General features: G+C 71.8%; 200 protein-coding genes and 6 tRNA genes (2 of these 206 only partly in view). 93 read left to right on the top strand and 113 right to left on the bottom strand.

The window, feature by feature from the left end; genetic code table 11:
- The 10 genes from AC3YO9_RS05520 to AC3YO9_RS05475 form a co-directional block, all read right to left on the bottom strand.
- Positions 1-654: the 5' portion of an ABC transporter permease gene (locus AC3YO9_RS05520; protein ID WP_489982400.1), read on the bottom strand. 501 nt of this gene lie to the left of the window's left edge; only the first 654 of its 1,155 coding nucleotides appear in the window; its start codon is at positions 652-654; its stop codon lies beyond the left edge, outside the window.
- Positions 651-2,288: an ABC transporter ATP-binding protein gene (locus AC3YO9_RS05515; protein WP_489982399.1), complete on the bottom strand. Its 1,638-nt coding sequence runs from the start codon at positions 2,286-2,288 to the stop codon at positions 651-653. The genes AC3YO9_RS05520 and AC3YO9_RS05515 overlap by 4 nt, the downstream gene beginning before the upstream one ends.
- Before the next feature lies 1 nt (position 2,289).
- Positions 2,290-3,363, bottom strand: coding sequence for a BMP family ABC transporter substrate-binding protein (locus AC3YO9_RS05510; protein WP_127781720.1), 1,074 nt, complete (start codon positions 3,361-3,363; stop codon positions 2,290-2,292).
- A gap of 54 nt (positions 3,364-3,417) precedes the next feature.
- Positions 3,418-4,140, bottom strand: coding sequence for a flavin reductase family protein (locus tag AC3YO9_RS05505; RefSeq protein WP_489982398.1), 723 nt, complete (start codon positions 4,138-4,140; stop codon positions 3,418-3,420).
- Between the two features lie 209 nt (positions 4,141-4,349).
- Positions 4,350-5,687 carry an NtaA/DmoA family FMN-dependent monooxygenase gene (locus tag AC3YO9_RS05500; RefSeq protein ID WP_127781718.1) on the bottom strand — a complete coding sequence of 446 codons (1,338 nt, stop codon included), beginning with the start codon at positions 5,685-5,687 and terminating at the stop codon, positions 4,350-4,352.
- Positions 5,687-6,328: a cysteine hydrolase family protein gene (locus tag AC3YO9_RS05495; protein ID WP_489982397.1), complete on the bottom strand. Its 642-nt coding sequence runs from the start codon at positions 6,326-6,328 to the stop codon at positions 5,687-5,689. Before AC3YO9_RS05495 ends, AC3YO9_RS05500 begins: the two co-directional genes overlap by 1 nt.
- Entirely contained in the window at positions 6,325-7,377 is a 1,053-nt protein-coding gene (locus tag AC3YO9_RS05490) for an LLM class flavin-dependent oxidoreductase (RefSeq protein WP_489982396.1), read from the bottom strand. The genes AC3YO9_RS05495 and AC3YO9_RS05490 overlap by 4 nt, the downstream gene beginning before the upstream one ends.
- A gap of 143 nt (positions 7,378-7,520) precedes the next feature.
- Positions 7,521-8,075 carry an aromatic-ring-hydroxylating dioxygenase subunit beta gene (locus AC3YO9_RS05485; RefSeq protein ID WP_489982395.1) on the bottom strand — a complete coding sequence of 185 codons (555 nt, stop codon included), beginning with the start codon at positions 8,073-8,075 and terminating at the stop codon, positions 7,521-7,523.
- The gene (locus AC3YO9_RS05480) at positions 8,072-9,454 is read right to left on the bottom strand and encodes an aromatic ring-hydroxylating oxygenase subunit alpha (protein WP_127781714.1); all 1,383 of its coding nucleotides are present in this window, start codon (positions 9,452-9,454) and stop codon (positions 8,072-8,074) included. Before AC3YO9_RS05480 ends, AC3YO9_RS05485 begins: the two co-directional genes overlap by 4 nt.
- A 168-nt stretch (positions 9,455-9,622) precedes the next feature.
- The gene (locus tag AC3YO9_RS05475) at positions 9,623-10,870 is read right to left on the bottom strand and encodes an MFS transporter (RefSeq protein ID WP_489982394.1); all 1,248 of its coding nucleotides are present in this window, start codon (positions 10,868-10,870) and stop codon (positions 9,623-9,625) included.
- Positions 10,871-11,297: 427 nt separating this feature from the next.
- Here AC3YO9_RS05475 and AC3YO9_RS05470 point away from each other — a divergent pair, with 427 nt between their 5' ends.
- The 4 genes from AC3YO9_RS05470 to AC3YO9_RS05455 all read left to right on the top strand — a co-directional run bounded on the left by AC3YO9_RS05470 (position 11,298) and on the right by AC3YO9_RS05455 (position 16,516).
- Positions 11,298-12,059 carry a hypothetical protein gene (locus tag AC3YO9_RS05470; RefSeq protein WP_489982393.1) on the top strand — a complete coding sequence of 254 codons (762 nt, stop codon included), beginning with the start codon at positions 11,298-11,300 and terminating at the stop codon, positions 12,057-12,059.
- 338 nt (positions 12,060-12,397) lie between these two features.
- Complete coding sequence (locus tag AC3YO9_RS05465; protein ID WP_489982392.1) at positions 12,398-13,744, top strand: nucleotide sugar dehydrogenase; 1,347 nt, start codon at positions 12,398-12,400, stop codon at positions 13,742-13,744.
- Positions 13,745-13,946: 202 nt separating this feature from the next.
- Positions 13,947-15,194, top strand: coding sequence for a glycosyltransferase family 2 protein (locus AC3YO9_RS05460; RefSeq protein ID WP_241249495.1), 1,248 nt, complete (start codon positions 13,947-13,949; stop codon positions 15,192-15,194).
- Positions 15,191-16,516: an LCP family protein gene (locus tag AC3YO9_RS05455; RefSeq protein ID WP_489982391.1), complete on the top strand. Its 1,326-nt coding sequence runs from the start codon at positions 15,191-15,193 to the stop codon at positions 16,514-16,516. The genes AC3YO9_RS05460 and AC3YO9_RS05455 overlap by 4 nt, the downstream gene beginning before the upstream one ends.
- A 69-nt stretch (positions 16,517-16,585) precedes the next feature.
- On the opposite strand, the gene AC3YO9_RS05450 is transcribed toward AC3YO9_RS05455, so the two are convergent.
- The 3 genes from AC3YO9_RS05450 to AC3YO9_RS05440 form a co-directional block, all read right to left on the bottom strand.
- Positions 16,586-16,658, bottom strand: a tRNA-Arg gene (locus tag AC3YO9_RS05450).
- A gap of 38 nt (positions 16,659-16,696) precedes the next feature.
- Positions 16,697-16,787 (bottom strand) — tRNA-Ser (locus tag AC3YO9_RS05445).
- Between the two features lie 137 nt (positions 16,788-16,924).
- Positions 16,925-17,620 carry a dienelactone hydrolase family protein gene (locus AC3YO9_RS05440; RefSeq protein WP_489982390.1) on the bottom strand — a complete coding sequence of 232 codons (696 nt, stop codon included), beginning with the start codon at positions 17,618-17,620 and terminating at the stop codon, positions 16,925-16,927.
- A 105-nt stretch (positions 17,621-17,725) separates the two neighbouring features.
- On the opposite strand from AC3YO9_RS05440, the gene hisC reads away from it, so the two are divergent.
- Positions 17,726-18,772, top strand: coding sequence for a histidinol-phosphate transaminase (hisC, locus tag AC3YO9_RS05435; RefSeq protein ID WP_127781709.1), 1,047 nt, complete (start codon positions 17,726-17,728; stop codon positions 18,770-18,772).
- A 39-nt stretch (positions 18,773-18,811) separates the two neighbouring features.
- Here the strand turns inward: hisC and AC3YO9_RS05430 are convergent, their stop codons facing one another.
- From AC3YO9_RS05430 to AC3YO9_RS05405, 6 genes are all read right to left on the bottom strand, one after another.
- The gene (locus tag AC3YO9_RS05430) at positions 18,812-21,136 is read right to left on the bottom strand and encodes an arylsulfotransferase family protein (RefSeq protein ID WP_489982389.1); all 2,325 of its coding nucleotides are present in this window, start codon (positions 21,134-21,136) and stop codon (positions 18,812-18,814) included.
- A 146-nt stretch (positions 21,137-21,282) separates the two neighbouring features.
- Positions 21,283-22,269: an inorganic phosphate transporter gene (locus tag AC3YO9_RS05425; protein ID WP_489982388.1), complete on the bottom strand. Its 987-nt coding sequence runs from the start codon at positions 22,267-22,269 to the stop codon at positions 21,283-21,285.
- A 9-nt stretch (positions 22,270-22,278) separates the two neighbouring features.
- The gene (locus AC3YO9_RS05420; RefSeq protein ID WP_489982387.1) at positions 22,279-22,896 is read right to left on the bottom strand and encodes a DUF47 domain-containing protein; all 618 of its coding nucleotides are present in this window, start codon (positions 22,894-22,896) and stop codon (positions 22,279-22,281) included.
- A 120-nt stretch (positions 22,897-23,016) separates the two neighbouring features.
- Positions 23,017-24,708: a CotH kinase family protein gene (locus AC3YO9_RS05415; protein WP_489982386.1), complete on the bottom strand. Its 1,692-nt coding sequence runs from the start codon at positions 24,706-24,708 to the stop codon at positions 23,017-23,019.
- Positions 24,708-25,385, bottom strand: a complete 678-nt coding sequence (locus tag AC3YO9_RS05410) for a DUF4956 domain-containing protein (RefSeq protein WP_127781704.1) — start codon at positions 25,383-25,385, stop codon at positions 24,708-24,710. The genes AC3YO9_RS05415 and AC3YO9_RS05410 overlap by 1 nt, the downstream gene beginning before the upstream one ends.
- Entirely contained in the window at positions 25,382-26,239 is an 858-nt protein-coding gene (locus tag AC3YO9_RS05405; RefSeq protein WP_489982385.1) for a polyphosphate polymerase domain-containing protein, read from the bottom strand. The genes AC3YO9_RS05410 and AC3YO9_RS05405 overlap by 4 nt, the downstream gene beginning before the upstream one ends.
- 205 nt (positions 26,240-26,444) lie before the next feature.
- Between AC3YO9_RS05405 and AC3YO9_RS05400 the strand changes: the two genes are divergently transcribed.
- Positions 26,445-27,134, top strand: a complete 690-nt coding sequence (locus AC3YO9_RS05400; RefSeq protein WP_489982384.1) for a YceI family protein — start codon at positions 26,445-26,447, stop codon at positions 27,132-27,134.
- A 9-nt stretch (positions 27,135-27,143) separates the two neighbouring features.
- Here the strand turns inward: AC3YO9_RS05400 and AC3YO9_RS05395 are convergent.
- From AC3YO9_RS05395 to AC3YO9_RS05380, 4 genes are all read right to left on the bottom strand, one after another.
- A tRNA-Ser gene (locus tag AC3YO9_RS05395) sits at positions 27,144-27,231 on the bottom strand.
- A 30-nt stretch (positions 27,232-27,261) separates the two neighbouring features.
- Complete coding sequence (locus AC3YO9_RS05390; RefSeq protein WP_489982582.1) at positions 27,262-27,702, bottom strand: MarR family winged helix-turn-helix transcriptional regulator; 441 nt, start codon at positions 27,700-27,702, stop codon at positions 27,262-27,264.
- 109 nt (positions 27,703-27,811) lie between these two features.
- Positions 27,812-28,639, bottom strand: coding sequence for a fructosamine kinase family protein (locus tag AC3YO9_RS05385; RefSeq protein WP_489982383.1), 828 nt, complete (start codon positions 28,637-28,639; stop codon positions 27,812-27,814).
- Positions 28,640-28,691: 52 nt separating this feature from the next.
- Entirely contained in the window at positions 28,692-29,186 is a 495-nt protein-coding gene (locus tag AC3YO9_RS05380; protein ID WP_489982382.1) for a low molecular weight protein-tyrosine-phosphatase, read from the bottom strand.
- A 74-nt stretch (positions 29,187-29,260) separates the two neighbouring features.
- Here AC3YO9_RS05380 and AC3YO9_RS05375 point away from each other — a divergent pair, with 74 nt between their 5' ends.
- A complete protein-coding gene (locus AC3YO9_RS05375; RefSeq protein WP_489982381.1) occupies positions 29,261-30,250 on the top strand; it encodes an NAD(P)H-quinone oxidoreductase in 990 nt (329 codons plus the stop codon).
- 133 nt (positions 30,251-30,383) lie between these two features.
- Positions 30,384-30,893 carry a bacterial proteasome activator family protein gene (locus AC3YO9_RS05370; protein WP_127781698.1) on the top strand — a complete coding sequence of 170 codons (510 nt, stop codon included), beginning with the start codon at positions 30,384-30,386 and terminating at the stop codon, positions 30,891-30,893.
- 9 nt (positions 30,894-30,902) lie between these two features.
- Here the strand turns inward: AC3YO9_RS05370 and AC3YO9_RS05365 are convergent, their stop codons facing one another.
- A complete protein-coding gene (locus AC3YO9_RS05365; RefSeq protein WP_127781697.1) occupies positions 30,903-31,505 on the bottom strand; it encodes a DUF732 domain-containing protein in 603 nt (200 codons plus the stop codon).
- Positions 31,506-31,602: 97 nt separating this feature from the next.
- On the opposite strand from AC3YO9_RS05365, the gene wzm reads away from it, so the two are divergent.
- From wzm to glfT1, 3 genes are read left to right on the top strand one after another with little or no spacing between them, the layout of a single operon-like run.
- Entirely contained in the window at positions 31,603-32,463 is an 861-nt protein-coding gene (gene wzm / locus AC3YO9_RS05360) for a galactan export ABC transporter permease subunit Wzm/RfbD (RefSeq protein WP_489982380.1), read from the top strand.
- Positions 32,464-32,469: 6 nt separating this feature from the next.
- Complete coding sequence (wzt, locus tag AC3YO9_RS05355; protein ID WP_127781695.1) at positions 32,470-33,312, top strand: galactan export ABC transporter ATP-binding subunit Wzt/RfbE; 843 nt, start codon at positions 32,470-32,472, stop codon at positions 33,310-33,312.
- A complete protein-coding gene (gene glfT1 / locus AC3YO9_RS05350; RefSeq protein WP_164860539.1) occupies positions 33,309-34,223 on the top strand; it encodes a galactofuranosyltransferase GlfT1 in 915 nt (304 codons plus the stop codon). The genes wzt and glfT1 overlap by 4 nt, the downstream gene beginning before the upstream one ends.
- Positions 34,224-34,226: 3 nt before the next feature.
- Here glfT1 and AC3YO9_RS05345 read toward each other — a convergent pair whose 3' ends face one another.
- Positions 34,227-36,074, bottom strand: coding sequence for a hypothetical protein (locus AC3YO9_RS05345; RefSeq protein WP_489982379.1), 1,848 nt, complete (start codon positions 36,072-36,074; stop codon positions 34,227-34,229).
- Positions 36,075-36,693: 619 nt separating this feature from the next.
- Between AC3YO9_RS05345 and AC3YO9_RS05340 the strand changes: the two genes are divergently transcribed.
- Both AC3YO9_RS05340 and AC3YO9_RS05335 read left to right on the top strand, forming a co-directional pair.
- Positions 36,694-37,413 carry a glycosyltransferase family 2 protein gene (locus tag AC3YO9_RS05340; protein ID WP_489982378.1) on the top strand — a complete coding sequence of 240 codons (720 nt, stop codon included), beginning with the start codon at positions 36,694-36,696 and terminating at the stop codon, positions 37,411-37,413.
- Positions 37,410-37,820, top strand: a complete 411-nt coding sequence (locus tag AC3YO9_RS05335) for a DUF2304 domain-containing protein (RefSeq protein ID WP_489982377.1) — start codon at positions 37,410-37,412, stop codon at positions 37,818-37,820. Before AC3YO9_RS05340 ends, AC3YO9_RS05335 begins: the two co-directional genes overlap by 4 nt.
- Here AC3YO9_RS05335 and AC3YO9_RS05330 read toward each other — a convergent pair.
- Complete coding sequence (locus AC3YO9_RS05330; protein WP_489982376.1) at positions 37,817-38,257, bottom strand: GtrA family protein; 441 nt, start codon at positions 38,255-38,257, stop codon at positions 37,817-37,819. The genes AC3YO9_RS05335 and AC3YO9_RS05330 overlap by 4 nt on opposite strands.
- A 145-nt stretch (positions 38,258-38,402) precedes the next feature.
- Between AC3YO9_RS05330 and AC3YO9_RS05325 the strand changes: the two genes are divergently transcribed.
- From AC3YO9_RS05325 to AC3YO9_RS05295, 7 genes are all read left to right on the top strand, one after another.
- Positions 38,403-41,042, top strand: coding sequence for an arabinosyltransferase domain-containing protein (locus tag AC3YO9_RS05325; RefSeq protein WP_489982375.1), 2,640 nt, complete (start codon positions 38,403-38,405; stop codon positions 41,040-41,042).
- Positions 41,043-41,098: 56 nt separating this feature from the next.
- Positions 41,099-42,487: a decaprenylphosphoryl-beta-D-ribose oxidase gene (dprE1, locus tag AC3YO9_RS05320; protein WP_489982374.1), complete on the top strand. Its 1,389-nt coding sequence runs from the start codon at positions 41,099-41,101 to the stop codon at positions 42,485-42,487.
- Positions 42,484-43,239: a decaprenylphospho-beta-D-erythro-pentofuranosid-2-ulose 2-reductase gene (dprE2, locus tag AC3YO9_RS05315; RefSeq protein WP_489982373.1), complete on the top strand. Its 756-nt coding sequence runs from the start codon at positions 42,484-42,486 to the stop codon at positions 43,237-43,239. Before dprE1 ends, dprE2 begins: the two co-directional genes overlap by 4 nt.
- Positions 43,158-46,190, top strand: a complete 3,033-nt coding sequence (locus tag AC3YO9_RS05310; RefSeq protein WP_489982372.1) for an arabinosyltransferase domain-containing protein — start codon at positions 43,158-43,160, stop codon at positions 46,188-46,190. The genes dprE2 and AC3YO9_RS05310 overlap by 82 nt, the downstream gene beginning before the upstream one ends.
- A 120-nt stretch (positions 46,191-46,310) precedes the next feature.
- A complete protein-coding gene (locus tag AC3YO9_RS05305) occupies positions 46,311-48,323 on the top strand; it encodes an arabinofuranosyltransferase (protein ID WP_489982371.1) in 2,013 nt (670 codons plus the stop codon).
- Between the two features lie 58 nt (positions 48,324-48,381).
- Complete coding sequence (locus tag AC3YO9_RS05300) at positions 48,382-51,525, top strand: arabinosyltransferase domain-containing protein (RefSeq protein WP_489982370.1); 3,144 nt, start codon at positions 48,382-48,384, stop codon at positions 51,523-51,525.
- A gap of 346 nt (positions 51,526-51,871) precedes the next feature.
- The gene (locus AC3YO9_RS05295; protein ID WP_489982369.1) at positions 51,872-52,162 is read left to right on the top strand and encodes a hypothetical protein; all 291 of its coding nucleotides are present in this window, start codon (positions 51,872-51,874) and stop codon (positions 52,160-52,162) included.
- A 174-nt stretch (positions 52,163-52,336) separates the two neighbouring features.
- Here the strand turns inward: AC3YO9_RS05295 and AC3YO9_RS05290 are convergent, their stop codons facing one another.
- From AC3YO9_RS05290 to glf, 10 genes are all read right to left on the bottom strand, one after another.
- Positions 52,337-53,875, bottom strand: coding sequence for an alpha/beta hydrolase-fold protein (locus AC3YO9_RS05290; protein ID WP_489982368.1), 1,539 nt, complete (start codon positions 53,873-53,875; stop codon positions 52,337-52,339).
- A 291-nt stretch (positions 53,876-54,166) separates the two neighbouring features.
- Entirely contained in the window at positions 54,167-55,705 is a 1,539-nt protein-coding gene (locus AC3YO9_RS05285) for an acyl-CoA carboxylase subunit beta (RefSeq protein WP_489982367.1), read from the bottom strand.
- A complete protein-coding gene (locus AC3YO9_RS05280) occupies positions 55,702-60,534 on the bottom strand; it encodes a beta-ketoacyl synthase N-terminal-like domain-containing protein (RefSeq protein ID WP_489982366.1) in 4,833 nt (1,610 codons plus the stop codon). Before AC3YO9_RS05280 ends, AC3YO9_RS05285 begins: the two co-directional genes overlap by 4 nt.
- Positions 60,531-62,291, bottom strand: coding sequence for an AMP-binding protein (locus AC3YO9_RS05275; RefSeq protein WP_489982581.1), 1,761 nt, complete (start codon positions 62,289-62,291; stop codon positions 60,531-60,533). The genes AC3YO9_RS05280 and AC3YO9_RS05275 overlap by 4 nt, the downstream gene beginning before the upstream one ends.
- Positions 62,292-62,678: 387 nt before the next feature.
- Positions 62,679-63,593 (bottom strand): cutinase family protein, encoded by a 915-nt coding sequence (locus AC3YO9_RS05270; protein WP_489982365.1) that lies wholly within the window; start codon positions 63,591-63,593, stop codon positions 62,679-62,681.
- A 107-nt stretch (positions 63,594-63,700) separates the two neighbouring features.
- Positions 63,701-64,612, bottom strand: a complete 912-nt coding sequence (locus AC3YO9_RS05265; RefSeq protein ID WP_127781684.1) for a decaprenyl-phosphate phosphoribosyltransferase — start codon at positions 64,610-64,612, stop codon at positions 63,701-63,703.
- Positions 64,609-65,133, bottom strand: coding sequence for a phosphatase PAP2 family protein (locus AC3YO9_RS05260; RefSeq protein WP_489982364.1), 525 nt, complete (start codon positions 65,131-65,133; stop codon positions 64,609-64,611). Before AC3YO9_RS05260 ends, AC3YO9_RS05265 begins: the two co-directional genes overlap by 4 nt.
- On the bottom strand, positions 65,130-66,473 hold the full coding sequence (locus AC3YO9_RS05255) for an acyltransferase family protein (protein WP_489982363.1): 1,344 nt from the start codon (positions 66,471-66,473) through the stop codon (positions 65,130-65,132). The genes AC3YO9_RS05260 and AC3YO9_RS05255 overlap by 4 nt, the downstream gene beginning before the upstream one ends.
- Positions 66,466-68,376: a glycosyltransferase gene (locus AC3YO9_RS05250; protein ID WP_489982362.1), complete on the bottom strand. Its 1,911-nt coding sequence runs from the start codon at positions 68,374-68,376 to the stop codon at positions 66,466-66,468. Before AC3YO9_RS05250 ends, AC3YO9_RS05255 begins: the two co-directional genes overlap by 8 nt.
- Before the next feature lie 7 nt (positions 68,377-68,383).
- On the bottom strand, positions 68,384-69,619 hold the full coding sequence (gene glf / locus AC3YO9_RS05245; protein WP_127781680.1) for a UDP-galactopyranose mutase: 1,236 nt from the start codon (positions 69,617-69,619) through the stop codon (positions 68,384-68,386).
- 137 nt (positions 69,620-69,756) lie between these two features.
- Here glf and AC3YO9_RS05240 point away from each other — a divergent pair, with 137 nt between their 5' ends.
- Positions 69,757-70,365, top strand: a complete 609-nt coding sequence (locus AC3YO9_RS05240) for a class I SAM-dependent methyltransferase (protein WP_489982361.1) — start codon at positions 69,757-69,759, stop codon at positions 70,363-70,365.
- A 10-nt stretch (positions 70,366-70,375) separates the two neighbouring features.
- On the opposite strand, the gene AC3YO9_RS05235 is transcribed toward AC3YO9_RS05240, so the two are convergent.
- Positions 70,376-71,392 carry a glycosyltransferase family 2 protein gene (locus AC3YO9_RS05235; RefSeq protein ID WP_489982360.1) on the bottom strand — a complete coding sequence of 339 codons (1,017 nt, stop codon included), beginning with the start codon at positions 71,390-71,392 and terminating at the stop codon, positions 70,376-70,378.
- Between the two features lie 642 nt (positions 71,393-72,034).
- Here AC3YO9_RS05235 and AC3YO9_RS05230 point away from each other — a divergent pair.
- Positions 72,035-74,020 (top strand): DUF6541 family protein, encoded by a 1,986-nt coding sequence (locus tag AC3YO9_RS05230; protein ID WP_489982359.1) that lies wholly within the window; start codon positions 72,035-72,037, stop codon positions 74,018-74,020.
- A gap of 97 nt (positions 74,021-74,117) precedes the next feature.
- On the opposite strand, the gene AC3YO9_RS05225 is transcribed toward AC3YO9_RS05230, so the two are convergent.
- Positions 74,118-74,936: an HAD family hydrolase gene (locus AC3YO9_RS05225; RefSeq protein WP_489982580.1), complete on the bottom strand. Its 819-nt coding sequence runs from the start codon at positions 74,934-74,936 to the stop codon at positions 74,118-74,120.
- A 36-nt stretch (positions 74,937-74,972) separates the two neighbouring features.
- Here AC3YO9_RS05225 and AC3YO9_RS05220 point away from each other — a divergent pair, with 36 nt between their 5' ends.
- Complete coding sequence (locus tag AC3YO9_RS05220) at positions 74,973-75,854, top strand: LLM class flavin-dependent oxidoreductase (RefSeq protein ID WP_489982358.1); 882 nt, start codon at positions 74,973-74,975, stop codon at positions 75,852-75,854.
- Here the strand turns inward: AC3YO9_RS05220 and AC3YO9_RS05215 are convergent.
- A complete protein-coding gene (locus AC3YO9_RS05215) occupies positions 75,785-76,738 on the bottom strand; it encodes a class I SAM-dependent methyltransferase (RefSeq protein ID WP_489982357.1) in 954 nt (317 codons plus the stop codon). The genes AC3YO9_RS05220 and AC3YO9_RS05215 overlap by 70 nt on opposite strands.
- Complete coding sequence (locus tag AC3YO9_RS05210) at positions 76,738-77,550, bottom strand: lysophospholipid acyltransferase family protein (protein WP_489982356.1); 813 nt, start codon at positions 77,548-77,550, stop codon at positions 76,738-76,740. The genes AC3YO9_RS05215 and AC3YO9_RS05210 overlap by 1 nt, the downstream gene beginning before the upstream one ends.
- Before the next feature lie 84 nt (positions 77,551-77,634).
- On the opposite strand from AC3YO9_RS05210, the gene AC3YO9_RS05205 reads away from it, so the two are divergent.
- Positions 77,635-79,170, top strand: a complete 1,536-nt coding sequence (locus tag AC3YO9_RS05205; protein WP_489982355.1) for a Rieske 2Fe-2S domain-containing protein — start codon at positions 77,635-77,637, stop codon at positions 79,168-79,170.
- Between the two features lie 45 nt (positions 79,171-79,215).
- On the opposite strand, the gene AC3YO9_RS05200 is transcribed toward AC3YO9_RS05205, so the two are convergent.
- From AC3YO9_RS05200 to AC3YO9_RS05185, 4 genes are all read right to left on the bottom strand, one after another.
- The gene (locus tag AC3YO9_RS05200; RefSeq protein WP_489982354.1) at positions 79,216-81,099 is read right to left on the bottom strand and encodes a glycosyltransferase; all 1,884 of its coding nucleotides are present in this window, start codon (positions 81,097-81,099) and stop codon (positions 79,216-79,218) included.
- A 96-nt stretch (positions 81,100-81,195) separates the two neighbouring features.
- Positions 81,196-82,452, bottom strand: a complete 1,257-nt coding sequence (serS, locus tag AC3YO9_RS05195; protein ID WP_489982353.1) for a serine--tRNA ligase — start codon at positions 82,450-82,452, stop codon at positions 81,196-81,198.
- A gap of 43 nt (positions 82,453-82,495) precedes the next feature.
- Positions 82,496-83,779, bottom strand: coding sequence for a hypothetical protein (locus tag AC3YO9_RS05190; protein WP_489982352.1), 1,284 nt, complete (start codon positions 83,777-83,779; stop codon positions 82,496-82,498).
- Between the two features lie 671 nt (positions 83,780-84,450).
- Positions 84,451-85,833 carry a class I adenylate-forming enzyme family protein gene (locus AC3YO9_RS05185; protein WP_489982351.1) on the bottom strand — a complete coding sequence of 461 codons (1,383 nt, stop codon included), beginning with the start codon at positions 85,831-85,833 and terminating at the stop codon, positions 84,451-84,453.
- A gap of 40 nt (positions 85,834-85,873) precedes the next feature.
- On the opposite strand from AC3YO9_RS05185, the gene AC3YO9_RS05180 reads away from it, so the two are divergent.
- From AC3YO9_RS05180 to AC3YO9_RS05160, 5 genes are all read left to right on the top strand, one after another.
- Positions 85,874-86,902, top strand: a complete 1,029-nt coding sequence (locus tag AC3YO9_RS05180) for a septum formation family protein (protein ID WP_489982350.1) — start codon at positions 85,874-85,876, stop codon at positions 86,900-86,902.
- Positions 86,903-86,905: 3 nt separating this feature from the next.
- Entirely contained in the window at positions 86,906-87,256 is a 351-nt protein-coding gene (locus AC3YO9_RS05175; protein WP_489982349.1) for a metallopeptidase family protein, read from the top strand.
- Between the two features lie 144 nt (positions 87,257-87,400).
- Positions 87,401-87,745 (top strand): PE family protein, encoded by a 345-nt coding sequence (locus tag AC3YO9_RS05170; RefSeq protein WP_489982348.1) that lies wholly within the window; start codon positions 87,401-87,403, stop codon positions 87,743-87,745.
- A 57-nt stretch (positions 87,746-87,802) separates the two neighbouring features.
- A complete protein-coding gene (locus tag AC3YO9_RS05165) occupies positions 87,803-89,248 on the top strand; it encodes a PPE domain-containing protein (protein ID WP_489982347.1) in 1,446 nt (481 codons plus the stop codon).
- Positions 89,249-89,262: 14 nt separating this feature from the next.
- Positions 89,263-90,078: an ESX secretion-associated protein EspG gene (locus AC3YO9_RS05160; RefSeq protein ID WP_489982346.1), complete on the top strand. Its 816-nt coding sequence runs from the start codon at positions 89,263-89,265 to the stop codon at positions 90,076-90,078.
- 102 nt (positions 90,079-90,180) lie between these two features.
- On the opposite strand, the gene AC3YO9_RS05155 is transcribed toward AC3YO9_RS05160, so the two are convergent.
- The 3 genes from AC3YO9_RS05155 to AC3YO9_RS05145 all read right to left on the bottom strand — a co-directional run bounded on the left by AC3YO9_RS05155 (position 90,181) and on the right by AC3YO9_RS05145 (position 92,535).
- Positions 90,181-90,873 carry a histidine phosphatase family protein gene (locus AC3YO9_RS05155; RefSeq protein WP_489982345.1) on the bottom strand — a complete coding sequence of 231 codons (693 nt, stop codon included), beginning with the start codon at positions 90,871-90,873 and terminating at the stop codon, positions 90,181-90,183.
- Positions 90,870-91,772, bottom strand: coding sequence for a prephenate dehydratase (gene pheA, locus AC3YO9_RS05150; RefSeq protein WP_489982344.1), 903 nt, complete (start codon positions 91,770-91,772; stop codon positions 90,870-90,872). The genes AC3YO9_RS05155 and pheA overlap by 4 nt, the downstream gene beginning before the upstream one ends.
- Positions 91,773-91,863: 91 nt before the next feature.
- Positions 91,864-92,535: a hypothetical protein gene (locus AC3YO9_RS05145; protein ID WP_489982343.1), complete on the bottom strand. Its 672-nt coding sequence runs from the start codon at positions 92,533-92,535 to the stop codon at positions 91,864-91,866.
- 55 nt (positions 92,536-92,590) lie between these two features.
- Between AC3YO9_RS05145 and AC3YO9_RS05140 the strand changes: the two genes are divergently transcribed.
- The 3 genes from AC3YO9_RS05140 (at position 92,591) to AC3YO9_RS05130 (ending at position 95,908) form a co-directional block, all read left to right on the top strand.
- On the top strand, positions 92,591-93,385 hold the full coding sequence (locus AC3YO9_RS05140) for a CPBP family intramembrane glutamic endopeptidase (protein ID WP_489982342.1): 795 nt from the start codon (positions 92,591-92,593) through the stop codon (positions 93,383-93,385).
- A complete protein-coding gene (locus AC3YO9_RS05135; RefSeq protein ID WP_127781655.1) occupies positions 93,382-94,617 on the top strand; it encodes an arginine deiminase in 1,236 nt (411 codons plus the stop codon). Before AC3YO9_RS05140 ends, AC3YO9_RS05135 begins: the two co-directional genes overlap by 4 nt.
- A 172-nt stretch (positions 94,618-94,789) precedes the next feature.
- Positions 94,790-95,908: an LCP family protein gene (locus tag AC3YO9_RS05130; RefSeq protein WP_489982341.1), complete on the top strand. Its 1,119-nt coding sequence runs from the start codon at positions 94,790-94,792 to the stop codon at positions 95,906-95,908.
- 35 nt (positions 95,909-95,943) lie between these two features.
- Here AC3YO9_RS05130 and AC3YO9_RS05125 read toward each other — a convergent pair whose 3' ends face one another.
- From AC3YO9_RS05125 to msrA, 9 genes are all read right to left on the bottom strand, one after another.
- Positions 95,944-96,849, bottom strand: a complete 906-nt coding sequence (locus AC3YO9_RS05125) for a DUF5926 family protein (protein ID WP_489982340.1) — start codon at positions 96,847-96,849, stop codon at positions 95,944-95,946.
- Positions 96,850-96,911: 62 nt separating this feature from the next.
- The gene (locus AC3YO9_RS05120) at positions 96,912-97,829 is read right to left on the bottom strand and encodes a glycerophosphodiester phosphodiesterase family protein (protein ID WP_127781652.1); all 918 of its coding nucleotides are present in this window, start codon (positions 97,827-97,829) and stop codon (positions 96,912-96,914) included.
- Positions 97,826-98,869: a DUF4328 domain-containing protein gene (locus AC3YO9_RS05115; RefSeq protein ID WP_489982339.1), complete on the bottom strand. Its 1,044-nt coding sequence runs from the start codon at positions 98,867-98,869 to the stop codon at positions 97,826-97,828. Before AC3YO9_RS05115 ends, AC3YO9_RS05120 begins: the two co-directional genes overlap by 4 nt.
- Positions 98,869-99,207, bottom strand: coding sequence for a rhodanese-like domain-containing protein (locus tag AC3YO9_RS05110; RefSeq protein ID WP_127781650.1), 339 nt, complete (start codon positions 99,205-99,207; stop codon positions 98,869-98,871). The genes AC3YO9_RS05115 and AC3YO9_RS05110 overlap by 1 nt, the downstream gene beginning before the upstream one ends.
- Positions 99,208-99,278: 71 nt before the next feature.
- Positions 99,279-100,190 (bottom strand): S49 family peptidase, encoded by a 912-nt coding sequence (locus AC3YO9_RS05105; RefSeq protein WP_489982338.1) that lies wholly within the window; start codon positions 100,188-100,190, stop codon positions 99,279-99,281.
- A 36-nt stretch (positions 100,191-100,226) separates the two neighbouring features.
- Positions 100,227-100,559 carry a hypothetical protein gene (locus AC3YO9_RS05100; RefSeq protein WP_127781648.1) on the bottom strand — a complete coding sequence of 111 codons (333 nt, stop codon included), beginning with the start codon at positions 100,557-100,559 and terminating at the stop codon, positions 100,227-100,229.
- Between the two features lie 50 nt (positions 100,560-100,609).
- Entirely contained in the window at positions 100,610-101,473 is an 864-nt protein-coding gene (locus tag AC3YO9_RS05095) for an Fpg/Nei family DNA glycosylase (RefSeq protein WP_489982337.1), read from the bottom strand.
- A 44-nt stretch (positions 101,474-101,517) separates the two neighbouring features.
- Entirely contained in the window at positions 101,518-103,314 is a 1,797-nt protein-coding gene (ctaD, locus tag AC3YO9_RS05090) for an aa3-type cytochrome oxidase subunit I (RefSeq protein WP_489982336.1), read from the bottom strand.
- A 154-nt stretch (positions 103,315-103,468) separates the two neighbouring features.
- The gene (gene msrA, locus AC3YO9_RS05085) at positions 103,469-104,146 is read right to left on the bottom strand and encodes a peptide-methionine (S)-S-oxide reductase MsrA (protein ID WP_127781645.1); all 678 of its coding nucleotides are present in this window, start codon (positions 104,144-104,146) and stop codon (positions 103,469-103,471) included.
- A 196-nt stretch (positions 104,147-104,342) separates the two neighbouring features.
- Between msrA and AC3YO9_RS05080 the strand changes: the two genes are divergently transcribed.
- The 3 genes from AC3YO9_RS05080 (at position 104,343) to AC3YO9_RS05070 (ending at position 107,023) form a co-directional block, all read left to right on the top strand.
- A complete protein-coding gene (locus AC3YO9_RS05080; protein ID WP_489982335.1) occupies positions 104,343-105,089 on the top strand; it encodes a hypothetical protein in 747 nt (248 codons plus the stop codon).
- Between the two features lie 50 nt (positions 105,090-105,139).
- Entirely contained in the window at positions 105,140-105,760 is a 621-nt protein-coding gene (locus AC3YO9_RS05075; RefSeq protein WP_489982334.1) for an alpha/beta hydrolase, read from the top strand.
- A gap of 135 nt (positions 105,761-105,895) precedes the next feature.
- Positions 105,896-107,023 (top strand): YncE family protein, encoded by a 1,128-nt coding sequence (locus AC3YO9_RS05070; RefSeq protein ID WP_489982333.1) that lies wholly within the window; start codon positions 105,896-105,898, stop codon positions 107,021-107,023.
- Between the two features lie 22 nt (positions 107,024-107,045).
- Here AC3YO9_RS05070 and AC3YO9_RS05065 read toward each other — a convergent pair whose 3' ends face one another.
- From AC3YO9_RS05065 to AC3YO9_RS05055, 3 genes are read right to left on the bottom strand one after another with little or no spacing between them, the layout of a single operon-like run.
- A complete protein-coding gene (locus AC3YO9_RS05065; protein WP_489982332.1) occupies positions 107,046-107,732 on the bottom strand; it encodes a hypothetical protein in 687 nt (228 codons plus the stop codon).
- A complete protein-coding gene (locus AC3YO9_RS05060; RefSeq protein ID WP_489982331.1) occupies positions 107,729-108,562 on the bottom strand; it encodes an MBL fold metallo-hydrolase in 834 nt (277 codons plus the stop codon). The genes AC3YO9_RS05065 and AC3YO9_RS05060 overlap by 4 nt, the downstream gene beginning before the upstream one ends.
- A 22-nt stretch (positions 108,563-108,584) precedes the next feature.
- Positions 108,585-109,532, bottom strand: coding sequence for a quinone oxidoreductase family protein (locus AC3YO9_RS05055; RefSeq protein ID WP_489982330.1), 948 nt, complete (start codon positions 109,530-109,532; stop codon positions 108,585-108,587).
- A 117-nt stretch (positions 109,533-109,649) separates the two neighbouring features.
- Between AC3YO9_RS05055 and AC3YO9_RS05050 the strand changes: the two genes are divergently transcribed.
- Complete coding sequence (locus AC3YO9_RS05050) at positions 109,650-110,183, top strand: peptidase (RefSeq protein WP_127781639.1); 534 nt, start codon at positions 109,650-109,652, stop codon at positions 110,181-110,183.
- 17 nt (positions 110,184-110,200) lie between these two features.
- Here the strand turns inward: AC3YO9_RS05050 and AC3YO9_RS05045 are convergent, their stop codons facing one another.
- Complete coding sequence (locus AC3YO9_RS05045) at positions 110,201-111,169, bottom strand: aldo/keto reductase (RefSeq protein WP_489982329.1); 969 nt, start codon at positions 111,167-111,169, stop codon at positions 110,201-110,203.
- Positions 111,170-111,246: 77 nt separating this feature from the next.
- On the opposite strand from AC3YO9_RS05045, the gene AC3YO9_RS05040 reads away from it, so the two are divergent.
- Positions 111,247-112,353, top strand: a complete 1,107-nt coding sequence (locus tag AC3YO9_RS05040) for an MBL fold metallo-hydrolase (protein WP_489982328.1) — start codon at positions 111,247-111,249, stop codon at positions 112,351-112,353.
- A gap of 131 nt (positions 112,354-112,484) precedes the next feature.
- Here the strand turns inward: AC3YO9_RS05040 and AC3YO9_RS05035 are convergent, their stop codons facing one another.
- From AC3YO9_RS05035 to AC3YO9_RS05020, 4 genes are all read right to left on the bottom strand, one after another.
- A complete protein-coding gene (locus AC3YO9_RS05035; RefSeq protein ID WP_489982327.1) occupies positions 112,485-113,633 on the bottom strand; it encodes a DUF475 domain-containing protein in 1,149 nt (382 codons plus the stop codon).
- A 73-nt stretch (positions 113,634-113,706) separates the two neighbouring features.
- Positions 113,707-114,507: an HAD family hydrolase gene (locus tag AC3YO9_RS05030; protein WP_489982326.1), complete on the bottom strand. Its 801-nt coding sequence runs from the start codon at positions 114,505-114,507 to the stop codon at positions 113,707-113,709.
- Positions 114,504-117,002, bottom strand: coding sequence for a phosphoribosyltransferase (locus AC3YO9_RS05025; protein WP_489982325.1), 2,499 nt, complete (start codon positions 117,000-117,002; stop codon positions 114,504-114,506). Before AC3YO9_RS05025 ends, AC3YO9_RS05030 begins: the two co-directional genes overlap by 4 nt.
- Positions 116,999-118,159 (bottom strand): HpcH/HpaI aldolase/citrate lyase family protein, encoded by a 1,161-nt coding sequence (locus AC3YO9_RS05020; RefSeq protein ID WP_127781633.1) that lies wholly within the window; start codon positions 118,157-118,159, stop codon positions 116,999-117,001. The genes AC3YO9_RS05025 and AC3YO9_RS05020 overlap by 4 nt, the downstream gene beginning before the upstream one ends.
- A 99-nt stretch (positions 118,160-118,258) precedes the next feature.
- On the opposite strand from AC3YO9_RS05020, the gene AC3YO9_RS05015 reads away from it, so the two are divergent.
- From AC3YO9_RS05015 to AC3YO9_RS04995, 5 genes are all read left to right on the top strand, one after another.
- Positions 118,259-119,671 carry a VWA domain-containing protein gene (locus tag AC3YO9_RS05015; protein ID WP_489982324.1) on the top strand — a complete coding sequence of 471 codons (1,413 nt, stop codon included), beginning with the start codon at positions 118,259-118,261 and terminating at the stop codon, positions 119,669-119,671.
- Positions 119,672-119,807: 136 nt separating this feature from the next.
- Positions 119,808-120,263 (top strand): TerB family tellurite resistance protein, encoded by a 456-nt coding sequence (locus AC3YO9_RS05010; protein ID WP_127781632.1) that lies wholly within the window; start codon positions 119,808-119,810, stop codon positions 120,261-120,263.
- 54 nt (positions 120,264-120,317) lie between these two features.
- Entirely contained in the window at positions 120,318-120,893 is a 576-nt protein-coding gene (locus AC3YO9_RS05005) for a TerD family protein (protein WP_127781631.1), read from the top strand.
- Positions 120,894-120,896: 3 nt separating this feature from the next.
- A complete protein-coding gene (locus AC3YO9_RS05000) occupies positions 120,897-121,577 on the top strand; it encodes a TerD family protein (RefSeq protein WP_127781630.1) in 681 nt (226 codons plus the stop codon).
- A 28-nt stretch (positions 121,578-121,605) separates the two neighbouring features.
- Positions 121,606-122,385 (top strand): enoyl-CoA hydratase/isomerase family protein, encoded by a 780-nt coding sequence (locus tag AC3YO9_RS04995; RefSeq protein WP_127781629.1) that lies wholly within the window; start codon positions 121,606-121,608, stop codon positions 122,383-122,385.
- A gap of 42 nt (positions 122,386-122,427) precedes the next feature.
- On the opposite strand, the gene AC3YO9_RS04990 is transcribed toward AC3YO9_RS04995, so the two are convergent.
- From AC3YO9_RS04990 to AC3YO9_RS04960, 7 genes are all read right to left on the bottom strand, one after another.
- Positions 122,428-123,174, bottom strand: coding sequence for an AIM24 family protein (locus AC3YO9_RS04990; protein WP_489982323.1), 747 nt, complete (start codon positions 123,172-123,174; stop codon positions 122,428-122,430).
- 10 nt (positions 123,175-123,184) lie between these two features.
- Positions 123,185-123,865, bottom strand: coding sequence for an AIM24 family protein (locus AC3YO9_RS04985; RefSeq protein WP_127781627.1), 681 nt, complete (start codon positions 123,863-123,865; stop codon positions 123,185-123,187).
- Positions 123,865-124,488 carry an AIM24 family protein gene (locus AC3YO9_RS04980; RefSeq protein WP_241249457.1) on the bottom strand — a complete coding sequence of 208 codons (624 nt, stop codon included), beginning with the start codon at positions 124,486-124,488 and terminating at the stop codon, positions 123,865-123,867. The genes AC3YO9_RS04985 and AC3YO9_RS04980 overlap by 1 nt, the downstream gene beginning before the upstream one ends.
- A gap of 87 nt (positions 124,489-124,575) precedes the next feature.
- Positions 124,576-125,157: a TerD family protein gene (locus AC3YO9_RS04975; RefSeq protein WP_127781626.1), complete on the bottom strand. Its 582-nt coding sequence runs from the start codon at positions 125,155-125,157 to the stop codon at positions 124,576-124,578.
- A gap of 71 nt (positions 125,158-125,228) precedes the next feature.
- Entirely contained in the window at positions 125,229-125,810 is a 582-nt protein-coding gene (locus AC3YO9_RS04970) for a TerD family protein (RefSeq protein WP_127781625.1), read from the bottom strand.
- Positions 125,811-125,859: 49 nt separating this feature from the next.
- Positions 125,860-126,438 carry a TerD family protein gene (locus tag AC3YO9_RS04965; protein ID WP_127781624.1) on the bottom strand — a complete coding sequence of 193 codons (579 nt, stop codon included), beginning with the start codon at positions 126,436-126,438 and terminating at the stop codon, positions 125,860-125,862.
- Entirely contained in the window at positions 126,435-128,039 is a 1,605-nt protein-coding gene (locus tag AC3YO9_RS04960) for a TM0106 family RecB-like putative nuclease (RefSeq protein ID WP_489982322.1), read from the bottom strand. The genes AC3YO9_RS04965 and AC3YO9_RS04960 overlap by 4 nt, the downstream gene beginning before the upstream one ends.
- Before the next feature lie 75 nt (positions 128,040-128,114).
- On the opposite strand from AC3YO9_RS04960, the gene AC3YO9_RS04955 reads away from it, so the two are divergent.
- A complete protein-coding gene (locus tag AC3YO9_RS04955; protein ID WP_489982321.1) occupies positions 128,115-128,855 on the top strand; it encodes a DUF6474 family protein in 741 nt (246 codons plus the stop codon).
- A gap of 149 nt (positions 128,856-129,004) precedes the next feature.
- Here AC3YO9_RS04955 and AC3YO9_RS04950 read toward each other — a convergent pair whose 3' ends face one another.
- Positions 129,005-129,643, bottom strand: coding sequence for a hypothetical protein (locus AC3YO9_RS04950; RefSeq protein ID WP_489982320.1), 639 nt, complete (start codon positions 129,641-129,643; stop codon positions 129,005-129,007).
- Between the two features lie 276 nt (positions 129,644-129,919).
- Here AC3YO9_RS04950 and AC3YO9_RS04945 point away from each other — a divergent pair, with 276 nt between their 5' ends.
- From AC3YO9_RS04945 to AC3YO9_RS04930, 4 genes are all read left to right on the top strand, one after another.
- Positions 129,920-130,201, top strand: a complete 282-nt coding sequence (locus AC3YO9_RS04945) for a metal-sensitive transcriptional regulator (protein ID WP_127781622.1) — start codon at positions 129,920-129,922, stop codon at positions 130,199-130,201.
- 27 nt (positions 130,202-130,228) lie between these two features.
- Positions 130,229-130,462, top strand: a complete 234-nt coding sequence (locus AC3YO9_RS04940; RefSeq protein WP_489982319.1) for a heavy-metal-associated domain-containing protein — start codon at positions 130,229-130,231, stop codon at positions 130,460-130,462.
- On the top strand, positions 130,459-132,702 hold the full coding sequence (locus AC3YO9_RS04935) for a heavy metal translocating P-type ATPase (RefSeq protein ID WP_489982318.1): 2,244 nt from the start codon (positions 130,459-130,461) through the stop codon (positions 132,700-132,702). Before AC3YO9_RS04940 ends, AC3YO9_RS04935 begins: the two co-directional genes overlap by 4 nt.
- Before the next feature lie 155 nt (positions 132,703-132,857).
- Complete coding sequence (locus AC3YO9_RS04930) at positions 132,858-133,163, top strand: ANTAR domain-containing protein (protein ID WP_127781620.1); 306 nt, start codon at positions 132,858-132,860, stop codon at positions 133,161-133,163.
- Here the strand turns inward: AC3YO9_RS04930 and AC3YO9_RS04925 are convergent.
- The 4 genes from AC3YO9_RS04925 to AC3YO9_RS04910 are packed head-to-tail and all read right to left on the bottom strand — an operon-like array spanning position 133,153 to position 136,924.
- Positions 133,153-134,136, bottom strand: a complete 984-nt coding sequence (locus tag AC3YO9_RS04925) for a glycine betaine ABC transporter substrate-binding protein (RefSeq protein ID WP_489982317.1) — start codon at positions 134,134-134,136, stop codon at positions 133,153-133,155. The two genes, AC3YO9_RS04930 and AC3YO9_RS04925, sit on opposite strands and share 11 nt — an antisense overlap.
- 22 nt (positions 134,137-134,158) lie before the next feature.
- Complete coding sequence (locus AC3YO9_RS04920) at positions 134,159-135,022, bottom strand: ABC transporter permease (RefSeq protein WP_127781619.1); 864 nt, start codon at positions 135,020-135,022, stop codon at positions 134,159-134,161.
- The gene (locus AC3YO9_RS04915) at positions 135,019-136,260 is read right to left on the bottom strand and encodes an ABC transporter ATP-binding protein (protein WP_127784550.1); all 1,242 of its coding nucleotides are present in this window, start codon (positions 136,258-136,260) and stop codon (positions 135,019-135,021) included. The genes AC3YO9_RS04920 and AC3YO9_RS04915 overlap by 4 nt, the downstream gene beginning before the upstream one ends.
- Position 136,261: 1 nt before the next feature.
- Positions 136,262-136,924: an ABC transporter permease gene (locus AC3YO9_RS04910; protein WP_127781618.1), complete on the bottom strand. Its 663-nt coding sequence runs from the start codon at positions 136,922-136,924 to the stop codon at positions 136,262-136,264.
- A 143-nt stretch (positions 136,925-137,067) separates the two neighbouring features.
- Here AC3YO9_RS04910 and AC3YO9_RS04905 point away from each other — a divergent pair, with 143 nt between their 5' ends.
- From AC3YO9_RS04905 to AC3YO9_RS04890, 4 genes are all read left to right on the top strand, one after another.
- On the top strand, positions 137,068-137,595 hold the full coding sequence (locus AC3YO9_RS04905; RefSeq protein WP_489982316.1) for a hypothetical protein: 528 nt from the start codon (positions 137,068-137,070) through the stop codon (positions 137,593-137,595).
- 63 nt (positions 137,596-137,658) lie between these two features.
- Entirely contained in the window at positions 137,659-138,351 is a 693-nt protein-coding gene (locus AC3YO9_RS04900) for a YcnI family copper-binding membrane protein (RefSeq protein WP_489982315.1), read from the top strand.
- Positions 138,348-138,911 carry a copper resistance CopC family protein gene (locus AC3YO9_RS04895; protein ID WP_489982314.1) on the top strand — a complete coding sequence of 188 codons (564 nt, stop codon included), beginning with the start codon at positions 138,348-138,350 and terminating at the stop codon, positions 138,909-138,911. The genes AC3YO9_RS04900 and AC3YO9_RS04895 overlap by 4 nt, the downstream gene beginning before the upstream one ends.
- Complete coding sequence (locus AC3YO9_RS04890; protein ID WP_489982313.1) at positions 138,908-139,867, top strand: CopD family protein; 960 nt, start codon at positions 138,908-138,910, stop codon at positions 139,865-139,867. Before AC3YO9_RS04895 ends, AC3YO9_RS04890 begins: the two co-directional genes overlap by 4 nt.
- Here AC3YO9_RS04890 and AC3YO9_RS04885 read toward each other — a convergent pair.
- From AC3YO9_RS04885 to AC3YO9_RS04875, 3 genes are all read right to left on the bottom strand, one after another.
- A complete protein-coding gene (locus tag AC3YO9_RS04885) occupies positions 139,864-140,535 on the bottom strand; it encodes an SDR family oxidoreductase (protein ID WP_489982312.1) in 672 nt (223 codons plus the stop codon). The genes AC3YO9_RS04890 and AC3YO9_RS04885 overlap by 4 nt on opposite strands.
- Before the next feature lie 45 nt (positions 140,536-140,580).
- Positions 140,581-142,134: a succinic semialdehyde dehydrogenase gene (locus AC3YO9_RS04880; protein ID WP_489982311.1), complete on the bottom strand. Its 1,554-nt coding sequence runs from the start codon at positions 142,132-142,134 to the stop codon at positions 140,581-140,583.
- Positions 142,135-142,228: 94 nt separating this feature from the next.
- A complete protein-coding gene (locus tag AC3YO9_RS04875; RefSeq protein WP_127781612.1) occupies positions 142,229-142,894 on the bottom strand; it encodes a TetR family transcriptional regulator in 666 nt (221 codons plus the stop codon).
- Between the two features lie 130 nt (positions 142,895-143,024).
- Between AC3YO9_RS04875 and AC3YO9_RS04870 the strand changes: the two genes are divergently transcribed.
- Positions 143,025-144,143, top strand: coding sequence for a ferredoxin reductase (locus AC3YO9_RS04870; protein ID WP_489982310.1), 1,119 nt, complete (start codon positions 143,025-143,027; stop codon positions 144,141-144,143).
- A gap of 180 nt (positions 144,144-144,323) precedes the next feature.
- Entirely contained in the window at positions 144,324-145,490 is a 1,167-nt protein-coding gene (locus AC3YO9_RS04865; protein WP_489982579.1) for a fatty acid desaturase family protein, read from the top strand.
- A gap of 99 nt (positions 145,491-145,589) precedes the next feature.
- Here the strand turns inward: AC3YO9_RS04865 and AC3YO9_RS04860 are convergent, their stop codons facing one another.
- From AC3YO9_RS04860 to AC3YO9_RS04850, 3 genes are all read right to left on the bottom strand, one after another.
- Positions 145,590-148,088, bottom strand: a complete 2,499-nt coding sequence (locus AC3YO9_RS04860) for an ABC transporter permease (protein ID WP_489982578.1) — start codon at positions 148,086-148,088, stop codon at positions 145,590-145,592.
- A gap of 21 nt (positions 148,089-148,109) precedes the next feature.
- Positions 148,110-148,877: an ABC transporter ATP-binding protein gene (locus tag AC3YO9_RS04855; RefSeq protein WP_127781610.1), complete on the bottom strand. Its 768-nt coding sequence runs from the start codon at positions 148,875-148,877 to the stop codon at positions 148,110-148,112.
- Positions 148,878-149,011: 134 nt separating this feature from the next.
- Complete coding sequence (locus tag AC3YO9_RS04850) at positions 149,012-149,236, bottom strand: RNA-binding S4 domain-containing protein (protein ID WP_489982309.1); 225 nt, start codon at positions 149,234-149,236, stop codon at positions 149,012-149,014.
- Positions 149,237-149,291: 55 nt separating this feature from the next.
- Between AC3YO9_RS04850 and AC3YO9_RS04845 the strand changes: the two genes are divergently transcribed.
- The 3 genes from AC3YO9_RS04845 to AC3YO9_RS04835 all read left to right on the top strand — a co-directional run bounded on the left by AC3YO9_RS04845 (position 149,292) and on the right by AC3YO9_RS04835 (position 152,453).
- On the top strand, positions 149,292-150,734 hold the full coding sequence (locus AC3YO9_RS04845; RefSeq protein ID WP_489982577.1) for a glucose-6-phosphate dehydrogenase: 1,443 nt from the start codon (positions 149,292-149,294) through the stop codon (positions 150,732-150,734).
- A 102-nt stretch (positions 150,735-150,836) separates the two neighbouring features.
- A complete protein-coding gene (locus tag AC3YO9_RS04840) occupies positions 150,837-151,661 on the top strand; it encodes a VOC family protein (RefSeq protein ID WP_489982308.1) in 825 nt (274 codons plus the stop codon).
- Positions 151,662-151,817: 156 nt separating this feature from the next.
- Positions 151,818-152,453: an acetate uptake transporter gene (locus AC3YO9_RS04835; protein WP_127781608.1), complete on the top strand. Its 636-nt coding sequence runs from the start codon at positions 151,818-151,820 to the stop codon at positions 152,451-152,453.
- 5 nt (positions 152,454-152,458) lie between these two features.
- Here AC3YO9_RS04835 and AC3YO9_RS04830 read toward each other — a convergent pair whose 3' ends face one another.
- The 6 genes from AC3YO9_RS04830 to AC3YO9_RS04805 form a co-directional block, all read right to left on the bottom strand.
- Entirely contained in the window at positions 152,459-153,463 is a 1,005-nt protein-coding gene (locus AC3YO9_RS04830; protein WP_489982307.1) for an NAD-dependent epimerase/dehydratase family protein, read from the bottom strand.
- Between the two features lie 239 nt (positions 153,464-153,702).
- Positions 153,703-155,028, bottom strand: a complete 1,326-nt coding sequence (locus AC3YO9_RS04825; protein ID WP_489982306.1) for an ABC transporter substrate-binding protein — start codon at positions 155,026-155,028, stop codon at positions 153,703-153,705.
- The gene (locus AC3YO9_RS04820; protein ID WP_489982305.1) at positions 155,025-156,137 is read right to left on the bottom strand and encodes a branched-chain amino acid ABC transporter permease; all 1,113 of its coding nucleotides are present in this window, start codon (positions 156,135-156,137) and stop codon (positions 155,025-155,027) included. Before AC3YO9_RS04820 ends, AC3YO9_RS04825 begins: the two co-directional genes overlap by 4 nt.
- Positions 156,138-156,149: 12 nt before the next feature.
- Complete coding sequence (locus tag AC3YO9_RS04815; protein ID WP_127781602.1) at positions 156,150-157,028, bottom strand: branched-chain amino acid ABC transporter permease; 879 nt, start codon at positions 157,026-157,028, stop codon at positions 156,150-156,152.
- A gap of 55 nt (positions 157,029-157,083) precedes the next feature.
- Complete coding sequence (locus AC3YO9_RS04810) at positions 157,084-157,830, bottom strand: ABC transporter ATP-binding protein (protein ID WP_127781600.1); 747 nt, start codon at positions 157,828-157,830, stop codon at positions 157,084-157,086.
- A gap of 1 nt (position 157,831) precedes the next feature.
- Positions 157,832-158,683 carry an ABC transporter ATP-binding protein gene (locus tag AC3YO9_RS04805; RefSeq protein ID WP_489982304.1) on the bottom strand — a complete coding sequence of 284 codons (852 nt, stop codon included), beginning with the start codon at positions 158,681-158,683 and terminating at the stop codon, positions 157,832-157,834.
- Between the two features lie 105 nt (positions 158,684-158,788).
- On the opposite strand from AC3YO9_RS04805, the gene AC3YO9_RS04800 reads away from it, so the two are divergent.
- Together AC3YO9_RS04800 and AC3YO9_RS04795 are read left to right on the top strand one after the other, a co-directional pair.
- Positions 158,789-159,388 carry a QsdR family transcriptional regulator gene (locus AC3YO9_RS04800; protein ID WP_489982303.1) on the top strand — a complete coding sequence of 200 codons (600 nt, stop codon included), beginning with the start codon at positions 158,789-158,791 and terminating at the stop codon, positions 159,386-159,388.
- A 91-nt stretch (positions 159,389-159,479) separates the two neighbouring features.
- Positions 159,480-159,932 carry a hypothetical protein gene (locus AC3YO9_RS04795; protein WP_489982302.1) on the top strand — a complete coding sequence of 151 codons (453 nt, stop codon included), beginning with the start codon at positions 159,480-159,482 and terminating at the stop codon, positions 159,930-159,932.
- Between the two features lie 72 nt (positions 159,933-160,004).
- Here the strand turns inward: AC3YO9_RS04795 and AC3YO9_RS04790 are convergent.
- Positions 160,005-160,087: transfer RNA gene (locus tag AC3YO9_RS04790), tRNA-Leu, on the bottom strand.
- Positions 160,088-160,205: 118 nt separating this feature from the next.
- On the opposite strand from AC3YO9_RS04790, the gene AC3YO9_RS04785 reads away from it, so the two are divergent.
- From AC3YO9_RS04785 to pknB, 7 genes are all read left to right on the top strand, one after another.
- Entirely contained in the window at positions 160,206-161,756 is a 1,551-nt protein-coding gene (locus AC3YO9_RS04785) for an FHA domain-containing protein (protein ID WP_489982301.1), read from the top strand.
- Between the two features lie 118 nt (positions 161,757-161,874).
- Entirely contained in the window at positions 161,875-162,339 is a 465-nt protein-coding gene (locus AC3YO9_RS04780; protein ID WP_127781592.1) for an FHA domain-containing protein FhaB/FipA, read from the top strand.
- Complete coding sequence (locus AC3YO9_RS04775; RefSeq protein ID WP_489982300.1) at positions 162,336-163,790, top strand: PP2C family protein-serine/threonine phosphatase; 1,455 nt, start codon at positions 162,336-162,338, stop codon at positions 163,788-163,790. Before AC3YO9_RS04780 ends, AC3YO9_RS04775 begins: the two co-directional genes overlap by 4 nt.
- Positions 163,790-165,235, top strand: coding sequence for an FtsW/RodA/SpoVE family cell cycle protein (locus AC3YO9_RS04770; protein WP_127781589.1), 1,446 nt, complete (start codon positions 163,790-163,792; stop codon positions 165,233-165,235). Before AC3YO9_RS04775 ends, AC3YO9_RS04770 begins: the two co-directional genes overlap by 1 nt.
- Entirely contained in the window at positions 165,232-166,713 is a 1,482-nt protein-coding gene (locus AC3YO9_RS04765) for a peptidoglycan D,D-transpeptidase FtsI family protein (protein WP_127781587.1), read from the top strand. Before AC3YO9_RS04770 ends, AC3YO9_RS04765 begins: the two co-directional genes overlap by 4 nt.
- Complete coding sequence (locus AC3YO9_RS04760) at positions 166,710-168,203, top strand: protein kinase domain-containing protein (protein WP_489982299.1); 1,494 nt, start codon at positions 166,710-166,712, stop codon at positions 168,201-168,203. The genes AC3YO9_RS04765 and AC3YO9_RS04760 overlap by 4 nt, the downstream gene beginning before the upstream one ends.
- A complete protein-coding gene (gene pknB / locus AC3YO9_RS04755; RefSeq protein ID WP_489982298.1) occupies positions 168,200-170,200 on the top strand; it encodes a Stk1 family PASTA domain-containing Ser/Thr kinase in 2,001 nt (666 codons plus the stop codon). Before AC3YO9_RS04760 ends, pknB begins: the two co-directional genes overlap by 4 nt.
- 15 nt (positions 170,201-170,215) lie before the next feature.
- Here the strand turns inward: pknB and AC3YO9_RS04750 are convergent, their stop codons facing one another.
- Positions 170,216-170,875, bottom strand: a complete 660-nt coding sequence (locus tag AC3YO9_RS04750; protein WP_489982297.1) for an aminodeoxychorismate/anthranilate synthase component II — start codon at positions 170,873-170,875, stop codon at positions 170,216-170,218.
- 36 nt (positions 170,876-170,911) lie between these two features.
- On the bottom strand, positions 170,912-171,661 hold the full coding sequence (locus tag AC3YO9_RS04745) for a DUF881 domain-containing protein (RefSeq protein WP_489982296.1): 750 nt from the start codon (positions 171,659-171,661) through the stop codon (positions 170,912-170,914).
- Between the two features lie 102 nt (positions 171,662-171,763).
- On the opposite strand from AC3YO9_RS04745, the gene crgA reads away from it, so the two are divergent.
- The gene (gene crgA / locus AC3YO9_RS04740) at positions 171,764-172,030 is read left to right on the top strand and encodes a cell division protein CrgA (RefSeq protein ID WP_127781579.1); all 267 of its coding nucleotides are present in this window, start codon (positions 171,764-171,766) and stop codon (positions 172,028-172,030) included.
- A 177-nt stretch (positions 172,031-172,207) separates the two neighbouring features.
- Here the strand turns inward: crgA and AC3YO9_RS04735 are convergent, their stop codons facing one another.
- On the bottom strand, positions 172,208-173,377 hold the full coding sequence (locus AC3YO9_RS04735; protein ID WP_127781577.1) for a thiolase family protein: 1,170 nt from the start codon (positions 173,375-173,377) through the stop codon (positions 172,208-172,210).
- 56 nt (positions 173,378-173,433) lie between these two features.
- On the opposite strand from AC3YO9_RS04735, the gene AC3YO9_RS04730 reads away from it, so the two are divergent.
- Positions 173,434-173,922 (top strand): PH domain-containing protein, encoded by a 489-nt coding sequence (locus AC3YO9_RS04730; RefSeq protein WP_489982295.1) that lies wholly within the window; start codon positions 173,434-173,436, stop codon positions 173,920-173,922.
- A 6-nt stretch (positions 173,923-173,928) separates the two neighbouring features.
- On the opposite strand, the gene AC3YO9_RS04725 is transcribed toward AC3YO9_RS04730, so the two are convergent.
- Together AC3YO9_RS04725 and AC3YO9_RS04720 are read right to left on the bottom strand one after the other, a co-directional pair.
- On the bottom strand, positions 173,929-174,840 hold the full coding sequence (locus AC3YO9_RS04725) for a rhomboid family intramembrane serine protease (RefSeq protein WP_489982294.1): 912 nt from the start codon (positions 174,838-174,840) through the stop codon (positions 173,929-173,931).
- A 31-nt stretch (positions 174,841-174,871) separates the two neighbouring features.
- Positions 174,872-175,423: a peptidylprolyl isomerase gene (locus AC3YO9_RS04720; RefSeq protein ID WP_489982293.1), complete on the bottom strand. Its 552-nt coding sequence runs from the start codon at positions 175,421-175,423 to the stop codon at positions 174,872-174,874.
- A 141-nt stretch (positions 175,424-175,564) separates the two neighbouring features.
- On the opposite strand from AC3YO9_RS04720, the gene AC3YO9_RS04715 reads away from it, so the two are divergent.
- On the top strand, positions 175,565-176,083 hold the full coding sequence (locus tag AC3YO9_RS04715) for a hypothetical protein (RefSeq protein ID WP_127781570.1): 519 nt from the start codon (positions 175,565-175,567) through the stop codon (positions 176,081-176,083).
- 71 nt (positions 176,084-176,154) lie between these two features.
- Here the strand turns inward: AC3YO9_RS04715 and AC3YO9_RS04710 are convergent.
- The 10 genes from AC3YO9_RS04710 to dnaA form a co-directional block, all read right to left on the bottom strand.
- Positions 176,155-176,230: transfer RNA gene (locus AC3YO9_RS04710), tRNA-Ala, on the bottom strand.
- A gap of 215 nt (positions 176,231-176,445) precedes the next feature.
- A tRNA-Ile gene (locus AC3YO9_RS04705) sits at positions 176,446-176,519 on the bottom strand.
- A gap of 86 nt (positions 176,520-176,605) precedes the next feature.
- Positions 176,606-177,421, bottom strand: a complete 816-nt coding sequence (locus AC3YO9_RS04700) for a DUF3566 domain-containing protein (RefSeq protein WP_489982292.1) — start codon at positions 177,419-177,421, stop codon at positions 176,606-176,608.
- Positions 177,418-179,955, bottom strand: coding sequence for a DNA gyrase subunit A (gyrA, locus tag AC3YO9_RS04695; RefSeq protein WP_127781568.1), 2,538 nt, complete (start codon positions 179,953-179,955; stop codon positions 177,418-177,420). The genes AC3YO9_RS04700 and gyrA overlap by 4 nt, the downstream gene beginning before the upstream one ends.
- Before the next feature lie 132 nt (positions 179,956-180,087).
- Positions 180,088-182,088 (bottom strand): DNA topoisomerase (ATP-hydrolyzing) subunit B, encoded by a 2,001-nt coding sequence (gyrB, locus tag AC3YO9_RS04690; protein WP_489982291.1) that lies wholly within the window; start codon positions 182,086-182,088, stop codon positions 180,088-180,090.
- 171 nt (positions 182,089-182,259) lie between these two features.
- Positions 182,260-182,898 carry a DciA family protein gene (locus AC3YO9_RS04685; protein WP_127781564.1) on the bottom strand — a complete coding sequence of 213 codons (639 nt, stop codon included), beginning with the start codon at positions 182,896-182,898 and terminating at the stop codon, positions 182,260-182,262.
- Positions 182,885-184,108 (bottom strand): DNA replication/repair protein RecF, encoded by a 1,224-nt coding sequence (gene recF / locus AC3YO9_RS04680; protein WP_127781562.1) that lies wholly within the window; start codon positions 184,106-184,108, stop codon positions 182,885-182,887. Before recF ends, AC3YO9_RS04685 begins: the two co-directional genes overlap by 14 nt.
- 1 nt (position 184,109) lies before the next feature.
- A complete protein-coding gene (gene gnd, locus AC3YO9_RS04675) occupies positions 184,110-185,093 on the bottom strand; it encodes a phosphogluconate dehydrogenase (NAD(+)-dependent, decarboxylating) (RefSeq protein ID WP_489982576.1) in 984 nt (327 codons plus the stop codon).
- Positions 185,090-186,280 (bottom strand): DNA polymerase III subunit beta, encoded by a 1,191-nt coding sequence (gene dnaN / locus AC3YO9_RS04670; RefSeq protein WP_127781558.1) that lies wholly within the window; start codon positions 186,278-186,280, stop codon positions 185,090-185,092. Before dnaN ends, gnd begins: the two co-directional genes overlap by 4 nt.
- A 625-nt stretch (positions 186,281-186,905) precedes the next feature.
- On the bottom strand, positions 186,906-188,432 hold the full coding sequence (dnaA, locus tag AC3YO9_RS04665; RefSeq protein ID WP_489982290.1) for a chromosomal replication initiator protein DnaA: 1,527 nt from the start codon (positions 188,430-188,432) through the stop codon (positions 186,906-186,908).
- Positions 188,433-189,103: 671 nt separating this feature from the next.
- On the opposite strand from dnaA, the gene rpmH reads away from it, so the two are divergent.
- The 9 genes from rpmH (at position 189,104) to AC3YO9_RS04620 (ending at position 198,817) form a co-directional block, all read left to right on the top strand.
- Positions 189,104-189,247, top strand: a complete 144-nt coding sequence (gene rpmH / locus AC3YO9_RS04660; protein WP_127784541.1) for a 50S ribosomal protein L34 — start codon at positions 189,104-189,106, stop codon at positions 189,245-189,247.
- A 14-nt stretch (positions 189,248-189,261) separates the two neighbouring features.
- Positions 189,262-189,627: a ribonuclease P protein component gene (gene rnpA / locus AC3YO9_RS04655; protein WP_127784540.1), complete on the top strand. Its 366-nt coding sequence runs from the start codon at positions 189,262-189,264 to the stop codon at positions 189,625-189,627.
- A gap of 41 nt (positions 189,628-189,668) precedes the next feature.
- Entirely contained in the window at positions 189,669-189,911 is a 243-nt protein-coding gene (gene yidD, locus AC3YO9_RS04650; protein ID WP_127785014.1) for a membrane protein insertion efficiency factor YidD, read from the top strand.
- Between the two features lie 4 nt (positions 189,912-189,915).
- The gene (gene yidC / locus AC3YO9_RS04645) at positions 189,916-191,109 is read left to right on the top strand and encodes a membrane protein insertase YidC (RefSeq protein WP_489982289.1); all 1,194 of its coding nucleotides are present in this window, start codon (positions 189,916-189,918) and stop codon (positions 191,107-191,109) included.
- A 33-nt stretch (positions 191,110-191,142) separates the two neighbouring features.
- Positions 191,143-191,733, top strand: a complete 591-nt coding sequence (locus tag AC3YO9_RS04640; RefSeq protein WP_489982575.1) for a Jag family protein — start codon at positions 191,143-191,145, stop codon at positions 191,731-191,733.
- 83 nt (positions 191,734-191,816) lie between these two features.
- Positions 191,817-192,494, top strand: coding sequence for a 16S rRNA (guanine(527)-N(7))-methyltransferase RsmG (rsmG, locus tag AC3YO9_RS04635; protein WP_489982288.1), 678 nt, complete (start codon positions 191,817-191,819; stop codon positions 192,492-192,494).
- Positions 192,495-192,709: 215 nt separating this feature from the next.
- A complete protein-coding gene (locus AC3YO9_RS04630; RefSeq protein ID WP_489982287.1) occupies positions 192,710-193,783 on the top strand; it encodes a ParA family protein in 1,074 nt (357 codons plus the stop codon).
- Positions 193,780-194,865 (top strand): ParB/RepB/Spo0J family partition protein, encoded by a 1,086-nt coding sequence (locus AC3YO9_RS04625; protein ID WP_489982286.1) that lies wholly within the window; start codon positions 193,780-193,782, stop codon positions 194,863-194,865. The genes AC3YO9_RS04630 and AC3YO9_RS04625 overlap by 4 nt, the downstream gene beginning before the upstream one ends.
- A 3,304-nt stretch (positions 194,866-198,169) precedes the next feature.
- Positions 198,170-198,817 carry a GNAT family N-acetyltransferase gene (locus tag AC3YO9_RS04620; RefSeq protein ID WP_127784535.1) on the top strand — a complete coding sequence of 216 codons (648 nt, stop codon included), beginning with the start codon at positions 198,170-198,172 and terminating at the stop codon, positions 198,815-198,817.
- 134 nt (positions 198,818-198,951) lie between these two features.
- Here AC3YO9_RS04620 and AC3YO9_RS04615 read toward each other — a convergent pair whose 3' ends face one another.
- From AC3YO9_RS04615 to AC3YO9_RS04580, 8 genes are all read right to left on the bottom strand, one after another.
- Positions 198,952-200,109, bottom strand: a complete 1,158-nt coding sequence (locus AC3YO9_RS04615) for an N-acetylmuramoyl-L-alanine amidase (protein WP_489982285.1) — start codon at positions 200,107-200,109, stop codon at positions 198,952-198,954.
- 152 nt (positions 200,110-200,261) lie between these two features.
- A complete protein-coding gene (trxA, locus tag AC3YO9_RS04610; RefSeq protein ID WP_127784533.1) occupies positions 200,262-200,585 on the bottom strand; it encodes a thioredoxin in 324 nt (107 codons plus the stop codon).
- Between the two features lie 48 nt (positions 200,586-200,633).
- Positions 200,634-201,623 carry a thioredoxin-disulfide reductase gene (trxB, locus tag AC3YO9_RS04605; RefSeq protein WP_489982574.1) on the bottom strand — a complete coding sequence of 330 codons (990 nt, stop codon included), beginning with the start codon at positions 201,621-201,623 and terminating at the stop codon, positions 200,634-200,636.
- A 135-nt stretch (positions 201,624-201,758) separates the two neighbouring features.
- The gene (locus tag AC3YO9_RS04600; RefSeq protein WP_489982284.1) at positions 201,759-202,514 is read right to left on the bottom strand and encodes a hypothetical protein; all 756 of its coding nucleotides are present in this window, start codon (positions 202,512-202,514) and stop codon (positions 201,759-201,761) included.
- Complete coding sequence (gene sigM / locus AC3YO9_RS04595; RefSeq protein WP_489982283.1) at positions 202,511-203,224, bottom strand: RNA polymerase sigma factor SigM; 714 nt, start codon at positions 203,222-203,224, stop codon at positions 202,511-202,513. Before sigM ends, AC3YO9_RS04600 begins: the two co-directional genes overlap by 4 nt.
- Before the next feature lie 10 nt (positions 203,225-203,234).
- Positions 203,235-206,798: a lipid II flippase MurJ gene (locus AC3YO9_RS04590; protein ID WP_489982282.1), complete on the bottom strand. Its 3,564-nt coding sequence runs from the start codon at positions 206,796-206,798 to the stop codon at positions 203,235-203,237.
- Complete coding sequence (locus tag AC3YO9_RS04585; RefSeq protein WP_489982281.1) at positions 206,795-209,065, bottom strand: DUF6049 family protein; 2,271 nt, start codon at positions 209,063-209,065, stop codon at positions 206,795-206,797. Before AC3YO9_RS04585 ends, AC3YO9_RS04590 begins: the two co-directional genes overlap by 4 nt.
- 23 nt (positions 209,066-209,088) lie before the next feature.
- On the bottom strand, positions 209,089-209,661 hold the full coding sequence (locus tag AC3YO9_RS04580) for an NUDIX hydrolase (RefSeq protein ID WP_127784528.1): 573 nt from the start codon (positions 209,659-209,661) through the stop codon (positions 209,089-209,091).
- A gap of 102 nt (positions 209,662-209,763) precedes the next feature.
- Between AC3YO9_RS04580 and AC3YO9_RS04575 the strand changes: the two genes are divergently transcribed.
- From AC3YO9_RS04575 to AC3YO9_RS04525, 11 genes are all read left to right on the top strand, one after another.
- Complete coding sequence (locus AC3YO9_RS04575) at positions 209,764-211,251, top strand: CCA tRNA nucleotidyltransferase (protein ID WP_241249442.1); 1,488 nt, start codon at positions 209,764-209,766, stop codon at positions 211,249-211,251.
- 106 nt (positions 211,252-211,357) lie between these two features.
- Entirely contained in the window at positions 211,358-212,383 is a 1,026-nt protein-coding gene (locus tag AC3YO9_RS04570; protein WP_489982280.1) for an LLM class flavin-dependent oxidoreductase, read from the top strand.
- 56 nt (positions 212,384-212,439) lie between these two features.
- Complete coding sequence (locus AC3YO9_RS04565) at positions 212,440-213,051, top strand: pullulanase (RefSeq protein WP_489982279.1); 612 nt, start codon at positions 212,440-212,442, stop codon at positions 213,049-213,051.
- 303 nt (positions 213,052-213,354) lie between these two features.
- On the top strand, positions 213,355-214,878 hold the full coding sequence (locus AC3YO9_RS04560; RefSeq protein ID WP_489982278.1) for a malate:quinone oxidoreductase: 1,524 nt from the start codon (positions 213,355-213,357) through the stop codon (positions 214,876-214,878).
- A gap of 39 nt (positions 214,879-214,917) precedes the next feature.
- The gene (locus AC3YO9_RS04555) at positions 214,918-215,301 is read left to right on the top strand and encodes a DUF5313 family protein (RefSeq protein ID WP_127784525.1); all 384 of its coding nucleotides are present in this window, start codon (positions 214,918-214,920) and stop codon (positions 215,299-215,301) included.
- 47 nt (positions 215,302-215,348) lie between these two features.
- Complete coding sequence (locus AC3YO9_RS04550; protein ID WP_127784524.1) at positions 215,349-215,669, top strand: putative quinol monooxygenase; 321 nt, start codon at positions 215,349-215,351, stop codon at positions 215,667-215,669.
- Positions 215,670-215,926: 257 nt separating this feature from the next.
- The gene (locus tag AC3YO9_RS04545) at positions 215,927-216,703 is read left to right on the top strand and encodes an SDR family NAD(P)-dependent oxidoreductase (protein WP_489982277.1); all 777 of its coding nucleotides are present in this window, start codon (positions 215,927-215,929) and stop codon (positions 216,701-216,703) included.
- 27 nt (positions 216,704-216,730) lie between these two features.
- Positions 216,731-217,930, top strand: a complete 1,200-nt coding sequence (locus AC3YO9_RS04540; RefSeq protein ID WP_489982276.1) for an isochorismate synthase — start codon at positions 216,731-216,733, stop codon at positions 217,928-217,930.
- A complete protein-coding gene (locus tag AC3YO9_RS04535) occupies positions 217,927-219,600 on the top strand; it encodes a (2,3-dihydroxybenzoyl)adenylate synthase (RefSeq protein WP_489982275.1) in 1,674 nt (557 codons plus the stop codon). The genes AC3YO9_RS04540 and AC3YO9_RS04535 overlap by 4 nt, the downstream gene beginning before the upstream one ends.
- A 113-nt stretch (positions 219,601-219,713) precedes the next feature.
- Positions 219,714-220,592, top strand: coding sequence for an isochorismatase family protein (locus tag AC3YO9_RS04530; RefSeq protein ID WP_489982573.1), 879 nt, complete (start codon positions 219,714-219,716; stop codon positions 220,590-220,592).
- Positions 220,593-220,610: 18 nt separating this feature from the next.
- Positions 220,611-224,657, top strand: a complete 4,047-nt coding sequence (locus AC3YO9_RS04525) for an amino acid adenylation domain-containing protein (RefSeq protein WP_489982274.1) — start codon at positions 220,611-220,613, stop codon at positions 224,655-224,657.
- Positions 224,658-224,678: 21 nt separating this feature from the next.
- Here the strand turns inward: AC3YO9_RS04525 and AC3YO9_RS04520 are convergent, their stop codons facing one another.
- Positions 224,679-225,011 (bottom strand): GNAT family N-acetyltransferase, encoded by a 333-nt coding sequence (locus tag AC3YO9_RS04520; protein WP_127784518.1) that lies wholly within the window; start codon positions 225,009-225,011, stop codon positions 224,679-224,681.
- Positions 225,012-225,191: 180 nt separating this feature from the next.
- Here AC3YO9_RS04520 and AC3YO9_RS04515 point away from each other — a divergent pair, with 180 nt between their 5' ends.
- The 5 genes from AC3YO9_RS04515 to AC3YO9_RS04495 all read left to right on the top strand — a co-directional run.
- On the top strand, positions 225,192-226,094 hold the full coding sequence (locus AC3YO9_RS04515; RefSeq protein ID WP_127784517.1) for an SDR family NAD(P)-dependent oxidoreductase: 903 nt from the start codon (positions 225,192-225,194) through the stop codon (positions 226,092-226,094).
- Positions 226,095-226,396: 302 nt separating this feature from the next.
- Positions 226,397-228,034, top strand: a complete 1,638-nt coding sequence (locus AC3YO9_RS04510) for an acyl-CoA dehydrogenase family protein (RefSeq protein WP_489982273.1) — start codon at positions 226,397-226,399, stop codon at positions 228,032-228,034.
- A gap of 95 nt (positions 228,035-228,129) precedes the next feature.
- Positions 228,130-229,452, top strand: a complete 1,323-nt coding sequence (locus AC3YO9_RS04505) for a cytochrome P450 (protein ID WP_127784515.1) — start codon at positions 228,130-228,132, stop codon at positions 229,450-229,452.
- Positions 229,449-230,261 (top strand): SDR family NAD(P)-dependent oxidoreductase, encoded by an 813-nt coding sequence (locus AC3YO9_RS04500; RefSeq protein WP_489982272.1) that lies wholly within the window; start codon positions 229,449-229,451, stop codon positions 230,259-230,261. Before AC3YO9_RS04505 ends, AC3YO9_RS04500 begins: the two co-directional genes overlap by 4 nt.
- 67 nt (positions 230,262-230,328) lie before the next feature.
- On the top strand, positions 230,329-230,686 hold the 5' portion of the coding sequence (locus AC3YO9_RS04495; protein WP_127784513.1) for a YqgE/AlgH family protein. It continues 212 nt past the right edge of the window; the window shows 358 of its 570 coding nt (coding positions 1-358); its start codon is at positions 230,329-230,331; the stop codon falls past the right edge of the window.

Here is a 230,686-nt window from a genome sequence, read left to right as displayed (position 1 = left end):
GCCGATGGTGGGCAGCCGGACGTCGGCCGGGATGAGCGCCGACTGCGAGGCCGCGGTGCCCGAGGCCGACTTGCGTGCCTCCTGCAGCAGCCAAGGGGTGCTCACCGCGTAGCTGACCACCTGGATGGCCACGAAGGACAGCAGCAGGGTGGAGACCACGATGTTCACCCGGCGGATGCGGAAGAGCAGCGAGCTGATGCCGGCCAGCACCCCGCCCAGCAGGGCTCCGGCAAGCAGGCTGACCACGATGACCGCCGTGGACGGGCCGGCCATCTTCAGCGCGATGAACGTGCCGCCCATCGCGCCGAGCAGGACCTGGCCCTCCTGGCCGATGTTGAACACCCCGGCGCGGCTGGCCACGCAGGCCCCGACGGCGACCAGCAGCAGCGGGGCCGCCACGGTGAGGGTCTGCGACCACGCGGCGGCGTCGCCCACCCCGCCCTGCACGATCGCGGTGGCCACCGCCCAGGGGGAGCCACCCGTGGCGGCCACCAGCAGGGTGGACAGCAGCAACGCGCCCGCCACCGCGAGCACGGTGATGCCCAGCTGGCCGACGGCCGAGCCGTCCACCCGCAGCCACCGCGGCGGGCCCCCGGGGGTGGGTGCGGGGGCGGGCGGCGCCGGGTCGGGCGTGATCGTGGCGACGGAGCTCATGCCGCCTCCTCCCCGCCCAGGAGCATGCCCAGGCGCTCGTTGGTGGCCTCGGACCGGGCGAGCACGCCCACGATGCGGCCGCCGGAGAGCACAGCCACCCGGTCGGACAGCGCCATCACCTCCTCCAGCTCGGTGCTGACCAGGAGCACCGCCACGCCGCTGTCGGCGGCCTCCCGCAGCCGCACGTACATGTCCTCGATGGCCCCCACGTCCAGGCCGTGGGTGGCCTGGGCGGCCACCAGCACCGCCGGCCGAGCGGAGAGCTCGCGGGCCAGCACCACCTTCTGCTGGTTGCCGCCGGAGAGGCTGCGGATGGGCGCGTCCACCGAGGGGGTGGCGATGTTGAACTGCGCCACCAGCTGCTCGGCGCGCTCGCGAATCGCCTTGCGGTTGAGCCAGCCCCGCCGGGACACCGCGGTGAGGTCCTTCATCACCAGGTTGTCGGCGATGCTCATGTCCAGCACCACGCCGCTGCGGTGGCGGTCCTCGGGGATCACCCCGATGCCGGCGGCAGCCACCGCCCCGGGCGCAGAGACGTCCACCGGTGTGCCGGCCACGCTCAGCGTTCCCGTGACCTCCGGCACCAGGCCGGAGACCACGTCGCCCAGCTCGGACTGGCCGTTGCCCTCCACCCCGTACAGCCCGACGATCTCCCCCGGCTGCACGGTGAGCGACAGCGAGTCCAGCAGCAGCCGGCCCTCGGCGTTGCGCAGCGTCAGCCCGTCCAGCGACAGCGCGGGCACCGTCCCCTCCGACGGCTCGGTCACCGACTTCCCCAGCTGTGCCGACGCTGCCGGCTCCACCAGCTCGATCTGGTCGAGCTCCACCCCGAGCGCCCCGCCGTGGTGCAGCGAGACCTCCCGGCCCACCATCTGCCGGGCCAGCTCGGCCGGGGAGGAGTCGGCGGTGAGCCCGCGGTGCACCACCCGACCCCGGCGCAGCACGGTCACCCGGTCGGTGGCCGCCGCGATCTCCGACAGCTTGTGGCTGATCAGGATCACCGAGCGCTTCTCGGCCACGACCGCGTTGCGCAGCACCGCGAACAGCTCCTGCGACTCCGCCGAGGTCAGGACCGAGGTGGGCTCGTCCAGGATGAGCACCTGCGGGTCCCGCCGCAGGCACTTGATCAGCTCCACCCGCTGGCGCTGTCCGGCGGAGAGCTCGGTGACCGTGGCCAGCGGGTCGATGGGCAGCCCGTAGCGGGCGCCCACCGCCTCCACGTCGGCGCAGGCGGCGGCACGGTCGACCTTGCCCCGCTCGCCCAGCACCACGTTCTCCCACACCGTGAGCGCCTCGATCAGGCTGAAGTGCTGGTGCACCATGCCGATGCCCAGGTTCAGCGCCGCGTAGGGGCTGTCGATGCGGACCCGCTTGCCCGACCGGTACACCGTTCCGTCGTCCGGGCTGACCAGGCCCAGCAGGATCTTCATCAGGGTCGACTTGCCGGCACCGTTCTCCCCGAGCAGGCCGTGGATCTCGGCCTCGCCCACCGTCATGTCGATCGCCTCGCACGCGGTGACGCGTCCGTAGTGCTTGGTGATGCCGCGCAGCACCAGCGGTGCGGGCGGTCCACCGATCTCAGGGGCCTCGGACAGCGGGACGGGCTGCTCCGGGGCGGTGCCGGCAGTGGTCATGTCATGCGCCGGCCTGGGCGATGACCTTGTCCGGCACGATCTCGCCGCTGCCGACCTTGGCGATGAAGGCGTTCAGCTCGGCCTTCTGCGCGTCGGTGCCCTTGCACAGCAGCACGGTGGGCACCGAGTCCTTGCCCAGGTGCCACTCACGCATCTTCCCCATCGCCAGCTTGCCGTCGGCAAACTCCTTCAGCGCAGCGGAGAAGTAGGCGCCCGGGTCGAAGACGACCGAGACGCTCCAGTTGATCGCGCTCTCCCCGCACCGGTCGGTGCCCGGGGTGGAGATGATGGCCCCCTTGCCGCTGCCGAGCTCGGCCACGGAGTCGGTGGCGCCGCCGAGGTAGGGGTACAGCGCCTGCACGCCCTGGCTCAGCTGGGCCTGGGCGGCCTCGCGAGCCTTGGCCGAGTCGTTGAAGTCACCGGTGTAGGTGGTGGCCAGGGTGGCGCTGGGCACCACCATCTTCAGGCCCACCTCGAAGGCCTTGGCGCCCATCACGGAGAAGTCCGCCTGCGGGCCGGTGATGTAGCCGGCCTTGGTCATGCCGGCGTCGCGCATCAGGATGCCGTTGGCGTAGCCGGCCGCCAGCATCGACTCGTTGACGAAGTCGCGGGACAGGGCGATGTAGGGCGTGACCTCCAGGTCGGTGCTGGACGGGGCGTACCAGGCCGTCTTGGCGCACTCCGGGTCGGCGGCCACCGGGATGGCGTCCTTGAGCTCGGCGGCGGCGAGCGCCACCAGGTCGACCTTCTGCCGGCAGAGGTTGCGGGCCTGCTCGGACGCGTTGGCCGGGTTCACCGAGCCGATCTTGATGACGCTCCAGCCCTTGCTGTCGGCGAACGTCTGGGCGCTGGAGACGAAGCTCTCGTAGTAGCCGTTGTCGTTGAGGTCGCCGGGGCTGATGACGCCGATGACGACCTTGCCGTCCCCGTTGACGTCGGGCTGGCTGGACGTCGCGGCGGCTGGTCCGGAGCCGGCGGCGTCGGGGGTGTCCGAGGCGCGGTCGGCACAACCGGTGAGCCCCAGGGCGAGGGCGCATACCCCCGCGAGAATCGGGGTGGCTCGAGCAGTTCTCACGTGTTCCTCCGGGGAAGTTGGCAGAGCGCGGGTGGCACTGGGGGCGGAGCAGAATCAGGCAGGCAGGTCAGCTGTGGTGGGCAGGTCTGCTGTGTCCGGCAGGTCTGCTGTGTCTGGCAGGTCTGCGTAGGCGATGCGCTCCTGGGCGAACAGGGCCTCGCCGGCCGCGGCGACGAAGTAGGGGAAGCCCATGCGGCCGATCGGCGTGACGCGCTCGGGGTCGATGCGTCCGGGGCCGGCCAGGATGGCCTCGTCCACGGTGATGCAGAGGACCTCGACCAGCACCAGGTGGAAGCCGGAGAACCGGGCGCCCATGTCGCCGCGGTCGATCACCTCGCGCACCCGGCACTCCAGGTGCGCCGGGCTCTGCGCCAACGACGGCGGCGACACCATCCGGGACGGAACCGTCTCCCAGCCGACCACGTCCGCCTCCGAGACGTCAGTGGGGTACTCCCGCGCCACGGTCTCGATGTAGGGGCCCAGGGCCGCGCCGGTCACGTTGATGACCAGCTCGCCGGTGCGCTCGATGTTGGTCCAGGTGTCCTTGGGGGCGTCGGTGGCCTCCCGCAGCCCACCGATGGTGAGGGCGATCGTCGGTGGCTCGCCGCACACCGGCATGTAGTAGCTGTACGGGGCGACGTTGAGCTGGCCGTCGGCGCCGACGGTGGTGATCATCGCGATGGGGCGCGGGACCACCAGGTGCGAGAGCAGGCCCTGCTTCTGGGCGGCGGTACGGCCCGTCATCTCCAGGGTCGTCCAGGTGGGGCTGGCACTCATGAGCGGCACTCACTCTCACTTGATGTGATACGGCATGTCGTTAAGCGAGATGGTTCGCGAACAAGCGGAACGGTGTCAACGGTTTCTTCGCGCCTGGTACGAACTAGAAACACACGCTCACATCAGGTAACCGCGACGAAACGAAGCTGAGCCATAGAGCACCTGTCTCGTAATGAAAGACGGCATCTTCACCTGTTCCCGTCCGCTGCTCAGCGCAGCGGACGGCCCAGGAGGGTGCCCGCGAGGGTGTCCTCGGTGTAGCCGTCCGGGCGCAGCCCGCGTCGCTGCAGCTCGGGCACCAGCAGCCCGGACACCTGGTCCAGCGCACCGGGCATGGACCCGGGGTTGGTCACCATGAACCCGCCGCGGGCGCCGGTGGCCTCGTGCTGCTCCTGCAGCTCGTCGGCCACCTGCTCGGCGGTCCCGGCGATGGTCTGGTCGTAGCCGGTGGCGTGGCGCCAGCCCTCGTCGAAGAACTCCGCACGGCTGATCCGCGCGTCGGCACCCATCCGGTCGACCAGCTGGCTGACGAACCCGGCCTGGCTGGCCTGCGCCGCCTCGATCTGCTCCTGCACCTCGCCCAGCACGAACGACTCGGGCAGCCGGGAGAAGTCGAACCCGCAGTTGTAGGACAGGTAGGTCCCGATGCCCTCCAGCGAGAGCTGGTCGAGCATCGCCGCCCGCTGCCGCTGCGCCTCCTCCGCGGTGGCGGCGACGATGAGCTGGACCGCCCAGAGGATGCCCACCTCCGCCGGGTCGCGCCCGGCCGCCACCAGCTCGTGGTCGAGGGCGGCGCGGTGGCGCAGCTGCCACTCCCGGTGCCCGCCCACGCCGAACACCACGTCGGCGAAGGCGGCCGAGGCCGCGATGCCCCGCGGCGACGACCCCGCCTGCACCAGCACCGGACGCCCCTGCGGGCTGGGCACGCTGGGCAGCGGCCCGCGCACGGCGAAGTGCTTGCCACGGTGGTGGATCGGGTGCACCTTGGCGGGGTCGCCGTACTGCCCGGTGGTCCGGTCGGCCACGATCACGTCCGGCTCCACCGACGCCCACAGCTGGCGGCAGACGTCGACGAACTCCTCCATCAGCTCGTAGCGCTCCCCGTGGGGCAGCAGCGCGTCGAAGCCGTAGTTGGCCGCGTCCGACAACCGGCCCGACGCCACCACGTTGAGCGCGATGCGCCCACCGGTGACGTGGTCCAGGGAGTTCATCAGCCGGGCCACGTAGAAGGGATGCAGGTAGGTGGAGGAGTAGGTGAGCCCAAAGCCGATGTGCGAGGTGTGCTGCGCCATGGCCGCGATCACCGGGCTCATGTCCTGGCGGGGCCACTGGATGCCCCAGCGCACCGCCGCGTCCAGCGAGCCCTTCCAGGTGTCCGGGATGCCCACCCCGTCGCCGAAGAACAGCATGTCCACGCCCGCGCGCTCGGCGCTGACGGCCAGCTCGGTGAACATCCGGTGGTCGGGATAGCTCGTGCCCACCCACGAGCCGGGGGCGGCCCAGCGGCCCTCGGTGTGGGTGAACGACAGGTCGTAGGCCAGCTTCATCAGGACGCCACCGCTCTCGTCAGGCCGTCGCCCAGGGCGTGGCGCAGCTCGGTGCTGCTCGTCAGCCGGGCAGCGTGCGCCGCCAGGATCCCCAGTGCCGCCCCGTGCTCGGCGGCGGTGTAGCTGGCCACCGCGTCGGCGGCCACCAGCACTCGGTAGCCCAGCTGCGCCGCGTCCAAGGTGCTGGCCAGCACGCAGCACTCGGTGGTCAGTCCGGCCGTGCACAGCCACTGCACCCCGGCGTCGCGCAGCACCTGGTCCAGCTCGGTGCCCAGGAAGGCGCTGTAGCCCCGCTTGCTCACCACCGTCTCCCCCGGCGCCGGGCTCAGCTCGAACCACTCGACCCCGGCGCTGCCCTGGACGCAGGGCTCCTCGGCCGGCCACGGGGTGTCAGCGGTCAGTCCGCGCAGCCAGCGCGAGGACTCCCACGGCTGGTCGGGGGTCTGCTCCAGGCGCACCCACACCACCGGGACGCCGGCGGAACGGAAGGCGTCCACCAGCTCACCGGTGCGCTGCACCGCCGTGGCCACCGCGGCCAGTCCGTCCTCGTCCACCCACCCCAGGTGGGCGGGGTCGGCGAAGTCGCGCTGCACGTCGATCACCAGCAGGGCCCCGTGGGCAGCGGGCCCGGGCAGGGTCACACCCGTGCCTGGTTCAGCTTGGGCAGCACCAGGGTGCCGAAGTGCTCCAGGTCCACCACGTAGTCCGGGAAGATGAGCATCAGCCCGTCCAGCTCGGCGTAGCTGACCAGCTCCTCGATCTTCTCCAGCACCGTCTCCGGCGACCCGGCGACCACCTCGGACTGGAAGCCGGCCTGCTCCTGGGCCTTGGCGCTGGGGGTGGCGTTCTTGTCGGTCTGCATGCCGTAGGCGATGGCCATGTTCTCCAGCGCCTCCCGGTCCACGCCTCGGGAGTACTCCCGGCAGCGTGCCTCGGCGGCGGCGTCGGTCTCGTCCATCACCACGGTGGTCATCGTGTAGGTCTTGATCGCCCGCCCCTGCTCGGCGGCCGCCTGCTTCACCTCCCGGCTGACCTGCTGCAGCCCGGACAGGTCGAAGGCGGAGAGGAACGACGCGTCGCAGTACTTGGCCTGGAAGTCGATGCCCGCCGGGGAGCGCCCGGCGCAGATCAGCGTGGGGGTCTTCTCCGGGTGCGGCCGCGAGGAGCAGTCCTCCAGGTTGAAGAACTCCCCGTGCGCGGTCACCGAGTCCTCGCTCCACAGCCGCAGCAGCAGCTGCACCCACTCCTCGGAGTACCGGTAGCGGTCAGCGTGGTCGAGGTGCTCCGGCCACAGGCCCATCTGGGCGAACTCCTGGGAGTAGGAGCCCACCACCACGTTCATGCCCACCCGGCCGTTGCTGATCTGGTCGAGGGTGGTGAACATCTTGGCCACGATCGCGGGGTTAAACAGGATGGTGTGCACGGTGGACCAGATCTTGACCCGCTCGGTGGCCTCGGCCAGCCCGGCCATCATGGTCATCGACTCCAGGGTGCGGCCCCAGTGGTCGGTGCGACCGCCGTAGCCGCGCCACTTGCCCTGCGACATCACGAAGTCGAAGCCGAGCCGGTCGGCGGCGACGGCGGCCTGCTTGTTGTAGTCGTAGGTGGCCTCGATCGGCGGCGTCGTGTCGGACACGATCCATCCGCCGTTGGAGATGGGCAGGAAAACTCCGTACTCGGTGGTGCTCACTGGTGGCCTCCGCCTGGGGTGGGTGGGGTTCACACGCCACGCCCGTCCGGGGTCTCGGTAGACGTGTCCGGGAGCGGGGCGGAAGCGTTCTCGTCGACGGCCCAATGGTGTGTGAGGTTCTCGGGTTCCTTCGTGGTCGCGGGTCAGAGGATGAAGCTCAAGCGGGCTCCCGGGTTCATCGACTCGTTGGTGAGGACCGAGCGCCGCAGCAGGAAGCGCAGCCCGTCCGGCTGCACCTGCAGCAGGTGGTCGTAGCGGCCGACGTAGGTGAACTCCCCGCCGTCGCGGAAGCGGTTGACGACGAAGTTCGCCGAGACCCGCAGCTGGTCGCCCGCCCGCTCGGTGAGGCGGACGTTGCTCACCAACCGGTTGGTCCGCGAGTGCGGGTTCTCTGCGTGCGCCTTGCGGCTCTTCAGCCGCTTCACCCTGGCGCGCACCAGGTCCCAGTCGTCGGCGACGAAGTAGCCGGCGTTCTCCGGGCCGAGCCCGGTGATGTCGGTGGTGGGCACCTGCATCGCCGCACCGGGTACGAAGAGCGTGAGCCAGTCGTCCAGGCGCCACTCGTCCAGCGCGGCCGCCTCGGCGAAGAGGAAGTCCTCCACCTCCGCACGGACGACCGCCCGGTCGCTGCCCTGCTCCTGCGGCGGGACGGTCCCGTTCGGCAGCACTTCGCTGGTGTGCACTGCACCGGTGCTCATGCCACGCCTCCCAGCCGGCTCGCGTCGGGGCCGATCCCGGGCAGCTCGCCGACGCGTCGGCTCCAGTGCCGCCAGAAGCTGCGCATCACGCCCTCGTCGATGGAGCGTCCGCGCGGTCCGGTTAGGTCGTCGGCCATGCCGCGGGACATGTCGCTCCAGTCCAGGTCGGTGTCGGCGAAGCCGCCGAAGGGGTCGAGGTCGGCGGTGGCGACCACCCCCCGCTGCACGGCCTCGTAGGCCTCGATGTCGTCGGGAGTCGCGAGGCCGCCGGGGCCGACGAAGCTGGCCATCGTCTTCAGCCGCAGGGCGCGGACGTCGTCGGGCTCGTCCCGCTCCACCAGCTGCCAGGCCCGCACGTCGGTCACCCCGGGCTCCACCGGCTCCAGCTGCCGGATGGTCAGTGCCTCCAGGTCGAACAGCAGCAGGTTGGGGAAGACGAACAGGATCTTGGAGGAGTCCGCCACGGCCGCGGCCCGCTCGGCGCCGAGCCGGGCGACCAGCTCCTTCCGCTTGGCCTCGGTGCGGATCTTCTCCCGCTCCCCGAAGCGGGGCTCCCAGATCATCCCGATGCGGCCGTTGTGCCCGGTGAGCACAGCCAGGCCGTGGCCGTCGCCGAGGTCGTGGGCGTACTGGGCGTCGTCGTTGACCGCGAAGCCGGTCTCCCGCAGGTACCCGACGAAGGTGTTGTGCGTGGGGGCGAAGTGGTATCCGTCCATGGCGTTCTCCACCGCCAGCTTCCAGTTGCCCTTGACGCTGTAGCGCTGCACGCCGGGCACGGTGGTCATGCCGCTGGGCCCGATCGAGGCGGTCATCGACATGACGTCGGCCGCCTTGCCCAGGTGCTCCAGCAGGTCGGGCACCTGCTCGTCGAAGGCGACGAAGACGAAGCCCTCGTGGATGCCCAGGCGCGGGACCGTGCGCAGCGACAGCGACTCGACGAACGCGCTGTCCTGCGGGTAGGCGTCGCTGTCCGGCAGGGCCGCCAGCTCGCCGGAGTTCTTGAACGTCCACGCGTGGTAGAAGCACTGGAAGTTCTTCGCCCGGCCCTCCGGCTCACGGCACAGGATGGTGCCGCGGTGCGGGCAGGCGTTGAGGTAGGCCTGCACGGTGCCGTGCCGGTCCCGCACGAAGATCAGCGGGCGCCCGCCCAGGGTGCGGGTCTTGAAGTCGCCGGCCTCGGGGATCTCGGTCTCGTGGCCGAGGTAGAGCCAGGTGTGACCCCAGATCTCGTTGCGCTCGCGGTTGAACACCGCGTTCTCCCGGTACGCCGAACGGTGCACCTTGAAGGTGAGGGCCTCCCAGTCCTGGGCGATCAGCGTGTTGCCGACCTCCAGGCGCTCGTCCACTGCCGTGGCCCCGGGCGAGTCGATCATGGTCATAAGGGGCGCTCCCACGAGTTGGTCAGTCAGCGCTGCCGTTGTGCACCAGCGCTGTCGGTTTGACTGAGATGCCGTCTCGAACTACGAGATATTCGACCAACCGCTCGTGGGGCCTGTCAACCGGTTGCGGCCCTGGGGCACAGGGTTTTACCGGGCCGTCTTCCAGAGTTAACGCACCGCCGAGACTCTGCTCAGCCGGGACAGCACCACGCTGGCCAGGGCCGCAGCAGCGGCCACCGCGGCAAAGGCCACCGCCCAGCTGGAGAGCTCCACCACGGTGCCCATCACTGGCGGCGTGAGCGCCATCCCGGCGGCCACCGCGGTGTTCTGGACGCCCAGCACGAACCCGATGCGCCGCGGGTCGGCCAGCTCGCCCACCGCGGTGAACGCCAGCCCGTTCCAGCTGATGGCCGCGAAGCCCGCCAGCACCAGCGCGGCCACCGCCACCACGCCGCCGACCAGCTCACCCGCCGCGGCCGCCAGCAGCAGGCCGGTGGTCACCAGTGCCACCGCGCGCAGCGGCCCCACCCGCGATCCCGTCCGGTCGCTCCACCAGCCCAGCCCGATGCGGGCAGCGCCGCCACCCAGCTGCACCACCGCCAGCAGCACCACGGCTGTGGCGGCGGAGATGCCGTGGCCGTCCACCAGGTAGATCACCAGGAAGCTGACGATGGTGAGCTGCGGGATCACCAGCAGGGCGGAGACACCGCACAGCAGCACCACGGCACGGCTGCTTCCCGCCGGCTGGGCCGGTTCACCTGCGGTTTCCTCGTCGCCGTCCGGCGGGCTGCGCGGGTCGGTGACGAACACGCAGACCACCACCGCCGCCACCACGAGCACCACGGCGGCGGAGAGGAAGGCCCCGGGCAGGCCCCAGGCGCGCGCGGCCACCGGCAGACCCAGCGCCGCCAGTGCGGCACCCAGCGGGATGGCGGTCTGCCTGGTGCCCATGGCGATTCCGCGCTGGCGACGCGGGAACCACATGATCACCGCACGGCCGCTGGCGGCGTTGACGCTGGCGCAGGCGGCGCCCGCCAGCAGCAGCGAGACCATCAGCACCGCCACGCTGCCCGCCCGGCTGGCCCCCACCAGGGCGGCGGCGGTGAGCAGCAGCCCCCACGTCATCACCCAGCGCTCGCCCACCCGGTCGGCCAGCCAGCCCCAGGGGACCAGCGCCAGCAGCAGACCCACGGTGCTGGCGGCGAGCACCAGCCCGAGGGCGGCCAGCGACAGGTCGTGCTCGGCGCGCAGCGTGGTCGCCAGGCTGGGCAGACCCTGCAGCACCGACGCGGCCGCGCCCTGGGCGAACACCCCCGCGGCGAGCACCACCCAGCGGTAGGCAGGCGCGGAGCGAGCCAGCCGGCGCTGCGGCAAGGTGCCGGCAGGGACCGCTTCGGACCGCTCCGCCTGCACCATCTCCTCATCTTGTAATGCATGACGACATCGTGTCAATCAATATCGAAGCCTCGCCCCCTAGCAACCCGCCCGCCCCGGGAGCGACACGGCAGGTGGCGCGTCGGCGCCACCCCTCGCGTTCGCTGGTTCCGCTCGACCCCCAGGCCGCGGACAGCTCTCCGCGCACTCGAGACAACTTGCCCAACCATTGTCACTGGTACCCACTAGAATGGCGCACACGCGATTGCCACAGCCATTCCTCGACGAGGGAGAAGGGCGCCACATGGCGTTTCTCGGAAAGCGTTCCCCGGGCCACCCAGCCCCATTCCTCCGGGGCGGCCTGGCGCCCAGGCGCGAGATGGTCAAGCGACTAAGACTGCGGACACCCGCCAACGGGTGGACAGTGAGCCGAGTGCGCATCCCTCGTCGACCCGTCCGTTACCTCGTCGTGGCGCTGGCAGTGCTGTTCGCCGCGGCACTAGTCCCGGTGTTCGTGCACGCGGAACGACAACCGCTGGACGGACCGTGGGAGCCGACGTTCGACATGGGCCGCTCGCTGGTCACCAACGAGGTCGCCTACCGGTCCCCGCGCCGGCCCGGGGCCGTGACCTCACCGGACTGGATTGTGACGAGCGGATCGCTGTTCGCCGACGGCGGGCGGGCATGGTCGGGCTACCCCGACGACGCCTCGCCCGACGTCAGCTCCAGCCGCGGAACCGGGTCCGCGGTGCTGCGAGCGGTGAGCAGGCCGGACCACTTCGCGGACGTACGGTTTCACCTGAGCCTGGAAGTGGCGGCGCCGACCACCTCAGCCCGCACGGGCATGCACAGCTGGGACGGCGTGCACCTGTTCGTGCGCTACACCTCACCAAGCCAGCTGTACGCGGTCACGGTGTGTCGTCGGGACGGGACGACAGCGATCAAGAAGAAGGCGCCGACCGCCGGCGCTCCCGCCTCGGGCCGCTACACCACCATGGCGTCGGGGTCGTTGCCGTGCACCGTCGAGCGGCCGGTGGACGTGGACGTGGACGTGCGCAACGCCGCCGACGGGGTCCACGTCGCCCTGCTGGTCAACGGAGCTCCAGTGCTCTCCGCCGTCGACAGCGGGCAGGACGGGACCCCTGCGCTGACCGGTCCTGGACGCGTGGGCGTGCGCGGGGACAACACCGAGCTCCGCTTCGGCAGTGTCACGGTGAGCAAGGCCAGCTAGCCCTTTCCGACACTGGTGTCAATTCTTTGTGGTCACCGTAAGTGCAATGGGACCACTTTAAGTGGCCAATTCTGACCATTACGCACAACTCTTTGTGACAGCAGTTCTACAGAGAGAGATTTTGCCGTTCTACCTCCGTTTTCGGTAGACCGTGGTAATAGTCACACTCGCCCTTCTTTCCGGTTGACAAGGGTCGCCCCGCACTGGGAATCTCTGCGCAAATACTTTGAGGTTTCTCGGGCGGAAATTGCTGCCAAGGTCGCCACCGACGACGCAACTGGCCACGCGGTCGCACGCACACGCTGTTTGACCAGCCGAACTGCCTACCAGGGGGGTAAGTGGTGAACGTTGACCTGTCCACCCCGACCGCAGTCACCACCGGCAGCCGCGTCGTCTCACCCGTGTCGCCGCCGGGGGGCGCGACCACCTTCACCTACGACGTGGCCGTGGTGGGTCTCGGCTACGTCGGCCTCCCCACGGCGCTGGCGTTCCACCACGCCGGCGACCGGGTGGTCGGGATCGACCTCGACCCACAGCGGCTGCACGCGATCGCCCGGGGCCAGGTGGACCTGCTCGGGGCCGACCAGGACCGGCTCGCCGTGGCTCTCGCCGACCCGGAGCTTCTGCTGACCGACCAGCCGTGGCGCCTGCGGGAGGCCGCCGCGGTCATCATCTGTGTGCCGACCCCGGTCGACGCGGCTCGCAACCCGGACCTGCGGGCGCTGCGCCGCGCGTGCGCCGCCCTGGTCCAGCTGGCCGTGCCCGGGCAGACCTTGGTCCTGACCTCGACCTCCTACGCCGGATGCACCCGCGACCTGCTCGTCGACCCGCTCCGCGTGCGCGGCCTGGTGGCGGGGCAGGACGTCTTCGTGGCGTTCAGCCCCGAGCGCATCGATCCCGGCAACGCCCGGTACCCGCAGGAACAGGTCACCCGGGTGGTCGGTGGAGCTAGCGCCGGCTGCACCGTGGCGGCCGCCGGGCTCGTCGCGCGGGCGGCCGGGTCGGTGCACGAGGTGGACTCGCTCGAGGTGGCAGAGATGGCCAAGCTCGTGGAGAACACCTTCCGGGCCGTGAACATCGCGCTCGCCAACGAGTTCGCCGACGTGTGCGCCACCGTGGGGGTGGACGTGAGCGACGTGATCGATGCCGCCGCGACCAAGCCCTACGGGTTCATGCCGTTCTACCCGGGGCCGGGGGTGGGAGGCGAGTGCATCCCGTGCGACCCGCACTACCTGCTCTGGCAGCTCCGCCGCCAGCAGGTGCACGCACCCCTGATCTCCGCCGCCATGACGGCGATCGCACGGCGGCCCAGCCAGGTCGTGGAACGGGTTGCGCAGACGCTGCGCGGGCTGGGCCACGCCGTGCGCGGTGCCCGCGTGCTCGTCGTCGGCGTCACCTACAAGCCCGACGTGGCCGACGTGCGGGAGTCCCCAGCGCTGGCCATCCTGGCCGAGCTGTCCGCGGCCGGCGCGGTGGTGAGCTTCTACGACCCGCTCATCACCAGCGTGGGCCTGGCCGACGGGTCCGTGCTCACCGGGGTCGCGGACCCCGCCGCTGTCACCGTCGACGTCGCCGTGCTGCACACCGCCCACAGCTCCCTCGACCTGGGCTGGCTCACCGCGGTCCCTGGCGTCGTGGACACCACCTACCGGCTCGACGGTGTTCCGCACCGCGACGTCCCGTGACGAGTCGTTGACTCTCCACGACGGGGTCCGCGGCAAGCACCGCCACGCCGGCCTGAGTCCCCCCCGCCGCCCGCGGTCGGCCGCCCGCCACCCTGACCCGAACCTCGTCGCCCCGGACGTGACGGCGGCGGTAGCGACGGCCCGGACGGGACAGGCGCTGACCACACGCGGCAGGGGCGCGCACCGTGCGCCGCGGAGCGTGGTGGCCGAGCGGCGCGCCCTCTACCTGGCGATCGCGGTGCTGGTGGCGATCGTGGTGGCCGTGAAGATCGTCTCCGTCGAGGTGCTGCGGGAGGAGCCCGTCCTGCTGGCCTACGGGCTGGTCACCTCCGGCTACATCCTTTCCAGGTACGCCCTCGCCTGGTGCTACGTGCCTCAGCCCCCCCAGCTCTCGCCCACCGGCCTGCCCTCGGTGGCGCTGATCGTGCCGGCCTACAACGAGCAGGACGAGATCGCGGCCACCGTGACCGCGTGCCTCGACGTCGACTACCCCGCCCACCTGCTGCGCGTGGTCGTGGTCGACGACTGCTCCACCGACGACACGCTGGCCCGCGTGCGCGAGCTGCAGCGCACCCGCGAGAGCCTGGTCGTCGTGCCGCAGCCGGAGAACCGCGGAAAGCGGCACGCCATGGCCACCGGGATCGACTTCGCCGGCGAGGCCGAGGTCTTGGTGTTCATCGACTCCGACTCCCGGCTCGAGCCCGAGTCGGTCGCCACGATGATGCGCTACTTCGCCGACGAGTCGGTCGGGGCGGTCACCGGTCACACCGACGTCCTCAACCGCAACACCAACGTGCTCACCCGCATGCAGGCGGTCCGCTACTTCGTGGCCTTCCGGGTGCACAAGTCTGCGGAGGCGCTGTTCGGCTCCGTCACCTGCTGCTCGGGGTGCTTCTCGGCCTACCGGCGCACCGCCGTCGACCCGGTGCTCGAGGAGTGGCGCAACCAGACGTTCCTCGGCGAGCCGGCCACGTTCGGGGACGACCGCAGCCTGACCAACCTGATGCTGCAGAAGTGGAAGGTGCTCTACGCGCCCGACGCCTACGCCCACACCAACGTGCCCGACGACATCAAGACGTTCCTGCGCCAGCAGCTGCGGTGGAAGAAGAGCTGGACGCGGGAGTCGCTGCGGGCGTGCCGGTTCATGTGGCGGAAGAACCCGATCATGTCGGTGTCGTTCCTCCTCGGCTTCGTGCTGCCGCTGCTGGGACCGCTGGTCGTGGCCCGCGTCGTGTGGCACCTGTTCGCCCTCGACCCGGTCGCCCCGGTGTGGTTCCTCGGTGGCGTGGTGGTGATGGCGCTGATGTACGGCCTCTACTTCCGCGTGCACCGCCCCGAGCGCATCTGGGCGTACAGCATCCTGTTCTCGCTGCTCTACGCCTCCGTCTTCGTCTGGCAGATGCCCTACGCGATCCTGACCATCCGCAACTCCAAGTGGGGCACGCGGTGACCGCTTCGGGCCGCTACCCGCTGCTGCGGCGCTTCCCCGGACCGCCCCGCCCGGTCGGCAGCCCCGTAGTCCACGGCGCTCCGCGGCCCCGGCGGAGGGGCTCGCCCTGGGCCACCGCGGGGCTGACGTTCACCCTGGTCGTGGCAGTGGTCGCCGGGGGTGGCGCGTTCCTCTACGACCGGCTGACCGACACCATCGCCCACTCCCCGCTCACCGACGGCCTGTCCGCCCAGCCCGACCACCCGGAGGACGCGCAGGGCCGGACCCCGCTGAACATCCTGGTCATCGGCTCGGACAGCCGGTCCACCGCCGACGACTGCGCGCTGGGCGGAAGCTGCGCGGCGGGGGGTGACCGGGGCGGCGCCAACGCCGACGTGCAGCTGCTCGTCCACGTGACCCCCGACCGCACGAGCGCGACCGTCACCAGCATCCCCCGGGACACCATCGTCGACGTGCCCCGCTGCAAGGACCGCTACGGACGGGTCCGGGATGCCCGCACCGGCCGCATCGGCAACACCCTGCAGGCCGCCCCCAGCTGCACCGTCGCCGCGGCCAGCCAGCTCACGGGCATGCGGATCGACCACTTCGTGCTCGTCGACTTCCGGGGGGTGGTGTCGCTGTCCAACGCCCTGGGCGGCGTCGACGTGTGTGTGGACGGCGACGTCTACGACCCGTACTCCGGGCTCAAGCTCGCCGCGGGCAGGCACTCGCTCGTCGGAGTGCCCGCGCTGCAGTTCCTGCGCACCCGCCACGGCTTCGGCAACGGCAGCGACCTCGGCCGCCAGCAGGCCCAGCAGGCGTTCCTCGCCTCGATGGTCACCAAGCTCACCAGCGCCGGCACCCTCGCCAACCCCGGGAAGGTGCTCTCCCTGGTCAACGCCGCCACCAAGGCCGTGACCGTCGACGACGACCTCGCCTCGGTCCCCGCCCTGCTGGACCTCGCCAACATCCTGCGCCAGGTGCCGCCAGCGCAGCTGACCTTCACCACCATGCCCACCGTGCCCAGCGCAGGCGGGGCGAACACGGTGGACCCGGCACCCGAGGCTGCGGCGTACTTCGACCGGCTTCGCAACGGCACCCCGCAACCGCTCACCCCGCCGCAGGCGACACCACCCGGGGTTCCCGCTCCTGCTGAGGTACCACCGGCCGCGCCGAGCCCGGCTCAGCCCGTGCTGCTCGCCCCCACCCCGAGGGCAGCGCCGGCACAACCCGCCGAGCCGGGTTGCATACCCGTCGCGCGGGGTCGCTCGACCCACCTCGGCACCCCTGCGCAGGCCTACGCCGCTAGTCCCGAGGTTCCCGACTCAGCGCCGCGGCGATGACCAGCACGCAGACGCAGAACGGGACCGCCACGTGCGTGACGGTCCCGTTCTGCGTTGTCTCAACCAACGTGCGCTCGAAGGGATTCGAACCCCTAACCTTCTGATCCGTAGTCAGATGCTCTATCCGTTGAGCTACGAGCGCGTGTTCATTCAGTTGTGCCGGTCTTGCGACCGACCCAGCGGAGGCTCCGGGATTCGAACCCGGGATGGGGTTGAAGCCCCAAACCGCATTAGCAGTGCGGCGCCATAGACCAGACTAGGCGAAGCCTCCCGAGGCGTAGAGCGAACCCTGCGGCCACCGGAAGAGAAGGTTACACAGGCGCATGGCCGCAGGGCAAAACGCCCCCCTGCTCCCCACCGGAAGCCCAGGTGAAGGGCTTGCCCGGGGCGGCAGCCGAGGCGCCTCGCTCAGCGCAGGTGGCTGTCGAACCAGTCGAACACCCGCTGCAGCGCCTCGGAGTCGGCGTCGGCAGAGTCGAACCGGTGGCCCGCCCCGTCGTAGGTGACCAGGTTGGTGGCCACCAGCGAGGTGGCGGCCGCGTCTCGCAGCGCCTCCACCTGCTCGACGGTGATGCCCTCGTCCTGGCCGTACAGGCCGAGCCACGGGCAGGCCAGCGACGGCGCGAGGTCCAGCAGCGTGGGCAGCCCGCGGGACAGTGGCTGGTCGATCCCAGCGCCGGCCACGGTCACCGCAGCACCGATCTGCCGGCTGGAGGCCACCATCAGCGCCACCGAGCCGCCGAGGTCGAAGCCCATCACCCCGGTCCGGTCAGCGTCGATGCCACGGGCGGCGAGCCAGGAGAAGGTGGCATCGCAGTCCTCCAGCACCATCTCCGCGTCCAGCTCGTCGGCACTGCCACCCCCACCCTGGTGGCGGTGGTACAGGTGTGGCGCGACCGCCACCCAGCCCTCCCCCGCCAGAGCCTCCTGCAGGTGCTGCACGGCCTCGGCGCCCTCGTGGGCGCCCTGCAGCACCACGATGCCGCCCCGCGCCACGGTGTCGGGCTCCTGGACGGTCAGCGGCACGCGCTGGCCGCCCGGGCCCCTGGCAAAGTCCGGCGTCGCCCCGTCCAGCGCGGCGACCTCTACGTGTGATCCCGACATGCGGCCAGTGTCCCACCGCACACACTCCACGGCCATAGCACGCGTGGCCTCGGCCTGGCCAGGGTCGCGGCCGGTGGAGTGCCCGCCGGGCCCTACCCTGGGTGGGTGCCTGCATCCCACGTCCGCACCGACCTCGACGCCGTGCCCGCCTACGTGCCGGGGCGGGCGGAGGCCGGGGCGATCAAGCTGTCCAGCAACGAAGTTCCGGGCGGCCCGCTGCCCAGCGTGCTGGCCGCGATCACCGACGCCGCCCAGCACGCCAACCGCTACCCGGACATGACCTCCCACGCGCTGGTGCAGGCACTGGCCGCCCACCTGGACGTGCCGGCAGAGCGCCTGGCGGTGGGCTGTGGCTCCTCGAGCCTGTTCACCCAGCTGGTGCAGGCCACCTGCCACGACGGCGACGAGGTGGTCTTCCCCTGGCGCTCCTTCGAGGCGTACCCGATCATCGTGCGGGTGGTGGGCGCGGCACCGGTTCCCGTACCGCTGACCGAGGACTTCCGCCACGACCTCGACGGCATGCTCGCCGCCATCACCGACCGGACGCGGCTGGTGTTCCTGTGCAGCCCGAACAACCCCACCGGCACGGTCATCCACACCGCGGAGCTGCACCGCTTCCTGGACGCGGTGCCGCCGCACGTGCTGGTGGTGCTGGACGAGGCCTACCTCGACTTCGTGCGGGACGCCGACGTCGCCGACGGCGTGCAGGTGGCCACCGACCGGCCCAACGTGGTGGTGATGCGCACCTTCTCCAAGGCCTTCGGCCTGGCCGGGCTGCGGGTGGGCTACTGCTACGCCTCCCCCGAGGTCGCCGCGGGCGTGCGCAAGGTGGCAGTGCCCTTCGCGGTCAGCGCGATCGCCCAGGTGGCCGCCATCGCCTCGCTGGAGGCTGCCGACGAGCTGGCGCAGCGCTGCGAGCAGGTGGCCACCGAGCGGGTGCGAGTGCGAGCGGCGCTGCTGGCGGCCGGGTACTCCGTGCCCCCCACCGAGGCGAACTTCGTGTGGCTGCCCCTGGGCGAGGACTCCACCGCCTTCGCGGAGAAGTGCGCGGCCGATGGCGTGCTGGTGCGGGCCTTCGCCGGTGAGGGCGTGCGGGTGAGCATCGGCACCCCGGCGGAGAACGACGCGTTCCTGACGATCGCGTGCCGCTGAGGGCAGTCCCTCAGCGGCACGCGAGCACCGCTGCCCGGCTCAGCTGAGGGTGAGCCGCAGCGTGTTGTCGGGCACCGAGATGGACGACACCAACCCGTCCGCCAGCCCGCAGCCCGCGAAGGAGGGGATGGCGTAGGAGCCGGTGAGCTCCGAACCCAGGCGGGCGTCACCGCTGGAGGTGAGCGTCACCGTGACCGGGGCCGTGGTCTCGCAGGTGCTGCCGATCAGCGGCTGCACGGAGTACCCGAAGAACGACAGGTCCTCCAGGTGCAGGCGGGCCTGGAAGCTCAGCGTGCTGCCGGTCTCGGAGTAGCTGGCCTGCACCGGGATCGCCGTGCCCTGGGCGTTGGTGGTGGGACGCAGCGACAGCGTGGTGCGGGCCGGAACCAGACCGAACAGCAGCGAGAAGTCCGCCGTCACCGGCGGCAGCTGCAGGCTGTCGCCGCTGGGGGAGGCGCTGAGCGTGCCCGCGCCCACCGGCGCCGTGGCCTGCAGCGCCGCCAGGGTGGTGCTGCCGGACACCGGGGTGCCACTGGTGCCCAGCACCGTGCCGCGCTCGTCCAGCGCCTGCACCCGCACCACCGGGCCTGCCGACGCAGGGAGGGTGAGCGCGGTCTCGAACCCGGTGCGCGGCTGGCGGGCGCCGATCGGCTCCAGGCTGGTGGCGTCGGCACCGGCGAGCACCTGGTAGGAGCGCACCTCGGTGGCGCCGTTCCAGCTGACGTGCACGGTGCTGCGGTCGCCGCTCACCACTGCGCTGGGTCCGCCGGTCGGCGCGCCCTTCCACGGGGCGCTGTAGGCGCGGTATCCGGCCTCGGTGAAGCCCATCTCCAGGGTCGGGGTGCCGTCAGCGTCGAGCAGGGTGGCCCGCGGGACGCCGCCCAGGCCCAGCAGCCGGCTGCCGTCGGGCAGGGTCTGCATGTTGGCGGCGAAGCCGGCGGCCGCTCCGGGCGAGGGCCGGTAGACGTCGGTGATCACCGACGTGCCCGGGGCACCGGCGACCGGGTCGGTGAGGGTGAACTGCAGGCCGCGCGTCTCCCCGTTGCCGCAGCGCTGCGGGATCCCGAGCGCGGAGGCGTTGTCCAGCACGGTGTAGGTGTTGGGGGCGACCTCCTGCACGTCGTGCTGCCAGCAGTACTCGTGCGCCTCGGACGCGGCCACACCCGGCCCGGCAGTCATTGGCCCGAAGCTGCTCCGCTTGCCACCGTGGGTCCAGATGAGGTCACCGGTGCTGCGGCTGATCTTGTAGGAGGCCCAGGTGTGCCGGGCGGAGACCAGGAGGTTGCCGTCGGCGGTCTGCTGCACGGAGTTGCCGTGGATGTAGTCCCAGGGCAGAAAGAGCGCGCGGGGGAAGTAGGAGTCGGCGATGTCGACGTGGTCCAGGGCGTGCCACTCGAAGAGCTTCTTGCCGGTGTCGACCTCCACCTCCTGCACCACGAAGTCGATGATGTCGCCCAGCGGCGTCCACACCGAGGCGTAGATGCCCACCAGCGCGGTGCCCTGCGGCGTGATCTCGACCTCGTGCAGGTCGGCCTGGTAGCCGTCCGCGGCGCGCACCGTGTGCACCCGCTGGTAGCTCTGGTCGACCAGCACGTACTCACCCTGGCCGCTGCCGGGCACCGCGGAGCTGTTTCCGCTGTAGTAGGCCAGCAGGTTCTCACCGCGGTAGGTGACCGGCTTGACGGTGCCGAAGATGTTGCCGCCGGCCTTGGCGTGCCAGACCAGCTCACCGGTGCGGTCGTAGATGCCCGGGCCCGGGGCCATCGAGGTGAAGATCTTGTCGCCACTGGCGTCGGCGTCCGGGCCGGAGGCGCACGCGCCGGGCACGACGCCCAGGTCGGGCTGGGTGACGTACTGGCGCGGCGCGGCTTGGCAGGGCGTGGGAGCTGCGGCGGCCGCTGCGACGTCGGTGCCGGCGACGAGGGCGGCGGGGTCGATGGCCGCGCCGGGACGAGCCACGGTGAAGGTGTACTCCGAGCTGCCGGTGTCGGCGAAGGAGATGCCCGCTGCGCGGATGCTCACCTGCTCCCCCGGCACGAAGTCCTCCGCCGGGTTGAAGGTCACGCCCTCGGCGGCGCTCAGCCGGGTGAGCACGCCGGGGTGCTCACCGCTGACCGAGCCGGTGACGGTGACGCTGGCGACCGCGGCGGGATCGACGCCCCGGACGGTGATGTCGGCGCCGGCAGCGGCGTGGGCGTCACCCGGCGCGGGAAACGCGGTGGCGGCCCGGGTCTCGCTGGGTGCGGCCGACGCCGCGGCCGGCACCAGGACGGGGAACAGGCTCGCCGCCAGCACCACCGCCGTCGTCGTCCCGACAGCCCGGCTGCGGGTGATCCCCGTGAGCTTGATCCTTCTGCGGCGCATACCTTTTCCCCCCAAGACCGTCCCCTGTGGATGTTCGTGTCATTGGAGGTCAAGGTAGACCAAAGTCAACGCAGTGCGCTGACGATCTGACCGAGTGTCACAAAACCTTTACTGAGGTGAATGAGCTCTCGAGACCACCGGCTCACTCAGAACGCCAAGGTGGCCACCCAGTAGCAGATCGCAGCCAGCAGCGCCGCTGCCGGGAAGGTGAGGATCCAGGCGGTGAGCATGTTGCCCGCCACGCCCCAGCGCACCGCGGAGAGCCGCTTGGTGGTGCCCACGCCCATGATCGCCGAGGACATCACGTGCGTCGTGGACACCGGCGCACCCATTCCCGCCGAGGCGACGTAGAGCACCGACGCCGCGGTCATCTCGGCCGCGAACCCGTGCGGCGGGTCGAGCTCGATCACCTTGCGGCCCAGGGTGCGCATGATCCGGGTGCCACCCACGGCGGTGCCGGCGGCGAGCACGGCGGCGGTGGCCAGGAAGCACCAGAGCGGGATGTCGTGACCCTCCTGGCGGCCGGAGACCACCAGCGCCAGCACCACGATGCCCATCGTCTTCGCCGCGTCCTGCATGCCGTGGCCGAACGCCATCGCAGCGGCCGAGCACGTCTGGGCGTGGCGAAACCCGCGGCTGGTCCGCGAGGGCGAGGAGCTTCGGAAGATCCACATGATCGCGATCATCACCGCGTAGCCGACGACGAAGCCCACCAGCGGGGAGATCACCATGGGCACCAACACCTTGGTGGTGACCCCGTGCCACAGCACCTCCATGCTGCCGGCCAGCGCCGCGCCCACCATGCCGCCGATCAGCGCGTGCGAGGACGACGACGGCAGGCCGAACCACCAGGTGGCCATGTTCCAGCCGATGGCACCCACCAGGGCGCACGCCACGATGACCAGGGCCCGGTCGCTGGCGTCGATGTTGATGATGCCGGCACCCACGGTGGAGGCCACCTTGGCGCCGAAGAACGAGCCGAGCAGGTTGCCGACCGCGGCCATGGCCAGCGCGGTGCGCATGGTCAGCGCCCGGGTAGACACCGAGGTGGCGATGGCGTTGGCGGAGTCGTGGAAGCCGTTGGTGAAGGTGAAGGCCATCGCGAGGGCGATGACCAGCAGCAGCATCAGCATGTGCGCCGGTCACGACTCCTTGAGGACGATCGACTCGACGATGTTGGCCACCGTCTCGAACGCGTCCGCGGCGTCCTCGAGCTCGTCCCCGACGTCCTTGAGCTTCATCACCGTCAGCGCGTCGTAGTCGCCGCCGAACAGGTCGGCGAGCAGGCTGCGGTAGGTGCTGTCCGCCCGGTTCTCCAGGTTGTTGATCTCGATCCAGAAGCCGTCCAGCCCGTCCAGCGAGCGCAGCCGGGGCAGCGCCTCGGCGGTGACCTGCCCGCACTTGTCCAGGATCTCCACCATCTGGCGCATGTGCGCGGTCAGCTCGGTGATGCCGTAGAGGGTCATCAGCTGGGTGGCCGCCTCCATGTGGTCCATCACGTCGTCCAGTGCCGAGCCGAGCGAGTAGATGTCGGAGCGGTCGAAGGGGGTGACGAAGCTGGAGTTCAGGGTGCGGAAGAGCTCGTGGGTGATGTCGTCGCAGGCGTGCTCGAGCTCGGCCATCTTCTCGGACACCGTCACGAAGTCCGGGCTGGGCTGCAGCAGCTCGCTGAGCGTCTTGCCGCCGGAGGCGAGGTTGTGCCCGCACGAGCTGAACAGGTCGTAGAACAGGTTGTTCTTGGGTTTGAACCGGGAGAACACGGTGACAGTCTCCAATAGCGGACTTGGGGAGATAAGCGGCCAAGGCACCCGCAAGGGTGCCGTACCGCCCTGCGTCGGTCGGCACCGGACACCCCTTTGTGGCGCCCGTCGCAGGGCCTCTCACTGCGGGCGCAGCGCGGCGAGCAAGGCGGTTCGTGCCTGGATCCAGGTTCGCATCGTCTCGACGCTCGCCTGCAGGGTCTCCCTGGTCAGCCCGCTGCTGGTGGGGACGCTGGCGGCGACCTGGTCGAGGGTCCGCAGCGCAGTCCCGTCCCCGTAGAACCGCTCGAACAACGTCCAGTACGCGGCCTGGTAGGTGCCCTGGAACGCCTCGGAGTCGAGATAGCGGGCCTTGAGGGTGTTGCCGCCGATGCTGCGGCCGGCCCCGGGCTGGTTCGCGGCGTCCGGTGGTGCTCCCGGCCGCCCGGCCACGCCGGGCTGCTCACCGAGACCGGGACGGGGCCGGTCCGCACCAGCTGGCTGCGGCGCACCGCCGCGCTGTGGTCCTCCCTGGGCCTCGCCCCCCATGCTGATCGTGTCGTTCGGCCCGGCGGTGGTGGCGCCGGTCATGGCGAGGTTGAGGTCCCAGGAGACGACCGAGAGCTTCTTGGTCGTCAGGTCGTACCAGAGGTAGTAGTTCTGCCCGGCGCCCGCCATGTCGTCGGCGTTGACCAGCAGGTTTTGGGTGGCGAGGTAGCGGGCGAGGGACTCCACGTCCACCCAGTCGGCGAGGTGCTGGTCGAGCTCGTCGTCGCTGGCGGAGTCCAGCCACTTCACAAAGCTGATGATCGGCTGGACGTCCCCGGTGCCCTCGGCGTTGACCAGGGTGAACTGACCGGTGTAGTCCGCCTGGTCGTCCCCGACGTAGGCGAGCCTCGACGAGGCGTCGGCCTTGTAGAGGTAGCCGTCTCCGTCGAGCAGCGAGCTGGCGTACTGCTCGTCCGGGTGTTCCAGCAGCAGCCGGGTGGTGGTGGCGCCATCGTTGATGGAGTAGACGGAGTACGCGTACCGCTGGGTGGGCTGGTCGGTGGCCGCGGTGAGGGACAGGGCCATCGCCTCGTTGAGGACGGGTGCGCCCGGGCGCACCGACAGCTCAGTCAGGCCCTGGTAGGCCCGACCCTCCACGTACTTGTCGAAGCTGATCAGCAGGGGCAGCGACGTCGGATCATCGCTGGAGATCGCGGACGCACCGGGCAGCCCCATGCCGCCACCAGGCTGCCCACCCCCCGGGCCCTGCGGCAGCTGCATGCCCGCCGGTGGCTGCATGCCCGCCGGTGGCTCCATGCCTTCAGGTGGCTGCATGCCTTCAGGTGGCTCCATGCCTTCAGGTGGCTGCATCCCTTCCGGTGGCTGCATGCCGGGAGGTCCTTGGCCATCCGCAGCAGCACCTGGACCGCGCCCGCCGAGACCCATCAGGGTGGAGTTCCCCTTCAGCCGCACGCCCACGTCGCTGACCAGGGTGCCGTCGATCGTGATGGCGGCCTTCGCCCAGTCCTTGTCCCCGTCCTTCTGGTAGGCCTCGATCATCTCTCGGTACTCGGTGTCGCTGATCTGCACGGCCACCTCGTGGCTGGCCGATGAGTCGAACAGGTCCACCGTCCCGGCGATGTTCTCGGTGATCGACGACGCGATCACCGAGGGATCGCCGGTGATGTACGGACGTACCCGGGCACCCCCGAAGACCGTGGTCATCACCACCACGAAGGCTACGAAGACGGCCAGGACCCTCCAGTGCCGGCGAAGCGGAGTGGGGAGCCGGTGACGCCACCGGGCCCTCGGTGGCGCCTCGTTCACCTCCGCACCCTCGACCATCAGATGTCCGTCTGGTCGTAGCCGGTCAGCACCGTGACGCGCTGCCCTGAGTTGACCTCGGTGAGCGCGGAGACCAGCTCACTGGGCTTGACTCCCTTCTTCAGCTGCGCCGTGAAGTACAGCTCGGTGAGCGCCCCCGACCGCACCGAGTCCGTGGAGACCAGCTCGTGCTCGGTGCAGTGCTCGATCAGGATGTCCTCGACGAGCGCGGCGTAGGCCCCCTCGGGCGGCACCTGCACCTTGACCACCTGGCGCTGCACGTCCAGCTTGAACCAGCTGAACTTGTTCATCAGCACCATCACCAGGCAGATCGCCACGGTCGCGCAGATGGCCAGCAGGTAGAACCGCGTGCCGGTCGTCATGCCGATGGCCATCACCAAGAAGATGAAGCCGACGTCCCTGGTCTCCTTCACCGCGTTGCGGAAGCGGACCACGGACAGCGCACCGACGAGGGCGAACGCCCTGGCGATGTTGGAACCGACCACCAGCATCACCAGCGAGACAACCATGCCGATCATGACCAGCGTCTGCACGTAGGACTGGCTGTAGGAGACGTTCTTGTGCGTGTAGCGGTAGACCCAGCCGATGATCGCCGAGAGCACGAACGACAGCGCCAACGACACGACGATGTCGAACGCCGTGAACGTGCCGCTGAGGTCCTGGATGTCGAAGTTCATGCCGTTCCTGTCGTTGCGGTGAGTGAGTGGGGGCCGAGGTTGACGGCGTCGGACGGGAGCACCAGCTCGGGGGCGCCCGCGAGGGAGCGCGGCGCCAAGGCGAACGCCTGCACGCTCTGGCAGTACTTGGAGACCCGGACCACGGACATGTCCAGCCGGGCGGTGAGGTCGGTCACCCAGTACGGGATGCGCTCGTTGGCCTTGATCTCCAGGATCGCCAGCTTTGGCGGGATGATGAACCGGTTCTCCGCCTCCGAGGCGAAGTGGAAGTCCCGGTCGCGGCCGTGCACCTTGTGGTCGAGCGTGACCCGCAGGCCCAGCTCGGCCCCGGTGCCCACGAACGCCTCGCGCAGGTAGCCGGTGGTGACCACCGGGCGCAGGTCCAGGTTGCCGACCAGCGTGGTGACCTCGTTGACGAACGGCTGCTCGCGGCGACCGCAGCTCAGCTCCTCGCGACCGTGCAGCCAGCGCTGCGCCGTGGCGTAGGGCACAGCCATGCGCCGCTTCTGGGTGACGCGGTTGACCCGCTGCTTGATCTCCACCTGCACGCTGGTGTCGTCCGTGCAGTCGGCCGGGTCGCCGTAGAGACGCAGCCGCAGCTTGCGGCGGAACTTCAGGCCCTCGATCTTCTCCCAGTAGAAGCGCAGGTCCGCGGTGTCGTAGTACAGCGAGGTGACGGGGTACCCGCCCACCGGGGAGTGCTGATCGCTGTCCATCCGCTGCGCCAGCTCGGCGCGCAGTCGCGGCACCGTGAGCTCGTCCACGAGGTACTTGATCTCGTAGCGGTTGAAGGCGTGCAGCCTGCTCGCCGTCGCCTGGTAGCCGCTGGCAGCAGCGCCAACATCGGCTGCCACCTGGTCGACCACCTCCGCCTGCTTGCGATATCGGCCGAGTAATCGCACTTGAGTCTCTCTTTCCGGTTCGCGTTGCGTCCGGACCAGTAGAGGGGGCGAGGCTGGGCACCAGGTGGGACCAACCTGGGGGCGGGCTGTGAACGCGCTGCACGCCGGCCCACGCCGGCTTAGGTCAGCCTCGCCTTGGCCGCTCTAGGGTGGGCGCATGCGCAGAGTCGGATGGTCAGTCGTTGCCGTGGTGGTGGTCGCGCTCGTCGGCTACTTCGTCGCGCCCTGGGTGTACGGCACCTTCATCGCCACCGACGACGCGCCGGCCGCCGCGGTCAGCGCCGAGGGCGCCCAGGCCGCCAGCACCGCCCTGGACGGCCAGTGGACCGTGGTGGCCGGGGACGAGCGCAACCGGACCGCGGCCGGCTACACCGTGCACGAGATCTTGCGCGGCGCCTCGGTCAACGTCGTGGGCACCACCACGTCGGTCACCGGCCAGGCGAGCATCACCGACGACACGCTGACCACCGCCCAGTTCACCATCCAGGTGGCCGACGTCAGCACCGACAGCGCGCAGCGGGACAGCCGCTTCACCGGCCGCGACATCATGGACGTGGCGAGCCACCCGACGGCGACGCTCACGGTGCGCGCGCCCGTCGCCCTCAGCGGCGTGCCCGCCGACGGGGCGGCCGCCACGGTGTCCGTGCCGGTGCAGGTCACCATCAAGGGCACCACCCGGGACGCCACGGTGCCGGTGCAGGTGCTGCGCAGCGGGGACACCCTCGTCGCCTCCGGCAGCGTGCCCGCGACGTGGACCGACTTCGGGGTGCAGCCGCCCAACCTGGGCTTCGTCAGCGTGGACCCGACGGGGACCATCGACTTCCTGGTCAGCCTGGCCAAGCGCTGAGCGGAGGAGTGGCGGAAGCGGAGGGATTTGAACCCCCGGACCCTCTCAGGTCTCTCGCTTTCAAGGCGAGTGCATTCGGCCGCTCTGCCACGCTTCCGCCGCAGAGCATATAGGCACCCCGACCGGCTCACTCCGGGCCGCGGGCCTCCCGCACCAGGGCGCTGTCGGCGCGCTCGAGCACCTCGGCCATCGTGCGCAGCTCGGCGGCGTCGAGCTGGTCGATGAGGTGGGCGCGCACGCCGGCCAGGTGGGTGGGGGCGGCCTCCTCCAGCTGGCGGCGGCCCTCGGCCGTGAGGGTGGCCAGGATTCCGCGACGGTCGTCGGGACACTCCTCGCGCCGCACCAGGCCGGCCTCCTCGAGCCGACGAACCTGGTGGGTGAGGCGGCTGCGAGAGGACACGATGCCGTCGGCGAGGTCGCTCATCCGTACTGAGTTGCCCTCGGTCTCGGACAGGATCACCAGGATGCGGTAGTCGGCCAGGGTCAGCCCGTGCGCCTCGCTCAGCTCGCGGTTGAGCGCCTCCAGCAGGCGCTGGCTGCCCTGGATGAACGCGCGCCAGGCCCGCATCTCGTCCTTGTCCAGCCAGCGCGGCTCAGCAGCGGGTTCGGCGGCACTGCTCTCGACGTTCGCGTGGCTCACGGAGCCAGACTAGAACGGCCCTGCGCCGCCGCGGTCATCACACGTACCGCCGGGCCGCAGCCTCGGCCGCCCGCACGTAGCTGCCCCCGAACAGCACGGCGTGCACCAGCAGCGGGAACAGCTGGTAGAGGGCGAGGCGGTTCTGGTGGCCCGCCGCACGCGGCCACACCTCGTCGTAGGCGGCCAGGGTGCGGGGGGCAGGCGTGCCGAACAGCGCCAGCATGGCCAGGTCCACCTCGCGGTGCCCGCCGTAGGCGGCGGGATCGATCAGCCACGGGCGCCCGTCCTGGCCGGCCAGCACGTTGCCCGACCACAGGTCGCCGTGCAGCCGGGCCGGGGGTTCTGCCGGGCCGACGAGGTCGTCGATGCGCTCGCAGACCCGGCCGACCACGCGGTCCAGCCCTGCCCGCCCAGCCAGCGGGAGGAGCCGGCGCCCCGCGTAGAAGGACGGCCAGTGCGGCGACGGGTCGTTGGGCAGCTCGAGCGGGCCCAGCCGCAGTGGCCGCGTGCCGCCGAAGGCGGGCGCACCCGCCAGGTGCAGCTGCGCCAGGCCGCGCCCGAGCTCCTCCTGGCCGGCCGCGTCGAGCCGACCCACCGCGATCCAGCGCAGCGCGAGCCAGTCCTCACCCACCGCGAGCACCTCGGCCACCCGCAGGGCCCCCGCCGCGGCGAGCCACCGCAGACCCTCGGCCTCGGTGGCGAACTCGCCGGGCGCGGCCCCGGCCCGGGTCTTGACGAAGACCTCCTCCCCGCCGGCCAGGCGGGCGGAGTACGCCTCGTTGAGGTCACCGCCGGCCACTGGACGCAGGTCCAGCACCTCGCGGCCGAGCGCCTCGCTCAGCCGACGGCCCAGCGGCCCCGTCACGTCGCCGCCGTCACGTCGCCGCCGTCACGTCGCCGCCGTCACGTCGCCACCGTCACGTGGCCTCGTGCGTGCGCACCACGGTCAGCAGCCCGCGGCAGGCCGCCTCCACCAGGTCGAGCACGTGCTCGAAGCCGTGCTCGCCGCCGTAGTAGGGATCGGGGACGTCCAGGTAGGCCCTGTCCCCTTCCGGCGCGTCCTCCGACGCCGGGTCGAGCTCGCGGAGCAGCCGGATCTTGTGGTCGGTTCCCGGCGGAGCCAGCGCCAGCAGGTCGATCATGTTGTTTCGGTCGGCGGCGAGGATCAGGTCGAAGGACTCGAAGTCGTCGGTGCGGATCTGGCGCGCCTTGCCCGCCAGGGTGATCCCGCGGGCCGCGGCCGCCGCGGTGGCCCTGCGGTCGGGCGGGTTGCCGGCGTGCCAGCCGCCGGTGCCCGCGCTGTCCACCTCGATCACGTCCTGCAGGCCCTCCTCGGCGAGGAGGTGCCGCATGACACCCTCCGCCGTGGGAGAGCGGCAGATGTTGCCCATGCACACGAAGAGGATCCGCATGACCCGAGGCTAGCGCCGAACACACCGGCACTCGGCGTGCCACTGACCTGGCTGCACCGCTAGCGTCAGAACCCATGTACGCGATCACGATCACTGAGCCCGGCGGACCCGACGTGCTGACCTGGACCGAGGTGGCCGACCCGGTGCCCGGCCCCGGGGAGGTGCTGCTGGACGTGGCCGCCACCGCGCTGAACCGCGCCGACGTGCAGCAGCGGCAGGGCCACTACCCGCCCCCGCCCGGCGCCAGCGACATCCTCGGGCTGGAGTGCTCCGGCGTGGTGGCCGAGCTGGGCGAGGGTGTCACCGGGTGGAACGTGGGCGAGGAGGTGTGCGCGCTGCTCGCCGGCGGCGGGTACGCGGAGAAGGTCGTCGTGCCCGCGGTCCAGCTCATGCCGCTGCCCCAGGGCATCAGCCTGGTGGAGGCGGCCGGGCTGCCCGAGGTGGCCTGCACGGTGTGGTCGAACGTGGTGATGACCGCAGGCCTGCACGCCGGCGACGTGCTGCTGGTGCACGGCGGTGGCGGGGGCATCGGCACGCACGCCATCCAGGTGGGCAAGGCGCTGGGCGCCACGGTGGCCGTCACCGCGGGCAGCGCGGAGAAGCTGGCGCGCTGCCGCGAGCTGGGCGCGGACATCCTCATCAACTACAAGGAGCAGGACTTCGTCGAGGAGCTCCGCTCCGCCACCGACGGCCACGGTGCGGACGTCATCCTGGACAACATGGGCGCCAAGTACCTGGCCCGCAACGTCGACGCCCTGGCCAAGGACGGCCACCTGGTGGTCATCGGCCTGCAGGGTGGCCGCAAGGCCGAGCTGGACCTGGGCAAGATGCTCGCCAAGCGGGCCAGCGTCACCGCCACCGGGCTGCGCGGGCGCCCCGTCACCGGCGAGGCCAGCAAGGCCGAGGTGGTGGCGGCAGTGGTGGACAACGTCTGGCCGATGTACGCCGACGGCCGAGTTCGCCCGATCATCGACACCACCCTGCCGATGGCCGAGGCCGCGCGCGCCCACGAGCTGCTGGACTCCGCCGACGTGGTGGGCAAGATCGTGCTCACCACCGGCTAGGTCGGGTCGACCGCTCCAGCGACGCAGCCTGGCCCCTGCCCAGCGAGGGCACGCCTACGGTGGAAGGAACCGCGCGGTGTGCGTGGCGGCGGCCTGACCAGCAGGCGGCGGCCTGCACCAGGGAGAGGAACCCATGACACAACCGCACCAGTTCCACGTCGTCGGCCCCGGGACGGACCGTCCGGCACCCGCGAAGGGCACCAAGGCACCCGAGGGCGGCAGCCCACCGAGCGAGATGCTGCAGCAGCCGGCCAAGGTGATGCGGATCGGCACGATGGTCAAGCAGCTGCTGGAGGAGGTGCGTGGCGCGCCGCTGGACGAGGCGAGCCGCAGCCGCCTGCGCGACATCTACGCCGCGTCCGTCAAGGAGCTCGAGCCGAGCCTGTCGCCCGAGCTGCGCGAGGAGCTCGACCGCCTGGCCACCCCGTTCAGCTCCGAGCAGGCCCCGTCGGACGGGGAGCTGCGGGTGGCGCAGGCGCAGTTGGTCGGCTGGCTGGAAGGGGTCTTCCACGGCATCCAGGCCGCCGTGTTCGCCCAGCAGATGGCCTCGCGGGCCCAGCTGGAGCAGCTGCAGCGCGGCGCGCTGCCGCCGGGCATGACCAGCGAGCCACCGGCCGGCGCGAGCACCGGCCAGTACCTGTAGACCGCCGGGTCAGCCCCCGCTGCCGCAGAGGGTGCTGGTGGCGCTGTCGATGTAGAGCTGGGCCACCTGGTCGCCGCTGAGCGTGCTCTTGGCCAGCCCGGCCGCCAGCGCACCGGCCGGCACCAGCAGCTTCTTCATGTCGGCGATGTTGGCGCCGCGCCCCAGCTCGTCGCACACGGCCTGACCGATGGTGAGCTCGGTGGCGCCGGTGGCGGTGGGGGTGAGCCCGCCCTTCTGCAGGGCGTCCAGGTACGCGCTCTTGCTCGGCGTGGTGCCGCTGGAGCGGGGCACCTCCGGCGGCGGGTAGAGCTTGGTGTCCAGCGGCACCTGCGCGATCGAGGACGGCGACCGCACCACCGGCGGGGGTGCGGCAGTCACCGGGGCCGTGGTGGTGGCGCGCGGGACCGGGGACGGGGTGGCGGCGGCCTGCGGAGCCGGCGTGACCGCCGGCGAAGTGGTCGGCTCTGACGTCGGCGCGGGCGGGGTCGGCGTGGTGGTCGAGCTGCTCACCGGGGGCAGTGGCTCCTCGGCCGGCGCGTCGCTGCCGCATCCCGCCGTCAGCGCCACCGCGGTGGCAGCCACCATGGCTCCGAGCATGAACTTCCGAGCCATCGAAAAGCCTCCCTCTGCTGGCACAACCGTCACAGGCTACCCCGAGCGCGCCGCGGGTCCGGGGGTACCGAGGCCGTAGGCGGTAGTCTCGGCGACCGTGTCAGTCACAGCAAGCGTCGAGACCTCCGAACCGCTCCGCGGCGCGCCGTCCCGCAGCTACGCCCGGGCCTTCGAGGACCTCAGGACGGGGTTCAACCAGCGCGAGCTGTGGGCCCACCTGGGGTTTCAGGACATCAAGCAGCGCTACCGCCGCAGCCTCCTCGGGCCCATCTGGATCACCATCGCCACGGGCGCGACCGCCACCGCGATGGGGCTGATGTACTCGGTGCTCTTCGGCCAGGACCTCAAGGTGCTGCTGCCGCACATCACCCTCGGGCTGATCGTCTGGAACATGATCTCCGGCTGCATCCTCGAGGGCGCCGCGGTCTTCTCCAGCAACGTGGGCCTGATCACCCAGCTGCCCGCCCCGCTGAGCGTGCACGTCTACCGCATGGTGTGGCGCCAGCTGCTGCTGTTCGCGCACAACCTGATCATCTACTTCATCCTGCTGGCGGTGTTCCAGATCCCGATCCACTGGACGGTGTTCACCGCGTTCGCCGCCCTGGGGCTGCTCGCGGTGAACGGGATCTGGATCGGGCTGGTCGCCGGCATCGTGGCCACCCGCTTCCGCGACATCCAGCCCATCCTGGAGAGCGCGGTGCAGCTGCTGTTCTTCATGACGCCGATCGTGTGGATGACCGAGACCATCCGGCAGAACGGTGGGGACTACGCCGAGCGAGCCCGGCTGGCCGAGCTCAACCCGCTCTACCACTACCTGGAGATCATCCGGGCGCCCATGCTCGGCCAGGACCAGGCGGCCTACCACTGGTACATCGTGCTGGCCTTCACCGCCGCCGGCTGGGCACTGGCCCTGTGGGCCCTCCGCAACTACCGGGCCCGCGTGGCCTACTGGGTGTGACGAACTGTGACTGACGTAAGTATCGAGACGCACGGCGCCTGCATCGACTTCCCCATCTTCGACGCCAAGAGCCGCTCGCTGAAGAAGGCCTTCCTGGGCAAGGCCGGTGGCGCCATCGGCCGCAACGACAGCAACGTCGTGGTGATCGAGGCGCTGCGCGACGTCACCCTCAGCCTCAAGCTGGGCGACCGCGTCGGCCTGGTCGGGCACAACGGCGCCGGCAAGTCCACCCTGCTGCGGCTGCTGTCGGGCATCTACGAGCCCACCCGCGGCAGCGCCGTGGTGCGGGGCCGGGTGGCCCCGGTGTTCGACCTCGGCGTCGGCATGGACCCGGAGATCTCCGGCTACGAGAACATCATCATCCGGGGGCTGTTCCTGGGCCAGACCCGCAAGTCGATGCTGGCCAAGATGGACGAGATCATCGACTTCACCGAGCTCGGCGAGTACATCTCCATGCCGCTGCGCACCTACTCCACCGGCATGCGGGTGCGGCTGGCGCTGGGCGTGGTCACCAGCATCAACCCGGAGATCCTGCTGCTCGACGAGGGGATCGGCGCGGTGGACGCGGCGTTCCTGCGCAAGGCCAAGAACCGGCTGCGCGACCTGGTCTCCCGCTCCGGGATCCTGGTGTTCGCCAGCCACTCCGACGAGTTCCTGCTGCAGCTGTGCAACTCGGCGCTGTGGATCGACCACGGCACCATCCGGGAGGCCGGGGAGATCCGCGACATCCTGATCTCCTACAAGGGACCCGAGGCCGGCGAGACCGTGGACCGGATGCTGGCGGAGATGGCGAAGGAAGACGCCAAGGACGCTGCTGCCCAGGGCGCCGACCCCGCGATCACGGGGTGAGCGCGGCCCCCACCGGTGCCGGCACGATCGTCGCCGTCGTCGTCACCATGCACCGCGCCGAGCTGCTCGCCCAGTCGCTGAAGGTGCTCACCACCCAGAGCCGCCCGATCGACCACCTGGTGGTGGTGGACAACGGCAACGAGGAGCAGGTGCGCGAGCTGGTCGAGGCCGCGCCCGTGCCCACCACCTACCTCGGCTCGCAGCACAACCTCGGTGGTGCCGGTGGCTTCGCGCTGGGCATGCTGCACGCGCTGAGCCTGGGCGCGGACTGGCTGTGGCTGGCCGACGACGATGGCCGCCCGGAGGGACCGGAGGTGCTGGCCACGCTGCTGCACTGCGCGCAGCGCCACGGCCTGGCGGCGGTCTCGCCCGTGGTCTGCAACATCAACGACCCGGACAAGCTGGCGTTCCCGCTGCGCCGCGGTGTGGTGTGGCGCCGCCGCCGCAGCGAGCTCAGCGTCACCGACGCCGACGAGCTCATCCCCGGCTACGCCTCCCTGTTCAACGGAGCGCTGTTCTCCGCCCGCTGCGTGGACGCGGTGGGGGTGCCCGACCTGCGGCTGTTCGTGCGCGGCGACGAGGTGGAGATCCACCGGCGGCTCGCCCGCTCCGGCCTGCCGTTCGGCACCTGCCTGAGCACCGCCTACCTGCACCCGGACGGCACCGACGAGTTCCGGCCGATCCTGGGCGGGCGCATGCACACCCAGTACCCGGACAACGACACCAAGCGCTTCTACACCTACCGCAACCGCGGCTACCTGATGGCGCAGCCCGGCATGCGCAAGCTGCTGCCGCAGGAGTGGCTGCGCTTCAGCTGGTACTTCCTCGTCACCCGCCGCGACCCGAAGGGGCTGCGCGAGTGGTTCCGGCTGCGCTCGCTCGGGCGCAAGGAGCGGTTCAGCCGTCCCTGAGCCTCACCAGGTGACGATGCGGCTCGCCGACACCGACGATGGCATGGCGGCGCGCAGGGGAAGCAGCTGGTCAGGGGCCACGACGATGTAGACGTCGGGACTCTCAGTCAGCACCCGCTGCACCGACGACACCACCTCCGGCAAGGTGTTGCCGAGAAAGTCGATGTTGCTCGTGGCGGTGTTGTCCTCCCACCGCCACGTGTTCGTCAGCGCGAAGTACCACTGCGTGGACATCATCGGGTGGATGCGTCCGTCCGTCGGGTAGGCGATGAAGATGACCGGTGCATCGGAGTACCGGTCGTGCACCGCACCCGCGACGTCGACCAGCTCCGCAGCAGGCACCGGACGGGCCACCAGGTCCTGCTGGACCAGGCGCAGCTGGGCCCCGGGAGCCGTGGAGGGCAGTCCCACCGAGGTCATGTCGGGGGTCGCCAGGCCGAACGCCTGGGTGACCGCCACGGCGGCGGCAGCGGCGCTGAACGCCGGCACCACCGGAGCACCGCGACGTCGCGGCAGCCAGCGCACCAGCAGGTAACCGAGCGGCACCACCGCGATGATCAGCAGCGTGATCTCCACGCCGGTGGCGAACTTGAAGAAGTAGTAGCTCAGCTTGTCCCGGTTGGCCAGCTGGAACGCGGCGAGGCATCCCCCCACCAGCACGGCGACGAGCGCGACACCCACCAGCCCGACGACGCGAGCATCGCGTCGCCTGCCCCGACCTCGCCCGGTCCAGGCAAGCATGGCGCACAGGGCGGCGCAGCCGAGCAGTGCCATGATGATCACCCCCAGCTGCGGAGTCTCCGTCCCGCCGATCGCCAGGAGCGCGTCCTCACCGGGAGCACCGACCAGCACCACCACGGCAGCGCGGAGGACGGCCGCGACGGTCGCCACGGCCACCACGGCGCACACGACGGCGGTGCCTCGTCCGGCACGCCAGCGCGACCGTCGCAACGGGAGGGCCACCACCAGCGCAGCCGGCGCCGCGAGCACCAGCAGCAGGATCCAGCTGTTCGCCACGGCTGCGGTCGCGCCACCGAGGGCGGCAAGATGGATCGGGGAGAGCACTCTGGCCATCGGCACGGCAACCAGGGCGATGGCAGCCACCAGCACGCAGGCCATGGCGAAGTTCACGAACCCGAGCTGGATGGCCGGTGCGCCCGGACCGAAGATCAGCACGGCCCCCACGAACGACACCAGCGGCAGGGCCAGCACCGGCCGACGCCGAAGAACGGGCAGCGCGCAGATCCCGGCCGTGGCCGTGAGCACCAGGCCGCACGTGAGCAGCGCCAGCGCCTGGCTGTACACGACCAGCTCGGTCGCCGCTGGGCCCACGCGCGGGCCGGTCAACAGCTCCACCAGCGTCGCCGCACTCGCGTGGAATGCCTGGGGGTAGTGCGCGAACTGCCACTGGCCGGTTGCGGGCGGAGCCATGCGGTCCACCGTCAGCCCGTGCTCCCGGATCATCTGCACCATGGAGAAGTGCGCCGAGTGGTCCCACCCACCCATCAGCAGGCTCAGCGTGGCGACGCCGGACTTGGCCTGCAGCCACGGCCAGAGCACCACGGCCGCGAGCCCGGTCAGCAGCACCGGGTAGGCGTCAACCACCGCGAGCCGCGGCACGAGCTCCCGCAGGCGCTCCCGCGGCCGGGTTCCCGCCGCGACCCAGCCGCTGAGCCCGCCCAGCGCTGCCGCCACCAGCACAGCCCCTCGCCCCAGGGCGCCGACCGGCAGGTCCCACCACCACAGCAGCGGCACCCACCCCAGCAGCAGGCACGCAGCGAGCAGGATCCGGCGCGAGAGCTGCCTGGAGGTGGGGATTGCCAGCACTACGATCGCCGTCAGCACGAGCATCACCGCTCCGTGCAGGAGGCCTTCCACGCGTGCCCAGCACAGCAGCCCGGCCAGCACACCACCTACCGCCACACCTCGCCCTCGACGCCCCCAGGCGCCAGCGCGCACCGGTCGCGGGGTCCCTGACGGATCAGCACCGGTGCGCGCCCCGACGGTGGCCTCGGCTTCCTGGCGCACCACCACGGCTACCAGCACCTCAGGGCGGTGATCGCAGCGGCGCGGAGGGGCGATGGCCTCTCACCGTGCTGCGTGCTGATCGCCCCTGGTCTCACCGGCGAGATCTCGGTCCGCACTGCTGCCTGCTCTCTCGTCGTCCGTCGTCTGGGGGGCACGCGTAGGCGATGGGACCGGTGCCCTCCGCCCCGAGCCCTGGTGGTGCTCGGCGCTCGTGGTGACCGTCACCCAAGAACACCATAGGTGGGGCCCAGGCTCGGCGACCGGGCAGCACAGACCACCAAACTTCCAGTGACACGGGGCAATTGGGACGCAGAGCGGGAAATGACCGGCGCGCCCTCGATCGGGGCTCCGCCGCTTGAGTACCGTTCAGTTAGTGATGCCAACAGAAGCGAGGCGTGCGGTTGTGGGGCGACCCGCTGGCCCGGTGGGGCAGGTTTTGGTGGTGCTTCCTGCGCTGAACGAGGAGGCCTCGGTGGCGCAGGTGGTGCAGCAGGTGCGCCGTGCTCACCCCCGCGCGAACCTGCTGGTGGTCGACGACGGATCCACCGACCGCACCGCCAGCGTGGCCCGTGCCGCCGGCGCTGACGTGCTCCGGCTGCCGTTCAACCTCGGGGTCGGCGGGGCGATGCGGGCGGCATTCCGCTACGCCCACGCGCACGGGGTGTCCTACGTAGTCCAGGTGGACGCCGACGGCCAGCACGACCCCGCCGAGATCGACGAGCTGCTGGACGCGGCCCGCACCGCCGACGTCGTGGTCGGCGCACGCTTCGCCGGGCGCGGCACCTACCAGGCCAAGGGACCGCGGCGGTGGGCGATGCGGCTGCTCGCCGCCGTGCTCAGCCGCGTCACCGGCACCCGGCTCACTGACCCCACCTCGGGCTTCCGCGTCAGCGGCCCCCGCGCCATCCCAGTGTTCGCCCGGCACTACCCGGAGGAGTACCTCGGTGACACCGTCGAGTCGCTGGTCATCGCCCACCGTGTGGGGCTGACCATCACCCAGGTTCCCGTGGAGATGCGGGTGCGGGCCGCCGGGGCCGCCAGCCAGAGCCCGGCCCGCGCCGCCCTCTACCTGCTGCGGGTGGGCGTGGCCGTGGTCCTCGCGCTGTTCCGGCAGGTGCCCGAGACCGATCCTCGCGACCTCCAGCTGAGGAGTGCCGCGTGAGCCGTCTCGCGGTCGGGTCGCTGGTGCTCGCCGCGGTGCTGCTGGTGCTGGTGTTCGAGCTGCTCCGCCGCCGGCGACTGCGCGAGAAGTACGCGGCGATCTGGGTGGCCGTCGCCCTGAGCGCGATGGTGCTGGCCATCTTCCCGTCCCTGCTGTTCCGGGCCGCTGACCTCGCCGGCGTGCAGACCCCGAGCAACCTGTTGTTCCTGGTGTCGCTGGTGGTGCTGCTGGCCATCTCCCTGCAGCTGTCCGGGGAGGTGGGCGAGCTCGAGGAGCAGACTCGGACGCTGGCCGAGGAGACGGGCGCAATGCGCCTGGAGCTGGAGCGCCTGCGCAATCGGGTGGAGGCGGCCTCGGACGGCGCTGAGCCCAGGGACCCGGACGCCGACGCCTGGCCAGGGAGCTAGTCGGTCGGAACGGCCGGAGCAGCGGCAGGGGTCTTGAAGATCACCATGCGCTGCACCACGAAGTTGATGACGGTGGCGGTGCCCTGCGCCACCACGTAGGCCAGCGTGGTGCCCACCAGGTTGTGCTCCACGTACAGCAGCACCAGCGCGTTGACGCCGATCTGTGCCGCGAAGGTTGCGGCGTAGAGCAGCAGCACCGCGGCGAACTGGCCGCGTCCGCCCTGGGACTGGAACGTCCACCGCCGGTTGATCAGGTACGCGGTGGTGGTGCCCAGCACGAAGCTGATGGCCTTGGCCAGGTGGATGTAGACGTCAAGCTGCAGCATCAGCTGGTACGTGCCGAAGTCGACGATGGCAGACAGCCCACCGGTGATGACGAACCGCACCAGCTGCGTCCGCAGCGGCAGCTGGACCGCGACGGTCTCGGTGGCAGCCACGGATCTCCTCAGGTGTTGCGCTGACGCGTGCTGGGGCTGGTGCCCTCCGCCCGAAGGGCGCACTCGGATCGACAGTACCGGCTGGTCACCGGCGCGCGACTGCGCCCCCAGGCCATGCACCGCATCGCCGGTTACAGTCCCTCGCATGATCCTTCGCACAGCCGGTGGCTGGCGATCACGGATCGGCTGGGGGGTCGCAACGCTCGCGGTGGCAACCATCGTGCTCGGGGTGCTGGCGGTGCTGGCACCCGTTCGGGTGGACGATCCGGTCGTGACGTGGCCGCAGGCCGGGCAGCAACCCGTCTCCACCATCGTTCCGCTGTCTCCGTACCGCCCCCTGGAGCTGACGGCGACGGTGCCCTGCACCGCACTCGAGCAATCCAGCACTGCCGGCGCCTCGGCTGCCGTGGGAGGTGGGGCCGCCGGCCCCGGTGAGGCCCTGCGGACGCTGCCGGCCGACGCGGCTCACGGGCGCGACCAGGGGCTGGTGGTGGCGGCCACGGGCGGGCGGGTGACGGTGGTGGCCTCCGGCGCCACGCTGGTGGACGAGCCGCTGCCCGCCGGCGGCTGCACCTACCAGGTGCGCGCGGACGGCTCCGGGATCGAGGTGGCGCGGGACGGGATGGTGCTCGCCCAGCGGCCCGACCTGCTGGTGCCCCAGGTGGCCGAGCTGGCGACCAGCGCCACCGGCGCCGCGGCCACCGGCCTGAGCGTGCAGCTGCACACCGACGCCCGCTACCAGTCCAGCCCGACCACGCTGAAGATCGTGCTGCTGGTGGCACACGCGCTGAGCCTGCTGGCACTGCTGGCCACGGCGCTGCTGGCCTGGCCGGGGCTGCGCCGGGCGCCGGTGGCCTGGCCCCGCCCCCGGGTGCCGGACGCCCTCGTGGCGGCGGCCTCGGTGGCGTGGATGTTCCTGGCGCCGGTGAACATCGACGACTCCTGGTACCTGCTGATGTCTCGCAACGCCGCGGAGACCGGTGCCGTGGGCAACTACATCAACATGTTCAACAGCGCGGAGAACCCGTTCGTGCTGAGCCAGTACGCCATGCAGGCGTGGGGGGTGGCCGGCAGCTGGAGCCTGCTCTGGATGCGGGTGCTCCCCCTGGTCTACGGCCTGCTCACCTACGTGGTGCTCCGGGTGTTGCTGGGCACTCTGCTGCGCCACTACCTGGCTGGCCGGAGCAGCCGGCTGGACTCCCGGGCGCCGTGGGCCCTGGCGCTGGCGCACCTGGTGTGGTGGCTGCCCTACGGGATGACCCTGCGACCCGAGCCGCTCATCGTGCTGGGTGGCGCGCTGGTGCTGGCGCTCAGCGAGCTGGGCCGGCTGCGTCGGTCGGTGGGGCTGGTGGTGGTGGCCACCGCGGTGGCCGCGGTGACGCTGACGGCGTCCCCGACCGCGCTGGTGGCGGCCGCGCCGCTGCTGCTGCACCTGCCCTGGGGATGGCGCTGGCTGCGGGCCACCGGGTGGCTGAACCGGGTGGCGGCGGTGCTCGCGCTGGGCGCCGCCACCACTGCCCTGGTGCCCGTGGGCCTGGCCGACGCCACCCTGGGCGACGTCATCGAGGGCACGTCGGTGCGCACCTACTACTACTTCCGCTACCGCTGGTACGAGGAGTTCCAGCACTACGTCAGCCTGATGAGCTCGCCGTGGTCGGTTCGGCTGCCGGTGCTGCTCACTCTGGCGGTGCTAGTCACCGCCCTGGTCACCGTGGGCAGCGGTCGCCGCCTGGGGCCGCTGCGGCGCCTGGCCCTCGCCCAGGCCACGGTGGTGGTCCTGGCCCTGGTGGCGCTGGCTCCCACCCCGTCCAAGTGGGTCAACCACTTCGGGGCGATCGCCGCACCCGCCACCGTGCTGCTGGCCCTGGCACTGCTGAGCACTCCGCTGCCGCGGCGCTCCCGGACGTCGGCCCGCGTGCTCGCGGCCGGGTTCGCCGTCGTCGCCGCCTCCGCGGCGTTCGCCGGGCCCAACAGCTGGCGACCGTTCAGCGACTGGGGGCAGCCCTTCGGCACCCACGTGCTGGTCGACACCCCGCTGCAGCGCTGGTCCACCGCCCCACAGCTCGGCCTGCTGCAGCCCCGCAGCCCGCTGCTGTGGCTGATGGTCGCCGGGCTGGGCCTGTGGTGGGCGTGGCGGCGGCGCACGCGCGGCACACCCACCGCGGTCACCGCCGACCGCACGGTGCTGTGGGGGGCCACCGCCCTCGGCGTGGTGCTGTCGCTGGTGGTGTTCGTCGTCGCGCCGCTGCGCCAGCACCCCGGGCCCTCGGTGGCCGCGGTGAACCTTAACTTCCTCACCGGCGACCGGTGCGGCCTCGCCCCGCACGTGCAGGTCGACCAGGACGGCCGCCAGCAGAGTGCCGCCACCCTGCTGGCCGACTCAGCCGTGCTCGCCGACCAGGTGACGGCGGCGTTGTGGCCGTGCGTGCGCCAGGTGCAGGCCCGCGACGGCATGGTGCAGGCGCCGCGCTACCGCATCCAGGCCGGCGAGGAGCTGGAGGCCGCCACCGCCGCCAACGCCTACACCGAGCTCAACGGCGGGGTGTTCGCCGCGATCTCCCGCACCGCCACCGGCACCGAGCTGGACACCACCCTGGTTCCCAGCCCCGGGGCGCCGAGGCTGAAGTGGGGCCACCTCGAGGAGCTGTCGTACCCGCTGCCGGTGGGTCTGGTGGACGTGCAGGTGGGCACGGTGCAGCGCTCGGGCTGGGCTCGGCTGCCCACCCTGGCCACCGTCGACTACACCGGCCGCGACAACAGCCCCCACGCGGTGAACACCCCGTAGCGACGTCGACCACGGGTGACCGGCTCTGGGGGTACCACCGGGTAACCTGCAGACCTATGCCTGCGACCCAGCCCCACTCCCCGTCAGGGACGACCCAGCGGTCACTCAGCGGCTGGGGGCGCACCTCTCCCACGCTGTCCACGGTCCGCACCGTGCGCACCCCGCAGGACGTGCTCGACGCGCTGGGCGACGCCGGAGAGCGCGGCCTGATCGCCCGCGGCCTGGGCCGCAGCTACGGCGACCCCGCGCAGAACGCCGGCGGCACCGTGCTGGACATGACCGGCCTGGACCGCTTCCACTCCCTGGACGCCGACACCGGCGTGGTGGACCTGGACGCCGGGGTGAGCCTGGACGCCCTGATGCGCCGCACCATCGCCTTCGGCCTGTGGGTGCCCGTGCTGCCGGGCACCCGCCAGGTCACCATCGGTGGCGCGATCGCGTCGGACATCCACGGCAAGAACCACCACACCGCGGGCAGCTTCGGCAACCACGTGCTGTCGATGGACCTGCTCACCGCCGACGGCGAGGTGCGCACGCTCACCCCCGAGGGGGAGTCCGCTCCGCTGTTCTGGGCCACGGTGGGCGGGATGGGCCTCACCGGCGTCATCCTGCGCGCGCGCATCCAGCTCAAGCACACCCAGAGCGCGTACTTCCTCGTCGACTCCGACCGCACCGCCAGCTTCGAGGAGACCCTGGAGCTGTTCAGCAACGGCTCCGACGCCGGCTACGACTACTCGATGGCCTGGTTCGACGCCATCACCACCGGGCCCAAGATGGGCCGGGCGGTGTTCTCCCGGGGCTCGCTGGCCACGGTGGACCAGCTGCCCGCCAAGCTCGCGCACGACCCGCTGAAGTTCGAGGCACCGCAGCTGCTCAGCTTCCCGGACGTCTTCCCCAACGGCCTGGCCAACAAGCTGACCTTCGGCGCACTCGGTGAGGTCTGGTACCGCAAGGCCCCCAAGCGCGGCCGCGGAATGGTGCAGAACCTCACCGCCTTCTACCACCCGCTGGACATGTTCGGGGAGTGGAACCGGGCGTACGGCTCCAAGGGGTTTCTGCAGTACCAGTTCATCATTCCCTTCGAGGCCCGGGCCGAGCTGCGCCAGATCATGGAGCGCATCGCCGGGTCGGGCCACGTGTCCTTCCTCAACGTCCTCAAGCGGATGGGGGAGGGCAACCAGGCGCCGCTGTCGTTCCCCCGCGCCGGCTGGACCATCACCGTCGACCTGCCCATCACCGCCGGGCTGCACGAGCTGTGCAGCGAGCTGGACCAGCGGGTGCTGGACGCCGGCGGCCGCCTCTACCTGGCCAAGGAGTCGCGCACCACCGCCGCGACCTTCGCGGCGATGTACCCGCGGCTGGAGGAGTGGCGCGAGGTGCGTCGCGCGGTCGACCCCCACGGAATGTTCGTCTCTGACATGGCACGAAGGCTGGAGCTGTTGTGATCGACGCTGTTGGAAACCCCCAGACGCTGCTGCTGCTGGGAGGAACCTCGGAGATCGCGCTGGCCACCGCCGCCGCCTACGCCGGGCGCCGCCCGCTGCGGGTGATCCTCGCCGCCCGCCCCTCCGACCGGCGGGACGCCGCCGAGGTCACCCTGCGTGAGCTAGGTGCCACCGTGGAGTCGGTGGACTTCGACGCCCGCGCCACCGACACCCACCCCAAGGCCATCGAGCAGTGCTTCGCCGGCGGGGACGTCGACGTGTCGCTGGTGGCCTTCGGCCTGCTCGGTGACCAGGAGCAGGCGTGGACCGACGTCACCGCCGCCGTGGCGCTGGCGGAGACCAACTACGTGGGCGCGGTGTCGGTGGGCGTGCTGCTGGCCGAGCGGCTGCAGGCGCAGGGCCACGGCTCCATCGTGGCGCTGTCCACCGTGGCCGCGGAGCGTCCGCGCCGGTCCAACTTCGTCTACGGTTCCACCAAGGCGGGCCTGGACGCGTTCTACACCGGACTCACCGAGGCCCTGCGCCCGGCCGGGATCCACGTCGCCGTGGTTCGCCCCGGGTTCGTGCGCAGCCGGATGACCGAGGGCATGGACGCCGCGCCGCTGGCCACCACACCCGAGGCTGTGGCGCAGGTGATCCTGGACGTGGTGCGCAACAAGAAGGAGCAGGCATGGGCACCGGCACCGCTGCGGGCAGTGATGAGCACGCTGCGGCACGTCCCGCGACCGATCTTCCGTCGCCTGCCGGTCTGACCACCACCACCGAGCGCCCCGCACCGCCCCGCTCCGACACCCCCGCCCCGCGCGACCGCGACCGCGGTCCCCTGCTGGTGACGCTGCTCGCCGTCCTGTCCGGCCTGTGCACGCTGGGCTTCGTGCTGGCCCCGGTCACCGAGCACACCGCCAGCTACTCCTGGGCGAGCGCCACGGACGGGACGGCGGCGGCCCTGCCGCTGCTGCCCTACCAGCCGATGGCGCTGGACGTCAGCCTGCCGTGCACGGCGGTGGCCGCCGCCGTCGACGGCACCGTGCTGTCCACCTACCCGCTGGACTCCACCTCCCCCGCCGGCCTCCGGGTGGACAAGGTGGGCACCGGGCTCTCCGTGCTGTCCAACGGGTCGCCGCTGGCCACGGACGTGGCGCTGCCCGCCTCCTGCAACCGGCTGACGCTGAGCTTCACCCCGCAGGCCCAGGTGGTGGCCGCCGACGGCGCTGAGCTCGCCCGCGTGGACGCCGACCAGCGTCCCCAGGTGGTCGGGTTCTTCACCCCGCTGGACGGGCAGGACGGCCTCTCCGCCGAGACCGTGGCCGACACCCGCTTCGACACCTCCCCGTCGGTGCTGAAGTACCTGCTGGGTGCCGCGGCGGTGGTCGCACTGGTGGCCGCCCTGGCGCTGGTGCGCCGCGGTGAGCGGCACCGACGGCAGCTGCCGTGGGCCCCGGCCGGGGCGTGGCGACCCCGGGCGTCCGACGGCGTGGTCACCCTGGTGCTCGCCGTCTGGGCGGTGATCGGCCCGTCCACGGTGGACGACGGCTACATCATGGGCATCCTGCGGGGCCGGGGCGAGGCCGGCTTCGTGGGCAACTACTCGCACTGGTTCAACGCCCCCGAGGCGCCGTTCGGCTGGTTCTACGAGCCCTACTCGTGGTGGGCCGCCATCAGCGCCGACCCGGTGTGGATGCGCCTCCCCGCGCTGGTGGCCGGCGTGCTCAGCTGGCTGGTGCTCAGCCGGCTGCTGGCACCACGCCTGTTCCGGGCCCGCGCCACCCTGCTGGTGGCGGTCGCCATGCCCACGGCGTTCCTGGTGTGGTGGCTGCCGTTCAACAGCGGCGTGCGGCCGGAGCCGCTGATCGCGCTGGGCGCCGCCCTGGTGCTGGTGTGCGTCGACCGCGCCCGGGTCACCCGCACCGTGCTGCCACTGGCCCTGGGTGGCCTCGCCGCCGGGCTCACCCTTGGGCTGGGACCCACCGGGGTCATCGCGTTCCTGCCCTTCCTGGCGATGCTCGTCCCGCTGCTGCGCTGGCTGCGCACGCTGCCCGCGCTGCAGCTGCTGGCCGCCGCCACCGCCCTGCTGGCCTCGGTCGGGCTATCGCTGCTGGTGATGTGCGGCGACCAGAGCCTCGCGGCACTGCTGTCGGCCAACCACGCCCGCACCGAGATCGGCCCCAGCCTGGGCTGGCAGGAGGAGCTGGCGCGCTACCAGGCCCTCGCCAACCAGAGCTACATCGAGGGATCGCTGTTCCGCCGGCTGCCGCTGCTGGCCAGCCTGGCCGGTGCCGCGCTGCTGCTGTTCACCACGGTGGGCGGCCGCACCGTGGCCGGGCTCAACCGGCGGGTCAGCCACCTGCTCACCCTCACGTTCCTGCTCTGCTTCGCCGCCATCGCCTTCACCCCCACCAAGTGGACGCACCACTTCGGCGCGTTCGCGGTGCTCGGGGCGGCCGTGCTGGTGGCCGCCGTGCACGCTGCCGCTGCCGCCGCGCACACCTCCCCCGCCCGCCGTGCTGCCGTGTACGCCGGCGCCGGCGTGGTCTTCGGACTCACCCTCTACGGCAACAACACCTGGTGGTACCTGTCCTCCCTGGCGGTGCCCTTCGGTGGGCGCCCGCCGGCGCTGGGGGGAGTTGGCCTGAGCACCCCGGTGATGGTGCTCGGCGTGCTGGTCGCGCTCGGCGTGGTGGTCTGGGGCACCTGGCGCGGTCGCCGCGGACCGCAGCGCGACGCCGCCGCCGCCCGTCGTGCCGCCGGGCTGGTGGTGGCCGCCCTGGTGCTGGCCGTGCTGGCGCAGGTCGGCACGTTCGCCGTGGTGCTGCAGCAGCGCGGCGAGGCCTACAGCGTCCCGCGCGCAGGCCTGGCCAGCCTCACCGGCAGCACCTGCTCGCTGGAGCAGGCCCTGCTGGTGGAGCCCCGCAAGGCCGACGGGGTGCTGGGCACCGCCACGGAGCCTCCCACCACCGGCGGCTTCGCCCCGGTGGCTGCCGGGGCCGAGCTACCTGCCTGGCAGTCGGCGCCCACCGGCACCTCCCGGCTGAGCACCACCTGGGTCGCCCTGCCGGAGCGGGCGCGCACCGGCACCGTGCCGCTGGTGGTCGCCGCCCAGGGCGCACCCGACCCAGCCACCACCCTCACCGTCCAGCTCCGCACGGGCCCGGGGGCAGCTCCGGTGGACGTGCCCCTCACGCCCGGTCCCGCGCTGACCGACGCACGGGTGGACGTGTCCGCCGTCGCCCCGGAGGCCACCGAGGTGCGGCTGGTGGCAGCACACACCGCCCGCCCGGGCCGTCCGGCGCTGCTGGTCGCCCCGCCCCGGGTCCCGGTCACCCAGACGCTGGCCGAGCTCACCGCCGGACGGACCGTGGCCACCGACTGGACGTCGGCCTTCTACTTCCCCTGCACCGCCCAGCCGCAGGCCGTGGCCGGCCGGGCGGAGGTCGCCGACTTCCGGCTCGCCGGCAGCGGCGGCTACGTCGACGGCGGACAGGTGAACTACGCCCCTGGCGCCGGCGGGACGTTCGCCGGGGTGGCGGCCGTGACCGAGCTGGTGGAGATCCCCACCTACCTCAGCAACGACTCGACCACGGACGTCGCGCACCTGTACCGCATGCAGCCGCGCTACTCCAGCACCCTCACCGCCGCAGTCGAGCACGACGTGACCCGGCAGAGCTGGTCCACGCAGCCGTCACTGCTGGTGCCTGCAACCTGACCTAGCGTCTCGGGCTGGCTGCCTGATCCCGCCGCGGCGCCATTACGCCTGGTCACCGGGTGTTTACGGGTTGGCTTTCGAGTGGTGCCGAAGGCCCGGTGGGCAGAACAATCAGCGAGCATGAGGGCCGAGGCCGCAGAGAGCACCGATGGGCGGACCAGCGCTGTGGGTCTGCGCCGCACGGCCGCCAGCCCGGGTCGGCCGGCGCCCCCTGGCCCGGCACCGCGCCGCGGGCGTCGCACCGTCGTGCTGCTGGCGGCGGCGGCGCTGGTGGCGCTGCTGTGCACCACGGCCGTCCAGCTGGCTGCGCGCCGGCTGACGCTGGCCCCGCCCACCGTCTCGGCCACGCGCTCCGCGGTGGTGGTCGTGGCCCTGGTCGCAGTCTTCGTCCCGCTGGCGGCCTCGGTGCTGCTGGTGCGCGCGCCACGATGGCGCCTGCTGGGCACGGTGCTGTCCTGGGCGTCGCTGGCTGCCCTGGTCAGCGTGGTGCTCGCGGTGCCGCTGGGGGGCTCTCGGCTGTACCTCAACGGAGTGAGCGTCGACCAGGACTTCCGCACCCAGCTGCTCACCCGGCTCACCGACTCCGCCGCGCTGGGCAGCCCGGGCGGCAGCGACATGAGCTACGCCGACCTGCCGTCCTACTACCCCACTGGCTGGTTCTGGGTGGGTGGGCGCCTGGCCGACGGGCTGGGGCTGCCTGGCTGGCAGATCTACCAGCCCCTGGCCATCGGCACGCTGGCCGTCGGCGCAGTGGTGGCGGCGGTGCTCTGGGCACGGCTGCTGCGACCGGACCACGCCGTGGTGGTGGCCGCGACCAGCGCAGTGGTGGCCGTCCCGGTGGGGGCGCCCGAGCCCTACGCCGCGGTGCTGGCCATGGTGGCTCCACCGGTGCTGGTGGTGGCCTGGACGGGCCTGCGCGCCAGCGGTGGCCGCCGGCGCTGGCTTCCGTCGATGGTGGCAACCGGGGTCTTTCTCGGCGTCACGGCCATGTTCTACACCCTCTACCTGGGGCTGTGGACGCTGGTGGTGACGACGATGGCCCTGCTGGCGGCCTGGCTCGCTGGGCGCCGCACCCCGGGCGGAGGCCGGGCAGCGGCGCTCACCGTCCTGGTGCGGCTGGTGCCGGCGGCGCTGGTCGCCGGGACGCTGGCCCTGCTGGTGTGGGCGCCCTACCTGTGGCGAGTGGCGCAGGGCGGGCCCAGCTCTGGCGCGGCCCAGCGCTACCTGCCCAGCTACGGCGCCTACCTGATGCTGCCGATGACGGTGCCGTCGATGCTGGGCCTGCTCTGCCTGGTCGGCACCGTGTGGCTGGTGCTGCGCGCTGGCAGCTCACCGGTGGCGCAGGCACTGGGCATCGGTGTGCTCTGCGTCTACGCGTGGTCGCTGCTGTCGCTGCTCGCGGTGTTCGCCCAGACCACCCTGCTGAGCTTCCGCCTGCAGGCACCGCTGGAGGTGCTCCTCGCCTGCGCAGGTGCACTGGGCGTGCTGGAGGCGGCCCAGGGGGTGGCCGCGCAGCTGCGTGCCCGCCACCGGCAGGACCTGCTGCGCCCGGCAGGGACGGCGCTGGTGGTGCTGGCGCTGGCCGGAGCGTTCGGGCTGGCGCAGGCGATCCCGGCGACCTTGTCCACCGAGATCGGCCGGGCCTACACCGACCCCACCGCCGACGGAACACGCGCCGACGGCGCGCCTGCCGGTGACGCCGCCTTCTACCCACAGCTGGACGCGGTCATCCGCAGCCAGACCCAGCGCCCTCCGCGGGACGTGGTGGTGCTCAGCACCGACTACCGCTGGCTGTCCTTCTACCCGTACCGGGGATTCCAGATGGTGTCTCCGCACTACGCCAACCCCCTCGCCGAGTTCCCCGCCCGAGCGGAGCAGGTGCAGCGCTGGGCCGCATCCACCGACCCCACCGACCTGCTCCGCCAGCTCGACGCCAGCGCGTGGCCAGCGCCGCAGGTGTTCGTCCTGCGCGAGGACGGCGCGGGCTACAGCCTCCAGCTCTCCGCCGACGCCTACCCGGCGAACCCCAACGTGCGCTTCTACACCGTGGTCCTGCCCAAGGCCCTGTTCGACCACCCTGCGTTCACCACCACCCGGGTCGGACCGTTCACCGTCGTGGTGCGAGACGAGTGAACGCCACGGTGAGCCCGTCGGTCAGCAAGGCCTGGCCCACCACCTAGGCTCACTGGTCGTGACCTTGACAGCACAGGCGGCCGCAGCTCGCCCCGAGAACCCCGTGCGCGCGGGGGCACCGCGGTGGGCCGTGCTGCTGGCTGCCGTGCTCGGCGTGGTGGGGACGCTGCTGGCCGTGGCCACGCCGCTGCTGCCGGTCTCCCAGACCAGCGCCACCATCAGCTGGCCGCAGCAGGGGACGCTGGACCCGGTCACCGCGCCACTGTCCTCCTACTTCCCGCAGCGGCTCGACGTCACCGTGCCCTGCTCCCTGGCCACCGCCGCACCCGCGGGTGGCCAGGACCTGCTCACCACGGTGCCCTCCACCGCACCCGGCTCGGCCCAGCTCGGCCTGACCGTGCAGACCAAGGACGGCGCGCTCGCCGTGCTGTCGAGGGGCCAGGCGCTGCTGAGCGTGCCGGTCAGCGCACTGACCGGCAGCGACTGCTCGGTGAGCATCGCGTCCACGGCCGAGCAGACCACCGTGCGCATCGGTGAGACCACGCGCAGCTTCACCACCGACCTCAGGCCACAGGTGGTCGGAGTGTTCACCGAGGTCCAGGGGACGCCCCCGGCCGGGCTCTCCGTCACCGCCGAGGTGGACACCCGCTACTCCACCAGCCCCACCCCGCTCAAGCTGGTCCTGATGCTGGTGGGCGCGGCGTGCGCGATCGGGTCGCTGGCGGCGCTGTACCGGATGGAGCGGGTGGACGGACGCCGGCACATCCGTGCCCTGCCCGCACGCTGGTGGGTGCCGCGGTGGTGCGATGCGGCCGTGCTCGCGGTGCTCGGCGTCTGGTACGTCATCGGCGCCAACACCTCCGACGACGGCTACCTGCTCACCATGGCGCGCGCCGCCCGCGACAGCGGCTACATGGGCAACTACTACCGCTGGTTCGACGTGCCCGAGGCCCCCTTCGGGTGGTCCTACGAGCTGATCAGCCTGATGACCCACGTCAGCACCGCCAGCCCGTGGATCCGGCTGCCCACGCTGGTGGCGGCGATCGTGTGCTGGCTGCTGGTCAGTCGCGAGGTGCTGCCTCGGCTGGGCCGGCAGGTGCGCAGCTCGAGCGCCGCCACCTGGACCGCGGCAGGGGTGCTGCTGCTCTTCTGGCTGCCCTACAACAACGGCCTGCGGCCCGAGCCGATCATCGCCCTGGGCACGCTCATCACCTGGTGCTCGGTGGAGCGGGCGATCGCCACCAAGCGGCTGCTGCCGGCCGCGGTGGCCCTGCTCGTCGCGGCGCTGTCCCTGGCTGCCGGGCCCACCGGCCTGATCGGCGTAGCCGTGCTCCTGGCGGCAGTGCGACCGCTGTTCCACCTGCTGCGCAGCAAGGTGCGCGACTTCGGGGTGCTGCCGGTGCTGGCGCCGCTGGTCGCCATGGGGCTGTCCGTGCTCTACGTGGTCTTTGCCGACCAGACGCTGCACAGCGTCCTGCAGTCCACCGAGGTCCGCACCAGCTACGGGGGCAGTCGGCACTGGAACGACGAGATCGAGCGCTACGTCACGCTGATGAACAACTTCAGTGCTGACGGCGCGTTCGCCCGACGGCTGCCGGTGCTGCTGCTGCTGCTCTGCCTGGTGGCCATCTTCGTGGTGATGCTGCGCCGCGGCCGCGTTCCCGGCGCAGCCCTGGGACCGAGCCAGCGGCTGCTGGGCGCCGGCGCCCTCTCGCTGGCCATCATCTCGCTGACTCCGACGAAGTGGACCCACCACTTCGGCGCCTTCGCCGGGGTCGGCGCCTGCGTCGCGGCCCTGGCCGTGGTCGCCGTGCGGGCGCCTGCACGGCACCGGCGCCGTAACTTCGGCGTGTTCCTCAGCGTCGTGCTGGTGGCGCTGGCGCTCGCCGCGACCGGCTCCAACAACTGGTGGTACACCGCCAGCTACGGCATCACCTGGGTGGACCGCCCCGGCACGATCGCCGGCTACCAGGTGAGCAGCATCCTGCTGGGCCTGGCGGTGCTGGCGGCGCTGTTCGCGGTGTGGGAGCACCTGCGAGACGGTCCGTCCGCCGCACGCTCCAGCCAGCTGCGGGCCCGGGTCGCCGGCCTGGCACCCGGCACCCTCGCGGTGATCTGCTGGCTGGTGGTGATCTGCGAGGTGCTGGTGTTCGCCAAGGCGATGGTGCAGCGCTGGCCGGCCTACACCATCGGCAAGTCCAACCTGCAGGCCATCAGTGGCGACACCTGCGCGCTGGCCAACGACGTGCTGGTGGAGCGCGACCCCAGCGGCAGCGTGCTGGCCCCGGTGGCCGGCGGCTCGGCAGCGGACGCCCTCGGCGGTGTCACGAACGACGGGTTCACCCCGGGCGGGGTGCCGGTGAGCCAGGACCCGCTGCCCATGCCCGACCAGCGCACGGTGCGCTCGGCAGAGGCCACCGGCTTCGACCCGGAGACCCCCGCGCCGCTGCCCTTCGCGCTGGGGCCCGAGGTACCGGTGCTGGGCAGCTACGCGCCCGGCGCACAGGGCGACGCCAGCCTCACCTCGTCCTGGTACCGCCTGCCCGCGCGCTCGGCCGACCACCCGCTGGTGGTGCTGACCGCGGCTGGCACCACCACGGCGGCCGGCACCTCCCTGGTGGTGGAGTACGGCCGCAGCAGCGGTACCGCCGTCGAGCAGACCGGCGCCTACGTGCCGCTGGACCCGGGGCCGAGCCCGACGTGGCGCAACCTGCGCGTGCCGCTGGCCGACCTGCCCGACGACGTGGACTCCGTGCGGGTGCGCGCGGTGGTGTCCACCCTGCAGCCGGGTGCGTGGTTGGCAGTGACGCCACCGCGCGTGCCGCAGATGCAGACGCTGAACACCGTGGTCGGCTCCACCCAGCCGGTGCTGCTCGACTGGGTGGTACCGCTGGCGTTCCCGTGCCAGCGGCCCTTCGCGGTGGTCAACGGCGTCGCCGAGATCCCCACCTACCGGATCAGCCCGGCACAGTTCCTGGCCCGCGACGCGAGCCGGTGGCAGGACGCCAGCGGGGGCGGGCCGCTCGGGTGGCTGGAGCTGGTCGCGGCCCCGCGCGACCTGGGCACCTACCTCGCCGACGACTGGGCCCGCGACTGGGGTGCGCTCACCGAGCTGGTGCCCCGGAGCTCCACGGCCCGGCCCGCCCAGCTGACCAGCACCACCGCACCGGTGAGCGGACTGAGCTCCCCAGGGCTTAGCTGACTGGGTGGTACTTGCAGACCACCCCAGCGCCGCTGGGACCGTCTGCAAGTACCACCCAGCGTCCCGGCACTGTCACCCGTTGCGCCTGGCCCCGCCCTACCATCGAGGCGTTCGACAGCCGATGTTCCTGCGGGTGGGATCACTGCCCCCCCGGGCAGCTGGCTGACCTTCCGTCCCCGGACCCGAGCGAGATGCCCATGCCCCGAGCTCCAGGCAACCAGCGCTGAACCGACGAGGTGCCGCCGTCTCGGCGGGACTGGCCACAGCGATCGCCTACAGCGGATGGCTCGCCTGGGACCGGGCCAGGTACGTCGACGCTGAGGGTCACCAGCATGGGCCGTACCAGGTGTGGCAGGTCGTCGGACTCGCCCTCACGCTCGGGGTGGCCGCGGCCGTCGGTGGTTGGCGGTGCTGGCCCTGGACGACGGCTGCCGCGATCACCGTCGTGCTCACGGTGGTCTGGTCGGTCAACGCCATGGTCGACAGCGCCACCGAGAACGCCAGCCTGTGGCCGGTGGGCGCGAGCATGGTCGCGCTGGGGACGCTGGGCGGAACCACTCTGGTGGCGGCCCTGACCGAGGCGCTGAGGGCACGCAAGGACGGCTTCTCCCCGTCTCCACCCTTCACGGCGCGGTAGCCCGCGCAGGGCACGCCGGTCGGCCCCTGCCCGGTTGGTAGCGGTTGCAGACCCCGCCGAGCCCGCATGGTGGTACTTGCAGACGCCCCAAGGCAGTGGCGCAGCACTGAGGGCCCCATCCGATGTGGATGGGGCCCTCAGTGGACGCCTCAGCTCCGCAGGGAGCGTGCTCGATCAGGACGCGATGATCTGTCCGTTCACGAACTGGATGAAGCCATTCTGGAAGTTGGTCTGCCGACCGCCCGGGATGTCGAACTCGCCGCGGGTCGGGAAGCCGTACTTGGAGTTCTCGTAGCCCTGGCGCGCCCACTCCTCCAGGATCAGCCCGTACACCTCGTGGGCGCCGGTGCCCGGCGTCCAGTAGATGTAGCCGCCGCCGGAGCCCTGGAACTGGTTGAACCTGCCCACCCCGTTCGGGGTGGTGCGCTCGTCGGTGACCGGCAGGCCGAGCAGCCCGGTGGGGCCGCCCAGCTCGTTGTAGCGGGCGCGGATCGCGCCCTGCACCGCCTGGGCGCCGGTGGCCTGCGACCAGTAGATCTCACCGTTGGTGAAGCTGGCCACGCGGGCACCGGGGACGCCCGGCACGTCCCGCTCGGCGCTGGTCGGCGTGCCGATCAGGCTGTTGGCCCCGCCCAGCTGGTTCCACTTGACCGCGATCGCGCCCGTCACGGCAACGCCCTCGGTGGCGCCGATGGCCTTGGCCAGCTGCGGCCAGGAGCGCTTGTACTGGTCGCTCCAGTAGGGCCAGTCGTGCACGCCCGGGTTGGTCAGGTCGGTGGTGACCGCGACGCTGTTGGCCCCGGCGACCTGGGCGAAGTTCTGGCTGGAGTAGTTGGAGATGACCTCGATGAGGGCACCCACGTAGTTCCTGCTCAGGCCGAGGAAGCCCAGCGCCTCGTCGTAGGGACCGTTGCCACCGGTACCGGCCGACATGTAGAGGCTGACGTTCTTCAGCTTGGCGACCTGGACCGTGGGGTTGTTGGCGGTCCAGGCGGGCGAGTTGTTCGGACCCCAGATGTTGTCCGGGTTGGTCGCGCCGCTCTCTGCGCCCAGCACGTAGCGCAGGTACTCCGGCAGCCCGAAGCCCTGGATGTCGGGGTAGCCGCTGTAGGAGGCCGCGGCCTTGTACAGCCCCGGGTGCTTGGCGGCCAAGGAGAAGGCGGAGAACCCGCTCATGGACAGGCCGGAGATGGCGCGCTGGCCGTTGCCGTGGAAGGCGTTGCCGATGACGAACGGCAGCTCCTTGGTGAGGAACGACTCCCACTTGAGCGTGCCCACCGGGGAGCCGGGGTTCTGCTTGGCCTGCGCCAGGATGCCCGGGTCGTCGGTCTGCCAGTCCTGGTAGAAGCTGCCGTACCCACCGATGGGCTGGACCACCAGCACGTTCTTGTTGGCGAAGAAGCCCTGGGTGTCCGCCTTGCGGGTCCAGTCGGTGATGTTCGCGTCTGCCCGGAGCCCGTCCAGCTGGTACAGCTCGGGGTAGGTCGTCGCGGCGTTGATGTTGTAGCCCGCGGGGAGCAGCACCTGGATCGGCACGTCACGGCCCATGGACGGCGAGTAGACGTTGAACCGGGCCAGCTGCCCGGCGATGGCCGGGGCACCGATGACATAGGCGCCGTTGGCACCGGCGATCGGGACGCCGGGGGTCACCTGGGTGGGGGACGGCGTGGGCGCGGCGCTCGCCGCACCGACACCTGCCGAGAGGGGCAGCACGAGTGCGGCTGCGCACACTCCGACCGCTTTCCGCCAAGAGGAGGAGATGGGCATGGAAGAGACTCCTTTGTAACACTTCACCAACCGCCCCCCGAGGCGGAACGGACTTCATGAACTCCACGGTACGACGGGCAAACCGCCGGGTGGATAGTAGCGGTAACCCTCACTTGTACAACGGTGCAAGCACTGCTCCGTGACGAAAATCCTCAGACCAGCTGCAGACGATCGTCCTGCCCTTGCGGGACAACGTCTTCCGAAGAGGACTCCGGCCTGGACCGACGCAGCGGCTCGCTACAACGGCATCGTGTTGTGCTTGCGCGGGTGCGGCTCGTCGACCTTGCTCTGCAGGACGCGCAGCGCCGCCGCCAGCTGCAGCCGGGTGCTCGACGGCGCGATCACTGCGTCGACGTATCCGCGCTCGGCCGCCGCGTAGGGCGTGGCGGTGGTGGCGTTGTAGTCGTCCATGTACTGCTGGCGCAGCGCTGCCGCCCCGTCACCGGCCGCGGCCAGCTCCCGCCGGCGCAGCAGCGCCACCGCGCTGGCGGCGCCCATCACCGCGATCCGCGCGGTGGGCCAGGCGAAGTTCACGTCCGCACCGAAGTGCTTGGACCCCATCACCGCGTAGCCGCCGCCGTAGGCCTTGCGCACCACCACTGTCACCTTGGGCACGGTGGCCTCGGAGTAGGCGAAGATCAGCTTGGCGCCGCGCCGGATGATGCCGCCGCGCTCCTGCGCCAGACCGGGCAGGTAGCCGGGCACGTCCACCACGGTCACCAGCGGGATGCCGAACGCGTCGCAGAACCGGACGAAGCGCGCACCCTTCTCCGAGGCGTCGATGTCCAGCGCCCCGGTCAGGTGCATCGGCTGGTTGGCCACGATTCCCACGCTGCGCCCCTCGATGCGGGCCAGCGCCGTGATGAGGTTGGGCGCGAAGGTCGGCGAGATCTCCAGCAGGTGCCCGTCGTCCACCAGGCGGCCGACGATCTCGTGCATGTCGTAGCCGGTGTTGTCCGAGTCGGGGACCGCGGCGTCGAGCTCACGGTCGGAGTCGGTGAGCTGGTCGTCGAAGTCGCTGGGCAGCATCGGCGCCTGGCCGTTGTAGTTGCTGGGCAGAAAGCTCAGCAGCTCCCGGACCCACTCCACCGCGTCGGCGTCGTCAGCGGCGACGTGGTGCACGTTGCCGCCCTCGCCCTGGGCCGTGGCACCGCCGAGCTCCTCGAAGGACACGTCCTCGCCGGTGACCGACTTGAGCACGTCGGGGCCGGTGACGAACATGTAGGACGTCTTGTCCACCGCCACCGTGAAGTCGGTGATGGCCGGCGAGTACACGGCGCCGCCCGCACAGGGCCCCATGATCATGGAGATCTGCGGGACCACCCCGGACGCACGGACGTTGCGCAGCCCGATCTCGGCGTAGAACGCGAGCGCCACCACGCCCTCCTGCACGCGGGCCCCACCAGAGTCGTTGATGCCCACGATCGGGCAGCCGATCTTGATGGCCAGGTCCATGAGGTCGGTGACCTTGCGCCCGAACACCTCGCCGAGGCTGCCGCCGAAGATGGTGGCGTCGTGGGAGAACACGCACACCGGTCGGCCGTCGACCGTGCCGTAGCCGGTGATCACGCCGTCACCGAGCGGGTTCTCCGCCCCGGGCTTGCGGGCCAGCTCGCCGGTCTCCACGAAGCTGCCCGGGTCGAAGAGCATGTCGATGCGCTGCTGGGCGGTGGGCAGGCCCGCCTCCGCCCGCGCCGCGATCGCCCGGGACGAGCCCTGGGTGGTCTTGGCCTTGCGCATCGCCTCGAGGGCGTCGAGCTTCTCCGCAGTGCTCATCCCTGAGCCTCCTCCGACCTGTTCGTGGTGTCCCGGCCGGAGGCCGTGTCGTGCGGGGCCAGGTTGGCCAGGGTGGCAACCAGGTGGTCGGCCACCTTGGACACCACCGGCTCGTCGATGATCGCCAGGTGGTCCCCGCCCACGGTGACCACCTCCAGCTGCGGGCAGGCGCCGGCCCAGCCACCGTCGGGCTCCACGTGGGTGTAGCGCGGCTCCAGCTCGATGGCACCGTCGTGCATGCGCTCCGCGCGGTAGAGCACCACCCGGCCCGGGTAGGGCTGCGGGTCCAGCTGCTCCACCGCCCGGGAGTCCACCCAGGACGTGCGCTGGTGCTCCAGCACCCCGGCGCTGATGCCGCCGGCCCCGGCCTTGACCGCAGCGGTCTTGAGCAGCTCGAGCACGATCTCCATCTGCTCCTCGTCGTCGGCGGCGAGCAGCTCCCGCTCCGGCAGGGGCACCGGCTGGCCGTAGGTGCGCTCCACGTAGGCGGCGAACCGGCGCCACCGGGCGAGGGACTCCTCGGCCCCGGCGGGCACCCGCTCGGAGGGCTGCACGGTGTCCAGCATCGCGATGAGCTCGACGTCGGCACCCTCCTCACGCAGCTGCCTGCCGACCTCGAAGGCCAGCGCGCCGCCGAAGGACCATCCCGCGAGGCGGTAGGGGCCCTGCCCGCCGTGCTGGCGGATGAGCGGCAGGTAGTGGGCGATGCGCTCGGACATCGGCCCCTCCACCCGCTCCACCCCGAACACCGGCTGGTCGTCCGGCAGCAGCTGGATGAGCGGCTCGTACACCGAGCACGAACCGCCGGCCGGGTGGAACAGGAACAGCGGCGGAGCCTCGGTCTCACCGGGGGCGACGACGGAGGCCCTGAGCACGTGCACCAGGCCGGTGCCGGCGGCATTCTCCATCAGTGGACGCACCTCGTCGGCCAGCTCAGCCAGGCTGCCCGCGGTGGCCACCGCGCCCTGGTCCACGCTGGCCGCCCAGCGCCCACCGAGCGCCGCGGCCAGGTCGAGCACCTGGCCCGGGGTGCGTCGGGGCAGCGGGTTGGTGACGCCCGGCATCGGCGTGCCGATCACCGCGTTCCACTGCGCCGTCACCCAGCGCTCCGCAGCGTCCCGGGCTCCCACGGCCGCCACCTTGGGCAGCCCGTCCTGCATGGTGCCGGCGAACCCGGCCGGGCTGCCACCGTTGGCGAGGTCGTCCAGCTGGGCCTGCAGGTCGCCGAGGCTCACCCCGCGCAGGCTCTCCAGGGCCACCGGCGGTGTGCCCAGCTCGTGCTCCACCCGGTTCTTGATGCGCACCGCCATCAGCGAGTCCAGCCCCAGCTCGGTGAGCGGGACGTCGCTGGGCAGCTTGTTGGACGTGTAGCCCAGCACCTCGGCGATGATGCGACGCAGCGTCTCCACCGGCTGAGGTGCCTCCGGCTCCGCCGTCCGCTCCGGCTCCGGGACGTCCGCGGGCTGCAGCGCGCCGCCGTGCACGGCTACCTCGGTGGCACCGGAGGACTGCACCACCGCCTCCGCCAGGAGCACCCAGAACGGCGGCGTGGGCAGCCCGTCGGCGGTCTCCACCCCGGAGTCCAGCCGGGCGTGCACCTGCACCGAGGCACCCCCGGGGTGCTGCAGCAGGATGGTGGTGACCGGGGTTCCGGCCCCGGGCGCCAGCTGGTGCACCTGCAGGGTGGTCACGGTGGCACCCGCACCCAGCGCCTGGGTGGCCGCGGCGGCCACCAGCGTCTCGGTGGGCGTGCCCGCACTGCTCTGCCAGGTGTGCCTGCCGTCGGGCAGGGCCACGTAGACGCCGGGCGGCGGTACCGCGGAGGCCGATCCCAGCGCGGCGGTGGGTCGTGACTCGGTCCAGTGCCGGGTGTGCTGCCAGGCGGTGCGGGGCACGTCGGCCAGCGGACCCTCGCCGTGGAGCATGCGCAGGTTCACCTCGTGGCCGTGCACCTGCAGCTCGGCGAGCGCGCCCCGCAGGGTGGCCACACCGTCGGTCTTGCGGCGCTGGGTGGCCACCAGCAACGGGTCGCTGACGCCTTCGGCCGCAGCGGTGGCCCCCACCGAGGGCAGCGTGACGGGGTGCGGGGAGAGCTCGACGAAGCTGGTGTACCCCGCCTGCACCGCGGCGGCGACCGCCTCGGCGAACAGCACGGGCTGGCGCACCCCGGTGGTCCAGTAGTCCGAGCCGTGCACCGCGGGCATGCCCGGCCCGGCGGACTGGGAACCGGTCACCGAGGAGAACAGCACCACCTCGCACGCGCTGCTCTCCAGCCCGGCCAGCTCCGCGGTCAGCTCACCCAGCATGGGGTCGACGGCGGAGGTGTGTCCGGCGCCGCCGACGTCGAGCAGACGGGCCAGCCGCCCAAGCGACTCGGCGTGCGCCACCAGCGCACGCACCTCGTCGCGGTCACCGGCGATGGTGGTCTGGGCGGGCGCGGCGTGCACGGCTGCGCTCACCGAGGGCCAGCGCGAGGCCAGCTCGGCCAGCTCGGCGGCCGACATGCCGACCAGGCCCATCGCCCCGGCACCGAGGTCGTTGATCTCGGCCAGCAGGGTGGAGCGGGAGACGATGACGCGCACCGCGCTCTCCAGGTCCAGCCCGCCGGCGACGACGGCCGCGGCCACCTCGCCCATGGAGTGGCCCAGCACGGCAGCCGGCCGGGCGCCGTGCTTGCGCAGCACCGCAGCCAGGCCGACCTGCACCGCGAACAGCACGATCTGCACCTTGTCCAGACCGGTCACCGGCTCCGCGGCCTGCACCGCCTCGCGCAGGGAGAAGCCGGCCTCGTGCTCGATGAGCGGCTCCAGCTCGTCCCACGCCTCGGCGAAGGCAGGCTCGCCGGCGAGCAGGTCGCGGGCCATGCCGTGCCACTGCGAGCCGTAGCCGGAGAACACCCACACCGCGCCGCTCACGTCGGAGGCGACACCTCGGTGCACACCCGGGCCCGGGCTGCCCTCGGCCACGGCGCGCGCGGCCTCGATGGCCTCGTCGTGCTTCTGCACCACCAGTGCGGCTCGGTGGCGGCCATGGGTGCGCCGGGCCAGCGCCCGCCCGACCGACGCCAGCGAGTCACCGCGCCCGGGCAGGTCGACCAGCCAGTCGGCCAGGTCGGCGGCGGCGTCCTGCAGCCGCTGCCGGGTGGGGGCGGACAGCGCGAGCACCGCGGTGGCCGAGCCGGAGGACTCCGCCGCTGGCTCGACGGCCGGCGCCTCGCGCACCACCAGGTGGGCGTTGGTGCCGCCGAAGCCGAAGCCGGAGATGCCGGCCACCGCCTGGCCGCTGTGCCGCGGCCACTCGTGCAGGTCGGTGACCACCGACAGCCGGGCCTGCTCGAAGGGGATGTGCGGGTTGGGGGTGGTGAAGTGCAGGCTCGGCGGGATGGCGCCCTGCTGCAGCGCCAGGACCACCTTGATCAGCCCGGTGATGCCGGCGGCCGCCTCGAGGTGGCCGAAGTTGGTCTTGGCCGAGCCGAGCAGCAGCGGCTTGTCCGCGTCGCGCCCGCTACCCAGCACCGCGCCCAGCGCCCGCGCCTCGATGGGGTCGCCGAGCAGGGTCCCGGTGCCGTGGGCCTCCACGTAGTCCACCTGGTTGGGGTGCACCCCGGCGTCGCGGTAGGCCAGCCGCAGCAGGTCGGCCTGGGCCGCCGGGTTCGGCGCCATCAGCCCGTTCGAGCGGCCGTCGGAGTTCACCGCGGAGCCGGCGATGACGGCGAGCACCTCGTCGCCGTCGCGCTGGGCGTCGCTGAGCCGCTTGAGCACCACCATTCCGGCGCCCTCACCGCGGGCGATGCCGTCGGCGGAGGCGTCGAAGGCCTTGCAGCGGCCGTCCGGCGCCAGTGCCCCCGCCTGGTCGAAGACCACTGTGGTCGTGGGGGCGACCACCAGGTTCACCCCGCCGGCCAGCGCCATGTCGGTCTCGCCCGAGCGCAGGCTGCGCACTGCCTGGTGCACGGCCAGCAGCGAGGAGGAGCAGGCGGAGTCCAGCGTCATGCTGGGCCCGCGCAGGTCGAGCATGTAGGAGACCCGGTTGGCCACGATGCTGCCCGCGGCGCCGGTGGCCGTCCAGGCGTCCAGCCCGCCGAGGTCGGCGGTGGTGATCAGGCCGTAGTCGTGGGTGGACACACCGACGTAGACGCCGGTGGCACTGCCCCGGAGGTCGTCGGGGTTGATGCGGGCGTGCTCCAGCGACTCCCAGGCCACCTCGAGCACCAGGCGCTGCTGCGGGTCCATCGCCGCAGCCTCGCGCGGGGCGATGCCGAAGAACTCCGCGTCGAAGCCCTGCACGTCGTCCAGGAAGCCACCGTGGACGTTGGTGCGCTCCAGCACCGCCGCCTGCTCGGGGTTGGCCGCGAAGGCCTCCCACCGGCTCGCCTCCACCTCGCTGATGGCGTCCACCCCGCCGCTGAGCAGCTCCCAGAGCTGGCCGGGCGAGCGCACTCCACCGGGCAGGCGGGCCGCCAGGCCCACCACCGCGACCTGGTCGTCCAGGGACGCCGGTCCGGACGTGCCGTCGTGGTCGTAGAACGATCCGCTGAGCTCCTCCACCGCGGGCTCACCCTCGATCAGCCGCGTGGCGAGGGCGGCGATGGTCGGGTACTCCCACACCAGGGTGGCCGAGAGGGTGACGCCGAGCATCTCCTCCAGCTCGCCGGAGAGCGCCACCGTGTCGCGGGAGGCCAGGCCGAACTCCTCCAGCGGCCGGTCCTCCCGGACCTCGGAACGAGGCAGTCCCGTGCTCCCGGCAACCCAGTCCACGAGCCACCCACGAAGGGCAGCCACGGTCATGGGCTGGCCGGGCACGGTCCCCGCTCCTGGCGCTCCGGTCATGCAGTCACCTGTGTCTCTTCCGTCTCGTGCGTGTCATCCTGCACGTCCGGGAACGCGCCGGGGCGGGGAGCACCCCGCAGGGTGCCGTCGAGGTACTGCTGGCGGCAGGCTCGTCGGGCGATCTTTCCACTGGAGGTCCGTGGGATCGAGCCCCCTGGCAGCAGCAGCACCTCGCGCACGCTGAGGCCGTGCCGCTGCGCCAGTGCGGCCCGCACGGCGGCGATGGCCGGCTCGGGGTCGGCCTTGCCCTGGCCGGAGGCCCGCTCGGCCACCACGACCAGCTGCTCGGCCGAGCCGGTGGCACCGTCGGCGGCGGGCACCGAGAACGCGGCCACGAAGCCGGAGCGGAGCACCTTGCTGGCCTCGGTGGCCGTGAACTCCACGTCCTGCGGGTAGTGGTTGCGCCCGCCGATGATGATCATGTCCTTGGCCCGGCCGGTGATGTAGAGCTGGCCGTCGACGATGGTGCCCAGGTCGCCGGTGCGCAGCCAGTGCCTGCCGTCAGTGCTCCCCGCCACCAGTGCGCGGAAGGTCTGCTCGGTCTCCTCGGCACGGTTGTAGTAGCCCGCGCCGATGTTCTCCCCGTGCAGCCAGATCTCGCCCACGGAGCCGTCCGGCAGCGCCTCGCAGGTCTGCGGGTCGACGATGAGGGACTCCTGCTCCACCGACATGTCCCCGACTGCGACGTACATGCTGGCCGCAGGCGCGTCGGCGGCCACCTCGACCGCCTTGCCGGCACCGAGCTGGTCGCGGTCGAAGTGGCTGACCCTCGGAGGCTGGCCAGCGGTGCTGGCGGCCACGAACAGGGTGGCCTCGGCCATGCCGTAGGAGGGCCGCTGCGCGTACGGCGACAGCCCGTAGGGGCCGAAGGCGTCCTGGAACTGCTGCAGCGAGGACGGCCGCACCGGCTCGCTGCCGTTGATCAGCGCGACCACCCCGCTGAGGTCGAGATCGGCACCCTCGGGCGGGCGGCCCCGGCGGGCGGCGTGCTCGTAGGCGAAGTCCGGTGCCGCGGCGATCACGCCGGGCGCCTCGGCCAGCAGCTTGATCCACCGCAGCGGGCGCTGCACGAACGCCCGCGGGGTCATCACCGCGCAGGGGCGGCCGATCATCGCCGGGATGATCACCACGAGCAGGCCCATGTCGTGGAACAGCGGCAACCAGCTGACGCCTCGCCCGGTCTCCGGCGGGACCTCGAAGCTGGTGACCATCTGCATGACGTTGGTGAGCACGCCGCCGTGGGTGATCTCCACGCCGGCGGGCACCCGGGTGGAACCGGACGTGTACTGCAGGTAGGCGATCGAGCTGCGGTCCAGCTCCGGGGCGGTCCAGGACTGGGCCAGGGAGTCCGGCACCCCGTCCACGGCGATGGTGCGGGGACGCTGCGCGGCGGGCACCGCCTTGAAGAAGGCTCGCACCCCCGGTGCGGCCGAGGTGGAGGTGAGCACCACCGTGGGCGCGCAGTCGCCGAGCACGGCGTGCAGCCGGTCGGAGTGCCCCGGCTCCTCCGGGTCGAACAGCGGCACCGCGACCAGGCCAGCGTGGACGGCGGCGAAGAAGCCGACGATGTACTCCATGCCCTGGGGCGCGAGGATGGCCACCCGCGCGCCGGGCTCGGCCACCTGCTGCAGGCGCGCGGCCACGGCGCGCACCCGCACGCCGAGCTCGGCGAAGGTCAGGGTGGTCCGGGTACCGTCCGCCTCGGTGGAGTAGTCCACAGTGGTGAAGGAGGGCGCGTCGCCGCGCGCAGCGGTCATCGCCTCCAGGTGGTCCACCACGGTGCCGCGGGAGAGCCCGGCCACCAGGTCACCACCTGTCAGGGCCTGAACCTCGGACCCGCCGTCGTTCGTATCCTGAACGGACAAGTGACCCGTCATGGAACCTCCTCGATCGAGCTGCTCGCGAATGTCGGCGCGACGCTGGCTCCCTGTTGCCCGGCTCTGGGCCCGTAAGGTCGCTCAGCGTTGCGGCGCGGCGGACCGCACCGTTGCTTGACTTGACCCCCGCGCGAACGCCCCGCGGTATGTTACAGCGGTCTCACACCACGGCCCGGGACCCCGGCAGTGGCCGTGAGGTTCGTCCGGTGTATGCCTGGGCCGGTCGCGTGTCCGAAGCGTACGTTTCCTGACGATCATGTCAACAGATCAGCCCTTGGGCACCTCCTCCACGCGCGCGGCAAGCCATCCGGCCAGCCACTGGGTGGCAGACGTTGCGCCTTCCACCTTGTACGTCGCGTAGGACGAGTGAACGTTGCTCTGCATGTACTGGCCCACCAGCGCGAGCGTCGCAGGCAGGTTGGCGAGGTTGGTCGCACTCGGCGGGGTCGCGCAGATCAGGTCGCCGGGAGCGCAGAAGGTGACCACCCGGTCCCCCACCGCGCCAAAGCCCTTCGGCCTCGGCCCGCCCAGGCCGGCGCCGGCAACCGGCGGACCGATGAGCCGGTCCGCGGCACCGTTGCGGTTGGGGTCGGACACCAGACCCACTCCGATCAGCTTCTCCGGTGGGATCACCGCACCGCCCTGGCCGATCTCGGCAGCCAGGTCGCCGGCCACGGCCGCCCCCTGGGAGAAGCCGACCAGCGCGAACTTGGTGGTGGCACAGCGCTTGGTGGTCTCGGCGATGGCTGCCCGGGCGGCCCGCACCCCGTCCTGCTCGCTCGCCAGGTAGGGCGTCGGGTTGTTGAACTGCGCCAGGTACGGCACGAAGTAGGTGCTCACCCGGCCGGCGTCCCCACCGAACCGCGCGGTGAGCGGGTTGGCGACCGCGGCGAGCAGGCCCGCAGGCGCACCAGGGTTGGCCCCCGGGTTGGTCTCGTAGGTGCCCGGCACGAACACCACCTGCACGTCAGGACAGCCGGCCGGCTTGGCCGAGGTCGCCGGCGGCTGGGCGGAGGTCCCCGGCGGCTGGGTGGCGGTGGAGCCGGGGCCCGGAGCAACCTCGGGCGTGTCGGGACCCGACCCGGGCAGCCGGGTGAGGACCGAGCCGACCACCACCAGTGCCACCAGCACCACGAGCCAGATGCCCCAGCGCCGCTTCCGCGGCTGGTAGGCGTTGCTCATTGACCGGACCTCCTCCTGCTTGCTGCGAACACCCGACCTGACCGCGGGTGGGGCAGCGGCGCAGTTCTGGGGCTCAGCCTGAGCACGTTACCGGTCCAAGCCCCCGGTCATGCGTAGACAGAGATTCCAATCACGACGAGCCACGCGACCGCGAGCACCTGCAGGACCCGGTCGCGCAGCGCGATCTCCTCGGGCTCCCCCGCCACGCCGCCGTCGACGTCCACGGCGTAGCGCAGCACGGCGACGGTGAACGGCACCATCGAGATGACCGACCAGACCGAGTCGCTGGTCTCGTTGAGCTGGAAGGCCCACAACCCGTAGGACAGGATCACCGCGGTGGCCGACATGGTCCAGACGAAGCGCAGGTAGGTGGAGGTGTAGCTCTCCAGCGACTTGCGGATCTTGCCGCCCGTCTGCTCGGCCACCCGCATCTCGGCGTAGCGCTTGCCGGAGACCATGAACAGCGAGCCGAAGGCCGCCACCAGCAGGAACCACTGCGACAGCTCCAGACCGGCCGCCACGCCACCGGCGATGGCCCGCAGCAGGAAGCCCGAGGCCACGATGCAGATGTCCAGCACGGGCTGGTGCTTGAGCCCGAAGCAGTACGCCAGCTGCACGGCCACGTAGACCGCGATCACCACCAGCAGCTCCCAGGACGCCACCAGCGACAGCGCCATGCTGGCCAGCAGCAGCACCACCGCCAGCACGTAGGCCAGGCGCACCGGAACCACCCCGGCCGCGATGGGCCGGTGGCGCTTGCGCGGGTGGGCACGGTCGGCGTCCACGTCCATCGCGTCGTTGACGAGGTAGACGCCGGACGCGGCCAGGCAGAACGCCAGGAAGGCGATCGCGGCGTCGCCGAGGATCGACAGCTCGCCGACCTTGCCTGCGGCGACCGGCGCCGCCAGCACCAGGACGTTCTTCACCCACTGCCTCGGTCGGACGGCCTTGAGCAGGCCGGCGGGCAGCGACATCGGGGCGGTGGGTGGGCCCGTGACAGTGGTGTCTGGTGTGCTCATCGATCTCCTCCTGGAAGGCCATGTCGATCTTGCGCCGTGAGGAGCGCTTGGGCGGTAGCCGCGCCCAGGGCAGCACCCACGAGCACGTCGGAGGGGTAGTGCACGCCCAGGACCAGCCGGGACAGCAGCATCGGTGGCACCAGCAGCGCCGGCAGCGGCAGGCCGGTGAGCCGGCCCAGCAGCACGGCAGCGGCCGCGGTGGACGTGGCGTGCGAGGACGGGAAGCTGAGCTTGCTGGGCGTGGAGACGCCCACGCGCACCGACGGGTGGTCGGGCCGGGGACGACGGACCACCCGCTTGACGGCGATGGAGACCGCGTGGGCGCCGACCGCCCCCACCGCGGCGCTGGCCCACTGAGCACGGCGGGGCCGGTCCAGCACGGCGCCGGCGCCAGCAAGAGCCACCCAGCCCAGCGCGTGCTCACCGAAGTGCGACATCGCCCGCGCGCCGGCGAGCACACCGGGCCGGTGGGCCAGGTTCCGCTGCACCGCGGCCAGCGCGCGGACCTCGACGGCGCTCACGGCCCTGCCGCCACGGGTACCGGCGTGACCCGCACCGAGGACGACTTCGGCCCGTGTCCGCGCAGCCACACCCGGGCCGGCTCCTCCACGAAGCGGTAGAAGAGGTGACCCAGCAGCACGACCAGCAGCAGCACCTGCGGAATGAGGAAGGTGGCCAGCGCGGTGCCAGGGGCCAGGGAGGATCGCAGAGCCATCTCCGTCCAGAAGATCTCGAACACCGGCACGTGCACCAGGTAGATGCTGAAGGAGATCCGGCCCCCGTGCACCATCCGCGGGTGCGCCAGCACCTTGGCCAGACCGGTCTGGTGCAGCGCGAGGCCGGCGACGAGCACCGGGAACATCACCACGACGACTCCGCCGTAGCCGCCCTGGGGCGCGCGCCAGGAGGCCCACAGCAGGCCGAGGACGATCTCCACCAGCGCGATCGCGGTCAGCAGCGGGGCATAGCGCCGCAGCCGGGAGGCCGCGCCCACGTTGCGCACCGCCAGGTAGGTCAGGGCACCGGCCAGGAAGCCACAGCTGATCCGCAGCAGCCAGGCGTAGCGCAGACCGGCCTCCTCGCCGGTGTAGCTGAGGTAGGCGAAGGGGACCATGACGGCCACCGCGAGCGCCCCCAGCACCGGGGCGGGCAGCCGGCGGACCCGGTAGAGCACCAGCACCAGCAGCGGGAAGGCGAGGTAGGCGGCCCACTCCGCGCTGATCGACCAGGCCGGGCCGACGAAGGAGGCACCGTCGAAGTACGGCTGGGTCCACAGCTGCACCATGAGCAGCTGCTGCAGGTAGCTCCACACGGTCAGGTCGGGCTGGACCGTCTGGTAAGCCAGGTACCCGTCGGTCACCCGGGTCTGCTTGTAGAGCAGCCAGCCCAGGAACAGCGTGGTGACGGTGGCGTAGACCGGCCAGATCCGGCAGATCCGCGCCCACAGGAACACCAGTGCTGCCCGCACCCGCAGCCGCGGGCCCACCTTGGTCAGGTAGGTGAGCGTGATCACGAACCCGCTGAGCACGTAGAACAGGTCCACGCCGAGCGCCCCGGAGGACACGATCGGGCGCAACGGCTCCCAGAAGCGGGTGTAGGCGTCGCCGGGGGTGAACTGGAAGTGGAACACCACCACCCACATCGCGGCGACGATGCGCAGGCCGGTCAGCGAGCGGATCTCCCCGCCACCGCCGACGGTGCCCGTGGGCGCCGCTGCGCGCTGTGCGGTGCCGGCTGGCGCACGGTTGCCGGAGTGGCCTCCGCTGCGCGACCGGCTCCCGCCGCCCGACCGGGTGCCGGTGCCCGCCGTGGGGTCCTGGAGAGGACGATCCGCAACCTGCCCGGTTGCGTCGTCAGCCATTGAAGATGCGACGCCAGGACTCGTGGGAGGTCAGTGCAGGCAGACCCTGGCGGTAGGTCTTGCTCAGCCGCGGGAACTCCCGACGCAGCTCGGCGTGGGCACGCACCGACTCCCCCAGCAGCTTCCAGAACGTCTTGGGGTTGCGCTTGCGGTAGGCCACCCCGCGGCCGTCGGCAGTGGCCACCGTCGCACCGTCCAGGCGCGCGAGCAGGAACCACCGCGCATCCTGGGCAGCGATGTTCAGCTGCGGGTTGTGGTGGTGCTCCTCCTTGACCGGCAGCACGTTGTGCACCAGCGAGGCGGCGAGGGTGGCGCCGATGGTCACCGGGTTGGTCGGCGGCTTGAGGAAGCGCTCAGCCTTGACCGCGTCCATGGACGGCAGGGGCAGCGCCCGCGAGGAGGCCAGCACCTTGCCGTCGTCGAACTCCGACCGGGCCGAGCGGACCTCGCCGAGCGCGGTGGGCAGCTGGTCGAACAGCGCGTCCGGGCCCGCCAGGAAGTCGCGGATGGCGAGGTTCTGCAGGGCCACGGTGGAGTACTCCAGCGACAGCAGGTGCTTGATGGTGCTCTTCATGCTGTGCTGGATCATCCCGCCGCCGCGCTTGTACTTGCTGTACAGCGAGGCGACCACCAGGCGGTTGCGCAGGTGGAAGTAGGCCTGCCAGTCGGTGGCGTCGTCCTTGTCCGACCAGGGCATGTGCCAGATGGCCACGCCGGGCAGGGTCGCGGTCGGGTAGCCGGCCTTGCCCGCGCGCAGGCCGTACTCGGCGTCGTCCCACTTGATGAACAGCGGCAGCGGCAGCCCGAGCTCCTCGGCCACCACGCGCGGGATGAGGCACATCCACCAGCCGTTGTAGTCCACGTCGATGCGCCGGTGCATGCGCGCGGTCTGGCGCAGGCTCTTCTTGGCGAAGTCGTGGTCGTACTCGACGTTGGGGGCCGCGCGCCACATGAACTTGTCGCGGTCGACGACCTCGCCCATGGAGTGCAGGTGCGAGCGGGCCTGCAGGTTGAGCATCTGCCCACCCACCAGCGTGGGGCGCTCGGTGAACCGGGAGAAGGCCACCGCCCGCAGGATGCTGTCCGGCTCGATGACGATGTCGTCGTCCATCAGCAGGATCTGCTCGCAGCTGGTGGTGTTCAGCGCCTCGTACATGCCGCGGGAGAACCCGCCGCTGCCGCCGAGGTTGCCCTGGTTGTGGATGCGCAGGCGGTCGCCGAGCTGCGCCGCTGCCGCGGGGAACTCGGCGGCGTCGACCACCTTGCGGTTGCCCTGGTCGGCGACGAATACCGCGTCGACGAGGTCCAGCACGGCGGGGTCCTCACCGATCGCGCTGAGCGCGGCGGCGCAGTCGTCCGGCCGGTTGAACGTGGTGATGCCGATGGCGACCGAGGCGCGCACCGACGACTCCTGGGCGGCGAACCAGGCCGCCTCGTGCAGCGTGACCGTGCCCTCGTCGGTGGTGACGTCGAACCACAGCCAGCCGCCGTCCTCGAACGGGGCCAGGTCGAGCGCGAACTCCAGGGTGGTGTCGTCGGTGGCCGTCACGACTGCGCCGTCGGCGTGGATGATGGTGGCGTCGGCCTTGGACCGGTAGACGTCCACCCGGCACTTGCCGCTCAGCTTGAGCTGCAGCACCACCTTGTCCAGCACCGTCCAGCGGCGCCAGTAGCTGGCGGCGAAGGCGTTGAAGTAGGTCGCGAAGGACACCTCGGACTCCGCGGGCAGCTCCAGCGCAGTGCGGCTCAGCGCCCGGGAGCGCTTGCGGTTGGTCTCGTCCTCGTCCAGGTAGAGCGCCCGCAGGTCGAGCGGGTCGCCGCTGCGCGGAAGGATGACGCGCTGCAGCAAGGACACCGCCTGGGTGGACTCGGTGGTGTCGGTGAGCTGTTGGGTGGCGGTCATCTGTAGATCAGTCCTCCGGCGTCTCTGAAGCCTCGGCGAGCGCCCGGCCCTCGGTGAAGTGCGGGGCCAGCGTGTTGTCGAACATGGAGAGCGCGCTGGCGATGGCCATGTGCATGTCAAGGTACTGGTAGGTACCCAGCCGTCCGCCGAAGAGCACGCCCTTGCGGGCGGTCTCGGTCTTGGCCAGCTTGCGGTAGGCCGCGACCTTGGCCCGGTCCTCCGCAGTGTTGATCGGGTAGTACGGCTCGTCCCCGGACTCGGCGAAGCGGGAGTACTCCCGCATAATCACCGTCTTGTCCTTGGGGTAGTCCCGCTCCGGGTGGAAGTGCCGGAACTCGTGGATGCGGGTGTAGGCGATGTCGGTGTCGGCGTAGTTCATCACCGGGGTGCCCTGGTAGTCCCCGACCGGCACGACCTCCTGCTCGAAGTCCAGCGTGCGCCAGCCCAGCTCACCCTCGGCGTTGTCGAAGTAGGCGTCCAGCGGGCCGGTGTAGACGATCGGCGCGTCCGGGCTGGCGGCGACCAGCTCCTCGCGCACGTCGAAGAAGTCGGTGTCCAGCCGGACCTCGATCAGCTCGTGGTCGGCCATCTTCTCCAGCCACGCGGTGTAGCCGTCGACCGGCAGGCCCTCGTAGGTGTCGTTGAAGTACCGGTTGTCGAAGGTGTAGCGCACCGGCAGCCGGCTGATGATCTCCGCGGGCAGCTCGGTGGGGTCGGTCTGCCACTGCTTGGCGGTGTAGCCGCGGAAGAACGCCTCGTACAGCGGGCGCCCCACCAGGGAGACGGCCTTCTCCTCGAAGTTCGCGGCCTCCTTGCCGTCGATCTCCGCGGCCTGCTCGGCCACCAGCGCGCGCGCCTGGTCCGGGGTGAGGTACTTGCCGAAGTAGGCGCACATCGTCGCCAGGTTCACCGGCATGGAGTACGCCTGGTCCTTGAACACGGTGAACACCCGGTGGGTGTAGCCGGTGAAGTCGGTGAACTGGTTGACGTAGTCCCACACCCGCTGGTTGGACGTGTGGAACAGGTGGGCGCCGTACTTGTGGATCTCGATGCCCGTCTCCGGCTCCGGCTCGGAGTAGGCGTTGCCCCCGATGTGGTGGCGGCGGTCGAGCACCAGCACTCGCTTGCCCAGCTGGGTGGCGGCACGCTCGGCGATCGTCAGCCCGAAGAAGCCAGAGCCGACGATGATGAGGTCGTAGCGCTGATCTGCCTGCACACTTGCCGCGTCAGAGGAAGAGGTCACGGGGACCTAGGGTAACGGACGTCCGTGTGCCAGCGGCCCGGCGCGCGCAGGCTCCTGCGCAAATGCACCCCCGCCACCCACCACGGCGCCACGTTGACCAGCGTTCTCCTTGTGCCCGTTGCGTGTAGGTTTTCCGAATGAGCCACGACGAGCCGCCGGACACCACCGGTGAGGAGTACACCGAGCGATTGGTGAAGCTCAGCACGCCTCGGTGGAAGCAGGTGCTGGACGTCCAGCGGCCGTACCGGTGGAACCTGCACCGCCTGCTCGGGCAGCGCCGCGTCCTGGACGTCGGGTGTGGAATCGGCAGGAACCTGGTGGCCCTTTCCCCTGGCAGCGTGGGGGTGGACCACAACGTCGACTCAGTGGCGCACTGTCGGGCCCTGGGCCTCTCCGCGCACACCACCGCCGAGCTGCCATCCGCCGCTGATCTCGGGTCCTTCTCCGGCCTGCTGCTCGCCCACGTGATCGAGCACCTCCCCCCTGGCGAGGAGGCGGCGATCGTCGGGGCCTACCTGCCGTACCTGGAGCCGGACTCGGTCGTCGTGCTGATCTGCCCGCAGGAGCGCGGCTTCGCCACCGACGCCACCCACACCACCTTCTTCGACATCGACGCGCTGACCACGCTCGCTGAGCAGCTCGGCCTCGTCGTCACCAGGACCATGTCATTCCCGCTGCCCAGGTTTGCCGGGAAGGCTTTTCCCTACAACGAGTTCGTCGTGGTCGCGCGCACCCCGGCCGGCTAGCCACCCTGCCTCACAGCAGTCGGTGGACCAGCCGCCAGTAGACAGTGACGCCGGCGTTGACCACGCGGGTGGCTGCGGCTGAGCCGACGACGTGCGGGTCCAGCCTCGACGTGAGAGTCGACATCCACTCTGCGTCGGGAACCTGCGCCTCAGCCCGCATCGCTGCCCGCCGGCTGAGCAGGTGGTCCCGGTGCCGCCACAGCCACACCCAGCCGCGGAGCTTGTGGCGTCCCCAGCCCTGCATCACCGCCTGTCCCAGGATGCCGATCTCGAGCACTACCAGCAGCGGCGCCAGCAAGGCCAGAGCTCGTGCTGGCCACGTGGTGGCCAGCAGCATCAACCGGTTGCGCTCGATCAGGTACATCTTGGTGGGGTTGCGGGAGAACTCGTAGTGGTGGCGGGCGATCGCAGTGGGCACGCAACGCGCCCGCAGCCCCAGACGCCGACACCGCAGGCTGAGCTCGGTGTCCTCCAGGTAGGCGAAGTAGGAGTCGTCGAAGCCCCCCAGCTGCTGCCAGAGCGAGCGGCGCAGCAGCAGCGCAGCGCCGCTGGCACCGGTGACGTCGTAGGGGGCAGTGCGGTCCTCCCGCTCGTCCAGCCGCCCCGCCCAGGAGACACCGAGGACGTGCACCGGGTTGCCGGCACTGTTGATGAGCTCGGGCCGGTCGGCGAGCCGGACGCTGGCCATCACGGGGCCCACCTCGGGCTGGGCCGCCTCGGCCACCAGCTGCGCCAGGGTGCCGGGCTCCAGGAGGCAGTCCGAGTTGACCAGCGCCAGGTACTCGTCCTCGAGCTTCTCTGCCCCCAGGTTGCACCCACCTGCGAACCCGGTGTTCGTGCCCGGCCGCAACAGCGTGACCCCGGGACGGTCGACCAGCTGGTCGAGGTCCGCTCGCGTGCAGCCGTTGTCCACCAACACCACCTGCACGGCTACGCCGGTGCTGGCCAGTACCGAGTCGAGGCACTCCGCCAGCCAGGGCTCGTCCTGCCACGCCAGCACCACTACGCCGACCGATGGTGTTCTCACGCGTGTTCCTCCTGATCACCTGCTGGCAGCTGCGCTGCCGGGCCCGAGCCACAGCGAGCGGCGCAGCCGGACCGCGCATCGCCACCAGCAGCACTGCGCAGCTGGCCAGCCGCCAAGCACCGCCGCCGGGCAGCCTCACCACGCCGGGCCCGGGGCACGATCATGTCGCCAAGGGTGCGGCGCACGGCGGCCGGGGTAGTGCGCGGGAGAGCAACCGGCCACCAGCGGCCACCACGGAAGGAAGCGTGCCTGCAGCAGACTCCACCGCCACAACGACTGCTTTGCTCCCCATGGACAAGGGCGGCCAGGCTTGACCTGCGGGAGGGCCTTCGGGGACCGAGGAACGGACCTGCGCCGCCCTTCACCAACAGCCCCGCCCATCAGTCGCGTCAATACCCTCCCGGTGCAACGCTTCCCGCATCCGGCCACCGGCACTGGGCCGCCACGGCCGCGGCCGGGTGGGCGGGTTGGAGGGGTGTAGGTTGTCTCGCGCCGGCGCAGTGGGCAACCGTTCGAGGGCTCTGCGCCGCGGCTCCCACCGGTCAAACCTGACTAGGGTCGACTGAGGCAATCGATGGTGTGCCTCCGCCAACGGCGGGCTGGACACTCGAGCGAAGGAATGTTTTGGCTCCTGTTCTTGGTGTGCTCCTGGTCACCGCGCTCATCCTGACGCTCCCGGGTCTCGCAGCCGGAATGGCGGTGGGTCTGCGCGGGTGGATGCTGCTCGGATCAGCTCCCGCTCTGACCTTGGGCGTTGCCGGAGTCCTTGCGCTCGCCACCTCGACACTGGGGCTCGCGTGGGCGCCCTGGGCAGCAGCAGTGGGACTGGCGCTGCTGTGCATTCTTCTGCTCGTGCTGCGCCGACCGTGGCGGACCCGTGGCGCGGACGCACCACGGCAAGAGGCTCGCCAGGAGGCTCCGAGCTGGCGGCCCGCGGACCACCTCGTGGTGACGCTGACGGTGCTCGCCGCCGGAGCCTGGGCCAGTGCGCTCGTCCTTCGCGCCACGAGGCGCCTCACCGCCGTACCGCAGGGCTGGGATGCAATGTTCCACGCCTCAGCAATCAGGCGCATTGCCGAGGTGCAGAACGCGGATTCCGCGGTGCTCAACGTGATCAACCAGCCAGATAAAGCTGATTACTACTACCCGGACGTCTATCACGCCCTGGGCGCACTGGTGAGCGACCTCCTGCCCATTTCGCCTCTCGAAACGCTCAATGCCTTCTCGGTAGTCATGCCCGCCTTGTTTTGCCTCACCATGGTCACGCTTGCCCGAACGGTGTCCACCCGTCCGGCGGTGACCATTGCCGTCGTGCTGCTCGCGACCTTCTCCACCTACTTCCCTTTCGGCACCATCGTCTACGGTCCGCTGTACCCGTACACGCTGGCACTCGTGGCGGTCCCTGCACTGATCGCCGCGCTCGACCGAGTCATCATCCAGCCAGCCGTAGTCACTGTCCTGACTCTCGCGCTCATCTTCTCCGGCATCATGGCCACCCACCCCTCGGTGGGGCTTGGCGCAGCACTGTGGTGCTTCCTGCACGTCCTTGTTCGTGCCGCCACCTTGCGGCGAGCCGTGGTTCCAGGCCTCGTTGCTCTTGCTGTCGCCGGTGCAGTCACCGCAGTGTTGGCCTACCCGGTTCTGGGCTCGCTGGTCTCGGGGGCGTCCGAGGCCACCGGCGTGGACTGGCCGGCCATCACCACACCTGGTTCTGCGATCGGACTGCTCACCACTTTCCACTTCGGGCTCACGTCACCCATGTGGATTTTCGCCCTGCTGTTCTTCGTGGGAATGGTGGTCAGTGCGCGAACCGTGACCATGTGGGCGCCCCTCGGGGCTGCGGCGATCTACCTCGTCATCTTTGTGCTTGCCGCCGCCTACGACACCGACTGGGCCCTCTCCATAACCTCGCTGTGGTGGGACACCACGCAGCGCCTGGCCGCGTTGTTCGCGCTACCGGCAATCCTGATCGCCGGCGTCGGCCTGGTGGCCGTGCGCGACCGGCTGCTCGCGCTGCTGAAGCCGCACTGGGGAAGGTTCCGCGGCCTCAGCTGGTCCATCGTCCGCCCGGCCACCTTTGGGGTCGCTTTCCTGGCGATCTGGATCACCACTGGCTTTGGGTACGGCTCGGTGCAGCTGGAGCAGCTCCGTTCCGCATTTGGGAACGGCCCCACGCTGTCCGCCGGCGAACAACAGGCACTGGAGTACCTGGCGACGGTCCACGATGGTTCCACCGTGCTGAACGATCCCTATGACGGCATGGGATGGGGTTATGCCCTCAACGACATCGACATGGCATTTCCCACCCCGATTGGCGGAGACTCGAACGTCTACGGGCGGGACCGGCTGTTGCTGATCCGATTCTTCAACCAGATCGACATCATGCCCGAGGTGCGCCAAACGGCGGCGAACCTGCGGGTCGGCTGGGTCGTGGTCGGCGAGGGCTTCGTCCCTCCGCACAAGGGTCGTCAGCCGGGTCTGCTCGCCCTCGATGGCGTCCCGGGCCTGACGAAGGTGTTTCAGAACAGCGAGGCGGTGATCTACCGGTACGACTCCCGTGACGGAGTCACGCCTCCAGCTCAGGTGCAGCCGTCCTCGTCGGAGATGCAGCCGGACACCGGCCGGTAGCCGCAGTTCTGCGGGGCGTCGTGCTCAGCGTGGCGCACCAGGGCGAGCAAGCGACAACACCCACTGCGGTCTCATGCCGCCTGGCCACTGAGGACGGTCAGCTCCACCAGCGCTCGAGCACCTGGGCCAGCCCGTCCTCGGTGTGCGAGCCGGTCACCTCGTCGGCCGCGGCCAGGGCAGCCGGGTGCGCGTTGCCCATCGCCACCCCGTGACCCGCCCACCTCAGCATCGGCACGTCGTTGGGCATGTCGCCGAACGCGATCACCTCGGTCTGCGCCACCCCGTGCTGCGTCGCCACCCGGCCCAGGCCGCTGGCCTTGGTCACCCCCGGCGCGGACAGCTCCACCAACCCGTTGTTGGTGGAGTAGGTCAGGTCCACCGCGCCGTCGAACAGCGGCAGCAGCCGCTCGGCCATGTCGGCGCTGGTCATCTCGCTGTGCCGCACGAGCACCTTCACCGCCGGCTCCGACGTCAGCTCGTCCGAGCTCACCTCGGTGTTCTCCGGGTTCAGCCAGGCGTGGGCGTAGCCAGGGGCGGTGACGAACTGCGGGGTGGCCGAGTCGTGCGCACCGACGCGCTCCGCCGCCAGGCCGCACCCCGGGATCGCCTCCCTGGCGATCTCGGTGGCCCGCTGCAGCAGCGCCACGTCCAGGGTCTGCGAGTGCAGCACCCGCTCGGTGGCCGTGTCGTAGAGCACCGCGCCGTTGGCGCACACCGCCAGCGGCGCAAAGCCCAGCTGGTCCACCACCGGGCCCACCCAGCGCGGCGGGCGACCGGTGACCAGCACGAACGGCACGCTGTCCTGCCACAGCGCCCGCACCGTCGCCAGGGTGCGGGGAGTGATGTCGTCGTTGCGGTCCAGGAGGGTGCCGTCGACGTCGGTGGCCACGAGCCGGGGGGTCTGCACGACCGCCATCATGCCGTGTCGGTCGGGACGGCTACCGTCGCCCACATGCGCGTCGGAGTAGTGCTGCTGCCGCAGGCCCGCTGGCACGGCCCGGACGGGGCCGCCCAGCAGTGGCGCCGGGTCGAGGAGCTCGGCTTCGACCGCGCCTGGACCTACGACCACCTGTCCTGGCAGTCGCTGGTGGACGAGCCGTGGTTCGCCACCGTCCCCACCCTCAGCGCCGCCGCCCTGGTCACCTCCCGCATCCGGCTGGGCACCTGGGTGGCCTCCCCGAACTACCGCCACCCGGTGCCCTTCGCCAAGGAGCTGATGAGCCTGGACGACTTGTCCCAGGGCCGCTTCACCCTCGGCCTGGGCGCCGGTGGCACCGGCTTCGACGCGCAGGTGCTGGGCCAGGAGCTGCTCACCCCGGGCGAGCGGGTGCGCCGCCTCGCCGAGTTCACCGGGCTGCTCGACGAGCTGCTCACCCAGCCGGCCACCACCGCCACCGGCGAGCGCTACGCGGCAGTGGACGCCCGGATGCTGCCCGGGTGCGTGCAGCAGCCCCGGCTGCCCTTCGTGATCGCGGCCAACGGGCCGCGGGCGATGCGGGTGGCCGTCGCGCACGGTCAGGGCTGGGCCACCACCGGCTGCACCGACCCGGCCGACGGCCAGCAGGCGTGGTGGCGCGGAGTGGCGGGGCTGGTGCGGCGCCTGGACGACCTGGCCGAGGGGCGCGTGCTGGAGCGCTACCTGAACCTGGACTCCGCGCCGGTGTACTCGTTGAGCTCGGTGGCGGCGTTCACCGACGCGGCGGGCCGAGCCGGCGAGCTGGGCTTCACCGACGTGGTGGTGCACCACCCCCGGGCTGAGGGCATCTACTCCGGCGACGTGGCCGTGCTCGAGGCAGCGGCGGAGCTGGCATCCTCCGGCGCACTGGGGGCCTGACCGGTCACCACCGCCACCACCTGCTCGTGGTCGTAGGTGTAGCTGTCGAAGCGGAAGCTCAGCCCGGTGGCCTGCACGTGCTCCATCCAGGCGCGGTGCTCGCCCTGCTGCCAGCCCGGATAGTTGAAGTACTCGTCGAAGAGCACCACCGAGCCCTCGCGCAGCCGCGGCCCGATCAGCTCCAGCGCCGTGACGGTGGCGGAGTACAGGTCGGCGTCCAGGTGCAGGAAGGCCACCGGCTCGTCGTTGTCGGCCAGGAAGCCGGGCAGGGTGTCGGCGAACAGCCCCACCACCAGCTCGGCTCCGGGCACCTCCGGTGGCTCGTCCTGGGCGAAGGCGCCGGCGGGAAAGCCGGTGCGCCAGTCCTCGGGCAGGCCGGTGAACACGTCGAACCCCACCACCCGGCGCTCGGGCAGCAGCTCGCGCATCAGCCGGAGGGTGTGTCCACCGCCAACGCCGAGCTCCAGGGCGAGGCCGGGTCCGGTCACCAGCCCGGCGGCGTGGCGCAGCGTCTCGTCGGGGTGCGGGAACGTCGGCACGGTGGGCATGTGCTCCAGCGCGAACGCCGCCGACTCCGTCGCGGCCCGCACCTCCGCCCGGTAGTGCAGGTCTCGCCGCGCGCGCACCTCGACCTGGCGGAGCTTCTCGTGCAGCACCCCCAGCTCGGTGCGCACGTCGGCCAGCGTCTCCGCCCGCGCGCTGTCCGCGGCGAGCGCGGTGACGTCGGTGTGCAGCTTGGCGATCTCCGCGCGCAGCAGGCCCAGCTCGCGGCCCAGCTCCTCGTGCCGCTCGGTCTGCCTCCCGTCCTGCTCACGGGCCTGCTGGTCCAGAACCTCCCGGAGCGCGCGCTGCAGCTTGGCTCGTGCGGCGTCCCGGAGGCCCATCAGGCGTCGGAGCTCGGGGCGGGGGCGATGGTCGGGGGCAGCTTGCCCTTCTTGCGCAGCTCCTCCATCTTGGCCCGCCGGGCCGCCACCTTCGCCTTGGTCTCCTCGCGGTCCAGCGCCTCGGCGTCCTCCAGCGTGGGGGCGCCACCACCCAGCGACGCCGGCACCCAGAAGGCGCCCTTCGGGTGCTCGGGGTAGGCCGCACGCACCTTCTCCAGCTGCGCGCTCATCTGGGTGTGCAGCTGCTTGGTCACCGCAGCGGGGTTTCCCTCGGCCGAGACGGGCGGCTCGATGTCGATGTGGATGGGGGTGTTGGTGCGGCCCAGCCGCTTGGGGTGGCCCTTGGTCCACACTCGCTGGGACCCCCAGATGATCATCGGCAGCAGCGGGACCCCGGCCTCGGCCGCCATCCGCGCCGCGCCGGACTTGAAGCCCTTGAGCTCGAAGCTGCGACTGATGGTGGCCTCGGGGAACACGCCGATGATCTCGCCGGCCCGCAGCGCCTCCACGGCTGAGTGGTAAGACCCCGCCCCGGCTGCGCGGTCCACCGGGATGTGGTGCATCCCACGCATCAGCGGCCCCGCCACCGGGTGCTCGAAGACCTCCTGCTTGGCCATGAACCGCACCAGGCGCTTGGCCGGCCGGGCACCCAGGCCGGCGTAGGTGAAGTCGAGGTAGCCGACGTGGTTCATCACCAGCACGGCCCCGCCCACGCGCGGGACGTTCTCCGCGCCGGTGACGGTGAACTTCAGGCCCTGGGCCGCGAACATGCCGCGGGCGAAGGTGATGACCGAGTCATAGACAGGTTCCACGGCAATGAGGCTAGCGGTTGCCGGTCACACCCGGTGGCCGCATAGCCTGGTGGCTGCAGACCCCATCTCGAGGAGGACGTACCCGTGCAGGTCACCAGTGTCGGACACGCCGGCTTTCACATCCAGACCAAGGCCGGTTCCGTGCTGTGCGACCCATGGGTCAATCCCGCGTACTTCGCCTCCTGGTTCCCCTTTCCGGACAACACCCAGCTCGACTGGGACAGCCTGGGTGCCTGCGACTACCTCTACGTCTCTCACCTGCACCGTGACCACTTCGACCGGGAGAACCTGGCGCGCCACGTCAACAAGGACGCCACGGTGCTGCTGCCGGACTTCCCGGTGGACGACCTGCGCAAGGAGTTTGAGGCGCTGGGCTTCCACAAGTTCCTGGAGACCACCGACTCGGTCAAGCACTCGGTGCCTGGGCTGGACCTGATGATCATCGCGCTGCGCTCGCCGGCGGACGGCCCCATCGGCGACTCGGGCCTGGTGCTCGACGACGGCGAGACGGTCTTCTTCAACATGAACGACGCGCGCCCGGTCGACCTGGACATGGTGCGCGCCGAGTTCGGCCGCGTGGACGTGCACGCGCTGCAGTTCTCCGGCGCCATCTGGTACCCGATGGTCTACGACCTGCCCGAGCGCGCCAAGGTCGCCTTCGGCACCCAGAAGCGCCAGCGCGGGATGGACCGGTCCCGCCGCTACGTCGAGCAGGTGGGCGCCACCTGGGTCATTCCCTCCGCCGGACCGCCGGCGTTCCTGGACGACGAGCTGCGCTACCTCAACGACGACCACGGCGACCCGTCCAACATCTTCCCCGACCAGACGGTGTTCCTGGAGCAGATGCGGGCCAACGGCCAGGACCAGGGTCTGCTGATGATCCCCGGCTCCGTCGCAGACTTCTCCGGCTCGGCCACCCCGTCGCTCAAGCACCCGGTGTCCGACGACGAGGTCGCGGCGATCTTCACCGACAAGGCCGCCTACATCGAGGCGTTCGCGCAGCGCCAGCGCCCGGTGATCGAGGCGGAGAAGGCCCGCTGGGCCCCCGCGGAGGGAGAGCCGCTGCTCGGCCCGCTCAAGGAGCTGTTCGAGCCGCTGCTGGCCCAGGCCGACGCCATCTGTGCCGGCATCGGCGGACCGGTGGTGCTGGAGATGGGCCCGGAGTCGGTGGTGATCGACTTCCCGGCCCGCGAGGTGCGGGCGCTGACCGACGAGAAGGCCCGCTACGGCTTCGCCATCCCGCCGGAGCTGGTGCGCACCGTGCTCCGCGACGGCGAGACCGACTGGGTGAACAGCATCTTCCTGTCCACCCGCTTCCGGGCCTGGCGCGTGGGTGGCTACAACGAGTTCCTCTACACCTTCTTCAAGTGCCTGACGCCGGAGCGGATCAGCTACGCCGACGGCTGGTTCGCCGAGCAGCACGACGACAGCGCGGAGATCGTCATGGACGGCTGGCGCGTGCAGAAGCGCTGCCCGCACCTCAAGGCCGACCTGTCCCGCTTCGGCGTGATCGAGGGCAACACCCTCACCTGCCAGCTGCACGGCTGGGACTTCGACCTGCCGACCGGACGCTGCCTGACCAGCAAGGGCCACCAGCTGCGCACCAGCAAGGTCGACTGACCCCCGCGGCCTGCCCCGGGGGTCACCGCGCCCGGGGCTGGCCGATCAGGAGCCGCTGAACAGCCGCTGCCAGTTCTCCCGGCTGGTCAGCTCGGGCAGGGCGTCGCGGTAGCGCTGGGCGACGTCGGGTCCCTCCCGGTACAGCTGGTAGCAGACCCGGGTCAGCCGGGCCAGCAGGTCGCGCCGGGCGACGGGGTCCTGCCTGCGCACGTGCACCCCCTCCTGCGAGGCATCGGTGACCACCGCGGTCTCGAAGCGCGCCACGTGCCACCAGTGGGCGTCGCGCGCCGGCACCCCCGCGGGGCTGGCGATCGAGCGTCCCCGCACCTGGTCCACGATCCGGCGGGCGAAGGTGAGCTTCTCCCGGCTCGGCTCTGGCGGCAGCTCCGCGATGCTGACGTCGGCTGCCCGCAGCCCGTCCAGCTGCGCGGCCGGCTGGCGGCGCGTCTCGTCGAACAGCGCACGCTCGCGTCGCACCGCCGCCAGCGCAGCGGCACCTCCGTCGGCGAGCACCTGCGGTCCGCGCAGGAAGTCCTCCATGCCGCGGATGCGGGTGAGCGCCAGCCCGTACTGCATGCCCAGCACGTCCTGGCTGATCTCCCGCCAGAGGTTCTGCACCGCGCGCTTGCGGTCGAAGCCGGTGTGCAGCGCCGCGCCGATCAGGGCGTTGCGGACGTGGAAGTAGCGCGGCCACTCGTCGCGGTCCTTCCAGGAGAAGTCCACGTGCCACAGGCCCGCTCCCGGCAGGTTCACCGTGGCGAAGCCGGCCGCGCGCGCCCGGTAGCCGTACTCGATGTCGTCCCACTGGATGAAGACCGGCAGCGGGTAGCCGATGGCCGCGACCACCTCGGCGGGGATCAGGCAGGTCCACCAGCCGTTGTACGTGCCGTCGACGCGGCGGTCCTGGTTGTGCAGGGTCATGTCGGAGTTCACCGGCGAGTGCTGGCTGGCGATGCCCGCCCGAACCGCCTCGAAGTCAGCGTGCTCGGCGCCGATGTGCAGCCGGTGCGGGTGCAGCAGGTGCAGCATCTGCGCGCCCACGATGGTGGGCTCCACGGTGCAGCAGGCGAAGGCGTTCAGCCGGACCACCACGTCGGGCTCGCAGCGCACGTCGTCGTCCATGAAGATCACGTTGGCGTGCTCGGCGCCGCCCTTGCCCGCCACCTCGTACATGCCGCGGGTGAACCCGCCCGCCCCGCCCAGGTTCGGCTGCTGCAGGTACGTGAGGCGCTCGTCCAGTGCTGCTGCGGCTGCGGCGAAGCGCGGGTTGTCGACCACCTTGTCGGTGCCCTGGTCCACCACGTAGACGCCCTCGGTCCATGCGTCCGCCTCGGCGTCCCCGGCGAGCGCCTCGAGGATGTTCACGCAGTCGTCGGGGCGGTTGTGCGTGCAGATCACCACTGCGGCCCGGCGCACCGGGCGCGGAGGGACGACCTCCCACTGCATGTCGCGCACCACCAGCACGTCGGGGCCGGTGCTCAGCTCGGCCCACAGCGCACCGCCGTCCACGAACCGGTCGATGGCCAGCAGCACCTCCAGCGGCCCGTCCTCGACCACGTCGGCGGTGGCCACGGTGCGCGGGTCGCCGTCCATGTCCGAGGCGAGCACCGACACGCGGCCGGCCCCGCTCGCCCAGGCAGTCAGGCGAACCTCGGTCACCGGGGTCCAGCGCTGCCAGTAGCTGGCCGGGAAGCGGCCGAAGTAGGTGTTCAGGCTGACCACGGTTTCCGGCTCGAGCCGGATCTCCTGGCGGGCGCGGCGCGCGCGACCGCTGACTGTGTCGGCGTACAGCGCCTCGGCCACCACTGTGGACGGCCCCAGGAACGGGCAGCGCTGGGCCACCATCCTGGGGGCGGTCTGGCCTGGCTGGACGGCCGGGTTGGACTCGCCGCCGAGCAGGGAAGTGCCGGACTCCTGGTTCAAGACCATCCTCTTGAGATCTCCCCCGCCGACATGTGGGCATGGCCAAGCTCTGCGCCCAGCGTAACCGCCAACGGACGTGAGCCGACCTAACAGACGCTAGTGTCAGCGAGACGGACGTAACACTTCGGCGCCCACGAAGGGTTGCAGCGCAACCGGAACCCGCACTGATCCGTCGGGCTGCTGGTGGTTCTCCAGGATCGCCACCAGCCACCGAGTGGTGGCCAGCGTGCCGTTGAGAGTGGCTGCCACCTGGGTCTTTCCGTCCGCGTCGCGGTAGCGGGTGTTGAGCCGGCGTGCCTGGAAGGTGGTGCAGTTGGAGGTGGACGTCAGCTCGCGGTAGGTCTGCTGGCTGGGCACCCACGCCTCGCAGTCGAACTTGCGGGCGGCGCTGGAGCCGAGGTCGCCGGCGGCCACGTCGATCACCCGGTAGGGCACCTCCACGGCGGCGAGCATCTCCTTCTCCCAGCCGAGCAGCCGCTGGTGCTCGGCCGTGGCCTCCTCCGGGCGGCAGTAGGAGAACATCTCCACCTTGTCGAACTGGTGGACGCGGATGATCCCGCGGGTGTCCTTGCCGTAGCTGCCCGCCTCGCGGCGGAAGCAGGTGGACCAGCCGGTGTAGCGCTTGGGCTCGGCCAGGTCGAGGATCTCCGCGGAGTGGTACCCCGCCAGCGGCACCTCGGAGGTACCCACCAGGTAGAGGTCGTCCTCGGCCAGGCGGTAGACCTCCGCGGCGTGCGAGCCGAGGAAGCCGGTGCCGGACATGATCTCGGGGCGCACCAGCACCGGCGGGATCATCATGGTGAAACCCGCGGCGGTGGCCCGCTGCGCGGCCAGCTGCAGCAGTCCCAGCTGGAGCATGGCGCCCATGCCGGTGAGGAAGTAGAAGCGGGCGCCGGAGACCTTGGCCCCGCGCTCCATGTCGATCAGCCCGAGTGACTCGCCCAGCTCGAGGTGGTCCTTGGGGTCCTCGATCTGCGGAAGCTCGCCCACGTGCTCGAGCACCACGTAGTCGTCCTCGCCGCCAGCGGGCGCGCCCTCCTGCACCACGTTGGAGATGGCGCGGTGGGCCGCCTCCAGCGCGGCGTTGGCCTCGGTCTGCTCCGCCTCGGCCGCCTTGACCTTGGCGCTGAGCTCCTGGGAGCCCTGCAGCAGCGCCGGACGGTCCTCGGGGCTGGCCTGGCCGACTCGCTTGCCCAGCGCCTTCTGCTCGGCACGCAGGTTGTCCGCGGCCAGCACCGCCGCGCGTCGGGCCGCGTCCGCCTCGAGCAGCGCGTCCACGAGCCCGGGATCCTCCCCCCGCGCACGCTGGGACTGGCGGACGAGGTCGGGGTCTTCCCGCAGCAGCTTGAGGTCGATCACGACCCGAAGCCTACGGGCGCGGCAAACCCGTCAGCCACGCGCGTCAGGCTTGCCCGACGCCCACCGGGGACGGTCGCCGACCGCGCTGGCTGAGCACGAGCACCGTGGTCGACCCGGCCAGCAGCACGCTCAGCGCCACCAGCAGGCCCGCGGCTGCGCTCGGGGGGCTGACCCCGGGCAGCAAGGTCGTCAGCAGCAGGCTCAGCACGGCGAGAACGCACACCAGAGCGGCCCGCCCCTGCCTGCGGTCGGCCACCAGCTTGGTCTGCGCCAGCTGCGCGGCGGCCCCCACCAGCGCGGCTGCCGCCAGCATCGCCAGCACTCCGACGCCCGGCAGCGCGAGCGAGCCGAAGGTCAGCCGCACGGCCAGCGGGGTGAGCCCGGTGGCCGCTACCATCCACAGCACCCCGACGAGCCCGGCCCCCACCAGCACCTGCGCACGCAACCCGGGTCGGGCGGATATCGGCTCCCGAGCGCCGAGCAGCGGCAGCACCAGCGCCTGCATCGCGGGGAACAGCATCGCGGGGACGCGGAGCACCAGGGCCACCGCGCCGAATCCTGCGGCCGCAGCCGGATCATGGGCAGTACCCGCCGCCAGCAACACCGGCGGCAGGTTCCACACCGCCTGCACGCCGGCGAGGATCCCCACCCCGGCGACCAGGTCACGCAGGTCGCTGTCGGCGGGTCCACCGCTGCGCAGCGCCCGGACTGCCGCGTGGCGCAGCGGCCAGCCGACCACCGCCGTGGCCACCAGCGGACCGCCAGCCATGCCCACCGCCCACCAGAGCACGTTGGTCTCGCCCAGCCCCAGGAGCACCAGCCCAAAGCCCAGCACCACCACTGCCTCCACCACGAAGGTTGCGGCATAGGGGCCGTACCGGCGGCTGCCGGCGAGCGGTCCGCGGAGCACGTGGGCTCCTGCCATGCCAGGCAGGCTGAGCACGAGCAGCGCGGTGAGCAGCGGGTCCGCCACGAAGACCCGGTTCAGCAGCGGCACCGCAGCCGCCAGCGCCACCAGCGCCAGGCCGAGCAGCACCGCCGTGTGCCGGATAGCGGCACGACAGACACCTCCGAGTCCCAGTCCCCGCAGCAGGGCGTGGGCCACCGACCGGGTCAGCTCCAGCTCGGAGGCCGAGCACAGCCCGCGCCCCACCACGTTGAGGAGCAGGTAGAAGGAGGTGATGGCCGCAAAGTCCGCCGCGTCCAGGCTGCGACCGGCCAGCACCAAGGTGATGTAGCCGGTGCCAGCGAGAGCGAACTGGCTGCCGCTGACCCCGATCGCGGGAACCAACCGCCGCAGCCTCGCGCGGCTACCGGTCCTCGTCACCCGGCCATGGTGCCTCGCCGCGGGTTGGAGGAGCCACGCGGGGCGCGATGCGGGACCCCAACGCGTGCGAGCCAGTGTCCGCGCACCGCTGAGGTACCGGTGGCGCAGCGCCTTGGCCCGCATCACCAGGGCGTGCAGCCGCGGGACAGGTGCAGCAGCCTGGCCGTGCTCGTCGATGACGCACGCCAGGCTGCACGAAGCTGTCCGCCGGACAACGGCGGAACGCCTCCCGCACGGTCCCCACGTAGCTCGACAGCTGACGTCGTCGGCGCTCATGATCACCGCCAGCTCGTGCTCGACCAGCTCCAGGCAGTGGCGGCAATTGGCGTTGGGGCGCAAGTTGCTCACTGCGCAGGTAACGAACCCGACCGTCGCCGAGGCCGCGCAGCCAGTCGGCCACCGAGGCGCCCGGGTACCCCGTCGTCGATCATGCCCAGCCGCCAGTGCGGGTCCTTCGAGACGATGATGCTCTCGACTGCAGTGCGCAGAGGTCTGGGTCGCCGTAGGACCGCACCGTGACGTCCATCGACAGGACGTTCACCGCACGCACGTCGCCCATCCTCATCCCCGAGGAGCAGCCCGCCTGCCGAGAACGGTTACTGACAATCCAGCAGAACCCGCAGCGTGCCACGGGCCAGCGCGGTGCCGCACCGGTGCTGCCCAGGTGCTCGTCAGGACCGCTGCGCACCGCCTGCACGCAGCTCCCCGCGGAGCACCTTCCCCGTGCTGGTGCGGGGCAGAGCGTCTCGGACGTGCAGCGCCTTCGGTCGCTGCGCGGGGGTGAGGCGCTCCCGGGCGAACGTGGCGATCGGCTCGGACGTGTCGACGCCGGGGCGCAGCACCACGGCGGCCTCGACGCGCTGGCCCCACCGCTCGTCGTCCACCCCGTACACCGCGATCTCGTGCACCGCCGGGCACTGCTCGAGCACCCGCTCCACCTCCAACGGGTAGACGTTCACCCCACCGGTGATCACCAGGTCGTCCCGGCGCCCGTCCAGGTAGAGGTAGCCCTCCTCGTCCAGCCGGCCCAGGTCACCGACGCTGAAGGCCCTGCCATGCGGGGTGTCTCGCCACGTCTGGGCCGTCTTGTCCGGCGCCCGCCAGTACTCGAAGTAGCCGTGCTCAGGCACGGTGCACCAGATGGTGCCGTCCGGGTCGGTGGACAGGGTGCGGCCGGGGCGGGCCTTGCCCACGGTGTTGGGGTGGCGCTCCCAGTCCGCGGCGGAGCAGGCGGTGAACTGGCCCTCGGTGGAGCCGTAGAACTCCCACACCGCCTTGCGGTCGGCGTGGTCGAGCACCCAGCGCTTGACCACGTCCGGACACGGCGCACCGGCGTGGGCCAGCAGCCGCAGCCGCCCGAGCACCTCGGCGGTGCGGGGATCGTCCAGCTCGCGCAGCCGCTGCAGCTGGGCCGGCGCGGTGAACAGGGTGGTCGGACGGTGCTCGACGGCCAGGGTCAGGAAGCGCTCGGGGTCGAAGCGTCCGGGCACCAGGACTGATCCACCGGCCAGCAGCGTGCCGACGGCGAACCGGAGCGGGGCGGAGTGATACAGCGGCGAGACCACCACGTGCAGGTCGTCCGGGCCGAAGCCCCAGAGCTCGCGCTCCTCGCCCCACAGCCGCCGCGCGGTCTCCACCGCGAGCACCCCCGACCAGACGCCCTTGCGGCGGCCGGTGGTGCCGGAGGTGTAGTGCATCGGTCGTCCCAGTGGCACCTCGGCCAGCGGGGCAGGGTCGCCGGCGTGCAGCTCGTCCAGCTTCTCGGCGGAGTCCACCACCAGGGCCGCGTCGGCGTCGGCCAGCAGGTCGGCCAGCTCGGCGGCGGGCGTGCCGGGGTCCAGCACCACAGGCACCACTCCCACCCGCAGGGCCCCGGCCACCGCCGTGACCAGGCCCGTTCCCGGCGGCACCACCAGGGCCACCCGGTCGCCCCGCCGCAGGTGCTGCAGCGCACCTGCCACCCGGGACTGGGCGAGCTCGGCCTGCTCGGCGGTGATCATGGTGTGCACGGCGACGATCCTTCCCCACGCCGCGGCGACCCACTGTCCGGTCACCCTGCGTCGGCCGCGTGTGCACCCGGCATCATGGGGGGCGATGCCTGCTCGCCTGAACCCCTTCGTCGCCACCGTGTCGCTGCGTCGCGCCGTCGCCCTCGTCCTGGTGGCCGCCCTGCTGCTGGGCGGGGTGGCCGTGCTGCTGGCCGCAACCTCGAGCGGAGGCACCCCCGCCCAGGCCAGGGTGGACACCACGGCCGTGCCCACCACCACGGCCACCGCGGCCGAGCAGGTCTTCACCGCGAGCCAGCCCGGCGACTGCCTCACCTGGACCGCACCCACCGTCAGCGACCTCTCCGTGGTCGACTGCGCCACACCGCACCGCTTCGAGGTGGCCGCCGTCCTCGACCTGAGCACCCGCCCGGAGCCGGAGCTCGCGGCCACCGCGCCGCTGCCGGGCGCTGACACGTTCACCCACCTGCGGGACACCCTGTGCGTGCCCGCCGTCACCAGCTACCTCGGCGGTCGCTTCGACCCGTACGGGCTGTTCACCGTCGGTCTGATCGACCCGGGCGAGCTGGCCTGGGACAGCGGCGAGCGCAGCGTCCGCTGCGGCCTGCAGCACGTCGGCAGCCAGGGTGAGCAGTTCCCCATCGTGGGCCGGGTGTCCGAGCTGGACCAGTCCGACGTGGCCCCGGTCGGCTCCTGCGCGGACATCTCCGCGGCGGGGCTGCCGTCGGACCCGGTGGACTGCCGGCAGCCACACGCCTCGGAGGTGGTGGCGGTGCTTCACCTCGCGGGCCGGTTTCCCGGTGCCTTCCCTGCGGTGGCCGAGCAGGACGCCTTCCTCGACGAGGCGTGCCGCACTGCGGCGGCCGCCGCGCTGGGTGGCCCCGATGCCGCCTCCGCGCGAGGGTTGACGGTGTTCTGGACCAACCTGCGCCCGGAGAGCTGGGCCGCCGGCAGCCGGTCGGTCAGCTGCCTGGTGGGCGCCCGGCTGCCCGCCGGGGGGTTTGCCCCGCTGCTGGGGTCTGCGACGGCGCCGGCCTCCCCTGCGCCAGCCGCCTCCCCGCCGCCTGCCCCGGCGGTCGCCCCGCCCGTGCCGGACGCCACGATCCAGGGCGGCTGAGCCGTGCCGGTGACCATGTCGTCCGAGCGGTTCGAGGAGCTGGTGTCCGACGCGCTCGACCAGATCCCCGCCGCGCTGACCAACGCGATGGACAACGTGGTGGTGCTGGTGGAGGACCACAACGACGAAGAGCCGACCCTGCTGGGGCTCTACCAGGGAGTGGCCCTCACCGAGCGCGACACCCAGTACTCCGGGATGCTGCCCGACAGCATCACCATCTACCAGCAGGCGCTGCTGGACGTGTGCGCGGACGAGGCCGAGGTGGTCGAGGAGGTCCTAGTGACCGTGGTGCACGAGATCGCCCACCACTTCGGCATCTCCGAGGGGCGGCTGCACGAGCTCGGCTGGGGCTGACCTCCGCCCGGGGCCACTGGCCACCCTGTGTGACCAAACCTGCTGGTACGCAGGTCGTTCAGAGCAATGCTGTTCTCTGTGGAACCACCGGCCAGTGGGGTGCGTCCTTGTTAGGGTCAGGCGGTCACTTCGGGAAGGAACACCATGCCCATGTTGCACGACGGCGGCGGCAGCGCTGCCCCGATCGGACCCACCGTGCCGCTCATGGTCCAGCCAGACCAGCTGCTGACCACCGCCCAGCGCTTCGACGCCATCGCCGACAACCTCGAGCAGGCAGTCAAGGCCCACGGACACCAGCTCCAGGTGGCGCCCGCCGGCGCCGAGGAGGTCTCCCGCCAGGCAGCTGCCGGCTTCAGCAGCCAGGGGCGCGCCGCCGTCCGGGAGATCACCACGAGCGTGCAGGAGCTGCGCGCCGCGGCCCAGGCGTGCCGCACCAGTGCCCAGCAGTACGAGCAGCACGACGTGCTGCAGTCGATCCCGTCCTCCTGACGGACTGAGTCGACCACCAGTCCGTCACCCCTCGCACCCTCGGGAGCAACAGCCACCATGACCACCGGAATCAACTGGGCGTCCCGGCCCACCGTGCAGCTCGTCGGCGACATCAACGGTGGCGCCGGCCCCTCGTCGGCGGTCGAGGCGGCCACCGCCTGGCGTGCGCTCAGTGCTGCGCTCACCCAGGCGGACGAGGACTTCCACAGCGCCATGAAGGTGGCCATGGGCGGGTGGGAGGGCCCCGCAGCCGAAGAAGCCCGCAGCGCGCTGAGCCCGTTTGCCGACTGGGCCACCGCAGCCGACGCCATGGCCCACAAGCTGGGCGCCCAGACCGCGCGCCACAGCACCACCTTCCTGGCCACCCGCGCCGCCATGCCCTCCATGCCGGAGGTGGTGGCCACCCAGTCGGTCCGGGACAACCTCATCGACCGCGCCGTCGGACTGATGACGGGGGTGCCCACCCCCGGTGAGGTGGCCGAGGCCAAGGCGGCGACGCAGCAGGCCGAGGCGGTCGCCGCCATGAACCGGTACGACGCCGCGACCAGCTCCACCGCCACCACCGTGCCGCTGCAGCCAGCTCCTCGGCTGACGGCCGGCGTGGTTCCGGTGACCGCGCCTCCCGCTCCGGTCGACCCGGGCCAGGGGGACGGGCGTGCCCCGGGCTACTTCCCGCCGCTGTCCCCCGCCTCGCCCGGTTCAGGCAGCGCACCCGGCCAGCCCGGCTCCCCCAGCCCCGGCATCCACCACTTCGAGCCGTCCCCGCAGACCCACCCCGCCGGGGTGGGCGATCCTCCTCCCGCCGGTGGTGGCCACGGCCCGGGCAGCGGCGGGCCAGGCGGGAGCGGACCGGGCGGAAGCGGCCCGGGCACCAGCACAGGCCCGCAGGGCAGCGGGGGCCCCGGTCACGGCACCGCTCCGGGCGGGTCCAGCGGGGTGGGCGGCGCCGGTTCGGGCGGCCAGCCCGGTGGACCCGGCTCGGCACCCGCCGGCGGCAGCAGCGGGGCGGGGGCCGCAGCCACCGCCGCCGGTGCCGCAGGGCTCGGCGTCGGCGCCCGCGCGGCTGGCGTGTCTCCGTCCACCGGCGCGCTCAGCGGCGGCTCGGGCACGACAACGGCGGGCCAGGGGCGAGCAGGACAGGTCGGCAACGCCGGCGTCGGCAACAGCGTCACCGGCAAGGCGCCCAACGCTGGCGCCCACGGCCGGCTCGGTCCGGTTGGGTTGGGCGACGGCGGTGCCCGTGGCCCGGTGGGTTCCGGGGTCAGCGCCGTGGGCGCTGCCGGCGAGACCGGCGCGGCCCGCCCGGGGGTTCCTGCCGCTGGGGCCGCGAGCGAGCCGGGCGCACGCGGTGGCGCCGCGGCCGGAGTCGGTGCGGGCGCCCGCGGAGCCAACGGCCAGGACGACGACGAGCACGCAGTGCCGGACTACCTCAAGGACCTCGATCACTTCACCGACGGCCGGGTGGTCGCACCCCCGGTCATCGGCGCCGACCACCAGCAGTGAGGACGGCCGCCACCGTGGCCGTGGTCGGCCAACCGTGCAGCCTCTCCACCCTCGAGCTGGACCTGCTGTGGGAGCGCCTCGCGCTGGGCGCCTTCCCGCTGGTGCTGCAGCTGCGTCCGCACGGCGACACCTTCGCCGAGCGACACGCCCTGCTGGACGGGGCACGTGCCCAGCTCCAGGACCGCGGCCTGGTGCACGGCACGCACGTCGAGCCACGGCTGGAGGGCTGGCTGCACGCGCTCGCCCGTCCCGACGAGGAGCTGGACGTTCGCTGGCGCGACGGAGAGAAGGAGGTGCGTGCCCTCGTGGTGCGGCAGGACGAGTGCACCGTCCGCGCCGTCCGCCGCGACGACGAGGTGGTGCTGACGCCGATCACCCCGGGCTCCATGGTGGCTGCGGCGGTGGAGGTGCTGCCCACGGTGGCTGCCGCCGCCACGGGCCAGGTGAGCGGGCCCACCGACCAGCTCTCCGCCGCCTACGAGGCCTCGGCCCGGTCGGCGGACGCCGGCGTGCAGGCGATGCTGGCGCTGGGCGCCGCGCACGCCGACGCCACGGCGGTGGCCACAGCCCTGGCGAAGGCAGTGGGCGTTGCGCAGCTCGGAGCAGCGTGCACCACCCGCGGGCGTCGGTGGCGCCACCCCAGCGTGGTCGCGGTGCTGGACACCGAGGTCGGCCGCTACACCTCCACCGAGCGGGCCGCGCCCGACCACCGCATGTGGTCGACCATCCGGCCGGCCAGCCCGGCGCACCTGGTGCGGGCGACCGCAGCGCTGCTGGGCGAGGCCCAGGCGGTCGCAACCCAGTCCACCGGCTCGGCGTTGCGGCTCTGAGCGCGCCCGGTGCGACGGGCTGGTAGCGGCCCTGGGTGGTCTTGGTAGCGGTTGCAGACCGCTGGGGGCGCTGTTGGTGGTACTTGCAGACGCCCCAAGGGCTCAGGCGGGGCCGTGCACCGCGGCGTCGTCCGGCGGGGTGAACGGCGGGGTGTGGGTGTCCCACTGCACGCAGCGCCACCCCCCGTCCAGCGTCGGCTGCAGCACCACCAGCGCGGTGTTGGGCAGGGCGTAGGTGGCGGCGAAGGCGCGGTTGACGTTGGCCAGGTGAGCCGCCACCAGCCGGATCGCCGCGCCGTGGCTGACCACCAGCACGTTCGGCGAGTCCGGGGTCTGCAGGTGCTCCTCCCGCAGCTCCTCCAGCACGGGCACGAACCGGGTCAGCACCTCCCGGCCGCTCTCCCCGTCGGGCATCCGCTCGTCCAGGGCACCCTCGTGCCACGACCCGTACACGCGGATGAACTCCTCGTGCGCCTCGCGGTCCTCCCGGTCCTCCAGCGCCCCGGCGTCGGTCTCGTGCAGCCCCGGCAGCACTCGCAGGTCCAGCCCGGACGTGGTGGCCACCGGTGTCGCCGTCTGCCGGGCGCGGGTCGCCACCGAGCTGACCACCACCGCCTTGGGCACCGGCGCCAGCGTCTGGGCCAGCGCCTGCGCCTGCTGGTGGCCGAGGTCGGTCAGGGGCGCCCCGGGCGGCCGGGAGTCCAGCCGGTGGCGCACGTTGGAGAAGGTCTGCCCGTGCCGAGCCAGGATCAGGCTGCCCTGCGGCAGTCCTGCCTGCGCCACCTGCTCGCTCACTCCTGGCCTCCCGTCCGCATGCTGGCGACCCACTGTGCGGCGTCGCCCGGCGGCGGGGGAGGTGAGCCCGGGTCGGTCACCGCCGCCGGCCACGAGCCCAGGAAGCGCAGCTCGGTGCAGCGACGGTGCAGCGCCGCGAGCGCCTCCGCCACCACGGGGTCCTCCACGTGGCCGACCCAGTCCAGGTAGAAGCGGTAGGTGCCCATCGCCGTGCGGGTGGGTCGGGACTCGATGCGGGTGAGGTCGATGCCGCGCAGCCCCAGCTCGCTCATCGCCTGCACCAGCGCACCCGGGGTGTTGTCCAGCGTGAGCACCACCGAGGTGCGGTCGGCGCCGGTCCGGCGCGGCGGCGGGCACGGCGGCACCACCAGCACGAAGCGGGTGCGGGCGTCGGCCACGTCGGCCACGCCCTCGGCCAGCGGCTCCAGCCCGAGCTGGCGGCCGACCAGCGCGGTGGCCACGGCAGCGTCGGCGGTGCCCTGCTGCACCTCGTGGGCAGCGGCGGCGGTGGAGCCGCCCACCTGCAGGTCGGCCCAGGGCAGGTGCTCCTGCAGCCAGCCCTGCACCTGCGCGGCCGCGTGCGGGTGGGTGCGCACCGTGCGGACGTCGGCGGCGGCCGTGCCCGGTCGCACCAGCACCGAGAAGCGGATCGCCAGCTCCGTCTCCGCCACCACCTGCAGGCGGCTGCCGCTGGCCAGAGCGTCCAGCGTGGGGGGCACCGAGCCCTCCACCGAGTTCTCGATCGGCACGCAGGCCGCGTCCACCACCCCGTCGCGCACCAGCGCCAGGGCCGCGGGCGGGGTTGCGGCGGGGACCAGCTCGGCGCTGGGGTCGACCAGCTGCCGGCAGGCGGCCTCGGTGAAGGTTCCCGCCGGTCCGAGATAGCTCACGCGCTGCACGAGTCGACCCTACGCAGTGTCGCGGCACCGGTCGCGCAGGCACCGCCGCCCGATACTCGGTCGGCGACACCCGAACTCACCCGGCCCCCGCTCAGGGCAGTGGCTCCAGCCCGGCCTCGGCCAGGTCGGCGGCCACCCGCGACGCGTCGGGGACCTCCACGCTCAGCAGCACCTCGCGCAGCGCCTTCGCCGCCGGGGCCGGCACGGCGCGCACCCGGGCGGCGTCCGGCGCCCGCCAGGCGGTGCGCACGTCGTCGCCGCGCAGCGCGGCCACCGTGGCGGCCAGCACTCGCAGCACCCCGGCGGCGTCGTCGGCCCGGGCGATGAAGCCCACCGGGCTGTGGGCCAGGACGGCGAGGAAGTCGGCCACCGTGGCCGGGTCGGCGTCGGCGTCCAGCTGCGGGTGGTGCCCGGCCGCCTCCACCCGGTGCACGTCCGTCAGCGCGCTCACCCGCACGGCGCGGGGGCTGGGCAGGTCCACGGCGAGGGCGTCGGCCACCTGCTCCGGCGGTGGGCGCAGGGTGTAGCGGACGGCGGTGTGCTCGGGCAGCCCGGCGGGGTCGACGTCGAGCTCCACCACCACCGGTCCGGCGGCCGGGGCGCCGCCGTCAGCGCCTGGGCGGTTCAGCCGGGAGGCGAGCACCACCGGGTGGGCGTGCAGGGGCCCCGCCAGGCGTCGACCGGCGCGGTCGTCCAGCAGCCGGGCCAGCAGCGGATCGCCCGCGCGCGGCTCCGGGACGCCGAGGGTGAGGAAAGTGGCCACCCTGCGACGGTAGCCAGTCCGCACCACCGGCGTGCGCGCGGCTAACGTCGCAGCCGTGACCAGTGCCTGGCTGCGGCCCCCGCCCCCGGTCGCGACGGTGGTGGCCGGCCGCGAGCGTCGGGTGCTGCACTGGGAGATCGCCCTGGTGCTGCTGGTGACGCTGGGCATGTCCGGGCTGCGCAGCCTGGTGTCGCTGCTGGACTCCCTGGCTGCCCCGACCCCGCTGTCCGACCAGAGCGTGGCCATCAACGTGCCGCAGGCCTCGGCCGACCTGCTCGACCTGGCCGGCCAGCTGCTCAGCATCCTGCGCCTGACCGCGTGGGGTGGGCTCGGCATCTTCCTGCTCTGGCGCGGCGGGCTCGCGCTGCGTGCGGTGGGCCTGGACCGCAGCGCACCGCGGCGCGACCTGCTGTCGGGCGCCGGTCTGGCCGCCCTCATCGGCATTCCCGGGCTGGGCTTCTACCTGGTGACCCGCGCCATCGGCATCAACCTCACCGTGGTCCCCACCGAGCTGGGCGACACCTGGTGGCGGGTTCCGGTGCTGGTGGGCGCGGCCATGGCCAACGCCTGGGCGGAGGAGGCCCTGGTGGTGGCCTACCTGATCACCCGGCTGCGCCAGCTGGGCTGGAGCGAGAACCGCTCCCTGCTGGCCTCGGCGCTGCTGCGCGGCAGCTACCACCTCTACCAGGGCTTCGGCGGCTTCCTGGGCAACGTGGTGCTGGGCCTGGTGTTCGGCCGGGTCTGGCAGCGCACCCACCGCCTGTGGGCGCTGGTGGTCGGCCACGCCCTCATCGACGTGGTGGCCTTCGTCGGGTACGCCCTGCTCGCCCCACACGTGGGGTGGCTGTGAGCAGCACCGTGGGCCCGGTGGACACCGAGGTGGGACGGCTGCGCAGCGTGCTGCTGCACCGCCCCGGCCCCGAGCTCACCCGGTTGACGCCCCGCAACACCGACCAGCTGCTCTTCGACGGCCTGCCCTGGGTGGAGCGGGCGCAGCAGGAGCACGACGCCTTCGCCGACCTGCTGCGTGGACGCGGGGTGGAGGTGCTGCTGCTGGCCCAGCTGCTCACCGAGACCCTCACCGGCACGGACGCGCGCATCCGGGGCATCTCTGAGGCCGTGGACGCCCGTCGGCTGGGCACCGGGCTCGCCGAGGCGCTGAGCGAGCACCTGCACCAGCTAGACGCCGCCGAGCTGGCCGGGGTGCTCATGGCCGGGCTGACCTTCGACGAGCTGCCGGTCAGCCGGGCCGCCGCCGGCACGTCGCTGGTGCACCGCATGCACCACGGCAGCGACTTCCTCCTCGCTCCGCTGCCCAACCTGCTGTTCACCCGCGACCCGTCGTTCTGGGTGGGTGAGCGGGTGGCGATCAGCGCGCTGGCCCTGCCCGCCCGGTCGCGGGAGACCGCACTGACCGACCTGGTGTACTGCCACCACCCGCGCTTCGCCGGCTCCGCCCGGGCCTACGGCCACGCCTCGGCGCCGGTGGAGGGCGGCGACGTGCTGCTGCTGGCGCCCGGTGTGCTGGCCATCGGTGTCGGGGAGCGCACCACCCCCGCCGGGGCGGAGGCGGTGGCGCGCAGCGCGTTCAGCGACGGGGTGGCGCACACCGTGCTGGCGGTGCCCATCGCCCAGCAGCGGGCCACCATGCACCTGGACACCGTCTGCACCATGGTCGACCGGGACGCCATGGTGATGTACTCCGCCGTGGTGGACAGCCTCACCGCGTACACGATCCGGCCGGGCCACGACGGGGACCCGGGAGCGGGAACCGTGCTGGTGGGTGGACCGACTCCCTTCCGCAGCGCCGCGGCTGCGGCCATGGGCATCGACCGGTTGCGCGTGATCGACACCGGCAGCGACCCGGTGACCGCCGAGCGTGAGCAGTGGGACGACGGCAACAACACCCTGGCGCTGGAGCCCGGGGTGGTCATCTCCTACGAGCGCAACGTGCGCACCAACGCCCGGCTGAGCGAGGCCGGCGTGGAGGTGCTGCCCATCGCCGGCTCCGAGCTCGGCTCCGGCCGGGGCGGACCCCGCTGCATGTCCTGCCCGCTGGTGCGCGACCCGCTGCCGGGCTGAGACGCGGCGCACCGGCGCGGGGTGCTTCACGGCCGGACCGGCACCCCCCTGCGTATCGTCGCTGTGCATGGATGGCTGGAATGCGGGCAGAAGTCCGTCGCGAGGTGGTGGCGACGAGCCGACCAGGGCCATGCCACAGGCCCCCCGGGAACGTCCCCGCGCGTGGTCGCAGGTGCCCCCGCAGCCTGGTGCCGGCGCGCGGTCCGACCAGCAGTATCCGCCCACCCGCGTCGGACGGCCCTACGCCGACCAGCCCTACCGTGACCAGCCCCCGGCACAGCCACGCTCCGGGGAGCCGCCCCAGCGCCCGGCCGACCCCCGCCGAGTGGGCTCTGCCCCGCCACGACCCCGACGCCGTCGCCCCCGCTGGGGCCGCCGCATCGGGGTGGTGGCGCTGGTGCTGGTGCTGCTGTTCGTCGGGTTCTTCTTCTACCTCGACTCCAGCCTCAAGCGCACCGAGGCACTGGAGGACTACCCGGGCCGCGTCGCCGACACGCCGGGCACCAACTGGCTGCTCGTCGGCTCGGACAGCCGGGTGGGCCTCACCCCGGACCAGGAGCAGGCGCTGAACACCGGCAGCGAGTCCGACGCCGGCGGCTCGCGCACCGACACGATCATGCTGCTGCACATCCCGGAGGGCAGCGACAGCCCGACGCTCGTCTCCATCCCGCGCGACTCCGAGCTCACCATCCCCGGCCACGGCAGGGACAAGGTGAACGCCGCGTTCGCGATCGGGGGTGCGCCGCTGCTGGCGCAGACCGTCGAGGTGGCCACCAAGGTGCGCATCGACCACTACGCGGAGATCGGCTTCGGCGGCTTCGCCAACCTCGTCGACGCCGTCGGCGGGGTGAACATGTGCATCGACCCGCCCGGCATGAACGACCCGTTCTCCGGAGCCCGGTTCGAGCCCGGCTGCCAGGACCTCACCGGCGCCCAGGCACTGGCCTACGTCCGCAACCGGCACGACTACCCCGACGCCGACGTCACCCGGGTGGCCCACCAGCGGGAGTTCCTCTCCGCGCTGATGGGCAAGGCCTCCAGCGTGGGCACGCTGCTCAACCCGTTCCGGGTGTTCCCGCTGGTCACCAACGGGGTCAGCTCGTTCACCGTGGACGACGGCGACCACCTGTGGCACCTGGCCGCGATGGGCTGGGCCATGCGCGGCGGAATGGTCACCACCACCGTGCCGTTCGACGGCGGGTCGCGGTGGACCTCCGACGCCCCCCGGTTCTGGGCCGCGATCGCCGCGGACGAGCCGGTGCCGAGCGAGCTGCTGACCAAGCCCAGGTAGGCCCGGGCAGCAGCTCGCCGCGGCGTGCGGAAGCTCTAGCGGATGGTGATCTGGCGGGTGCGCAGCCCGTCCCGGGAGCGACGCTGCTCCGCAGTGAGCGGGGCGTCCACGGCCAGTGCCTCGTCCAGGGCCCGGCCCAGCTCGGTGGTGGCCTCAGCCCACTCCTGGGCGTGCTTCTCCCGGTCGAGGTCGAACACCGGCACCAGCAGCCCGTGGGCGCGGAAGGACCCGGCGTAGCGGGAGCCCTCACCGAGGGTGAGCCGGCCCTCGGCGTGCACCCGGGCCAGCGCCAGCATCAGCGCGTCCTCGTCCTCGGGGCGGACCCAGCGCAGGTGCGCCTTCTCGCCGGCGTCCACCCACCAGGCGCTGCGCACGCCGTCAGCCTGCAGCAGCGCGGTGGGCAGGATGGCGTCGTTGGCCCGCTCCAGGCTCAGCGTCACCTCGTCGGTGGGCGTCTGCCCCTCGGGCAGCCACCAGCCGAAGTCGTCGTGCACGGTGATGTCCAGCTCCGCGGTGGGGTCGAGCAGCTCCTGCGCCCGGGGGGCGTGCTCACCGGTGCCGTCCACCATCTGCAGCACCTCGCCGGCCGTGGCCTGGCGCGACCAGGCGATCGCCCCACCCAGGTCACGGCTGATGTCGTCAGACCGGGTCTGCACCTGCAGGCCGACGATGCCGGTCTCCGGCGGCGTGCCGCCCTCGCCACCGGCGCGCACCAGCGCGGCCGAGGCCATCGGCAGCACCGTGCCCAGCAGCACCGGGCGGCCCGACTCGGCCAGCGTCAGCTGCGCGGTGGCGGACGGGACGAACTCCCGCAGCGCCACCAGGTCGCACTCGGCGGCCAGGCCCTCGTAGGGCCGGGAGACCACTACCGGGCGAGGGGCCTTCTCGGTACGGGTGCGCCCTGCTCGGGGCCCCGCCTTGCGTCCACTCTTCTTAGCCACAGGCTCAACCTACAGAGGCCGCACCGGCCCGTCCCCGGCCGCTGTGGTGGTCGGCGGCCGCCTCAGGTGAGCCAGCCCCGCATGGCCTGCGGGTGGTTGGTGGCGATCCAGCCCACGCCCAGCTCCTGGCAGAACGCGGCCTCCTCGGCGGAGTCCACCGTCCAGGTGTAGGTGGCGCGGCCCTGCTCGGCGGCGCGCAGCACCAGGCCGGGGTCGGCGCGCAGCAGGTTGATGCCGGGGCCGACGGCGGTGGCCCCCACCGCGGCCACCGTCAGCGGGGCGAGCGCAGCGGCGGTGCGCCCCAGCAGCACGGTGGGCAGCATGGGCGCCGAGCGCCGCACCCGCCAGACCGCGCTCGGGGAGAAGCTCATCACCACCGCGCGGGCGTGCGCGGCCGAGGGGGGCGACGCCAGGCCGTAGCGGCGCAGCTCCGCCAGCAGCTTGGCCTCCACCAGCCCGCCGTAGCGCACCGGGTGCTTGGTCTCGATGAACAGCCGGGCCGGGCGCGCGTAGTCCGTCACCAGCTCCAGCAGCTGGGCCAGCGTGAGCATGCTGGGAACCGTGTCGGTCTCCTCGGTCTGCGCATCAGCCTCGCCCCGCTCGCCGGCGTCGAGGTCGAGGAGGTCGGCGCGGTGCGAGCCCTCACCCACCAGCTCGTCGGCGCTCTCCGGTACCGGGTCGTGCCAGCTGGTGAAGTCCAGCGCCGCGAGGCCCTCCAGGGTCATCTGGCTCACCACGCCCCGGCCGGTGGAGGTGCGGTCCACCCGGCGGTCGTGCACGCAGACCAGGTGCCCGTCGCGGGTCAGGCGAACGTCGCACTCCAGGGCGTCGGCGCCGTGCTCCAGGGCCAGCTCGTAGGCCTGCAGGGTGTGCTCGGCGCGCACCGCCGACGCCCCTCGGTGCGCCACCACCAGCGGGGTGCGACGCCGGCCGGAGTCCCCGCTCACCACAGGTCGCTGCCCGGGAAGGTCGCTGCTCATGAACCGGTGGCGGCCAGCGCAGGTTCGGTGTCGGTCCGGGCGCCCGGCGCGGGTGCCTCGGTGCGCGGCGCGACGGCCGCACTCGGTGCTGTGGCCACGGCCGGAGCTGCTTCGACGGGGACCGAGGCCACCCAGCGGGTGCGCCGCCGCCGGCGGGAGCCCGCGGCTGGGTCCAGCGCCGCGGTGTGCTCGCGCAGCAGCCGCAGCGTCAGCACCACCACGGCGGCAGCCACCACGTCCGACAGCGCCACCAGCAGCACTCCGTCGGCCTGGGCCTGCACGCTGTCGCGCAGCCGCCACAACCACGCCCCGGCGGCCAGCGCCACCGACAGCACCCACCCGGCCCACCACCAGCGCAGCCGTCGGGACGGCCGCGGGCCGTGGCTGTCCGGGTCGATGTCGCGCTCCAGCTCGGTGAGCAGCACGCCGGGGGCCACCAGGTTCCAGCCGGGCACGAAGATGCCCAGGGCGATGCTGCGGGCGCTGCGCGCATCGCGGCGGCCGATCCGCTCGGCCGCCGCCGCCCGGGCGCGCACCAGCCACACCGTGCAGACGACCATGGCGAACAGGACGGTGAGCACTGACAGCACGCCGGTGGTGATCACCGCGGCGTCGGAGATGGCCACGGTGGTGGCGCCCAGCAGCTCGGACCGGCTGCGCAGCAGCAGCAGGTAGCGCCACAGCTCGGCCGCCGCGGCCAGCGCCAGCACCACTGCGGCGCCGGTCAGCAGGGCACCGGCGGTGTCGGCCAGTGCAGCCATCCGCTGGCGGGCAGTGGGCGGGCGCGGCACGCTCACCCGCGGCACCGGGGTGTGCGGCATCCCCCAGCGGGGGACGTGCTGGTAGCGGGGGGTGGGGCCGAGCTCGCGGCGCAGCACCACGCGCTCCACCACCCTCGGCGGGGGCTTGGCCACCCACCGCAGCGCCACCGGCGGGGTGGTGGTGGGCGCCGACAGCACGCCGCCACACCGCGGGCACCACTGCATGGGCCGTCCCCGCAGGGGCAGCGCGGCGGCACACCGGTGACAGAACTGCTGCATCAGATCACGGTGGGCTCAGCGCCGGTCTCGCTCACCAGCGGGCGACCGGCGGCCTGCCAGTCCAGCATGCCGCCCTCGACGTTGGTGGCCTGGCGGCCGGCCTGCTGCAGGTAGGCCACCACGCGAGCGGAGCGGCCACCGGCCTTGCAGACCACCTGCAGGTCGGCGTCGGCGGGCAGCTCGTCCAGCCGAGCCGGGATGTCGGCCATCGGCACGTGCACCGCCTCGGGGGCGTGCCCGGCGGCCCACTCGTCGTCCTCGCGGACGTCCAGCAGGACGACCCCCTCGGGCAGCTCGGCGGGAAGATCGGCAACGGTGGTGCTCGGCAGGTCGGTCACCGCTTCATGCTGCCACGCCGGCCCTGCGCGGGCACACGCCCTCGTCCCCGCCCCGGTCCGCGGGGCCGTCGCTACAGGCCGAAGCGGGCCCAGGCGGCGCGCTGCTCCACCGCGCCCACGAGCTCCCCGGCCAGGGCCGCCGCCAGCCCCGCACCGGACAGGGCCCCGCCGAGCACGGCCTCCGCACCGCCACCGGGCAGCCCCAGCCGGGCGGCCAGCGACTTCTTGGCGTGCATGGTGCGCACCGTCGCCCTGGGGTACCGCTCGGCGAGCACCTCGCGCATCACGCCCACCTGGTCGGCCAGGCCCATCTGCACCGCCCGACGGCCGATCCACACGTCGCCGGTGAACAGCTCGTCGTCGGTGCCCACCAGCTTGTCGCCGCGCCGCTCGCGCACCCAGGCGCCGAACTCGCGGTGGATGTCGGCCTGCATGCTCAGCAGCCACTGCACGTCCTCCTCCTTCTCCGGGGAGAAGGGGTCCAGACGGGCCTTGTTCGACCCTGCGGTGTGCAGCCGGCGGTCCACGCCGAGCTTGTCGATCAGGCCCTCCATGCCGAAGCCGGCGCTGACCACCCCGATGCTGCCGACCATGGAGGTGGGCGTGGTGATGATCTCGTCGGCGGCGCAGGCCAACCAGTAGCCACCAGAGGCGGCGACGTCCTCGCAGAACGCCAGGACGGGCACGTCGTGCTCGGCCGCCAGCTGGCGGATGCGGCTGCCGATGAGCTGGCTCTGCGTGGGCGAGCCACCAGGGGAGTTGATGGCCAGCGCCACCGCCTGCACCCCGTCGGCGGTGAAGGCCCGCTTGAGCGCGGCCTCCACGTTGTCGGCGTTCAGCTGCTGGCGGCCCAGCCCGGCCGCTCCGGCGGCGATCACGCCGTGCAGGCGCACCACCGACACCACCGGCGCGTGCTCGCCGGTGAGCCGGGCGGGCAACCGGTCGCTGAGCGGCTTGGGCACGGCAACACTCCAGCTCGTCATGGGAGTCAGGATACGGAGCGCCCGTGCCGCACAGGCTCAGTCGTAGCTGATGTCCTCGCCGTCCACGGGCTCGTCCGGCACCACCACGTCGTCCACCGTCTCGTCGAGCTCCTCGGGCTCCAGCGCCGCGGCCGGGCGGTCGAGCTGCTCGATCGGCTCGATGTCGGGCACCTCCTCGGCCAGGCGCTCGTCCAGGGTCTCGCCCTCGCGCTCCTCAGCGGCGGTGGTGCCGACGCGGTCGGCGCCCAGCCAGTCCTCGGTCGTCTCCGCGATGGTGGTGTCCGACACCGGGTCACCGATCTCGTCGGGGTCCAGGCTCACGCTCGGCTCGAGCATGTCCTCGTTCATTGCGTTGTCGTCTCCAGCCATGCCGTCAAGCCTGCCACGGACCCGGAGACGGCACCGACGGGTGGGTGGAGTCAGCGCAGCAGGCGCGACATCCTGCGGTCGGCCAGCGGCTTGCCCCCGGTCTGGCAGGTGGGGCAGTACTGGAAGGAGCGCTCGGCGTAGGAGACCTCCCGCACGGTGTCCCCGCACACCGGGCAGGCCAGTCCGGTGCGGGCGTGCACCTGCAGGCCGGAGCGCTTCTCCCCCTTCAGCCGGGCCGCGTCCTGGCCCACCGAGCGCTGCACCGCGTCGGTGAGCACCGTCTGCATCGCGGCGTGCAGGCGGGCCACCTCGTCGTCGGTGAGCCGGGCGGCGGTGGCGAACGGCGACAGCCGCGCCACGTGCAGGATCTCGTCGGAGTAGGCGTTGCCGATGCCGGCCAGCCACGACTGGTTGACGACCAGCGTCTTCAACCGCTCCCGGTGCCCGGCCAGCAGCGGCGCCAGCTCGTCCACGGAGACGCTGAGCGCGTCCGGCCCGAGCTTGGCCACCCCCGGCACCTCGCTCGGATCGGCCACCACCCACACCGCGAGCCGCTTCTGCGTGCCTGCCTCGGTGAGGTCGAAGCCGGGGGCACCCGGCGGCTCGCCCAGGTGCACCCGCAGCGCGAGCGGGCCCTTGCCCGGCTTGGGCGGGGTGGCGCTGAGGGAGTCCGCCCACCGCAGCCAGCCGGCGCGGGACAGGTGCACCACCAGGTGCAGCCCGTCGCAGTCCAGGTCGAGGTGCTTGCCGTGGCGGGTCGCTCCGGTCACGGTCCGTCCCACCAGGGCGCTCACCGGTGGGTCGAAGGTCTTGAGCACGGTGAGGGCGGCGACGTCCACCCGACCGATGACCGCGCCGACGGCGTGCTCGCGCAGGTGGTGGGCCAGCGCTTCTACCTCGGGCAGCTCAGGCACGGACCCAGTGTGCCGCCGCGGGCAGCGGTTGGCCAGAGCAAGCGCTACTGGTGGGTGCTCCCGCTGGTGGTGCCCGGATCCTTCGGCTCGTTGCCGCCCGGGGTGTACTCCGACAGGTTGGGGTTCGAGGACTTCTCGATCGGCTCCGTGCGGGGCTGGTAGGTGGGTCCCACGTGCGCCTCGGTGCGGATCCGGTCCTGCATGTGCGGGTAGTGCAGCTCGAAGGCGGGACGCTCCGACCGGATGCGGGGCAGCTCGGTGAAGTTGTGCCGCGGCGGGGGACAGGTGGTGGCCCACTCCAGGGAGTTGCCGCCGCCCCACGGGTCGTCGACGTCGACCGCCTTGCCGTAGCGATAGCTGACGAAGACGTTCCACAGGAACGGCAGCGTGGAGGCGCCGAGGACGAACGCCCCGATGGTGGACACCGTGTTCAGCGTGGTGAAGCCGTCGGAGGGCAGGTAGTCGGCGTAGCGGCGCGGCATGCCCTCGTTGCCCAGCCAGTGCTGCACCAGGAACGTCAGGTGGAAGCCGATGAAGGTCAGCCAGAAGTGGAGCTTGCCCAGCTTCTCGTCCAGCATCCGGCCGGTCATCTTGGGAAACCAGTAGTAGATGCCGGCGTACGTGGCAAAGACGATGGTGCCGAAGAGCACGTAGTGGAAGTGCGCCACCACGAAGTAGCTGTCAGTCACGTGGAAGTCGATCGGCGGGGCGGCCAGCAACACCCCGGTGAGGCCACCCAGCAGGAAGGTCACCAGGAAGCCGATCGCGAACAGCATGGGTGACTCGAAGGTGATCTGGCCCTTCCACACGGTGCCGATCCAGTTGAAGAACTTCACGCCGGTGGGCACGGCGATGAGGAAGGTGGTGAAGGCGAAGAACGGCAGCAGCACCGCGCCGGTGGCGTACATGTGGTGCGCCCACACCGCGGCCGAGAGGGCCCCGATGGCCAGAGTGGCGAAGATGAGCCCCTTGTAGCCGAAGATCGGCTTGCGGGAGAACACCGGGAAGATCTCGCTCACGATGCCGAAGAACGGCAGCGCCACGATGTAGACCTCAGGATGACCGAAGAACCAGAACAGGTGCTGCCACAAGATCGCCCCACCGTTGGCGGGGTCGAAGATGCGCGAACCGAGGTTTCGGTCGCTCGCCAGCGCCAGCAGCGCGGCGGTGAGGATGGGAAACGCCAACAGGATCAGCACCGACGTGATGAGGATGTTCCAGGTGAAGATCGGCATCCGGAACATCGTCATGCCGGGGGCGCGCAGGCAGACCACGGTGGTGATCATGTTGACCGCACCGAGGATGGTGCCCAGGCCGGCGATGGCCAGACCCATGATCCACAGGTCGGCGCCGGCACCCGGCGAGCTCTCCACCGACGACAGTGGCGTGTAGGCCGTCCAGCCGTAGTCAGCGGCACCGCCAGGGGTGATGAACCCACCCAGGGTGATCAGTCCACCGAACAGGAACAGCCAGTACGAGAAGGCGTTCAACCGCGGGAACGCCACGTCCGGCGAGCCGATCTGCAGCGGCACGATGTAGTTGGCAAAGCCGAACACCACCGGAGTGGCGTACAGCAGCAACATGATCGTGCCGTGCATGGTGAACAGCTGGTTGTACTGCTCGTAGGAGAGGAACTGCATCCCCGGCCGGGCCAGCTCGGCCCGCATGAACAGGGCCATGGCCCCGCCGACCATGAAGAACGCGAACGCCGTGACCAGGTACATCAGCCCGATCGTCTTGGGATCGGTGGTGCTGAAGTACTTGACGATGGCGCTGCCCTTGGGCGCCACCCGGGCCGGGTAGGGGCGGGTGACGACCGGCCGCGGGGCGACCTCGGTCATGACTGCTCGGGCATGGTCGGACGGACCGCCCTAGCGGCGGCTGCACCCACGACACACTGCATCGGCCCTCCAAGGAGGCTCGCACGGCGACAGGCACCCCAAGGTAGCCCCGTCGCCGTGCGCCGGCCATCCGAAAAGACGGCCCGATCAGCGGTTACACCGCGCCGAGACCCACCGGGCAGGACACCCCGGTCCCGCCGATCCCGCAGTAGCCGTTGGGGTTCTTGGCCAGGTACTGCTGGTGGTAGTCCTCGGCGTAGTAGAAGCCGCCACCCCCAGCCTCGGTCAGCAGCGCTGTCTCGGTGGTGATCTCGCCGTAGCCCGCCTTGGCCAGCTCAGCCTGGTAGGACTCCTGGGACTTGCGGGCGGCTTGCAGCTGCGCCTCGTCCATGGCGTAGATGGCGGAGCGGTACTGGGTGCCGCGGTCGTTGCCCTGACGCATGCCCTGCGTGGGGTCGTGGTTCTCCCAGAACACCCGCAGCAGCTGCTCGTAGCTGATCTGGGCCGGGTCGAAGACGATCAGCACCGACTCGGCGTGCCCGGTGCGCCCGGTACAGGTCTCCTCGTAGGTGGGGTTGGGGGTGTGGCCACCGGCGTAGCCGACGGCGGTGGTGTACACCCCGTCCAGCTCCCAGAAGACGCGCTCGGCACCCCAGAAGCAGCCCATCGCCACCACGGCGGTGGCCATGCCGTCGGGAAACGGCGGGTGCAGCGGGCGGCCGTTGACGTAGTGCGTCTCGCCGGCGCGCACCGGCGTGTCCCGCCCGGGCAGCGCGTCACCGGGGGCGATCACGGTGGATGGGGACCCGAACATGCTGTCGAACCAGGACATTGCGACACCCTACGTCGATCGGACGGCAGGTCGTCGACGATCTGCGCCTGCCGGCACGGTTGTGCGTGCACAATGTCAACAGTCCACGACGGGGCTGCTATTCCGTGCCTGCACAGCCACGCACCAGACCTGCACCCCGCCCGAAGCACGACAAGCCCCTGCACCGCGACGCGCATGCACGGCAGAAGGAGGCACAGTGGCGCTGCACGACGAGCTGAGCAGGCTCGACTCCGAGGTCGCCGCCGGCCGCATCTCCACCGAGCAGTTCCGCCAGCAGCGCGACCTGCTGCTCGCCGCCGCGGGCAGCGGACCGGCCTCGGGCGGCCCCTTCCCGCCGCCGTTCCAGTGGCCCGACGGTGCCGGCACCCCTGCCGCCGGCGGTGTGGGTGCTGGTGCCACCGCTGAGGACCGCACCCAGGTGGTGCGCCGGCCGGCACCCGCCGCGAGCACCCCCGCCGAGGCGGACACCAGCGACCGCACCCAGGTGGTCCCCCGCCGCGGCCCCACCGCCAGCAGCACGCCCGCCGAGGACCGCACCCAGGTGGTGCGTCGGCCCGCCGGTGCGACGGCACCGACCGCCCGGGCCGCTGCCGGACCGGGGGCCCGTCCAGGTTCGGCAGCGCCCACCGGCGACGCCGACCGCACCCAGATGGTCCGTTCCGCACCGTCGGGCTACTCCACCGTCGGCGCTCCCCCGTGGGCCCGCGGCGGCGTCGGTCCCCAGCGCGGACCGAGCGGCTCCAGCACGGCCGGCGCGGAGGGCAACCTGCCGCCGTGGACACTGGGGCAGCAGCCGCAGGCCGCACCGCAGCGCGTGGGCGCCCACAGCGACGCAGCCCCATTCGCCGGGCCCGCCTCCCCCAGCCGGCGCTGGCTGGTGCCGGTGGCGGTGCTGGTGGTGCTCGCCATCGTTCTGGCCCTCTGCCTGGTGCTCTTCCTCTGACCGCGCTCCCCCGCGTCGACTGGCTGCGCGCGCCCCGGGGCGAGGAGCCGGTGGTCCTGGTGCTGCCCGGCGGCAGGGCCAGCTCGCGGGCCCAGCCCATGCCCCTCGGGCTGCCCCGGCTGCGGATGCTGCCCCTTGCCCGCGCCGTGCAGCGGGCGCTGCCTGACGTCGCGGTGGGCACCGTCCGCTACCGCTACCGCGGCTGGAACGGACACCACCAGGACCCCGTGCACGACGTGCGGGCCGTGCTCGCCGAGCTGGTCGGCACCTCTCCGGTGGTGTTGCTGGGCCACTCCATGGGCGGGCGCACCGCGGTCGCCGCCGCCGCCCACCCCCGTGTGGTCGGCGTGGTGGGTCTGGCGCCCTGGCTGCCCGACGGGGAGAGCGTGTCCACCGTGCGCGGGCGCACCGTGGTGCTCGCCCACGGAGACCAGGACCAGCTGGTGCCCGCCCGGCTCTCCGCCCGCTGGGCCGAGCGCGCCCAGGGCGTCCCCGACCGGCTCGCCCGCTTCGTGGTGACCGGCGACAGCCACGCCATGCTGCGCAGAGCCCGCTGGTGGACCTCGCTGGCGGTGTGGGGCTGCCGCGCCGCGCTGGGCCGAGAGGTCGACCCCGTGCTGCAGGCCGCCTTCGACGCCGGGGCCCAGGGCGAGCTGGCGCACCCCGGTTGATCCCCTCGGCCCTCGGCGCCGCGGTGGCGGCTGGAAGTCGCTGCCGCGGGCCCGGGAGCGCAAGATGAGCGGCGTGCTGGATCTGGCTGAGGTGCGCGCGGGCGGCAGGGCGCCGGTGATCGGGCTCGGCCGGCCGTGACCCAGCGGGGATGGGTGGCGCTGGCGCTGGCCGGCTCGCTGCTGCTGCCGGCGTGCACCGGCTCGGACACCTCTTCCTCCACCGCGTCGCAGACCCCCGCCCCCGGCAACCCCCCGGTGGCCGACGGTCCCGCCGAGCCAGGGCTGGCACCCGCCCCGAGCGTCGCCCCGGTCGGCCGCACCATCGCGGTGGGCAACAACCCGGAGGCCGTGGTGGTGGGCAGCGACGGCACTGCGGCGGTGGGGCTCAAGGGCCCCGACGGCATCGCCCTGGTGGACGTGGCCGCGGGCACGGTGCGCCAGGTGGTGCCCACCGACGGCGGTGCCCCGCGCCACCTCGACCTGGCCGCCCCTGGGGGGCCGGTGCTCGCGCCGCTGGAGCAGAACGACACGGTGCTGGAGGTCAGCCTGGCCGACGGGGCCGTGCTGCGCCGCACCACGGAGGTTGGCCGCAACCCGCACAACGCCGTGCGCACCGCCGACGGCACGGTGGTGGTGAACAACGAGCTCGGCGGCGGCGTGGTGTTCCTGCGCGAGGGCGCCGTCGTCGGTGAGCTGCCCGCCGGACCGCCGCAGCCGGGCGGGCTCGCCGCCGTGGGCGGGTACGCAGTGGTCTCCGACGTCCGCGGCCAGGGGTTGTGGGTCTACGACGCCGCGCAGCGGACGCTGGTGGCGCAGACGCCGCTGGGCACCCAGCTCACCCACACCATCGCGCTGGCCGCACCCGGGCAGACCCAGGGCACCGGCAGCGCAGCGGGGGTGGTGGCCGTGGCCGACACGGTGGGCGAGGCGGTGTACCTGGTGCGCGTGACCCCGCCCGACCACCGCCAGGGCCGCCCCGACGTGCAGCTGCAGGTGCTGGCCCGGATCGCGGCGACAGGGAGGCCGTACGGCCTGGCCTACGACGCCGCCAGAGCGTTGCTGTTCATCACCCGCACCGCCGACAACCAGCTGGCGGTGGTGGACGTGGCCGACCCGCGGGCGCCGCGCACCCTGGGGACGCTGCCCACGGTGCGCCAGCCCAACTCGGTGGCGGTGGATCCTGCCTCGGGGGAGGTCCTGGTGGCGGGCAACACCGACGGGCTGCTGCAGGTGATCCCCCAGGACCAGGTGCCCTCGCGCTGAGCCAGCGCCACCCGTCCGTGCCTCAGGCTCGGTCCGCGCCGGTGCGGGCGCGCAGCCGCCGCAGCTCCCAGGTCCGCTCGTCCGGTCCCAGCACCCGCAGGACCCGGGCGTAGGTGCGGTGCTGGCGCCAGGTGCTCCCGCACACCACCGCCGCCCCGACCGGGAACACCACCAGACCAGGCACGGCCGAGCCCGGCACCGCACCGCCCAGCAGCACCACCAGCAGGTAGACCACCGTCGCGGCGACCAGACCCCCGGCCAGCAGCTGCGCGGGTCGGCGCTGCTCCAGGCGCACCCAGGCGTAGCGGCGGGCCAGCTCCCGCTCGGTGGCGTCGGTGCGGGGCAGCCGGCCGGAGTCCACGTCGGACTGCACGGCCCGCAGCCATCCGGGGCCGCTCTCCCAGCCCAGTCGCTCGGCCAGGGCCTGGGTCTGCCCGGGCTCGGCCGCCACCACCACCGCACCCGCTGCCGCGCCGGCCAGCACGCACAACAGCGTCACCCACCAGCTGCCACCGGAAGCGGCCAGCCCGACAGCGCCCAGGTACACCAGGCCCACCACCGCGGCACCGAGCGCGCGAACCCGTCGGGGTGCGGCGACCAGGCGCGTGCGCAGCCCCACCCGGTCGGGGGCGGTCGGCGGCGCGGTGCGGCGGGCCGGCCGGGCCCCGCTCGGGCGGCGGCCAGGGGGACGGGGCGCACGGGTGCTCATCGGAACGGGTCCTCCGTCTCCCACGCGGTGGGCACGCTGACCTGCACGCCCTCGGCCGCGCCGCGCTCGGTGAGAAACCGCAGCGAGGCGGCGAAGCTGTCGACGAAGAACGGCAGCGGCTGCAGCGGCTTGCTCAACGGACGCCAGAACCGGTCCCAGTGCACCGGCACCACCCGGCGAGCCCCGGTGCGGGTGACCACCTCGCGCCAGTAGGCGTCGCGGAACTCCGCCGAGCGCCGGCCCAGGGTGGCCACCCCCAGGTAGACGGTGTCCGCCACCACGCCCGCCAGTGCTCCCGGGATGAAGTTGGTGCTGGCGTGCACCAGGACCGCGCCGTCGGGGTGATCGACGTGGATGGAGTAGCAGCCACCCTCCTTGTAGCTGCGGATGGAGCTCGGCGGGCGCAGCGGACGGTCGATCACGCCAGGGAAGGCCGGCCGCGGGGTGTGCGCGGCGGGGAAGAGGGTGACCGCGAAGCTGCCGTAGCGCACGGTCTCGCCGGTGGTTGCCACGCGGACCTGAGCGGCGTCCAGGCCGTGCCCAGCACCGATCTGGGCGGTCGAGGCCGAGCCCACCAGCTCAGCCCCGGTGCGCCGCGCCACCGTGGGCGCGTCGAGGGCGTGGTCGTGGTGGGAGTGCACCACCACCACCGCGTCCAGCCGGTCCACCCCGAGCCGGGTGAGGGCGGAGCCGATCAGCGCCTCGTCCGGGCGGACCGAGCCCATGACCGAGCGCAGCAGGCCAGGCCGGGTGAGGAATCCGTCGGTGAGCACCGCAGAGCTGTTGTCGCGCAACAGGACGCTGGAGACGCCGAGGAAGGTGGCCCGCACCCGGGTGAGGGTACGGGCGGGGTCAGGGCCGCAGGATGATCTTGCCGTGGGTGTGTCCGGTGAGGATCTTGCGGTGGGCGTCAGCGGCCCGGCTCAGCGGGAAGGTCTCGTCCACCACCACGGTCAGCGCACCCTCCTCGGCCAGGGCGACCAGCTCCATGCGGGCGGCGTCGCGCAGCGCGGTGCCGGGGTCGGCGCCGGGACCGTTGCCCAGCACCTTGATGCCCGTGTCACCGCGGCCGAACGCGGCGATGGTGGCCACTCGGGCCGGGCTGCCCACCAGCTGCAGCGACACGTCCACCGCCTCGTCGCCGCCCACCGTGTCCACCGCGGCCTGCACCCCGTGCGGAGCGAGCTCGCGGACCCGCTCGGCCAACCCGGCGCCGTGCTCCACCGGCTCCGCGCCCAGGGAGCGGAGCAGGTCGTGCTGCGCGGATCCGGCCGTGCCGATGACGGTGGCGCCCCACGCCCGGGCGATCTGCACCGCCATCAGGCCCACCCCGCCGGCGGCGCCGTGCACCAGCACCGTCTCACCCGCGGCCACCCGGGTGGCGGTCAGCGCGTGCACGGCGGTGGTGCCGGTCAGCATCAGCCCGGCAGCCTGGTCCCAGCTGTAGTGGTGGGGCCGGGGCAGCACCGCGCGGCCGGGGACGAACACCTCCTCGGCGTAGCCGCCGCCCACCCGGTAGCCGATCACCGCGTCTCCCACCGACACCGTCCCGGCGGGGCCGACCGCGCCGCCCGGGCCGACCGCCTCCACCACGCCGGAGACCTCGAAGCCGAGCCGCATCGGCAGCTTGGCGGCGTCGTCGCCCATCTGGCCGCTGTAGAGCTTGACGTCGATGGGGTTGACCCCCGCGGCGTGCACCCGCACCCGGGCCACCCCCGGTGCAGGCTCGCGGATCTCCTCGTCGTACTCCGCCAGCACCTCGGGTCCGCCGTAGGCCGTGGCCGCCACGTAGGTCGTCATGCACTGTGAAACAGATCACGGGCGGTGGCTGTTCCCGCGCGGGCTGGCACTCGACACGCCTTGTGTGCCAGCGGGGTCCGCGTCCAGGATGTCCCCTCGCCGTGGAGGAGGTCCGTGATGCCCGGACAGACGAGCGCCAACGTCGAGGTCGCACCGCTGCACGTGGGTGGTGAGCTGCGCGGATTCATGGTCAGCGGCCGGTGGCCGGCCTCCACCCGGGAGTGGACCCAGCTGCTGGTGCTGGCGGTGCGCACCGCCGCGGTGCCGGGGCTGCTGCCCACCACCACTGTCTTCGGCGTGCACGAGGAGTGCCCCGACGATCCCGACCTGCGCGCGGTGGGGATGGTGACCGCGGAGGGCCCGGTGCTGGGCGAGGGAGCGGTGCAGCCCGGCCGCTTCGCCGGACACCAGCCGCCCGCGCTGCTGATGCTGCACCCGCCGTCGGAGACCACCCCGTCGCTGCCCGAGTGCGCCGGGGTGGCCTCGGGGTGCCTGCTGCTGCCGGGCATTCCGTACCTGGGGCTGGCGCACCGGGCAGCGTGGGTGGAGACCGAGCCCGGCGGGACGATCACCGGGCTGATCAGCCGCGACGGTGTCGATCCCAGCCGTGACCCGGACACCGCCGTGCTGGCGATGCTGCTCGCCGCCTAGCCCTCCGACCCGTTGCGCTAGATGCCGATCCGCTCCCGCACGCCGTCGGTGAGGGTGCGGACGGTGGACACCGGGCGGAAGGCGCGGGCGGCGTCGGTGAGCGCCGTTCGGGCGTCGGCGGGCAGCTCCAGGTCGGCGGCGGCCACGTTGAACTCCAGCTGCTCCACGCTGGACGCCCCGGGAATCACCACCACCTGCGGCAGGCTGAGCAGCCACGCCAGCGCCACCTGGGCGGGCTTGGCGTCCACCCCGGCGGCCACCTCGCGCAGGGTGTCCAGCAGCGGCGCCACCCGGCGCAGGTTCTCGGTGCCGAACAGCGGGTTGGCCGCCCGCACCCCACCGGGCCGGTTGGCCACGCTGTACTTGCCGCCGAGCAGCCCCTGGGCCAGCGGGCTGTACGCCATCACCATGCGGTTCTCCCGCTCGGCGAAGGGCACCAGGTCCTCCAGCGGGTCGGCGTGGGCCAGGGAGAACTGCACCTGGTTGCTCACCACGGGCTGCCCCAGCGCCTCGTCGGCCTTGCGCCAGCGCTGCAGCGAGTAGTTGGACACGCCCACCGCCCCGATGCGGCCCTCCTCCAGCAGGCTGCGCATCCCCGGCATGATCACCGAGTCCGGCACCACCGGGTTGGGCTGGTGCACCTGGTACAGCGGGATGGAGCTCAGCTCCAGCCGCTTGGCGCTGCCCTCCGCCCGGCGCCGCACGAGGGGTGGGAACGGCGCCACCGGGAACACCTTGCTGGCCACCACCACCTCGGCGCGCTCAGCCCCCAGCGCCTCGGCCAGGATCCGCTCGCTCTTGCCGAAGCCGTACACCTCGGCGGTGTCGAACAGCGTCACGCCCAGCTCGCGAGCCCGCCGCACGATGTCGCGGGCGGCCCCGGAGGCGTAGCCGTCGCCGTAGCCCCACTCCTTGGAGCCGAACTGCCACGTACCCAACCCCACTCGGCTGACCGGACCAAGACCGCTGACCTCCAGGAACTTCATGGTCCCAGTGTGGGTCACCCGGGCCCGTGGCGACACCGGAGAGGCAGCAGCCACGCCCAGGTGTCAGGCTCTGGGACATGATCCGCACTCTCCGCCGCAACGCCCTGCTGGCCGCCCTGGTCGCCCCCGCCACCTTCGTCGGCCGCGCCGCGTGGGGCCTGCCCCGCGCGCTGGGCGCCTCCCGGTCCCAGATCCGCCCGTACGCCGCGGGCTCGTCGCACTACCGCGACGGCTCCTTCCACAACACGCTGCCCTCCGACGGCGTGGTCGCCACGGAGGGCGGCTCGCTGGCCTGGTCGATGATCACGCGTCGGCACGGCGGACGGCCGTCGCGGCCGGTGCCCCTGGTGGAGCCCGACCTGAGCACCCCGGCCGCCGAGCTCGCCGCCACCTGGCTGGGCCACGCCACGGTGCTGGTGGAGGTCGACGGAGCCACGGTGCTGGTCGACCCGGTGTGGTCGGACCGCGTCTCGCCCTCCCCGGTGATCGGCCCGCGGCGCATCCACCCGGTGCCGGCCGAGCTGTCCGAGCTGCCGCAGCTGGCCGCGGTGGTGATCTCCCACGACCACTACGACCACCTCGACCTGCCCACGGTGCGCGCCCTGCTGCGCACCCAGAGCGCGCCGTTCGTGGTGCCGCTGGGCATCGGCGCGCACCTGCGGGGCTGGGGCGTGCCCGACGAGCGCATCGTCGAGCTCGACTGGAACCAGCACACCACCGTGGGCGGGCTGACCATCACCTGCACCGAGGCCCGGCACTTCTCCGGCCGCTCGCTGCTGCGCGACACCACCCTCTGGGCCTCCTGGGTGATCGCCGGACCACGCCACTCGGTGTTCTTCGGCGGCGACACCGGCTACACCCCGGCCTTCGCGGGCATCGGGGAGACCTACGGCCCCTTCGACCTCACCCTGCTCCCCATCGGCGCCTACGGCGACCAGTGGCCGGACATCCACATGAACCCGGAGGAGGCCGTCCGCGCGCACGGCGACCTGGGCGGCGGGCTGCTCATCCCCATCCACTGGGCCACCTTCAACCTGGCCTTCCACTCCTGGCCCGAGCCCGCCCAGCGGGTGCGCGAGGCCGCCCTGCAGCACGGCGTGGCGCTCGCCGTGCCGCGCCCCGGGGAGCGGGTCGTGGTGGACGAGGCCCCCGCGCTCGACGACTGGTGGACGCCGCTCAGCTGAGGCGCTCACGCAGCGTCATCACTCACGTTTCGGGGGACCTGTCCCACCTCAGTGCCGAATGTCCGAAATGCGTCGCTTGTGCCGCTCGCGCCATTCTTTCCTGCGAATTGACGCCTCGCCGCGGACGCGGGTCAGACGAACGTGTGCGGCCGTTCTCCGACCTTCTTGTTCCGAATGACCGAGTTGATGAACGCGGCACCGATGAAGCCGACCCCGATCAGTCCGGTGATGACCTCGGGAACCTCGTACTCCACGGTCACCAGCAGCAGCACCGCCAGCGCCCCGATGGCCCAGTGCGCGCCGTGCTCGAGGTAGACGTAGTCCTCCAGCGTCCCCTTGCGCACCAGGTACACCGTGAGCGAGCGGATCCAGAAGGCTCCGACGCCCAGGCCGATCGCGATGATGAAAATGTCCTGGGTGATGGCGAAGGCCCCCACCACGCCGTCGAAGGAGAACGACGCGTCGAGCACCTCGAGGTAGAGGAACAGGAAGAACGCGGCCTTGCCGCTGGCCTTGGCCAGGGTGCTGGGGCCGCTGCCGGCCGCGCCGGCGGGCTCGAGCGCGCTGCCGTCCGCCTGCCTCGCGTCGGCGCCGACCGGGACCAGCTCGGCCTCGTCGTCATCGTCCTGGGCGCCCTCGAACAGTGATCCCAGGCCGTTGACCACCAGGTACGTGACGATGCCGAGCACCCCGGAGAGGAGCACCTCGAAGGACTTGTCCCCGGAGTGCGCGTGCGGGCCGAAGAAGCCCGCAGCCAGGGCGAGGGCGATCAGGGCCACCGCGACGGAGACCTGCTTGAGGGCGCCGATGCGGGCGAGCGGACGCTCCAGCCAGCTCAGCCAGGTGATGTCACGCTGCTCGAACAGCCAGTCCAGGAACAGCATCCCCAGGAACATGCCGCCGAAGCCGGCGATGGCGGGGTGTGCGGCGTTGATCAGGTTGGCGTACGTGCCGGGCTCGTCGATCGAGCCGCCCTCCAGCGCCAGGCTCACCACCTCGACCGGGCTGATCTTGGCCGTCACCGCCACCAGCAGCAGCGGGAAGATCAGCCGCATGCCGAACACCGCGATGAGCACGCCCACGGTGAGGAAGATGCGCTGCCAGAACTCGTTCATCCGGACGAGCACCTTGGCGTTGACCACGGCGTTGTCGAAGGACAGCGAGACCTCGAGCACGATGAGGATCGCCACGATGGTCAGGGCCGCCGGCCCACCCACCAACAACGTGCCCACCAGGGCCGCGATGGTGATCGCGACAGACCAACCAAAAATTCTGAACACAGCACAATCCTTCGGCGCAATAGGGAAAGGTCGCGAGAACGACGGAAGTGTACTGAGAATTCTGCGGCTGCCGTTATTGGGCTGCGAACCAGTCGACGATCTCCGCGCCGGCCCGCACTCCGTGGTGCTGGGTGACGGTGAGGTGTGGTGCCGCCCACCCGGTGTCGTGCAGCTCGCCGTGCCGGGGCCGGATGGCGAGGTCGGCGGCGGCGAGCAGGTCGGTGTCCAGCAGCGAGTCGCCCGCGGCGAGCATCCGGTCCGCGCCCACTCGGCGGCGGACCTCTGCCGCGGCGGCGGACTTGCGCAGCCGCTCGGGCACGCAGTAGACCTTGCGGCCCTGCATCGACACCGTCCACCCGCGTGGCAGGCAGAACTCGCTGAGCTCTGCGAGCCAGCCCGCCGGCAGGTCGTCGCGCTCCACCACCGCGTAGACGAACAGGTCCGAGGCCACCCGCACGGTGCGCACGAACTGCGGCGCGGGCTCGAACCAGGCGCGCACCTCCGCCAGCGGGGCCGAGGCCGCCAGCAGGGCGTCCACGTGGGTGGACCAGTCGCCGTCCACCGCGCCGTCGACGAGCAGCCGGCCGCCGTTGGCGCAGATGGCGTAGGCCGGCGGCGGGCCGGGCACCTGCACCCGCTGGTACTGCTCCACGGTGCGGGTGGTGGTGGGCACCAGCACGTGCCGGGTGGCCACCTCGGCCAGGCACCGGGCGGCGTCGGTGAGCATGAACGACTGCGGCGCTCCCTGGTAGAGCTCCACGCACAGCAGCGACGGCGCGTCGGCGTCCGCGCAGTCCAGGGCGAGCGCCGCGGCGGAGTAGATCAGGGTGCGGTCGAGGTCGGCACAGATGACCGTGGGTCCGGGCGCGCTCACGCCGGCACCTGCGCGGCGGCGCCGTCGGCCCCGGTAGCGCCGCGGGTGTAGCGCGGGTGGATCAGCCCGACGCAGGAGTAGGCCAGGTCGGCCACGTCCTCCACCGGCACTCCTCGCCGCTCGGCGAGCAGCAGCACGTGCCCCAGCTCGGCGCGGGCGTCCGGGCGCACCAGCACCTTCCACGGCACCCGCCGCAGCAGCACCCGGGTGGTCTCCCCGACGCCGGGCTTGACCAGGTTCTCCTGCCCGATGCCGTAGGCCTCGCTGATCTCCCGCACCGCCGCCCAGCCCGACCAGGTGGGCTCGCGGTCGCCGGCCGCGACGTGCGGCCAGGAGCTGGCGACCTCCGTGCGAACGGCGTCGAAGTGGGCGGTGACGGCGTCCAGGAAGTCGATGGAGACGTCGGAGCCGGCCAGCTCGGCGTAGAACTTGGCGCCGTGGAAGTCGGCAGGTCCGATGTGCGTGGCGTTGAGCACCGTGCGCGACACCAGGCCGGAGACGGTGGAGTTCAGGCAGGCCGAGGCGATGAGGTAGTCCTCGCGGGTGCCGAAGGTGCGCACGCAGCGCCCGGGGTCGGCCAGCACCGCCAGGTCGGGGTTGAACCGCGCACCGGTGGCCAGCTCGTGCTCTGCCAGGGCAGCGGTGAGCTCGGAGGTGATGGCGCCCTTGCCCGTCCAGCCGTCCACGAACACCACCGCGGCGGGGTCGTGGTGGGCGGCCAGGTAGCGCAGCGCCACCGGGTCGATGCCGCGGCCGCGCACGATGGACACCGCGTAGTGCGGCAGCTGCAGCCCATGCACGTGCTGCGCCCAGCGGCGCACCAGGATCCCCACCGGGGTGCCGGCGCGGGCCAGGGAGGCCAGCACCAGGTCGGGTCCGCGCTCGGCCAGCAGCAGCTCGGTGAGCACCCCGACGGCGTGGGCCAGGCGGCGGGCGGAGCCGGTCAGGGCCTGCTGGAACAGGGCCAGGTAGGCCGGGTCGGGCTGGTACTCCACCGGCAGCGACTCCGCGTAGTGGGCCCCGCCGTTCTGCACCGCCTCCTCGCGCTCCTCCACCGGTGCCTCCAGCGCGACCGTGGAGAGGTCCTTGAGCAGCCAGGTCACCTCGTCGGCGGCGTAGGAGCCGAACTCCGGGCCGTGCAGCGGGGTGGGCAGGGGGCCGGCGCTGGGCAGCGTCACCAGCAGCACCGGGGCCGGCAGGGCGTCGAGCAGGCCGGCCAGCTGCGGGGTGTCGGCCACGTCGTCGACCACCACCACCACCGCGTCCGGGCGGCCGACGTTGTAGGCGAAGCGCCGGCCGGGCCCGTCCACCGGGTCGTCGTGGGCGGGAAAGGTGATGCCGCCGCGGATGGCGTAGCCGGGGTCGTCCACGGCCAGCACCGGCGAGCGGGTGGTGGTGGAGCTGCGGACCGCCACGCCGCGGTCGTCCAGCCGGTCGGCCAGCGCCTCGGCCAGGCGCAGCGGGGCGTGCATCAGCTCCTCGGTGCCCAGCACCAGCACCGACCCGCCGGCCGGTACCTGCAGGGCCGCGTCCAGCTGGGCGGCCAGCGCGGGCAGCACCTGCTCCAGCTGGGCGCGGTGCGGGCGCTGCACTCCGTGCCGTCCCCCGTCGGGCAGGGTCACGGGCCAGTCCAGCGCCACCCGCCGCACCGGGTGCGGCGGGGCGGGCGCGGGCTGCGGCGTGCTGTGGGCCTGCACCAGCTCGGCGCCGCGGCGCAGCGCGTCGGCAGGCACCTGCACCCGCCCGCGGGCCAGCGACACCACGCTGACCTGGGCGCCCAGCTCGGTGGCCAGCTCCTGCAGGGCGGCCTCGTCCTCGGCGCTGCGCAGGTCGATCAGTGCGGCCACCACGTAGCGGGGCCGCGGGGCGATGGCGTGCAGCATGGCCAGGGTGTTGCGCACGGTGCGCCCGGTGGAGAGCTCGTCGTCCACCAGCACCAGCGGTCCGGTGCCGGTGAGCAGCTCGGGGCTGCGCGGCAGCAGCCGGTGCTCGGTGGCGTGCGAGTGCTCCTCGGCGAAGCGGCCCAGCTGCACCGCACCGGCGGGGTGGCGGCGGGTGGAGTGCAGGTACACGTCGGCGTCCAGCGCCTCGGCCACCAGGTGTCCGAGCCCGGTGGCGGTCTCGGCGTAGCCCAGCACGCAGACGTCCTCGCCCACACCGGCGCCGCCCAGGGCGACGGCGCGGTCGCGCAGGTCGCGGGCCGCACCGTCGTGGCCGGCCAGCGCCGCCCGCACCGGGTCCTGCCAGCCGGTGGGCGCGGGTGCGCCCAGCTCGGCGGCCACCCGGGCGCCCAGCAGCAGCCCGGCCGCGCGCACCAGCCGCGGGTCGGTGGGGACGTGCTTGCCCAGCACCCGGGAGACCAGCAGGTGCGCCCGCCGCGGGTTGCGCCGCAGCGCCAGGCCCACCAGCTCCTCCACCCGGAGGTCGTCGCCGCTCGCGCCCTGCAGCTGCACCCCCAGGTGCTCGTGCACCCAGGAGCCCGTCCACCCGCTCACGCGGCGTCGCTGGCGGTCAGCAGCTCCACGTAGGAGACGTCCTCGGCCGCCACCCCGAACGCCGCGGCCCGCAGCTGCACCTTGTGCGCCCAGGCCCGGTGGGGGTTCACCTCGTTCATCTTGTTGCCGTACTCGCTGCGCAACACCCCGCCCGGCGAGGTCGCGGCCAGCACGTCGTTGGCGTCGGCGAACTCCTCGTGCGTCACCACCGACAGCGCGTGCACGGCGGTGACGTGGCTGGGGTGGATCACCGTCTTGCCGGTCAATCCGTTCACCTTGTCCAGCTGGACCTCGCGGATCAGCCCGTCCAGGTCGTGGCGCAGCAGCGCCGACCGCAGCTCCTGGGCTCCGTGCTCGGCGAACACCGAGGCCCGCAGCTGGGGCTTGAAGATGCGCTCGCCGCCGGTGAAGTACTCCCACACCGGTCCGGTGATGGTGAACCCAGTGCCGTCGGCGCGGCCCAGCACGTTGACCACGTCGGCGATGGCGTTGCCCACCAGCCGCACGTCGTAGATGGTCATCTCCGCGGTGCGGCGCAAGCCGAACACCCCGGAGAAGTCGCTGGCACCCAGGCGCACCGCCAGCACCTGCTCGCGCGCCTGGTTGAGCAGCGCGCGGATGCCGGCCAGCGCCTGCGCGCGGGTCTCCAGGTAGAGCACGTCGGCCGACTCGATCACCGGCATCGCCCACAGCCGCACCCCGCTGTCCGAGGACGCCTGGGCCAGCGCCTGCAGGTAGCCCGCCCCGTTGTGCACGGTGAACTTGGGCAGCACGAAGCCGCTGAGCAGCGTCGTCGCCGGACCCAGCCGCCGCACCAGGTCGCCGATCTGCTCGGCGGTGCGCACCCGCACGAACAGCCGCGGCCTGGGGGCGGTGTCGGCCTGCAGTGCCACCAGCTGGTCCACCAGGTTCTGCTCCGCCGCGGCCAGCTCGGTGTTGGCCACCGAGTCCTCCAGGCACAGCACCATGCTGGTGACGCCGGCGGCGCGGCTGCGCACCACGTCGCGCGCCAGGTTGGGCCGGGTGGCAGGGCAGTACAGGGTGGCGCCCAGGTGGGTGGCCAGCAGGTCGTGCGGACTGTCCGCGGTCACTGGCTGGGGTGGCTTGCTGAACAACGACGCACGCACGTCCTCAGCGAGGAAGTCGAAGTGGATCACGGGTTGTCTCCTCGGCGAGCGGCGGTGGTCGTCGCCGTCAGTCTGCCCGTTTGCCCCAGTCGGCTGTGCACGCCGTGCCCCACGAGGCACGATGTACGTATGACGCTGATGGCCAAGGGTTCCAACGTCGCGCTCTCGGTTCCGGTGGTGCGGATGGAGCTGGCGTGGAGCCCCGGACCCGGCTGTCCGGACGTCGACGCCGCCGCGCTGCTGCTCACCGGCTCCGGCAAGGTGCGCTCGGACGCGGACTTCGTCTTCTACAACCAGCCTCAGCACGCCTCGGGCGCGGTGTCCCACACCGGCAAGGGCGCGGGGGCCAGCACCGACGGGGTCACCGTGGACACCTCCCGGCTCGAGGCCGACGTGGAGACGGTGGTGCTCACCGCCTCCGCCGACGGCGGCACCTTCGCCGCGGTGCCGGGCCTGCACATGCGCCTGCTGGACCCCTCCGGCACCGAGCTGGTCCGCTTCGACGTCACCGACGCCAGCACCGAGACCGCGATGGTGCTCGGCGAGGTCTACCGCCGCGGCGACGGCTGGAAGTTCCGCGCCGTTGGTCAGGGCTACGCCGCGGGGCTGGGGGGACTGGCCACCGACTTCGGCATCTCGGTGGACGACGAACCCGCCCCCCAGTCCGCCGCACCGGCCACCCCCCAAGCCGGCGCGCCCGCCGTCAGCCTGAAGAAGCAGAAGCTGATCGACCTGGAGAAGAAGCTCACCACCAGCGCGCCGGAGATGCTGAGCCTCACCAAGAAGGCCGCGGTGTCGCTGGAGAAGCGCGGTTTGGGCGAGCACACCGCGCGGGTGGCGCTGTGCCTGGACATCTCCGGGTCGATGAACCGGCTCTACCGCAACGGCAGCATCGCCGCCCTGGCCGAGCGCATCCTGGCGCTGGGCCTGCGCTTCGACGACGACGGCCAGGTGGACGTCTTCCTGTTCGGCAAGAACGGCCACCAGGCGGGTTCGCTGCAGCTGGACAACCGCACCGACTACGTCCCCACCATGCTCGGCGAGTTCGGGCTGGAGCCGGCGACCTACTACGGCAAGGCCATGGCGCTCATCCGCGAGCACTACTTCGGCAGCTCCGCGGCCCGGCGCGAGCCGTTCTCCGCCGCGGTGCCGGTGTACGTCATGTTCGTCACCGACGGCCAGACCTTCGACGAGGACGGCGCCCGCGAGCAGGTGGTCTCCTCCAGCTACGAGCCGCTGTTCTGGCAGTTCATGGCCATCGGCCGCAGCTCGCGCTCCGTCACCCCCGGCACTGCTCCCACCCCCCCGCCGTCCACGGGGCTGTTCGGCCGACGCAAGTCCGCCCCGGCTCCAGCCCGCGGCAGCAGCGAGTTCCGCTTCCTGGAGGAGCTGGACGACATGCCGGGGCGCTACCTCGACAACGCCGACTTCTTCGCCGTGGAGGACCCCGCCGCCATCCCCGACGACCAGCTGTTCGAGCTGCTGATGACGGAGTACCCGGGCTGGATCACCCAGGCCCGCGGCAAGGGCCTGCTCCGCTGATCTGCCTGATTGCCGCAACCCGGCAATCGGGTGACTTGAACACGACGGCCATTGCACCGTGCCTGCTGACTCCGCACCTGGCAGGCTTGAACAATCGATGGCCTCAACCGGGCTGTCCGGATCTCGAGGAGAGCCTGTGGCGTTCTGGGACCAGCTGAAAGCGAAGACGCAGACCATGAACGACCAGCTCAAGACCAAGGCTGGCCAGTTCAAGAGCAAGGAGTTCGCCAACGCCAGCATGGCGATGTGCGCCTTGATCGCCGCCGCTGACGGCTCCATCGACGCCGCTGAGCGCCAGAAGACCGCTGCTCTGATCGCCAGCAACGACGTGCTGACCATCTTCCCGCCTGCCGAGCTGCAGCAGAAGTTCGACTGGTACTGCGACAAGCTCAACAAGGACTTCGCGTTCGGCCAGGTCGAGGCCATCGCCACCATCGGCAAGCTGAAGTCCAAGCCGGACCAGGGCCGCGCGGTCATCCAGATCGGCATCATCATCGGCGGCGCGGACGGCAACTTCGACGCCGACGAGCGCAAGGCCGTCAAGGACGCCTGCTACGCCCTGGGGATCAACCCCAGCGAGTTCGACCTCTAGCTCGCTCTTCCTCCGCTCCACCACCCCCCGCACCACAACCGAAAGGAACACACCATGGGAGTCAGCCTGAGCAAGGGCGGCAACGTCTCACTGTCCAAGGAGGCGCCCGGCATGACCGCCGTGCTCGTCGGCCTCGGCTGGGACGCCCGCACCACCACCGGCACCGACTTCGACCTGGACGCCTCGGCGATCATGGTCGACACCAACGGCAAGGTGATCTCGGACAAGCACTTCATCTTCTTCAACAACATGACGTCCCCGGAGGGCTCCGTGGAGCACACCGGCGACAACCTCACCGGTGAGGGCGATGGCGACGACGAGGCCATCAAGGTGGACCTGGCCAAGGTGCCCGCCGAGGTCGACAAGATCGTGTTCCCGGTCAGCATCTACGAGGCCGAGTCGCGCAACCAGGGCTTCGGCCAGGTGCGCAACGCCTTCATCCGCATCGTGAACCAGACCGGTGGCAGCGAGATCGCCCGCTACGACCTCACCGAGGACGCCTCCACCGAGACCGCGATGGTCTTCGGCGAGCTCTACCGCAACGGCACCGACTGGAAGTTCCGCGCGGTCGGCCAGGGCTACGCCTCCGGCCTCAAGGGCATCGCCACCGACTACGGCGTCTCGGTCTAGTCCGTGGCCATCGACTACAACAAGCGGAAGCCGGCCGCGGCAGCCGGTGGCGACGGCGGCGGCCCGGTGTCGCTGAGCAAGGTGACGCTGACCAAGGCCAGCCCCTCCATCTCGCTGAGCAAGCAGAGCGGGCAGCTGCGGGTGAACCTGAACTGGGACGCACGCTCCCCCGAGCCCGCCAAGGGTGGGTTCCTCAAGAAGCTCGCCGCCGCGGCCGCCCGGCCGATCGACCTGGACCTGGGCTGCCTGTACGAGCTGAACGACGGCAGCAAGGGCGTCATCCAGGCGCTCGGCAACTCCTTCGGGTCGCTGGAGCAGGCGCCGTACATCTTCCTCAACGGTGACGACCGCTCCGGCGCCAACAGCGGGGGCGAGGACATGTTCATCAACCTCGCCCACGCCAAGGACATCCGTCGGGTGCTGGTGTTCGCCTGCATCTACGACGGTGCGCCCAGCTTCGACCAGGCCAACGGGGTGGTGACGCTGACTCCGGCCAGCGGTGCCCCCATCGAGGTGCGCCTGGACGAGCAGGCCGGTGGTTCGCGGATGTGCGCCATCGCGCTGCTGGAGGGTGGCGGTGGCGACCTGAAGATTCGCCGCGAGGTCCGCTACGTCGAGGGGGCGCAGGACGCCCTGGACGACGCCTACGGCTGGGGCCTCACGTGGGCCCGGGGCCGCAAGTAGCACTGGAGCCCTCAGGCACAATCGCCCGGTGAGCACCGAGCCGCGGGTCACCGTCACCCGCTCCGCACCGCACGTCGCCCTGGTCACCGTCACCAAGCCGCCGCAGAACGCCCTGGACAAGCAAGCCAGGGACGAGCTGGTGGCGGCCCTGGCGGAGGTGAACGAGGACCTCGACGTGCGGTGCGTCGTGCTCACCGGCGGTGGCCGGTCGTTCTGCGCCGGCGCCGAGCTGTCCGAGACCCGGCGGGTGGCCACCGGGCCCGACGAGGCCCGGATCTACCTGCAGGAGTTCGACGAGCTGGCGCTGGCGCTCGAGCGCTGCCGGGTGCCGGTGATCGCGGCGATCAACGGTCCCGTCGTCGGCGGTGGGCTGGAGGTGGCGCTGGCCTGCGACCTGCGGATCTGCGTCTCGTCGGCGTTCTTCATCGCCGCCGGCGTCAACGTCGGCCTGATCGCCAACTTCTGGCGCCTCGCCCGCACCATCGGCCTCGGCCCCGCCAAGGAGATGGTGCTCACCGGCGACCGCTACACCCCGGCGCAGGCGCTGGGCTGGGGGCTGGTGACCGAGGTGACCAGCGCCGAGGACCTGCTGCCCGCCGCGCTGAGGCGGGCCGAGCGCATCGCCAGCCGGGTGCCGCTGTCGGTGGAGAAGGTGAAGCAGGCGCTCAACCGCGCCCAGACCCTGGACGTGGACGCCTTCATGGCGGTGCAGGGCGAGGCGTTCGTCGAGCTGGCCGGCACCGCCGACCACACCGAGGCGCTGGACTCCTTCCTGGCCAAGCGCCCCGGGGACTTCCACCGCAAGTAGCCGGCACTGGACGAGCCCGGCACCAGCCGGGCCGGGGGCACGCTAGCTGCTCTGCAGGCGCTGACCGATGCTGCGGTGCAGGTGCTGCAGCTGCGGCTGTCCCAGCATCACCGTCTGCGACTCGATGTGGCTCACCACGTGGTGGTCGGCCCGCACCGCCTCGCTGGACTGGATCAGCACGGTGCCTGCCCCGGTGAAGTCGAACTGGCGCTCCTCACCGGTCTCGGTGCCCAGCACCAGGTTCCGGGCCGCTCCCAGGAAGCTGCCCATCCAGCCGGCGTCGTAGTGATGGCTCGGCGACGGACAGTCCGACCAGCCCACCAGCGCCTGCGGGTCCACCCGCACCGGTGGCTCGGCGAACATCACCGGCCCGTTGCTGGAGGCCAGGAACTTGCCCGTGCCGATCAGGGTGAGGAAGCCCGGCACGATCGACTGCTTGAGGCTCAGCCCGGTCTCGAACGCCAGCAGGTTGCTGGCGCGGATGGTGAGGTTGCCGTCGTCGAGGTCGTAGGAGTTGATGTTGAAGCCGCGGTCGCCGAGGACCAGCTTGCCCTGACCCTGCGTCACCACCCAGTCCTGGACGTACAGCGGTGAGGAGAACCGGGCGGCGACCAGGCCGCTGACGGTGGTGGCGGCGAGCGGCTCGAAGGTGATCTGCCCGTAGTAGGCGATCATCGCCCCCTTGGCCATGAACCACGGGGCGCTGCCCACCTCCACGCAGAAGGCGTAGTCGTTGCCAGGGACGTTGTCGTCCACCGGCAGCGTGTAGGGGTTGAGGATGTCTGTCATCGCGGCCTCCTCAGAACTTCTGCTCGGACGCCTGGACGTACACCACGCCCTGGCCGCTGACCTTGAGCTGGATCGCCTCGCCGGAGCCGCGGCCCACGGCGTCGCGCCAGCCCACCGAGGCCGACACGTCCAGGCTCAGGTTGCCGATGTGTCCGACGTAGGCCTGCGGGTCCACCACCGTCTGGCTGCCCGGGCCCACCGGGATCTCGAACGACCCACCGTGGGACAGCACCGCCACCTGGCCCACCCCGGACAGCTGGGTGGTGAACAGGCCCTGCCCGGTCATCGCCCCACGCACCGCGCCGCGCACGCCGCCCTGCGAGCCGAGGAACACCACCGACGAGCTGAGCGAGGCGTCGTGGGCGAGCAGCCGGTCGGCCTCCACGGTGAGCATCGCGGAGCCGTCCAGGTTGATCACCGTGACGTGCAGGCCGGCGTGGCCGTAGAAGACCTCGCCCTGGCCCTGGGCGGCCATCATGGCGACGTGCTCGCCGGACATCGCTCGACCCGCCAGTCCGGCGACGCCACCCATGCCACCCATGCCGCCGTTCATCCCGCCCCCGGGCGAGTGCGGGATGAACTGGACCTCGCCGCTGTAGTAGAGCATCGCGCCGCGACGCGCCAGCACGTGCTGACCGGGGACCAGCGTCGCCTTGGCGACCCTGCTGTTGACCTGCTCGATCTGGACCATCAGCGCTCCGCGGGCTGGATGTAGACCACGCCCTGGCCGTCGAAGCGCAGCGAGAACGGCTCACCGCTGCCCTCGCCGATCACCGACTTCCAGGACACGTCGGTGACGAACGTCTGGTTGAGCTGTCCGCGGCAGGCCACGAAGGCGTCCGGGTCGACCACCAGCGGGAACTGCGGCGCGACCTCCAGCGCGATCGGCGGCCCACCGGCCGACAGCAGCGCCACCGTGCCCGTCCCGCTGACCAGCGTGGTGAACAGGCCCTGCCCGGAGGTGGCCCCGCGCAGCCCGGAGAACTTCACGTCGGTCTGCAGCTTGCCCACCAGCGCGAGCAGCTGCGAGGACTCGACCTGCAGGGTCTCGTTGGCCAGCTCGACGATGGTGATGTCCTGGGCGTCCACCGCGAAGTGCACCACGCCGGTGCCGGAGCACTCCATCAGCGACAGCGACTCCCCGGTCACCTTGCGCTTGAGCGCGGCCTTGATGCCGTCACCGCCGCCGAGGCCGGCGTTCTTGAAGGCCACCTGTCCGTCGAAGGCCACCATGGCGCCGGTGATGGCACGAATGGCCTCACCCTGCAGCCGAGCCTCGAGCACCCGTGAGCCGTTGACGCGCAGCTGAGCCACGGGTCTCCCTTCTCCGGCTGATGTCGTTGGCTTGCAGGCTAACCGGTGCCACTACCGCCGGTGACCAGCGACACGACCGCAGCGGGGTCAGACGTTGACGCCGTAGTCCTGCGCGATGCCCTGCAGGCCGCTGGCGTAGCCCTGTCCCACCGCGCGGAACTTCCACTCCGCGCCGCTGCGGTAGAGCTCGCCGAAGACCATCGCGGTCTCGGTGGAGGCGTCCTCGGTGAGGTCGTAGCGGGCGAGCTCGGTGTTGTTGGCCTGGTTCACCACCCGGATGAAGGCGTTGCGCACCTGGCCGAAGCTCTGCGAGCGCGCCTCGCCGTCGTAGATGGACACCGGGAAGACGATCTTGTCGATGTCGGCGGGCAGCGACGCCACGTTCACCTTGATCTGCTCGTCGTCGCCCTCGCCCTCACCCGTGAGGTTGTCACCGGTGTGCTCGATGGCGCCGTCCGGCGTCTTCAGGTTGTTGAAGAACACGAAGTGCTGGTCGGAGGAGACCCGCCCGTCGGCCCCGCAGGCGATGGCCGAGGCGTCGAGGTCGAAGTCGGTACCGGTGGTGGTGCGCACGTCCCACCCGAGCCCGACGGTGACCGCGGACAAGCCGGCCGTTCCCGCCTCCTTGGTCAGCGAGACGTTGCCACCCTTGCTCAGACTTACTCCCACGAGAGCTCCTTCATCGATGACGGAACAGCCATTGCTCGCTTCAGTGTGCCCGTTTCCGTGGAGTCGGGGAATCAGACGTTGACGCCGTAGTCCACGACAATTCCGCGAAGACCGCTGGCGTACCCCTGGCCCACGGCGCGGAACTTCCACTCACCGTTGTGCCGGTACAGCTCGCCATAGATCATCGCGGTCTCGGTGGAGGCGTCCTCGGTGAGGTCGAAGCGGGCCAGCTCCACGTCGTTGGCCTGGTTGACCACCCGGATGAAGGCGTTGCTCACCTGGCCGAAGTTCTGCCCGCGGGCGTCGGCGTCGTCGATGGAGACCACGATGACGATCTTCTGGACCTCTGCCCCGAGGGTGGCCAGGTTGACGTTGATCTGCTCGTCGTCGCCCTCGCCCTCACCGGTGCGGTTGTCACCGGTGTGCTCGACCGCCCCGTCCGGGGAGGCGAGGTTGTTGTAGAAGACGAAGTGCTCGTCGGAGACCACCTTGCCGTTGGCGCCGCACAACAGCGCGGACGCGTCCAGGTCGTAGTCGACCCCGGTGGTGGTGCGGACGTCCCAACCGAGTCCGACGACCACCGCCTTCAGGCCGGCTGCCCCGGCCTCCTTGGTCAACGAGACGTTTCCGCCCTTGCTCAGCACTACGCTCACAGAAGCCTCTTTCTTGCGGTTTCCCCAGCTGACGGCCCCCGGTGGCGGGCTACAGGGTCGTGCTCACCACCGGCAGCAGGTCGGCGAAGGTGCGTCCGTTGGCCACCGCACCGATGGCCGTCATCGTCCAGCCCTGCGGGTTGCGGGTCAGCTTGGCCATCACCTGCGCGTTGTGCGTCCCCGATCCGGTCAGCTCGTAGCGCGCCAGCTCGGTGTCGGTGGTGGCGTCCACCAGCCGGCAGAAGGCGTTCTCGATCTGGCTGAAGTTCTGCCCGGTGAAGGAGTTGACCACGAAGACCAGCGTGGTGACCGTGGGCGACAGCGCGCTCAGGTCCACCGCGATGGACTCGTCGTCACCCTCGCCGGCGCCGGTCAGGTTGTCGCCGGTGTGCTGCACGGCGCCGTCCTTGCTGTGCAGCTGGTTGAACCAGACCTGGTCGAGCAGCTTGCCCTGGGCGTCGAACATCAGGCACGACGCGTCCAGGTCGATGGACTGCTCCTTGAGCCGACCCAGCAGCCCCTTCTTCTTCATCGCGTCCCACCCCAGGCCCATCCGGACCTTGGTGAGCGATCCACCGCCCTCCTTGGTGAGGGAGACCTGCTGACCCTTGCCTAGGTTGACTGTCATAGCTCCGACGCTAGCGGAACCTCACGCTCGGCGGGGCCGCTCATCCACTCGCGCAGCACCCGGGTGGCCCACACGTCGTCGGCGTTGTAGTCCAGCAGCCGCCGCCGCTGCGCCAGGTCAGGGGCGTCCCCGTCCAGGCCGACGGCCTTGCGGTACCACCCCATCGAGGCCGCGCCACTGGCCTCGGCGTCGCGCCAGGTGAACCCGGCCACCGGCGCCACCTTCTTCAGGCCCTTGCCCAGCGGGCAGAGGAAGGCGGTGCCCACGGCGGCGTAGACGTCCACCCACTGCTCGCTGCCGATGAACTCGCGCACCTGGGCCTCGGTGGGCACCCCGGGGTGTCCGGCGAAGCGCCGCGCCGAGGCCAGCAGCCAACGGTTCTCCGCCGCCTCGGAGTAGCAGTAGGCGGCGAAGGTGCGCCCCTGCGCGGCCGCGTCGGCGCGCACCTGCATCAACCACGTCCAGAACTCGCCGAAGGAGCGGGCCTCGTCCTCGGTGGGCACCGGCTCCCAGGTGACGAACGGGTGGTACACCGACTGCTGCCCCGGCTCGCTGAGCAGCGCACCCCACAGGTAGGCGCCGTGCTCGAGGTAGCTCTCCATGTCCACGTCCACCTCGACGTCAGCGCGGTGCACCTGGACGTGCTCGGTGCGCCGCACCAGCGGAACGCCCCGCAGCCACGCCCGGGCCAGCACCACCGCGTCGGCGAAAGCACCCCCGGGCCAGGACGCGGGGGCCGGCCCTGCCCAGGTCGCGAGTTCGTCCACCGTGCGCACCCCCAGGGCGCGCAGCACGCTCACCTGCGGGCCGGCCACCACCAGGCTCACGTCGCGACTCTCCCGCAGGTCGGCCGAGCACCGCGGCCACCACGGGCAGGTGCGGCACTCCCCGATGCGCGAGGCCCTGGTGGGCACCTGGCCGGTGGCCACGGCCAGCCGGTCGGCGAAGCGGGTGTCGTACTCCTGCAGGGTGCTGCGCCCGCCCGGCCAGGTCGCGGTGGCGAGGTCGTGCACCACCACGCAGTCGGCGTCCAGGCCGATCACCCCGCCGACCTGCTCGGTGGAGGCGGCACCCAGGGTCTGCAGCATCCGGGTGAGGTGGGCCAGGCGCAGCTGGTCGCGCGGGAAGGAGCGCAGGCTGCGCGTCTCGTCCAGCCGCGGCGCCCACTGCAGCAGCTCGGAGGTGCGGGCCCCGCGGCCAGGGTCGGTGGTGCGGTGGTTGACCACGATCACCGGCACGTAGCCCCCGGCGTGGCGGACCAGCAGGTCGGCGCGGCCCCGGCGGTGGGCGGCACGGTCTGGACCCAGCGTCGCCCCCCAGATGCGCTCGGCGCCGCTGGCCAGGGCCTGGCGGGTGCGCTCGCGCCGCTCGGCCGGTGGCAGCTCGGCAGGCACCTCCACCCAGCTCGCCGAGCCCGCGGCCAGCAGCTCGGCCACCCGCCGCCGGTGCGCGGCGGCCTCGTCCTGGCGCTGGCGCACGGCTGGGTCGATGGTGCCGGGCGGGTCGATGCCGATGTGCTCCAGCGACACCCGGTGACGGCACCGGGTGAGCTCCGCCGAGTCCAGCAGCACCGGCGGAGAAGGGTGCTGGGGCTGGTCCACAGGCAGGAACAGTAGGCCCTCCCCTAGGCTGCACCCGACGGTAGTGGTGGGCGATGCACCGGAGGGATCTCACTGATGGGCCTGTTGAGCAAGCGCACGAGGACCAAGCGCACGAGCAAGCGTGCCCTGCGCAAGGCGCACACCAAGACCCTCAAGGCGCAGGCCCAGGCGGAGCGCAAGTTCCGGGAGAAGGCCGAGAAGAAGGCCGCCAAGGACCTCCGCAAGCGCAAGAACAAGGCGAAGGCCACCGGCAAGGCCACGGTCGCCGCCTCGGTGGCGCGCACGCAGCCAGCGGCCGAGCCCACCTCCGGCAAGGGCAAGAAGGCCGACACGAAGGCTGACAAGAAGGCGCAGAAGAAGAACGCCGAGAAGGCTGCGGCGCAGGAGAAGGGCCTCAACCCCAAGAAGGTGCGCAACGCCCTCGGCATCATGCGCGTGCTGGCTCCGGTGCTCGCCCCGCTGGCCTACAAGGCGGCCACCGCCACCCGTGGCCAGCTGGACCAGGCCCGGGCCCGCAAGATGGGCGTGAGCGTGCACGAGCTGGGCGACTTCAGTGGTCACGGCGCGGCGCTCAACGCCCGCATCGCTGGCCTGGAGCCCACTCTCGACCAGCTGGTGAGCGCCAACGGCACCGGTGCGCACAGCGACGCCGTGGCCTTCCGCGACGCCACTCGGGCACGGCTGGGCGAGCTGTCCACCGCGGTGCACGCCGCCGAGCGCATGCCCGCGGCCCGCCGCAAGGCTGCCCACCGTGCCGTGGCCACCGAGCTCGACGCCATCGAGGCCGACCTGCTGGCCCGCTTGGGCGTGCGCTGACCGCTCCACCTTCTGGCTCAGCTAGCTCCAGCGGAGTCCGGTGAACCCGGGCCCCGCTGGGCAGGCGCTTCCGTGGCAACACGAGGGCGGCCCTAAGTTGCGGCAGCGCAGCAGCTCGCGAACTACGTGGTCCGTCGTAAGCCAGCTGGTTAACTTGCCTCGACCACGGCGATTGCCACCAGCGTCACGACTCCAATTGTGATGCCGGCGATTATCATTCCGTTGAACACCCGGGTCCAGAAGACGTCGTCAGCCGCGGATAGTGACCGAGCGCTCTCCAGTTCCAGGGGCGCCTGGCCGACGGAGAGCTCGTTAACGGGAGCGCGCCAGGGCGGGCCGACGACACGGGAGGATGGTCGCGCAGTAAGCACTGCTGTAATCAAAGCGCAGATGAATAGACCCAAGCCCGCAACGAGCACCAACCACAGACCCCACCCGACAACTACAAATTCACTGTCTGTGTCTTCGCCATCTCCTAGCTGCGCCATGTCGTAGGCGCCCGCTATAGCCGAGAGCAGGCCCATTCCCGACGCGAATGCTGCGGGCCAAGCAACCCGCACCACCGACTGCACGACAAGAAGTACCAGCGCGAGCCCACCGGCCGCCAGAATTAGCTTGCCGTCGACTGTCGAGGTACCAGCAAGTGAGAGATTGCCGCCCAGCGCAGTGGCCCACGTACCCAACGCCCCCACGACGACGGCCGCCGCGAAAGTGACACTTGCAAGCAGGACCGGCGTACGCGCCGCGGTCGGCGTCCCTAGCTCGTGGTCAGCCGTTGCGTTCTCCATCACATCTCCCCCATCTGCCCCATCGAGGCAATCGGGCAGATTGTAGACGGGTGAATTGACAAGCAACACAAAGGAACTGCGATGGACTAGCGCTCTCACGGCCAGTGCGGTCCACCCCACCCCTCGGTAAAAGCACACAGCCCACCCCCACCGCGTGAGCCTCGAGTTCTGCCCATCTCAACTACGCCCAGCACTGGCACGTCGGTACCCTAGGGGGGTACCGTATCAACCAGCAGGACGCGACCACCTGGTTGACCAAGCTCACGGAGGCGCCCGGTGCCCGGATACACCGCCAACAAGCAGGACCACCTCAAGCGGCTGCGCCGCATCGAGGGGCAGACACGTGGCCTCCAGAAGATGATCGAGGAGGACAAGTACTGCATCGACGTCCTCACCCAGATCAGCGCGGCCACCAAGGCCCTGGAGTCGGTGGCCCTGTCGCTGCTGGAGGAGCACATGGCCGGCTGCATGGTGGAGGCGGCACGCGCCGGCGGCGCCGAGGCCGACGAGAAGGTCCGGGAAGCCGCCGACGCCATCGCCCGCCTGGTGCGGTCCTGACCACCCACAAACCCTGAGGAGAACACCATGATGACCACCCGCTCCTACACCGTCACCGGCATGACCTGCGAGCACTGCGAGCGGGCGGTCGCCACCGAGGTCGGCGAGCTGCCCGGCGTCACGGCCGTCAACGTGGACCTGCCCACCGGCAAGCTCACCGTCACCAGCGAGGCCCCGCTGGAGGACACCATGGTCGCCGCCGCCGTGGACGAGGCCGGCTACGAGCTGGTCAGCGACGACGGAGGAAGGGACCAGCAATGACCACCACGACGGGCACCGACCGCACCACCGTCGACCTGCAGATCGGCGGCATGACCTGCGCCTCCTGCGCCGCCCGGGTGGAGAAGCGGCTGAACAAGCTGGACGGCGTGCAGGCCACGGTGAACTACTCCACCGAGCAGGCCCACGTCAGCTACCCGCCGACGATGGACCCCGCGGACCTCGTCGCGCAGGTGGAGGCCACCGGCTACACCGCCGCCCTGCCCACCCCGCCCGAGGCCGACGCCGAACCCGACGACCGGCCGAGCGCCGACGACGCCGCCACCGAGTCGCTGCGCCAGCGGCTGCTGATCAGCGCGCTGCTCACTCTGCCGGTGCTGGTGCTGGCCATGGTGCCGCCGCTGCAGTTCGACAGCTGGCAGTGGCTCTCCCTCACCCTCGCCGCCCCCGTGGTGGTGTGGGGCGCCTGGCCGTTCCACCGCGCCACCTGGCTGAACCTGCGCCACCGCGCGGTCACCATGGACACCCTCATCAGCGTCGGCACCCTGTCGGCGTTCGGCTGGTCGCTGTACGCGCTCTTCCTCGGCGGCGCGGGCGACCCGATGATGCGCATGCCGTTCAGCTTCACCGTCGCCCGCGGGCACGGCAGCAGCGAGATCTACCTGGAGGTGGCGTCGGCGGTCACCGTGTTCCTGCTGGCCGGGCGCTACTTCGAGGCCCGCTCCAAGCGCAACGCCGGCGCCGCGCTGCGGGCGCTGATGACCATGGGCGCCAAGGACGTGGCGGTGCTGCGCAACGGCATTGAGCAGCGCATCAGCGTCAGCGCGCTGGCGGTCGGCGACCAGTTCGTGGTGCGGCCGGGCGAGAAGATCGCCACCGACGGCGTGGTGGTGGACGGCTCCTCGGCCGTGGACGCCAGCATGCTCACCGGCGAGTCGGTGCCGGTGGAGGTCGGCCCGGGCGACACCGTGGTGGGCGCGACCACCAACGCCGGCGGACGCCTGGTGGTCCGTGCCACCCGGGTGGGCGCCGACACCCAGCTGGCGCAGATGGCGCAGATGGTCAACGACGCCCAGAGCGGCAAGGCACCGGTGCAGCGGCTGGCCGACCGCGTCTCCAGCGTCTTCGTGCCCGCGGTGATCGTGCTGGCGCTGGGCACCCTGGCCACCTGGCTGCTGCTGGGCGAGCCCGTGGACGCCGCCTTCACCGCCGCGGTTGCCGTGCTGATCATCGCCTGCCCCTGCGCGCTGGGCCTGGCCACGCCGACCGCCCTGCTGGTGGGCACCGGCCGCGGCGCGCAGCTGGGCATCCTCATCAAGGGCCCGGAGGTGCTGGAGTCGACCCGCCGGGTGGACACGGTGGTGCTGGACAAGACCGGCACCGTCACCACCGGGCAGATGAGCCTGCAGCACGTGATCCCCGCTCCCGGCGTGGACGCCGACGAGCTGCTGCGGCTGGCCGCCGCGGTGGAGCACGCCTCCGAGCACCCCATCGCCCGTGCCATCGCCGCCGGCGCCGCCCAGCCGCTGCCCGCGGTGCAGGACTTCACCAGCACCGGCGGCCTGGGCGTGCACGGCACCGTGGACGGCCACCGCGTGGTGGTGGGCCGCGCCTCCCTGCTGGAGCAGCCGCTGCCCGCCGAGCTGCAGCAGGCCAAGGACGCCGCCGAGGAGCAGGGGAGCACCGCGGTGGTGGTGGGCTGGGACGGTGCGGTCACCGGCGTCCTCACCGTGTCCGACACCCTCAAGCCCAGCAGCGCGGAGGCTGTGGCCGGGCTGCGCCGCCTGGGGCTCACCCCGGTGCTGCTCACCGGCGACAGCTCCGCCGCCGCACACGCCGTGGCCCGCCGGGTGGGCATCGAGGAGGTGCACGCCGAGGTGCTGCCCGCGGAGAAGGTGGACGTGGTCCGTCGGCTGCAGGGCGAGGGCAAGGTGGTGGCCATGATCGGCGACGGGGTGAACGACGCCGCCGCGCTCGCCCAGGCTGACCTGGGCCTGGCCATGGGCACCGGCACCGACGTGGCCATCGAGGCCAGCGACCTGACCCTGGTGCGCGGTGACCTGCGGGCCGCGGTGGACGCGATCCGGCTGGCCCGCCGCACGCTGAGCACCATCAAGGGCAACCTGTTCTGGGCCTTCGCCTACAACGTGGCGGCGCTGCCGCTGGCCGCGCTGGGGCTGCTCAACCCGCTGATCGCGGGCCTGGCCATGGCCCTGTCCAGCGTGTTCGTGGTGTCCAACAGCCTGCGGCTGCGCCGGTTCCGCCCGGTGGCCACCGGCTAGGTCACCACCGCCCTGCCACGCCGGTCACGTCGGAGGGCCACGGCGGAGGGCACTGTGACGCGCTGCACGATCTCTGGCGCCCTGGTCGCAGGTCGGCGAGACTTGGCCCCTAGTGGAGAACACCGCTTTCCAGCATCGTTGGCGGGAGGTGTTCTGTGCAGGACAAGTCAATGCTCAGCGCAGGCCGAGTGCTCGAGGTCGAGGCTGAGGTGCTGCGCCACAGCTTGCAGGAGCGCCCCAACGTCGACGTGGCGAAGGGCATGCTGATGGCGATGTTCCGCTACAGCGAGGCCGAGGCGTTCGCCGAGCTCTGCCGTGTTGCCGGCCAGGAGGGGATCAGCCTCTACTCGCTCGCTGCGGCGCTGGTGGAGCTGGTGTCCGGGGCCGACTCGGTGGCGGGCTCCACCGAGCCCGCCACCGTCGCCGCCCACCGTCACTGGGGCACGACCGCTACAGCGTGACGAAGCCCTTGTCCACCATCCACTGGCGGGCGACCTCGGCGGGGTCCTCGCCGTCCACGTCCACCTTGGCGTTGAGCTTGGTGATCTCCTCGTTGGTGAGGATCTTGGAGATGGGCTCGAGCACCGTGGCGATCTCCGGGTACTTCTCCGCCACCTCCTGGCGGATGACCACCGTGGCGTTGTAGCGGGGGAAGAACTGCTTGTCGTCCTCCACCAGCTGCAGGTCCAGGCCGAGGATGCGGCCGTCGGTGGTGAAGACCTCGCCGAACCGGCACCCGCCGGTCGCGGTGGACGCGTAGATCAGGCCGGTCTGCAGCGTCTTCACCGGCACCACCGCGGGGTCGAAGCCGTAGGTGGCCGCCATGCCCGGGAAGCCGTCCTGGCGGCTGACGAACTCTGTCTCCAGGCAGGTCTGCGCCAGGGCAGGGTCCTTCTTCACCAGCTCGGCGTAGTCCGACAGCGTCTTGACGCCGGTCTCTTCGGCCACCTTGCGGCTCATGGCCAAGGCGTAGGTGTTGTCCATCGGCGCCGGGTTGACCCACACCAGGCCGTTCTTGGCGTCCGCGTCGCGCACTGCCTCGAACTGCTTGGTGGCGTCGGGGATCGGCTTCTCGTTCTTGAGGTAGTTGATCCAGCCGGTACCGGTGTACTCGAAGGTGATGTCCACCTGGCCGTTGAGCATGGCCTGGTGGGTGCTGTTGGAGCCCTGGATGTTGGTGAGGTCGCGGACGTCGGCGCCGGCGGCGCTGAGCGCGTACTCGATCATGTAGCCCAGGATGAGCTGCTCGGTGAAGTCCTTGGAACCCACCGTCAGGCTCACGCCCTCCAGGGCGGGCACCGGCTGGATGCTGCCAGGCTCGACCGCCAGCGGCACGGCACTGCCGGACTGCAGCCCGCAGGAGGCGACCAGCGTCGTGCAGACCACCGCCACGGTGGCGGTGACCGCACGTCGGGCCAGTCTCAGCTTGGTCATCGTCATGGTTGGCCTCGTCATGTCAGCGCAGTCCCTTCGGGCCGAGAACCTGTTCGGCGAGCGCGCCGACCCAGTCGACCAGCAGTGCCAGTGCGACGGCGAGCAGCGCGCCCACCAGCAGCGCCACCATGTCGTTGAGCTTGTAGCCGGTGTCGATCAGCTGACCCAGTCCGCCGGCACCCACCAGGAACACCAGGGTGGCGGTACCCACCGCCAGCACCAGCGAGGTGCGCAGCCCGGCGAGGATGTAAGGCACCGCCAGGGGGAACTCCACCCGGCGCAGCACCGTCCAGGCGGACATACCCTGGCCGCGGCCGGCATCCACCAGGATGGGATCGACCTCTTGGTAGCCCAGGATGGTGTTGCGCAGCACCGGCAGCAACGCGTACAGCGCGAGGGGCAGCACCCCCACCCAGAAGGTGTCGCCCTCCAAGAAGCTCCAGACACCGCCCTCCTGCACCCACAGGTAGAACAGCACCAGCAGGCCGATGGCCGGCGCGGAGGCACCGATGTTGGCGATCCCGATGAAGAGCGGCGACAGCCAGGTCAGGCCCGGCCGGGTGACCAGGGTGCCCACCACGATCGCCACCACCACCACGATCAGCGCCACCGCGAAGGTGATCTTGAGGTGCTCGAGCGTGAGGTCGCGGATGTTGGTCCAGTTGACGGTGGCCTTCTGGGTGTCGTTGAGGTCGGTGAGCACCAGCGCCCAGATGAGCACACCGGCAGCCAGCAGCAGCGCGGCCACCGGCTGGACCACCAGGCGCACCCGGTCCGCCCGGCGGGCGTCGCGCTCGACCGCCTGCAGCCCGGTGTCGCCCGCCTGGCCCACCTCGACGAAGGACAGCGACTCGTCGACCTCCGCAGTCTGCGTGGGTGCGGTCATGCCTCGGCCCTCACGGCCGCGGGCTGCTGCCCCGCACCGGGTCCGGGCTCGTCGTTGTCGTGGTCGTGCTCGTGCTGCTCGCGCAGCGTGCGGATGGTGCCCACCAGGGTCTCGATGGTGATCATGCCGACGTACTCGCCCCGCTTGCCGGTGACGGCGGTGGAGGCGTTGCTCTCCGCCAGCAGGGCCTCCAGGGCGTCCTGCAGCGTCGACTGCGTGGACACCGTCTCCCCGATGGGGATGCCCACGTCCTGCAGGCTGGTGGCGTTGGCCAGGTGGTGCGGGCCGACCCACCGGTAGGGCCGGTCGCGCGAGTCGAGCACGATGCCCCACGAGCCACGTCGGTCTCCCACCGCCAGCCGCAGCTCGTCCACCGATCCGTCGATCCGCGCGGTGGGGCGCTGCTCGAGCTCCACGTCGCGCACCCGCAGCAGGGTGAGCTGCTTGAGCGAGGCACCGGCACCGACGAACTTGGCCACGGTGTCGTTGGCCGGGTTGGCCAGGATGGCCTCCGGGGTGTCGTACTGCAGGACGGTGGAGCGATCACCCAGCACGGCGATCTTGTCGCCGAGCTTCACCGCCTCGCCGAAGTCGTGGGTGACGAAGACGATGGTCTTGCGCAGCTCCGCCTGCAGTCGCATCAGCTCGTCCTGCAGCAGGCCGCGGGTGATGGGGTCGACGGCACCGAAGGGCTCGTCCATCAGCAGCACCGGCGGGTCGGCCGCCAGCGCGCGGGCCACCCCCACTCGCTGCTGCTGCCCGCCGGAGAGCTGGCGCGGGTAGCGGGTGAGGTACTGCGCCGGGTCCAGCCCGACCAGCTCCAGCATCTCGTTGGTGCGGTCGCGGATCCGCTTCTTGTCCCAGCCCAGCAGGCTGGGCACCATGCCGACGTTCTGGGCGATGGTCATGTGCGGGAACAGCCCGGCCGCCTGGATGGAGTAGCCGATGCCGCGGCGCAGCTCGTCGGCGTTGAGCTCCAGGGCGTTGCGGCCGCCGATGGTGATCCGCCCCGAGGTGGGCTCGATCAGCCGGTTGATCATGCGCATGGTGGTGGTCTTGCCACAGCCGGAGGGCCCGACGAAGACCACGATCTCCCCGGCGGGGATGGTCAGCGAGAAGTGGTCGACCGCAGGCTGCGGGCTGCCCGGGTACTGCTTGACCACGTCCTCGAGCACGATCTCGACGCCGGAGACGGAACCGGTGTCAGGCTCGGCGGCGACGGTGCTGTTCTTCTGCATGTCAGGCACGGATACCCCTTGAAGTTGTCAGGCGGCCGATGAGCACGTAGATGCCGTCCAGGATGAGCGCGAGGATGATGATGAGGACCGTGGCGCTGAGCGCCTGCGGGACGGCGGTGGGGCTGCCCACCCGGGAGAGGCCGGAGAAGATCAGGTTGCCCAGGCCCGGCCCCTTGGCGTACGCGGCGATGGCGAGGATGCCCATCACCATCTGGGTGCTCACCCGCATCCCGGTGAGGATCGACGGCCACGCCAGCGGAAGCTCGACGCGGCTGAGCACCGCCATGCGGCTCATCCCCACCCCACGGGCGGCGTCGGTGACCGCAGGGTCCACCGAGGCCAGGCCGAGAATGGTGTTCCGGATGATCGGCAGGAGCGCGTAGAGCACCAGCGCGGTGATGGTGGGCGGCACGCCCAGGCCCATCACCGGGATCAGCAGGCCGAGCAGGGCAAAGGAGGGAATGGTGAGAATGGTGCTGGCCAGCGCGGTGGACACAGCCGAGGCAGCGGGGCTGCGGTAGACCGCGATTCCCACCAGCACAGCGATGATCGTGGCGATGAGGACGCACTGCACCGCGGCGCTGACGTGCAGGTACGAGTCGATGGCTAGCTGTCTGCGGAACTTGACCACGTAGTCCCAGACGTCGATCCAAAAATCAGGCATGCCTGACGATCACCCGCTCTCTCGATCCTGAACAATTCCTGCACCAGGACGTGCAATGACGAAAAAATGGTGTGAGCGGAGTAACCATAGGCCAAGGCCTCCTGACCCGAAGGTCACAATTCGGCAATGGGTAGCCTGAGCACGTGCAGCGAGGCCGATCCCGCGACGGCGCAGCCCGGGTCCGGGGCGCCGCTCTCGGTGCTGCCTCGGCGACGATGGCGGTGGCCGCGCACGGGTCCGCTGGCGGTGGGCTGCCCACCGCCACAGGGCTCTACCTGCTGCTCGGACTTGCTGTGTCGCTCAGCGTAGTCGCGGCCACGGTGCCGCGCCTGCGCGAAGGCCGCCCCGCGCTCCTGGCCCTGCTGGCGACCGGGCAGGTCGCCGGCCACGAGGTGATCGGCCTGGACGCCCACCACCAGGGCGCCACCTCGGCGCAGATGCTGCTGGCCCACGCGCTGGCGGTGCTGGTGTGCGTGCAGGTCATCGCGCTGGTCGAGCGGCTGGCACCCGCGTCGGTGGCCGCCCTGCAGCGCATCGTGCTCGTCCTGCCCCCGCTGCTCCCGCGCGCCCGGGTGCCCCGCGTGCTGCCGCAGGGCGTGGCCCCGGCTCCGCTGTTCTCGGCGCTGCTCGACGTCTCCGTGCCCCGCAGAGGACCGCCCGTGCGTGCGTGAGCCCTCCGCACCCACCGCCACGTGCGTGGCGAAGCACCCCCTCTGACCTCAAGGACCACACTGATGAACAGCTGGATCATGCGCGCCTGCGTCACCGCCGGCGCGCTCACCGTGGCCGGCACGCTGGCCACCGGCACGGCCGCCGCCCACGTCTCGGTGAGCAGCCCCGACGCCGCCCAGGGCGGCTACACCGTGCTCACCTTCCGGGTGCCCAACGAGTCACCCACGGCCGCCACCACCGGCCTCAAGGTCACCCTGCCCGCCCAGAGCGGTGAGGGTGCGCCGATGAAGTCGGTGCGGACCTCACCAACCCCGGGCTGGACCGCCACCGTGGAGAAGGACCCGGCGACGTCGGTGCCCACCTCGGTCACCTGGACCGCTCAGCCCGGCGCTGCCATCGGCGACGGCCAGTTCGGCCAGTTCCTGCTGCAGGTGGGCCCGCTGCCCGCCACCGACAGCCTGAGCCTGCCCGCCGAGCAGGTCTACAGCGACGGCACCGTGGTGCGCTGGGACCAGCCGGCGACCGTGCACGGCGACGAGCCCGAGCACCCGGCACCGTCGCTGACCCTCGCTGCCGCTGCCCCGACGTCCGGTCACGGCTCGACGAGCGCGGCCACGCAGTCGCGCACCGCCCCCGAGGCCTCCAGCGGCAGCGACACCACTGCACGCTGGCTGGGCGGGGCCGGCCTCGTCCTCGGTGCGCTCGGCCTGGGGCTGGGCGCCGGAGCCGTGCTGCGCAGCCGCAGGCCCGCGTGAGTGGCGCCCGAGCCGGCCTGCGGGCCGCCGGGGTGAGCCTGCTGCTGGGCCTGGCCCTGCTGGTGGGGGCCGGTCCCGCCTCCGCGCACAGCTACCTGGTGAGCTCCGATCCCGCTGACGGCGCCGAGCTGGCGACCAGCCCGGCCCAGGTCGCGCTGACGTTCAACGAGCCGCTGCAGCCGGCGTTCGGCTCGGTGAGCGTGGTCGGGCCGGACGGCAACCAGTGGTCCACCGGCACCGCCACCATCACCGGCTCCACTGCCTCGGTGGCGCTCACCGAGCTGGGCCCGGCCGGGCGCTACACGGTGGCCTACCGGGTGCTCTCGGCCGACAGCCACCCGGTCACCGGCACCGTGAGCTTCACCCTCACCACCCCGGGCACGGGCACGCCCGGGCCTGCGGTGGGTGCCGTGGGCAGCGAGCAGCCGGCCGACTCCGACGGGGTGCCCGCCTGGCCGTTCGTGGTGGGCGCGGCGGTGCTGGTGCTCGCCCTCGGCCTGGTGGTGGGGCTGCGCAGCGGTCCCCGCCGGAGCAGCGGCACGGGCTCCGCGCCGCGGTGAGCACCGTGGGCGCGGCCAGCAGCACCCGGCGTCAGCTGGTGCTGCTGGTGGCCGCGCCCACGGCACTGCTCGGGCTGCTGGTGGCGGCGCTGGTGTCGCGACCGGCGCACCAGCCGCCCTCGGACTACCTGCGGCTGGCGGCGCTGCTGGCCGGCACCGCGCTGCTGGGCACCTGCGTGGTGGTGTACCTGGAGCAGCCGCGTCGGCGGGCGGCGATGGCCCAGCGCCTGCACACCACGCAGCTGGCGCTGGCCACGGCGTGGCTGCTGGCGGAGGTGGTGCTGCTGGCCGCGGCTGCGGCGGAGGCCGACGGCCGCTCGTTGCCCACCGTGCGGGCGGCCAGCGTCGGCGCGTACCTGCAGTCCACGGTCGGCGGCTCGGTGGCGCTGGTGGTCTGCGGCTGCGTCGTGGCGTTGCTGGCACTGGTCGCGGTGGCCCGCCGCACCGGCGCGGCCTGGAGCAGCGCCGGCGTGCTGGCCCTGGCGGTGGTGGCGCTGGCGGCCCGGCCGCTCACCGGCCACGCCCATGCCAGCGCGCTGGCCCAGCTGCTGGTGGTGGTGCACGTGGTGGCCGCGGCCACCTGGTGCGGCGGCCTGGTGGCGCTGGCCCTGGCCGCGGGACCAGCACGCGGCACCTGGGCGCGCACGCTCCCCCGCTTCTCGGCGCTGGCCGGCTGGTGCGTGCTCGCCCTGGCCGTGAGCGGCGCTGGGACTGCGCTGCTCGAGGTGGGCGGTGTGGGAGCCCTGCTCAGCACCGGCTACGGACGCATCGTGCTGGTCAAGGTGGCGGTGCTGGCGGCGCTGCTCGGCCTGGGCCTGCTGGCGCGGCGCCGGTGGGTGCCCGCCGCGGCCGACCACCGCACGCCGGCGGAGGTCTCGCTGCGGCGCGCTGTGGTGGAGGTGGCGGTGATGGGGCTCGCGCTGGGCCTGGCCACCGCGCTGGCCACCACCGGCTAGCCGCTCGCCCCGACCACTGCCTGCACGGCGTCGGCGATCGGGGTGTCCCCCGAGGTGAGCATGAGCGTGTGCCCCGCGGTGGCCGGGGTGTCCAGCAGGGCCAGCAGCACCGCAGCCACGTCGGCGCGAGGAACCTGGCCGGGCTCCAGCGGCGGGGACGTCAGCGCAACCAGGCCGGTCGGGTCCTCGTCGGTGAGGCCACCGGGGCGCAGCACCGTCCAGTCCAGCCCCTCGCGGCGGGTGAGGTCGTCCTCGGCGGCGGTCTTGGCCGCCAGGTAGGCGGTGAACACCTCGTCGGTGCCCTCGGGCACCGGCTCACCGGCGCCGAAGGAGCTGACCTGCACGAAGCGACGCACCCCGGCCTGCTCCGCCCCGTCGGCCAGCAGCACCGAGCCGGCGCGGTCCACGGTGTCCTTGCGCTCGATGCTGCTGCCCGGGCCCGCCCCGGCCGCGAAGACCACGGCGTCGGCACCCTGCAGCACCTCAGCCACCTGGGCGACGTCGGCGCTCTCCAGGTCGAGCACCACCGCGTCCGCGCCCAGGTCGCTGATGTCGCCGATGTGGGCGGGGTTGCGGATCAGGGCGACGGCGTCGTCGCCCCGCTCCGCGAGCAGCCTGAGCAGGTGCTGGGCGATCTTGCCGTGCCCGCCGGCGATGACCACGCGCATGAGTTCTCCTTGGGTGCTCGAAGGTGGGGCGATCGTGCGGTGGAGCTAGCGGCCCGGCAGGTGCTTCATCAGCTTGACCAGGGCGAACACCGTCGAGGTGTAGGCCTTCTGGGAGACCCCGCGCGGCGGTGCGGCGGGGACGAGGCGCTGGGTGGCCACGGTCTGCGACTCGGTGTACTTGAGCAGCCCCTCGGCGCCGTGACGACGGCCCATCCCGGAGGTGCCCATGCCACCCATCGGGGCGTCGGTGCTGCCCCAGGCCGCCGCGTAGCCCTCGTTGACGTTCACGGTGCCGGCGCGCAGGCGGGCGCCGATGGCCTCGCCCTGGGCGCGGGTGGCGGCCCACACGCTGGCGTTGAGGCCGTACTCGGTGTCGTTGGCCCGCTCGATGGCCTCCTCGACGTCGGCCACCGGGTAGATGGACACCACCGGGCCGAAGGTCTCGTTGCGGCCGCAGTCCATCTCGTCGGTGACGCCGGTGAGCACGGTGGGCTCGTGGAAGAACGGGCCCAGGTCGGGGCGGGCCTTGCCGCCGGCCACCGCGGTCGCACCCTTGGCCAGGGCGTCCTGCACCTGCGCGCTCACGGTGTCCAGCTGGTCCTGGGAGGCCAGGCTGCCCATCTCCGGGCCGTAGTCGTAGCCCGCGCCGAGCTTGACCGCGCGCACCCGCTCGGCGAAGGCGCGGGTGAACTCCTCGGCGATGGACTGCTCCACGTAGAGGCGCTCGATGGAGATGCACAGCTGGCCGGAGTTGGCGAAGCAGGCGCGGATGGCGGCGTTGACCACCTTGGGGATGTCCACCCCGGCGGTGACGATCATCGGGTTCTTGCCACCGAGCTCGGCGGAGAAGCCGATCAGGCGACGGCCGGTCTGCTCAGCCAGCGTGCGCCCGGTGGCGGTGGAGCCGGTGAACATCAGGTAGTCGGTGTTCTCCACGATGGCGGTGCCGACCACCGAGCCCGCGCCGGTGACCACGGCGTAGAGGTCCTGGGGCAGCCCCGCCTCGTAGAGCAGCTCGATGGCGGCCAGCGCGGTGTGCGGGGTCTGGCGGTCCGGCTTGATCACCACGCCGTTGCCGGCCATCAGCGCGGCCAGCGCGTCGGTGACGGCGAGGGTGAGCGGGTAGTTCCAGGGGGCGATGACGCCGACGACACCCTTGGGCTGGTGGTGCACCACGGTCTTGGTGAAGCCCGGGAACAGGCCCTGCCGACGCTTGGGGGCGAGCAGCTTGGCGCTGGCCCGCGCGTAGTAGCGCGCGGTGAGGGCCACGTCCATGATCTCCTCGGCCGCAGCCAGCCGGGACTTGCCGGTCTCCGCCTGCGCCATGTCGATCAGCTGCTCGCGGCGCTCCAGGACCAGGTCGTGGTAGCGGTTGAGCACCGCGGCGCGCGCGGCCACCGGCAGCTGCGACCAGGACTTCTGGGCGGCCCGGGCACGGCGCACCGCCTGCTCGACGTCCTCGGCCGTGCCCATGGGCACGGTGGCGAGGGTGTTGCCGGTGAAGGGCTCGATGACCGTCGAGCTGTCGCGCTGGGCCTCCGCCGGAATGGCGATGTGCGCGGCCAGACGCTTGAAGACGTCGGGGCTGGGGACAGGCATGAAGGCACTCCCGGTGGTGACGCAAGGTGTGTGACAGCGGTTCACACCAACCTACCCGGCAGTAGCGTGAGCCGCACCGCAGCAGGCGCTGCCGCTACTCGCTGCGCCAGGAGACCACGCCGACCAGGATCATCCGCAGCTGGCGCTCGGCCCGGGCGATGGCCGCGTCCTCGTCCCCGGGCTGGTCCAGGATCTGCTCGGCCACCACCACCATCTGGTTGACGATCATCTGCGCCAGCAGCTCGCGGTCGGACTCCAGCCACTCGTCGACCACCGGGTAGGAGGCCAGGTCGGTGGCCAGCTCGGTGACGAACAGCCGCAGGTGGTGCTGCACCGACTCGCGGATCACCCGCACCCCGCCGGAGCGCTCCCGGATGATGAACCGGAAGTGCGCCCGGTGCAGGTGCACGTAGCGCACCAGCACCACCACGGACCGGTGGATGACCTCGTAGTAGTCCTCGGTCTCGGAGCGGACGGCGCGGATCATGCCGCGCAGCGTGGTGAACGACTCGGTCACCAGGGTCTCCCCCAGCGCGTCCATGCTCTCGTAGTGACGGTAGAACGCGGTGGGCACGATCCCGGCGGCCTTGGTCACCTGGCGCAGGCTGACGCTGCTGAACCCCTGCTCCTCAGTGAGCTCCAGAGCCGCGTCCAGCAGGGCCCGGTGAGTGCGCTGCTTGCGGGTCTCGCGAGACTCACGGGGCTCGTCGCCGTGCGGCCCCTCACCGTGATCGACCTCACTGAGCGCACGACTGTTCACTGAGGCCTCCTTCCGCGTAGCGTGTGCTCCGAGCGCACACCTGTACTCCCAGAGTGTGCACCGCCTCCGTGCGGCCCTGCGCAGTGCCCCGAAGGAGCAGCGAATGTCCACACAAGCACCAGCAAACCAGATGCCGACGCCAGCGAACCCGCGCCCGGGGCTCCTGGCCAAGGTAGGGGTCCCGCTGCTCGAGCGGCTCGCGACGCCGCACAGCCCGGACCGCTACCTGGAGATGATCAACCCCACGTGGTCGCTGCGCGAGGTGCGTGGCGTGGTCACCTCGGTGCACCGCTCCGCCCCGGAGAGCATCACCCTGCAGGTGCAGCCCAACAGCAACTGGCGCGGCTTCCAGGCCGGTCAGCACGTGGTGTTCACGCTGATCATCGCCGGGGTGCGGCGCAGCCGCTGCTACTCGGTGACCAGCTCAGAGCACCACCGCGACGGGCTGCTGGAGTTCACCGTGCGCAAGGGCCCCGACGGCCTGGTCTCCGGGTTCCTGCACAGCGACCTGGCCCCGGGCACGGTCGTGCACATCACCCAGGCCCAGGGTGACTTCGTGCTGCCGTCACCCCGGCCGGCGCAGGTGCTGCTGGTCAGCGGCGGCAGCGGGATCACCCCGGTGATGTCGATGCTGCGCACCCTGTGTGACGAGGGGTACACGGGGCGCGTGACGTTCCTGCACTACACCCGGCGGGCCGAGGACGTGTCCTACGACGACGAGCTCACCCGGCTCGCCGCCGAGCACGACAACGTCCGGCTGCTGCGGGTGTGCACCCAGGAGGACAACGACCGCGACGGCATCACCGGGCGGTTCTCCGCCGACCAGCTCGAGCAGCACGTGCCCGGGTGGCGCCAGGCCACCTCCTACGTGTGCGGCTCGGCCCGGCTGGTGGAGGACGTGCGAGCGCTGTGGGCCGAGCACGACCTGGAGCACCAGCTCAAGGCCGAGCAGTTCGACCCGCCGGCGGCCATCGTGCCCACCGACGGCGAGATCACCGGCACCGTCTCGTTCAGCAAGAGCGGCAAGTCCGCCGACAACACCGGACGCCCCCTGCTGGAGCAGGCCGAGGCGCTCGGGCTCACCCCGGAGTACGGCTGCCGCATGGGCATCTGCTTCTCCTGCACCCGGCGCAAGACCGCCGGAAACGTCCAGCACCTGCACACCGGCGAAGTGACCACCGAGTCCGAAGCCGACATCCAGCTCTGCGTCACCGTGCCTGTCGGCGGCGACGTCACTGTCGATCTCTAGGGAGTACTCATGACTGCCACCACTGATCGCACCATCGGCCGGAACACCACCCAGACCGGCCCCGCCAAGCAGACCTCGACCGACACCAGCGCGACGGTGCCGGCGGAGCAGAACGGCTCCAGCACCACCCCGTCGGGCAAGAAGTCGGTGTTCGCCGACGGCCTGCCCGAGCACCACCCGATCCTCCCCAAGTCCACCACCTCCCTGCCGCTGCGCCACCCCGGTCACCCCGACCAGGAGGCCGGCCGGCCGGACCTGACGCTGGAGCAGATCGACGCCTTCGGCGCGGAGATGGACGCGCTGCGCAAGCGCATCGTGGAGGACCTGGGCGAGGCCGACGCCAACTACCTGCGCAACGTGGTGGACAAGCAGCGCAAGCTCGAGCTGCTGGGCCGTGGCCTGCTGGCGGTGGGCATCTTCCCGCCCGCGTTCGTCGCCGGCGTGGGCGCGCTCGCGCTGTCGAAGATCATCGACAACATGGAGATCGGCCACAACGTCATGCACGGCCAGTATGACTGGATGCGCGACGAGGCCCTGAACTCCCTGGTCTTCGAGTGGGACACGGTGTGCCCCTCGGAGAACTGGAAGCACTCGCACAACTACATGCACCACACGTACACCAACATCGTGGGCAAGGACCGCGACGTGGGCTACGGCATCCTGCGCATGAGCGAGGCGCAGAAGTGGAACCTCTACTACCTGGGCAACCCGCTGTACGCGGTGGCGCTGGCCACGTTCTTCCAGTGGGGCGTGATGCTGCACGACATGGAGGTGGAGAAGCTCGTCACCGGCGAGAAGCGGTGGGCGGACACCTCCGAGGTCCGCAAGAAGATCGTCCGCAAGTCGATGAAGCAGGTGGGCAAGGACTACGTGCTCTTCCCGCTGCTGTCCGGCCCGTTCGCGCCGATCACCCTGGCGGGCAACGCCTCGGCCAACCTGATCCGCAACCTGTGGACCTTCTCCATCATCTTCTGCGGGCACTTCCCCGACGGCGTGGCCACCTTCACCGAGGAGGAGGCGGAGCAGGAGAGCCGCGGGCAGTGGTACCTGCGCCAGCTGCTGGGCTCGGCCAACATCACCGGCAGCCCGCTGTTCCACGTGCTCACCGGCAACCTGTCCCACCAGATCGAGCACCACCTGTTCCCGGACATCCCGGCCCGGCGCTACGCCGAGATGTCGGCCACGGTCAAGGACGCCTGCGAGCGCTACGGCCTGCCGTACAACACCGGGGGGCTCTCCGCCCAGCTCGGCTCGGTGGCCAAGAAGATCATCAAGCTGGCGCTGCCCTGGACCGGGCGCGGTGACGACAAGACCCCCACCGCCGCCGCCACCCCCCAGGCCGCCTGAGCAGGCACCGCTCTTCAGGACGACACAAGGGCCCGGAACGCCCCGGCAGAGCCGGAGACACGGCGTTCCGGGCCCTTGTGGTCCTCTCGGGGGGTCGCCCTAGCCGCCGGTGATGGCGTCCAACGGCCGGGTGCGTGCCGCCCGGGACGCCGGCCACAGCGCAGCCAGCACGCCCACCACCGCCGAGCCGACCAGCATGATCACCACCTGGGTCCACGGCACCGCCACCTCGCCGAGGCCGGAGTCGCGCAGGGTCCGCACGAACGCCCAGCCGAAGCCCAGCCCCAGGGCCACCCCGACCAGGGCGCCGAAGATGGCGATGAGCATGGACTCGAGGTAGACGTTGCGCCGCACCTGGGCCCGTTGCATGCCCACCGCCCGCAACATCCCGATCTCCCGGCGCCGCTCCACCACCGACAGCGCCAGGGTGTTGATGATGCCCAGCACCGCGATGACGATGGCCAGCGCCAGCAGCCCGTAGAGCACCGCCAGCAGGGTGTCGATCTGGCTGGCCAGCGAACCCTTGAACTGCTCGCGGTCCTGCACCTGCACCACCAGCAGCGGGTCGGTGGCCTGCTCCAGCCCGGTGCGCAGCGTGGCCAGGTCGGCGCCAGGTGCAGCCTTCACCAGCACCACCGCGTGCACCTGCTCCTGCGCGGGGGTGACGTCGCGGTACACCTGCTCGGAGACCACCCAGTCGCCGAGCAGCTGGTTGTCCGCGTACACCCCGGTGACCGTGGTGGGCACCGTCCGCCCGTCCGGGCTGGTGAGCGCCACGGTGTCCCCCATCCGCCACCCGTTGCTCTGGGCAGCGGACTCGGAGACGGCCATGTCGGTCCCGGTCACCGCCACGTCGCCCTGCTGGGCGTCGACGACCATCACCTGCCCGGGATCACCGTCCACCGCGGCACCGAGCTCGTCGGCCCCGTTGATCTGCACCCGGACGTTCTGCACGGCGACCACCTGGCCCACGCCCGGCACCGGCTGCACCGTGTCGCTGGCCGCGTAGGGCACCCCGATCATGTCCGGGCCGCTCAGGACGTAGTCCGCGGTGACGTCGTTGTCCACCACGCTGTTCAGGCTGGCCTTGGCCGACGCCCCGAACATCCCGATCGCCGAGACCAGCATCAGCCCCAGGGTGAGCGCGAAGGCGGTGGCGGCGGTGCGCCGCGGGTTGCGCACGGCGTTGGTGCGGGCCAGCCGACCCACCGGGCCGCGCAGCGGAGCACCGAGCGCGCCGATCACCGGCTGGGAGAAGGCCGGCGCACCGAGCAGCACGGCCACGATCAGCAGCAGCGCGCCCAGCCCGACGAGGCTGGCGGCCCCACCACCAGTGCTGGCCGCGCCGGCCCCCACCGCCGCCACCCCGAGCACCCCGACGACCGCGGCGACGATGGTGCGCCCGCGCAGCGAGGTGCCGGTGGAGGCGAACTCCTCTCGCATCGCCTGCACCGGCGGGATGCGCGAGGCCCGCCGAGCCGGGGCGTAGGCGCTGATCACGGTGACCACCACGCCCACCACCAGCGCCACCACCACGGTGCGCGGGGCCAGCTGCAGAGAACCTTCGGGCAGCCCGAGGTTGAAGCTGTTGAGCAGGCTGCGCAGCCCGTAGGCCAGGCCCACGCCCGCGGCCAGGCCGACCACGCTGCCGACCAGGCCGACCACCACCGCCTCCAGGATCACCGAGCGGCTGAGCTGGCGGCGACTGGCGCCGATGGCCCGCAGCAGCGCCAGCTCGCGCAGCCGCTGGGCCACGATCATGGAGAAGGTGTTGTAGATGATGAAGGTCCCCACCAGCAGGGCGATGGCGCCGAACGCCAGCAGGAAGTAGTTGACGAAGCTCAGCGCCTGGTTCACCTCCGCCTGGGTGTCCGCGCGCACCTGGTCACCGGTCTGCACCTTCAGCCCGGGCAGCGCCTGGGCCACCCGGTCGCGCACCTCCTCCTGGGAGAGCCCGGCACCGGCGACGTCCACCCAGGTGACGTGGTTGCCGTCGGTGAACAGCTGACGCGCCTGGGCGCTGGTGAACAGCGCTCCCACGTAGCCACCGGTGTCCGCCTCGGTGTCGTAGATGCCGGAGATGACGACGTCCACGGTGCCCTGCGCGGGGACGAGCACCTTGGTGCGGTCACCAGGGGCCAGCCCCGCGTTCTCGGCCGCACCCTGGTTGAGCGCGATCTCCCCAGCAGCAGCCGGTGGGCGGCCGGACAGGAACGGCAGCGGGTCCCCGATGCGCTGGTCGTCAGCGACGTAGGCCTCGCCCATGCTGGGAGCCCCGCCGCCCTGCACCGGGTCGCCCGCGGAGTCCAGCAGCACCACCGGGGTGGACACCGCCACTTGCACGGTGCGCACGCCGGGCACGGCGCGGATCGCCTCGACGTCGGACAGCGGCACCCCGCTGGAGCGGGCCTCCTCGCTCTGCACCCGCACGTCAACGCCCTGGGCGGTGTGCTCGAAGATGCCGTTGAAGGTGCTCTGCAGGGTGTCGGTGAAGATGAAGGAGCCGGCGACGAACGCGGTGCCGAGCACCACCGACAGCACGGTGAGCAGCAGGCGCACCTTGTGCGCGACGAGGTTGCGGAGGGAGACGCGGCGCATGGCGGTGGAGGAGGACATGGCTCAGGCCGCCTCGAAGCGCTTCATCCGGTCGAGCACCCGCTCGGCCGTCGGGTCGGTCATCTCGTCCACGACCTGTCCGTCGGCCAGGAAGACCACCCGGTCGGCCCAGCTGGCGGCCCGGGGGTCGTGGGTGACGATGACGACCGTCTGCCCCAGGGTGTCCACCGAGGTGCGCAAGATGTTCATCACCTCGCCGGAGGAGCGGGAGTCGAGGTTGCCGGTGGGCTCGTCGGCGAAGATGATCTCCGGCTGGCTGGCCAGAGCCCTGGCGCACGCCACCCGCTGCTGCTGACCACCGGAGAGCTCGGAGGGTCGATGACCCAGCCGGTCGCGCAGACCCAGGGTGTCGATCACCTGGTCGAGCCAGGCCCCGTCGGGCTTGCGCCCGGCGATGTCCATCGGCAGCGTGATGTTCTCCAGCGCAGTCAGCGTAGGCACCAGGTTGAAGCTCTGGAACACGAAGCCGATGCGGTCCCGCCGCAGCTGGGTCATCTGCTTGTCCGACAGGGTGCTCAGCTGGGTCTGGCCGATGACCACCTCACCGGAGGTGGCCGAGTCCAGGCCGGCCAGGCAGTGCATCAAGGTGGACTTGCCGGAGCCGGACGGACCCATGATGGCGGTGAACTCGCCCTGGGTGAACTCGGTGGAGACCGCGCGCAGCGCCTCCACCCGGGTGTCGCCGCTGCCGTAGGTCTTGGACAGCTCGACCGCTCGGGCGACGATCGAGCCACGGACCTGGTGGGGGGTGGAGGTGTCAACTTCAGTCATGGGGACGATCCTTGGTCACAGTGGCCGCCCGGCGCATCCCCCTGCAGGATGATTGGCCGACCCGCCAACAGGGTGACAACCCGGTGTCCGTGCTCAGGGTGCCGCCCCGAGCGCGTCAGGGTCACCCCCTCCGGTCAGCTGCCGGTGACGACCCGCGCGGCCCCGCCGGGGACGGAGACCACCTCGCCACCGTGCAGCTGGCGGCCGCGGCGCAGCTCCACCTCCCCGTCCACCTGCACCAGGCCGTCGGCGATGAGCGCCTTGGCCTCCGCCCCGGAGTCCAGCAGGTTGGCGAGCTTCAGGAACTGCCCGAGACGGATGGTGTCGTCACGGATGGGGACGTCGACGGGTTGTGGCACCCCCTGATCATGCACCGGGGTGGCAGGATCGCCCACCACCGGCAAGGCTGGGACCGTGGCCGACACCAGCACCCGCCCCGACGACGCCAGCTCCGGTGCCGCAGAACCCATCCTGTTCGTGCTCTACGGCGCGACCGGGGACCTGGCCAGGCGCATGGTGCTGCCGGCGTTCTTCCAGCTGGCCGCCGAGGGCCTGCTCCCGCCGGAGTGGCGGCTGGTCGGCAGCGGTCGGGGCGAGCGCAGCCACGACGAGTTCCGCGCGCACGTGCACGACGTGCTCGCCGAGTTCGGCACCCATCCCGACGACGGGCCGTGGGAGGAGTTCAGCGCGCGGCTGCTGTTCGCCGGCGGCGGCTTCAGCGGCGACGACGCCGGTCAGCTGCTCGACGTGCTGGATGCGGCAGCCAAGGACGTGGGCGCCGAGGAGCCCCAGCGGGTGCTGTACCTGGCGGTCCCGCCCACCGCGTTCGCCGGCATCACCGAGGGCATCGGGGCGCACGGGCTGGCCGAGGGCTCCCGGGTGGTCTACGAGAAGCCCTTCGGCACCTCCGAGCAGAGCTTCCGCGAGCTCAACGAGATGGTGCACTCGGTGCTGCAGGAGCGGCAGGTGTACCGGATCGACCACTTCCTGGGCAAGGAGGCCACCCAGAACCTGCACGTGCTGCGGTTCGCCAACGGCTTGTTCGCGGGGGCCTGGAACCACCGGCACATCGCCCAGGTGCAGATCGACGTGCCCGAGGAGCTGGGCATCGCCGAGCGCGCGGAGTTCTACGACTCCACCGGTGCGGTGCTGGACATGCTGGTCACCCACCTGTTCCAGGTGGCGGCGGAGGTGGCGATGGAGCCGCCCACGAGCCTGGCCGCGGAGGACCTGCAGAGCGCCCGCGAGGCGGTCATCGACGCCTTCCGCCCGCTGGACCCGGAGGAGGTGGTGCTCGGCCAGTTCGCCGGCTACACCGACACCGAGGGGGTGGCCGCCGACTCCACCACCGACACCTTCGTGGCGGCCCGGATGTGGGTGGACACCGAGCGCTGGCAGGGCGTGCCGTTCCTGCTGCGCACCGGCAAGCAGATGGCGCTCACCGAGCAGCGGGTCAGCCTGGTGCTGCGCCCGCCCGCGTCGGGTCCGTTCAGCGGCGAGCTGCCCACCGACTGCGAGGTGGTGTCGTTCTCCCTGCGCGGCAGCGGCGAGCTGGACCTGTCCATGGTGGTCAAGGCGCCGGGTCCACAGTTCAGCCTCGGGGTGGGCACCTCCACCCTGTCGCTGGGCGAGGTGGCCGGCGGGGAGCCGCTGTCGGCGTACGCGCGGCTGATCCACGACATCCTGCAGGGCGACCGGTCGCTGTTCACCCGTCCCGACGGCCTGGCGCACGTCTGGGAGGTGGCGGAGCCGCTGCTGGCCAACCGTCCCGCGCTGCAGCCGTACGAGCCGGGCAGCATGGGGCCGGCCGCAGCCAACCGGCTCGCCGACCCCGGCCGCTGGCTGATCACGGGCTGAGCGGGGTCGCACCGCGGCCGGGCTACTGTGAACTAGAGCACCCGGCAGGCAGGGAGGCAGACCCGTGAGTGCACCGTTGCCCAGCCCAGCGCCGGACCCGCGGTGACCCGCCGCAGCCAGCCCTGGCCAGAGGGCACTCCCTGCTGGTTCGAGCTGATGGTGCCCGACCTGGACGCGGCCCGGCAGTTCTACGCAGGCGTCTTCGGCTGGGACTTCCGCGCCCCGGAGCCGCTGGCCCACCCCACCACCGACACCGCTGGGCCCGACACGTCAGCCCCGGCCTACCTGCTGGCCACCCTGGACGGGGTTCCGGTGGCTGGGCTGGGCGAGCTGCCCAGCGCGCCGGAGAACCCGGTGCCGGCCTGGACGACGTACCTGGCCGTGGAGAACGTGGACACCACCGCGGCGCGGGTCACCAGCTCCGGCGGCGTGGTGACCACCGCACCCACCAACGTGCCGGGGGGACGGCGGGCGCTGGCCGTCGACCCTGGCGGAGCGCGGTTCGGGCTGTGGCAGGCGGGCAGCCTCATCGGCGCAGAGCTGGTGGGCGAGCCGGGCACGGTGTGCTGGAACGAGGTGATGACCCGCGACTACGCCGAGGTCACCGGCTTCTACCGGCGGGTCTTCGGCTACACCACCCGCGACCTCAGCGACGACGAGTGGGTGTACTGCTCGATCGAGAGCAACGGACGCACCATCAGCGGGGTGGCGCAGCTCGGCGAGGACGTCCCGCTGGAGATCCCGCCGCACTGGATGACCTACTTCTCCTCCGCAGACACCGATGCCACCGTGGCCGGCGCAGCCGAGCTCGGCGCCCGCGTGCTCAACGACCCGGTGGACACCGCCGCCGGCCGGCTGGCCGTGGTGCAGGGTCCTGCCGGGGACGTGTTCTCCGTGGTGACCCTGGTGGGCGAGCCCGACGTCTGAGCCGTTTCGACTCGGGCGCAACGCCTTCGGCACACGCCCCTGACCTACGGCGGAGCATCGTCCGCGCTCGTGCGGCGAGGCAACAGATTCCTGCCTAGCGTGACGTGGAGCACAGCCCATGGTCGCTCCCCGGGCGACCCACCCGAGGAGGCGCCGATGAGCACAATCCGTTCCGAGCCCACCCCAGCCGTGGCGGCGGAGCCAGGCGTCGCCGACCCCGCCCCGCTGGGCCTGGCCGCCTTCGCCATGACGACGTTCGTGGTCTCGGTGTTCAACGCCGACCTGCTCCCGGCCGACCTCGACGCCGTGGTGCTCCCGCTGGCGCTGTTCTACGGCGGGATCGCCCAGCTGCTGGCTGGGATGTGGGAGTTCCGCAACCGCAACGTCTTCGGCGCGACGGCGTTCACCTCCTACGGGGCGTTCTGGCTGTCCTACGCCGCCTTCGTGCAGTTCTTCCACGACGAGCTGCCCCCGGACACCGCGCACAAGGCCATCGGGGTGTTCCTGCTGGGCTGGGCGATCTTCACCTGCTACATGCTCGTCGCCTCGCTGCGGGTGAGCGCCGCGGTGGCCCTGGTGTTCCTGCTGCTGGCCGCCACGTTCATCCTGCTGTGCACCGGCGAGTACATGGACAGCACGTCGGTGCTGAAGTGGGGCGGCTACGTCGGGCTGGCGACGGCAGCGGCCGCGGCGTACGCCTCCTTCGCCGGGGTCGCCAACGCCACCTGGGGGCGGGTGATCCTGCCGGTGGTGCCGCTGGCCCCGCGGCCGCGCTCGGTGGACGCGCGGTAGCCCGGCTAGAGCACCTCGGCCATCTCCGCCAGCGTCTGCGCGCTGGTGTGCGCCGGCTTCCACTGCAGCTCGTGCTTGGCGCGGCTGGTGTCCATCACCACCGAGGTGCGCAGGATGTGCACCCACTCGGCCATGGCGGGCACCAGCGGCAGCCGGGCCACCACCTCGGCGGTGACCGTGGCCAGCGCCGGCGGCACCGACACCGCGTGCGCCCCCAGCGCGTGCGCCACGTCGGTGAGGGTGATCTCGCCGTCCCCGGCCAGGTTGTAGGCGCCGGGAGCTCCCACGCCCAGCACGGCGGCGACGATGGCCGAGGCCACGTCGTCGTGGTGCACCAGCTGCACGGGCACCCCGGGGTCCGGGATCACCGGCGCCACCCCGGGGGCGGCGTCCAGCAGCCGCAGCACGGCGCCGGGCAGCCGGTCGCTCACCTTCTTCCAGGGCATGCTGCGGGCCAGCGCCGTCGCCCGTGGTCCCGCCACGATGCACGGGCGCAGCACGTACACCTGCAGGTCGGACCCGGCGGTGGTCTCGGCCAGCAGCTGCTCGCAGGCGGCCTTCTGCTCGGAGTAGTAGTGCTCCGCCGATCCGCGCACCGGCACGTCCTCGGTGAGCGGCACCGGGTTGTCGCTGTGGTAGCCGTAGGCGGCGACCGAGGAGGTGTAGACCAGCCGCCGCGGCCGGGCGGCGGTGACGGTGGCCTCGAAGACGTTGCGGGTCCCGGCCAGGTTGATCCGCTGGCTCTCCTCGCGCGAGCCCATGATCAGGTACGCCAGGTGCACCACCACGTCGGCCTCGGCCACCAGGTCCCGCACGGCCACGGGGTCGAGGATGTCGCCCTGGCGGTACTGGGTCTTGGTCCAGCCCCGCTCGGCCGGGTCGAAGGGGCGCCGCGCCATCCCCAGCACCGTGCCCACGGCCGGATCCCGCTCCAGCGCCTCCACGGCGGCGGCGCCGATCTCACCGGTGGGCCCGGTGACGGCCACGGTGATCGGCTCGCTGCTGGTCATGAGGTCGCCTTGCCCACGTCTGTCTCCCTGCTGGTCAACGGATCCGTACCGCGCTCGGGGCTGGCGCCCCCGCTGCTGGACCCTGCCACCTGCCCGTCGCCGGTGCCGGCTGGCAGGGCGCGCAGGGCCCGCTGCAGCCCGGCCGGCTCGTAGTGTGACCCCGGTCTCTTCTCGGCACACGGCAGGGCGCCCGCCCCGGTGCAGGGCGGGGCGGGCGCCTGGTGGTCGGTCTCTCGGGATCAGCCCGCGGGCTTCACGTCCGGGATCCCGCTGGCCGGCGGGGTGGCCGGCTTGCCGGTGTACTCAGTGATCGGGGCGTCCCCGACGTCGGTCTGCAGCAGCGGGGTCACCGGAACACCGTCGGCCTTGGCGTCGAGCTGCACCACCCGCATGCCCCCGATCCCGGCGTGCCGGTCGTTGGAGTAGCGGTAGGGCACCAGGTTGGGCCCCTGGAAGTCCTTGCCCTGCGTCTCGATCGCCTTGACGATGCCCTCCCGGGTGGGGCTGGCGCCGGCAGCCTGCAGCGCCTGCACGAAGGTGAACGCCTCAGACATGCCGTAGATCTTGTAGTTGGTCAGCTCGGTGCCGTCCCCGTGCTCCTTCCAGACCTTCTGCCACAGCTGCACCCAGGGGTCGTCGGCGCTGTCCACACCGGGGATGTACTCGGTGGTGAACACCCCGGCCAGCGGGCTGGGGCCGGTGACCTTGCCCTCGGAGAACCGGTTCAGCAGCGAGCCGACGAGCTTCGGGTCCGACCCCACGTTGGAGTAGAGCCACTTCGGCTTGTAGTTGAGCTTCATCGCGGTCAGCTGGGACACCGCGGTGTAGGAGGGGACGTTGAAGCCGACCACCACGTCCGCCCCGGCCTTCTGCAGGTTGGCCAGCTGCGGGCCGACGTCGGTGTTGCCCGGCACGTACTTGACCTCGGCCACCACCTGGTTGCCGACGAACTGCTTGACCCCCTTGGCGCCGTCGGCGCCGAGGTCGTCGTCCTGCAGGAACAGCCCGACCTTGGCGCCCGGCATGTTCTTCTGGATGTACTGGCCGAGGACCTTGCCCTCGCTCTCGTAGTCGGTCTGCCAGCCGAAGGTCATCGGGTCCTCCTGCGGCTGGTCCCACATCAGCGACCCTGAGGAGACCAGCAGGTCGGGCACCTTCTCCGAGTTCAGGAAGTCCACCACCGCGCTGTGCGTCGGGGTGCCCAGCCCACCGACGATGGCGAAGACCTGGTCCTTGAGCACCAGCTGGTTGACCACCTCGCTGGTCTTGGCCGGGTTGTAGCCGTCGTCGAGGTACTTGAACTCGATCTGGCGGCCGTTCACCCCACCCGCCTTGTTCACGAAGTCGTAGTACGCCTTGGCGCCGACCGGGATCTCGCTGTAGCCGGGGGCGGCAACCCCGGTGAGGGGGTAGTGCCCCCCGATCACCACCTTGTCCGCGGTGACGCCCACGTCGGAGGCGTCGCCGCCCTCACCGCTGCCCCCGCCGCCGCAGGCGGACAGGACCAGCGCGGTCGCGCTGAGCAGGCCGGCCAGGGCCAGGCCTCGTCTCTTTCGGATGGTCATGCCTTCTCCTTCAGCTGGACCGGGCCCGGTGGGGTGGACCTCGGTTGGGTGGGTTTCTGGGTGGACCTGGTCGACCGGAAGCGCCGGTAGGCCGTGGAAAGGGTGCCGAACAGCCCGGTGGGCGCCAGCAGGATCACCAGCACCAGCACGACGCCGTAGATCAGCGGGGCCAGCTGGGCGGCCTGGGTGCTGTCGAGGCCGCGGGCGGTGGCGAAGTCGGTGACCGTGCCGGGCAGGAACACCAGCACCGCCGATCCCAGCACTGCCCCGCTCATGGAGCCGAGACCGCCGATGACGATGGCGGTGAGCAGACCCAGCGACAGCACCAGCGTGAACGCGCTGGGCGCGGCCAGCCGCACCACCAGCGCCATCACCGCCCCCGCGAGCCCGGCGCACGCCGCGCTGACCACGAACGCCTGCACCCGGGTGCGGCCGAGGTTGATCCCGGCCAGCTCGGCGGCGACGTCGTTGTCGCGCACCGCCCGCCAGTGCCGACCCACGTGGCTGCGGGTGAGGTTGAGCAGCAGGAACAGGGTGATGGCGAAGGCCACCCAGCCGAGGTAGGCGACGTACTTGGTGCCGGTGACCGGGTTACCGCTGAGCGTGTCGACGAGGTCCTTGAACCACGCCGGGGCCGGCGGAGTGGGCACGGTGAGCCCAGCCTCTCCGCCGAGGGTGTCGCTGAAGTACAGCGCCAGCCCGGGCAGTGCCACAGCGAGCGCCAGGGTGGCCCCGGCGAGGTAGGGCCCGCGCAGCCGGGCCGCGGCCAGGCCCACCACCAGGCCCACCAGCGAGGTGACCAGGATGGCCGCCAGGGCGATGAGCGGAAAGGCCAGCGGCTCGTCGGCCCGCAGCAGCAGCGCGGCGGTGTAGGCCCCCACGGCCAGCAGCGCGCCGTGCCCCAGCGAGATCTGCCCGTTCAGCCCGGTCAGCAGGGTCAGCCCCACCGTGGCGATGCAGTAGTAGGACATGGTGGCCAGCTGGGAGTTGCGGAAGGAGCTGGTGGACTCCAGCACCGCCACCGCCACCACCAGCACCACCAGGGCCACGAGCAGCTGGCGCACGAGGTTCGACCGCACCAGGTTGGCGGACACAAGGCTCTGTCGCATCATCACTCCTTGTCAGACCCTGCGGGCGACGGCGCTGGAGAACAGCCCGCTCGGTCTCAGCAGGAGCACCACGATCAGCAGGGCCAGCGCGGAGAGGTTGACCAGCTCGGGAGCCAGGTAGCCGCTGACGCCGGAGAGCACGACCCCCAGCAGGAGCCCTCCGACGACAGCGCCCACCGGGCTGTCCAGGCCACCGATCACGGCGGCGACGAAGCCGAGCACGATGATCGGCTCCATGTAGCCCGGCGAGACCAGGCTGCCGGTGGCGATCAGCATCCCGGCCACCGCGCCGACCAGCCCGGCCAGCGCCCAGCCGAAGGTGAGCAGCCGGGACACCCGCACGCCGAGCAGCCGGGACACCTCGTTGTCGAACGCCGCGGCGCGCATGGTCAGGCCCAGGTTGGTGCGCTGGAAGAGCACGACGATGCCCACCAGGACCACCAGCACCACCCCGTAGACCAGCAGGCCGGTGGGGGTGAGCGCCAGGTTGAAGCTGCCCACCTGGAACCCGGTCAGCCCCACCGGGGAGGGGAAGGACTTGAACGAGGAGCCGAAGAGGATGGCCGCCAGCGCCTGGATGGCCACGAACAGGCCGAGGGTGACGATCACCGCGTTCAGCTCGGCCTTGCCCTCCACCGGGCGCATCACCACCCGCTCGATCAGCCCGCCGAGCACGAAGCCGGCCGCCAGGGCCACGGCGAAGGCCAGCCAGTAGGAGTAGCCGGCGCTGACCACCTCGAGGGCGAGGTAGGTGGTGAACATCGCCATGGAGCCCTGCGCGAAGTTCACGATGCGGGTGGACCGGAAGATGAGGACCAGGGCGAGGGCGAAGGCGGCGATGATCATCCCCAGGCTCAGCCCGTTGAGGAAGACGTTCACGAAGTGCTGCAAGGCGGGCTCCAGGTCGTCGGAGGCAGTCAGCGGCCGGGCGGTCGGTGGCCGGTGGTCAGAAGCCCAGGTAGGAGTGGCGCAGGGCGCTGTCGTCGAGCAGGGCGGCAGCGGAGTCGGTGGCCACCACCCGGCCCAGGTTGAGCACCACGCCGGTGTCGGCGATGGACAGCGCGCTGCGGGCGTTCTGCTCGACCAGCAGCACCGTCAGCCCGGTGGAGTCCACGAGCCGGCGGAGCAGGCCGAAGATCTGCGCGACGATGCGTGGCGCCAGGCCGAGCGAGGGCTCGTCCAGCAGCAGCAGCCGCGGCCGCGACAGCAGTGCCCGCGCGATGACCAGCATCTGGCGCTCACCGCCGGAGAGCACGTGCGCCTGGGCGGTGTGGCGCTCCCCGAGGACGGGGAACAGGTTGTAGGCGTCGGCGAGGGTGGTCACCGCCAGGTCGCTGCCGCCGGCCAGGTCGCTGCTGTCGGTGCCGGGAGCCGTCTTGGCGGCACCCAGCATCCCCAGCCGGAGGTTCTCCGCCACCGTGAGCTCGGCGATCACGCCGCGCCCCTCGGGGACGTGCGCCATGCCGCGGCGCACCATCTGCTCCACGGGCGCCGAGGTGATGTCGCTGCCCTCCAGCAGCACCCGGCCGCTGTCCGGGCGGACGAGCCCGCTGATGGTGCGCAGCAGCGAGGTCTTGCCGGCGCCGTTGGCGCCGAGCACCGCGGTGATGCGGCCGGTCTCCAGCTCGAAGCCGACCTTGTCGAGCGCGGTCACCGGGCCGTACCGGGTGACGAGGTCCTGGACCTGCAGCACGTCAGCCCCTTCCGATGGTGAGCTGGTCGGTGGGGTCGACCTCAGCGCCGAGGTAGGCGGCGACGACCGCGGGGTCGTCCCGCACCTGGTCGGGGTGCCCGGCCGCGATGACCTGGCCGAAGTCCAGGACGGTGAGGGTGTCGCAGATGCGCATCACCAGGTCCATGTGGTGCTCCACGAGCATCACGGCCATGTCGCTGGTGAGTGCGGTGATCGTCTCGCCCAGCTCGTGCATCTCCTCCTCCGACAGCCCCGCGGCGGGCTCGTCGAGCAGCAGCAACCGGGGCTCGGCGACGATCGCCCGGGCCAGCGCCACCCGCTTCTGGTCCGGGTAGGGCAGCGTCGAGGGGTAGCGGTGCGCCAGGCCGGTGGCCCCCAACCGCTCCAGCGCCGACCACGCGCGGGCCCGCAGCTCGCGCTCGTCGCGGTCAGACCGCGGCAGGCCCAGTGCGGCGGAGACGAAGCCGGCGCGTCGGCGCGCGGCCAGCCCGGTCGTCACGTTGTCCAGCACGGTGAGGCCGGCGAAGAGGCCGACACCCTGCAGCGTCCGCGCGATGCCGAGGCCGGCCAGCTGGTGGGTGCGGAGCTTGACCAGCTCGCGCCCGTCCCACTCCAGTCGCCCCTGGTCCGGGGCGACGAAGCCGCAGCAGACGTTGAACAGGGTGGTCTTGCCGGCGCCGTTGGGGCCGATCACCCCGTGCACCTGGCCGGGTTCCACCCGGAAGGAGACGTCGTTGAGGGCCACCAGACCGCCGAAGCTGACCGAGACGCCGGAGGCCGCGAAGACTGCCCCCGCAGCCTGGTCGGCCGGCTGCCTGTCCCCGCTCGGAGCGGCTGTGCTGATCTCCGACACTGCGTGCCTCCTGGACCCCCGCTGCAACAAACCGTTATGTTTGTTGCTCTGGCAAGTTGCGTGGATCACACCATGAGACCTTCATCACGTCAAGGACGGACACTGATGCCCAAGAGCCCTGCACCACGCCTGCCCGCCCCCAGCGTGGGTCGCGTCCTCACGCCCCAGGCACAGACCCTGCGGGTGGCCGGCCGCACGCTCCTGGCGGGTGAGCGCCTGGACATGGCCGCGCTGGCGCAGGACGTCGGGGTCAACCGCACGACGCTGTACCGGTGGTTCGGCTCCCGGGACCAGCTGGTCGCCGACGCGCTGTGGTCGCTGGCTGATCGCACTTTCGACCACCTGGAGCGCAACCTTCCGGACGACGGCCAGGCGGTGGCACCGAGCCTGGTGGCCGAGTACGCCCTGGTCGTCATCGAGCACCCCGGCATCCGGGCGTTCCTCGGCCACGACAGCGCCTACGCGTTCACCCTGCTCACCGGGCGGCGCTTCGGCTACCACTCCCGGCTGGTGGCGCGGATCCTCGGCCTGCTCCGCAAGGACCACGCGGCGGGACTGCTCACCGTGGGCGGCGACGTGCCGCTGGAGGACCTCGCCTACACCTCCGCACGCATCATCGAGGTGTACGCCCACGCCTTCGAGCTGACCGGTGAGGCCGCCGACGGCGACCGGGCGCGCAGGGTGCTGCGCGCCCTCCTGCGCTGATCAGCGCGCTGCCGGGCGGTGCGCCGGACCGTTGACGGATTCGGTGTCCGGGCAGCAGCATCTACCTATCCGCCAGCCGAGGAGGCCACCGATGTCCGACGAGGAAGCCAGCCGCGAACCACTGGAGAAGGCCGAGCGCGCCATCGGGGAGGCGCACGAGGAGCGCAGCCGGGTGGGCAACCTCATCGAGGACCGTGAGGCCGAGAAGGCGGAGGTGGAGCAGGCCCGGCGCGAGGAGGCGGCTGCAGCGGAGCCGGCAGCAGAGGAGCCACAGGAGCCCACGGAGCCCGCCGAGCCCGAAGACGAGTCCGAGGAGCCCCAGGAGCCCACGGAGCCCGCCGAGCCCGAAGACGAGTCCGAGGAGCCCCAGGAGCCCACGGAGCCCGCCGAGCCCCAGGCGCCCGCCGAGCATCGCCAGCAGGAGGCGGACGACACCACGGACACCAAGGGCGCCGGCGACGACAAGGGCGCCAGCGACGGCGACGCCAAGGCTGGCGACGACGACGATGCGGCCACGGCCCCGCGCGAGGAGCCGAGCACGTAGCTCTGGGCAACCTGTGGGCCGGAGAACGAGAGAAGCCCCGACCAGTGGTCGGGGCTTCTCTCACTACATCGGTGGGCGAGGGGGGACTTGAACCCCCACGTCCCGGAGGACACTGGCACCTGAAGCCAGCGCGTCTGCCATTCCGCCACTCGCCCGAGCGACGCGGGGAAGATTAGCACGCTGCCGGGGGGCCGTTTGACGGCCTCCCCATCAGCGATGCCGATACGATCGGCTGACAAGGCACGATCTGGACAACTCAGGAGGAGGGCCGCAGTGGGCATCGTCCAACGCTTCGAGCGCAAGCTCGAGGACGCTGTCGGAGACGCCTTTGCCCGGGTGTTCGGGGGCGGGGTGGTTCCGCAGGAGCTGGAGCAGGCTGTGCGCAGGGAAGCCTCCGACGGCGCCCGCCAGCTTCCCGGTGGCCACTGGCTCGCCCCCAACAGCTATGTCGTGGCACTCAGCACCTCCGACCACACCCGCCTCGCCGGGGACCAGCGCAAGGCTGCGGACATGCTCGCCGGGTTCGCCCGTGACGAGATCGACCAGCACGCCTGGCAGACCTACGGCGGCGTCGCGGTGCGCCTGGAGCCCTCCGACTCCCTGCACACCGGGCAGTTCCGCATCACCTCGAGCGTCGACCCCGACGCGGTGCACGCCATGCCCTACCGCCCGCCCGCACCGAGTTCATCCGAGCACGTGCCGCACCCCCAGCGTGGGTCTGGTGACCTCGCCCACCTCTCAGGAGCAGCCCCCATGAGCCAGGACAACGGCTTCGACCGCCACCCCGAGGGGCAGGGGCCAGACTCCGCGCCGCGGGCACCCTGGCAGCCCGTCAGTGCCGCCGAGGACGCGGGACCCGGTGCCGAGCCGGGCGAGCGCTCCGGTGGCTACCCAGCACCCGCCGCACCGGACGCCGCCGCGGCCAGCGGGCCCCACGGCCCCGCGCCCGCAGCACCGCAGGGCGGGTACCCCTACGGCCCGCCCGCCGGCTACCCCCAGGGCGGCTACTCGGCGGGCGGGCACGGCCAGCCTCCGGGCTACCCGCAGCCGGCCGAGTCCTTCGGGTACCAGGGTCCACCGCAGCAGGGCGGCTACCCGGGCGGGTACTCGCAGCAGGCGGAGCGCCAACGGCCGCAGGACCAGCCGGGCAACGGTCAGGCTCCGGATCCGCGCGCAGGTTATGCACAGCCCCCCGCACCGGGCTACGGGCAGCCGCCCGCATACCCGCAGCAGCCGGGCTACGCCGACCCCGGGTACGGCCAGCAGCCCGGCTACCAGGGTGGATACCCGCAGCAGGGTGCTTCCTACCCGTCGCAGGGGCACCCCAGCCAGGACTCCGCACCGGCCTACAGCGGCGCCGGATACGCCCCCGCGGGCTACTCGCAGCCGAGCTATCCACAGCAAGGGCCGAGTTATCCACAGGCGGAGAACAACCCGGCCGCGGAGCAGGCCTATCCGCAGTCGGGCGGCTTCGAGACCCAGGTCGGCTACTACGACGAGCGCTACGGCGGCCCGCAGGCCAGCGCGAGCCAGGGCCTGACTGCGTCGCTGCACCTGGACGACGGCAGCGGCCGCACCCACACGCTCAAGAACGGCAGCAACGTGGTCGGCCGCGGGCAGGACGCCGACTTCCGCGTGGCGGACACCGGGGTCTCCCGGCGACACCTGGAGATCACCTGGGACGGCAGCGTGGCCATGCTCACCGATCTCGGCTCCACCAACGGCACCGCCGTCAACGGCTCACCCGTGCAGAACTGGCAGCTCGCCGACGGCGACGTGATCCGCGCCGGCAGCTCGAACGTCGTGGTGCACATCCAGAATTAGCTAGAGTCCTCAGCCAGAGCTTGGGGCGCCGTCACGGGCACCTCCCCACCCGGTACCCGGTACGGCGGTGCCACACTGCAACAGCCACCGGACAACCACGAGGGAGGTGCTCGCAACCGTGCAGGGACTGATCCTCCAGCTCACCCGCGGCGGCTTCCTGATCCTGCTGTGGCTGTTCGTGTTCGCGGCACTGCGGGTGCTGCGCACCGACCTCTACGCCGCGTCCGGGCTGCGGGTGGCGCTGCCCAGCCAGACCAGCACACGCCCGCGGCAGTCCCGGCGCAACCCGAAGGTCGCCCGCCAGCTGGTGGTCACCCACGGCGCGCTGGCCGGCACCCGCATCACCCTGGGCACCCAGCCGGTGCTGCTGGGCCGGGCCGACGACTCCACGCTGGTGCTCACCGACGACTACGCCTCCACCCGTCACGCCAAGCTCTCCCCGCGCGGGACGGACTGGTACGTCGAGGACCTCGGCTCCACCAACGGCACCTACCTCGACCGGGACAAGGTGACCTCACCGGTACGGGTGCCGCTGGGCACCTCGGTGCGCATCGGCAAGACCGTGATCGAGCTGCGCCCATGACCCTGGTTCTGCGATACGCGGCTCGCAGCGACAGGGGATTGGTCCGGTCGAACAACCAGGACTCCGTCTACGCCGGTCCCCGGCTGCTGGCGGTGGCCGACGGGATGGGCGGTCACGCCGCTGGTGAGGTGGCGTCCAAGATCGTCATCGCCGCGCTGGCCCCGTTGGACGACGAGGACCCCCGCCAGGACCTGCTGCTGCAGCTGGAGAACGCCACCCACGCCGGCAACGACGCCATCACCGACCTGGTGGCCAACGAGCCCGAGCTGGACGGCATGGGCACCACCCTCACCGCGATGCTGTTCTCCGGCAAGCGGCTGGGCATGGTGCACGTCGGCGACTCCCGCGCCTACCTGCTCCGCGACGACGTGCTCACCCAGATCACCCACGACGACAGCTTCGTGCAGTCACTGGTGGACGAGGGCCGGCTCACCGCCGACGAGGCGGCCAACCACCCGCAGCGCTCCCTGCTGCTGCAGGCGCTCACCGGCAGCGACGTCGAGCCCAGCCTCACCATCCGCGAGGCGCGCGCCCACGACCGCTACCTGCTCTGCTCCGACGGCCTCACCGGCCCGGTCAGCGACGAGACGCTCAAGGACACGCTCCAGATTCCCGATCCCGAGGACTGCGCCGACCGGCTGATCGACCTGGCCCTGCGCAGCGGCGGCCCGGACAACATCACCGTGATCGTCGCCGACGTGGTGGACGTCGAGTACGGCGAGGACCGCCCGATCGTGGCCGGGGCGGTCTCCGGGATCGACGAGGTCCAGGACACCCCCAACACCGCCGCCGGCCGTGCGGCCGCGGTCAACCCGGCACGGGTGGGGCCCCAGCAGGTCGGGCCGCCCCCGGAGCCGGCCGGCAAGCCCCGCAAGCGGCTGTGGCGCCGGCTGGTCGCCCTGCTGGTGCTGCTGGTGCTGCTGGTGATCGCCACCCTGGTGGGGCGCGCCCTCATCCAGTCCAACTACTACGTGGGCGTGCGCGACGACAAGGTCGCGGTGTTCCGCGGCGTCAGCGGCAGCATCCTCGGGGTCAACCTGCAGGGTGTCGCCGAGCAGGCCTGCCTGGACACCAGCGGTGAGCTGCGCCTGTCCGATCCCGCCGCCGGCGACGGCTGCACCGCGCTGCGCCTGACCGACCTGCGGCCCTCGGCCCGCTCCCAGGTGAGCGCGGGCCTGCCCGACGGCACCCTGGACCAGGCCCGCCAGCAGATCAACCAGCTGGTGCGCACCGAGCTGCTGCCGCTGTGCGGCGAGGAGGCCGCAGCATCGCCGGTGCCCGCGGCCCCGTCCGGGCAGCCGTCCCCCACTCCGCAATCCACTGCGCCGGCCCCCACCACCCCGAGCCCGAGCCCGCTGGACCCCGGGGCGACCGCAGGCAACGAGCCGCGGGGCACCGACCTGCCCGTGCCCAGCCCCGTCGCGGGCCAGGACTGCCGGGGCGCGGGCTGATGCCCAGCAACGGCCCGGCCAGCCCGCCCGCCGGTCTCTCCGTCAGCCCCGAGGCGCGCCCGCGCCGCGGGGCCGAGCTGCTGATGCTCGCCTTCGCCGCGGTCATCACCACCTCCGCCCTGGTCCTGGTCGAGGCCAACCAGGACCAGACGCTCTCCAGCGACCTGCTCGTGGTCGGCGGCGCCTACCTGGGGATCTTCGCCCTGGCGCACCTGGCCGTGCGGCGCTGGGCGACCTACGCCGACCCGCTGATCCTGCCGTGCGTGGCGCTGCTCAACGGCCTGGGCCTGGTGATGATCCACCGCATCGACCTGGCGGGAGCCGCCACGGCGTCGCAGGCCGGGCGAGTGGTTCCCGGCGCAGACGCTCCCGGTCAGCTGCTGTGGACCACGCTGGGCCTGGCCCTGTTCCTGGCCCTGCTGTGGTTCGTCCGCGACCACCGCAGCCTGGCCCGCTACGGCTACACCTTCGGCCTGCTCGGCCTGGTGCTGCTGATCACCCCGGCGGTGCTGCCGGCCCGCTTCAGCGAGGTCAACGGCGGCAAGAGCTGGATCCTGCTGTTCGGCTTCTCCATCCAGCCCGGCGAGTTCGCCAAGATCCTGCTGCTGATCTTCACGGCGGCGTTCCTGGTGGCCAAGCGCGACCTGTTCGACACCGCCGGCAAGCACGTGCTGGGGATGGACCTGCCCCGAGCCCGCGACCTGGCACCGATGCTGCTGGCGTGGGGCGTGTCCATCGCGGTGGTGGTGTTCAACAAGGACCTTGGGTTCGCGCTGCTCATCTTCGGCACGCTGCTGGTGATGCTGTACATGGCCACCGAGCGGGTGAGCTGGCTGCTCATCGGTGGCGGGCTGTTCCTGGCCGGCTGCTTCGTGGCCTACCACCTGTTCTCCCACGTCCAGGTGCGGGTGCAGACCTGGCTGGACCCCTACGAGACCTACGACACCGGCGGCTACCAGATCTCCCAGTCGCTGTTCGGCCTGGGCACCGGCGGGGTGGGGGGCACCGGGCTGGGCGCTGGGCGCCCGGAGACCGTGCCGTTCGCCAAGACCGACTTCATCGTCGCCGCCATCGGCGAGGAGCTGGGCCTCATCGGTGTCGGCGCGGTGCTCATGGTCTTCACGGTGCTGGTCATCCGAGGCATGCGCACGGCGATCGCCGTCCGCGACACCTTCGGCAAGCTGCTGGCCGGCGGGCTGGCGTTCACCCTCGCCTGGCAGGTCTTCGTCGTCGTCGGTGGCGTCACCAAGCTCATCCCGCTCACCGGCCTGACCACGCCGTTCGTGTCCTACGGGGGATCGTCCCTGCTCGCCAACTACATCCTGGTGGCCATCCTGCTCCGCATCTCTGACGCTGCCCGCCGCCCGGCGCAGCCCCGTCGCCCGCGCACGACTCCGTCCACTCCCATCGCGGACGCCCCGACGCAGATGGTGAAGCGCCCGTGAACAAACCACTTCGTCGGGTGGCGTTCGCCGTGATGGTGCTGATCGTGGCGCTGCTGTGCAACATCACCTACATCCAGGTGTTCCAGGCCGACAGCCTGCGCGCCGACCCGCGCAACCAGCGGGTGCTGCTGGACGAGTACTCCCGCCAGCGCGGGCAGATCTCCACCGGTGGCCAGGTGCTCGCGTCGTCGGAGGCCACCTCCGACCGGTTCAAGTTCCTGCGCCAGTACCCGACCAACCCGCGGGTGTACGCCCCCATCACCGGCTACTACTCCATCCAGTACGCCACCACCGGCATCGAGCGGGCCGAGGACTCGGTGCTCAACGGCTCCGACGACCGCCTGTTCGGCCGCCGACTGTTCGACCTGATCTCCGGGCGCGACCCGCGCGGGGGCAACGTCAACCTGACCATCGACCCCCGGGTGCAGCAGACCGCCTACGACCAGCTCACCTCCCGCGGCTACACCGGCTCGGTGGTGGCCATCCGGCCCAAGACCGGGGAGATCCTGGCCATGGTCAGCACCCCCAGCTACGACCCGAACGCGCTGGCCAGCCACGACGCGAACGTCCGGCAGCAGGCGTGGGCGGCGCTGCAGGACGACCCCGCCTCGCCGCTGACCAACCGGGCCACCTCGGAGACCTACCCGCCCGGCTCCACCTTCAAGGTGGTGACCACGGCGGCCGCCCTCGGCGAGGGGAAGATCACCCCGAACAGCCAGGTGACCGCCGCCCCGCGGGTCACCCTGCCGGGCACCACCACCACGCTGGAGAACTACAACGGCACCACCTGCGGCACGGGCGCCACGGTCACCTTCGCCGAGGCCTTCGCCCGGTCCTGCAACACCGCCTTCGCCGAGCTCGGCGTGGCGGAGGGTGACGCGGCCCTGCGGGCGCAGGCCCGGGCGCTGGGCATCGGCACCCCCGCCCAGGACATCCCGCTGCCGGTGGCCACCTCCGAGCTGGGGCCGATCGACGACGACGCCGCCCTCGCGCAGAGCGCCATCGGCCAGCGCGACGTGCGGGTGACCCCGCTGGAGAACGCCGTCATCGCCGCCACCGTGGCCAACGGCGGTGTGCGCATGCAGCCCTACCTGGTGCAGAGCCTGCAGGGGCCGGACCTGTCCCCCCTCGGTGACGCCACCTCCCCCAAGGCGCTGGACCGGGCCATGTCCCCCCAGACCGCAGCCACCCTCACCCAGCTGATGGTCGGCGCCGAGGCCCGCGCGGGCAGCGGCGGCGAGATCAACGGGGTGCAGATCGCGTCCAAGACGGGAACCGCCGAGCACGGCGCCGATCCCAAGAACACCCCACCGCACACCTGGTACATCGCGTTCGCCCCCGCCAAGGACCCGCAGGTCGCTGTGGCGGTGCTGGTGGAGAACGGCGGCAACCGTGGGCTGGCCGCCCTCGGGTCGTCGGTGGCCGCCCCAGTCGGCCGAGCCGTGATCGCCGCAGCCTTGCAAGGAGTTCCCCGATGAGCCTGAGTGCAGGCGCCGTCCTCGCCGACCGCTACCGACTGTCCGGCCTGATCGCCGTCGGCGGGATGGGCGAGGTGTGGGAGGCCATCGACACCCGGCTCAACCGCCGCGTCGCCGTGAAGGTGCTCAAGCCGGAGTTCTCCGCCGACTCCGAGTTCGTCGACCGCTTCCGGGTGGAGGCGCGCACCGCCGCGGCGCTGAACCACCCGGGCATCGCCGGGGTGTACGACTACGGCGAGACAGCCACCCTCGACGACGGCCAGCGCCACACCGCCTACCTGGTGATGGAGCTGGTCGACGGGGAGCCGCTCTCGGCCGTGCTGGCCCGCGAGGGTGCCCTGGACCTCGAGCAGGCGCTGGACATGCTGGAGCAGACGGCCCGCGCCCTGGCTGCGGCGCACAACCGTGGCATCGTGCACCGCGACGTCAAGCCCGGCAACATCCTCATCACGCCCACCGGCCAGGTGAAGATCACCGACTTCGGCATCGCCAAGGCCACCGACGCCGCCCCGGTCACCCGCACCGGCATGGTGGTGGGCACCGCGCAGTACATCGCCCCCGAGCAGGCGCTCGGGAAGGAGGCCACCCCGGCCAGCGACATCTACGCCCTGGGCGTGGTGGGCCACGAGGCGGTCTCCGGCAGCCGCCCGTTCACCGGCGACAACCCGCTGTCGGTGGCGATGATGCACGTCCGCGACCAGCCGCCCGCACTGCCGCCGCACGTGCCGGCCACCATCCGGGTGCTGCTGGAGTCGGCGATGGCCAAGGACCCCCAGCAGCGCTACGCCACCGGGGGGCAGTTCGCCGACGCCATCGCCGCGGTGCGGGCCGGGCGCTCCCCTGCGCGACCGGCCGGGGCCGCGACCCCACCGCTGCCGGCTCCGCCCCCGCGCACGCAGCGGATGGCTGCCTCTCCCGTGCCACCGGCGGCTCCGACCGGGGCGACGCAGGCCACCGACTACTCCCCGGTCGCCCAGCAGCAGCGCGCCAGCGCCAACAAGGGGCTGCTGGCCATCCTCGCCGTGCTGGTGGTCGCCCTGCTCGGCGTGGGGGGCTGGGCGCTGCTCAGCTCTGCCGGCGGTGACGACGACGGCCCGCCCAGCGTGCCGGTGCCCACCACCACCCAGGCGCCCGCACCGAGCGCGACCACCCAGGTCCCCACCACCACGCGGGCGCCCAGCACCACCCGCGCGACCACCACGACCGAGGCTCCCAGCACCACCGAGGAGCCCACCACGACCACCCCGCCGCCGGCGCCCACCACCACCACGGCTGCGCCGCCGACCACGACGCAGCGCACCACCACGGCGACTGTGCCCCCCACCACCACCAGCGCGCCCGCCCCGACCGTGCCCAGCGCCACCGGCGGGCGGGGCACCACCGGCGGTACCGCGCCCACCAGCAACGGGTCCACCGGAAGCGCCGGCGCCACCGGCACACCCACCCCCACGGCCACTTCCGGTGGCGCACCAGGAGCAACGACGGGATGAGCACCCCACGCAGGCTCTCCGACCGCTACGAGCTGGGGGAGACGCTCGGCTTCGGCGGCATGTCCGAGGTGCACCGCGGGGTGGACCTGCGGCTGCACCGCGACGTCGCGGTGAAGGTGCTGCGTGCCGACCTGGCCCGCGAGCCCTCCTTCTACCTGCGCTTCCGCCGTGAGGCCCAGAACGCCGCAGCGCTGAACCACCCGGCCATCGTGGCGGTGTACGACACCGGTGAGGCGCACACCGACGAGGGCCCGCTGCCCTACATCGTGATGGAGTACGTCGACGGGGAGACCCTGCGCGACCTGCTGCGCGCGGAGGGACCGCTGTCTCCCCGTCGGGCCATGGAGATCATGGCTGACGTCTGTGCGGCGCTGGACTTCTCCCACCGCCACGGGATCATCCACCGCGACGTCAAGCCCGCCAACGTGATGATCGACCGGGCCGGCGCGGTGAAGGTGATGGACTTCGGCATCGCCCGCGCCATCGCCGACGGCGCCTCCACGATGACCCAGACCGCCGCCGTGATCGGCACCGCGCAGTACCTCTCGCCCGAGCAGGCCCGCGGCGACCACGTGGACGCCCGCTCCGACGTCTACGCCGCAGGCTGCGTGCTCTACGAGCTGATCACCGGCGAACCGCCCTTCACCGGTGACTCCCCGGTGGCCGTGGCCGTGCAGCACGTCCGCGAGGACCCGCGCCCGCCGTCCACCGTGCACGCCAACGTGCCGGCCACCCTGGACTCCATCGTCCTCAAGGCGATGAGCAAGAACCCGGCCAACCGCTACCAGAGCGCCGGGGAGATGCGTGGCGACCTGGTGCGGGTGCTCGGCGGCAACCGGCCGACGGCCCCCTCGGTGATGACCGACGCCGAGCGCGACACCATCCTCGGGCCCACCGGTGCGCTGAGCGCGGCCTCGCGCCGGGCCCGGGCCGAGGAGGACCTGCGGCTGGACGACAACGGCGCGCACCACGACCAGCGTCGGCGCAAGGGGCTGCTGGTCGCCCTCGCCGTGGCGCTGGTGGCCGTGCTCGCGCTGGTCGGGGTGTTCGCCTTCGCCTACCAGAGCGGGCCGGTGAAGACCACCGTGCCGGACGTGCGCAACCAGCCGCTGGCCGTGGCCGAGACCATGCTCAGCAGCGCCGGGTTCAGCGCCAAGCGCGAGTTCATCACCTCCGCCACGGTGGAGAAGAACTCGGTGGTGGACAGCGCGCCCCCGGTGGGCAGCTCGCAGGAGAAGGGGTCGGTGATCATCCTGCGGGTGTCCTCCGGTCCGCCGCAGGCCACGGTGCCGCAGGTCAACGGGTTGTCGCTGCCGGAGGCCACCGCGGCGCTCACCAACGCCGGCTTCACCGTCGCACCCAACCCGGGCCGGGCTGTCTCCAGCGCCCAGCTGCTGGACAAGGTGGTGGACAGCAACCCCCGGTCGGGCACGCAGACCAACGCCAACGGCACCGTCGCCCTGGTGCTGGGCAGCGGACCGCAGCTGGTGCCCGTCCCGCAGGTGGTGGGCCTGGACGTGGGGTCGGCGCAGGGCAACCTCAAGCAGCTGCAGTTCGCCAGCCGGGTGGAGAACGTCGACTCCTCCGCCCCCCAGGGCAAGGTCGTCGCCCAGCAGCCCGCGGCCGGTGGCTCGGTGGCCCAGGGATCGACGGTGACGCTGAGCGTCTCCCGGGGCAACCGGGTGGCCATGCCGGACCTGGTGGGCATCACCACCGCCGCTGCGCAGGCCTCCCTGGAGGCGGCGGGCTGGAAGGGCGGTTCTGCGGGGCTGTCCTCCACCGCGGTGGCGGTGACCGACCAGTCTCAGCAGGGCCTGGTGCAGGGGCAGAGCATCACTGCCGGCACCGACATCGACACGACCACGCCGATCGCCATCACGGTGGGCCGCTTCCAGGCCCCCACCACCACGCCCCCAGCGCCGACCGCGCCGCCCGAGGTGGCACCCATCAGGTGCCCGGTGCCGGGCATCGCCCTGCCGCTCGGCTGTGTGCCCTGAGCGGTTACCTGAGGCCTAGACCGCCGCGGGGCTGAGCTCGGAGAGGTCCCCGAGGCTGTCGCGCATGTCCTGCTCGAGCTGGGCCACCAGTGACTCCTCCACCGGGAACCCGCACCGGCGCAGCCAGTTGGCCAGCAGCCGGTGCCCACCCTGGGTGAGCACCGACTCGGGGTGGAACTGCACGCCCTCGATGGGCAGCTCGCGGTGGCGCAGCGCCATGATGATGCCGTTGGCGGTGCGCGCGGTCACCTCCAGCTCGGCCGGCACGGTGTCCGGGCGCACGGTCAGCGAGTGGTACCGGGTGGCGACGAACGGCGTCGGCAACCCCGCCAAGATCCCCGCACCCTGGTGCTCCACGATGCTGGTCTTGCCGTGCAGCAGCTCCGGGGCCCGCTCCACGGTGGCACCGAAGCTGGCGCCGATGGCCTGGTGGCCCAGGCACACCCCGAACAGCGGGGTGCGGGAGGCGGCGCAGCTGTGCACCAGCTCCATGCTCCGGCCCGCCCGCTCCGGTGTGCCCGGCCCCGGGCTCAGCAGCACGCCGTCGAAGTCCGCGATGTCGTCGAGCACCGGGTCGTCGTTGCGCACCACCGTGGCGTGCACGCCGAGCTGCCCCAGGTACTGCACCAGGTTGAACACAAAGCTGTCGTAGTTGTCGACAACCAAAATTCGCATGCACTGAGGGTACTCAGCGACTGCCCGCGGCGGTTCCTACCGGGGGACGACGACGGCCGAGGTCAGCGCGACGGAGCCCTCGTAGGCGGGCAGGGACAGCGTGTCGCGGGCCTGCACCTTGTACCCCAGGCCGAAGCGGGCGACGTACTGCTTGTAGATCACCACGCCCCGCTCGGCGGCCAGGGCGTCCTGCAGGCGGTCGGCGTCGCCGATGGCGGAGACGGTGTAGGGCGGGCTGTAGGTGCGCCCGTGCAGCAGCAGGGTGTTGCCGACGCAGCGGGGCGCCGAGGTGCTCACCACCCGCTGGTCCTGGACCATCACCGCCTCGGCCCCGCCGGCCCACAGCGCGTTGAGCACGCTCTGCAGGTCCTGCTGGTGCACCACCAGGTCGTCGGGCTGGGCGTCGGCGGCGTAGGAGCCGGTGGCGGTGCGGGACGCGTCGGTGAGGGTGACGGTGAGACCGGGCCCGGTGACGGCGCTGAGCCCGGCGCCGGGCTGCAGCGCGGCGACGTCGGCGAGCGCGGCGGCCACCGCGTCGTCGGAGGCGGCGGCGCGCTGCTGCAGCTGCTCCGCCTGCAGCCGCAGCCGGGTACGGGTGACCTCTGCGGCGGCCACGTCCTGCTGGGCGCCGCGGACCAGGTCGGACAGCCGGGTGGCACCGGTGCCACGCAGCTCACCGCCCTGGGCGGCCTCCCGCGTGGTGGACAGCAGCAGGCCGGCGAGCAGGCACACCAGCGGCACGGCCACCCGCCAGAGCCGGGGGCGTTGCCGAGCGTCCACAACCACCCCATGACTTGGTAGATCGCCGCTCGCCGCGGCCCCGTTGGCCGCCCGCTACGTTAGCGTGGAAAGCCGAGACGCCAGACCCGCCACCAAGCCGAGGACACCATGCCAAAGTCGAAGGTCCGCAAGAAGTCAGCCCCCATCGGCGCCAGCTCCACCCGGCGCACGCCGGTGAAGGTCAACGCCGGACCGTCCAACCCGATCTACGTCACGGTGATGCTGGGCCTGATGCTGCTCGGCCTGATCTGGCTGGTGGTCAACTACCTGGCCGTGGACAAGATCAGCTGGATGAGCGAGCTGGGGTCGTGGAACTTCGCGATCGGCTTCGGCCTCATGGTCGTTGGCCTGTTGATGACCATGCGCTGGCGCTGACCTCCGCGCACAGGGGCGGCTGCGCCCCGCTGAGCGCCCAGTCGCCCGCGGTACCGATCCCGGCCTGCTGACCAGGGTCGATACCGCGGAGCGCCCAAGCAATCACAACGGTGTTATTTCATCCCCAGTGTGCACAACTCCTGTGGACAACTTCTGTCCCCGGTTGTGCACAGCTCGTCAGAGCCGCTCGATGATGGTCGCGTTGGCCATGCCGCCGCCCTCGCACATCGTCTGCAGGCCGTAGCGGCCGCCGGTGCGCTGCAGGTAGCTCACCATCGTGGTCATCAGGCGGGCACCAGAACCGCCGAGCGGGTGGCCCAGCGCGATCGCGCCGCCGCAGGGGTTGAGCCGGTCGGCCTTGGCGCCCGTCTCGGCCAGCCACGCCATGGGCACGGACGCGAAGGCCTCGTTCACCTCGAAGGTGTCGATGTCGTCGATGCTCAGGCCCGACTTCTTCAGCACCGCGGCGGTGGCGGGGATGGGACCGGACAGCATCATCACCGGGTCGGAGCCGACCACGGCGGTGGCGTGCACGCGGGCTAGCGGGGTCAGCCCCAGCTCGGCGGCCTTCTCGCTGGTGGTCACCAGCAGTGCCGCGGCGCCGTCGGAGATCTGCGAGGCGTTGCCCGCGGTGATGACGCCGTCCGGCAGGAACGGGGTCTTCAGCTTGGCCAGGGTCTCCACCGACGACCCCCGGCGGATGCCCTCGTCCTGCGAGACGACGGTGCCGTCCACGGTGATCGGGGCGATCTCCTCCAGGAACGCGCCGTCGTCCTGCGCGGCGGCGGCCAGCTCGTGCGAGCGCACGGCGAACTCGTCCACCGCGGTGCGGGACAGGCCCCACTGCCGGGCCATCAGCTCGGCGCCGACGCCCTGGTTGAACATGCCGTTGAAGCCCTCACCCTGCAGCTGGCTCTCGTACCGGGTGCGGGCCGAGCCGAAGGGGAACCCGGCCCCGGTGCCGACGTTGCTGCCCATCGGGACCCGGGACATCACCTCGACGCCACCGGCGATCACCACGTCCTGCTGCCCGGAGACCACCGACGCGGCCGCGGTGTGCAAGGTCTGCTGGGACGAGCCGCACTGGCGGTCCAGGGTGAAGCCGGGGATGGACTCCGGCCAGCCGGCCGCGAGCACGGCGTTGCGCCCGATGTTGCCGGCCTGCTCCCCGGCCTGCGACACGCAGCCCCAGTGCACGTCGTCGATCACGGACGGATCGATGCCGGTCCGCTCGACCAGGGCCTTCAGTGCGTGGGCCGAGAGGTCCACCGCGTGCACCCCGCTGAGCCCCCCGCCACGCTTGCCCACCGGAGTACGCACTGCCGCACAGATGACTGCGTCACGCATCGTTGTTTCCAGCCCTTCAATCGGATGGTTGTGCCTCATCAGCGATGCTAGAGGGCATGTCCGACTATGGCGCTACAACGCAGGCGTGGGGCCCCAAGCCGGCCGCCCTGATCTACGCGGCGGTGGGAGGCGCGGTGCTGGCGGTGGTGGCGGTGGCCGCCGACGAGCCCGCCGGCCGGCTGCTGATCGGGCTGGCCGCGGCGGGGCTGCTGCTCACCGCGCTCGCCGGGGCTCGGTCGCGTCCCCGGCTGGCGGTGGATGCCGGTGGACTGACCGTCCGCGGACCGTGGGGCGCGCGCCGGGTGGGCTGGACCCAGCTGCGCGGCTGCGAGGTGGTGCAGCACCACCGGCTGGGTCGACGGGTGGGGGTGCTCGAGCTGACCGTCCAGCAGGACGACCGCGAGTCGCTGCTGCTGCTCACCAAGGCGGAGCTGGGCACCGACCCGGAGGACGTGCTGTGGGTGGTGCAGGGCTATCGCCCCGACCGGTTCGGGGCCGACGGGTCTGGGGGCGACGGGTCTGGGGGCGACGGCCCCGGGGCGTAGCGCCGGCTACAGCCCCGCCTGGGATCGCAGCGCCAGCACGCGTGCCACGATCACCGCGAGGGCGACCACGCTGAGCACGGCCAGCGCCGACACCTGCACCGGCACGGTGCGACCCCGCGGGGCGTAGACCAGGGCCGCGGTGGCGGCGGCGCCCACCACGAGCCCGCCCAGGTGTCCGGCCATGGAGATGCCCGGCACGCTCAGCCCGATCACCACGTTGATGGCGATGATGCCGAGGGCGGCGGACACGCTGCGGCGCAGGCGCAGCAGCACCACCACCAGCCCACCCATCAGGCCGAAGATGGCGCCGGAGGCCCCCGCGGTGAGGCTGCGCGGGTCGGCGAAGAGCATCACCGCGGCGGAGCCCCCGAGCAGCGACACCAGGTACACCGCAGCGAAGCGCCACCGGCCCAGCAGCACCTCCAGGTCCCGGCCCAGGACGTAGAGGGCGAACATGTTGACCAGCAGGTGCAGCGGGCCGAAGTGCAGGAAGCCGCTGCTCAGCAGCCGCCACCAGTCGCCGAGGGCCACCCCGTAGGGCCACAGGGCCAAGTCACGAAAGATCGTGGAGCGGTTGTTGTCCAGCACCTGGCCGCCGGCGTCGAGCACGGTGACCAGGAAGAAGAGCACGTTGACGCCGATGAGCCCGTAGGTGAGCACCGGCGCGCTGGCAGCCAGTGGGGCTCCGGCCACGGTCGCCGCCTGGCGCTGGTCCCGCTGCCCCTGGGCGAGGCAGTCCACGCAGTGGAAGCCCACCGGGGCCTCGCGCAGGCACTCCGGGCACGCCGACCGGCCGCACCGGCTGCAGCGCAGTCCGGTGGGCCGGTCGGGGTGGCGGAAGCAGGCCTGGGGACCGTCCCCGGCACCAGGGGCCCCGAAGGCGCCGGTACCGGGTGGACCCCAGGCGGGGTTGCTCATCGCAGCGTGACCAGAGGTGTCAGTGCGTCGGTCAGACCTGCTCGACGGTGACGCGCTCGATGACCACGGGCTCGACCGGACGGTCGCTGCGGTCCACGGCGGTGGTGCCGATGGCGTCGACGACGTTGCGGGACTCCTCGTCCACGACCTCGCCGAAGATGGTGTGCTTGCGGTTGAGGTGCGGGGTCAGGGCCGTGGTGATGAAGAACTGCGAGCCGTTGGTGCCCGGACCGGCGTTGGCCATGGCCAGCAGGTACTTGCGGTCGAACTGCAGCTCCGGGTGGAACTCGTCCTCGAAGCGGTAGCCCGGGCCGCCGCGGCCGGTGCCCGTGGGGTCGCCGCCCTGGATCATGAAGTTGTCGATGATGCGGTGGAAGACCGACCCGTCGTAGAACGGCCCGGAGGTCCCGCCCTGGGCGTTCTTCTCCGAGTAGTCCTTGCTGCCGTCGGCCAGCCCGACGAAGTTCGCGACCGTCTTGGGCGCGTGGTTGCCGAACAGCGCGATGCGGATGTCGCCGCGGTTGGTGTGCAGCGTCGCCGTGGCGGTGGCGGGGGCAGCGGTCTTGTTCTCTGAGGAAGTCACCAATCCATCCTGCCATCCTGGGCAATCCGACGTCGCGCCCCGTCCGACCTGGCTGTCGTGGGGCGGGCAGGATGGGCTGCGACCCACCGGACTCAGGCGATCCAGCCTGTGCTGGGCAGGTACCAGCGAGAAGGAGTGACGATGAACGAGGTGACCGTGTTGTCCAAGCTCGGCGAGGAGACCGGCCGAGTGGTCGGCACCGGCGTGCGGGCCGCCCGCCGTGGATCGGTCAAGCTCAGCCAGAGTGGCGCAGTCGCCGGTCTGGGTGCGGCCAAGATGACCGTCAAGGCCGCCCAGGGTGCGGCAGCCAAGCGGGCCGAGCGCCGCCTGCGTCAGACCGGGGAGGCCGGGCGTGAGCTGGTCGCCCGGGTGAGCCTGCCGGAGCTGAGCCTGCCCGAGCTGCTGGACGTGGCCGAGGTGCGCGCCGGCCTGGCCCGCCGCATCGACCCGCCCAAGAAGCGACGCCGCTGGCCGCTGGTGGCCGTGCTGCTCGTCGGGGGTGCCGCTGCCGCCGCCGTGGTGGCCTCCCGCCGGCCGGTGGCGCCGCCGCCGGCAGACGCCCCGCCGAGCGTGCGGACGCTGAACGGCACCACTGCTCCCAGCGCCGCCCCCGCGGGCACGAACGGGGCTCCGGAGGGCGCGGGCCGCACCACCGAGTAGCCCTGGACCGAGCCAGCCCTGGACATGGGACAGGCCCCGCCTCCGCGATCACGCGGGGACGGGGCCTGTGCTGGTGGAGACGAGGGGAATCGAACCCCTAACCCCTGCCTTGCAAAGGCAGTGCTCTGCCAATTGAGCTACGTCCCCGGGTGGGCTGCTGCCTAGCTTCCCGCGGGGGGTTCTGGTGCTGCGTGCCTGCCCGAGGACGGCTGCGCCGACACTGCCGGCTCGGTCGCCTCGTGCCATGGATCCGTCGAGCGCTGCCGGGCTCGGGCCCGGGCGAACCCGGCCGCCGCGGCGGCCAGGGCTGCGACCAGGAGCATCCTCATGCCGACTGACACTCCTTCGATCAACGGATCTCGTGGGCCTAGGTGGACTTGAACCACCGACCTCTTCCTTATCAGGGAAGCGCTCTAACCGTCTGAGCTATAGGCCCCGATGCCGGACCGAGGTTACCGTACCGGCCCGGGTCGTACCAAAACGCCCGTACGGCAGCGGTCGGGAACGCTGCCGCACGGACGCTCAGTCGCGCTCGGTGAGAGTGACCTCCACGCCGCCGACCAGGTCGGACGTGAGGTTGTAGATGAACGAGCTGATGGTGGCCAGTGCGGTCAGCAGCACGATGTTGATCGCACCGACGATGGCGGCCACGCCGAACACCCGGCCCGGCCCGATGAGCGGTGAGCTCTCGGCGTTGGGGTCGTTGACCGAGACGAAGTCGGTGAAGGTGGTGTTCAGCCGGTCCCAGACGCCCATGCCGTCCAGCACCAGGTACAGCACGCCCACCGCCACCATCCACACCAGGAACAGCGCGAAGGACAGCACCAGCGACAGCTTCAGCACCGACCACGGGTCGAAGTGCTTGACCTGCAGGCTCGCGCGGCGCGGACCCTTGCGGCCGCGCTGCACGGTGGCCGTGGCCCGCCGCTCGCCCTCGGCCCGTCGCTCGCCCTCGGCCGGCCGCCGGTCGCGTGCCCGCGGGTCGGTGGCCGGGCGGGCGGTGCCACCCTGGCCGTTGCCCGGCCGGGCCTCCCCGCGCCGGGCAGGCGCCGGGTTGCCCGCCGGTGAACGGCCCCCGCTGGTGCGGGGCACCGAGGAGAGGTCCGGCATCTCCTGGGACAGGTCCGGGCGCCTCATCTGCGTGGTGGGGGCGTCCAGCCCCGGCGCGCCGCCCCGGCCGGTGCCACCGCGCTGCCAGGGTGCCGGCTCGGAGCGCCGAGGCTCGCCGGCGCCACCGGAGGAGCCGTTGCCGCCCCGGGCGGCGGGACGCTCACCGCCGCGCTGCTCCGGCCGCGGGGCACCCTGATCAGACCCGCCGGGGCGGGGAGGAGTGCTCATGAGTGCTCCTTAACGGTGTTGGGCTGGTCGTCGCCGGGCTGGCCCGCCTCGTCCGCGTTGCGGGCGATCGCGATCAGCTCGACACCCTCGCCGAGGTTCATCAGCCGCACGCCCTTGGTCTGGCGACCTGCCTTGCGCACCTCCTTGGCGGTGGTCCGGATGACCCCGCCGCCAGAGGTGATGGCGTACAGCTCGTCGTCGATGTCCACGATGAGTGCGCCGACCAGAGTGCCACGGCGACGGTCGTACTGAATGGTCAGCACGCCCTTGCCGCCGCGACCCTGCACCGGGTAGTCGTCCATCGGGGTGCGCTTGGCGTAGCCGCCGGCGGTGGCCACCAGCAGGTAGGTGCCCTCCCGGACCACGTTCAGCGACAGCAGCTCGTCGTCACCGTTGAAGCGCATGCCCAGCACGCCGGAGGTGGCCCGACCCATCGGTCGCAGCGCGTCGTCGGTGGCGGAGAAGCGGATCGACTGGCCGAGCGCGGAGACCAGCAGCAGGTCGTCCTCGGCGGAGCACAGCGTGGCCCCCACCAGCTCGTCGCCCTCGCGCAGGTTGATCGCCACCACGCCGCCGGAGCGGTTGGAGTCGAAGTCGCTGAGCCGGGTCTTCTTGACCAGGCCGCCCTTGGTGGCCAGCACCAGGTACGGCATCACCTGGTAGTCCTTGATCTGGATGACCTGGGCGATCTTCTCGTCCGGCTGGAACGCCAGCAGGTTGGCCACGTGCTGTCCGCGCGCGGTGCGGTTGGCCTCGGGCAGCTCGTAGGCCTTCGCGCGGTACACCCGGCCCTTGGTGGTGAAGAACAAGATCCAGTCGTGGGTGGAGCAGACGAAGAACTTGCTCACGATGTCGTCCTGGCGCAGCCCGGCGCCCTGCACCCCCTTGCCACCGCGCTTCTGGGCGCGGTACAGGTCGGTCTTGGTGCGCTTGGCGTAGCCGGTCTCGGTGATGGTGACCACCACGTCCTCGCGGGCGATGAGGTCCTCCATGGACACGTCACCGTCGGCGGGCACGATCCGCGTGCGGCGGTCGTCGCCGTACTTGTCCACGATCTCCATGAGCTCGTCACGGACGATCTGCCGCTGGCGCTCGGGCCGGTCCAGGATGTCCTGCAGGTCGGCGATGGTGCGCTCGATCTCGGCCAGCTCGTCGATGATGCGCTGCCGCTCCAGGGCGGCCAGCCGGCGCAGCTGCATGTCCAGGATGGCCTGGGCCTGCAGCTCGTCGACGTCGAGCAGCTCCATCAGCCCGGTGCGGGCGACGTCGGCGGAGGCGGAGGCCCGGATGAGGGCGATCACCTCGTCCAGGGCGTCCAGCGCCTTGACCAGTCCGCGCAGGATGTGGGCGCGCTCCTCGGCCTTGCGCAACCGGTAGCGGGTGCGCCGCACGATGACGTCGAGCTGGTGGGTGACGTACAGCCGGATCATCTGGTCCAGCCGCAGGGTGCGCGGCACCCCGTCGACGATGGACAGCATGTTGCAGCCGAAGCTGGTCTGCAGCTGGGTGTGCTTGTAGAGGTTGGCCAGCACCACCTTGGCCACGGCGTCCCGCTTGAGGGTGAGCACGATGCGCATGCCCACCCGGTCGGAGGACTCGTCGTGGATGTCGGAGATCCCGGCGATCTTCCCGTCCCGCAGCTGCTCGGCGATGCTGGTGACCAGGTTGTCGGGGTTCACCTGGTACGGCAGCTCGGTGGCCACGATGGTGGTGCGCCCGCGGGCGTCCTCCTCCACCTCGACCACGCCGCGCATCCGGACGGAACCGCGACCGGTGGTGTAGGCCTCGTTGATGCCGTCGGAGCCCACGATCAGTCCGGAGGTGGGGAAGTCGGGGCCCTTCACCCGCTCCATGCAGGCCGCCAGGGTGGTCTCCTCGTCGGCCTCGTAGTTCTCCAGCGCCCAGATCACCGCGTCGGCGACCTCCCGCAGGTTGTGCGGCGGGATGTTGGTGGCCATGCCGACCGCGATGCCGCCGGAGCCGTTGACCAGCAGGTTCGGGAACCGGCTGGGCAGCACGTCGGGCTCGCTGGTGCGGCCGTCGTAGTTGGGCGAGAACTCGACGGTGTCCTCGTCGATGTCGCGCAGCATCTCCATGGCCAGCGGGGTCAGCCGCGACTCGGTGTACCGCATGGCCGCCGCGGGGTCGTTGCCGGCGGAGCCGAAGTTGCCCTGGCCGTCGATCAGCGGGTAGCGCATCGACCAGGGCTGGGCGAGACGGACCATGGTGTCGTAGATCGAGGAGTCACCGTGCGGGTGGTAGTTGCCCATCACCTCGCCGACGACGCGGGAGGACTTCACGTAGCCACGGTCGGGACGGAAGCCGGAGTCGTACATCGCGTAGAGCACGCGGCGGTGCACCGGCTTGAGTCCGTCACGAACTTCCGGCAGGGCGCGGCCGACGATCACGCTCATGGCGTAGTCGATGTAGCTGCGCTGCATCTCCTGCTGGAGGTCGACCGGCTCGACCCGGTCGCGGATGACACCCTCGATGCCGACCGGGCCGTCCTCGGGGGGCAGCGGCGTGTCGGTCATGTGGTGCTCCTTCGGGGATTCTGGTGGGGTGCCGACAGGGTGTTCAGGTGGCTCGCGCCCGCGGTGTCGGCGCTGCGCACGGGCCGGGCTCCGCAGCGGGGGGTGGCGCGACCGGGGGCGGCCGCCAGCGGGTCAGACATCCAGGAACCGGACGTCCTTGGCGTTGCGCGTGATGAAGCTGCGCCGCGCCTCCACGTCCTCGCCCATGAGCACGCTGAACAGCTCGTCCGCGGTGGCGGCGTCGTCCAGCGTCACCTGGCGCAGGATGCGGTGGTCGGGGTCCATGGTGGTCTCCCACAGCTCCTTGGCGTTCATCTCGCCGAGGCCCTTGTAGCGCTGCACGCCGTCGTCCTTGTTGATCTTGCGACCGGTCTCCACGCCCGCCTTGAGCAGCGCGTCGCGCTCGCGGTCGGAGTAGACGAAGTCCGGCTTGCCCTTGCTCCACTTGATCTTGTACAGCGGCGGGGCGGCCAGGTAGACGTGACCGTGCTCCACCAGCGGACGCATGAAGCGGAACAGCAGGGTGAGCAGCAGGGTGGAGATGTGCTGACCGTCCACGTCGGCGTCGGCCATCAGGATGATCTTGTGGTAGCGCAGCTTGGACAGGTCGAACTCGTCGTGGATGCCGGTGCCCAGGGCGGTGATGATGGCCTGGACCTCGGTGTTCTTCAGCACCCGGTCGATGCGGGCCTTCTCCACGTTGATGATCTTGCCGCGCAGCGGGAGGATCGCCTGGAACATCGAGTCGCGGCCGGACTTGGCCGAGCCACCGGCGGAGTCACCCTCCACCACGTAGATCTCAGACAGGCTCGGGTCGTTGGAGCGGCAGTCGCTGAGCTTGCCGGGCAGCCCGCCGATGTCGGTGGCGCTCTTGCGGCGCACCAGCTCGCGGGCCTTGCGGGCCGCCATCCGGGCGTGCGAGGAGGAGATCGCCTTGTTGATGATGATCTTGGCGTCGGAGGGGTGCTCCTCGAACCAGCTGTTCAGGTGCTCGTTGCAGGTCTTCTGCACGAACGAGCGCACCTCGGTGTTGCCCAGCTTGGTCTTGGTCTGACCCTCGAACTGCGGCTCGCCCACCCGGACGCTGATGATCGCCGCCAGGCCCTCGCGGATGTCGTCCCCGGTGAGGTTGGGGTCCTTCTCCTTGAGGAGCTTCTTCTCCTTGGCGTAGCGGTTGACCACCGAGGTCAGCGCGGAGCGGAAGCCCTCCTCGTGCGTGCCACCCTCGATGGTGTTGATGGTGTTGGCGAAGGTGTGCACCGACTCGGAGTAGCCGGAGTTCCACTGCATGGCCACCTCGACCTCGTGGCCGGTGCCGCTGGCGGTGAACCCGACGATCGACGTGTGGATGGGCTGCTTGGACTTGTTCAGGTGCGCGACGTAGTCCTCGAGCCCACCGGGGTAGTGGTAGGTGCGCTTGACCACGGCCGCCGGCTTGGGCGCGGCGGTGTCCAGCGCGGCGCTCTCCGGCGCGGCGTCCACCTCGGCCTCGTTCTGGGTGACGCGCTCGTCGGTGAGGGTGATGGTGAGTCCCTTGTTCAGGAACGCCATCTCCTGCAGGCGGCGCGCGACCGTCTCGAAGCTGTAGGTGGTGGTCTCCTCGAAGACCTCCGGGTCGGCCCAGAAGGTGACGGTGGTGCCGGTGCGGTCGGAGGCGCCCACCTCGACCAGCTCACCGGGCTTGGCGTACAGGTACTCCTGGGTGAAGTTCTTGCCCTCGCGGTGGATGTCCACCTCCAGGCGCCGCGACAGCGCGTTCACCACGCTGACACCCACGCCGTGCAGACCACCGGAGACCGCGTATGAGTCGGAGTCGAACTTTCCACCGGCGTGCAGCACGGTGAGCACGACCTCGATGGTGGGACGCTTCTCCACCGGGTGCATGTCCACCGGGATGCCGCGTCCGTCGTCGGTGACGCGCACGCCGCCGTCGGCGAGCAGGGTCACGTCCACCCGGGTGGCGTAGCCGGCCATCGCCTCGTCCACGGAGTTGTCCACAACCTCCCAGATGAGGTGGTGGAGCCCGCGCTCGCCCGTCGAGCCGATGTACATGCCCGGGCGCTTGCGGACGGCCTCCAGACCCTCGAGGACGGTGATGGACGACGCACCGTAGGAAGCATTCTTGTCAGCCACGTGTCTTCGGTGTCTCCTCAAGCCTGGGCCGGCCAGAGTGGTCAGCCAGAAGTGGTACCTAACCAGTCTACTGCCCCTGGCGGACCAAACTGGCCCTGCAACACCCCTCAGAGCCACGTGGAGGGCATTTCACACCCTTCCAAGGGTCGGTTCGCCCACCGCGGGGGCGCGTCAGCCGTAGGTGTCTCTGGGGCCCCGGCCGCGCACGTGCCGCTCTCCGCGCCGCCAGCTGGGGGCGCTCGGGCCGTGGAAGGTGATCCGGGTGACCACTCCGTCACCGACCGCAGCGGCGATGGTGGCCAGCAGCTGGCGCTGCATGGTGCGCAGCTGGGTGGCCCAGGCTGTGGATTCCGCCTGGACCGTCAGCTCACCGTTCTGCAGCGACACCGGCTTGGCGTGCGAGGCGATGTCCGGCCCGACCAGGTTGTCCCACCGGCCGAGCACCGAGCCGGCCGAGACCTCCTCCGACCAGCCGCGCGCCTGCACCAGCTTGTTGGTGAGGTGGCCCAGCAGCTGGGGGTCGCGGTCGTCCGATCCCGGCCCTGACCAGCGACGACGCCGTGCGGATCCGGACTTGATGCCGCCGCGACGCACCGGCACGCGCCGGGCGTGGATGCCCACGCCGCGCTCCTTGGCCTGCGCCCGCGCCTCCTCCAGCGCGCGGCGCGCGAGGTCCACGCCGCGCCCCTCCTCCACCGGCGCGGCCGGCTGCTCCGGCTCTCCCGCAGCGGCTCCGGGAGAAGTTGTCGACAGGTTGTCCCCAGTGTTGTCCACAACCGGGGGATAACCCTCATCTTCAGGTCGACCCATGCGCTGCCTCCTCCACCTCGATGGTGCTGGTGCGGGTGGCGCCGTCGCGTCCGGCGTCAGCATCCACCCGGTAGCGAGTGCCTGCCAGCTCGGCGGGGACGTCCGCACCCACCGCCGCGGTGATCAGCACCTGCTCGGCGCCGGCGGCCACGTGCGCCAGCGCGGCGCGGCGGCGGCGGTCCAGCTCGGCGAACACGTCGTCGAGCACCAGCACGGGGTCGGTGCCGTCGGTTCGCTGCAGGGAGAAGCTGCCCAGCCGCAGCGCCAGCGCGTAGGACCACGACTCGCCGTGGCTGGCGTAGCCCTTCGCCGGTTGCGCGCCCAGCTGCAGGTCCACGTCGTCGCGGTGCGGGCCCACCAGGCACACCCCGCGCTCGATCTCTGACCGGCGCACTCGCGCCAGCTCGCTGAGCAGGCACGCCTCGAGCAGCTCCGCGTCCGCCCGCTCCGCGCCCGGCTCGCCGTAGCCCGGCCCGGCCGTCGGGCTGGGGAAGGCGTCGCCCAGGCTGCTGCGGTAGTGCAGCCGCGCCGGCCGCGACTCCGGGGCCAGCGCGGCGTAGGAGTCGCTGACGTGCGGGGCGAGCTCGGTCAGCAGGTCCAGCCGGCCGGCGAGCAGCTGTGACCCGAGCTCGGCGAGGTGGCCGTCCCACACGTCCAGGGTAGCGGCGGCGTCACCGGCGGAACCGCTGCGGCGCAGCGCCGCCCCGGCGGTCTTGAGCAGGGCCGACCGCTGGCGCAGCACCCGGTCGTAGTCGGCCCGCACCCCGGCCAGGCGGGGCGCTCGGCTCACCATCAGCTCGTCCAGGAAGCGGCGGCGCTCACCCGGGTCACCCCGCACCAGGGCCAGGTCCTCCGGGGCGAACAGCACGGTGCGCAGGATGCCCAGCACCTCGCGTGCGCGGCGGACCGGAGAGCGGTTGATCCGAGCGCGGTTGGCCTTGCCGGGCGTGATCTCCACCTCGACCAGCAGCTCACGCTGCTGGTTGACCACCGCGGCGCGGGCGATCGCCCGGTCGGCGCCGGCGCGGACCAGGGGCCCGTCGGAGGAGACCCGGTGCGAGGACAAGGTGGCCAGGTAGCCCAGCGCCTCCACCAGGTTGGTCTTGCCGTTGCCGTTGGCGCCGAGCAGCACGGTGACGCCTGGGGTGAGAGTCAGCTCCGCGCTGCTCCAGGAGCGGAAGTCGGTGACTCCTAGGTGACGGACGTACACCTCAGTCCGCGCTGCCCGGCGTGCCGGGGGCGGAACCGGGGGCATCGGGGCCGGTGGAGCTGGAGCTGCGGCTGGCGTGCCCGCCGAACTGGTTGCGCAGCGCGGACACCGCCTTCATCGCAGGGGACTCCTCCTGCCGGGAGGCGAAGCGGGCGAAGAGCGCGGCCGAGATCACCGGCAGCGGGACGGCGTGGTCGATCGCCTCCAGCACCGTCCAGCGGCCCTCGCCGGAGTCAGCGGTCCAGCCAGAGATCGCGTCCAGGCCGGGATCCTCCTGCAGCGCCCTGACCAGCAGGTCCAGCAGCCAGGAGCGCACGACCGTCCCCTCCGACCAGCCCTGCAGCACTGCGGGGACGTTCTCCACCAGCTGGGAGGCCTTGAGCAGCTCGTAGCCCTCCGCGTAGGCCTGCATCAGTCCGTACTCGATGCCGTTGTGCACCATCTTGGCGTAGTGCCCGGCACCCACCGGCCCGGCGTGGGAGAACCCGTTCTCCCGCGGGCCGGTCGGGCGCAGCGCGTCGAAGACCGGCATGGCCATCTCCACGTGCGCGACGTCGCCCCCGACCATCAGTCCGTAGCCGTTCTCCAGTCCCCAGATTCCACCGGACACCCCGCAGTCGAGGTAGCCGATGCCCAGCTGGCCCAGCTCGGCGGCGTGCGGCTGGTCGTCGGTGTACTGGGAGTTGCCCCCGTCGATCACCAGGTCACCCGGGGAGAGCACCTGCCCCAGGGCGGTGATGGTGTCCCGGGTGATGGCGCCGGAGGGCACCATCACCCACACCACCCGGGGGGCGGGCAACGCCTCGGCCAGCGCGGCCAGGGTGGGGACGTCGCTGACCTCCGGCCGAGGGTCGTAGCCCACCACGCCGATGCCCGCACCCCGCAGCCGCTCGCGCATGTTGAAGCCCATCTTGCCGAGCCCGATGAGTCCGATCTCCATGTCTGCGCCTTCCTGCCCGCGGTGGTGTCCAGGGTGCCGGGTCAGCCCGGCAGCCGCACCGGCATCAGCAGGTAGGTGTACTCGCTGTCCGGCGCCGGGAACGGGCCCGGACCCTCGAGCGCGGGGGCGTCCGGGTCGGTGGGCCGCAGCACGGCGGGCCGGCTCGCGGTGGTGAATCCCATGGACACCCGCTCGCTGTGCAGCACCGAGAGGCCGTCGAGCAGGTACCCGGGGTTGAACGCGATGACCAGGGGCTCGCCGGTGAACTCGGCCGGCAGCTCCTCCTCGGCCTTGCCCTCGTCGTCCCCGCCGGCGGTCAGGCGCAGGCCTTCCTCGCTGAACTCCATCCGCACCTGCGCGCCACGCTCGGCCATCAGGGAGACCCGCTTGATCGCCTCGACCAGCGGAGCGACGGCCACGTCGGCCACTGCCGCGTGCTCGGCGGGCAGGAGCTGGCGGAACTTGGGGAAGTCGGCGTCGAGCAGCCGGGTGGTGGTGCGCCGGCCGGCACCGGCCAGGCCGAGCAGGCCCTCGCCGCCAGCGCCGGTGGTGCCCAGGGCCAGCTGCACCTCGCCGGAACCGCTGGTCAGCGTCTTCGCCGACTCGGCCAGGGTCTTCGCCGGCACCAGCACAGCCAGGGACACCTCATCGGCGTCGGGCTTCCACTCGAAGGTGCGCACGGCCAGCCGGAACCGGTCGGTGGCGGCGAGGACCACGCGGGGCCCCTCGATCTCCACCCGCACGCCGGTGAGCATCGGCAGGGTGTCGTCGCGCCCGGCGGCCACCGCCACCTGGGCCACGGCCTCGGCGAAGACGTCGGCCGGCAGCGATCCGGTGCCCGCAGGCATCGATGGCATCTGCGGGTAGTCCTCGACCGGCATGGTCGGCAGCGAGAAGCGGGCGCTGCCGCAGAGGATGTTCACCCGGCTCCCGTCGACGGTCACGTCGACGGGCCGGTTGGGCAGCGAACGGGTGATGTCGGCCAGGAGCCGACCGGAGACCAGCACGCGACCGCCGTCGGCCACCTCGGCGGAGACCCCCACCTGTGCCGACACCTCGTAGTCGAAGCCGGAGACGGTCAGCCCGTCGGCCTCCGCGCCGTCAGCACCCTCGACGCTGCCGGTGGACAGCAGCACGCCGCCCAGGACAGGTACCGGTGGACGCGAGGGAAGGCTGCGCGCCACCCAGGCCACTGCGTCGGCGAACTCATCCCGCGCCACCCGGAACTTCATCGGTAGGACTCCATGCTCTCCGGGCTCCCTCTCACGATCTGGCTCCTGCTCCGGACCCACCCACCTGGTGTGCCCGGACTGCTGCACCCCGCAGAGGCAGCCGCCCAACCGTAGAGCGTTCCGGCCCGTGCTGGGAACCCGGTGCTCTGCTGGGCACGAGCAGCGCGAGCTGCCCAGCAGGGCTGTTCACGGAGGTTGTGCACATTCCTGCTCTAGAAAGAGATCCCTCTAGAGAGAGAACAGGAACAGCAGTAGGGGGTGTGCACGCTGTGGACTGAGCACCTCGTGCGCTGATCGGACGGCGTGGCGGGCTGGGGAGCCAGCAGGGGGTGAAAGGTGCACCGCCGTCCCCAGATCTGCTGCGTGCACATCCATGCACCGCTCGGTCCCCAGATGAATCGAGTTACCCCCAGGCTTGTCCACAGGTGTGGGTTAATCGTCCACCAGGCGTGCTGAGTGGGCACGGACACACATCCAGCAGGGGTCCGAGCGGGCCAGCAAGGCCCGAGGAGGGTCGCGAGATGGGTCGCCAGAGGGCGCTGAGGGGGGTCAACAGGGCGCGTCCTGAGACGCACGACGACGGCCTCTCCGGCCGTCGGGCAGGCCGGGACATCGGCCGGTAGAGCTAGCTGCGCGAGCGCTGCTTGATCCGGGCGGTGAGCTCCTGGACCTGTTCGTAGGTGCGACGGCGCTCGGCCATCTCCTTGCGAATCTTCTTGTTGGCGTGCATCACCGTGGTGTGGTCCCGGCCGCCGAAGGTCTGCCCGATCTTGGGCAGCGACAGGTCGGTGAGCTCCCGGCAGAGGTACATCGCGACCTGCCTGGCCTGGGCCACCGCCCGGGTCTTGCCCGGTCCGCGCAGCTCGTCCAGGGAGTTGCCGAAGTACTCGGCGGTGACGGCCATGATCGTGGCGGCGCTGATCTCCAGCGAGGACGCGTCCGGGATCAGGTCGCGCAGCACGATCTCCGCCAGCGCCAGGTCCACCACCTGCTGGTTGAGGGAGGCGAACGCGGTGACGCGGATCAGCGCCCCCTCCAGCTCACGAATGTTGCGCTCGATCCGGCTGGCGATGAACTCCAGCACCTCGTCGGGCACCGCGAGCCCGTCCATCTGCGCCTTCTTGCGCAGGATGGCGATGCGGGTCTCCAGCTCGGGTGGCTGGACGTCGGTGATCAGGCCCCACTCGAAGCGGGTGCGCAACCGGTCCTCCAGGGTCACCAGCTGCTTGGGTGGCCGGTCGGAGGAGACCACGATCTGCTTGTTCGCGTTGTGCAGCGTGTTGAAGGTGTGGAAGAACTCCTCCTGGGTGCCTTCCTTGCCCTCCAGGAACTGGATGTCGTCCACCAGCAGCACGTCGATGTCGCGGTAGCGGCGCTGGAAGGCCACCTTCCGGTCGTCGCGCAGGCTGTTGATGAAGTCGTTGGTGAACTCCTCGGTGGAGATGTAGCGCACCTGGATGCCAGGGAAGAGGCGCTGGGTGTAGTGGCCGACCGCGTGCAGCAGGTGGGTCTTGCCCAGCCCGGACTCGCCCCAGATGAAGAGCGGGTTGTACGCGCGGGCCGGTGCCTCGGCCACCGCGACCGCGGCGGAGTGCGGGAACCGGTTGGAGCTGCCGATGACGAACGTGTCGAAGGTGTACTTCGCGTTCAGTCGTGTCTGGGCCGGCCCGGCAGGCGCCTTGCGCACGGTCGAGTAGCTCGGCCAGATCTCGTTGATCGTCTCCAGCGCGTCTTTTTCCTCGTCGACCTCGTCGAGGTCGTCCACGCCGGTGAAGCCCCCGGCGGAGCCGCCGTGGTCGGCGCCGTCAGCGGAGGCGCCGTGCTCGCCCCGGGGCGCCACGCCGTCAGCGGCGGCACCCTCGTGCACCGCGGACGCCTCGTCCACGCGGACGGCGAGAATCACCTCGCTGCCGAGGTGGCGGCTGAGCGCGTCGGTGATCGGGGTGCGCAGCACCCGCTCGATGGCTTCCTTGGCGAACGCGCTGGGCGCGGCGAGCAGCGCGAAGCCGTTGACGAATCCCACGGGGCGGGTCAGGCGCAGCCATGCCCGTTGCTGAGCGGAGAGCGGGCGACCAGTGGCATCGGTGTACGAGGCGAGCTCGGCCACCACCTCGGCCCACACGGAGCGCAGCTCACGTGTGTCCTCTGCCACTGACGGTCCTCCCCTGGATGCGTGAAGTACCGATCACGTCGCACGGCGTGCTGGATCGGCCTGGGCATCATGTCCTACCGTCCACAGAGTTGTCCACAACTGTGCACGGAGTTACGCGGGTCGCACCGCAGCCCGTGGGGCTCGGTGTGGCGTGGTGGGCAACGGCTTCCGGACGTGCCAGCTGCACGGACGCTGACCGCCGGATCTCCCCCCTGTGGCACTCATCACGAGAGCGAGTGCCCGGGGAAAAGTAACAACAACACACACCCCTGACAAGGGGTGTGCCCCGCACCAGAGGGAATTGTTCGGGCCGCCCCCGGCAGCCGAGGCTACGGGGTCGCTGGCGTTGGTCCCTGCGGCGGCCGGGGCAGACCCCCGCGGCCCAGGTGGCCGGGCGACGGGCACCCCGCGACCACCCCGTGGGCAGCCCGCCGAACGGTGCTCGTGCGCACTGCGGGTGCCACCGGCGACGGCTACTGTCGGGCAAGCACGTTTGACCGCCCGATTTGGGCTGCCGTAGTCTCGTGCAGTCACTGCACACAGGTGGCGATATCGTGCTGTGTCCACCCACGCCTTGCGTGGCGGACCCGCACGGAAGTCGCCTACGTGGTGGTCGTCCCGGAGGGACGTAGAGACATCGTTGATTCATCGAAGTGCAGGGAGTTCAAGTCGTGGCCAAGGGTAAGCGGACGTTTCAGCCGAACAACCGGCGTCGCGCACGGGTTCACGGCTTCCGGCTGCGCATGCGCACCCGCGCCGGCCGGGCCATCGTGTCTGCGCGCCGACGCAAGGGTCGCGACGAGCTCACTGCCTGAGCCGCGGCCTCTTCATGCTCCCGGCCGCCCACCGACTGTCCCATCGCAGCGAGTTCTCCGCCGTGATGCGTGGCGGTCGGCGCGCGGGCCGGTCCCGGCTGGTCGTCCACGCCTTGCGGCGGGACGGCGAGTCGGCGGAGCTGCCCAGCCGAGTGGGCCTGGTGGTGAGCAAGGCGGTCGGCGGCTCGGTGGTTCGCCATCGCATCTCCCGGAAGCTGCGCCACGTGATGCGTCCCGTGGTCGCGTCGCTGCCGCCGGGCACCGACGTGGTGCTGCGTGCACACCCGTCCGCGGCCACGGCCAGCTCCGGCGAGCTCGACGCCGACGTTCGCTCTGGCCTGCGGAAGCTGGGTTTCACGCTCGAGCCGACCCCGGCGTGAGCGTGCAGGCGCCGGTACGGCGCTCGCTGATCGCCCGGGGAATGGTCTTCCTGGTGCGGCTGTACCAGACCTGGGTGTCGCCGTTGCGACTTCCCACGTGTCGGTTCCAGCCCACCTGCAGCAGCTACGCGGTCGAGGCCCTCGAGGTCCACGGCGCCTTCCGCGGCACCTACCTGTCGGTGTGGCGACTTCTGAAATGCGCACCCTGGCACCCTGGTGGGTGGGATCCTGTGCCTCCCGCAGGCTCGGTGTGGCCGCGCAGCGCAAAGACTAGGAGCGAGTAGAACAGTGCTGGACTTCATCTACTACCCGGTGTCGGCGATCTTGTGGTTCTGGCACAAGGTCTTCGGCACGGTTCTGGGCGCGAGCAGCGGCATCGGCTGGGCGCTGTCGGTGATCTTCCTGGTCTTCACCCTGCGTGCAGTGCTGTACCGCCCCTTCGTGAAGCAGATCCGCACCCAGCGGCAGATGCAGGAGTTCCAGCCGCAGATCAAGGCGCTGCAGAAGAAGTACAAGGGCGACCGCCAGCGCCTGGCGCTGGAGATGCAGAAGCTGCAGAAGGAGCACGGGTTCAACCCCGTGGCCGGCTGTCTTCCCGTGCTGCTGCAGGCGCCGGTCTTCATCGGTCTGTTCCACGTGCTGCGCTCGTTCAACCGCACCGGCTCGCAGGCGCAGATCCCGTTCCTGAGCCCCACCGAGCCCATGTCGGTGGAGCAGAACGCGCAGACGGCGAACTACGTCTTCAGTGCCGATGAGGTGCGCTCGTTCCTGGACGCCAAGCTCTTCGGCGCGCCGCTGTCGTCCTTCCTCACCCAGACCGACGCGCAGCTCGAGGCCTTCGGCGATGTCAACAAGGTCGCCATCGCGGCGGTTGCCATCCCGCTGATGGTCATCGCGGCCGTCGCGACCCACTTCACCGCTCGTGCGTCGGTGGCTCGCCAGAGCGCGGCTGCCGCGGCGAACCCGCAGTCGGCGATGATGAACAAGCTCGTCCTGTGGGTCTTCCCGCTGTTCGTGCTGGTCGGTGGCCCCTTCCTGCCGGTCGCCATTCTCATCTACTGGCTGAGCAACAACGCCTGGACCTTGGTGCAGCAGCACTACGTGTTCGGCAAGATCGCCGCCGAGGACGAGGCGAAGAAGCGCGAGGCGATCGAGCGACGCGGCAGCAACGCCCCCCGCCCGGGTGCCCGCCCCAACAAGCCGAAGGGCCGCAAGGCCGCTGCCAACGGCTCTCCCTCGCTGTCCAAGGAGTCGCCGGAGAGCACGGCCGAGGAGGCTGACGACGCAGTGCTGCCGGCCGAGGACACCTCTACGCCGCCGGAGTCCAAGCCGTCGCTGACCAAGTCACCGAGCAGCGGCGGGGCGGCCACGCCGAAGGCCAAGATCGCCAGGCCCGCCGCAGCCTCGGGCAAGCCTCGCCGTGGCGGCCAGGCGCCCAACGCCAAGAGCAAGTCCAGTCGCGGCCAGCGCAAGAAGCGCTGAGCGGCGCCGACGGCACGAGAGGAACACCCTGTGTTGGAGAACGAGACCGTGAGTGGTGACGAGTCCGAGCGCCAGGACCCGGACACCGAGCAGTCGGCTCCGCTCGACGTGCCGTCCGCAGCACCGACCGATGCCGCGCTCTCCGGTGAGGACGACGCCGACGACCCCTTGGTGGAGGAGGGTGACGTCGCTGGCGACTACCTCGAGCGGCTGCTGGACATCCTCGACTTCGACGGCGACATCGACCTGGACGTCGAGGGTGACCGCGCGATGGTCAGCATCGAGGGTGGTACCAACCTGGACCAGCTGGTCGGCCGGAAGGGTGAGGTGCTCGACGCCCTGCAGGAGCTGACCCGCCTGGCGGTGCAGCAGGTCACCGGCGAGCGCAGCCGGCTGATGCTGGACATCGCCGGATGGCGTGCCGAGCGGCGTGCCGAGCTGAGCCGGCTGGGAGCCACCGTGGCTGAGCGGGTGCTGGAGAACGGCCAGCGCGAGGAGCTCCCCCCGATGACCCCGTTCGAGCGCAAGATCGTGCACGACGCGGTGGCCGCCGTGCAGGGCGTGGTCAGCGAGAGCGAGGGCGCCGAGCCTGCGCGCCGCGTGGTCGTCCTGCCCAAGAGCTAGTAACTGACACCTATGTCAGTTGTGGCCCCCGACCGGTTCGGTCGGGGGCCACACGGCGCTACGGGTCTTCCGTGGCACCGCTGATGTTTCACGTGAAACCGAGAGGTGTGGTCGTGGAGACCGATCGAGTGGCTGCCCGGGTATTTGGTGACCGATTGCCGCTGGCTGAGCAGTACGCCGCGCTGCTCGCTGGTGTCGGCGTGGAGCGGGGCCTCATCGGCCCACGGGAGGTCGACCGCATCTGGGATCGCCACCTGCTCAACTGCGTGGTGGTGCAGGAGCTGTTGCCGGAGTCGAGCACCGTGGTGGACGTCGGCAGCGGCGCCGGCCTGCCCGGCATCCCGCTGGCGATCGCCCGGCCAGACCTCACCGTGGTCCTCGTGGAGCCGCTGCTGCGTCGAGCCACGTTCCTGCAGGAGGCGGTGGACGCCCTAGGGATCAGTGTGACCGTCCACCGCGGGCGCGCTGAGGAGCCGGCGACCCGCACTGCCGTGGGCGGCGCGGACGTGGTGGTCTCCCGGGCGGTGGCACCGCTGGGCAAGCTGCTCGGCTGGTGCCTCCCGCTCGCTCGCGTGGGGGGTCGGGTGCTGGCGATGAAGGGCAGCTCGGCGGAGGAGGAGATCGAGCGGGACCGCAACGCGATCAAGCGCATCGGCGGGGACAACCCCAGGGTGCTGGAGTGCGGCACGACCCTGCTGGACGTCCCGACCCGGGTGGTGGAGACCGAGCGACTGCCCGGACGGGGCGCGCGGAAGAGATGAAGGTCGCCCTCTGTCGACAAAGGTATGTCGGCCGGGGGGAACGCCACCCGCCCGTGGTGAGATAGACACAGCCCAGCTGCCGGGATCACCGAAGCCGGGCGTCGGCTGGACCGAGGCGTGGACGTGCGCTCGCCGAGCCCCACCGGCCGCGGTGGAAGCTCCGGTCGACGGCGCTGCGGTTCACGATGCGACACAGAGTGACTAGAGGAGCGTTGATGGCCCGGCAGCGAGACCGCGAGACAGATGTGCCGACGAGAGGTTCCCGGGGAACCACGCCTACCGGGCACGTGGCCGGCTCGGCCATCCTGGGCGCCGGCGTGGTGCTTCGACCAGCGGGCGACGACTTCGACACCCCCGTCGCCGCGGCGGCCGCCCGGGCAGCGCGGGTGCAGCACCACGGTGAGGTGGTCGTCCCGCGGCCGTCCTCCCCCCGGGTCATCACCGTCGCCAACCAGAAGGGCGGGGTGGGCAAGACCACCACCACGGTGAACATGGCCGCGGCCCTGTCCATGTTCAACCTCAAGGTGCTCGTGGTCGACCTCGATCCGCAGGGCAACGCGAGCACCGCGCTCGGCATTCCGCACCCGTCCGGAACACCCTCGATCTACGAGGTGCTGATCGGTGAGGTGGAGCTGGCGGAGGCGATCCAGACCAGCACCCACTCGCCCAACCTGTGGTGCGTGCCGGCGACCATCGACCTGGCCGGCGCGGAGATCGAGCTGGTGTCGATGGAGGCGCGGGAGAAGCGGCTGCGCCGTGCGCTCAGCGAGGAGACGCTCACCGACCTGGGCATCGACTTCGTCCTCATCGACTGTCCCCCGTCGCTGGGGCTGTTGACCGTCAACGCGCTGGCGGCAGCGCCCGAGGTGCTCATCCCCATCCAGTGTGAGTACTACGCGCTCGAGGGGCTTGGCCAGCTGCTGCGCAACGTGGAGCTGGTGCAGGCGCACCTCAACCCTGAGCTGCACGTGTCCACGGTCCTGCTCACCATGTACGACGGCCGCACCAAGCTGGCCGACCAGGTGGCGGACGAGGTCCGCAACCACTTCGGCGAGCTGGTGCTCCGCACGATGATCCCCCGCAGCATCAAGGTGTCCGAGGCTCCGGGCTACGGGCAGACGGTCCTGGCCTATGACCCGGGCTCGCGCGGCGCGATGAGCTACCTGGACGCTGGCCGTGAGTTCGCCATGCGAGGCGACCTCACGCTGGTGTCGCCGGAGCCCGCAGAGCCCGGCGATGAACCCCCTTCCCCTGATGGACCCAGCGAGCAGAAGGTGCAGCAACAATGAGTCAGCAGCGACGTGGCGGCCTGGGACGTGGCCTGGCTGCGCTGATCCCGTCCGGTCCGACGGAGGGCCCGCGGCTGGGCGCCGCCGCGGCCGACGTGATGTTCGGTGCACAGACCGCCCCCGCGCCGAAGTCGGACCAGGTCACCTCCACCACCGGGAGCAGCGCCCCGTCCTCCGTGGCTGACCCGGCCCAGGTCGGTGGCCCGGACGCCCCGGTCTCGGACTCCCCCGTGGGCGCGGTCTACCGCGAGCTGCGGACCGCCGACATCAGCCCTAACCCGAAGCAGCCGAGACTTGCCTTCGACGAGGAGGCCCTCGCCGAGCTGGTGCACTCCATCCGTGAGTTCGGTCTGATGCAGCCGATCGTGGTCCGGGAGGACTCCCCCGGGCACTACGAGCTGGTGATGGGCGAGCGCCGGTGGCGCGCGACCCAGGAAGCGGGACTGGAGACGATTCCCGCCATCGTGCGGGACACCGCGGACGAGGCGATGCTGCGGGACGCGCTGCTGGAGAACATCCACCGAGTGCAGCTGAACCCGCTGGAAGAGGCGGCGGCCTACCAGCAGCTGCTCGAGGAGTTCGGCGTGACGCACGAGGAGCTCGCCACTCGGATCGGTCGTTCGAGGCCAGTGGTGTCCAACACCATCCGGCTCCTTCGCCTGCCGGTCCCCGTCCAGCGTCGGGTGGCGGCGGGGGTGCTCTCTGCCGGGCACGCCCGCGCGCTGCTGTCCCTCGACGGCGACCCGATGGCGCAGGAAGACCTTGCCGCACGCATCGTGGCGGAGGGGCTTTCGGTCCGGGCCACGGAGGAGGCGATCACCCTTGCCCGCCGCCACGCGGATGAGGCGCGGCCGTCGGCCCGGGGCTCTGATCGTCGGCCCACCCGTCCCCCGGTGCTGCAGGAGGTGGCGGCCCGGCTGTCGGACAGCTTCGACACCAAGGTGACGGTGAGCCTCGGTCAGCGAAAGGGACGCATCGTGGTGGAGTTCGGGTCGGTCGACGATCTCGATCGCATCGTTGGTTTGATGAGCTCCCAGGGCGATGGAACCACTGTGGTCCGCCCATCCGGGGACACGCCGTAGTTTCATCACTGTGATGCCGGTCGGCTCCTGTCGATAGTGGTAGGTAGCCCAGCGATTCGATGGCGTGTGATCCATTGTGGATGGACCGGGTGAACGAGCCGCTGGGCGCGACCACTGCCAGGCCGACCGCGCCCGGCCGTGTCGGATGCCAGGGCAGTGCTAGCGAGCCGCTGCTCAACAGGAAGTCCTTAACGTCGTCGCTCTAGTGGTCACCGTTCGAGGTGCCGCGGCCTGATGAGGTTGGGGCCGTTAGGTGAGTGCCGGCGCACTCCAGCGCGGACCTCAGGGCGGACGCCCCGGAAGCGTGGTGCTCCGACAACAACTGACGCAGGGACCCTCTCGGTGGACGACTTGGGGGTCAGCCGCTGGGCACGTGAGCCCGGCGGACCCCCTGGTGGTGTCCCCAGGTCCTACCTCGGCGGTTCTCGGTACTGGTGGGATTGGCACCCAATCCCCCGCAACCGTGTCCGCGCCATGTACCGGCGCGGGGCGGCGCTTCCTACATCGGGTGTTTCACGTGAAACACCCGGTGTCCGAGCTAACCGCACCGCTCTCACGACTAGTCGGGTGGGGTGCTCGGTACTGCAGCGTATGGCGCGTCGTCGGGGATCTGGCGGCGTCACCTCGTCCCCGCGCAGTCGCAGGGCGTTCGACAGCTGCTTGGTCCGGCTCGCCCCCCGCTTGTAGCTCGCTGCTGGCACCGGGAAACGACTGGTTCGCCATGGATAGCCACTCGGCCTGGGGAATGCGCCGCCGTTGCCGGTTTGGGGGGCGACCGGGTTCGCTGCGCCAACAGAGCGACCCTCGGTCAATCGTGGTCCCGGTCAAGATCCTGCCGTCGCGGTGCATTTTCCGCCTGCGACTAGGCCGAAGATCGACCACCGGGGCGTTTCACGTGAAACACCCAGGCGCTAAGTGGGCATTTCCGAACGCTGACTTGGCAGTACTTTCGGTCGGAGGCCCGGGTTTCGCGTAGCGCCGGTGCCGGTCGTTCAGCGCAGTGCGTCGGGGTGGTTCCCCGGTGTACGGATAGAACGCGAATGCCGCCCGGCGGCGAGCTATTCGTACGATGACAGGGAAGTGGCGGTGAGCGCCGCTCAATGAGCACCCGTCGGCTCCAATCTACTGTTGTTTCGGGCCACGCTCAGGACTGGAACGGAGGCGCCCATGCGCGCCAGATCGACCGGCGGGCACGCCAGTCAGGCGTCCATCGGATTTCGGCGCGCTTGTTCCGGCACCGTCTTTCCCACGGCGAGACGTGCCCCGTGGGGGCTGATCACGCAGTTCGGCACCACGGTGGTCGATGGATTGTCATCCGGCCTCCTCTCGCTGCGCCGGAATTGCCGAGCCCCCCGGAACCGGCGTTTGGGCGGTGTGCGCACGAATGGACTCCCGCCCAGTCCGGTACAGCGCCCCGGGTCAGGCGAGGGTGGCCAGGGCGGTGAAGCGGGCCGGACGGGTTAACGCAGCTGGTCTGCACCACTCGCGCCCCGCGGGCCGGCCTCGGTGGCTGCAATGTCCCGCGATCCGGTGGCACCTGGGCAGCATCCCGCGGCCCCGATCCGATACTTGCAATCCGGTGTTTCACGTGAAACACCACGGTGCCGTCGATGGGGGAGCCTCTAATGGGCGGTGTCGCGGGTGCGTCAGCGGGGTGCGCGGACGGGAGCGCGCTGCCGACCACTGCTCCTCCTCCCGCTAGGTTCAGACATTGGGTTGACGGCGCCCTGGGCACGCAGCTCACCGTCCTGTGCTTGCGCGTGAAAGCCTGCGGGGTGCTCGACCCACCGTGGATTCATGGTGCCCGGCTACCGGCGCTGCCGTTGATGGCGGACTGCAGAGAGAACTGGGCCACTGCGTTGAACCTGGAGGGGTCCGGGCCGGGCGCCGGGAACGACCCGTGGACGCGGCGGGGTGCGATAGTTCAGGTGGGGCAGGCTAACCGCGCATTCCCGCGGTTCGGTGGCAGGACGGGGGCTCCGGGTCTGCAGCGACACCCGCGCCCTTCGACAGTGCCCTGCGGGGCCTAGTGTCTACCGAGATCCTGGCCGGGGCCGGGGCCGGGGCCGGGGCCGGGGCCGGGGCGGTGGCGCAGCGCACCACCAGTGGGGTTGCACCCAAACCCTTACGCTCCAGCTGCTGCGGTCGGAATCCAGTAGTGGTTGACCGCCGGCGCGGGATCAGGTGGCGTCGCCGATCTCCGGTCCGGCGATAAAGGTTCCTCTGGGCGGAGGTGGTCGGGAGAGCTCGCGTAGCCGGAGCTCGGTGGTCTCCCAATCATTTTCTGCCAGCGATCCCGATGCTGCTGCGTTGGCGCTCGACAAAGTCTGGCCAGGCTTTCTCGGGGCCGTACCGACGGCCACCCGCACCTTTTCTGCCGGAAGTCGGTGTCGGTTCACGGCTCAACGTTGTCCCTGAGATTGCCCGGCACCAGGCAGTGGGAAAGACACCCCCGCTGCTGGAGCTCCTTGAGTACCGCACGGAGATGTCCGCCTTGTCCGCCGCAGCCCGCGGATGTTCTGCAACTGCACCGAGCATCGATACCGGCGCTTCAGCCGGCCACTCCGCGGAATGCTGCCTCAATGACGTGTCACTCCCCGGCGCTCAGCCGGGCCCTTTCGCCGTTCGCGCTGTTTCACGTGAAACGAGCAGGCTGTCCGAAGAAGGCGAAAAAGGGGCGCCGCATGGTTCGTGCGCTCCTCAAGATCACACCATTCTCATGAGTCACAGTGACGAAACTGGCTGGGGTTGCGGCCTGGGTGTATTCAGGCCTTCCTGGGCGGTTTTTGGCCACGCCCAGCCACGCCTGGGTGGCGGTTGTTCTGATGCCATCAGGCAAGCGCGGTACGTGCCGCCATCCGTCTCTGTGCCGCCGCATCGGGCGGTGCCATCAGCGAGCACAGCTCGTGTGACCAAGAGGTGGCTGGACAAGCGGAGGAGTGTGCGGTGGGCTTGCCACTGTGCAGTGCCGTTTGCAGTGAAAGCCAGGTCGACAGCTCCCGGTCGTTCTCCGGGGCCGGCGGGATGAGGATCAGTGCTGGGTGTGCACAGCCTGTGCAGAGGAGCGGCGTTCGCGCGAAGATCGCCAGCACGCCTCGCCGCCGCAATCTCACTGGGGCGTGGTTGGTCCGCGGGGACCGTGCCGTTGTTGGCACGTACTCGTTTCACGTGAAACGAGAGCCATTGGCTGCGCTGCGGGTGGCAGCCACCAGGCACCGCGCCCGACTATCCTGAACGTTGGTTCTGGGGTGCACCTGCTCATGGTGGGTCGGGCGCACCGTACTCGTGGAGGTCGAGCTAACCCGTGTCGCGTCGCGTCGCCAATCTCACCCTGGACTCGCTCGAGCAGCTGCCGGGCACGTGCCGGCAGTGTGTCTTCTGGGAGCTCTCGCCCCACGCGGCAACCCTTGCCGCGAAGTACGGCCAGACCGACCTGGAGAAGGAGGCGTGGCTGTCCGGCGTCCTGCTGGACTGGGGTTCGTGCGGCAAGATCATCTCGGTCGACGGCCGCCCGGTTGGCTACGCCATCTACGCGCCTCCCACGTCCGTACCCCGGGCCGCGGCTTTCCCGACCTCTCCAGTGAGCTCTGATGCGGTGCTGCTGACCGCGCTGCACGTGGTGGACGGCTACGAGGGTGGCGGGTTGGGGAAGGTGCTCGTGCAAGCCGTGGCCAAGGACCTCGTGAAGCGCGGCGTGAAGGCCGTCGAGGCGTTCGGCCGGGAGGGGCTGGCCTCGGCAACGTCACCGAGCAAACCCGGATGTGTCATTCCCGCGGGGTTCCTCCGGCGGGCCGGGTTCGAGGTGGTGCGTCCACACGAGCAGTGGCCCCGCCTGCGCCTGGAGCTCCGCGCAGCCATCAGCTGGAAGGAAGACGTCGAGGCCGCCCTGGACCGGCTCCTGGAGAGCGTCAGCCTCACCACGGTCGGCAAGGCGCCGAGCCACGCGATGTAGCGTGCTGGCCGCTGTGGCGGCCTGAGACGTCCCGGCAGGGAAAGGGGCCCACCTGGGTGGCACCCGGGGCGCAGTGCGGCTGCTGTGGACCAGCACGGACCTGTTGTGGACTGCCGGGTGAGCCAGAGGGGTCTCTACCCGGTCATCTCTTCAGCGAGAAGCTCGGCGAAGGTGAACGTGCCGGTGGGCTGGTCGTCGATGCCCAGCATGTAGAGACGCTTGACCGCTACCACGATGGCCTCGGCAATAGCATCCCGCATGCGAGGGTGGGCCAGCACTGCACTGTCCTCGTCGTTGGAGAGGTACCCGAGCTCGACGTGGACAGCGGGCATCTTGGTGAGGCGCAGCAGGTCCCACGTGCGGCCGTGGTGCTGGCAGCTCTGCATGCCGGTACGGGCCACGATCTCGCGCAAGATGAAGCCACCGAGCATCTCGCCGACGGTGGAGCTGACTCCCTCGGCGTTGCCGAAGTAGAAGCTGGACACACCTTGGGCATGCGGGGAGCTCCACGCATCGGTGTGCAGCGAGATGAGCAGGTCCGCGCCGCACGAGTTGGCGAACGCCGCGCGCTCGCTGTCCGGCGGGTTGGCGTGCTTGGGTCGAGACAGGAACGTCTCCACGCCGGTGGCGGCCAGCCGGCCCTCGAGCAGGGTGGCCAGGTCCCACACCACGTCGGCCTCGTTCAGGTCGGCCCCGGGCCCTTGAACGCCGTAGTGGCTGGCCAGGACGCCGAGGTCGTCGCCGCCGTGCCCGGGGTCGATGACGATGCGCTTGCCGCGCAGCTGCGGCCCGGACAGCCGGACCGCCTCTTCCTCACGGATGCGCTGGGGCGAGCCGCCGGAGGCCATCCGAGCGAGGTAGCCGAGCGCTCGCAGCGTGGCCGGGCCACAGATGCCGTCGCTGGTGATGCCGCACTCGCGCTGAAAGCTGCGCAGTGCCTGGTCGGTCTGGGCGCCGAAGATGCCGTCCGGTCGGCCGGAGTTGTATCCCAGCTCGAGCAGCCGAGTCTGCAGCCCGACCACGTCGTCGCCAGACATCGGTGCGGAGAGCTGGTAGATGAGGGTCCGCGCACCCAGCTTGTAGGAAGCCTCCTTGAGCGCACGGTAGGTCGCGGTTCCCACCAGTCCGTCCACAATGAGCCCGCGGCGCTGCTGGAACGCCCGCACGGCGTGGTCGACGGAGAGGTCGAACACGGGCTCGCCGTCAGCGGTCGGCAGGTGCCCGAGATCGGCCAGGGCGGTGCGTACCTCGGCTACCGCGGCGCCGCGGTCACCAAGGCGGAGGAGCTGCATGCAGGGCCTTCCTGGGACAGGGGGGAGGTCTGAGGATCACCAGCGAGGGTGCCACACGGACGGTTGCTCATGCACCTCTGGTCACCGTGCGGCGCGTCCGGCACAGCACAGCCACCAGCCACGTCTGTGGCTGGTGGCTGCGGTGTGGAGAGTTAGATCACGTCCGAGAGGTCCTGCAGCAGTGCGGCCTTCGGCTTGGCGCCGACGATCTGCTTCACGGGCTTGCCGTCCTGGAACAGGATCAGCGTCGGGATGGACATGATCTGGTAGTCGCGCGGGATCGACGGGTTGGCGTCGATGTCCATCTTGGCGATGGTCAGCTTCTCGCCGTGCTCCTTGGCGATCTCCTCCAGGACGGGGGCGACCATCTTGCACGGTCCGCACCAGGTCGCCCAGAAGTCGACGAGAACGGGCTTGCTGCTGCCCAGGACGTCGTTGGCGAACGTGGCATCAGTAACGGTGATCGGGGCGGACATGAGTGCTCCTTGGATGTGAGGTTTGTGTGAGGCGAAGGGGGGTGTGGGTCAGTCCTGCGCGTGGCCGCTGACGCCGTAGCCGCCGCCGACCAGCTCGGGCGCGGTCTCGGCCGCGGGGTCCAGGTGGTGCTCGGCGAGCCAGCGCTCGGTGTCGATCGCGGCCGAGCAGCCGGTGCCGGCCGCGGTGATGGCCTGGCGGTACGTGCGGTCGACCAGGTCCCCGGCGGCGAAAACACCGTCGACGGAGGTGGCGGTGGACCCCGGTGCCACGACGACGTAACCCTCGCCGTCCAGCTCGACCTGGCCCCGCACGAGCTCGCTGCGCGGGTCGTGGCCGACGGCGACGAACATGGCCGTGACGTCGAGGGTGGACTCCTCCCCGGTGACCGTGTCACGCAGGCGCAGCCCGGTGACGCTGGACTCCCCGAGCACCTCGGTGACCACCGAGTTGGTGCGGAAGTGGATCTTCTCGTTCTGCTGAGCCCGCTCGAGCATGATGCGGGAGGAGCGGAACTCTCCCCGCCGGTGCACGAGGGTCACCGACCGGGCGAAGCGGGTGAGGAAGGTGGCCTCCTCCATCGCCGAGTCGCCGCCGCCGATGACGGCGATGTCCTGGTCGCGGAAGAAGAAGCCGTCGCAGGTGGCGCAAGAGCTGACCCCGCGGCCGAGCAGGCGCTGCTCGCCGGGAACGTCGAGGTAGCGCGGCGCCGCGCCCATCGCGAGGATGACGGCGCGCGAGGAGTAGGTGGTGCCGTGGGCGACCACCGTCTTGACCGGACCGGACAGGTCGACCGACTCGACGTCCTCTGCCCGCAGCTCGGCGCCGAAGCGCTTGGCCTGCTCACGCATCTGACCCATCAGGTCAGGGCCCATGATGCCGTCACGGAACCCGGGGTAGTTCTCCACCTCGGTCGTGGTCATCAGCGCACCACCGAACTGGCTGCCCTCGAACACCAGCGGCTTCAGCTGGGCGCGGGCGGTGTACACCGCGGCGGTGTAGCCGGACGGGCCAGAGCCCACGACGATGACGTCGCGAATGGCATCAGGCTGGGTGGTGGTGCTGACGGTGGAAGATTCGGTTGAATCTGACACGTGCGCCTCCTCGAGGTCTTCGGTCACGCACTGATTCAACACCAGTGGCCCGACGCTTGTTCCGGCCACCGGAGCCGCAGGTCAGCGTGCGCCGATGTCAACCCGGGAGCGGGTGGCAGCGTTGCCGGTGGCACAGTCTGGCCCCACCACGAGGGCGGTGAAGACCGCGGCCTGTCCGGTGGGCAGCAGCAGCAACACCCCGGACTGACCGTCGAGCACGACCTCCGAGGACCCCAGCACCGGCGCAGTGGCCGGGAAGCCGTTGGCCGTCAGGCAGCCGGCCAGCGCGTCGGCGGCGAGCGGGCCGAGGTCCTGCTTGCCCACCGCCCGCAGCGCCTGGGGACCCGGTGTGCCGCTGCCGAGGTCCAGCGGCGCCACTGCCGCGCTGCTGGGGGTGCTGATGGCCTGCGGGGTACCCGTGACGTCCTGTGGCCCCAGCGTCACGCTGAGCGCGACTACTGCGGCCACTGCGGCGGCACTGAGGCCGGCCACGGCTGCGGTGGTGGTGCGACGGGACGACCGCCGGCGGGTGCGCGCGGCGGCGAGGTCGCCGACCCCGGCGGGTTCGGCGGCGAGAGCGGCGTCGATGCGGGCGGCGAGCTCGGCGGGCACCGGCCCGGCGTCCGGGGCATGTGCCGTGGAGAGCTGCGCCACGGTGGCGTCCAGCGCGGCCAGGATCTGCGCGGCGTGGGGATCGGCCGCAGCACGCGGCCACAGGGCCTCGGCGAGGTCGGGCTCGAGGACGCCGGCGTGCAGGTCGGCGATCAGGTCCAGCGGGTACGGCGGATCCAGGAGCGTGCGCCAGCCACCGTAGTCCGGTGCGTCGCTGTGGCTCACAGATCCTCCCCTCGTCGTGACGTGCTGGGAGGTGTGACGCCGCGCCCGGTAGATCGGTTCCCTGCGCCGGGAGGGAGCTTGCCCACGGGTGCGGACGCGGCCGCCGACCGTTCGGCGCGCAGGTGTCCGAGGAGCACGGCGAGCTTGGCCCGGCCCCGCGCGCAGCGGCTCTTGATGGTCCCCTCGGCGACGCCCAGCGCACGGGCGGCGTCGGCGACGGAGTAGCCCTCCACGTCGACGGCGACGATGGCGGCGCGCTGGTCCTCCGGGATCTGCAGCAGGGCCTCGTGCACCAGCAGCTGCAGGTCCCGGTCGGCCATCGCGTCCCCAGGGGCCGCCGGTTCCTCGTGGTCGTTGTCGGGCAGGGCGACCGTGGGCCGGGCCTGCCGGCGGCGCATCCGGTCGAGGCAGGCGTTCACCACGATCCGGTGCAACCAGGTGGAGACCGCGGCGTCAGCACGAAACCGACCGGCAGCGCGGTGGGCGGAGAGGAACGCGTCCTGCAGCGCGTCGGCCGCTTCCTCCGGGTCGCGCGTGGTGCGCAGCGCCACGGCCCACATGCGGTCGCGGTGCCGTCGGACGATCTCCCCGAAGGCGTGCGGGTCGCCGGCGACGTGCGCGCGCACCAGCTCCACGTCTGTGCTCTCGGTCCGGCTGCTCGGCGACCCCCAGTCGCTCCCGCTCCGGCTCCGCCCCCCCGCGTCGCTCATGCGCCCCCGCTCACCCGCTCTTCTGGAACGTGATCTCGCTGATCTTGGTGCTGAGCGAGGCCCCTGATCCACCCAGCCTGGTGACCCACACCAGCACGTGCTGGGTGGCGGGTGCGTTCTGCAGCGCGACGTCGGTGCGCCCGGCCTGCAGGGTGGCGGTGCTGAGCACCCGGGTGCCCGCCAGGGTGGGGGTGGCCGAGGTGGCCGAGCGGATCTCGACCACGGTCCCGTCGCTGGGCGAGTCGATCGCCACCGAGGTGAGCCGGCCGGCCTCGGGCAGCGTGACCAGCAGCCCCAGGCCCTGCTTGAGGGCAGGGAACTGCTGCAGGTACTGGTCGGAGGTCCACTGCGTGGCCGGGTTGCCGTCGATGACGCGTGCCGCCCCGCCGGCGTTGTCGGCCGTGCCCTGCGGGGAGAACACCGACACCGCGGTGGGCTGCACCGGAGTGCTGCTCGGCGGGGTGGCGCTCGGCGCCGGAGGCGGTGCCACCGCGCTGGGGGTGGCGCTGGAGGAGACCCCGGGCAGGCTCAGGCTGGGCAGCGGCGCATCGCTGCCGCTGAACGCCGAGACCGCCAGGTTCGCGAGGTAGGCCACGATCACCAGGGCCACGACGGCCAGCGCGACGAGCGCGGCGACCAGCTTGCGCGAGCGCGCCTGCCGCCGGGTGGGCGCGGCCACCGCGCCGCGCGGCCGGTTGGTGCGCGGCGCGGCGCTGGGTGCCGGGGTGGGCAGGTCGTACTCCAGCGGAGACTCCACCGGGCTCGGTTCGCCCCGGTAGTCCGCCAGCGTCCGGTCGTCCAGGGCAGGCATGTAGTCGGTGCGCTGGTCCAGGACGGCCGCCTGGTCGAGCACGGTCTGCACCGCAGCCGCCGAGCGAATGCCGCTGTGCGGCTGCAGGGCCCGCTCGATGAGCGCGGAGATCTCGAACGGAACACCGTCGCGGACCTCTCGGGCCGGCGGCACCGTGCCGTCGTCCCGGCGCGGTGCGGTGGGCAGCCCGCCGATGGTGTCGTCGTTGCGGTGCTGCGGCGCGCCAGGGGCGGCCAGCGGCCACGTGTCGGTGACCAGGGCGTAGAGGATCGCGCCCAGGCCAGCCACGTCGTCCTGGCGTGTCGCGGTGGCGGGGATGCCCGGGAAGGCCAGCACGGCGTTTCCGGCCGTGCTGATCCGGATGCGGTCGGGGTGGTCGAGGCCCAGCACGGTGCCGGCCCGGTGCGCAGCCTCGGTGGCGCCGGCCAGGGCCCGCACCGAGCGGGCGGCACCCACGGCGGGCGGCGTGGTGGCGGCGACGTCGGCCAGCGAGCGGCCCTTGGTCCACTCCGCGACCACGATGCCGCCGGAGCTGCCACGCACGATGTCGAGCACCCGGGCCAGGCCGGGTGAGTCCAGCCGTCCCAGCCGCAGCGTGCGGGTGAGCACCGCCTGCGGGCCCTCCTCCGCGGTGGCGGCCGGGCGGGGTGCACCCACCTGCGACTGGTCGGCGTCGACGAAGGTCAGCGCCACGTCCCGCTCGAGCACGGTGTCCCTGGCCTGCCAGAACCGCAGCGTGCCGGCCTCGCCGTGCTCGGCGAGGAGGCGGTAGCGGCCCCCGGCGACGGCGGCGCCGGGCACCAGGCGCGGACCGCGCACAGAGCGACGCGCTGCCGGGGTGGCGACGGTGGGGGCGTCGGCGCTGGCGCGCTGCTGGTCGGGTCGTTGGCCGTGCAGGGCGTGGTCCGGCACTGCACCACCTCCGTCGTTGGGGTCGTCCTGGCTGGTCGCTACCGGGTAAGGGTACGGGAGCGAGCTGGTGGGCACCGGCGGCAGAAGCATCGCCTCGGACAGCGTCGCGTCACCCGGGTCCGGTTGAGCCTCTGGGGTTTTGCGCCGGAGGACACCGGTGACGAAGCGCGCGGGCAGCCGCGCGCAGATGGCGTTGACCAGACCCTCGGTCTCCGGCAGCGGGAGCACGAGCAGCACGGCGTAGGCGACACCCAGGATCAGGATGGTGTGGACGGTCATCGACACCAGCGCGCCGGCCAGCGCACCGAAGGAGTCCTCCACCGCCTGCAGCGGCAGCACCAGCGAGACCAGGAAGTCCACCGCCACCCCCACGGCGCTGGCCAGGCCGACGGTGAGGATGGTGCGCAGCAGTGCCTTGGTCTCCAGGTTGCCCATCTGCCGGCGCAGCAGAACGCCCCCGACGAGGGCGCCCACCAGGAACCCGAGGCCGTTGGTGAACGCCAGCCAGCCCACCACCTGGTCGTCCTCGATGCCCGGCGGGATCCACAGCATCAGCGGGATCCGGAACAGCACCTGGCAGACCATCAGCACGGTGGGGATCCACGGCTGCTGGCGCGCGTAGAACACCCGCAGCTGGACGAGGCCGATGGCGAAGGGCAGCAGCCCGAACGCGGAGACGGCGACGGTGGCGCCGAGCCGGGACGCGTTCTCCACCGCCGCCTCGGTGCCGCGCAGCGAGAAGAGCGCGACGCCCAGCGTGGTGCCGTGCAGGGTGAACAGGGCGATGATCGGCAGCAGCCCGACGGTGGACAGCCGCGACGCCAGCGACAGGTCGCCGATCACCCGGGGCGTGTCGTCGGCCGCCGCCGCGCGGCTCATCCGCGGCATGATCGCGGTGATCAGCGAGACGCCGAGCACACCGTAGGGCACCTGCAGCAGCAGCCACGCGTTGGCGAACAGCACCGGTCCACCGGGGTCGTGCTGCGAGGCCACCCGGTTGGTGACGATGAAGCCGGCCTGGCTGATCAGCACGTAGGCCAGCACCGCCACGGCCATCCCGCCGAAGGCCTTGAGCCGGGTGTCCAGCCCCCACCGCGGGCGCAGGTCCACGCCGGCGCGGCGCAGGGAGGGCACCAGGTAGAGGGCCTGCGCGACGATGCCCAGGGTGGTGCCGATGCCGAGCACCAGCAGCTTGGGGTTGGTCAGCGAGACCTCGAGGTCGCCGGGGGTGAAGTGGTACAACACGATGACGGCGAGGGTCACCACGTTGTTGAGGACCGGGGCCCAGGCGACCTTGCCGAACACCCCGTGGGTGTTCAGGATCGCCCCGAACAGCGCTCCCAGGCCGTAGAACAGGATCTGCGGCAGCAGCAGCAGCGCGAACAGCGTGGCCAGGCGCGGGTCCACCTCGCCGTCGGAGTCGATGAACAGCCGCACCAGCCACGGCGCGGTGGCCATGGCCACGACCGTGGCCACCACCAGCACCACCCCGGCGATGGTGATCAGCCGTCGGGTGAAGTCCTTGCCGCCGTCGGTGTCCTCGCGCTCGGCGCGCACCAGCACCGGCACGACGATGCTGGTGAGCACCGCCCCCAGCACCAGCTCGGCGATGATGTTGGGCAGCGTGTTGGCGACGGTGAACGAGCTGGCGGCCGCCTCCAGGCCGATGGTGGCGGCGAGCGCGACCACCTTGAGGAACCCGGTGATCCGGCTGATCAGGGTGGGGATGACCTGGGACCCGCTGTTGCGCAGCAGGCCCGCGTCGCTGTTCTCCGACAGGTCGGTGGCCTGTGCGGCGGGAGCCACCCTCTCCTTCGCGGTGGAGGGGCTGGTCTCGGGCTGCGTGCTCACTGCTTCACCCAGGGTTCGTCGGCGCGGTCGGGCTGGCCGCGGAATCGGTGCCACAAGCGGCGGGCCACCAGGGCCACCAGGACGAGGGCCGCGGCGGCGGTGGCAAGGGCTGTTGCGGGACCGTACGCGGTGGACTGCACCTGCAGACGGGCCGGCTCACCCAGTGCCTGCCCGGTGTCGGTGGCCAGCGACACGTCGATGGCGAACTGCCCGGTGCGGTTGACCGACGTGGGCACCTGGAGCTGGCGGCCGCTGCGGGCCGGCAGCTCCTGCACCCCGATGTCGGTCACGTCCACCCCGGGCGGTCCCGTGGCGCGCACGCGCACGTTCACCGCGACCGGCAGATCATTGCGCACCACCAGCAGTAGAGGGCTCTGGGCGGAGGCCAACGTATACGTCCCTCCCGGTGCCTGCAGCGACACGCTGGCGTGCAGCTGGCCCAGCAGCTCGCGCACGGCGCCGAGCTGCTGGTCCTCCACCCTGGTGCGCTCCCGGGTGGTCAGGCCGTCGGCTGCGGGGGCCCCGCGCAGCAGTCCCAGGCGCAGCGGCGCGAGCAGGTCATCGGGGCTGAGGCCACCCTGCGCGTCCTGCACCAGCGCGCCCCGGAAGCCGCGGATTTCCGCGCTGAGCGCAGCGATGTCGGAGGTGACGGTGGCGGGCAGCTCGGCGGCCGAGGCCTGCACCGGGTAGCTCAGCGCCCCGTCGGCCGCGGAGCCCTTGGCCTGGTTCAGCAGGGTGGGCAGGGCGGTCGGCGTCGCCAGCCCGGCCTGGGTCAGCGCCCCCACCTGGGCGAGCACGGCCCGGGCGCCCTGCTCGTCGATCTCCCAGACCTGGGGCGGGGTGAGCAGCGCCGCCGCGGACGCCGCCGTCGGGCTCACCCCGGCCCTGCCGGCCTGCGCCCGGTTGAGCGCGGGCCAGGTGAGGGCACCCAGCGCGTCCTGCAGGCGGGCGGGGTCGTCCCGGGAGGTGGCGCCGAGCGCGGTGGTGATCGTGGGATCGACCAGGACGGCGGACAGGGTGGTGGAGCCGGCCGTGAGCTCCACCGTGGCGGCGTCGACCGCGGCCCCGGTCTCCCCCGGCTGGCTGACGTTGTCCCGGTCCAGCAGCACCGCGGTGGTGCCCAGCCCGCGCAGCGTGCTCGCGGTCCGGTCGGCGAGCAGCCCGTCGGTGGGCCAGACGACGTTGGGCAGCGAGGGCAGCCCGAGGATGCTGGCCACCGTCTCGCGGCCGGTGCTGACGGCCGTGGTGGTCAGCTCGTCCAGCGACGCCCGGCTCAGGGCGTTGAGGTCGGCCTGGGCCCAGGGCATCGCCATCACGCAGCGCTGCTTGGCCACGGACGTCAGCCGCTCCAGCCAGCCGGCGGCCGCCGCGCCACCGGTGCCCGGGCGCACGGCGCCGTTGTCGTCGAGCACCTCGTAGCCGCGGACCATGGTCTGGGCGGTGACCAGCAGGTCGGGGTCGATCGCCAGGCAGGTGCTGGTGCGCGCTGCGCCGGTCGGGTCGGCCACGGGGGTGGTGCCCTGCTCGAGGGCGGAGAGCAGGCCCGCCAGCCGACCACCGTCGACGAAGGAGGCCGCCAGGTCGTCGCTGCTCAGCCGGGCGGGGGCGCCCAGCGGTGTCGCCACCACCCGGGTGTGGTCGGCCAGCGGCCACAGCACGGTGACGCCCGTCGGGGCCGGGGCCGGTGCGGGAGAGGGCAGCACCGGGACGGCACCGGGGGTGGGGGGCAGGCTCAGCACCGGAAGCAGGAAGTGCCCCTCGTCCAGGCGGGCGCGGGTGCCGAAGTCGGGGATCCCGTTGACGTTGACCAGCAGCGGGTAGATCCCTGGCTCGGTGAGGGCGAGGCTGGTGGTGAGGTCGCCGGTCAGGCCCAGGGTGAGGGAGAAGGGCGCGGACTCGCCTGGTCGGAGCACCTCCACCAGGTCCACGTAGGGAGCCTGGGTCACCAGCTCGCTCGGGCTGGACCGCAGGGCGGTGCGCAGCTGGCCGGAGGAGTCGATCGCCGCGCCGCGCTGCAGGCGCACCTGCACCCGGCGCACGTCCCGGTCACCGTCGTTGACCACCGACCCGGTCACCGTCACCGGTCCTGGCGTGCCGGTGGTGACGGTGCTGGGACTGATGGTGTCGACCTGCAGGCTGACGAACTGGGGGTTGGGCACGGAGGGCACCTGCTCGATCGCCGCGGCGGCCTCCCGTCCGGCCGCCGAGGCCGAGGCCAGACCCCCCAGCAGGGCCACGCAACCCAGCAGGACAGCGAGAACGGCCACAGCCAGCGGGCGGTACCGCCGGCTCATCGGCCGTTCAAGTCGGAGATCACCGCATCCGCCGTGCGCACCAGCCGCCGCTCGTCGGCGTAGGCCAGGCGGGAGTCCATCTCCGCCAGCGGGACCCAGGCCACCTCGGTCACCTCGAGGTCCTCGTCGGAGAGCTCGCCGCCCAGGAAGCGCAGCAGGAAGTGGTGCACCGTCTTGTGCACCCGGCGGCCGTCGGTGACGAACCAGTAGTCGATGCTGCCCAGCGGGGCGATGACCTCACCGATGATGCCGGTCTCCTCGGCGACCTCGCGCACCGCCGCCTGCTCCGCGGTCTCACCAGCCTCGATGTGCCCCTTGGGCAGGGACCACAGCAGCCGTCCGCGCCGGTCGGTGCGTCCGATCAGTGCCGCCTCCCGCTGCTGCGGTGGACCGTCCAGGCCCGCCACCACCAGGCCGCCGGCGGAGGTCTCGTCCACCGTGCGCATCCGTGGGCCCGGGGCGCGCCGTGCCGAGCCCGAGCGCGGCCCGTTCGTCGGCGGCTGCGGTTTCCTGCGTGCGCGGCCGGAGGAGTGGTCCGCGCCACCGGCAGCGTCGGCAGGAGTGGGCATGCAAGCGATGGTAGTGCGCGGGTGTTCTCCTTCCGCTCAACCGCGTTGCCGTGGCGAGACGCGGCGGTGGCCTCGCCCGCCGCCGCCCTAAGATGGGTTCCCGTGCCTGCAGACGTTGTTGACCCCTCCTCCGAGGACGCCGACCGGCGCACTCGGCTGCTGGCCGGTGCCGCGGTGACCATCGGCGCGCTCTCCGGCGTCGTCAACCCGCTGGCCGAGCGCTTCGCCGACGCGGGCCACGAGCTGTACCTGGTGGGGGGCAGCGTCCGTGACGCGATCCTGGGCCGGCTCAGCTCCGACCTGGACTTCACCACCGACGCCCGGCCGGAGACGGTGCAGGAGCTGCTGCGCGGGTGGGCCGACAACCAGTGGGACACCGGCATCGCCTTCGGCACCGTCAGCGCAGCCAAGGACGGCCAGCAGGTGGAGATCACCACCTACCGCGCCGACGCCTACGACCGCGTCAGCCGCAACCCCGAGGTGATCTACGGCTCCAGCCTGCACGACGACCTGGCGCGGCGAGACTTCACCGTCAACGCGATGGCCGTCCGCGTCGGGGAACACTCCGAGCTGGTCGATCCCTTCAACGGGGTGGACGACCTGCTGGCCGGGGTGCTCGACACCCCGCAGACCCCGCAGGAGTCCTTCGCCGACGACCCCCTGCGGATGCTGCGGGCCGCCCGCTTCGTGGCCCAGCTGGGGTTCGCGCCCGCGGACCGGGTGCGCGCGGCGATGACCGACATGGCCGGGGAGATCACCCGGATCACCGCCGAGCGGGTGCGAGTGGAGCTGGACAAGCTGCTGCTGGGCGAGCACCCCGCGGAGGGGCTGGACCTGCTGGTGGAGACCGGGCTGGCCGACCACGTGCTGCCCGAGCTGCCGGCCATGCGCCTGGAGATCGACGAGCACCACCAGCACAAGGACGTCTACGCCCACTCGCTCACCGTGCTGCAGCAGGCCATCGACCTGGAGCAGGCCGACCCCGACCACGAGAGCCCGGACCTGGTGCTGCGCTGGGCCGCGCTGCTGCACGACATCGGCAAGCCGGCCACCCGCAAGCACGAGGGCGGCGGCGGCGTGAGCTTCCACCACCACGAGGTGGTCGGCGCCAAGATGACCCGCAAGCGGCTGCGGGCGCTGCGGCACTCCAACCAGATGGTCAACGACGTGGCGCAGCTGGTCTTCCTGCACCTGCGCTTCCACGGCTACGGCCGCGGCGAGTGGACCGACTCCGCGGTGCGGCGCTACGTCACCGACGCGGGTCCGCTGCTGACCCGGCTGCACAAGCTGGTGCGTGCCGACTCCACCACCCGCAACAAGCGCCGGGCGGCGATGCTGCAGGCCACCTACGACGACCTGGAGCGGCGGATCGCCCGGATCGCCGAGGAGGAGGACCTGGCGCGGGTGCGTCCGGACCTCGACGGCAACGCGATCATGGAGCTGCTCGGCGTGCCGGCCGGGCCGGTGGTGGGCCGGGCGTGGAGCTTCCTCAAGGAGCTGCGCCTGGAGCGTGGTCCGCTGCCGCGCGAGGAGGCGGAGCAGGCGCTGCTGACCTGGGCCCGGGAACAGGGCGTGCTCGGCTCCGACTAGCCCGCGGCGTCGTCCGCCAGCGGTGCCCGCGCGGTGCTATACAGACCGCAACGGTGCAGTGCCGCACCGTCGTGCGCACCGCCCCGGAGCCCTGAGGACGACCGTCATGCTGATGACCCGCCTGGCCATGCGAGCTCCCGCCGGCCTGGACGGGCCTGCTCCCGCCGAGTACTACGCGGCGGCGCTGGACATGGCCGAGTACCTCGACGGCCAGCGCGGCACCCTGGGCATCCAGCTGCCTCAGCACCACGCCAGCCTCGACGGCTACCTCCCCTCCCCGCTGGTGCTGGCTTCCGCCGTCGCCGCCCGCACCCAGCGCATCCCCATCCTGTGCATGGCCCTGCTGCTGCTGCACCACGAGCCGGTCAAGCTGGCCGAGGACATGGCGGTGCTCGACCTGGTCAGCAAGGGGCGGGTGAGCTACGTGCTGGGCCTGGGCTACCGGGCCGAGGAGCGCGCCATGTTCGGCGTGGCTCCCACCGGGCTCGGCGCGCAGATGGAGGAGGCCATCACCATCCTGCGCGCGGCCTGGACCGGCGAGGAGTTCACCCATCCCACCCGGGGACCCGTCCGGGTGCGTCCGCTGCCGCACACCCCGGGCGGGCCGGTGCTCAGCTACGGCGGCCACTCGCACGCCGCCGCCCGCCGCGCCGCCCGCTTCGGGATGGCGCTGTTCGCCGAGACCGGCGACCCGGAGCTGGAGCGGGTGTACACCGAGGAGGCCCTCCGATGCGGAGTCGCTCCGGCGGGCTGCGTGCTGACCGACCCCGCCATGCCCACCGCGGTGTTCGTGACCGAGGACGTGGAGCGGGGCTGGGCGGAGCTGGGCCCCTACCTGCTGCACGACGCGTCCGCATACGCGGAGTGGAACGCCCACCGTCCCAACCGCTCCACCATCACCAGCCTCTCCGGCGCAACGAGCGTGGAGGAGCTGCGCCAGGCAGGTGGCGCCTACCGGGTGGTGACGCCGCTGCAGGCCCAGGAGATCATCGCCGGTGGCGTGCCCCTGGTGCTCGACCCGCTCTGCGGGGGCGTGCCGCCGGAGCTGGCCTGGCCCTACCTGCGCAACGCGGTCGCGGCCTCCGGCGCCGCCAGGGCTGCCCGGGCCGCCCGTCGCGCTGCGGGAGTCTGACGGGGCCCGGAGGTCAGCCCCCGGAACCGGGCAGGTCAGCGCGACGTCGGACCCGGGTGAGGTACTCCTTCGGCACCGGCGCGGGCCCACCCCGGGTGTGGGACTCCGCCGCCGACCGCGACCTGGACGGCGACGGGCCCGCCGACGCAGTGGCGCTGGACTTCGACGGCGACGGCCGGGTGGATGACGTGCTCTGGGACTCCGACGGCGACGGCGTCGCGGACACCGCCGGGCTGGACCTGGACGACGACGGCCGCCCGGAGCACTTCTACACCGACCCCACCGGGCTGGGCACCTGGAACGGGAAAGGCGCCGGCCCCCCGCCACCCGCTGCGCCGGTGCCTGCGCCGGGTGGCCTGCGGTGGGTGGACGGTTCCGGAGCCAGGCGCTGGAGCGCGACCGAGGTGGACCTCGACGGCGACGGCGTGCCGGAGGCTGCGTCGGTGGATCACGACGGGGACGGCCGCGACGACGACCTGGTGGTGGACGCCAGCGGGGACGGCACCGCCGACACGGTGCTGGTGCACGGCCAGGACACCGGCCGACCTGACCGGCTGTTCTCCGACACCGACGGTGACGGCGTGCTCGACACCGAGGTGCTCGACCTTGACGGGGACGGGCTGGCCGACCTCACCCGGCACCTCGGGGACCCCGGATTCGGGTCGTGAGAACGCCGAGGTAGCCTTGCGCGACACCTCGCGGGAAGCCGTTGTCGAAACGCGGCGTCGTGGCCTGGGTCACCATTGGTGTGACCGGAGTCATCCCCCTTCGGGGTGACCTGCTGGCACGCCTGTACTAGCCTTTACTTCAGGCAACAGTTGTTCTCCTGGGAGAGCTCTGACCGTTTGCCGCCACGGGCTAGAACGTAAAGCAGGCACGAAGGTGTTGGCGTCGTCACGATCTTTTCGCACGCTGCTGTGCTGCGCGAGGAACAACGCTGAGCATCGCGCCTGGACAACGCGGAGGGCAAGATGCAGAACACCACGGGCACCGAGGCAGACGTAGACCAGGACGTCATTCTCATCGGCGGCGGAATCATGAGCGCCACGCTGGGCGCCATGATCAAGCAGCTGCAGCCGGACTGGTCCATCTCCGTCTACGAGCGGCTGGATGCTGTTGCGCAGGAAAGCTCTGACGCCTGGAACAACGCCGGCACCGGACACTCCGCCCTCTGCGAGCTGAACTACACGCCGCAGAAGCCCGACGGCAGCATCGACATCACCAAGGCGCTCTCGATCAACGAGGAGCTGCAGGTCTCCAAGCAGTTCTGGGCCTACCTGGTCGACAGTGGCCTGATCAGCAAGCCCAAGGAGTTCATCAACCCCGTTCCGCACAACAGCTTCGTGCGCGGGGAAAAGTCCGTCGCCTTTCTCCGCAAGCGTTATGAGCTGCTCCATGACCACCCGTTGTTCGAGGGCATGGAGTACACCGAGGACCCGGAGATCATCGCCAAGTGGGCGCCATTGATGATGGTCGACCGCGACCCTTCTGAGCCCATTGCCATGACGCGGGTGGAAACCGGTACCGACGTCAACTTCGGCGCCCTGACCCGCCAGCTCATCAGCTACCTGGAGGAGTCCGGCGCGTCGGTGCAGGTGCGCCACGAGGTGCGCAACCTCAAGCGTCGCCCCCAGGGTGGCTGGAGCGTCACGGTCAAGGACCTCAGCACCGGCGAGCGCAAGACCGTCTCGGCCCGGTTCGTGTTCATCGGCTCTGGCGGCGGTGCCCTGCACCTGCTGCAGAAGTCGGGCATCCCCGAGGGCAAGGGCCTGGCCGGGTTCCCGGTCGGCGGCCGCTTCCTGCGCTGCACCAACCCCGAGGTCGTGGCCCAGCACCACGCCAAGGTCTACGGCCAGGAGGAGGTCGGCGCCCCGCCGATGTCCGTCCCGCACCTGGACACCCGCGTGATCGACGGCCAGCGCGACCTGCTGTTCGGCCCCTACGCCGGCTTCTCGCCGAAGTTCCTGAAGAACGGCTCCGTCCTGGACCTGCCGTCCTCGGTGAAGCCCAACAACCTCATCCCGATGCTCTCGGTGGCACTGCACAACCTGAGCCTGGTGATCTACCTGATCGGCCAGCTGCTGCAGACCCCCAAGGCGCGGCTCAAGACCCTGCAGAACTTCGTGCCCACCGCCAAGCTCGAGGACTGGGAGCTGGTCACCGCCGGTCAGCGCGTGCAGGTGATCAAGCCCGGCACCGAGACCCGCGGGGTGCTGCAGTTCGGCACCGAGCTGGTGCACTCCGCCGACGGCACCGTCGCGGCCCTGCTGGGCGCCTCTCCGGGTGCCTCCACCGCGGTGCCGGTGATGATCCGGCTGCTCACGCAGTGCTTCCCGGACAAGATCGACGGCTGGAAGCCGCAGCTGGAGACCATGGTTCCCTCCTACGGCAAGAAGCTGGCCGAGCACCCCGAGCTGCTGAAGACGGTGCACTCCACCACCGCCGCGGAGCTGGAGCTCGACACCGACCGCCAGGCGGAGCAGCTGTCCGCCTGATCGCTCCCGTGCTTGACCTGGTGGGACGATGGAGACGTGATGACTGAGGCGCGCCGTCGACCGACCGTGTGGCAGTGGTTGACGTACATGGTTGGCCGACCGTTGCCGGCCGAGCTGCGGGACTGGGTCCGCCACGACCTGACCGGCCCGCACGCGGCGATCAGGCACGTGCTGCGGTCCGAGCTGGCCTACTCGCCCATCTTCGTGGTGTTCCTGCTCTTTCCCGGCCCGTTCTGGGTGCGGGCGCTGATGGTGCTGCTCGCGCTGCTGCTGAGCACCTTCTACACGGTGTCGTACATGGACCAGAACCGTGCGCGCCGGCTGGAGATGAACGGCCTCCCCCCGGACCTGCAGTCAGCGAGGGCGGCGGCGCTGCACCAGTCTGACCGCGAGGCCTACGAAGCCCGGTACGGCCGGCGCTAGGTCCCCCGCGACTGGCGATCGGGGCGCGCGCCGACGACGATGTCCTCATGATCTTCATCGTCGTCAAGTTCACCGTCCGGCCCGAGCACAGCGAGCAGTGGATCAGCACTGTGGACGGCTTCACCCAAGCCACCCGCGCCGAGGCCGGCAACCTGTGGTTCGACTGGTCGCGCAGCGTGGACAACCCCGACCAGTACGTCTTGGTGGAGGCCTTCCGCGACGGTCCGGCCGGCTCCGCCCACGTCAGCTCGCAGCACTTCCAGGACGCGATGACCCTGATGCAGCCGCTGCTGGTGAAGACACCGGAGATCATCAACGTCGAGGTGGACGGCACCAGCTGGTCGGAGATGGGCGAGCTGACCGTCTGAAGGGCGGCTCGATCCGGGCCGCCGCTCTGCTGAGTGACCTCACCTGCCCGCCGCGCGACCACGGCCCCGTGCCGCCGCGCGGCGGGCTCTTCGTTGCGGGCGGGTGACGCTCCGGCAGAAACACCGGTGCGGCGGGGTCCTCAGTGCACTCCCTCGGCGGGAATGGACGCTCGCGTCGGTTTAGGTTAGCCTAACCTCTGACTGTTACCCATTCGTTGCCGAGCGCGGCGCCGACCGCACAGGAGCTGGAGCCCAACATGATTGGTCAGGCTCGCGTCGCTGCACCCCGTCCGCTGGCGGTGGTGACGGGCGCGGCGGGCGGCATTGGAAGCGCCGTGGTGCGGGCGCTCGCCGACTCCGGCGCCATTGTCGTGGCCGGCGATCGAGAGCCGCCAGAAATGGCGGCCGAGCTGTCCGGCCGGGTGCATTCCGTCGCTCTCGACGTCACCAGTGCAGAAGACGTGGAGCAGCGAATCGCACTCGTCGAGGACGAGCTGGGACCTATCACAATGCTGGCCAACGTGGCCGGGGTGCTGCACGCCAGCAGCCCGGCCCTGGAGCTCGACGACGACAGCTGGGCGGCCACCTTCGCGGTGAACACCACCGGCGTCATGCACGTCAGTCGCGCCGTCGGGCAACGGATGGCGGGGCGGGGGACCGGCGCGATCGTCACCGTCGGCTCCAACGCCGGCGCAGTGCCCCGGGTGGGGATGGCGGCCTACTGCGCGTCCAAGGCCGCAGCCGCGATGTACACCAAGGTGCTCGGCCTCGAGCTCGCGGCGGCGGGGGTGCGCGCCAACGTGGTCTCTCCCGGGTCCACCGACACCCCGATGCTGCGTCGGATGCTCGACGGCGCCGGGCCCGACGCCCTGGTCGAGGGCACCCTCGCCCAGCACAAGATCGGCATCCCGCTCGGCCGGGTGGCTGATCCCGAGGCCGTCGCCCAGGCCGTCGTCTTCCTGCTCTCCGACGCCGCCTCCCACATCACCATGCACGACCTCCGGGTCGACGGCGGCGCCTCGCTCGCCAGCTGACGACCGCCCTGCACCGAAAGGACCCTCGTGCCTCAGCCCACCACCGCAGCACCCGCGCGGAACCCCGGCTCCGTGGCCGAGCAGCCCCGGACCTGCGCCGACCTGCTCGACACCTACACCGCCGACGACCTGTTCTTCCGCTCCGCCCGCCGCTGCCTGCTGGCCAGGGGACGCCACACCGAGCTGCCCGCCGACACGGCGCGCGCCGCCCTCGGCCGGGTCGCGACGGCTGCGGCCCGCGCGGCCGCCGACCGCGGTGGGGTGGGCACCGTGGTGGGGGCCATCCCGTTCTCCGCCGCCGAGCCCGCCGAGCTGTTCGTGCCCGAGCGCCTGTGGACGGTGGACCCAGCGCTGGACGCGCCCGTCACCGCACCTGCGGTGGACCAGCACTGGCAGGTGCGCCCGGTGCCGGCCGTCGCCGACTACGAGAGCGCAGTGGCCGAGGGGCTGGCGCTCATCGGTGCGGAGACGCTGGACAAGATCGTGCTGGCCCGCGCCCTGGACGTGCGGGGCGACACCCCCATCGACGTGCCCACCCTGTTGCGCGCACTGCTGCGCGGCGACGACACCGGCTACGCCTATGCCGTGCCCACCCGCGCTGGAACCGCCTTCGTCGGGTGCAGCCCCGAGCTGCTGGTCTCCCGCGCCGGCACCACCGTCACCGCCACCCCGCTGGCCGGGTCCTCGCCGCGCAGCAGCGACCCGGTGGAGGACCGCCGCCGCTGCGAGGCGCTGCTGGTGTCGGCCAAGGACCTGCACGAGCACGCCATTGTTGCCGACGACGTCGCCGCGGTGCTGAGCCCGCTGTGCACCACCACGCTGGTGACGCCCACCCCGGTGGTGGTGGGCACCGCATCGATGTGGCACCTGGCCAGCCGGATCACCGGCACCCTGGCCGACCCGGCCACCACCGCGCTGGACCTGGCCGTGGCGCTGCACCCCACCCCGGCGGTCTGCGGGCTGCCGCCCGCCCCGGCTGCCACGGCCATCGAGCGCCTCGAGCCCTTCGGCCGCGGCCTGTTCGCCGGTGCAGCGGGCTGGGTGGACGCCGACGGCGACGGCGAGTGGACGGTGGCCATCCGCTGCGCGGAGACCGCTGGCACTGGGATGCGGCTGTACGCCGGCGCCGGGGTGGTCGCCGGCTCGACGCCCGCGGCCGAGGCGGCCGAGACCGGCGCCAAGTTCCAGACCATGCTGACCGCGCTCGGGATCGAGCACTCGCTGTGAGCGGCTACCTGCCCGGCGCCGTGCAACGATCCGCGGCGGAGGTGGCCCGCTGGCAGGCCGCCGGCTACTGGACCGGGCAGACCTTCACCGACCTGCTGCACGAGCAGGTGGACGCCCACGGCGCCCGCGTGGCCCTGGTCGACGGCGAGCGCCGCACCACCTACGCCGAGCTGCAGGAGCGCTCCCAGCGGCTGGCCGCGGGGCTGCACCGCCGCGGGATCGGAGCGCAGGACCGGGTGGTGGTGCAGGTGGGCAGCTGCACCGAGTTCTTCGAGGTCTGCTTCGCCCTGTACCGGCTCGGGGCGCTGCCGGTGTTCGCGCTGCCCGCCCACCGCGGCAGTGAGATCAGCTACTTCGTCGCGCACACCGAGGCCCGGGCCTACGTGCTCGGTGACCAGGTGGACGGTGCCGACCTGCGCCCGCTGGCCGCCCAGCTGCTGTCCGAGAGCCCCACCCTGGAGCACGTCCTGGTGGTGGGCGCGCCAGGTGCGCACGGCAACCTCACCGCGCTGGCCGACTGCTACGCCGACAGCCTGGCGGCGGCGGAGGAGGTGCTGGCCGAGGTGGCCGGCCCCCGTTCCACCGACGTGGCGTTCCTGCAGCTCTCCGGCGGCTCCACCGGCCTGCCCAAGCTCATCCCGCGCACCCACGACGAGTACCTGTACACGCTGCGGGAGAGCGCCCGGATCTGCGGGCTGGACGCGGACACCGTCTACCTGGCGGTGCTGCCGGTGGCGCACAACTTCCCGATGAGCTCGCCCGGCTGCTTCGGGGTGTTCTGCGTCGGCGGACGGGTGGTGCTGGCCGACGGTGGGCGCCCGGACGTGGCCTTCGCGCTCATCGAGCGCGAGCGGGTCACCATCACCGCGGTGGTGCCGCCGCTGGCCCTGGTGTGGCTGCAGGCCGTGGACGGCGGTGCCCGCAGCCACGACCTGTCCAGCCTGCAGGTGCTGCAGATCGGCGGCGCCCCGCTGCCGGAGAGCGCCGCCCGCCGGGTGGGGCCCACCCTCGGCGTCACCCTGCAGCAGGTCTTCGGGATGGCCGAGGGCCTGGTCAACTACACCCGCCTGGACGATCTCGAGGAGCTCGTCGTCACCACCCAGGGCCGGCCGATCTCCCCGGACGACGAGCTCCGCATCGTCGACGACCACGACCAGCCGCTTCCGGTGGGCGCCACCGGGCACCTGCTGACCCGCGGGCCCTACACGATCCAGGGCTACTACCGGGCCGAGGAGCACAACCGCCGCTCCTTCACCGCCGACGGCTTCTACCGCACCGGCGACCTGGCCAGCGTCACCGACACCGGCCACGTCCGGGTGGAGGGCCGGGCCAAGGACCAGATCAACCGCGGCGGGGAGAAGGTGGCACCGGAGGAGGTGGAGAACCACCTGCTGGCCCACCCCGACGTGCACGACGCGGCCCTGGTGGCCATGCCCGACGCCATGCTGGGCGAGCGCACCTGCGCCTTCGTGGTGCCCCGCGCCGAGGTGGAGCCCACCACCCTCACCCGACGAGTGCTGGCGGCCTTCCTCGCCGCCCGCGGGGTGGCCGCCTACAAGGTGCCCGACCGGGTCGTCGCCGTCGCGGCCTTCCCCGCCACCGGGGTGGGCAAGACCAGCAAGCGCGACCTGCGCACCGCCATCGCCGAGCAGCTGCTCCCGCACGCCTGACCGACCTCACCTGACGCCCGAAGGAGCCCCGCATGAGCACCTCGCAGCAGACGAGCACCAGCACCCTCCCCGCCAGCACCCTCCCCACCAGCACGGCCACCCGGCCCAGCGGCCTGCCCACCATCGCCAGCTACGTCCCGCCCACCGCGGCCGACGCCCCCGCCAACAAGGTCAGCTGGCCGGCCGACCCCGCCCGCGCGGTGCTGCTGGTGCACGACATGCAGAACCACTTCGTCGACGTCTTCCCCCGCGGGCAGGAACCGCTGGCCAGCGTGGTCCCGCGCATCCGCCAGCTGCGCGAGGCCGCCACGGCGGCCGGCATCCCGGTGGTGTTCACCTGCCAGCCCGGTGACCAGGACCCCGCCGAGCGCGCTCTGCTCACCGACTTCTGGGGTCCAGGCCTGTCCGCTGCCGGCGGGGCCCCGGACGTGGTGGCCGAGCTGGCCCCGACCAGCGAGGACACCGTGCTCACCAAGTGGCGCTACAGCGCCTTCCAGCGCACCCCGCTGCGGGAGCTGATGCGGGAGTGGGGCCGCGACCAGCTGCTCATCACCGGCGTCTACGCCCACATCGGCTGCCAGGTCACGGCCACCGAGGCGTTCATGGACGACGTGCAGGCGTTCCTGGTCGCCGACGCGGTGGCCGACTTCAGCCGCGACGACCACGCCAGCGCGCTGTCCTACGCCGCCCGCCGCTGCGCCCGCGTCCTGGACACCGACCAGCTGCTCACCGAGCTGGGCGACGGATCCCGCGAGAGCGCCACCGAGACCGACACGGCCGGGCTGGACGCGCTGCGGGACCGGGTGGCCGCGCTGCTCGGCGAGCCCGCGGAGAGCATCGACTACGACGACAACCTGGTGGACCTGGGGCTGGACTCCATCCGCCTGATGAGCCTGGTGGAGTCCACCGTGGCTGCGGGCACCACGGTGAGCTTTGCCGAGCTGTCCGAGACGCCGACCGTGCGGTCCTGGCACGCCGTGCTCCAGCACTGAGCAGGAGAGCCGGTACCGATGAGCACCACCCTGGACGCCCCGTCACCCACCCCCTCGCCGGCTGGGCCGCCGCGTCGCCCGCTGACCGAGGCGCAGCTGGCGCTGTGGATGGCGCACTGCCTGGACCCGACGAGCCCCGCGCTGTCCACCGCGGCGTACGTGGAGATCCCCGCACCGGTGGACCTGGCCGCGCTGCGCGAGGCCATCCGGCTGGTCAGCAGCGAGACCGAGAGCCTGCGGCTGGTGCTGGGCACCGGCGCCGACGGTGAGCCCTGGCAGCAGGTGGGCCCGCCGGTGCCCGCCCGGGTGGAGGTGGTCGACCTCACCGTGCCCGCCGACGGACCGGCCGCGCACGCGGCGGCGCTGGAGTGGATGCACGCCGACCTCGCGCGCCCGGCCCAGCTGGACAGCACCGCCGCCCCGCTGCCCGGTGCGCTGGCCAACCCGCTCTACGGCGCAGCGCTGCTGGTGCTGCCCGGCGGCGACGTGCTCTGGTACCAGCGTGCGCACCACCTCGCCGTCGACGGCTACGCCGTGGCGCTGCTGGAGCAGCGGGTGGCCGAGACCTACACCGCCCTGTGCGCGGGCGAGCCGGTGCCGGTGCGCCCCGACGGCGGCTTCGCCCAGGTGCTCGACGCCGAGCAGGACTACCGCACCAGCGACCAGCCCACCGCCGACCGGGAGTTCTGGACCGAGATGCTGGCCGAGGTGGAGCCCGCCCGCAGCCTCACCGACGGCACGGCTGCCCCCGCGGCCGTGGCGCTGTCCGCCACCGCCGAGCTGGGCCCGGAGGAGCTGGCCGCCGTCGAGGCCGCGGCCGAGGAGGCCGGGACGTCGTGGCTGGACCTGCTGTTCGCCGTGCACGCGGTGTACCTGCACCGGATGACCAGCAGCCAGCCGGTGCTGGGCATCCCGCAGATGAACCGCCTGGGCGGGGTGGGGGCCAGCACCCCCGCCATGGTCATGAACATCGCCGCCACCCCGGTGCCGGTGGCCCCCGACGACACGGTGGCCGACGTGGCCGCCACGGTCACCGCCCAGCGCCGTCGCCTGGCCCGGCACCGCCACTACCGCTACGAGCAGCTGCGCCGTGACCTGCGCCGCTCCGGGCCCGGCCAGCGGCTGTTCGGCCCCCTGGTCAACGTCATCGCCTACGCCCCCACGCTGTCCTTCCGCGGTGCTCCAGCCACCTCGCACACGCTCTCCACCGGTCCGGTGGAGGACCTGCACTTCACCGTGGTGCGCCGCCAGCGCGCGGCGGGACCGGCGCTGAGCCTGTCGGTGGAGGCCAACCCCGCCTGCTACGACGCGAGCGCCCCCGCCGCCCACCTGCACCGGGTGCTCGGGCTGCTGCGCAGCGTGGGCGAGCAGGGCGCCGGGGTGGCGGCCAGCACGGTCGAGGTGCTCACCGCCGAGGAGCGCGAGACCGTGCTGCACCGCTGGAACGACACCGCCCACCCGGTGCCGGACACCACGTTGGTGGCGCTGCTGGCCGAGCAGGCCGAGCGCACCCCGCACGCTCCGGCGGTCCGGGGCGCGGGTGGGGAGCTGACCTACGCCGAGCTGGCGCAGCGCTCCGACGCGCTGGCCGCGGCGCTGCGGGCCACCGGCGCGGGCCGGGGCACGGTGGTGGCCGTGGGGCTGCCGCGCGGTCCCGAGCTGCTGGTCACCCTGCACGCCGTGCTCAAGGCCGGCGCCGCCTACCTGCCGCTGGACCCCGACTACCCCGAGCAGCGGCTGGCCTACCTGCTGACCGATGCCCGCCCCGCCTGCCTGGTCACCACCGCCGAGGTGGGGCTGGCCCACGTCGCCGCAGCTGCCGGCGTGCCCACCGTGGACCCGGCCGCCGCAGACCTGGCCGCCGCAGGTCCGATCCCCGCAGGCCCGGCTGCGGCAGCCTCGGCGGAGGACCCGCGCCCGGAGGACCCCGCCTACGTCATCTACACCTCCGGCTCCACCGGAAACCCCAAGGGCGTGGTGGTCAGCCACCGGGCCATCGTCAACCGGCTGCTGTGGATGCAGGCCACCTACCCCATCGACGTGGCCGACCGAGTGCTGCAGAAGACCCCGTCCGGCTTCGACGTGTCGGTGTGGGAGCTGTTCTGGCCCAGCATCGCCGGGGCGGTGCTGGTGCTGGCCGAGCCGGGCGGGCACCGCGACCCCCGCTACCTGGCCGAGCTCATCGGCACCGAGCGGATCACCACCGTGCACTTCGTCCCGTCGATGCTGCGGCTGTTCCTGGACGAGCTGGCCGCCGACGCCGAGACCCGGTCGCGCTGCACCGTGGTGCTGCGCCAGGTGTTCTGCAGCGGGGAGGCGCTGCCGGCGGAGACCGTCGGGCGCCTCCTGCGCAGCCTGCCCGGGGTGGACCTGCACAACCTCTACGGGCCCACCGAGGCTGCCGTGGACGTCACCGCCTGGACGTGCCGACCACACGACACCGAGACGCCGATCGGGCGTCCGGTGTGGAACACCCGCACCTACGTCCTGGACGCCCACCAGCGGCCGGTTCCGGTGGGCGTCACCGGTGAGCTGTACCTGGCCGGCGTGCAGCTGGCCGAGGGCTACCTGCACCGCCCCGAGCTGACCGCGCAGCGCTTCCTGCCCGACCCGTTCGGGCCGGGACGGATGTACCGCACCGGGGACCTGGTCCAGTGGCGCAGCGACGGCGCGCTGCGCTACCTGGGCCGCACCGACGGACAGGTGAAGCTGCGCGGCATGCGCATCGAGCTGGGCGAGGTCGAGAGCGCGCTGCGGCGGCTGCCGGCGGTGGCCGACGCGGCGGTCCTGCTGCGAGAGGACCGCCCCGGCGACCAGCGGCTGGTGGGCTACGTGGTGACCGAGCCAAGCCACGGTGCCGAGCCCGGAGCTGACCTGCCCGGAGCTGACCTGCCCGGCGCCCTGCGGGCCGCGGTGGGCCGAGAGCTGCCGGCGCACCTGGTGCCCACCGCCGTGGTGGTGCTCGACGAGCTGCCGCTGTCGGCCAACGGCAAGCTGGACCGCGCGGCGCTGCCCGCCCCCACCCTGGCCACCGGGGCGGACACGGTGGCCGGCACCCCGCGCGACGAGCTGCTCTGCCGGCTGTTCGCCGAGGTGCTCGACGTCGGACAGGTGCGTCCGGACGACAACTTCTTCGACCTCGGCGGACACAGCCTGCTCGCCGCGGTGCTGGCCCGCGGCGTGACCGCGGCGCTCGGGACGGAGGTCTCCGTGGGCGCGGTGGTGGGAGCCGCCACCCCCCGGCGGCTGGCAGCGGTGCTGGCTGACGGCGGTGACCGCAGCGGGGACACGGGCACCGGCAGCATGCTGACCTTGCGGGAGGGCACCGCCGCCCCGCTGTGGTGCGTGCACCCGGCCGGCGGGCTGGGCTGGTGCTACACCCGGCTGCTGCCGCACCTGCCCCCCGAGGTGGGGGTGCACGCCCTGCAGGCGGCCGGGCTCGCCGGCGGAACCGACGCCCTGCCCGCGTCCCTGGAGGAGATGGCGGCCAGCTACGTGCAGCTGCTGCGGCACCGCCAGCCGGAGGGTCCCTACCGGTTGCTGGGCTGGTCGGTCGGCGGAGCGGTCGCTCACGCCATGGCCGTGCAGCTGCGCGCCGTCGGGCAGGAGGTGGCCCTGCTGGCCCTGCTGGACGCCTACCCGGCCGAGCAGTGGCAGGGCCTGGAGCTGCCCGACGAGCAGGACTCCCGGCGGGCGCTGCTGACCATGGCCGGCATCGACCCGGAGACCGTGCCCGCGCTGGACACCGCCACCGTGGTGGCCGCCCTGCGCACCGCCAACAGCGCGATGGCCGAGCTGAGCCCGGAGGTGCTCTCGGCCATGGTGGCGGTGGTGGTGAGCAACACCGAGCTGATGCGGGCGCACCAACCGCAGCACTTCGACGGCGACGTGCTCTTCTTCGCCGCCACCGCGCCGCGCCGGGAGCACTGGCTCGACCCGCGCGGCTGGCAGGACCACGTGTCCGGCTCGGTGCGTGTGGTGGACCTGCCGTGCACCCACGCCGAGGTGATCGCCCCGCCGCACCTGCAGGTGGTGGGCGCGGAGCTCAGCGCCCACCTGGGCTGAGCGCCCGGGGATCCAGCATGCTCAGCGGCGGTGACGCAGGTCGGCGTGCTCGGGGTGCCGGTTGAGGTAGTCGTCGACGAAGGAGCACTGCGGATCGGCGGAGAGCCCCTGGTTGCGCACCTCGGCCAGGGCGGCGCCGATGAGCACCCCGCCCAGCCCGCGACCGCCCAGTCCGGGATCGACCTCGGTGTGGGTGAACACCATCCGGCCGGCGTGCACGCGGTAGTCGGCGAGCCCCACCAGGTTGCCGTCCACCCGCAGCTCGAACCGGCTCTCGTCCGGGTTGTTGGTCACCAGCGGGGCACCCAGCTCGCCGTGGGTCGCCTGGGTCCCGGCCGTGGTTGGCTCGGTCATCCTCGTCGCCTCCTGTGTCGGTCCGACAGCAGCCACGACGGCCACCGCGTGGGTCGAGTGTTCATCACCACGGGCCCGTTCCGCACCACGGGTTCGCCGACGCGGAGGTGGGCGGAGAGCGGCGCGCGGCTACCGTGTACCCGCTGGTAACCCCACCTGACTTCGATCGGAAGGATCCACATGTCCGAGATCACCTTTGATGACCGCGTAGCCATCGTGACCGGCGCGGGCGGCGGCCTGGGCCGCGCCTACGCCCTGGAGCTGGCGGCCCGCGGTGCCGCTGTCGTGGTCAACGACCTCGGCGGATCCGTCAACGGTGTCGGCGGCTCGGACAGCGCCGCCCAGAAGGTCGTCGACGAGATCGTCGCCAAGGGTGGCCGCGCGGCGGCCAACCACGACTCGGTGTCCACCCCCGAGGGCGGCGCGGCGATCGTGCAGACCGCCATCGACAGCTTCGGCAAGGTCGACATCGTCATCAACAACGCCGGCATCCTGCGGGACAAGAGCTTCCTGAAGATGTCCTGGGAGGACCTGGACGCGGTGCTCGACGTGCACCTGCGCGGCGCGTTCTACGTGAGCCAGCCGGCGTTCGCCAACATGAAGGAGCACGGCTACGGCCGCTTCGTCTTCACCGCCTCCAACGCGGGCGTGTTCGGCAACTTCGGCCAGGCCAACTACGGCGCGGCCAAGGCCGGCCTGGTGGGCCTGTCCAACGTGCTCGCCATCGAGGGCGCCAAGTCGAACATCAAGAGCAACGTGATCATGCCGGTGGCCTACACCCGCATGACCGAGGAGCTCCTCGGCGCCAACGGCGACCAGTTCTCCCCCGAGCTCGTCGTCCCGATGACGGTGTTCCTGGCCAGCGAGGCCAGCGAGCTCACCCACGAGGCCTTCTCCGCCCTGGGTGGTCGCTACGCCCGCGTCTTCACCGGCCTGACCCCGGGCTGGTTCGCCGGCAAGGGTGCCAAGCCGAGCGTCGAGGACATCGCCGCCAACCTGGAGCAGATCGAGAAGCAGGACGGCTACATCGTCCCCACCTCCATCGCCGACGAGCTGCAGTCGGTGCTGCCCCTCTTCGAGTAGTCCATCCCGGGGGCTCCGGAGCCCCTTGAGTGATGTTCTGAACAGTGATTCACTCCGTGCGTGGCCTACCGCAGGACGCCCGCCGTCCAGCAGCGACTGGACGCGGTGCGGCACGACCTGCTGCAGGCCGCGCACGGGCACCGTCTACCGGTACTTCCCCACCAAGGCAGAGCTCTTCGCCGAGGTCGTCCGCACCGCCTGCAGCCGTGAGGCCGCCGCGTCCACCGCGGCCGCGCAGGCGGTGCCCGACCCGGCCCGCGCCTGCCAGCGAGTGAGCGCCCAGCGCAGCATCGGAGGACGGCATGACTCCCACGCACGAGGTCACCAACCAGGTTCCGCCGCTGGTGGGCCACGACGCGGCTGACTGGCCCGTGCTGCTGGAGGGCCTGGCCCGCGAGGACGCCTCCTGGGCCACCGAGAGCCTGCACGAGCTGGGCCGCCTGGCCGGCAGCGAGCAGGCCCAGCAGTGGGGCGCCCTGGCCGAGGCACACCCACCGGTGCTGCGCACCCACGACCGCTACGGCCACCGGGTGGACGAGGTGGACTTCGACCCCGCCTACCACCAGCTGATGCAGACCGCGGTGGCCCACGGGCTGCACGGCTCGCCGTGGAGCGACCCCGGCCCCGGTGCGCACGTGGCCCGGGCCGCGAAGTTCCTGGTGTGGAGCACGGTGGACGCCGGCCACGGCTGCCCAATCTCCATGACCAACGCCGTCGTGCCGGCGCTGCGGGCCAACCCCGAGCTGGCCACGGCCTACGAGCCGCTGCTGACCTCGCGGGAGTACGACTTCGGCCTGCGGGCGCCGCTGGGCAAGCGCGGGCTGATCGCCGGGATGTCCATGACCGAGAAGCAGGGCGGCTCCGACGTCCGGGCCAACACCACCCGCGCCGTCCCGGGCGGAGCCGGTACCTACCTGCTCACCGGGCACAAGTGGTTCACCTCCGCGCCCATGTCCGACGTCTTCCTGGTGCTCGCGCAGGAGGCCGACGCCGGCCTGTCCTGCTTCCTGCTGCCCCGGGTGCTGCCCGACGGCACCCGCAACCGGATGCACCTGCAGCGACTCAAGGACAAGCTGGGCAACCACTCCAACGCGAGCTCGGAGGTGGAGTACGACGAGGCGGTGGCCTGGCGCGTCGGGGAGCCCGGCCGCGGGGTGCGCACCATCATCGAGATGGTCAACATGACCCGGCTGGACTGCATCATCGGCAGCGCCGCCGGCATGCGCACCGGCATCGCCCAGGCCAGCCACCACGCCGCCCACCGGGCCGCCTTCGGCGCCCAGCTGGTGGACCAGCCGCTGATGCGCAACGTGCTGGCCGACCTGGCCGTGGAGGCCGAGGCGGCCACCACCGTGGCGCTGTGGCTGGCCGGGCTGACCGACCAGGCCGAGGCCGGCGACACCCACGCTGCGGCGCTGCGGCGCATCGGGCTGTCGGTGAGCAAGTACTTCGTCTGCAAGCGCGGCCCCGGCCACGCCGCGGAGGCGCTGGAGTGCTTGGGCGGCAACGGCTACGTCGAGGAGTCGGGCATGCCCAAGCTGTACCGGGAGGCTCCGCTGCTGAGCGTGTGGGAGGGCTCGGGCAACGTCGCCGCGCTCGACGGGCTGCGCGCGATGGCCCGCGAGCCGGAGGCGCTGGCGGTGTTCCTGGCGGAGCTGGACTCGGTGGCTGGCGCCGACCGCCGCCTGGACGCCGCCGTCGCCGTGGTCAAGCGCGACCTGGCCGACCCCGGCGACCTGGAGCACCGTGCCCGCCGCGTCGCCGAGCACCTGGCCCTGGCCCTGCAGGGGATGCTGCTGGTCCGCAGCGGCCACCCCGCGGTGGCGGACGCCTTCTGCGCCAGCCGCCTCGGTGGGGACTGGGGCAGCGTCTACGGCACCCTGCCGTCCGGGCTGGACACTGCCGCCATCGTCGCCCGCAGCACACCCAAGGTCGGGTGACGCCCTGACCAGCGGGATGCGGCGCAGGTGCTGAGAACGGTGCCGCGGCACGTACTGTTGACCCGTCGTTGCCCCCGTCGTTCAGGAACTGATGCATGAGCACCCAGGAGCAGACACCCGCCGCGGCCGCAGGTCAGTGCCCGGTTGCCCACGGCCGCAAGCCAGCCCGGGGGTCGCGCATGCCCGGGATCGCCCAGCTGTACCTGGGCCTGCGGCACACCATCGGCTTCTCCCGCTGGTCGCAGCGCCGCTTCGGCGACGTGCACGTGGCCAAGGCGTTCCCGATGGGCAAGTCGGTCTACATCGCCGACCCCGAGCTGGTGGCGGCGATCTTCGCCGGCCCGCACGACACGCTGCACGCCGGCGTCACCAACGGCATCTTCCTCAAGGCCATCTTCGGGGAGCGGGGCATCCTCTCCGTGGACGGGGAGGAGCACACCCAGACCCGCAAGGCCCTGATGCCGCCGTTCCGCGGCAAGGCCATCAACGGCTACGCCGACATCATGCGGGAGGAGACCGAGCGCCGGATCGCCTCCTGGAAGGTCGGCGACGAGATCAAGATGGTCGACGAGGCCCGCGCCATCACCCTCGAGGTCATCCTGCGCACCGTCTTCGGTGCGGTCAGTGGCCCGCAGATGGACGAGCTGCGCACCGCGGTGACCAAGGCCTCGGAGATCACCCTGGTCGGCAGCACCTGGATGGTCTTCCCCCAGCTGGGCAAGATCCCGCCGTGGCGGTCCTTCGACCGGCTCATCGCCCGCACCAACGAGCTGCTGGACGCCTTCATCGAGGAGCGCCGCGGTGCGTCCGACCTGGACGAGCGCACCGACACGCTGTCCCTGCTGGTGCGCAGCTCGGGCAAGGACAACGAGTGGCTGCGCAACCAGCTGATGTCGCTGGTGGGCGCCGGGCACGAGACCACCACCACCTCCCTGGCCTGGGCGATGGAGCTGCTCTCCCGGCACCCCGCGGTGCGGGAGAAGGCGCGAACCTCTGACGACAGCTACCTCGACGCCGTGGTCAACGAGACGCTGCGGATGCGCACCGTGCTGCCTGGGGTGGGCCGCAAGACGAGCCGGTCGATCGAGCTGGGCGGCTACACCTTCGGCAAGGGCACCATGCTCAACCCGCAGCTGGAGGCCATCCACAACGACCCGAAGATCTGGGGCGACCCGGAGGTGTTTCGGCCGGAGCGGTTCCTGGACCGCAAGCTCGCCACCAACGAGTTCATCCCCTACGGCGGCGGCAAGCGGCGCTGCATCGGTGCGCTGTTCGCGCACAAGGAGATGGTGGTGGCGCTGCGGACCATCCTGGACGCGATGGACTTCGAGCACGTTGGACCCGCGGCGGAGAAGCACAAGCACTCCCACGTGACCATGGCCCCGGCCAAGGGCGGCCTGATCCGGCGGACCCGGTGAAGGCGCGCCGCGGGTATGCGGGCAAGACCGCGGTGGTCACCGGCGCGGGCTCGGGCATCGGCCGGGCGCTGGCCCTGAACCTGGCCGAGCGGGGCGCCCGGCTGGCGCTGAGCGACGTGCAGGGCGACGCCGTGCAGGAGACCGTGCGGCAGTGCCAGGAGCAGGGGGCGCAGGCCCGGGCGTGGAAGCTCGACGTCAGCGACCGGGAGGCGGTGCTCGCCCACGCCGAGGAGGTGGTCGAGCACTTCGGCGGGGTGGACCTGGTGGTCAACAACGCGGGGGTGTCGGTCACCGGCCGGGTCGCCGAGCTCACCGACGCCGACCACCGCTGGATCATGGGCATCAACTACTTCGGCATGGTGCACGGCACGCAGGCCTTCCTGCCGCACCTCGCGGCCAGCGGCGACGGCCAGCTGGCCAACGTCTCCAGCGTCTTCGGGCTGATGGCTTTTCCCAAGCAGGCCGCCTACAACGGCTCGAAGTTCGCCATCCGCGGCTTCACCGAGGCGCTGCGGATGGAGCTGCTGGCTGACCAGGTGCCGGTGCAGGTGAGCCTGGTCCACCCCGGGGGGGTGCGCAGCAACATCGCCGAGAACGCCCGGGTGACCGCCTCGGAGAACAAGGTGGAGTCGGCCAAGGCGTTCAACAAGATCGCCATGACCACCCCGCAGGGCGCTGCACGGTCCATCATGCGCGGGCTGGAGCGGGAGAAGCCGCGGATCCTGGTGGGCCCGGACTCCCGGGTGATCGCCGCCCTGCCGCGGCTGCTCGGCGCCCGCTACCAGGGGCTCGTGCACCGCCTCGGCTGAGCGGGCCCGCATCGCGGCGAACCGAGTTCCACCCGCCGCCGACCACCGGCGATGGCAGGATTGAGGCGTGGAGCTGACGCAGGTGCGGTCGGGGTCGTTGCTGGTGTCCTCGGTCGAGCTGGTGGAGCAGACCTTTCGCCGCACGGTGATCTACGTGATCGAGCACAACGAGCTCGGCAGCCTCGGCGTGGTGCTCAACCGTCCCAGCGACACGGCAGTGCACGACGTGCTGCCCGGCTGGGCGCCGCACACGGTGCGCCCGCAGGCGCTGTTCGTGGGTGGGCCGGTCAAGCGGGACTCCGCGCTGTGCCTGGGCCTGCTGCGTCCCGGGGCGGACGCCGACGGGGTCTCCGGCCTGCGCCCGGTGCACGGGCGGGTGGTGATGGTGGACCTGGACGCGGAGCCCGACGAGCTGGCGCCGGTGC

It is taken from the genome of Rhodococcus sp. Z6_132 (assembly GCF_058133635.1).
Note: the sequence above shows the minus strand (reverse complement) of the source record. Positions and strands in the feature narration are given on the sequence as shown.

What these genes read in the sequence shown, in the direction of transcription:
- AC3YO9_RS05515 (WP_489982399.1), bottom strand. Translation starts at nt 2,288, where the DNA reads ATGACCACTGCCGGCACCGCCCCGGAGCAGCCCGTCCCGCTGTCCGAG.
- AC3YO9_RS05505 (WP_489982398.1), bottom strand. Translation starts at nt 4,140, where the DNA reads ATGAGTGCCAGCCCCACCTGGACGACCCTGGAGATGACGGGCCGTACC.
- AC3YO9_RS05500 (WP_127781718.1), bottom strand. Translation starts at nt 5,687, where the DNA reads ATGAAGCTGGCCTACGACCTGTCGTTCACCCACACCGAGGGCCGCTGG.
- AC3YO9_RS05485 (WP_489982395.1), bottom strand. Translation starts at nt 8,075, where the DNA reads ATGAGCACCGGTGCAGTGCACACCAGCGAAGTGCTGCCGAACGGGACC.
- AC3YO9_RS05480 (WP_127781714.1), bottom strand. Translation starts at nt 9,454, where the DNA reads ATGACCATGATCGACTCGCCCGGGGCCACGGCAGTGGACGAGCGCCTG.
- AC3YO9_RS05475 (WP_489982394.1), bottom strand. Translation starts at nt 10,870, where the DNA reads ATGGTGCAGGCGGAGCGGTCCGAAGCGGTCCCTGCCGGCACCTTGCCG.
- AC3YO9_RS05440 (WP_489982390.1), bottom strand. Translation starts at nt 17,620, where the DNA reads ATGTCGGGATCACACGTAGAGGTCGCCGCGCTGGACGGGGCGACGCCG.
- AC3YO9_RS05430 (WP_489982389.1), bottom strand. Translation starts at nt 21,136, where the DNA reads ATGCGCCGCAGAAGGATCAAGCTCACGGGGATCACCCGCAGCCGGGCT.
- AC3YO9_RS05425 (WP_489982388.1), bottom strand. Translation starts at nt 22,269, where the DNA reads ATGCTGATGCTGCTGCTGGTCATCGCCCTCGCGATGGCCTTCACCTTC.
- AC3YO9_RS05415 (WP_489982386.1), bottom strand. Translation starts at nt 24,708, where the DNA reads ATGGTCGAGGGTGCGGAGGTGAACGAGGCGCCACCGAGGGCCCGGTGG.
- AC3YO9_RS05410 (WP_127781704.1), bottom strand. Translation starts at nt 25,385, where the DNA reads ATGAACTTCGACATCCAGGACCTCAGCGGCACGTTCACGGCGTTCGAC.
- AC3YO9_RS05400 (WP_489982384.1), top strand. Translation starts at nt 26,445, where the DNA reads ATGCGCAGAGTCGGATGGTCAGTCGTTGCCGTGGTGGTGGTCGCGCTC.
- AC3YO9_RS05390 (WP_489982582.1), bottom strand. Translation starts at nt 27,702, where the DNA reads ATGCGGGCCTGGCGCGCGTTCATCCAGGGCAGCCAGCGCCTGCTGGAG.
- AC3YO9_RS05380 (WP_489982382.1), bottom strand. Translation starts at nt 29,186, where the DNA reads ATGCGGATCCTCTTCGTGTGCATGGGCAACATCTGCCGCTCTCCCACG.
- AC3YO9_RS05375 (WP_489982381.1), top strand. Translation starts at nt 29,261, where the DNA reads ATGTACGCGATCACGATCACTGAGCCCGGCGGACCCGACGTGCTGACC.
- AC3YO9_RS05370 (WP_127781698.1), top strand. Translation starts at nt 30,384, where the DNA reads ATGACACAACCGCACCAGTTCCACGTCGTCGGCCCCGGGACGGACCGT.
- AC3YO9_RS05365 (WP_127781697.1), bottom strand. Translation starts at nt 31,505, where the DNA reads ATGGCTCGGAAGTTCATGCTCGGAGCCATGGTGGCTGCCACCGCGGTG.
- AC3YO9_RS05345 (WP_489982379.1), bottom strand. Translation starts at nt 36,074, where the DNA reads ATGCTCGTGCTGACGGCGATCGTAGTGCTGGCAATCCCCACCTCCAGG.
- AC3YO9_RS05325 (WP_489982375.1), top strand. Translation starts at nt 38,403, where the DNA reads ATGATCCTTCGCACAGCCGGTGGCTGGCGATCACGGATCGGCTGGGGG.
- dprE1 (WP_489982374.1), top strand. Translation starts at nt 41,099, where the DNA reads ATGCCTGCGACCCAGCCCCACTCCCCGTCAGGGACGACCCAGCGGTCA.
- AC3YO9_RS05310 (WP_489982372.1), top strand. Translation starts at nt 43,158, where the DNA reads ATGGGCACCGGCACCGCTGCGGGCAGTGATGAGCACGCTGCGGCACGT.
- AC3YO9_RS05305 (WP_489982371.1), top strand. Translation starts at nt 46,311, where the DNA reads ATGAGGGCCGAGGCCGCAGAGAGCACCGATGGGCGGACCAGCGCTGTG.
- AC3YO9_RS05285 (WP_489982367.1), bottom strand. Translation starts at nt 55,705, where the DNA reads ATGAGCACTGCGGAGAAGCTCGACGCCCTCGAGGCGATGCGCAAGGCC.
- AC3YO9_RS05280 (WP_489982366.1), bottom strand. Translation starts at nt 60,534, where the DNA reads ATGACCGGAGCGCCAGGAGCGGGGACCGTGCCCGGCCAGCCCATGACC.
- AC3YO9_RS05275 (WP_489982581.1), bottom strand. Translation starts at nt 62,291, where the DNA reads ATGACCGCTGCGCGCGGCGACGCGCCCTCCTTCACCACTGTGGACTAC.
- AC3YO9_RS05270 (WP_489982365.1), bottom strand. Translation starts at nt 63,593, where the DNA reads ATGAGCAACGCCTACCAGCCGCGGAAGCGGCGCTGGGGCATCTGGCTC.
- AC3YO9_RS05265 (WP_127781684.1), bottom strand. Translation starts at nt 64,612, where the DNA reads ATGAGCACACCAGACACCACTGTCACGGGCCCACCCACCGCCCCGATG.
- AC3YO9_RS05255 (WP_489982363.1), bottom strand. Translation starts at nt 66,473, where the DNA reads ATGGCTGACGACGCAACCGGGCAGGTTGCGGATCGTCCTCTCCAGGAC.
- AC3YO9_RS05250 (WP_489982362.1), bottom strand. Translation starts at nt 68,376, where the DNA reads ATGACCGCCACCCAACAGCTCACCGACACCACCGAGTCCACCCAGGCG.
- AC3YO9_RS05240 (WP_489982361.1), top strand. Translation starts at nt 69,757, where the DNA reads ATGAGCCACGACGAGCCGCCGGACACCACCGGTGAGGAGTACACCGAG.
- AC3YO9_RS05225 (WP_489982580.1), bottom strand. Translation starts at nt 74,936, where the DNA reads ATGGCGGTCGTGCAGACCCCCCGGCTCGTGGCCACCGACGTCGACGGC.
- AC3YO9_RS05220 (WP_489982358.1), top strand. Translation starts at nt 74,973, where the DNA reads ATGCGCGTCGGAGTAGTGCTGCTGCCGCAGGCCCGCTGGCACGGCCCG.
- AC3YO9_RS05215 (WP_489982357.1), bottom strand. Translation starts at nt 76,738, where the DNA reads ATGGGCCTCCGGGACGCCGCACGAGCCAAGCTGCAGCGCGCGCTCCGG.
- AC3YO9_RS05200 (WP_489982354.1), bottom strand. Translation starts at nt 81,099, where the DNA reads ATGGTCTTGAACCAGGAGTCCGGCACTTCCCTGCTCGGCGGCGAGTCC.
- AC3YO9_RS05180 (WP_489982350.1), top strand. Translation starts at nt 85,874, where the DNA reads ATGCCTGCTCGCCTGAACCCCTTCGTCGCCACCGTGTCGCTGCGTCGC.
- AC3YO9_RS05170 (WP_489982348.1), top strand. Translation starts at nt 87,401, where the DNA reads ATGCCCATGTTGCACGACGGCGGCGGCAGCGCTGCCCCGATCGGACCC.
- AC3YO9_RS05165 (WP_489982347.1), top strand. Translation starts at nt 87,803, where the DNA reads ATGACCACCGGAATCAACTGGGCGTCCCGGCCCACCGTGCAGCTCGTC.
- AC3YO9_RS05120 (WP_127781652.1), bottom strand. Translation starts at nt 97,829, where the DNA reads ATGAGCAGCGACCTTCCCGGGCAGCGACCTGTGGTGAGCGGGGACTCC.
- AC3YO9_RS05115 (WP_489982339.1), bottom strand. Translation starts at nt 98,869, where the DNA reads ATGCAGCAGTTCTGTCACCGGTGTGCCGCCGCGCTGCCCCTGCGGGGA.
- AC3YO9_RS05105 (WP_489982338.1), bottom strand. Translation starts at nt 100,190, where the DNA reads ATGACGAGCTGGAGTGTTGCCGTGCCCAAGCCGCTCAGCGACCGGTTG.
- AC3YO9_RS05100 (WP_127781648.1), bottom strand. Translation starts at nt 100,559, where the DNA reads ATGGCTGGAGACGACAACGCAATGAACGAGGACATGCTCGAGCCGAGC.
- ctaD (WP_489982336.1), bottom strand. Translation starts at nt 103,314, where the DNA reads ATGACCGAGGTCGCCCCGCGGCCGGTCGTCACCCGCCCCTACCCGGCC.
- msrA (WP_127781645.1), bottom strand. Translation starts at nt 104,146, where the DNA reads ATGTCCTGGTTCGACAGCATGTTCGGGTCCCCATCCACCGTGATCGCC.
- AC3YO9_RS05065 (WP_489982332.1), bottom strand. Translation starts at nt 107,732, where the DNA reads ATGAGCACCCGTGCGCCCCGTCCCCCTGGCCGCCGCCCGAGCGGGGCC.
- AC3YO9_RS05055 (WP_489982330.1), bottom strand. Translation starts at nt 109,532, where the DNA reads ATGACGACCTACGTGGCGGCCACGGCCTACGGCGGACCCGAGGTGCTG.
- AC3YO9_RS05050 (WP_127781639.1), top strand. Translation starts at nt 109,650, where the DNA reads ATGCCCGGACAGACGAGCGCCAACGTCGAGGTCGCACCGCTGCACGTG.
- AC3YO9_RS05045 (WP_489982329.1), bottom strand. Translation starts at nt 111,169, where the DNA reads ATGAAGTTCCTGGAGGTCAGCGGTCTTGGTCCGGTCAGCCGAGTGGGG.
- AC3YO9_RS05040 (WP_489982328.1), top strand. Translation starts at nt 111,247, where the DNA reads ATGATCCGCACTCTCCGCCGCAACGCCCTGCTGGCCGCCCTGGTCGCC.
- AC3YO9_RS05015 (WP_489982324.1), top strand. Translation starts at nt 118,259, where the DNA reads ATGACGCTGATGGCCAAGGGTTCCAACGTCGCGCTCTCGGTTCCGGTG.
- AC3YO9_RS05005 (WP_127781631.1), top strand. Translation starts at nt 120,318, where the DNA reads ATGGGAGTCAGCCTGAGCAAGGGCGGCAACGTCTCACTGTCCAAGGAG.
- AC3YO9_RS04990 (WP_489982323.1), bottom strand. Translation starts at nt 123,174, where the DNA reads ATGACAGACATCCTCAACCCCTACACGCTGCCGGTGGACGACAACGTC.
- AC3YO9_RS04985 (WP_127781627.1), bottom strand. Translation starts at nt 123,865, where the DNA reads ATGGTCCAGATCGAGCAGGTCAACAGCAGGGTCGCCAAGGCGACGCTG.
- AC3YO9_RS04965 (WP_127781624.1), bottom strand. Translation starts at nt 126,438, where the DNA reads ATGACAGTCAACCTAGGCAAGGGTCAGCAGGTCTCCCTCACCAAGGAG.
- AC3YO9_RS04955 (WP_489982321.1), top strand. Translation starts at nt 128,115, where the DNA reads ATGGGCCTGTTGAGCAAGCGCACGAGGACCAAGCGCACGAGCAAGCGT.
- AC3YO9_RS04950 (WP_489982320.1), bottom strand. Translation starts at nt 129,643, where the DNA reads ATGGAGAACGCAACGGCTGACCACGAGCTAGGGACGCCGACCGCGGCG.
- AC3YO9_RS04940 (WP_489982319.1), top strand. Translation starts at nt 130,229, where the DNA reads ATGATGACCACCCGCTCCTACACCGTCACCGGCATGACCTGCGAGCAC.
- AC3YO9_RS04935 (WP_489982318.1), top strand. Translation starts at nt 130,459, where the DNA reads ATGACCACCACGACGGGCACCGACCGCACCACCGTCGACCTGCAGATC.
- AC3YO9_RS04925 (WP_489982317.1), bottom strand. Translation starts at nt 134,136, where the DNA reads ATGACCAAGCTGAGACTGGCCCGACGTGCGGTCACCGCCACCGTGGCG.
- AC3YO9_RS04920 (WP_127781619.1), bottom strand. Translation starts at nt 135,022, where the DNA reads ATGACCGCACCCACGCAGACTGCGGAGGTCGACGAGTCGCTGTCCTTC.
- AC3YO9_RS04915 (WP_127784550.1), bottom strand. Translation starts at nt 136,260, where the DNA reads ATGCAGAAGAACAGCACCGTCGCCGCCGAGCCTGACACCGGTTCCGTC.
- AC3YO9_RS04910 (WP_127781618.1), bottom strand. Translation starts at nt 136,924, where the DNA reads ATGCCTGATTTTTGGATCGACGTCTGGGACTACGTGGTCAAGTTCCGC.
- AC3YO9_RS04900 (WP_489982315.1), top strand. Translation starts at nt 137,659, where the DNA reads ATGAACAGCTGGATCATGCGCGCCTGCGTCACCGCCGGCGCGCTCACC.
- AC3YO9_RS04885 (WP_489982312.1), bottom strand. Translation starts at nt 140,535, where the DNA reads ATGCGCGTGGTCATCGCCGGCGGGCACGGCAAGATCGCCCAGCACCTG.
- AC3YO9_RS04880 (WP_489982311.1), bottom strand. Translation starts at nt 142,134, where the DNA reads ATGCCTGTCCCCAGCCCCGACGTCTTCAAGCGTCTGGCCGCGCACATC.
- AC3YO9_RS04870 (WP_489982310.1), top strand. Translation starts at nt 143,025, where the DNA reads ATGCCGACGCCAGCGAACCCGCGCCCGGGGCTCCTGGCCAAGGTAGGG.
- AC3YO9_RS04860 (WP_489982578.1), bottom strand. Translation starts at nt 148,088, where the DNA reads ATGCGCCGCGTCTCCCTCCGCAACCTCGTCGCGCACAAGGTGCGCCTG.
- AC3YO9_RS04855 (WP_127781610.1), bottom strand. Translation starts at nt 148,877, where the DNA reads ATGACTGAAGTTGACACCTCCACCCCCCACCAGGTCCGTGGCTCGATC.
- AC3YO9_RS04835 (WP_127781608.1), top strand. Translation starts at nt 151,818, where the DNA reads ATGAGCACAATCCGTTCCGAGCCCACCCCAGCCGTGGCGGCGGAGCCA.
- AC3YO9_RS04830 (WP_489982307.1), bottom strand. Translation starts at nt 153,463, where the DNA reads ATGACCAGCAGCGAGCCGATCACCGTGGCCGTCACCGGGCCCACCGGT.
- AC3YO9_RS04825 (WP_489982306.1), bottom strand. Translation starts at nt 155,028, where the DNA reads ATGACCATCCGAAAGAGACGAGGCCTGGCCCTGGCCGGCCTGCTCAGC.
- AC3YO9_RS04820 (WP_489982305.1), bottom strand. Translation starts at nt 156,137, where the DNA reads ATGCGACAGAGCCTTGTGTCCGCCAACCTGGTGCGGTCGAACCTCGTG.
- AC3YO9_RS04800 (WP_489982303.1), top strand. Translation starts at nt 158,789, where the DNA reads ATGCCCAAGAGCCCTGCACCACGCCTGCCCGCCCCCAGCGTGGGTCGC.
- AC3YO9_RS04795 (WP_489982302.1), top strand. Translation starts at nt 159,480, where the DNA reads ATGTCCGACGAGGAAGCCAGCCGCGAACCACTGGAGAAGGCCGAGCGC.
- AC3YO9_RS04775 (WP_489982300.1), top strand. Translation starts at nt 162,336, where the DNA reads ATGACCCTGGTTCTGCGATACGCGGCTCGCAGCGACAGGGGATTGGTC.
- AC3YO9_RS04770 (WP_127781589.1), top strand. Translation starts at nt 163,790, where the DNA reads ATGCCCAGCAACGGCCCGGCCAGCCCGCCCGCCGGTCTCTCCGTCAGC.
- AC3YO9_RS04760 (WP_489982299.1), top strand. Translation starts at nt 166,710, where the DNA reads ATGAGCCTGAGTGCAGGCGCCGTCCTCGCCGACCGCTACCGACTGTCC.
- pknB (WP_489982298.1), top strand. Translation starts at nt 168,200, where the DNA reads ATGAGCACCCCACGCAGGCTCTCCGACCGCTACGAGCTGGGGGAGACG.
- AC3YO9_RS04750 (WP_489982297.1), bottom strand. Translation starts at nt 170,875, where the DNA reads ATGCGAATTTTGGTTGTCGACAACTACGACAGCTTTGTGTTCAACCTG.
- crgA (WP_127781579.1), top strand. Translation starts at nt 171,764, where the DNA reads ATGCCAAAGTCGAAGGTCCGCAAGAAGTCAGCCCCCATCGGCGCCAGC.
- AC3YO9_RS04735 (WP_127781577.1), bottom strand. Translation starts at nt 173,377, where the DNA reads ATGCGTGACGCAGTCATCTGTGCGGCAGTGCGTACTCCGGTGGGCAAG.
- AC3YO9_RS04730 (WP_489982295.1), top strand. Translation starts at nt 173,434, where the DNA reads ATGTCCGACTATGGCGCTACAACGCAGGCGTGGGGCCCCAAGCCGGCC.
- AC3YO9_RS04725 (WP_489982294.1), bottom strand. Translation starts at nt 174,840, where the DNA reads ATGAGCAACCCCGCCTGGGGTCCACCCGGTACCGGCGCCTTCGGGGCC.
- AC3YO9_RS04715 (WP_127781570.1), top strand. Translation starts at nt 175,565, where the DNA reads ATGAACGAGGTGACCGTGTTGTCCAAGCTCGGCGAGGAGACCGGCCGA.
- AC3YO9_RS04700 (WP_489982292.1), bottom strand. Translation starts at nt 177,421, where the DNA reads ATGAGCACTCCTCCCCGCCCCGGCGGGTCTGATCAGGGTGCCCCGCGG.
- gyrA (WP_127781568.1), bottom strand. Translation starts at nt 179,955, where the DNA reads ATGACCGACACGCCGCTGCCCCCCGAGGACGGCCCGGTCGGCATCGAG.
- AC3YO9_RS04685 (WP_127781564.1), bottom strand. Translation starts at nt 182,898, where the DNA reads ATGGGTCGACCTGAAGATGAGGGTTATCCCCCGGTTGTGGACAACACT.
- dnaN (WP_127781558.1), bottom strand. Translation starts at nt 186,280, where the DNA reads ATGAAGTTCCGGGTGGCGCGGGATGAGTTCGCCGACGCAGTGGCCTGG.
- rnpA (WP_127784540.1), top strand. Translation starts at nt 189,262, where the DNA reads ATGCTCCCGGCCGCCCACCGACTGTCCCATCGCAGCGAGTTCTCCGCC.
- yidD (WP_127785014.1), top strand. Translation starts at nt 189,669, where the DNA reads ATGGTCTTCCTGGTGCGGCTGTACCAGACCTGGGTGTCGCCGTTGCGA.
- rsmG (WP_489982288.1), top strand. Translation starts at nt 191,817, where the DNA reads ATGTTTCACGTGAAACCGAGAGGTGTGGTCGTGGAGACCGATCGAGTG.
- AC3YO9_RS04630 (WP_489982287.1), top strand. Translation starts at nt 192,710, where the DNA reads ATGGCCCGGCAGCGAGACCGCGAGACAGATGTGCCGACGAGAGGTTCC.
- AC3YO9_RS04625 (WP_489982286.1), top strand. Translation starts at nt 193,780, where the DNA reads ATGAGTCAGCAGCGACGTGGCGGCCTGGGACGTGGCCTGGCTGCGCTG.
- AC3YO9_RS04615 (WP_489982285.1), bottom strand. Translation starts at nt 200,109, where the DNA reads ATGCAGCTCCTCCGCCTTGGTGACCGCGGCGCCGCGGTAGCCGAGGTA.
- trxA (WP_127784533.1), bottom strand. Translation starts at nt 200,585, where the DNA reads ATGTCCGCCCCGATCACCGTTACTGATGCCACGTTCGCCAACGACGTC.
- sigM (WP_489982283.1), bottom strand. Translation starts at nt 203,224, where the DNA reads ATGAGCGACGCGGGGGGGCGGAGCCGGAGCGGGAGCGACTGGGGGTCG.
- AC3YO9_RS04580 (WP_127784528.1), bottom strand. Translation starts at nt 209,661, where the DNA reads ATGCCCACTCCTGCCGACGCTGCCGGTGGCGCGGACCACTCCTCCGGC.
- AC3YO9_RS04570 (WP_489982280.1), top strand. Translation starts at nt 211,358, where the DNA reads ATGCTGATGACCCGCCTGGCCATGCGAGCTCCCGCCGGCCTGGACGGG.
- AC3YO9_RS04560 (WP_489982278.1), top strand. Translation starts at nt 213,355, where the DNA reads ATGCAGAACACCACGGGCACCGAGGCAGACGTAGACCAGGACGTCATT.
- AC3YO9_RS04555 (WP_127784525.1), top strand. Translation starts at nt 214,918, where the DNA reads ATGACTGAGGCGCGCCGTCGACCGACCGTGTGGCAGTGGTTGACGTAC.
- AC3YO9_RS04550 (WP_127784524.1), top strand. Translation starts at nt 215,349, where the DNA reads ATGATCTTCATCGTCGTCAAGTTCACCGTCCGGCCCGAGCACAGCGAG.
- AC3YO9_RS04545 (WP_489982277.1), top strand. Translation starts at nt 215,927, where the DNA reads ATGATTGGTCAGGCTCGCGTCGCTGCACCCCGTCCGCTGGCGGTGGTG.
- AC3YO9_RS04525 (WP_489982274.1), top strand. Translation starts at nt 220,611, where the DNA reads ATGAGCACCACCCTGGACGCCCCGTCACCCACCCCCTCGCCGGCTGGG.
- AC3YO9_RS04520 (WP_127784518.1), bottom strand. Translation starts at nt 225,011, where the DNA reads ATGACCGAGCCAACCACGGCCGGGACCCAGGCGACCCACGGCGAGCTG.
- AC3YO9_RS04515 (WP_127784517.1), top strand. Translation starts at nt 225,192, where the DNA reads ATGTCCGAGATCACCTTTGATGACCGCGTAGCCATCGTGACCGGCGCG.
- AC3YO9_RS04510 (WP_489982273.1), top strand. Translation starts at nt 226,397, where the DNA reads ATGACTCCCACGCACGAGGTCACCAACCAGGTTCCGCCGCTGGTGGGC.
- AC3YO9_RS04505 (WP_127784515.1), top strand. Translation starts at nt 228,130, where the DNA reads ATGAGCACCCAGGAGCAGACACCCGCCGCGGCCGCAGGTCAGTGCCCG.